This window comes from Allorhizobium sp. GW101-3B10 (assembly GCF_059424725.1).
Genome location: NZ_JBWKZR010000001.1, coordinates 2,962,126 through 3,192,811, shown reverse-complemented (window position 1 = coordinate 3,192,811; position 230,686 = coordinate 2,962,126). Strand labels below are relative to the sequence as shown.

Below are 230,686 nucleotides of genomic sequence, written 5' to 3'. Positions count from 1 at the left end.
GAGTCGGAGCTCAACGACGAGATCGGCATGCAGGAGTCCGGCAATTCGGTCTCGATCGCCGAGGAGCTCACCAAGACCGGCGAGATCAAGCGGCAGCACGAGCTCAATACGAACCTCGTCGCTTCCTTCCATCGCATGATGCTGATGACGGTGAAGAGATAAAATGACAGACCCTTTGAGTGCAGCCCTCAAGATCGCCGGCAGCGGACTGGAAGTCCAGTCCACCCGTCTGCGCATCGTTTCCGAAAACATCGCCAACGCCCGCTCGACCGGTGACACGCCCGGTGCCGATCCCTATCGCCGCAAGACGGTGACCTTCGGTACCGAACTCGACCGTGCAAGCGGCACCGACGTGGTGAAGGTCAAGACGATCGGCGTCGATGATTCCGACTACATCGAGGAATACGAGCCGGGCCATCCGGCCGCCGACGAGAACGGCGTCGTCAAGATGCCGAACGTCAACATCCTGATCGAGATGGGCGACATGCGGGAAGCCAACCGCACCTACGAAGCCAATCTCCAGACCATCAAGCAGACCCGTGAGCTGCTGTCCCAGACCATTTCCCTTCTGAAGGCCTCGCAATGATCGATCAAATCCAGAACGTCGGCTCGCTCTCCAAGGTCACAGGGCTCGACAGCATCGCCACCGACGCCGTCTCCTCGACGACCACCACCGTCGGTGCGACGCCCGGCAGCATGACCGGCGTCAGCTTCGCCAGCGTGCTTGGCGACATGGCGACCTCGGCCATGCACAACATCAAGCAGGCGGAAGTCACCTCCTTCGAGGGGCTCACCGGCAAGGCCGACACCCGCGAGGTCGTCGATGCCGTGCTGGCCGCGGAACAGTCCCTGCAGACGGCGATTGCGCTCCGCGACAAGATCGTCTCGGCCTATCTCGACATAACGAAAATGCAGATCTAGCGAATTTGAGGACGAAGACATGAGAGCTCTCGCCATCGCAGCCACGGGCATGGATGCCCAGCAGACCAATCTCGAGGTCATTGCGAACAACATCGCCAACATCAACACGACCGGTTACAAGCGTGCGCGCGCCGAGTTCGCCGATCTGCTGTACCAGACCGAGCGGGCCCAGGGCGTGCCGAACCGCGCCAACCAGGCGATCGTGCCGGAAGGCGCCAACATCGGTCTCGGCGTGCAGACTGCCGCGGTGCGCAACATCCACACGCAGGGCGAACTCGCCCAGACCTCGAACGAGCTCGACATGGCGCTTGTCGGCCGAGGCTGGTTCCAGATCGAATCTCCCGATGGCACGACGCTCTACAGCCGCTCCGGCGCCTTCAACACCAATGCCGACGGCCAGCTGGTGACGATCGACGGTTACGCCGTCGTTCCCGGCATCACCGTGCCGCAGGACGCCAGCGAGGTCGTCGTCTCGCGCACCGGCCAGGTTTCGGCCCGTATCGGCAACAGCGCCGACTTCACCGATCTCGGCCAGCTGACGATCGCCAATTTCGCCAACGAGGCAGGACTGAAGCCGCTCGGCGACAACCTGTTCGCGCAGACCGCAGCCTCCGGCGAAGCCATCGTCGCGGCGCCGGAAGATCCGGGCTTTGCCTACATCAAGCAGGGCTACCTGGAATCGTCGAACGTCGATTCCGTCAAGGAGATCACCGACATGATCTCCGCCCAGCGCGCCTACGAAATGAACTCCAAGGTCATCCAGACCGCCGACGAGATGGCTCAGATCGTCAGCAAAAATCTGAAGTAAGGACGGAGGCAGGCAAACATGACGTTTCGCCGGATCACGAGATACCTGGTGAGTGGGGCGGTCGCGACGACCGTCGCCGCTTCCCTGTGGGCAACACCGCAAGCCGCGCACGCTCAGGCCTTCGCGGTGGTGCCGACCCAGACGGTCTATCCCGGCGAAACCTTGACTGCGTCGCAGCTCGAGGAAGTCGCTGTCACCAATCCGAACATTGCCGGCGGCTATGCGCAGTCGATCTCCGAGGTCGAAGGCATGATCTCCAAGCGCACGCTGCTGCCGGGACGGACCATTCCCGTCGCCAGCCTGAGACCGCCCTATGCGATCAACCGCGGCGCCAACATCCGGCTGACCTTCACGCTCGGCAGCATGACGATCTCCGCCTCCGGCACGCCGCTCTCCGACGCGTCGGTGGGCGACGTCATCAAGGTCCGCAATCTCGATTCCGGCGTCATCGTCACCGGCACGGTGCTGGCGGACGGAACAGTACAGGTGATGGCGAAATGAAGACTTTCCGCTTGTCCAGGATCGCACTTGTCGTGCTTGCGACGGTGCTCTGGCCCGCCATCGGGGTCGAAGCCGCAGGTTCGCGCATCAAGGACATCGCCTCCCTGCAGTCGGGTCGCGACAACCAGCTGATCGGCTATGGTCTGATCGTCGGCCTGCAGGGCTCGGGCGACAGCCTGCGCTCCTCGCCGTTCACCGAGCAGTCGATGCGCGCCATGCTGCAGAACCTCGGCATCTCGACGCAGGGCGGCCAGTCCAACGCCAAGAACGTCGCCGCCGTCATGGTGACCGCGACGCTGCCGCCATTCTCGAGCCCCGGCAGCCGCATCGACGCGACCGTCAGCTCGCTGGGTGACGCCACGTCGCTGCGCGGCGGTACGCTGGTCATGACCTCGCTCACCGGCGCCGACGGCCAGATCTATGCGGTGGCGCAAGGCTCGGTCATCGTCTCGGGCTTCAATGCCCAGGGGCAGGCTGCCAATCTCCAGGAAGGCATCACGACCTCCGGCCGCGTGCCGAACGGCGCGATCATCGAGCGTGAGCTGCCGTCGAAGTTCAAGGATTCGGTCAATCTCGTCCTGCAACTGCGCAACCCCGACTTCACCACCTCCATCCGCATCGCCGATACGGTCAACGCGTTCGCGCGCGCCGCTTTCGGCGCGCCGATCGCCGAGGCACGCGACAGCCAGGAAGTGATCGTGCAGAAGCCCCGCGCCGCCGATCTCGCCCGCCTGATGGCGGACATCGAGAACCTGATGGTCGAAACCGATTCACCGGCGAAGGTCGTGATCAACGAGCGCACCGGCACGATCGTCATCGGCGCCGAGGTTCGCGTCTCGAAGGTCGCCGTCAGCTATGGAACGCTGACCGTCCAGGTCACCGAGACGCCGCAGATCATCCAGCCTGAGCCCTTCTCCCGCGGCCAGACCGCGGTGCAGGACCAGACCGACATCCTGGCCCAGAAGGAGGGCGGCAACGTCGCCATCGTCGACGGGCCCGATCTACGCACGCTCGTCAGCGGCCTCAACAATATCGGCGTGAAGCCAGACGGCATCATCGCCATCCTGCAGGGCATCAAGTCCGCCGGCGCCCTGCAAGCGGAGCTTGTCCTGCAATGACGTCCATGACCTCGACCATTTTCTCACTCCGCCCGCGCAACCTCTTGCTGGTCGCCGGCATGGCGCTTCTGCCGCTGGCCTCCGGCAGCGCCCAGGAGCAGAAGCCTGCCCCGGATACGGCGTCGCAGGCCGAGATCCAGCAGTTCTGCACCAGCATCGCCGACCCGGCGCGCGACCAGCGCTACCTGCTGCAGAAGCAGGAACTGGAAAAGCTCCAGGCCGACGTCGACAAGCGCATCGCCGTGCTCGAGCAGCGCCGCGCCGAATACGAAGACTGGCTGACCCGTCGCAACGCGTTCATGAAGCAGGCGGAAGGCAATCTCGTCGAGATCTACAAGAAGATGAAGCCTGATGCGGCGGCACCGCAGCTCGAGGAGATCGATCCGATCCTCGCCGCCGCCGTCATCATGAAACTTCCGGCCCGCCAGTCGAGCCTCATCCTCAGCGAAATGGAAGCCCAAAAGGCGGCCATGGTCGCGGCCATCATGTCGAGTGCCGCCGATCCGAATACTTCGAAGGACCCGTCATGATCAAGCGTTCCCCGGCAGTCCTGGCCGTCCTCTTCCTCGCCGGATGCCAGAGCCAGACCCTGAAGGAAATCGGCAACGCACCGTCGATGAGCCCGATCGGCAGCGGCCTGCGTTACAGCCAGACGCCGCAGATGGCGCTTTATCCGAAGCAGCCGCGCGCCATGGCGAGCGGCTATTCGCTGTGGAGCGACAGCCAGTCGGCGCTGTTCAAGGACGCTCGTGCGCTGAACGTGGGCGACATCCTGACGGTCAACATCCAGATCAACGACAAGGCGTCCTTCGAGAATGAGACCGACCGCAGCCGCACCAACAAGAGCGGCATGAACTGGTCGACGAGTGCGGATTTCTTCGGCTACAAGCCGCCGGAAACGACCGGCGAGCTCGGTTCAGGCTCCGACACCAGCACGCAGGGCAAGGGGTCGACCGAACGATCGGAGAAGCTGACGCTTCTGGTCGCGGCCGTCGTCACCGGCATCCTCGAGAACGGCAATCTCCTGATCAGCGGCTCGCAGGAAGTCCGCGTCAACCACGAGATTCGTATCCTGAACGTCGCCGGTATCGTCCGCCCGCAGGATGTCGATGCCGACAACACGATCTCCTACGAGCGGATCGCCGAAGCACGCATCTCCTATGGCGGCCGCGGTCGCCTGACGGAAGTCCAGCAGCCGCCGGTCGGCCAGCAGGTCGTCGACCTGTTCTCGCCGATCTGACGCGCGCAAACCGGCAAGCTGGAAGGAACGGCAGGGCAGATGGAACAGGCCGAAGGCACAGAGACCAAGAAGAGGTCGGCAACCGTGATGCTGATCGCGGCGATCGCCGTCCTGACCCTGGTCGGCGGGGGAGGGGGCTGGGTCATCGGCTCCATGCTCGCGCCGAAGATCAAGGCCGTCGAGGACGCCAACAAGGCGGCCGAGGCGGAGAAGGCTGCCAAGGCCGGCGGCCACGGCGAGGGCAAGGCGGAGGAGGGGCTTCCCCACGTCGCGACCGAAGCGAACGGCATCGTCCAGCTCGAGCCGATCACCACCAATCTTGCCTATCCTTCCGAGAACTGGATACGCCTCGAAGTGGCGCTGATGTTCAACGGCGCGACGGACGTGAAGATCGCCGAGGACATCCACCAGGATATCCTGGCCTATCTGCGCACCGTCTCGCTGCAGCAGATCGAGGGGCCGCGCGGCTTCCAGTATCTGAAGGATGACATCCAGGAGCGTGTTGACCTTCGCTCAGAAGGGCGCGTATCGAAGGTGATGTTCAGGACTTTTGTAATCGAATGATTCGGTTCCTCCTTCTTGCTGCCATCATGATGATGGTGCCGGAACTGGCCGTGGCGCAGCAATTGCCCACGGACCTCTTCAACACGCCGATCGACGGCTCGGTCGCCGCCTGGATCATCCGCACCTTCGGCCTGCTGACGGTCCTGTCCGTCGCGCCGGGCATCCTCATCATGGTCACGAGCTTCCCGCGCTTCGTGATCGCCTTTTCCATCCTGCGCTCCGGCATGGGCCTCGCCTCGACGCCATCCAACATGATCCTGACGAGCCTGGCGCTGTTCATGACCTTCTATGTCATGTCGCCGACCATGGACCGCGCCTGGACGGAGGGCGTCCAGCCGTTGCTGGAGAACCGCATGACCGAGGCCCAGGCGGTCCCGGCCATTGCCGAACCCTTCCGCACTTTCATGACGGCAAACACCCGCGACAAGGACCTGAAGCTGTTCGTAGACATCGCCAACGAGCGCGGCCAGACCCCGGTGGTCGGCGACAAGGTCGACTACCGCGTGCTCGTCCCGGCCTTCATGCTGTCGGAAATCCGCCGTGGTTTCGAGATCGGCTTTCTCATCGTGCTGCCCTTCCTGGTCATCGACATGATCGTCGCGACGATCACCATGGCCATGGGTATGATGATGCTGCCGCCGACCTCGATCTCCCTGCCGTTCAAGATCCTGTTCTTCGTCCTCATCGACGGCTGGAACCTGCTGGTCGGCAGCCTGGTGCGCTCCTTTTCCTGATCTGCGAGGCATGCCGCGGGAAGCCATGGAGCCCATGGCCCGTCCCGTTTCGGGATGGCGGAATTAACCATTCCGCTCGGCAAATCCTTCGATAATTCAGATAAAACCCATATATTTCAATAGATTGAAAATAGTTCGCATTTTTTTCACGGAAATGCGGCTGAAAACGATTTTTTAACCAGTTGGCTTCAGGCGACGTTAAAGTCCGTGCTGTCTTCTAGGGGTCAGAGGCGGATTAATTCACAGACCAATTAATTGACATGACGTCGACCCCCTCTGCCGGATCTAGAACCCGGCATGTCCCTCTCTCGTATTTTGTTTCCAAGGGGACACACCAATGACTAGCATCATGACCAACAACGCTGCTACCGCAGCGCTCGACACGCTCCGCTCGATCAACAAGGGCCTGAACGAGACCCAGAACCGTATTTCTTCCGGTTACCGCGTCGAATCGGCTTCCGACAACGCTGCCTACTGGTCGATCGCCACCACCATGCGTTCGGACAACAAGGCTCTCTCGGCTGTCTCCGACGCCCTCGGCCTCGGCGCTGCCAAGACCGACACGGCCTACACCGGTATGGAAGCCGCCATCGAAGTCGTCACCGAAATCAAGGCCAAGCTGGTTGCCGCTCGCGAACCGGGCGTTGACAAGGACAAGATCAACAAGGAACTGACCGAGCTCAAGTCGCAGCTGTCCTCGATCTCCGAATCGGCATCGTTCTCGGGCGAAAACTGGCTCTACAACGAATCGACGACCGCAGTCGGCACCAAGGAAATGGTCGGCTCGTTCGTCCGTGGCGCTGACGGTTCCGTCTCGCTGCAGACCCTCTCCTTCAACGCCGCTGATTCCGTCCTGATCGACACCAACACCGCAACCCGCGGCCTGCTGACCAAGGACTACTCGGTCGCCGTCGACGACGGCACCGCTTCCGGCACGACGATGACCTACTTCCTCGTCGACGCTGGCGGCACCGGCACGTCCGGTTCGGTCGTCTCACTGTCCTCGGCTACCACCGACGACCAGATCGAAGGCATGATCTCGGCTGTCGACGCCATGCTGTCGGACATGACCGACGTTGCTGCAACGCTCGGCGCCACCAACAGCCGCCTGGAAATGCAGGACGAATTCGTCGCCGACCTGATGGACGTGATCGACACCGGTGTCGGCCGTCTGGTCGATGCCGACATGAACGAGGAATCGACCCGCCTCAAGGCTCTGCAGACGCAGCAGCAGCTCGGCATCCAGGCGCTGTCGATCGCCAACTCCAACTCGGAAAACATCCTCTCGCTGTTCCGTTAATCGGAGCATCGACACCGGCCCTCTTGGGCCGGCTGGGATCAAGAGGGGCCGCGCCAGCCATGGCGCGGCCCCTTCTTTTCGTTAACGGCGGGATACCTTTGTTAACGGATTGATAAAAATCATGCGCCGCATTTAGGTTTTGTTAACTCTGGTGCGGTCAATTGCAGTCACTAACGGTGGATTAATTTCCAACTCAGACACGAATTAATTGGCATGAAGTCGCCCCACCGTGGCCGGAAGCACTAACCGGCATGTCCCTCCATCCTGGAACCCAAGGGGCATTCAATGACCAGCCTGATGACCAACACCGCAGCAATTGCGGCACTCGACACCCTGCGCTCGATCAGCGCCGGCCTGGCGGAAACCCAGAAACGCGTTTCCTCCGGCTACAAGGTCGAAACCGCTTCCGACAACGCCGCCTATTGGTCGATCGCCACCACGATGCGCTCCGACAACATGGCGTTGGCCGCCGTGGAAGACGCTCTGGGTTTTGGCGCGGCAAAGACCGACACCGCCTATACCGGTCTCGAGGCGACCGTCGACGTCGTCACGGAAATCAAGGCCAAGCTCGTGGCAGCCCGCGAACCCGGTGTCGACAAGGACAAGATCAACAAGGAGCTCTCCGAACTCAAGGCGCAACTGTCCTCGATCTCCGAATCGGCATCGTTCTCCGGCGAGAACTGGCTCTACAACGCGACCGCCGGCGCCGTCGGCACCAAGGAAATGTCCGGCTCCTTCGTCCGCTCCTCCGATGGTACCGTTTCGGTTTCGACGCTCACCTTCGACACGGCCGACTCGGTTCTCATCGACACCGTCGATGCGACCCGCGGCCTGCTGACCAAGGACTACTCGGTCGCGGTCGACGACGGCACGGCCTCCGGCACGACCATGACCTACTATCTGGTCAATGCCGGGGGTACCGGCACGTCCGGTTCTGTCGTCGAGCTCTCGAGCGCAACCACGGATGACGAGGTGGAAGGTATGATCAGTGCAGTCGAAGCCATGCTGATGGATATTACCGATGCGGCCGCCACCCTTGGTGCGATCAACATGCGCGTCGAGATGCAGGCCGACTTCGTCGCCGACCTGATGGACGTGATCGACACCGGCGTCGGCCGCCTGGTCGATGCCGACATGAACGAGGAATCGACCCGCCTCAAGGCTCTGCAGACGCAACAGCAGCTCGGTATCCAGGCGCTGTCGATCGCCAACACCAACTCCGAAAACGTGCTCTCGCTGTTCAAGTAAGGCGCGGCAAACCAAGGCTTTTCTCCACCCGCAGACAGATCGGGCCGTGCACCGCGAGGTGCGCGGCCCGATGCCTTTTGGGGCAGTTGAACAGATATTTTCAAATTCCGTCGGGCACTTCAGAACCTATTAACCTTAATCGGGTTCAATAGGATCATTAAAACGACGGATTAACCAACTGTAAACAAAGGTTAATTGCATGACGCAGACTGTCGTTGCCGGTAGTTAGACCCGGAATGTCCCTTTCCCATATCCTGTTCACAAGGGGCAGTATCTATGACGAGTATCATGACGAACACCGCTGCAATTGCAGCGCTCGACACCCTGCGTTCGATCAACGCAGGCCTGAACGAAACCCAGAACCGCGTCTCCTCCGGTTACCGCGTCGAATCGGCTTCCGACAACGCTGCCTACTGGTCGATCGCCACCACCATGCGTTCGGACAACAAGGCTCTCTCGGCTGTTGAAGATGCTCTCGGCCTCGGCGCTGCCAAGACCGACACGGCTTACACCGGCATGGAAGCCGCCATCGAAGTCGTCACCGAAATCAAGGCCAAGCTGGTTGCCGCTCGCGAACCGGGCGTTGACAAGGAAAAGATCAACAAGGAACTGACCGAACTCAAGTCGCAGCTGACTTCGATCTCCGAATCGGCATCGTTCTCGGGCGAAAACTGGCTCTACAACGAATCGACGACCGCAGTCGGCACCAAGGAAATGGTCGGCTCGTTCGTTCGCGCCGCCGACGGCACCGTCTCGGTCGAGCTTCTGTCCTTCGACGCCGCCAGCTCGGTCCTGATCGACACCAACACCGCAACCCGCGGCCTGCTGACCAAGGACTACTCGGTCGCCGTCGACGACGGCACCGCTTCCGGCACGACGATGACCTACTTCCTCGTCGACGCCGGCGGCACCGGCACGTCCGGTTCGGTCGTCTCGCTGTCCTCGGCTACCACCGACGACCAGATCGAAGGCATGATCTCGGCTGTCGACGCCATGCTGACCGACATGACTGACGCTGCTGCAACGCTCGGCGCCACCAACAGCCGCCTGGAAATGCAGACCGACTTCGTCGCCGACCTTCGCGACGTGATCGACACCGGTGTCGGCCGTCTGGTCGATGCCGACATGAACGAGGAATCGACCCGCCTCAAGGCTCTGCAGACGCAGCAGCAGCTCGGCATCCAGTCTCTGTCGATCGCCAACTCCAACTCGGAAAACATCCTCTCGCTGTTCCGTTAAGCGTGAGATCGGGAGCGGGTTCAGGCCTTCTCCTCCAGTTGCAAATCCGGCGCCGCGGTCTTCCAGACCGCGGCGTTTTCCGTTTCCCGCACCTAATTAACGTGTTTTCTCCGCCGTTTAGCATTCATTAACCTTAATAGTGTTTTCTGTGACCATTGAAACGGTTGCCCGACCGACGACTTGATGGACACGGGCTTGCATGACGCTGAATTCCGTTGCCGGTCGCAAACCCGGTATGCCTCCTAGTGATTTTCCTGCCGAAAAGGGGCTATATTAAATGACAAGCTTGATGACGAACACCGCTGCAATTGCAGCACTCGACACCCTGCGTTCGATCAACGCTGGCCTGAACGAAACCCAGAACCGCGTCTCCTCCGGCTACCGCGTCGAATCGGCTTCGGACAACGCTGCCTACTGGTCGATCGCCACCACCATGCGTTCGGACAACAAGGCTCTCTCGGCTGTTGAAGATGCTCTCGGCCTCGGCGCTGCCAAGACCGACACGGCTTACACCGGCATGGAAGCCGCCATCGAAGTCGTCACCGAAATCAAGGCCAAGCTGGTTGCGGCTCGCGAACCGGGCGTCGACAAGGACAAGATCAACAAGGAACTGACCGAGCTCAAGTCGCAGCTGTCCTCGATCTCCGAATCGGCATCGTTCTCGGGCGAAAACTGGCTCTACAACGAATCGACGACCGCAGTCGGCACCAAGGAAATGGTCGGCTCGTTCGTTCGCGCCGCCGACGGCACCGTCTCGGTCGAGCTTCTGTCCTTCGACGCCGCCACCTCGGTCCTGATCGACACCAACACCGCAACCCGCGGCCTGCTGACCAAGGACTACTCGGTCGCCGTCGACAACGGCTCGGGCACGGCCACCACCGCGACCTACTTCCTGATCGACGCCGGCGGCACCGGTACGTCCGGTTCGGTCGTCTCACTGTCCTCGGCCACCACCGACGACGAAGTCGAGGGCATGATCTCGGCCGTCGACGCCATGCTCGCTGACATGACTGACGCTGCGGCAACGCTCGGCGCCACCAACAGCCGCCTGGAAATGCAGACCGACTTCGTCGCCGACCTTCGCGACGTGATCGACACCGGTGTCGGCCGTCTGGTCGATGCCGACATGAACGAGGAATCGACCCGCCTCAAGGCTCTGCAGACGCAGCAGCAGCTCGGCATCCAGGCGCTGTCGATCGCCAACTCCAACTCGGAAAACATCCTCTCGCTGTTCAAGTAAGATCCGGCAGGGCCGGGAACCCGGCCCTCCATCTTCGACGCAGGCAAAAAGCCGCGGTCTCACGACCGCGGCTTTTCCGTTTTTGTCCCTGCCGGGCGGGCAGTGCGAAATCTAGCCCTTCTGTCTTGACGAATTGTTCATACAGCTTAACAAATCCATATTGCGTTAACCTTTTGTTAACTCTAATATCATTAAGAACTCGTTAATGAGCGTCGGGTCGGTCACCAGGGCAAACAGTTGACCGATGTGCATGAAGCAGTCCGTCGTCGCCGGTAGATTTTGACCAATCCGGCATGTCCCGTACTCAATTTGGGGCACCAGATGACCAGCATCATGACCAACACCGCCGCAATGGCGGCTCTGCAAACCCTCCGCAGCATCGATTCCAACATGCAGGAAACGCAGGCGCGGGTTTCTTCGGGCTACCGTGTCGCCACGGCTGCCGACAACGCCGCCTATTGGTCGATCGCGACCACCATGCGTTCCGACAATTCCGCTCTCTCCACCGTACAGGACGCCCTCGGCCTCGGCGCCGCGAAGACCGACACCGCCTACACGGGTCTCGAGTCCGCCGTCGAAGTGGTGACCGAGATCAAGTCCAAGCTCGTGGCCGCCCGCGAACCGGGTGTCGACAAGAGCAAGATCAACAAGGAGCTCTCCGAGCTCAAGAACCAGCTCGCCGCCATCGCCGAATCGGCATCCTTCTCCGGCGAGAACTGGCTGTACAACGAATCCACCGCCGCTCCGGGCACGAAGGAAATCGTCGCCTCGTTCAACCGCGCTTCCGATGGTGCGGTCTCGGTCACGACGCTCGCCTTCGACACCTCCGAGTCGGTGCTGATCGACACCAAGGACGCCAATAACGGCGTTCTGACCAAGGGGTTCCAGATCACCCAGCCCGCCGGCTCCACGACCACGATCGCCACCTACTTCCTGATCGATGCCGCTGCGACGACGGGTGCCACCGGCACGGAAATCATCCTGACCACGTCGATGAGTGATGACGATCTCGACGGCATGATCAGCGCGGTCGATGTCATGCTGCAGCGTCTGACGGACTCGGCATCCACCCTCGGCGCGATCACCAGCCGTATCGAGATGCAGGACGAATTCGTCTCCACGCTGATGGACGTGATCGACAAGGGCGTCGGTCGTCTGGTCGATGCCGACATGAACGAGGAATCGACCAGGCTCAAGGCGCTCCAGACCCAGCAGCAGCTCGGTATCCAGGCGCTGTCGATCGCCAATACCAACGCGGAAAACATCCTCACACTGTTCAAGTAATCTTCTGCAACGGACCGGAGTTGACCTTTTCCGTTTCTACCGTGCCGCCGGTCATCGGCATAAGGTGGAACCGTTGGACCGCGCAACTGCCCTGGCGCGGTCCAACACCTTCATCCTCGCACAAGTTTGGGCTCCTAGTCTCGGATGAGGCAAATGGCGCTTTCGCCAGGCGCAACGTGGTTCAACCTCGAAGACTGACGCCGGCACTGGATGGCATGATGACTATGCGCGTTCCGAATGTATTTATGAATTTCAGGATATTCTCATATCGCCGCGACCGGATGTCGGCAGTTCTCGTCACGGGAGATCGTCGTCGATGAGCATGCCGCTTGCCCATTACCTCAAGGATTTTTCCGCTCCCGCGAGCGCGCCCTCGAGCGCGATCGGCGGGGATTTCTCGGCCGTGGATGACGTCTCCTTCGACAGCGATTTCGGCAACCTGCCGGACGCGGAGCCGATCGATGTCGAGGCCGAGCGCCGCGCGGCCTATGCCGAGGGTTATGAAACCGCATCGGCCGAGCTTGGCGACAAGCATGCCGCCGAACTTGCCGCGCTCAAGGCGGCCCATGACGAGGCGATGGCGGCGCTCGAGGCGCGGCTGATGGGCGAAACCGCCAGGCGCCTTGCCGATGGTCTCGACCGGGTGGCCGCGGATATCGCCCTTGCCGTCAGCGAGCGCGCAGCCGATGCGCTGGCCCCGTTCCTCTCGCAGGAGGTCGCGGCGAAGGCGGTGACCGACCTTGCCGACCTGTTGAAGACCGCGATCGCCGAAGGTGAAGCGGGAACGATCACGCTGAAGGGGCCGCGCGCGCTCTTCGACCTGCTGCTCGCCCGCATGCCCGAGGCGACCGGCGTCCTGCGCCATGTCGAGGCTGACGATCTGGATCTTTCGGCCGAGCTCGACGGCACCGTGCTCGTGACCCGGATTTCGGCCTTCGCGGCTAGCCTGAAGAAAGTGCTGGGATGAGCGACAGCGAAAATCATCATCACGGAAAGAACGAGATCGTCATCATCAAGCGCCACAGCGGCAGCGATCATGATGGCGCCCATGGGGGTGCCTGGAAGATCGCCTATGCCGACTTCATGACGGCGATGATGGCGTTCTTCCTGGTGATGTGGCTCGTCAATGCGGCCAACGAGGAGACCAAGGCCTCGGTCGCCAGCTATTTCAACCCGATCAAGCTCTCCGACGAGAAGCCGACCGAAAAGGGCCTGAAGAAGCCCGTCGACCAGGCCGAAGGCGAGCAGAAGCAGGAACGTTCCCAGATCGAGGAACAGCAGCAGACCGTCGGTGCGTCGGCCGCGACCGGGGAAGACCAGACCGCGACCTCGGGCGACCAGACCAACTATTCCGAAGCCGACTTCTTCGAGAATCCCTATTCCGTCCTGGCCGAGATCGCCCAGGAAGTGGGCCAGCAGGCCAATGTCAGCGCCAAGGGCGAGGGCGGCGCCGCCGATTCCGGCCCCTCGACCGGCGCCGAGGGCGGCGAGGCCTATCGCGACCCGTTCGATCCGGATTTCTGGACGCAGCAGGTGCAGACCGCCCAGGGCAAGCCCGGCAAGCAGGACACGCCGCCGGCGACGGTCGAGAATCTGAAGCCGGACGATGCCGAGCAGCAGGTTGCCTTGGTCGTGCCGGGCGAAAAGCCGGAACAGCCGGCCGATCCCCTGGCCGAACCGGCGCAGGCAGGCAAGACTGGGCAGCCGGAAGACGGCAAGACCGACAAGACGATGAACGAAACCGGGGACGCCGCTTCGGCGAACACGGCGGAGGAGGCGTTCAAGGCCAAGGAGAAAGCCGCAGACACCCTCAAGGCCGAGATCGAGAAGGAGATCGGCGGCGTGGCGGGCAAGCTGGCCGAAGGCCTGATCGTCGCTCCTGCCGAGGGCGGTATCCTTGTCACGATTTCCGACCAGTCCGATGCCCCGATGTTCAATGTCGGTTCGGCCGTGCCGCGCAAGGATCTGGTCGTGGCAATGGAACGCATCGGCAAGCTGCTGCAAAAGCGCGATGGCCCGATCGTCATTCGCGGCCATACCGACGGCCGGCAGTTCAAGGGGACGGAAAACGACAACTGGCGCCTGTCGATGGCGCGTGCGCACAGCGCCTACTACATGCTTGTGCGTGGCGGGCTGCCGGAAGGCCGCGTGGAGCAGGTTTCCGGCTTTGCCGACCGCCGGCTCCAGGTGCCGGATGATCCGTTCGCCGACGCCAATCGCCGCATCGAGATCCTGATACAAGCAGATCAGGGGTAGGGGCATGGGGCGCATGAGACTGCACCTGCTCGTTCCTGCCCTGTCGCTGCTCGGCCTGGCCTGGACAGGTGCGGCGCGGGCCGAGGACATGAACGGAGTCGAGCCGTACAAGCTGCTGCGCTCGCTGCAATTCGTGCAGGATTCGGTTGTGCTGGGCGACCATTCGGCGGCGGAAATGCAGCGCTTCATGCTGGAGACGATCGACCAGCGGCTGCGAGAAGCCGACAGCGCCATCTTCGAAGAACCGCGCAACGTCGATGCGACCCTGATCTACGCGATGAGCGGCGGCAATCCGGCGACCCTGGAATTCCTCGTTGCACGCGACATCGACGGCAATTTCGACAGCCGCGTGACGGATTCGCTCCGCAAATACCTGTCCGGCAAGGGCACGCTGATCGCCAAGTCCCTCGGCGACATGGTCACCGAATACCGGGATACCAAGATCGCGCCCTATCTGGCGCTCATCGCCGGAAATGTCATGATCCCGCGCGATCCGGTGCAGGCGCTGAAGTTCTATGACTGGGCGCGGCTGACCGCACCGGGCACGATCGTCGAGGAGGCGGCGCTGCGGCGCTCCTTGGCCATCGCGGTCGAGGAAGGCATGGTCGACAAGGCCGGCGCCTATGCCAACCGCTATGCGCGCCGCTTTCTGCATTCGCCCTATGCCAGCCAGTTTGCCGATCTGTTCGTCCAGCTGGTGGTCGAGCACAGCGAAGCCTTCGATCAGGCGGCGATCGAGGGAACGCTTGTCTACATGGATGCCGACCGCCAGCATGAGGTCTATCTGCGCATCGCCCGGCAGGCGGCGATAAAGGGGCGCAACGAACTGGCGCGCCAGGCGGCAGAAAAGGCCAAGCTGCTGTCGGGTACGGGCGAGGGGGCCGATGCTCTCGCGAAACTCTACGGCGGGCTCGCCGGTATTCCGACCAACGAGGTCAGCGCCGCGATCGCGGCCATTGCGGCCATTCCTGACGAGATTCTCTCGCCCTCGGACCGCGCCCTGCGCGATGCCGCCGCGGCGATCGCCGAGGAGGTCGTGCGCAAGCCCGAGGCGAACAGCCAGGCACAAGCTCCCGAGCCGACTGTAGCCATTCAGAACGACGCATCCGTCGCCGACGTATCCAGCCCCGAAGCGCCCGCTTCGGACGAACAGCAGGATCCGACGGCGCCCGCTCCGGATATGCAAAGCGCTTCGCCGAAGACGGTCGCGGCGGATGCAGCGGGTAGCAGGGATCAGGACCCGGAGTTCCGCACCTTCGTCGATACCGGCCGCTCCAAGCTGGATGCAATCGACGACCTCTTGAAACAAGAAGGCACAGACTGATGATCGATCCGGCTATCGCCCCGAAAATCCCGAGCATGGACGCTTCGCTCGCGGGGAGCGCTGCGTCGCAGCGCAGCGACGCGAAGGCGGGTAACGGATTCCACGACGCGCTGTCGAACGCCGGCCACAGCCGCCGCAGCCGCCAGGATCGCGATGAAGCAACGACCGGCCAGGTCCCCGATGCGGACGCAGCCAACGGCGCGGAAACCCAGGTCTCGGAGCCGAAAGCCACAAAGCCGGCCCGGCCGCTGATCGATGTATCCCGGGCCGCCCTTTCCCGTCCCACCGCGACGAACACTGCCGGCGAAGCGCCGGCAGCCGATGCTGCCGCCGAGGTTGCAGCCGACGACGTACCGGAAAACGGAACGCTTCCCGGTCGCAAGGTGGCAAAGCCCGTTGCCGGGCAATCGGCAGTCACCGGCAAAGCGACGTCAGGCGAGACGTTGGACGCGGGCCAGGTGGCCGCGGTCGTCAAGCATGTGCAGGTGGCGAAAGGCGACAAGGCCGAGCAGACGGACAAGCCGGCCGCCGACGCCGACGCCGTGACCGAGGGCGAGGCCGAAGCCGAAGCTGCACCTGACGGTACTGCACCGGATCTCGGCGATGTTCTGACACTGCTCAGCAATGCCACGGCCTCTAGCGGGCCAGCTCCGCAGGCCGGGCAGGCGCCGTCGCGCGCCGATCACACGACGACCGGCCGAACGGCGGGCGACGATCTGGCCGCGGTCACCGCATCCTCCGGCGACGTGCGTGCCTCGGGCACTGCCGATGCCGGCGATCTTCCTGCGGTCGAGACCGCCGAGACGGACACCGCCGAGGCGGACCGTTCCTTCCGCTTCCTGCGCACCGACGGCAAGGGCCAGGCGCTCTCCATGCGGGTCGGTCCGTCGGACGGCGAGACGGTCAAGTATGACATCGGCTCACCGAAGGACAGCGGCCAGACGGTCGCGGTCCTCGATGCGCGCCGCTATATCGCTCCGGCATCCACCAATGCGGCGGGACTGACCGCGGCGATGATGGGCGACGGCGAATGGGCGACCGCCATGTTGCCGGGTTCCGAGCTGGCCAACGCCGCCAGCCAGTCGAGCTCCGGCAAGGTCGTCAATACCCTGAAGCTGCAGATGAGCCCGATCGAGCTCGGCAATGTCACCGCGACGCTTCGGCTGAGCGGCGAAGAGCTCTCGGTGCAGATTACGGTCGAAACGCATGCGGCCTACAAGCAGCTGAGCGGCGACCAGAACGACATGCTGAAGGCCCTGAGGGCGCACGGCTTCGCAGTCGACCAGATTCAGATCAGCGTGAATGTCGCGGCGGCGGATCGCGCCGACGCCGGCCAGAGCGGTGCGCAGGGGCAGCCGACGGGCCAGCAGGCGCAGGGTGGAGCCCAGGGCGGCAACGGCAGCAGCGGAGAGCGCCGTACGGCGCCGATGCCTGCCGAGAGCGGCATCGGCATGGGGAAGACGGCAGATGACACGAGCACGATACAGACGGCCTCTGGCGGGGCTGGTGCTTCTCGTCCTGGTCACGTCTACATCTGACGCGGCCGCATCCACCGGAGCCTGCGAGCGCGAGATCCAGGCGGCGGCGGCGAAATATTCGATCCCGGAAGGCATCCTCTACTCCGTCGGGCTGACGGAAACGGGGCGGAAGGGATCGCTTCAACCCTTTGCGATGAACGTCGAGGGAAAGCCGATGTTCTTCGACACTGAGGCCGATGCCTTGCATGCCTTCGTCACTGCGCGCAGGCAGGGGGCCAAACTGATCGACATCGGTTGCATGCAGATCAACCAGCACTTCCACGGGGAGCACTTTTCCTCCGTGCAGGCCATGTTCAATCCGCGGGCCAATGTCGAATACGCGGCTCGCTTTCTCAGCAACCTACGCGATCGTCATGAGACCTGGACGATGGCTGTGGCCCGCTACCATGCAGGGCCGAATAACGACCCTGCACAGAAGCGATATGTGTGTCGGGTGATCGCCAATCTGGTCGCGACGGGCTACGGAAAGTGGACATCGAACGCCCGGAAATTTTGCGGTGAATAGCCATATTTGGGGGTAGACAAGCCTCAATGTGCTGATTTGTCATTGTGTCGACAATGTGGACGGAATTGGGCCATGCAAACCGTCCGTTAACCATGCGTTAACTTTTCCGCTGAAAAATAGTGCCAGTCTGTCGATTGACATACTAGATATAGTTCAAATCGGCAGCCAAATCTTAATCAATTGTTAATACCTACCACTAACATCATCTAGTTGTCCGTGATTCGCCCGATTCGTACCGATAGTGCATCGAGGCACCACACTGATTCGGAGGCGGACGAATGATCGTAGTGGTAGACGAGCGAGAGCTCGTGAAAGACGGGTACACATCCTTATTTGGGCGTGAGGGCATTCCATCGACTGGATTTGATCCGGTCGAGTTCGGCGAATGGGTCAATACGGCGGCAGATTCTGACATCGCTGCCGTCGAGGCCTTTCTGCTCGGGCAGGGGGATTGCACGCATGAGTTGCCGCGTGCAATTCGTGACAGGACACAGGCACCGGTGATCGCGGTCAGCGACCAGCCGTCGCTCGAGGCGACGCTGGCATTGTTCGACTGTGGCGTCGACGATGTCGTCAGGAAACCGGTTCATCCGAGGGAGATCCTGGCGCGGGCGGCGGCAATTCGCCGCCGGTTGAAGGCGGTCGCGAACTTCACCGAGATCGGTCCGATCCGGGTCTTCTCCGACGGACGCGATCCGGAAATCGCGGGCGAGGTTTTCCCTCTTCCGCGGCGCGAGCGGCGCATTCTCGAGTATTTGGTCGTCAACCGCGGTCGTCGCGTTTCCAAGACCCAGATATTCAATGCGATCTACGGCATCTTCGACGAAGAGGTCGAGGAGAACGTGGTCGAAAGCCATATCTCCAAGCTGCGCAAGAAGCTGCGCAAGAAGCTCGGTTTCGACCCGGTCGATTCCAAGCGCTTCCTCGGCTACTGCATCGATTGGAGCTGATTTTTCAGCACCCGGCCGCGTGGTGCGGGCCTTGCGAGTGAATTCGAAAAGGCCCGCCATCTCCAGACAGCTTCACGCAAGGCCCACCTCCTATTCTCTGCAATGACTACGGAAACGAGGATTTTCAATGAGCCTTTACGGAACGATGCGGACCGGTGTGTCCGGTATGAATGCCCAGGCAAATCGTCTCGGCACAGTTGCTGAAAACATCGCCAACTCCAGCACGGTCGGCTACAAGAAGGCCTCTGTGCAGTTCTCCTCGATGATCCTGCCGACGACGTCCGGCGCCTACAATTCGGGTGGCGTCGAGACGGATGTGCGTTACTCGATTTCGAGCCAGAGCACGTTCAGCTACACGACGTCCTCGACGGACCTTGCGGTCAAAGGTGACGGCTTCTTCGTCGTCGAAGGCTCGGACGGCGTCGAATATCTGACGCGCGCCGGTTCCTTCGTCATCCAGGACGACGGCAGCCTGAAGAATTCGGCCGGCTTCACCCTGATGGGTTACGAATATTCCTCGACCGTCGACCCGACCATCGTCGTCAACGGCTTCGACGGCCTCGAACCGATCAATCTCTCTTCGGCTTCGATCTCGGCCACGGCTTCGACGGCAGGTGCGCTCAACGTCAACCTGCCGTCCGGCGCTGCCGTCGGCGACACCAAGTCGACCTCGCTCGTCGCCTATGACAGCCAGGGCAACAGCCGTCTGATCGAATTCACCTACACGAAAACCGGCGTCAACGCCTGGTCGGTCGCTGCCAATTATGCCGGCCCCCCGGTGACTGCAGTGGTCGCGCCGACGGCGCTCACCTTCGACGCCGATGGCCAGATCGTTTCGCCCACGTCGCTGACGACGACCGCCTTCACGGTCAACGGCGCCGACATGGAAGTCATGACCCTCGACATCAGCACGTCGAGCCAGCTGGCCGCCGAATTCTCGGTCGAAGAAGGCGAGATCAACGGCAACGCGGCCTCCGAAGTGGTCGGCTACGAAATCGACGACGCCGGCGTGGTCTCGGTCGTCTACGACAACGGCGACCTGACCCCGCGCTTCCGCGTGGCGCTGGCCAGCGTACAGAGCCCGGACAACCTGAACCCGGTTGCCGGCAACCTCTACACCCAGAGCAACTCGTCCGGCGTCGTCGTCATGGGCTATGCCGGCACCAGCGGCTTCGGCTCGATCATTTCGGGCGCCCTTGAAGACTCCAATGTCGACGTGGCGGAAGAACTGACCGCGATGATCGAATCCCAGCGGAATTACACCGCGAACTCCAAGGTATTCCAGACCGGCTCCGAATTGATGGAAGTCCTGGTCAACCTGAAGAGATAACCGGAAGGTTAAGGCAGCCACATGTCGCTTACTTCTGCACTTAATACGGCTCAAGCCATTTTCAGGAATACGGGGGAACAGACCTCCGTCATCTCCACGAATATTGCCAATGACGGAAATGCAAACTATGTGCGGCGTGCGCCTGTCGTAACCAACACCATCTATGGTGCCTCTACGGTCAATACCGAGCGGGCCCAACAGATGGCCCTGCTTCGTCAGCTGACCGGAGCAACCTCGGCCTCCAGCGCCCAGGATACCCTTCTGAACGGTTTGACGACGCTCTCCAACGCTCTGGGGGGGAATGACTACGAGCTTTCCCCCTCGACCTATCTCGCGGAACTCCAGAACAGCCTGGAAGCTTTCGCCGCCTCTCCGGGCGAGTATACGCTGGCCGCCACCGTGGTCACCGATGCCCAGGACGTGGCCAATTCGCTGAACGCGGCGGCCACCACCGTCCAGAAGCTCCGCACCGATGCGGATGCGGAAATCTTCAACCAGGTCAAGGAACTGAACCGGCTTCTCGGCGAATTCCAGGTCGTCAACGACGCCGTGGTCAAAGCAAACGCGGTCGGCGCGGATCCGAGCGATGCGCTCGATAGCCGGGACACGCTGCTCAAGGACATTTCGGAAATCGTCGGCATCGATGCCAGCACCCGTGCCAACGGCGACATGGTGATCTACACCTCCGATGGCACCACCCTGTTCGAAACCGTGCCGCGGTCTGTCACCTTCACCCGCACGCTCGCCTATGACGCGACCGTCACCGGCAATCAGATCTATGTCGACGGCGTGGCCATCGGCGCCGGCGACGGCGGCAATACGGACGCCGAGGGCTCGCTGAGCGCGCTGCTGCAGCTGCGCGACGAGATCGCTCCCACCTTCCAGACGCAGCTCGACGAGGTTGCGCGCGGCCTGATCGAAGCCTTCGCGGAAACGGATCCGCTTGGCGTCGCCGCCGACATGCCGGGCCTCTTCACCTGGTCCGGCGGCACGATGCTCACCTCCGGCACGGTCGAGCCGGGCCTGGCCGGCAGCATCACGGTCTCGTCGGCAGTCATCGCCTCTTCGGGCGGCGATCCCATGCTTCTGCGGGACGGTGGCATCAACGGCGCGACCTACAAGTGGAACACCGGCAACAATTCTGGCTACACCACGCTGCTGATGGGCTATACCGACGCGCTTGACGCCGACCGGGCATTCGACGCCACGGCCGACCTGAAGACGTCGATGAGCATCATGACCTTCGCCAGCGGCTCGATCGGCTGGCTGGAGGATCTGCGCTCCAACGCCACGACGGCCTCGGACAACAAGGTCGCGCTCTATGAGCGCTCCTTCCAGACCTATTCGTCGGAAACCGGGGTGAACCTCGACGAGGAGCTCTCGCTGCTGCTCGATGTCGAGCAGTCCTACAAGGCATCGGCCAAGCTCGTATCGACGATCGATGCGATGCTCCAGGCGGTCCTGGACATGGCGGGCTAAGATATGTCGACAGCAAACATCTCCAATCTCTCGATCCAGACTTCGATGCGCCTGACCATCCGTGAGGCCCAGAACGAACTGATCAAGGCGCAGCAGGAAGTCACGACCGGCATCTATGCCGACATCGGGGCCGAGATCGGCGGCGCCACCTCGGCGGTGGTCGACCTGACCCGCGACAGCCTGCGCCTGCAGTCGATCAAGAATACCAATGCGATCGCCACGCAGCGCCTTGAGGCCTCCCAGGAGGCACTCGACCAGATGGCCCAGGCCGGCGACGACATGAACGAGGCGCTGATCGCGCTCTCCGGAACCGCCAACACCAGCAATCTGGAAACGGCGATCCAGGCGATCGACAGCGCGCTGGATACCTTCACCAGCATGGCCAACACCTCGCTGGGTGGTGAGTATCTGTTCTCGGGCATCAATACCGACGTGGAGCCGCTTGAGGAGTATTCGGATACCTCGGCCGCCAAGCTGGCATTCGATGCCGAGTTCCTGTCCTATTTCGGCTTCCCGCAGTCGGATCCGCAGACGGCGACCATCGCCGCCTCCGGCGCCGCACCGAGCATGGAAGACTTCATCACCAACGTCGTCGAGCCGATGTATTCCGGCGCCGACTGGACCACCGACTGGTCGAGCGCGACCGACGAGGTGATGACCAGCCGGATCAGCCAGACGGAGACGGTCGAAACATCCGCCTCGGTCAACAGCAAGGGCATGCGCTACTTCGCGCTGGCCGCGGTGGTGGCCAAGGAACTGCTGGCCCTCGACCTTTCCGACGACAGCCGCGCCGTGGTGACCAAGAAGGCGATCGAATATACCGGCATCGCGACCACCGGCATCAACAGCGCGCGCACCATGCTCGGCCTGTCGGAAAACCGGATCGAGAAGGCCAACGAATCGCTCCAGGTGCAGATCGACATCATCGAAACGACGCTCTCCAGCAAGATCGAGGTCGATGCCTATGAGGCCTCGACCCGGGTGAACAATCTCCTGTCTCTGGTCGAGGCATCCTACACGCTGACGTCGAAGATTCAGGCTCTGAGCCTCGTCAACTACCTTTGATGACCAAAGGGAATGAATGGAAATGAAGGACAGATGAATGTACCAATTTTCATATGCCGAAATCATGGAAGATGGCGTCGCGGACGCCAAGGATCGTGAACGGCAGGCTCTGACGCGCTCCATCGAGCTTCTCACGCTGGCCCGTGACGAGCAGGGCTATACCCGTGAAGCGATCGAAGCGCTCTTTTACACCCGCCGGGTCTGGATTCGCCTCATCGAGGATCTGAAACAGCCGGAAAATCAGCTGGACGCCGAACTGCGCGCCAACCTGATCTCAATCGCCATCTGGATCTTGAAGGAATGCGACCGGATTCGGAAGCGCCAGTCCACCAACTTCCAGGGCATCATCGACGTGACAACCATCATCAGGGATGGACTGAAATGAAGAGCACTTTGCGCATCTCGCTCAAGTCGGGCGAACGGATTTTCATCAACGGAGCGGTTCTGCGCGTCGACCGCAAGGTTGCGCTGGAATTCCTCAACGACGTCACGTTCCTGCTGGAAAACCACGTCCTGCAGCCTGAACAGGCGACCACGCCGCTCCGCCAGCTCTACTTCATCGCCCAGATGATGCTGATCAACCCCGAAGGGCGCGAACAGTCGATGGCGATGTTCCGCAAGTCGATCATCATGCTGCTCACCTGCTTCGAGAACGAGGAAATCCTCGCCGAACTGAAACGGGTCGATGGCATGGTTTCGTCCGGCCGCGCCTTCGACGCGCTGAAGGCGATCCGCGGGCTGTACCCGATCGAGGACCAGATCCTCAACAGCCAGGAAATGACGCCGGCCACCGTTGAACAGATTCGCAAGGAGATTGCACCATGGCGGTAGACGGCGTTACCTCGGCCACCAACACGACGACGACGACGACCAACAACTCGTCCGCATCGAGCGCGTCGGCCGCCGCTTCGCTGGATTATGATTCTTTCCTGAAGCTGCTGATCGCCCAGATGCAGAACCAGGATCCGACGGATCCGATGGATGCCAGCGAGCAGATCGCCCAGCTGGCCACCTTCTCCCAGGTCGAGCAGACGATCCAGACCAATGCCAATCTCGAGACGCTGATTACCGGCAACGCGCTGACCAATGCGTCGAACTATATCGGCCAGACGATCACCAGCGCCGACGAAAAGCTCTCGGGCGTGATCGAGTCGGTGCGCGTCTACAACGACACCATGGTCGCCACGACCACGGAAGGCGACGAGATCCCGATCGTCGTTGGCGTTCGCGTCGGCGTGCCATCGACCCCGGATACCGATACTGATACGGATGCCTGATGCGCATGGGGGAGTGATTCCCCCGGCATAGCGCAGGGATTGAAATCCATGAATGAAGCAGACGCTCTAGATATCATGCAGGCAGCCGTCTGGACCGTGCTCGTCGCGTCCGGTCCGGCCGTGCTCGCCGCGATGATCGTCGGCGTCACCATCGCGCTCATCCAGGCGCTCACCCAGGTTCAGGAAATGACCCTGACCTTCGTGCCGAAGATCGTCGCCATCCTGGTGACCATCGGCATCAGCGCCCCCTTCGTCGGCGGGCAGATATCGCTCTTCGCCAATCTGGTGTTTTCCCGCGTGCAGACCGGGTTCTGACCGTCTGTCGCCGGCCGCGGCACGGGTGACACTGCCACCCTCGCGCAAGCTTCGCCCGCTATCGCTTCGTTGAACATGGCCGAATGCCCTTTGGCGTCGGCCGACCTCTCATGAAGAGACGGAACGATAAATGGCGCAACCAACAGCAATCATCATACCGAAGGTCAGCCCGAACGGCCGCGACATCGGCTTTGCCATGGGCATCGTCGGCATCCTGTGCATCCTGTTCCTGCCCATTCCGCCGTTCCTCATCGACATGGGTCTGGCATTCTCGATTGCCTTCTCCGTGCTGATCCTGATGGTCTCCCTGTGGATCCAGCGCCCGCTCGATTTCTCGTCCTTCCCGACCATCCTGCTGATCTCGACGATGATCCGCCTGGCGCTCAACATCGCCACGACGCGCGTCATCCTTTCGCACGGCCACGAGGGACACAATGCGGCGGGCGGCGTGATCGCCGGCTTCTCCAGCCTCGTCATGTCCGGCGACTTCGTCATCGGTCTGATCGTCTTCCTGATCCTGGTCACGGTGAACTTCATCGTCATCACCAAGGGCGCGACCCGCATCGCGGAAGTCGGCGCCCGCTTCACCCTCGATGCCATCCCCGGCAAACAGATGTCGATCGACGCCGACCTGTCGGCGGGCATGATCGACGACAAGGAAGCGCAGTTCCGCCGCCGCGAACTCGAGCAGGAAAGCTCCTTCTTCGGCGCCATGGACGGTGCCTCGAAGTTCGTGCGCGGCGATGCGATCGCCGGCCTGATCATCACAGCGATCAACATCTTCGGCGGCATCATCATCGGCTATTTCCGCCACGGCATGGAAATCGGCGAAGCGGCCGACGTCTTCGTCAAGCTGTCGGTCGGCGACGGCATCGTCTCGCAGATCCCGGCCCTCATCGTTTCGCTCGCCGCCGGCCTTCTGGTCTCGCGCGGCGGCAATCCGGGCTCCACCGACCAGGCCGTCGTCAACCAGCTGAGCGGCTATCCGCGCGCGCTGTCCGTCGCGGCATCGCTGATGGTCCTGCTGTCCATCGTTCCCGGCCTGCCGATGGTGCCCTTCCTGGCGCTCGGCGGCATCATGGCCTTCGGCAGCTGGTTCATCCCGCGCCAGATCGAGGCGGAGAACAAGGTCAAGCGCGAGCAGGAGGAAAAGAAGGTCATCCAGACCAAGGAAGCCGAGAAGGATTCGGTCAAGTCCGTTCTGAAGACGGCCGAGATCGAACTGGCGCTCGGCAAGCTGGTCTCGACCCGGCTGCTCGGCGCCCACCAGGAACTCGCTTTCCGCGTCGGCAAGATGCGCAAGAAGTTCGCCAGCCAGTACGGCTTCGTGGTGCCCGAGATCAAGGTCACCGACGACATCGCCATCCAGGAGAAATCCTACCAGATCCGCATCCACGGCACGACGGTCGCCTCCAACCAGTTGCGCGTCGGCGAAGTCCTGGTGGTCACCGGCTCCGGCCGCAAGCCCAAGGTTCCGGGCGACGAGATCCGCGAACCCGCCTTCGGCATGCCGGCGGTCTCGGTCCTCGAGACCTTCGCCGAGGACCTGAAGCGCGAGGGCTTCCACCCGATCGACAACGTCTCGGTCGTGCTCACCCATGTGAGCGAGGTCATCCGCAACAACCTGCCGCAGCTCCTTTCCTACAAGGACGTGAAGATCCTGATCGATCGGCTCGATCCGGAATACAAGAAGCTCGCCGACGAGATCTGCTCGTCGCACATGTCCTATTCCGGCCTGCAGGCGGTTCTCAAGCTTCTGCTCGCCGAACGCGTCTCGATCCGCAACCTGCATCTGATCCTCGAAGCGGTGGCGGAGCTGGCGCCGCACGTGCGCAAGACCGAGCAGATCGTCGAGCATGTGCGAGTACGCATGTCGCAGCAGCTGTGCGGCGACTTGACCGACAACGGCGTGCTGCGCGTCCTGCGCCTCGGCTCGAAGTGGGATCTCGTCTTCCACCAGGCGCTGAAACGCGATGCCAAGGGTGAAATCGTCGAGTTCGACATCGATCCCCGCAGCCTCGAGGAGTTTTCCGAGCAGGCCAGCAAGGTTATCCGTGAATTCATGGACCGTGGCCTGCCTTTCGTGCTTGTCACCTCGCCGGAAACGCGCTCCTATGTCCGCATGATCATCGAGCGGCTGTTCGCTACCCTGCCGGTCCTGTCGCATGTCGAACTGGCCAAGGGCATCGAGATAAAGATCCTGGGTTCCATTTCATGATCACCGACCCCGAGGGGACAGTTCTGGCCATGTTCGTGGCCTTCTGCCGGATCGGCGCCTGCTTCATGGTGCTTCCGGGTTTCTCCTCGGCGCGTATTCCCGTCATGGTGCGGCTGCTGATGGCGGCCGCCATTTCCATGGCCATCCTGCCGGTGCTGTGGGATACGATCTACCCCAAGGTGTCGGGCAGCGACTACGCCTATATCCACCTGGTCGTCGGCGAGACGCTGATCGGCACCATGTACGGCATGATCCCGCGGCTCTATGTCATCGGCCTGCAGTTCGCCGGCTCGGCGATTTCCATGTCGATCGGCTTCAACTCTCCGGGCGCGCCCGACGTCGTCGAGGACACCCCGGAAAACCAGCTGACCAACATGATCAGCTTCGGCGGCCTGCTGCTGCTGTTCATGCTGGACTTTCACCACGTCGTGCTGCGGGCGTTGATCGATTCCTACGGGCTGATGCCGCTCGGCGGCTTTCCCGACATGCAGAAGATGCTGATCACGCTGACCGACACGCTCGGCGCCACCTTCCTGCTGATGCTGCGTCTGGCCAGCCCGTTCATCATTTTCGGCCTGATGTTCAACTTCTCGATCGGTCTGATCAACAAGCTCGCGCCGCAGATCCCGATCTACTTCATCTCGACGCCCTACCTTCTGATGGGCGGCCTGTTTCTCGTGTATTTTTCCATCGCCGCGATCGTCCGGCAGTTCGCCGACAACTTCCCCAGGATCTTCCTCGGCTGAGGCGTGAGCGAACCCGTTGCCTAAGGAGCGCCCATGGGGCCGACGAAGAAGTCCGAAAAGCTGAAGCGGCTCGTTAACGTGCAGCGCCATATGGAGCGCATGGCCGAGAGCGAGCTTGCCGTCACGGCCAAGCGCCGCGAGGAGAATGCCGCCTCGATGGTTTCCGTGATGGAGGCGATCGGCTCGCTGGAGCCGGTCCATCGCCTGTTCGCCCAGAATTATGCCGACCGGTTCGACCGGCTGTCCAACGCCGACAAGCAGCTCGCCAGCCTCCAGCACGGCCAGGAGATCAAGATGCTGCGCGAACGTGCCAAGGGTGACCGGCTCGAAGAGAACATGAAGGATGCCCGCGTGCACGAGGATCGCGAGGCGGACGACAACGCCATCTACGATCTGGTCGACATGACTGTCGCCACGACAGCCTCCAGCAAGCTTCGCGAGTGATACTCGTCGCCTATTCGAAGCACCGGGGACCAGAAACGTGGCAATATCACCTCCGAGCGATCTCGTGCTGGACGTCGTCCGCGCTGCAGATCCGATGGTACTGGCGGCAGCCCAGGAAAAACTCAAAGCCAATCGTGCGGCGCAGGCCGCCACCAGCCTTGCCGAAAAGGGCACAGGATTCGGCGCCGCGGTCGAAGTGCTGAACAGCGCCGCCTACGACGCCGGTCTCGGCAACGTCAAGAAGACGGCTGCGGGCGAGACTCCGAAGGTCTATCGCGAATTCGAAGCGGTCATCCTGCAGAACTTCGTCAAGTCGATGATGCCGGACGACAGTGAATCGGTCTATGGCAAGGGCAATGCCGGCGAGATCTGGAAGAGCATGATGGCCGAGCAGATCGGCGGCGTCATCTCCGAAAGCGGCGGCGTCGGCATCGCCGACCAGATGTATTCGGAAGAGCTGGCACGTCACCGCGGCGGCAACGTCGCCAATGCCGCGACCGATGAAACGGATAAACGCGTCGCGTTCAACATGGTGACCGACCTGGAGCGTCGCACGCTCGGCGTCTCCGCCAATGACGCTACGACCGCATAACAACACTCATCCGGGGCAAGAACCATGGAAATCATCAATAGCGATTATCGGATCAAGACGGTGCTCGGCCGCCTCGAAATGATCATCGACAACGAAAACCAGCGCATCGGCAAGGACCCGGAATTCGACCTCAAGGTCTCCAATGCCCACAAGAGCCGTTGCCTCTACGAACTGACCATGCTGTTCCGCGACACCGATCCGCGCGAGCTGGCGGTCGGCTATGTCGAGCAGATGCACGCCCTGAAGAAGAAGCTCGCGATCAATGCCCGCCGCGTCGAGGCGCACATGAACGCGGTGCGCGCCGTCGCCGATCTCCTGAAGAATGCGGTGCGGGAAGCCGATGGTGACGGCACCTACTCCCAGGAACAGTTCCTGTACAGCGAGGTCTGATGGTCAAGATCCTGGCCGCCGGATTGTGGGTCTGCCTCGTCACGCTGGGCGCGGTCTATTTTTCTGTGCAGATGGCGACGGCGCCCGCCGAAGTCAGCGAAGAGGACGCCAGGAAGGCGAAGCTCGAACTGGTGCGCGGCGAAGCGATCACCATCCCGATGATCGCCGACGGCAGCGTGCGCGGCTATTTCCTCGGCCGCGTCTCCTTCATGATGGACAAGGAAAAGATCAAGGGCATCGAACTGCCGCTGACCGAATTGATGACCGACGAGCTGTTCACGCTTCTGATCGGCAACAAGATGGTCGACGTCTCGAACATGGCTTCGTTTGACATCGCCGCCTTCCGCGAGAAGATCAAGACCGACATCAATGCCCATCTCGGCGAGGGGTTTGTCGAGGAAGTGCTCGTCGAACAGCTCGACTACATGTCCAAGGATGACGTGCGGGCGACCAGCGACGGCGCCGCCAAACCGCCGGCCAAGCCGGTCAAGGTGATCGAGGGTGACAAGGTCGAGGACCCGGCGAAGTCGGGTCACTGATTCGCTCCGTCATCGAATACGTCGGACAAGATGGAAAAAGGCGGCGGCGTCGACCCGCCGCCTTTTCGCGTCTGGCACGCCCCGCGGCATCATGGTTGGCAAAACGTAAATCCGCCCGCGATAATCCGAGCATTTGACTTAATCCGGATTTGATCTCCTGCTGATACAAGGCGTCTGTCAAACCCTGTATTGCGTGGTGTCATGCGGTTCCTAGTCTCGTTCCTCTCCCTCCCGGCGTTTCGCGGGGCTCTGCTGGCAGGCATTGCCGGCCTCCAGGCGCATGGCCAGAGGCCCGATGAGCGCGACAGCCTGAAGTCCGTTCGTTTCGGGAGGGGCTCATGAACCCCGCGCCGAATCTCCCTATGCCGGAGCCGCGTCTGCCTCTCTTCGGCATGCCGGTCTACGACCTCACCTGGGAAGGTGCGCTGTCCTATGTGAACGAACTGGCCTCCTTGCCGCTCGGCCCGACCCATATGGCGTTTCTCAACGCCAACAATGCCAATCTGATGATGTCCGATCCGGACTACCGCAAGGCGCTCCGCCGCACGATCCTGCTGCCCGACGGTATCGGCGTCGACCTCGCGTCGCGCCTGCTCAACGGTGAACGCTTCATCGCCAACCTCAATGGCACCGACTTCATTCCGGCCATGCTGAGCTATATGGACGTGCCCCGGCGCATCGGCCTCATCGGCGGGCGGCCGGAGGTCCTGGCACGCGCCGCGGTGAATTTCCGCAGGCATGCGCCGTGGCACGAATTCGTCGAGATTTCCGACGGCTTCTTTGACAAGAACAACTGCGCCGGCTTGCTCGACGACCTCAAGGCCGCACGGATCGACATCCTGCTGGTCGCGCTTGGCACGCCGCTGCAGGAGATCTGGATCGACCGCAACATTCGTCCGGAGCACGCGCGTCTCGTGATCGGCGTCGGAGCGCTGTTCGACTTCGTCTCGGGCGAAGTCCCGCGTGCGCCGCTGTGGATGCGTCATATCCGCTGCGAGTGGGTCTATCGGCTTTGGCTGGAGCCGAAACGGCTCTGGTATCGCTATATCGTCGGCATTCCGGTGTTTCTCGGCCATGTCGCCCGTTTCAAGCTTTTTGGAGCGCCTCGCCATGCCGCGGGCGAAGACCCGCTTTCGCAGGGGCGCCGGCGAACCGACAATCGTTCCGCACCCAACAGCCGCCGCTCCGCGGCGCGCCAGGACCCGGCCTCCCGGCGCTATACCTGAGCCAAGGCCCTCGGACGCCCGCGCCCTGACGCCGGACCAGGGGAAGGTCGTCAAAGGCTGCGCTTTCCCCTTGCAAATCCCGCGCTTTTGACACCATACGGCGGAGAGAGGCAATTGCCGGCCCGGTGCGGCGGCTATGTTGCCGGAAAACGCGAGCGAGGGATGCGATCGTGACAACGGTGATTGATGGCAAGCAGACAGCCGCTTCGGTGATCGAAGCGGTAACAACGGCAGCAGCGGCGCTGGAGCGCGATGCGGGTCGCAGACCCGGCCTGGCGGTGGTGATCGTCGGCAATGATCCGGCCAGCCACGCCTATGTCAGTTCCAAGAGCCGGATGGCCAAGCAATGCGGCTTCAAGTCGGTGCAGCACACGCTGCCCGAGGAAACCAGCCAGGAAACGCTGATGGCGCTGGTCGCCGAACTCAACGCCGATCCCGAGATCGACGGCGTGCTCGTCCAGTTGCCCCTGCCGAAGCATCTTGATTCCGAAGCCGTGATCCAGTCGATCCGGCCGGACAAGGATGTCGACGGCCTGCATGTGGTCAATGCCGGCAAGCTCGCCACCGGCGATGCCGAGACCGGCCTCGTCTCCTGCACCCCGGCCGGCGCCATGATCCTGGTGCGCCAGATCCGCGGCCGCGATCTCTCCGGCCTCAACGCGCTGGTCATCGGTCGCTCCAACCTGTTCGGCAAGCCGATGGCGCAGCTGCTTCTCGCCGCCAACGCGACCGTGACGATCGGCCATTCGAGGAGCCGCGATCTCCCGGCGCTTGCCCGCAATGCCGATATTCTCGTGGCGGCCGTCGGCCGCGCCGAAATGGTGAAGGCCGATTGGGTGAAGCCCGGCGCAACCGTCATCGACGTCGGCATCAACCGCGTGCCGGCCCCGGAAAAGGGCGAGGGCAAGACCCGCCTCGTCGGCGACGTCGCCTTTGCCGAATGCGCACCGGTCGCCGGCGCGATCAGCCCGGTTCCGGGCGGCGTCGGTCCCATGACCATCGCCATGCTGATGGCCAATACGGTGATCGCCGCCTATCGCGCCGAGGGCAAGCCTGCGCCGAAATTCTGAAGCACCCTGATCAGCCCGCGTGAGGGAAGGGGCCTAGGCCTCTTTCGGCGCCGGCCCCGTCGAGGCGCGGATCACCAGATCCGTGGTCCACAACTCGTGCGCCGGCGGCTGCGGATCCGTCTGCTTGATGGCGGCGATCAGCCGCTGGGCGATGCGGATGCCGGCGGCGCGCAGCGACGATCGCGTGGTCGTCAGCGGGATGGTGAAATTCTCGGGCTTGAGCAGCGGCAGCACGTCGTCATGGGCGATCAGTGATATGTCTTCGCCGAGCTTCAGTCCCGCCTTGTTGATCGCCCGGACCGCGCCGAGCGCCAGGACCGTCGAGGCGCAAAGCACCGCCGTCGGCCGCTCCGGCCCCTCCAGCAGTTCCGACATGCCGCGAAACCCGGCCTCGTCGGTCATCGCCGTATGGCGCATCGCCGCGGGATCGAGCTCGATCCCGTTTTCCTTCAGGGCCGCCATCGTACCGATCCTGCGGCGGATGGCGAAGTCGAACTCGCCGGGACCGTTGAGCAGCGCAAACCGACGGTGGCCGAGTTGCAGCAACAGCCGCGCCGCATCGCGAAAGGCACCTTCATTGTCGACGTCGAGGAACGGATAATCGTCCGCCAGGCCGTGCGACCGGCCATGGACGATGAACGGCACCGGCAGGGTCTTCGCCATGGCGATGCGCGGGTCGTTCGCCCGCATGTAGGCGAGGTAGTAGCCGTCGACGCTGCCGCTCGCCACCAGCCAGCGGATGGCTTGCTCCTCGTCATGCGGCTGGGCCGGCATGATCACCAGATGAAAGTCGTGCCTGAGAGCTTCTTCCGCGAGCCCCCGCTGGAACTCGGCGAAATGAAGATCGGAATTGTCGTTCGGTTCGATCGGCATGACGAGGCCGATGGAACCGGCCTTTCCGGTCGCCAGGCGCTGTGCTGCGCGGTTTGGCCGGTAGCCGGTTTCCTTGGCAGCCTTGAGCACGCGCTGGCGCGTCTCTTCGCTCACCTCCGGATAGCCGTTGATCGCCCGGCTGATCGTCGTCTGGGACAAACCCAGCAATTGCGCCAGTTGCTTTAGGTTCACCGCGCATTCCTCCCCTGCCGCTCCGGTCACCCGGCACGAATGCCGCCTTCGATGGCGTTCAAAGCGCTTGGATTTGTCTATCAGCAGAGGGAGCGTGCACAAACAGGAAATTGGTCGAATGAATTGCATATGCCGATTTCTTCACCGCATTGTTGCAGGAATTTGCGGCAAATCCGGAATTATGCTTGACTCCATTTCCAACTCGATGTGAAGACTTGTTTGCCAAAGCGCTTTGAAAGACTGACTTTCAATGTACGAGACGGGGGTTTGCCCGTCAAAAATGTGATGGGAGGTAAATCACATGAAAAATATGTTCCTGATGACGGTCGCCGCAGTGGCGCTGATTGCCGGATCCGCCGGCGCCGCCGACCTGAAGTTCAAGCCGGGCGAGGACGCCAAATTCAACTGGGCGAGCTTCGAGGAGTTCAAGAAGGGCCATGGCGGCATGAGCGGCCAGTCGGTCACCATTTTCGGACCGTGGCGCGGCGAAGACCAGGCGCTGTTCGAAAGCATCCTGGCCTACTTCGAAGACGCGACCGGGATCGACGTCAAGTATTCTTCCTCCGAGAACTACGAACAGCAGATCGTCATCGACACGCAGGCCGGCAGCCCGCCGGACATCGCCATCCTGCCGCAGCCGGGCCTGATCGCCGACCTCGCCTCCAAGGGTCATCTCGTGCCGCTCGGTGACGACGTGAAGAACTGGCTGCTGGAGAACTATTCCGCCGGCCAGTCCTGGGTCGATCTCTCCACCTACAAGGGCAAGGACGGCACGGCGGCCGTCTACGGCTTCCCCTACAAGATCGACGTGAAGTCGCTCGTCTGGTACGTGCCCGAGAATTTCGAGGATGCCGGCTATGAAGTGCCGAAGACCATGGAAGAGCTCAAGGCGCTGACCGAGAAGATTGCTGCCGACGGCGGCACGCCGTGGTGCATCGGCCTCGGTTCTGGCGGTGCGACCGGCTGGCCGGCCACCGACTGGGTGGAAGACCTGATGCTGCGCACGCAAGCCCCCGACGTGTACGACAAGTGGGTCTCGAACGAGATCAAGTTCGACGATCCGGCCGTCCTCGGCGCGATCGACGAATTCGGCTGGTTCGCCAAGAACAACAAGTTCGTCGACGGCGGCGTCGCAGCCGTTTCCTCGACCGACTTCCGCGACAGCCCGAAGGGCCTCTTCGCCTCCCCGCCGAAGTGCTACCTGCATCACCAGGCTTCGTTCATCCCGTCCTTCTTCCCCGAAGGCACCGTGGTCGGCGAGGATGCGGACTTCTTCTACATGCCGCCCTACGAGTCCAAGAAGGATCTCGGCAATCCGGTGCTCGGCGCCGGCACGCTGGCCATCCTTACCAAGGACACCCCGGCGGCCCGTGTCTTCTTCGACTTCCTGAAGACCCCGATCGCCCATGAACTGTGGATGGCGCAGTCGAGCTTCCTCACGCCTTTCAAGGGTGCCAACAAGGAAGCCTATGCCAATGCGCCCATGGCCAAGCAGGGCGAGATCCTGCTCAACGCCACGACCTTCCGCTTCGACGGTTCCGACCTGATGCCCGGCAAGATCGGCGCCGGCGCTTTCTGGACCGGCATGGTGGACTACACCGGCGGCAAGTCGTCCGCCGACGTCGCGGCCGGCGTCCAGAAGGTCTGGGACTCGCTCAAGTAAGCTAGCGCAAGACGGTACCTTCGCCGGGCTCGAGCGCCCGGCGAAGGACAGACAGGCGCGGGAGCGTCCGCCGCTGAACGAGGCCGTGGCAAATCGGCCCGGGGGAGGGAACATTGGAACAGCTACTCTATGCCCTAGTGACCATCGTGATCGGCGTCGCGGGAGCGGTCGGCTATTTCTACGGCTCGAACCTGCTGCTCGACTGGATCTTTCCGTCGCGCATCGCCGATGCGGCCGAGGCCTCTCGCAACATCCACCGGGCCAACAGCATCCGCCCCTGGCTGTTTCTCGGACCGGCGCTGGTGTCGCTGACGATCTACCTCGTCTATCCCTTCTTCTCCTCGGTCGCCTATTCGCTCTACGACCGGTCCGGCACCACCTTCGTCGGCCTCGCGAACTATCGCTGGATGTTCTTCGATGGCGAGTTCCGCCAGTCGATCTACAACAACATGCTCTGGCTGATCGTCGTGCCCGCCGCCTCCACTCTGTTCGGGCTGATCATCGCGGCGCTCACCGACCGCATCTGGTGGGGCAATATCGCCAAGTCGCTGATCTTCATGCCGATGGCGATCTCCTTCGTCGGTGCCTCGGTCATCTGGAAGTTCGTCTATGACTATCGCGACATCGGCGCCGAACAGATCGGCATCCTGAACGCGATCGTCGTGGCGCTGGGCGGCGAGCCGCAGATCTGGATCACCCTGCCGTTCTGGAACAATTTCTTCCTCATGGTTATCCTCATCTGGATCCAGACCGGCTTTGCCATGGTGCTCCTGTCCGCGGCGCTGCGCGGCATTCCGGAAGAGACCATCGAGGCCGCCGTCATCGACGGCGCCAATCCCTGGCAGATATTCATGAAGATCAAGGTGCCGCAGATCTGGGGCACGATCGCGGTGGTGTGGACCACCATCACCATTCTCGTCCTCAAGGTGTTCGACATCGTGCTCGCCATGACCAACGGCCAGTGGCAGACGCAGGTGCTGGCCAACCTCATGTTCGACTGGATGTTCCGCGGTGGCGGCGATTTCGGCCGCGGCGCCTCGATCGCCGTGGTGATCATGGTCATGGTCGTGCCGATCATGATCTGGAACATCCGCAACGCCCGCCGGGAAATGGAAGGACGCTGACATGCACAAGGGCAGCATTCGCTCTCCGCTCACCTGGGCGGTTCATCTCTCCGTCCTCTTCCTCGTGGTCCTGTGGACGCTGCCGACCGCCGGCCTGTTCATCTCGGCGCTGCGCGACAAGAACCAGATCGTCGCCTCCGGCTGGTGGACGGGCCTGTCGACCTCGACGCAGAACGCCATGTACCGCGCCCCCGGCGCCGACAAGCAGGTCGAGGAAAACGGCACCTTCGTCATTTCCGGCAATGTCTTCGAAGGCGGCAAGGGCGTCGTCATGGCCTTCGGGTCGTCCAGCCAGGATCCCGCAGCCTATGAAGCCGGCACGACGGCCGAACTCAAGGACGGCGAGCAGCTCACCGTCGCCGAGAACGGCGATTTCCGCATCTCGTCGCCGAAGGCCTTCGAGGGTAGCCGCGGCCAGCGCATCTTCTACACCGCCGGCATCCCGCCGCGCTTCACGCTGGAAAACTACCGCACCGTGCTGACCGCCGAGGGCATCGGCAAGTCCTTCCTCAATTCGCTGACGGTCGCCGTTCCCTCGACCATCATCCCGATCCTGGTCGCCGCCTTTGCCGCCTACGCGCTCGCCTGGATGAAGTTCCCTGGCCGGGCGATCATTCTCGCGGTCATCGTCGGTCTGCTGGTCGTGCCGCTGCAGATGTCGCTCATCCCGCTTTTGCGCATGTACAACAGCGTCGGTGCCTTCTTCGGCGTGCCGTCGAAGACCTATCTCGGCATCTGGCTCGCCCATATGGGCTTCGGCCTGCCGCTCGCCATCTATCTCCTGCGCAACTACATCGCCGGACTGCCGCGCGAGATCATGGAATCGGCCCGCGTCGACGGCGCCTCCGACTTCACCATCTTCATGAAGATCGTGCTGCCGCTGTCCTATCCGGCGCTCGCCTCCTTCGCCATCTTCCAGTTCCTGTGGACCTGGAACGACCTGCTGGTGGCCATGGTCTTCCTCGGCACCGGCGACAACGAACTCGTGCTGACCGGACGCCTGGTCAACCTGCTCGGCTCGCGTGGCGGCAAGTGGGAAATCCTGACCGCCTCCGCCTTCATCACCATCATCGTTCCGCTTCTCGTCTTCTTCACACTGCAACGCTACCTCGTCCGCGGCCTGCTCGCGGGCTCGGTCAAGGGCGGTTGAGACGGCACGAATCTTACTGATTGCATCGACAAGGACTGACCATGACTGCAACGACCCAATCGATCCTCTCCGCCGACAAGGACTGGTGGCGTGGTGCGGTGATCTACCAGATCTACCCGCGCTCCTATCAGGACTCCAACGGCGACGGCATCGGTGACCTCAAGGGCATCACCGCCCGCCTGCCGCATATCGCGGCGCTTGGCGCCGACGCCATCTGGATCTCGCCGTTCTTCACCTCGCCGATGAAGGATTTCGGTTACGACGTGTCGAACTATGTCGACGTCGACCCGATGTTCGGTTCGCTGGCGGATTTCGACGGCATGATCGCCGAAGCGCATCGCCTCGGTATCCGGGTGATGATCGACCTGGTGATCTCCCACACGTCGGATCAGCATCCCTGGTTCGTCGAGAGCCGGTCGAGCCGCATCAATGAACGGTCCGACTGGTATGTCTGGTCCGATCCGAAGCCGGACGGCACGCCGCCGAACAACTGGCTGTCGATCTTCGGCGGGTCCGCATGGCATTGGGACCCGACCCGCATGCAGTATTACATGCACAACTTCCTGACCTCGCAGCCGGACCTCAACATGCACAATCCGCGGGTCCAGGATGCGGTGCTCGATGCCACGCGTTTCTGGCTGCAGCGCGGCGTCGACGGCTTCCGCCTCGACACCATCAACTTCTATTTCCACGACAAGGAACTGCGCGACAACCCGGCGCTGGCGCCGGAGCGCCGCAATGCCTCGACCGCGCCGGCGGTCAATCCCTACAATTTCCAGGAACACATCTACGACAAGAACCGTCCGGAAAATATCGCCTTCCTCAAGCGCTTCCGCGCTCTGCTCGACGAGTTCCCGGCGATCGCCGCGGTCGGCGAGGTGGGTGACAGCCAGCGCGGTCTCGAAATCGTCGGCGAATACACCTCCGGCAACGACAAGATGCAGATGTGCTACGCCTTCGAATTCCTGGCGCCCGATCCGCTGACGCCGGCCCGCGTCGCCGAGGTGCAGAAGGCCTTTGCCGAAGCCGCGCCCGAGGGCTGGGCCTGTTGGGCCTTTTCCAACCACGACGTGGTGCGCCATGTCAGCCGCTGGGGCGCCGATGTCGTCGACCGCGACGCCTTCGCCAAGATGCTGTGCGCCATCCTGATGACCCAGCGCGGCTCGGTCTGCATCTATCAGGGCGAGGAACTGGGGCTGACCGAAGCCGACATCGCCTTCGAGGATCTGCAGGACCCCTACGGCATCCAGTTCTGGCCGGAATTCAAGGGCCGCGACGGTTGCCGCACGCCGATGGTCTGGGACAGCAAGACGGCGCAGGCCGGCTTTTCCACGGCGCAGAAGACCTGGCTGCCGATCCCGGTGGAACACGTTCTGAAGGCGGTGGACACGCAGCAGGGCGACGAGGCGAGCGTGCTCGAGCACTATCGCCGTTTCCTTGCCTTCCGCCGGCAGCATCCGGCCTTCGCCAAGGGCGGCATCGTCTTCCATCCGGTGGAGGGCAATGTGCTGTCCTATACCCGCACGCTCGGCAACGAGACGCTGCTGTGCCTGTTCAACATGGGCGCCGAACCTGCGCATGCCGTCCTGCCGGATGGCCAGTGGAATACGCTCGAAGGCCATGGCTTTGCGAGTGAGACAAAGAACGACGGAGTGGAACTGCCGGCCTGGGGCGCTCATTTCGCGCGCCACGCCTGATTGGGAGGAATGAGATGACGGGCCTGGTTCTCAAGGATATCCGCAAGACCTACGGGCAGGTGAAGGTCCTGCACGGCATCGACCTGACGATCGAGGTGGGCGAGTTCGTCGTCTTCGTCGGCCCGTCCGGCTGCGGCAAGTCCACTTTGCTGCGCATGATCGCCGGGCTCGAGGACATCACCTCGGGCGAGATGATCATCGACGGCCAGGTGGTCAACAACGTGCCGCCGTCGAAGCGCGGCATCGCCATGGTGTTCCAGTCCTATGCGCTCTATCCGCATATGACGGTCTACGACAACATGGCGTTTGGCATGCGCATCGCCGGCGAGAGCAAGGAGGAGATCGACCGGCGCGTCAGGAACGCCGCCGACATCCTGCAGCTCACGCCCTATCTCGACCGCCTGCCCAAGGCGCTGTCCGGCGGCCAGCGGCAGCGCGTGGCGATCGGCCGGGCCATCTGCCGCGACCCCAAGGTCTTCCTGTTCGACGAGCCGCTTTCCAACCTCGACGCGGCGCTGCGTGTCGCAACCCGCATCGAGATCGCCAAGCTCAACGAGAGCATGCCCGACACGACGATGATCTACGTCACCCACGACCAGGTCGAGGCCATGACGCTCGCCGACCGCATCGTCGTGCTGTCTGCCGGCAAGATCGAGCAGGTCGGGCCGCCGCTCGAGCTCTACGAGCGCCCGGCCAATCTCTTCGTCGCGCAGTTCATCGGCTCGCCGGCGATGAACATCATGCCGACCACCATTGCCGCGGCCGGAAATCCGACCACGCTGACGCTCAAGGACGGAACCACCGTGCGCATCGACATCGAGACGCCGGCCGGCGATGTCGGCAAGGCGGCGAGCTTCGGCGTCCGTCCCGAGGACCTGTCGATCGCTACCGGCGACGACTTCCTGTTCGAGGGCACGGTCACCATCGTCGAGGCGCTCGGCGAAGTGACGCTGCTCTATGTCGAGGGACCCGTCGAGGAAGAGCCGATCGTCGTCAAGCTGCCCGGCATCGTCGATGTGAAGAAGGGCGAGAAACTGCGCTTCTCGGCCGACCGGACCAAATTGCACCTTTTCGATGCGACCGGCCACACCTACAGGAAATGACCGGTGGGAATTAAGGTCCTGTTTGCCTTGATGGCAAGCAGGACCCCATCATTGGCGGCTTGCTACCCCCGGTAAACACCATCTGTTAAATGCCCCGCTGCTAGTCTTTGCCCATAACAACTGGAAACCAGGGGCTGGGACGTCAATGAGACAGGCGGTGGGTGGCAACCATTATCTGAAACGGGAAGAATCCTTCATGTACGACCGCGAGGCGCGGTTTCCCATGGAGGATACGATGAATGCGGCGCGCATCGAATATACCGAGAAGGGCGTCATGCACATGGCGGCCCGCCGCTGCGATTTGATCAAGATCTCCATGAGCGGCGCGATCATCGGTCTGCTGACCCAGTACAACCTGCCGCAGCAGTTCTATCTCGATCTCCCCGATGCCCGCATCACCAAGGTCGGCTGCCTGCTGATGAAGACCTTTGCCAACAACACCGCCGAGGTCCGCTTCCTGCGTCTGCTGACCAAGAAGGAACTCGACCGGATCTTCGTCTTCTCGACCCATCCGGCCCATCGCGACCGCGTGCTGGACGTCCGTTCCTGGTAGGCCAGGCCCGGCAATCCTATCCCGTTCCGATGACATTCAAGGCCGGTGGCGCGCACGCTTCACCGGCCTTTCGATTTTCTGACTCGACTTTGGCCGCGAACAGCGAAAATCTCGCACACCGTGAAAGACCAAAGGAGAACGTCATGTCGGAACAGAGAGTTGCCATCATCGCCGCCGGTGGAAGCGGCATGGGAGCCGCTGCGGCAAAACGTCTCGCAGCCGACGGTTTCAAGGTCGCGATCCTGTCGTCCTCCGGCAAGGGCGAGGCGCTCGCCGCCGAACTCGGCGGCTATGGCGTGACCGGCTCCAACCAGTCGAACGACGATCTGAAGCGGCTGGTCGACGGCACGATGGAGCGCTTCGGCCGCATCGACGTGCTGGTCAACAGCGCCGGCCACGGACCGCGGGCGCAGATCCTCGAGATCACCGACGAGGACTGGCACAAGGGCTTCGACACCTATCTGCTGAACGTGATCCGCCCGACGCGCCTCGTCACGCCGATCATGCAGGCCCGCAAATCCGGGGTCATCATCAACATCTCGACCGCCTGGGCCTTCGAGCCGAGCGCGATGTTCCCGACCTCCACCGTGGCCCGGGCCGGGCTTGCCGCCTTCACCAAGATCTTCGCCGACACCTATGCGGCCGACAATGTCCGGATGAACAATGTTCTGCCCGGTTGGATCGATAGTCTGCCGGGAACGGAGGAACGCCGCGAAAGCGTGCCGATGCAGCGTTACGGCAAGAGCGAAGAGATTGCCGCGACGGTCGCATTCCTGGCCTCCGAAGGTGCCGGCTACATCACCGGTCAGAATATCCGCGTCGATGGCGGCCTTACGCGCTCTGTGTAACTGTCAGTTTCTGCCTTTTTCTTGCCATTTCTGCCAGGGATAAAAGAATCAACGCGGCGTAAACCTCTTGGTTACCAAGATTCTTCATTGTTTAGGACATCCGGAATAGCGGAGGTCCAGTGAAGCCTCCTTGCGGACCGGATGCGTAGGGCCGTGGCGATGAAACCCGCCCGGCCGCAAGGCCTCTGGTAGCGAGTGATAGTATGGCGTTCTCGACCGAGACAGTCACCAAGGACAAACCGTCCGCTGGTTCTCCATCCCGAACCGGGAAAGGCCGCAAGGCCTCCAAGACCCCCGTCGCCATCGGTGTCGGCCTGGCCGCCATCCTCTGGGTCACGGCGGGGATCGCCACCATCCATTCCCTGACATCCGCGCCGAAGCTCGACGCCCCGTCGCTGGCGCTGGTCGAGCGCCCGGCCGATCTCGGCAAGGCGCTGAAACGCACCGACCGGAGCAATCCGCTGCGGGAAGCGGAAGTGGCGCGACTTCGCATCGCCGCTGCCGTCGCCGCGACCGAGGAAGTGGGCCTGCTGATGCTGCCCGCCTCCATGGCGCTGGCAAGCGTCGAGAAGTCGGACCGTATGCTGGAGCGGCGCGAGCGCGCCTCGAGCGACCCGAAGGCGCGCGACATGCTGCGCCTGGCGCTGGCCGAGGCGGTCGCCGAGCGCAATGCCAAGGCGATTGCCGGGCTCGGGCCGGAAGACAAGAACCATATCGTCGGAACCGGTGCCGGCATCCAGACCGCTTCGATCGACCCCACGGCCCTGGCACCTGCCGCAAAACTGTCCGACGCCGGCGGCGAACTTCCCGCCGGTCCTGCCGCCCTTGCCTATGCCGCGCCCCTGCCGGCCAAGGACGTCGTGCAGATCGGCCCGGACCCGCGCGAGGAACCTTTCGTCGAGCTCCTGTCGGAGCCGACGGGAGAAGACCACAGCGCCGCGCCGGATGACGTGCCCCTGCCGTCGGCGCGCCCCAAGGCCCCGGCCAACACCGAACAGCCGGACAGCCGCGCCAACGACAAGGCGAAAGCCAAGGCAAAGGCGATGCCGTCCAACATGCTGGCCTATGCCAAGCCGGAAAACCCGCTGGCCAGCGACAGCGACGAGGAGCGGCCTTCCTTCTTCGGCCGCAAGCCCAAGCTGCCGGGCCGCGGCGTTGCCGTCTACGACATCTCCGCCGGCATCGTGCACATGCCGAATGGCGAGAAGCTCGAGGCCCATTCCGGCCGCGCCCACATGCGCGACAATCCCAAGTTCGTGCATATCAAGAACCGCGGCCCGACCCCGCCGAACGTCTACAATCTGCGCATGCGCGAAAGCCGCTTCCACGGTATCGAGGCGATCCGCATGACGCCGGTCGGCGACAGCAAGATGTACGGCCGCGACGGCTTCCTGACCCACACCTACCTGCTGCGCAAACGCGGCGACAGCTCCGGCTGCGTGGTGTTCGAGGACTACAACAGGTTCCTCAACGCCTTCAAACGCGGCCATGTGAAGACGCTGATCGTCGTGCCGCGCATGGCGGAACTGCCGAAATATGTCGCGATGATGTGACTGTCCAAACGGCCCCGAAAGGGGCCGTTTCTGCATTCGCCCCCTGACAGCGTTCAATCCCATGACGTTCAACCCCATGTCCGGCCCCTGTTGCGCCGGTCATGGCGCGGCAATCTCGGCTGGGGTCTTGCCTCGAGCGCGCGGGAGATCGCCTCCAGAACCTGCTGGCATCGCTGATGGGTATCGTCATCGGCATGGGCGACGCAGAGGGGAAGGCAGGCAACGGCCTTGCCCGAGAGCCCGATGGCCTTCTGGGCCTCCACGGCGCGGCGCTGGCGCTCGCTCGGCACCATGGGGCCGGAGCAGCCCAGATCCCGGCGGCATTTGCGGATCGGGCAGAAAATGAAGCCCATCGTTTTTTCGGCCGCAAGCCGCCATTTGCGCTCGTGCCAATCCATGCGCCGCTTCTCATAGGCATCGATGTCGATTCCGTCATTCTCCACCATCGTCTCCTTCCGGCGCGCAGGCGTCATCCCTCACGCGGGCGGTTCCGCCCCGTGGCATGGTTCATTCCGGTGTCCTCCCTTCTTGGGAGGGGCAGTCGGCCGGGACACGATCGCGTGCCGCGACTAAGGTAAATTACATGACACCCGATCGTGTCCCGTTCGGTGTCTTTTGCCGGGCAAACTCGGTCTCTCTGCGCGGATGACGGCACCTTTTCCAGGGTTGCGCTTGCGGGCGCTTGTTATCGTTCTTGCCCGCCGCGCCACGAAAGCCGGGGGAGACCCCCGCCAGTCGCCGGTCCAATCATGTGTGCCCCACAGGCACGCCCCGCCCTGTTTCAGGCGAGAGGGAGACCCTTCATGCCCGGCCCCGGGGAAGCGGTCCGCGTCTCGACCGCGCCCCCCGGGCACCGGTCCCGCCTCGCCGGCAACGCTAACCGGTGTAACCGATGGCGGAACGGGGGCAGTATCGGGCATGGCGCGGGGGCGGGGATGAATTCCGCTGCGGTCTGTTGTTCTTGCTGGGGAAACGGGCCGGAACTTCCCCGGTTTTTGCGGTGGTCGCACGCGGTCACCCCCCCTCTGTCGGCTACGCCGACATCTCCCCCTCAAGGGGGGAGATCGCCCGCCGGCCGCATTGCCGGCCTGACCGACGATGGGTGGGCTGACCGACGATTGGTGGGCGCCGGAGGATATGGTTGACGGGCCGGCGTCGGGTGGTCGGTGGCCGGGCTTTGGGTGGTTGACGGTGGGCAGGACGGCAACGCGGGGCTGATCTCCCCCCTCGAGGGGGAGATGCCCGGCAGGGCAGAGGGGGGAGGCCGGACGCTTCGAGGCCCTCGCCTTGCTCGGGCACCTCAGCATGAGGGTGGCGCGCAAATCCGCCGATCCTGATGGTGACGGCTCGGGCCGAAGGGCAGGGGTCGCCGGACTATTTTCGGCCCCCCGTCGACGGGCCGGGAGCGGCGTGCTCTAGATGGCCGACCATTGAGGAGCACCGCATGAAAGACCCCGTCATCGCCGCTATCGTTTCCCTATCCCTTCTGCTGTCGGTCTCGCCGGCGAGCGCCCAGACCGCCGGCGACCCGATCGAGAGCTATTGCGCCACGCTCGGCGAAAGCGATCATTTCGCCTCCGACGGTTACCCGCTCAAGGACGCCGCCGCCATCATCCGCCAGGACCGGGCCAACTTCCATGCCTTCGGCATCCGCGACGACAGCGACGAGAACGACTCGACCTTCAGCTCGAAGAAAAATCGGGCGCGGCTCGAGCAGATGCTGAAGAACGGCAGCATGGACCGCAGCACCCGCAACGCCATCGTCAACGGCACGCCGGACGTCTGCATCGACGTCTATGACGACTATATCGACGTGACGCTGCTGTAGGGTCGGGTAAGGCCTGACTCGGGGCGATGGCGCCGGGGGGATTGGCGGGTCGGTTTGCCCACCGCCACCTTCTTGCCGCTCACCCCGCTCTGTCGGCCGCCCGCTCTTGCCAGCCGCCCCCTCTTGCAGCCGTCCGGTTGTGTCGGGCGCCCCGTCTTGCCGGCCATCCACCTCCTGCCGGCCGTACCTTGCCGCCGACCCCCTCTGTCGGCTACGCCGACATCTCCCCTTCAAGGGGGGAGATGGGCCGCTGGCCGTACTGCCAGCCTGGCCGCGGTGGCCGGGTATGGGCAGACGACCGGGGCTGGGCATTGCAGCGATGAAGTCAGTTGGGACGGTGCCGCGGGCCGATCTCCCCCTTGAGGGGGAGATGCCCGGCAGGGCAGAGGGGGGTGGAGCGACCGGCTCGGCAGGCTGGTCTTGTCCCTATCGCGCAGCCAAGGGCGACCGCCTGACGCCGGGCGCCACAGGGCGCCTCGGGCCTGCCCGTGAGTCTGGAAGCTCGGCTTGAGGGCACGCGCCGGGGCCGATACAGGACCGTCGCTGCCTCAGGCCGCCCGCGGTGCCTGGCTCGGCGGATAGCCGGTGACGCGTTTGAAGGCGCGGCTGAAGGCGGCGTGGGAGCTGTAGCCCAGCCGGTGCGCGGCGGTCTCGATCGGCATGCCTTCCTTGGAAATCCATTGGGCCGCCAGCCGCATGCGCATCTCCGTCAGATAACGCAGCGGCGGCACGCCCGTGACCGCGAGAAAACGCTCGGCGAAGACGGAGCGCGAGGCGCCCATCAGCTTGGCCAGTTCGGCGAGCGTCCAGTCCCGGCCGGGATCGCGGTGGAGGGCGACGAGCACGCGCCCGAGGCGCGGGTCGCGCAGGGCGGCGATCCAGCCGGTCGCATCGCCGCAGCCGCATTCCACCCATGCCCGGACGATCGAGGCGGCAACGACATCGGCGAGGCGCGCCAGGATGCCGGCATAGCCGGCGCGACCCTGGTTGACCTCGCGGGCCATCGCCTCCAGCATCGGCAGGATTTCCGGATAGCGCGTCATGATCGTGCCGACCCGCATGACCTCGGGCATCAGCGCGACCAGCGGATGCATGCTGCCCAGGTCGAAATCCATGCAGGCGGAAAAGATCAGCACGCGCTCTTCCGCGCTGCAGGCCTTTTCGTCGCAATCCATGATGCCGCTCACCAGGGTGCAGAGAGGTTGCCTGGGCAGCGTGGCGAGATCGGCGCAGGGCTGAGGCGCCTCGGCCGACGAGCCGATCAGATGACGGCCGCCGCGCGGCAGGAGCGCGGCGTCGCCCGCCTTCATCCGATGCAGTTCGCCGCTCGGGGCGCGAAGCGTGATCGTTCCGCGCGCCAGGAACAGAAATTTCGCGCGGCTGTCGCCTTCGCCGAAGGCATAGGCGAAGGGCGGCGAAAGCTCCACACGGCGGTAGTCGACCCCCACGAGCCGCATGCCGAGCAGCAGTTCGCTGACGAGGTCGGGGCCGAGGGCGCCGGTTGAGAGTGAAGTGTCGGACGGTTGATCAAGCATAACGGATTTTCTGACATAGAAAGTCCGACGAGTCCAGCCTAGCCTTTCGCCGTGCCATTCCTCCCATCGAAAGGACATGACGATGACACCCTCCACCAAGAACCACGATCCCGCCACCGGCGGGGCACGGACCCCGGCCTGGTCGGCCGTCGCCTCCATGACGATCGGCGTCTTCAGCCTGGTGACCGCCGAATTCCTGCCAGCCAGTCTCTTGACCCCCATCGCCGCCGATCTGTCCATCAGCGAAGGCGCGGCTGGCCAGGCGGTGACGACCACCGCGCTGTTCGGCTTCGCCACCAGCCTGCTGATTACCGCGGCTGCGCGCGGCACCGACCGGCGCCACCTGCTGATGTTCTTCTCCGCGCTGCTGGTCGCCTCCAACCTGCTGGTCGCCTTTGCGCCGGGCCTTCCGCTCCTGCTCTTCGGCCGCGTGCTTCTCGGCGTGGCGCTTGGCGGGTTCTGGGCCATGTCAACCGCCGTCACCATGCGGCTGGTGCCGGCGGCGCTGGTGCCGAGGGCGCTCGCCATCCTGATGAGCGGCGTCTCGGTCGCCACCGTGCTCGCGGCGCCTGTCGGAAGCTATCTCGGCGATCTCTTCGGATGGCGCGACGTCTTCCTGCTCGCCGCGGCGCTCGGGCTGCTCGCCCTGGCGGCGCAATGGCTGAGCCTTCCGTCCATGAAGCCGACGGGGGCGACGCGGCTGCGGACCCTGCTCGACGTCCTGGTGCGCCCGGGCATCGGCGCCGGCATGCTGGCGGTGCTGCTGGTCTTCGGCGGGCACTTCGTCTTCTTCACCTATCTGCGCGCCTATCTCGAGAGCGGCAGCGGCTTTTCCATCGAGTCGATCTCCGTGATCCTGCTCGGCTTCGGGGCGGCGAACTTTCTCGGAACGCTGCTGGCCGGACGCCTCGTGCAGAAGAAGCTGCGGCTGACGCTGGTACTGGCGCCGCTCGCCATGGGCGCGATCGCCGCCGCCATGGTTCTGGAGGGCGCCGATCCTGTCGCCGATGTGGTGGCAGTCGTTCTCTGGGGCCTGTTCTTCGGCGGCGTGCCGGTCGCCTGGTCGAGCTGGATCGCCCGCACCGTGCCGGACGAGACCGAGAGCGCCGGGGGGCTCTTCGTCGCCTCCATCAATGTCGCCATCGCGCTCGGCGCGGGTCTCGGCGGCGTGGTCTTCGACTTCACCGGTGGAACCGCAACCATCGCCGCGAGCGGCACCGTGCTGACGCTTGCCGTGTTGAGCATCATGCTGGGCGTGAGGCTGCGTGCGCCGGCCGCCGTGGCGGTCTGAGCAACCTCTGCGAACCTAGATGGGCGGCGGCATCGTTTCCGCCGTCCACCATCGTCGATGTGGTCAATACAGCACGCTCGCACCCTGGTCGGCCGGGCCGGCAATGCGGCGGAGCGGCGCGAAGAGTTCGCGGCCCATGCCGAATTCGTTGGCGGAAAGATCGGCGACGACGGCCGGGCGGGCGGCGAATTCGGCGGCGTCGACCAGCACTTCCAGCGTTCCGGCGATCGCGTCGAGGCGGATCATGTCGCCGTCCTGGATGCGGGCGATGGCGCCGCCGTCGACGGCTTCGGGTGTGAGGTGGATTGCCGCCGGGATCTTGCCGGACGCGCCGGACATGCGGCCGTCGGTGACGAGCGCCACCTTGAAGCCGCGGTCCTGCAACACGCCGAGCGGCGGGGTCAGCCGGTGAAGCTCGGGCATGCCGTTCGACTTCGGGCCCTGGAAACGCACGACGGCGACGAAATCGCGGTCGAGCTTGCCGGCCTTGAAGGCGTCCTGCAGCGACTGCTGGTCGTGGAAGACGATGGCCGGGGCCTCGACCACATGGCGTTCCGGCTTGACGGCGGAGATCTTGATCACCGCCCTGCCGAGATTGCCGGTCAGCATCTTCAGCCCGCCATTGGACTGGAACGGCGCCTCGACGCGGGCGAGAACCTTGGGATCGGCGCTCTCCTCCGGCGAGGGCTGGCGGATCACGTTGCCGTCGGGACCGAGCCTCGGGTCGATCGTGTAGGCGGCAAGGCCCTGGCCGTAGACGGTGCGCACGTCGTCATGCAGGAAGCCGACCTTCAGCAGCTGCTTGATCAGGAAGCCCATGCCGCCGGCGGCGTGGAAATGGTTCACGTCGGCAAGCCCGTTCGGATAGACGCGGGCGATCAGCGGCACGATGTCGGAGAGGTCGGAAATGTCCTGCCAGCTGAGCTGGATGCCGGCGGCGCGCGCCATGGCGATCAGGTGCAGCGTGTGGTTGGTCGAGCCGCCGGTGGCATGCAGGCCGACCACGCCGTTGACGATCGAGCGTTCGTCGATCATCTCGCCGGCCGGCGTGAATTCATTGCCCTGGGCGGTGATGGCGAGCGCCCGCTTCGTCGCTTCCTTCGTCAGCGCGTCGCGCAGCGGCGTGTTCGGATTGATGAAGGAGGCGCCGGGCATGTGGAAGCCCATGATCTCCATCAGCATCTGGTTGGAATTGGCGGTGCCGTAGAAGGTGCAGGTGCCGGGGCCGTGATAGGACTTGGACTCGGCTTCCAGCAGTTCGGCGCGGCCGACCTTGCCCTCGGCATAGAGTTGGCGGATGCGCGACTTCTCGTCGTTCGGCAGCCCCGTGGTCATCGGACCGGCGGGAATGAAGACCGACGGCAGGTGGCCGAAGGTGAGCGAGGCGATGACGAGGCCGGGCACGATCTTGTCGCAAACGCCGAGGAAGACGGCCGCGTCGAACATGTTGTGGGAAAGGCCGATGGCGGCGGCCATGGCGATCACGTCGCGCGAGAACAGCGACAGTTCCATGCCCGGCTGGCCTTGGGTCACGCCGTCGCACATGGCCGGCACCCCGCCCGCCACCTGCGCCACGCCGCCGGCTTCCGCCGCCGCGGCGCGGATCAGCGCCGGATAGGTCTCGAACGGCTGATGGGCCGAGAGCATGTCGTTGTAGGAGGTGATGATGCCGAGATTGGGCACGACGTCGCCGGACAGCGTCGCCTTGTCCCCGACGGAACAGGCGGCAAAGCCATGGGCGAGGTTGCCGCAGGACAGCGTCGAGCGGTGCACGCCCTTGGTGATCTGGCCGCGCACGCGCTCCAGATAGACTTCACGGGTCGGCCTGGAACGCTCGACGATGCGGCGGGTGATGGCTTCGATACGGCTGTCTGCGGACATCGGATGTCACTCCTTGGAAAGGCGCGCGACGGTCAAGTCCGATCGGCGCACTCAGAAGCCCGCTCCCCGCGGGCGTGTCGGGAGCCGTCCCGCGGTCGGGGCGGCAGCGGCGGGGCGGCTCAGGGCGCCCAGTAGATGTCAGGTGCGGTCTTGGACCGTTCAAGCACGGCGCGGACCGGCATTTCGGCCTCGTCGGTGCCGGACAGGGCCTTGTCGAGAACCGCCTTCTTCTCGGCGCCCTCGATGTGCAGCACCAGCAGGCGCGAGTCGTAGAGGGCGGAGAAGGAGAGGGTGAGGCGCGTTTCGCCGGCCCCTTCGGCTTCCATCGTCATCACCCGGCGCGGGGCGCTGCGGTCGAGCGCCGCGGCCAGATGGTTGCCGCCGGGAAAGAACGAGGCGGTGTGGCCGTCATTGCCCATGCCGAGGATCGTCACGTCGAAGGGCTTGCCGAAGGTGACGATTTCCGCGGTTGCGAGTGCTGCCGCCTCTTCGGCGCTCTCCACCGGGTGGTAGAGCGGAACGAAACCCGCTTTGGCGGCGGCGTTCTGCAAGAGGTGGGTCTTGACCAGCAGATGGTTGGAGCGGGCATTGTCCGGCCCGACGAAGCGTTCGTCGACCAGGGTGACGACAACCCTGTCCCATGCGATTGGCCGGGTGGAGAGAACCTCGAAGAACTGCTTCGGGGTCGATCCGCCGGAGACCGCCAGCGAAGCGGAGCCGCGCGAGGCGATCGCCGCGTGAAGTTCGGCCGAGACGCGGTCGGCCAGCGCCGTGGCCAGGGCCGCCCGGTCTTCGAATGCGTGCATCGTGGGTGCCATGGCTGTCGTCCTAGTCGACTTCGTGCCAGGTGCGGCCGTCGCGCTCGATCAGCGCGATCGCCTGGCTCGGACCCCAGGTGCCGGCGGTATAGCCTTGAGTCTTCTGGCCGCTGTCTTCCCAGCTCTTGAGGATCGGGTCGACCCAGCGCCAGGCGGCCTCGACTTCGTCGCGGCGCATGAACAGCGTCTGGTTGGAGCGGATGACGTCCATCAGCAGGCGCTCGTAGGCGTCGGCATTGCGCACGTCGAAGGCCTGGGCAAAGCTCATGTCGAGCGAGACGTGGCGAAGCCGCATGCCGCCCGGACCCGGGTCCTTGATCATCAGCCACTGCTTGACGCCCTCGTCGGGCTGCAGCCGGATGACCAGCATATTGGCCTCGATCCGGCCGGCGGCCTCGTCGAAGATCGAGTGCGGGATCGGCTTGAAGGCGACGACGATTTCCGACATGCGGGAGGCGAGCCGCTTGCCGGTGCGCAGATAGAAGGGGACGCCGGCCCAGCGCCAGTTGGCGATCTCGGCCTTGATGGCGACGAAGGTCTCCGTGTCGGAGGCGTCTTCGAGTTCTTCGGTATAGCCCTTGACGGGGCCGCCCGCAGACGCGCCGGCCTTGTACTGGCCGCGCACGGTGAGCTTCTCGACATTGGCCGGGGTGATCGGCTTCAGCGAGCGCAGCACCTTGAGCTTCTCGTCGCGCACGCTTTCCGCGTCCATCGAATTGGGCGCTTCCATCGCCACCAGGCAGAGGAGCTGCAGGATGTGGTTCTGCACCATGTCCCGAAGCGCACCGGCCTTGTCGTAATAGCTGACGCGGCCCTCGAGCCCGACGGATTCGGCGACGGTGATCTGCACGTGGTCGATATGGGCGGAGTTCCACAAGGGCTCGTAGAGCGCGTTGGCAAAGCGCAGCGCCATCAGGTTCTGCACCGTCTCCTTGCCGAGATAGTGGTCGATGCGGAAGATCTGTTCTTCCTTGAAGACCTTGCCGATCGTGTCGTTGAGGATCTGCGCCGAGGCGAGGTCCCGGCCGATCGGCTTCTCGACGACGATGCGGGTCGACTTGGTGATGAGCTTGAAGTCGCGGATCTTGTCGGCGATGTCGCCGAACAGCGAAGGCGAGACGGCGAGGTAGAAGGCGCGCACCAGGTCCTTGCCTTCGTCGAGCAGGACCTTCAGCTTGTCCCAGCCATCCGGCGACTTGGCATCGACCGAAACATAGTGGATGCGGGCGCAGAACTTCGCCACGTCGTCCTCGGCCCATTCGCCGGGCTTCAGATGTTCCTTCAGCGCGTTCTTGGCAAACTGGCGATACTCGTCGTCGGTCATCGGCGTGCGCGACGCACCGATGATCCGGGTCGGCTCGGTCAACTGGCCGGCGAGCTGGCGATGGTAAAGGGCGGGAAGGAGCTTGCGCTCCGCAAGATCGCCGGTGCCGCCGAAGACGACATAGTCAAACGGCTCGACGGGGATGATCTGGCTGCTCATTCAGGCTTCTCTCAATCGAAAACACTGAAGCCACATGTAATCTAATCGATTTAAAAAAGCCAGTGGGCAGGCGCGAAAACCACACACGCACTGCAAAAAATCAGAGCTTGTCGCGCAGTGCATACCAGGTCAGCGCGAGGAACAGCAGGGGACTGCGGAATTTCGCGCCGCCGGGGAAGGGTGGGATTTTCAGGTCGAGCAGATGGTCGAGCTCGCGGCCCTTGCCCGTCACCATGTCGGCATAGAGCTTGCCGCAATAGTTGGACAGCATGACGCCGTGGCCGGAATAGCCGCCGATCGAGATCACGCCGGGCATGACTTCGCGGGCAAAGGGCTTGCGCGGCATGGTGATGCCGACCGAGCCGCCCCAGCCATGGGTGATCTCGATGTCCTTGAGCTCCGGATAGATTTCGGCGATCTGCCGGCGGATATGGGTGGAAATGTCGCGCGGCGTGTCCGAGGTATAGGCCTCGCGCCCGCCGAACAGCAGTCTTCCGTCGCGCGTGCGGCGCCAGTAGCGCACGACGAAGCGCGAGTCGGCGATCGATTCCTTGCCCGGGATGACGGAGGGGAACTTGTCGAGCGGTACGGTCGCGCCGATGAAGGAGCGGATCGGCATGACATGGGCGGCGGTCACCGGCTCGAGATTGCCGATATAGGCGTTGGTGGCGATCAGCACCTTGTCGGCGGTGATCGTGCCGGTCGGCGTCTCGATCAGGGTCTTGCCCCCGGACTGGCGGATCGACGAGGCCTTGGTCATCTCATGGATGGCCGCACCCGCGGCGCTCGCCGCCCTGGCGAGCCCGACGATCAGCTTCAGCGGATGGATATGGCCGGTGCCGCTGTCGCGCACGCCGCAATGGAAACGCTTCGAGCCGACACGTTCGGCGGTCTCCCTGCCGTCCATGTAGGCAAGATGCGGATAGCCATAGCGCGTTGCGGCGATTTCTACCGTCCGCTGGTATTCCTTGTCGTGCCCCGGCTTGTGGCTGACATTCATCTGACCGGGCATGAACTCCATGTCGATGCCGTGCGTCTCGGCAAAGGAGAGCACGTATTTCTTGGCATTCTCGGCCAGATCGAAGAGAGCCTTGGACCGCTCGTAGCCGAGTTCGGCCTCCAGTTCTTCCGGATACCAGCGCTGGCCCGTGCCCATCTGCCCGCCATTGCGGCCCGAGGCGCCGTCGCCGATGCGGCAGCCCTCGATCACGACGACCGACAGGCCGGCGGTCGCGAGGTTGTAGGCGGCCTGCAGGCCGGTGAAGCCGCCGCCGACAATGGCGACGTCGGCGGTCTTCGATCCGTCGAGGGCCGGATATTCCGGCCGCTCGGTCACGGTGGATTGATACCAGGAAATTCCCGGTGCGATGGGGCTTTGCCAAGCCATGGGAGACTCCTTCAGATCAAACGTTCAGCAGCAGGAATTCGCGTTCCCACGGACTGATGACCTGCATGAAGGTCTCGAACTCTCCCCTTTTGACCCCGGCATAGAGACCGATGAATTCCCTGCTCAGGACTTCGCCCAGCGCCGGATCGGATTCGAGCAGCGACACGGCCTCCAGCAGGCCGCGCGGCAGCTCGACCGAACCTTCATTGGCCGTTCCCTCGGACGCCGCCGTCGGCTCGATGCCCTTGATGATGCCGAGATAGCCGCAGGCGAGCGAGGCCGCGAGCGCGAGGTATGGATTGGCATCCGAGCTCGGCAGGCGGTTTTCCACGCGCCGCGCCCTGGCATCGGAGACGGGCACGCGGAAGGCCGTCGTGCGGTTGTCGTAACCCCAGGCATTGTTCACCGGGGCCGACATGTCGGGGGTGAGGCGGCGATAGGAGTTCACATAGGGCGCCATCATCACCAACGTCTTCGGCACGAAGGCCTGCATGCCGCCGATGAAGTGGAAGAACTCCTTGGACGGCGAGCCGTCGGCGTTGGAGAAGATGTTCTTGCCCGTTTCCGCATCGACCACCGACTGGTGGATATGCATGGCCGAGCCCGGTTGGCCCTGCATCGGCTTGGCCATGAAGGTGGCGTAGATGCCGTGCTTGAGGGCCGCCTCGCGGATCGTGCGCTTGAACAGGAAGACCTGGTCGGCAAGCTCGATCGGATTGCCGTGGCGCAGGTTGATCTCGAGCTGGGCCGGGCCTTCCTCGTGGATCAGCGTGTCGATCTCGAGGCCCTGCTTTTCCGAGAAATGATAGATGTCGTCGATCAGCTCGTCGAACTCGTTGATGCCGGCGATCGAATAGCCCTGGCCGCCGAGGATGGAGCGGCCGGAACGGCCCTTCGGCGGATGCAGCGGATAGTCCGGGTCGTCGTTCATGGCGACGAGATAGAATTCGATCTCGGGCGCCACGACCGGCCGCCAGCCCTTGGCGTCATAGAGCTTCAGCACGTTCTTCAACACGTTGCGCGGCGTGTAGGGCACGTCCTCGCCGTCCGTGGTGATGATGTCGCAGATGACCTGCGCGGTCGGGTCGGTTTCCCACGGCACGACGGAGAGCGTCGACAGGTCCGGCATCAGCTTGATGTCGCTGTCGCGGGAATCATAGCGGAACTGGCCGCTTTCCTCCGGATATTCGCCGGAAATCGTGTGGCGGTAGAGGGCCGAGGGAAGGGCGAGCGAGGTGTCGCCGGTGAACTTCGAGGTCGGCATCATCTTGCCGCGCGGAACGCCCGCGAGGTCGGGCGTGATGCACTCGATGTCCTCGATGCCGCGGGCTCTGAGCCAGGCTGCGGCTTCCTTCCAGGTCTTGACGCCACGGGTGGAGTTGATGTCCGGAGGAATGCTCGCCTTTTTCGACGCTGCGCCTTTGGGTCTGAGCATATTCTTCTTCGGAGGCATGTCTCACCGGTTTGGTTGTTGATGGCGGCATCATAACCCGAGTTCGGCGTTTGGCGAGGGGGCAAACGGCATTGACTTTGCCCGATCGATCGAAAAGACAGGTATTCTTTGTCGCAGGGACCCGGAATTGGCGCATATATTTGATGTTGCTATCATAGGAGCCGGTGCCGCAGGCATGATGGCGGCGCTCGTCGCCGGCCGCCGCGGACGCTCCGTCGTGCTCATCGACCATGCCCGGGCGCCGGGCGAGAAGATCCGCATTTCCGGCGGCGGGCGCTGCAATTTCACCAATATCCACGCCGGGCCGAAGAACTATATCTCGGTCAATCCGCATTTCATGAAGTCGGCGCTCGCCCGCTTCACGCCGGCCGATTTCATCGCCATGGTCGACAAGCACAGGATCGCCTGGCACGAGAAGACGCTCGGGCAATTGTTCTGCGACGACAGCGCCCGCGACATCATCCGCATGCTGCTCGACGAGATGCGCGCGGGCGGGGTGGACTTGAGGCTCGGCGTCGAGATTTCGGCCGTCGAGAAGGGCGAGGCCGGCTTTCGCCTGCAGACGACGGACGGCGAGATCCGCGCGGGCTCCGTGGTCATCGCCACTGGCGGCAAGTCGATCCCCAAGATGGGGGCGACGGGTTTTGCCTATAAGGTCGCGGAACAGTTCGGGCTTCGGCTGACGGAGACGCGGCCAGGCCTGGTGCCGCTGACGCTCGACCCCGCGCTGCTGGCCGAGCTTGCGCCGCTCGCCGGTGTCTCGGTCGATGCCGAGGTGCGCCACGGCAAGACGGCGTTTCGTGAAGCCCTGCTGTTTACCCATCGCGGCCTGTCCGGCCCGGCCATCCTGCAGATCTCCAGCTATTGGCGCGAGGGCGACGAAATCACGCTGTCGCTCGAACCGGATGTGGATTTTGCCGCCATGCTGAAGGCGGCGAAGAAGGAGAACGGCCGCCAGGCGGTGCAGACCGTGCTGGCGCAGCACCTGCCGAAGCGGCTCGCGCAATATGTCGCCGAACGGCACAAGATCGAGAAACCGCTCGCCGACCTGTCCGACAAGGCGCTGGAGGCGCTGGCCGCCTTCCTCCATGGCTGGACGGTGAAGCCGGCCGGCTCGGAAGGCTATCGCACGGCGGAAGTGACGCTTGGCGGCGTCGACGTCAGCGGGCTGGATTCCAGGACGATGATGGCGAAGGCCGTTCCGGGCCTCTACTTCATCGGCGAATGCGTCGACGTCACGGGCTGGCTCGGCGGCTATAACTTCCAGTGGGCCTGGGCATCCGGCCATGCGGCGGGCGAGAGCGTCTGAGCCCGTAACGTCGCCCGCTTTGGTGCAAAGCGACAAGATTGCGTGATCGTCCCCATTTTATGCAAGCTTTCCGCCGTAATTTAGCTATTGTTAACGTGCCGTGGTCATTCTGGTTCGATGCCGGCATCCGTCGCTGGATGTGACATGAAGTCGAACCGGATCGCCGCCATGAGACGGCATTGTTTTCCTCAACGGCAATCTGCAGGATAGCGCCGATGAACAGACAGAACAGCAACCCGCGGGCCATCGCCATCGCCAAGACCCGGGAAGTGGAAACCGCCCGCCTCTGGCATCTTGCCTGCCTCAGCCTCGGCGCTTGCAGCGCGCTTGCGCTCGTCGCAGTAGTAGCCCTGATCGGCTGAGCCGCCACCGCCTTACGCGGTCTTGCAGGCCATGGGCCTGGAGGGTACCGCTCGCGTCTCCGCCGCCGTCCCTTTGACGGCTGGCGACCGCGGTTCGGTGCAGGATGGCTCCGACTGACTTGCCCCTGAACGCTCCCTTGCCGACGGGTAGGTCCAGACGAGCCTCGCCAGCCGCCGGAGCGGCGTTTCGCTGAAGCGGGCATAATAGGCATCTTCGGCCTTTGCGCTCCGGTCCCGCGGTGCGCGCCCCTTGAGCGCCAAGAGAAACAACAATCCATATTGTCCGTCCATGATGGATCTCCTCTGTGTGAGCCATCAAAGGATCTATACCTCCAGATTCGACTGTTAAACCGGAAGAATTGCGCTATGTTTTTCAGCGATGAAAGACGTGGCCTGGGACAACTATCAGATCTTCCTGGCCGTCGCCCGCCATGGCGGACTGACGGGCGCCTCGAACGCGACGGCGCTGAGCCCGGCGACGCTCGGCCGGCGCATGGTCGAATTCGAACGGGAAATCGGCCGGGAACTCTTCGTCCGCAGCCAGACCGGCTATCGGCTGACCGGCGACGGCCGCCAGCTGCTCGAACATCTGGCCGAACTGGAGGCGGCGGCGCGCAAGGTCGAGACCTGGCGTCGCGGCGCGGCGGCGCGCGCTTTGGTGCGCATCGTCGCCGGCACCTGGAACGGCTGGCTGCTCACCGAAAATTTCGCCGCCATCTGCACGGAGCGCGACGATTTCCGCATCGACCTGCATATCGCCGAGCAGCGCGCCAGCCTGGCCCACCGCGAGACCGACATCGGCATCCGCGCCTTCGAGCCGGAGGAGGCGAACCTTGCGGCCGTGATGGCCGGCGAGGTGGCCTATGCCGCCTATCGCACGCGCAACAGCGAGGATGTCGGTCCGGGCCGGTGGCTGGCGGTCGACGGCGAAAACGCCATCTCGGCCTATCTGCGCTGGCCGCACGAGAACCAGGCGGAAAACCTGGTGGTCACCGTCAACCGGCCGCGCTCATTGCGCGACCTGGCGCTGGCCGGCGCGGGCATCGCCGTCCTGCCCTGCTTCGTCGGAGACCTGGAGCCAAGGCTGGAGCGAATGGGCGGCGAGATCGAGGCCCTGCGCCATCGCCAGTGGATCGTGATGAACAACGACGACCGGCACCGGCCGGAGATCCGCACCGTGGTCGAGCGGATGCGCAAGCTGATGAAGGCCCATGCCGACCTGTTTGCCGGCCGGCGGCCGAACCGCGGCGGGTGAGGGCGCACGGTCCGCAAAACAAAAGATCCCGCGCAGCGACCGCGTGAAGCTCCCCCCGAAGCCAGCGATCATTGCGCGGGAACCGACCCGGGGCTTTGACGCCCCGGATGGTACGTGAAATTCTTCTTACTTGCCCTGGGTCACGATGACCGGGATCAACAGGTCGCCCCAGTTGCCTTCGCCGCCGTGGTGGCGGGCCGAGCGGACGAGCTCGACGGATACGCCGGCATCAACCGCCTTCATGACGGACTGGTTGAGGCGGTGCAGGTCGTTGGCGACCATGCGGATCATGGCCTGCTGCTCTGCCGTCATGGCGGAAGCCTGCTCTTCGGCACGTTCCTTAACTCGGGTCTGCGGGGTCATGGCATTTCTCCTCTTATATGCGGGGTTCTTGAACTGTTGATCCAGGGTTGGCGGTGGTCTGCCCCTCATCCGGCTGCCGCCACCTTCTCCCCGCGAGCGGGGAGAAGGGACCTGCCGCGCCGGCGGCGGGGATAGTCCTGGACGAGCCCTGGGCCTTGCTCGGGGCACGTCCCCTCTCCCCGCGAGCGGGGAGAGGGCTAGGGTGAGGGGCAAGGCCCCAACCGGTGAGGGCAGAGCCCCGAAGGTTTACTCGGCAGCCGGCTTGAACTGGTCGGTTTCGGTCGATTCCTTCATCGCCGTGGTCGAGGACTGGCCGCCGGTGATCGCCATCGAGACGGCGTCGAAATAGCCGGTGCCGACTTCGCGCTGGTGCTTGGTGGCGGTGTAGCCGTTGACTTCCGCCGCGAATTCGGCCTGCTGCAGCTCGGAATAGGCTGCCATCTGGCGATCCTTGTAGCCGCGGGCCAGTTCGAACATGCCGTAGTTCAGCTGGTGGAAGCCGGCGAGCGTGATGAACTGGAACTTGTAGCCCATCGCGCCGAGTTCCTTCTGGTACTTGGCGATCGTCGCGTCATCGAGGTTCTTCTTCCAGTTGAACGACGGCGAGCAGTTATAGGCCAGCTTCTTGCCCGGATGGGCCTTGTGCACGGCTTCGGCGAACTTGCGGGCCTGTTCGAGGTCCGGCTTGGAGGTTTCCATCCAGATCATGTCGCAATGCGGCGCATAGGCGATCGCACGGGCGATGCAGGGCTCGATGCCGTTCTTGACCTGATAGAAGCCTTCCGCGGTGCGGCCGGCGTCATAGTCGACGAAGGGCTGGTCGCGCTCGTCGATGTCCGAGGTCAGAAGCTTGGCGGCCTCGGCGTCGGTGCGGGCGATGATGAGCGTCGGCGTGCCCATGACGTCGGCGGCGAGACGCGCGGCGTTGAGGTTGCGGATATGGGCCGCCGTCGGGATCAGAACCTTGCCGCCGAGATGGCCGCACTTCTTTTCCGAAGCCAGCTGGTCTTCGTAGTGAACGCCGGCAGCACCGGCCTCGATGAAGGCCTTCATGATCTCGAAGGCGTTCAGCGGACCACCGAAACCGGCTTCGGCGTCGGCGACGATCGGGGCGAACCAGGTGTCGACCGAAAGGCCCTTGCCTTCCGAGGTTTCGATCTGGTCGGCGCGCTGCAGCGTCTTGTTGATGCGCTTGGCAAGCTCAGGCGCGGCGTTGGCCGGGTAAAGCGACTGGTCCGGATACATGGCGGACGCGGTGTTGGCGTCGGCGGCGACCTGCCAGCCGGAGAGATAGATGGCCTTCAGGCCGGCGCGGACCATCTGCATGGCCTGGTTGCCGGAGAGCGCGCCGAGCGCGTTGACGAAGGGTTCCTCGTTGATCAGCTTCCACAGGCGGGTCGCACCCATTTCGGCGAGCGAATACTTGATTTCGACCGAGCCGCGCAGGCGCTTGACGTCAGCTGCCGTGTAGGGGCGTTCGATGCCGTCGAAGCGGCCCTTGGGTGCGGACGGAATGAGGTTGTAAAAATCAGTCATAGCAAACTCCCTATTGCTCGGTTTTGCGAAGCTGCTGTGCTTGGTTCAACAGAAGTTCCGCTTTCGATATGACTGAATTTACAGCGCACTGCACAAAACGTCCAGATAAATGGAGAAAATGGCGCCTTGAAAGAGGTTAGCATGTCTTGTCTTTGACGTAGGCTCGGTGTAAATTTGTAAAGATTGTAAATGTCCTTCGATGCCTTGCCGTCGACGAAAGTTGTAAAAGGTGTGTCACAATGGCAGAAAACAAGATCTTTGCCGGCCCCAGGGTCCGCCGTATCCGCAACGGCCTCGGCCTCACCCAGACGGCCATGGCGGAGGCGCTGGAGATCTCGCCGTCCTATCTCAACCTGATCGAGCGCAACCAGCGCCCGCTCACCGTCCAGCTGCTGCTCAAGCTCGCCACGGTCTACAAGGTCGATCTCGACGAGCTGCAGGGCGAGGCGGGCGGCACGGCCGGCCAGCTGCGCGAGGTGTTCGGCGATCCGCTGCTTTCCGGCGAGGTGCCGGGCGACCAGGAGCTGATCGAGGTGGCGGAAGCCGCCCCCAATGCCGCGGCGGGCGTCGTCAAGCTCTATCGCGCCTATCGCGAGCAGGCGGCACGGCTGAGCGACCTTGCCGAGCTTCTGGCGCGCGAGGGCCACGAGACCTCCATCTCCGGCACCCGCCTGCCGATCGACGAGGTGCGCGAGAAACTGGAGCGGCGGGCGAACTTCCATGCCCGCATCGAGGATGCGGCGGAGGCCTTCCATGCCTCGCTCGGCCTCTCGCCCGGCGAGGATCTGGCGCCGGCGCTGAAAGCCTGGCTTCGAACCAAGCACGGCATCGTCGTGCGCACGCTTCCGATCCACACCATGCCCAATCTTCGCCGCCGCTACGACCGCCATTCGATGCGGCTCTTCCTGTCGGAGCGGCTGTCGCCCTTCGACCAGTTGCGCGAGGTGGCGATGGAGGCCGCCCTTTTGGCGTTCGGCGAGGAGATCGCCGCCGAGCTGGAGGGGCTGGCCTTCTCGACCGGGGAGGCCAAGCGGCTCGGGCGCTTCGAGCTGGCGCGCTATGCGGCCCATGCGGTGATCATGCCTTACGGCGCCTTCCTTTCGGCGGCACAGCGGGCGCGCTATGACATCGACATCCTGCGCTCGCGCTTCAGCGTGTCCTACGAGCAGGCGGCCAACCGCCTGACCATGCTGCAGCGGCCGGGCGCCACGGGCGTGCCGTTCTTCATGCTCGAGGTCGACAATGCCGGCCACCGTTTCCGCAAGGCGGGCGCCCAGGGCTTCCCCCAGGCGAAGTTCGGCGGCAGCTGTCCGAAGCTCAACATCCACGCCGCCTTCGCCCAGCCGGGCCAGGTCCTGGTCGACGCGGTCGAGATGCCGGACGGCACCGGTTTCCTGACCGTGTCGCGCACGCTCGACGGTCCGCAGGCCGGGTTCAACGAGCGCGTCAGGCGCACCGCGCTGCTCGTCGCCTGCGACATCGCCCACCGCGACGAGGTGGTCTACGGCCAGGTGGTGGCGGGCGGCACGCTTGGTCCGGTGGCCGTCGGAACCGCCTGCCGGCTCTGTGAAAGACAGGGCTGTCTCGCCCGTGCCGAGCCGCCGGTGACCCGTCCGCTCGGCCTCGACGAGATGGTCACGGGGCTTTCCGCCTTCGATTTTCAATAGGGCGCAGTGCCGTTTGCGACTGCGAAGATTACCCCTTGTGGCTCGTCGATTTCCTTTCTAGTCTGTTAAAAAAATGAGGGAATAGCTGAACGGGCGACAGGCTCGAAGGCTGGAACAGGAGAGAAAATGAAGACCGATCTGATCCGTTTCTTGGCATCCGCCGCGATGGTCACGCTGGCAATGGCCTCGGCCGCCAAGGCAGAGGGCGTGGTGCACGTCTACAACTGGTCCGACTATATCGACGAATCCGTGCTCGAGGACTTCACCAAGGAAACCGGCATCAAGGTCGTCTACGACGTCTTCGATTCCAACGAGATCCTGGAGACCAAGCTGCTCGCCGGCGGCTCCGGCTATGATGTCGTCGTGCCGACCGGTCCCTTCCTTGCCCGCCAGATCCAGGCCGGCGTATTCCAGAAGCTCGACAAGTCCAAGCTGCCGAACCTCTCCAACATGTGGCCCGACATCATGGAGCGCCTGGCCAAGTACGACCCGGGCAACGAATACGCCGTCAACTACATGTGGGGCACGACCGGCATCGGCTACAATGTAGCCAAGGTGAAGGCGGCGCTCGGCGACGACTTCAAGGTCGACAGCTGGGATGCGATCTTCAAGCCCGAGAACGCCGAGAAGCTGAAATCCTGCGGCATCAACATCCTCGACGCGTCCGACGAGACCTTCGCCATTTCGATGAACTACATCGGCAAGGATCCGGACAGCAAGGAGACGGCCGATCTGGAAGCCGGCGGCGACGTCTACATGAAGATTCGCCCGTCGGTGAAGACCTTCAACTCCTCGTCCTACATCGACGATCTCGCCAATGGCGACATCTGCGTGACCATCGGCTGGTCGGGCGACATCCTGCAGGCCAAGGCCCGTGCCGAGGAAGCCAAGAACGGCGTCGAGATCAACTACGTGATCCCGAAGGAAGGCACGTATATGTGGTTCGACAACCTGGCGATCCCGGCCGATGCCAAGAATGTCGCGGAAGCCCATGCCTTCATCAACTACCTGATGAAGCCGGAGGTCATCGCCAAGGCCTCGAACTACGTGCAGTACGCCAACGGCAACCTGGCTTCGCAGCCCATGCTCGACGAGGCAGTGTTCAAGAACCCGTCCGTCTATCCCGATGCCGAAACGGTCAAGAAGCTCTTCACCATCTCGCCCTACGGACCGAAGGAACAGCGCGTATTGAACCGCGTCTGGACCCAGATCAAAACCGGCAACTGACCGGCTGAGTTGAAGCGGGCGCCATTGGCGCCCGTTTCTTTGAACTGCATTTCAATAGACATTTGGATCGGGCGATGGCGAAATCTCTGGGACCGGTAAAGCGCAAATTTTCTCCTTGGACTGATCCGGCATCGGTTCCCTTCATCCGGTTCGAGAACGTGACGAAGCGCTTCGGCGACTTCACCGCCGTCAAGGATCTCACCCTCGACATCTACGAGCGGGAGTTCTTCTCGCTGCTCGGGCCGTCGGGCTGCGGCAAGACCACGCTGATGCGCATGCTGGCCGGTTTCGAGGAGCCGACCGAAGGCCGAATCCTGCTGCAGGGCAAGGATATTTCCGGCGTGCCGCCCTATCGCCGGCCGACCAACATGATGTTCCAGTCCTATGCGCTCTTCCCGCATATGACGGTGGCCAAGAACATCGCCTTCGGCCTGGAACAGGACAACATGCCGAAGGCCGAGATCGAGGCGCGCGTCGCCGAGATGCTGAAGCTCGTCAAGCTCGAGGAATTCGCCAAGCGCAAGCCGAACCAGCTGTCCGGCGGCCAGCGCCAGCGCGTGGCGCTCGCCCGTTCGCTTGCCAAGCGGCCGAAGGTCCTCTTGCTCGACGAACCGCTCGGCGCACTCGACCGCAAGCTGCGCGAGGAAACCCAGTTCGAGCTGATGGACATCCAGCAGACGCTGGGCACCACCTTTCTCATCGTGACCCATGACCAGGAGGAGGCGATGACCGTCTCCGACCGCATCGCCGTCATGGACAAGGGCGTCATCATGCAGGTGGCGACGCCGGCGGAAATCTACGAGGCGCCGAACAGCCGCTACGTCGCCGACTTCATCGGCGACATCAACATCGTCGAGGGCAAGCTCGAGTCGGTCAGGAAGGTCGCCGAAGGCGATCTGGCAACCGTGATCTGCGACAGCGGCTTCAAGGTGGTCGTCGACCAGCCCTCGTGCAATGCCGAGCCCGGTTCGGCGGTCGCCTTCGCCATCCGCCCGGAGAAGGTGCGGATTTCGGCAGACGCCCCGGTTGACAGTTCGGTCAACGCGCTCACCGGCACGGTCTGGGACATCGGCTATCTCGGCGACTTCTCGGTCTTCATCGTCAAGCTCGCCGACGGCACGACCTTCCGCGCCGCCCAGGCCAATACCCATCGCCTGGTGGATCGTCCGATCACCGTGGACGACAAGGTATGGCTCACCTGGCCGGTCGATGCCGGCCTCGTTCTGACCCGCTGAGGAACGAGACGATGAGCGATACCACGCTAGCCGCAACACCGACATCGTCACCGGCCCGCTGGCTGGTGGTGCTCATACCCTATCTGTGGATGGTGCTGTTCTTCATGGCGCCGTTCTTCATCATCGTGAAGATCTCGCTGTCGGACACGGCCATCGCCATGCCGCCCTACGTGCCCGTGTTCGAGGGGCTGTCGGCGATCGGCGATTTCTTCTCGCAGCTCGACTTCGAGAACTATGTCTTCCTGACCGAAGACTCGCTCTACATGAACGCCTACCTGTCGTCGCTGAGGATCGCGGTATTCTCCACCTTCCTGCTGCTGCTGATCGGCTATCCGATCGCGCTGGCCATGGCGCGTGCCTCGGTCACCATCCGCCCGACGCTGCTGATGCTGGTGATCCTGCCGTTCTGGACCTCGTTCCTGATCCGCGTCTATGCCTGGATCGGCATCCTGAAGCCGGAAGGCCTCCTGACCCTGCTGCTGCAGACGGTCGGCCTCTACGGCCCCGACGAACAGGTGCAGGTCTTCCGCACCGACACCGCCGTCTTCATCGGCATCGTCTATTCCTACCTGCCGTTCATGGTGCTGCCGCTCTATTCGGCGCTGGAAAAGCTCGACGGCACATTGCTCGAGGCGGCCAGCGATCTCGGCTGCCCGCCGTGGAAGGCCTTCTGGCGGATCACTTTCCCGCTGTCGATCCCCGGCGTCATCGCCGGCTCGATGATCTGCTTCATCCCGATCACCGGCGAATTCGTCATTCCCGATCTGCTCGGCGGCGCCGAGACGCTGATGATCGGCAAGACGCTGTGGACCGAATTCTTCGGCAACCGCGACTGGCCGCTCGCCTCGGCGGTGGCCGTGCTGTTGCTGCTGCTGCTGGTCGTGCCGATCGCGATCTTCCAGAACCAGCAAGAAAAAGTCTGAGGGAGAGCGGCCGATGAAACCCGGAAAATTCGACGCGACCGTGCTCACCCTCGGCTTCGCCTTCCTCTACATCCCGATCATCATCCTGGTGATCTACTCCTTCAACGATTCCAAGCTGGTCACCGTCTGGGGCGGCTTCTCGCTGAAATGGTACGGCCAGATGTGGTCGAACGAGGGCCTGATGAGCGCCGCCTGGGTGACGGCCCGGGTCGGTCTGCTTAGCGCCTCCTTCGGCACCGTGCTCGGCACGCTCGCCGCCCTGGCGCTGGTGCGCTATGGCCGCTTCCCCGGACGCCTGCTGTTCTCCGGCATGGTCTACGCACCGCTCGTCATGCCTGAGGTCATCACCGGCCTGTCGCTGCTGCTGCTTTTCGTCGCGCTCGGCATCGATCGCAGCCTGATGACGGTCACCATCGCCCATACGACCTTCACCATGTGCTACGTGGCGATCGTCGTGCAGTCGCGGCTGCTCACCTTCGACACCAGCCTCGAGGAAGCGGCGCTCGATCTGGGATGCCCGCCGGTCAAGACCTTCTTCAAGATCACCCTGCCGCTGATCCTGCCCGCGGTCGTCTCCGGCTGGATGCTCGCCTTCACCCTGTCGCTCGACGACCTGGTGATCGCCTCCTTCACCACCGGTCCCGGCGCGACCACCCTGCCGATCAAGATCTACAGCCAGGTGCGGCTTGGCGTCACCCCCGAGATCAACGCGGTCTGCTCGATCCTGATCGGTCTCGTCACGCTCGGCGTCATCTTCGCCTCGATCACCACCAAGCGGCACGAGCTGCAGCGCCAGCGCGACGAGCACGTGGCGGCCCAGGCTCCGTAAGGGAGTTCCCTGTCCTCAGCCGTCGCGCGGCGGCGTCAGGATATAGGTGACGAGCCAGACGGGCAGCACGATGGTCGCGCCGAGCAGGATGCGCGGGCTTGCCCAGGCACCGGCAGCCTGGAGCCCTGTCCAGATCTGCTCCGGTGTCAGGCCGAGGAACAGGAGAATGCTGTCCACGGTGATGCCGAGCAAGCTGAGCAGGCTGCCGGCGAGCAGCGAGGCCAGCACGATCTTGATGAGACCCGTCAGAAATCGATGCACCGTACGCCCCCCAGCTTGGGCCTGAGGATCACGGATCCTCCGCCCCACGGTTGATTCGCGCTTATTTTAGGGGATTTGCAGACGGGAGATAGATGGGCGAAAGCACCGGATCGGGCCAGGCCCCGCCGATGAAGAAGCGCAGGCGCGGAAAGGCCGCTTCATTCGCCGGATCGGTGGCCGTCAGCTCGCCCGAAAGCGCCAGCGCATTGTCCGCATAGGGCACGATGCCGGTGACGGTCAGCGTCTCGTCCGGGCCGACGAGGCGGGCTTCGAGCACTTCGGCGGAGCCCTCGGCAAAGCGGGCGCTGTAGTCGAGGCGGTCATAGGCCATCGAGCCGTCGCCGCCGGCGCTCAGCTGGAAATAGGCGCTGGTCGTCGCCAGCTTGCGGATCGCCGGGGCGTTGATGCCGGTGAGCACGCCGCCCGGCGAGCTGAACTTGAAGGTGCCCGACATGTCGGAAAGCCCGGTTTCCCAGGCGGGCTGCGCGGTTCTCAAGATGAGGTCGACGGAGCCCTTGCCGCGCGCCACCGGCCCGGCGATCTGCAGGTGATCGGCGACAGCGGCAAAATCGGCATTGCGGATCGAAAGCGTCAGGTCCCCGCCGCGCGCAAAGCCGCTGCCGGCGCCGATGAAGCTCGCCGTCAGGTCGCCGCCTTCGAAGGCCGCGTCGGCGATGTCGAATTGCGCGGTCTTGCCGGTCGCCATGATGCTGGCGGCGACGTCGCCCAGTTCGAACGGCGGCAGGTCGGCGCGTGTCGCCGAGAGCGTCAGGTCGAAGTCCAGCCATTGCAGCAGGCGGGGCGGGCGCTCGGTCGCCTCGCTCTCCTCGTCCGCCGACGGAAGGTCGAGCGAAAAGGCGGATAGCAGCCGCGTGATGTTGAGGCGATCGAAGGCCAGCGTGCCGCTGACGCGCGGCTTGCCGTCCGCCGGGCGCGACAGCGACAGGATGCCGGTGCCGTGGGTGTCGTTGACGTCGAACTTCAGGCCGTCGAGGCGCAGTTCCTCCCCCACCCGTTCGAGGTCGGCGCTCAGCTGCGCCTGCCTGAGGTTGTCGAGGCCGGCGAGCCGGATGCCGCTCCAAGCCTTGAGTGCGGCAATGTCCTTGGCGCCGAGCGTAAGCGCGCCGGAGCGCAGAAGCCCGTCGGTGAGATTGGCGACACCGTCGAAACGCGCTACAAAGGCGGCCGCGTCCAGATTGGCGCTGACGCTCGCATCCTTGCCGCCGAACAGCAGCAGCGGCTGCGGCGAGGAGAAGTCCAGCTTGACGGCGAGCCCGCCGGCATCGAGCAGGGCGGTGGCCCTCAACGCCTGGGAGAGGCTGGGCCAGGCGATGTCGGCCGACAGGCCGTTGGCGACGAACGTGCGGCCGGAGGCCTGGTCGGCGAGTTCGAGCGAACCGTCCTCGATCGTGACGGCACCGACCGCCGCGTCGAACTCGGTCCCGAGCGTCTGTGTTCCGCCGGCACGCGGCTCGACCCTGCGCACCGCGGCGCTCAGCAGGCCCTCGCTTGCCCAGTCGAGCCGGCCGTTCAGGTCGCGGTCGACATGGAAACGCGGGCGCAGCAGGTGGAAGGTGTCGAATTGCGGCCGGCCGCGCATGGCCGAATAGAGACCGAAGGTGGCCGACAGCTTCTCGATCCGCCCGAGCACCTTCGGCCCGTCGGTGCCGGGTTTGCTGATGGTCACGCCGTTGAGCGTCACGCGGGGCTTTGGCCAGAAGGCGATCTCCGGCGCACCGGACATCGTCACGTTGTGGCCTGTCCATTCGGCGACGGCATGCTCCATGGCGGAGCGAACCAGGCCCGAGGAGACGAGATAGGGAGCAGCGGTGCGCGAGATGACGAAGACCGCCGAGAATACGGCAAGCGCGACGAGCGCACCGTGCAGGATACGCCGCGCGGCCGGTTGCCGCCGGCATTGCTCGCCTAGTCTGCGCTTGTCGGGCATGAACGACCCCGGGCTCCATCGGCCGGGCGCCTGCCCGGTTTCTTTGTTCCAGCCGGATATAGGAATTGGCGGCGCCATGCAAATCCGGCGCCCCTTCCGGCACTTTATATTGCGGCGCAAACTGCTATACAGACGTGACTTTCGAGGAGGAATGCATGCAACAGGAAATGCCGCTCTGGACTCCGTCCGACACTCAGGTCAAGCAGTCGCCGATGTACCGCTTCATGCAATGGTGCGGCACGCGCGCCGCTCGTGACTTCGCCGACTATGACGCCTTCCATCAATGGTCGATCGACGATCGCGCCGCCTTCTGGTCGGCCGTCTGGGACTATTGCGGCGTCAAGGGCGAGAAGGGCGAGCGGCTGCTGGAAAACGGCGACGTGATGCTGGAGGCACGGTTCTTCCCCGATGCCCGGCTGAACTTTGCCGAAAACCTGCTGAGCCTGAGCGGTGACGACCATGCGATGATCTTCCGCGGCGAGGACAAGGTCGAGGACCGTTGGTCATGGGACCGGTTGCGCCACGCCGTCTCCCGCCTGCAGCAGGCTCTCCGCGCCATGGGCATCGAGAAGGGAGACCGGATCGCCGCCATGGTGCCGAACATGCCCGAGACCGTGGCGCTGATGCTGGCCGCCGCCTCGATCGGCGCCATCTGGTCGTCCTGCTCGCCCGATTTCGGCGAACAGGGCGTGCTCGACCGCTTCGGCCAGATCGAGCCGAAACTCTTCCTCGCCGTCGACGGCTACTGGTACAACGGCAAGCGCCAGGACGTCGCCGACAAGGTGAAGGCGGTGTCCGAAAAGCTCGGCGTGCCGCTCGTCGTCATCGCCTATGCGGGCGACGCCCCGGCGATTGCGCAAGCCGTGCCGGGGGCAAGGACGCTCGCCGATTTCGTCGCCTCCTTTGAGGCTGGCGAGATCGCCTTCGAGCCACTGCCGTTCTCGCATCCGCTCTACATCCTGTTTTCGTCCGGCACGACGGGCGTGCCGAAGTGCATCGTCCATTCGGCCGGCGGCACGCTGCTCCAGCACCTCAAGGAACAGCGCTTCCATTGCGGGCTGGAGAAGGGCGAGCGGTTCTTCTATTTCACCACCTGCGGCTGGATGATGTGGAACTGGCTGGTCTCGGGGCTGGCCTCCGGCGCAACGCTCTGCCTCTATGACGGCTCGCCCTTCCATCCCGATGGCAATGTCCTGTTCGACTATGCGGCGGAGGAGCAGTTCGCCTTCTTCGGCACCTCGGCCAAGTATATCGACGCCGTGCGCAAGGGCGGCTTCACGCCGAAGACCACCCATGATCTCTCCTCGCTGCGGATGATGACGTCGACCGGTTCGCCGCTGTCGCCGGAGGGTTTCTCCTTCGTCTACGAGGGCATCAAGAGCGACATCCACCTCGCCTCGATCTCGGGCGGAACCGACATCGTGTCGTGCTTCGTGCTCGGCAATCCGCTGAAGCCCGTCTGGCGCGGCGAGATCCAGGGGCCGGGCCTGGGGCTCGCGATCGACGTGTGGGACGACGAGGGCCGGCCGGTGCGCGGAGAGAAGGGCGAACTGGTCTGCACCAAGGCCTTCCCCTCCATGCCGATCATGTTCTGGAACGATCCCGACGGCGCCAAGTATCGCGCCGCCTATTTCGAGCGATTCGACAATGTCTGGTGCCATGGCGACTTCGCCGAATGGACCGCCCATGACGGCATCGTCATCCACGGTCGCTCCGACGCCACGCTCAACCCGGGCGGCGTGCGCATCGGCACGGCCGAGATCTACAACCAGGTCGAACAGATGGAAGAGGTGCTCGAGGCGCTGTGCATCGGCCAGGACTGGGACGACGACGTGCGCGTCGTGCTGTTCGTCCGTCTCGTTGCCGAGCGCGCCCTCGACGACGATCTGGTCAAGGCGATCAAGACCCGCATCCGCACCGGCGCCTCGCCCCGCCATGTGCCGGCCAAGGTGATCCAGGTCGCCGACATACCGCGCACCAAGTCCGGCAAGATCGTCGAACTGGCGGTGCGCGATGTGGTGCACGGCCGGCAGGTCAAGAACAAGGAGGCGCTCGCCAATCCCGAAGCGCTCGATCTGTTCGCCGGGCTGGACGAACTGAAGTCCTGAGCAGCAAGGCAGCTTGCTGCCGAAGGGAAAGGCGTCGGCCGAAGAATGCGTCAGTCGGGGTGACATCCGTCGCCGACGGTAACCACTTGTTAAGTCGCCTTTGGCATACCTTAACCAACTTGGGGGCCCACCATGAACGTGCGGCTTAGAACCTTCGGTTCCGGACACATGATGTTGATCGACGCCTGACTCCAGTTGAACAGCGTGAATTCTCAGGGCGGCGCAAGCCGCCCTTTTTTTACGCGTATTTCCGGCTCAGCGAGGGCGGTCGAGCGACCGCGACACCAGGATCACCGGGATGAGGCCCGCGAGGATGATGATGATCGCCGCGACCGATGCGTCCTGCACCTTGGAGCGCGAGGCATCCTCGTAGACGAGTGTCGCCAGCGTGTTGAAGTTGAACGGCCTGAGCAGGATGGTCGCCGACAGTTCCTTCAGCGTCTCGATGAACACCAGCAGCGCCGCGGTCAAAACGGCGGGCCGCATGTTTGGCAAGAGCACCTGGGAAAGCGTCTGCAGGCCGTTGCGGCCGAGCGTGCGCGCTGCCATGTCGAGATGCGGCGAAAGCTTCTGGAACCCGGCGTCGATCGTGCCCTCGGCCATGGTCAGGAAGCGCACCGTGGCGGCATAGACGATGGCGAAACCGGTGCCGGAAAGAAGCAGGCCCGACGAAACCCCCAGGTTCTCACGCAGCATGCCGTCCAGGAAATTGTCGAAGCCGGCGAGCGGGATCAGGACGCCGATGCCGAGCACGGTGCCGGGAATGCCATAGCCGAGCGAGGCGAGCCGGCTGGCGCCCGCCGTCAGCCGCGACCGGTCCGTGCGGGCGGCATAGGCCAGCACGAAGGCGAGGATGACGGTCAGGAGCGCCGCGGCCGACGAGACGGCGACCGAATGGCCGAGCGCCTTGATCAGGCGCGGTTCGGCGAAATCGCCGAGGCGGCGCGCGGCAAAGCCCGCAAGCACCGCCACGGGCACGACAAAGCCGACGATGACGGGCAGGGCGCAGAGGAGCGTCGCACCCCAGCCGCGCCAGCCCGACAGCTTGAGCCGCACGGCGTCGATCGTGACGGCCGTCGTCTTCTGGCTGGCGAAACGCTGGCGACGCCGCGCCCGGCGCTCGACCCACAGGAGCAGCACGACGAAAACGAGCAGGACGGAGGCGATCTGGGCTGCGCCCGCGAGGCTGCCGCGATTGAGCCAGGTGTCGTAGATCGAGAAGGTGAGCGTGTTGACGCCGAGGTATTCGACGGCGCCGATGTCGTTCAGCGTTTCCATCATCACCAGCGTCAGCCCGACCATGATGGCGGGCCTCGCCATCGGGATCTGCACGCGGGCAAAGACCCGGAACGGTCCGGCGCCGAGCGTGCGGGCGACGTCGGCGGCGGCACGGCCCTGCATGAGGAACATCGAGCGGCAGGCGAGGTAGACGTAAGGGTAGAGGACCGCCGACATCACCAGGACCGCGCCGCCGAGCGACCGGATGTCCGGAAAGCTGTAGTCGCGTGCCGACTGGAAGCCGAACAGGCTACGGTAGAGGCCCTGCACCGGTCCGGTGAAATCGAGGAACTCGCCGAAGGCATAGGCGGCCAGATAGGACGGGATGGCGAGCGGCAGCACCAGCGCCACCGAGAGCAGGCGGCGAAAGGGGAAATCGCAGGACGCCACCAGCCAGGCGCTGACGATGCCGATGGAGGCGGTCAGCGCACCGGTGAGGCCGAGCAGCAGCAGCGTGCGGCTGGCGGCGCGCGGCACCACGTTGAACAGCATGTGCTGCCAGTTCTCGCCGTCGCCCGACAGGCCGATCAGGAAGATGGCGACGATCGGCATGGCGACGAAGGCGGACACGACAAGCGCGGCCAGCGTCGCGCCGGAAAGCCTGCGCCGCACCGGGCCGTAAACCGTTCTTTGCGCAACGCGCGCTTCCGCTGCCAAGGCTTCGTCTCCGTATTCTCTGCGTCGTCCGGGCGCCCGAGGCGCGGGGTCCGGTCCCGTCGGTCTAGCCGAAACCGGCGGGGAAGGGAACGGTCGGGCGCCGGGAGGCGGAAAATTGGGCCGCCGCGCGTGTCGGCCATCGGGGTCCAGAACTACCGATGATTGAATTCGCGGGTGCTTGAAGACTATTCTTGGCCGGTGTGACGTCCCGGCCGGGCCGGTTGACAGCGAAGCATTCCGACAAAATACATGACTGCACATCGTTTTTCGACAACCACTCGGGCAGAGAAGATCGCATGAATGAATTGGCGTGGGTCGCCGAAACGGCGGTGGAGAGCGAAGCGCAGGGCTTCGACCCAGAGGGCCGCATCACCTTCGACGATGGCCCGTTTGCGGGCTTCATCGAGCGCGTGCCCCTGCGGCCGGGTATGGCCCTCTACCGTGTCGAGGGGACGTCGAGCCATGCCTGGACGCTGAAGGCGCTGGGGGATGCGCCCGCCGGCAATCTGGTCTTCGGCACCATGCTCGGCGGCGCCGGCGCGATCGAGGCCGAAGGCAACGAGAGGCAGGTCTGGCATTCGCCAGGCCGCCCCTTCGTGGTCAGTCTGGCCGAGCGCGAAATCGCCTATTGCCTGGAACCGGGCGAGCCCTGGCGCGCCGTCACCCTGCTGCTGGAGGCAAAAGCGCTCGAGACGCTGGCCTTGCAGGACGGGCTTCCGCCTTTGGCCCGCGCGGTGCTGGAGGACGGCCGGCTGCCGGTTTCGCATGTGCTGGAGAGCGACCGGGCCGTCACGCGCGCGGCAAGCGACCTCATGCGTCCCGCCTACCGCGGCGCGATGGCGACGCTCTGGCGCGAGAGCAAGGCGCTGGAACTCCTGGCGCACCAGCTGGATCATCTCTCCGGCAGTCCGCCGCCGCCGGTCGCGCTGAGTCCGCGGGATCTCGCGCGGGTACGCGAAGCTCACCAGCTTCTGGTCGCGGACCTGCGCACACCGCCGAGCCTCGAGGCGCTGGCGGCCCAGGCGAAGCTTCCCTCGCGCCGGCTCAATCAGGGCTTCCGCCAGCTCTACGGCATGACGGTCTTCGAGGTGCTGCTCGAGGCGAGGATGAAGCTGGCCCACGCCCTGGTCCTGGAAAGGCCGGACATACCCCTCAAGCACCTGGCCTGGATGGTGGGCTACAGCCAGCTGTCCAATTTCATCAACGCCTACCGCCGCCGCTTCGGCGTACCGCCCGGCCGGCATCGCCGCGATGGTGGTTGGGACTAGAAGACGCTTTTCTTGAGGAGCCCGGCTGTAGCCTTGGCGGTCGCCACGCCATGGGCAGGTGCGCCATTGCGCCCATTTTCAAGCGAAGAATGAGTTATGCGCGACGGCGAATGCTTATGCGCGGCTGATCCCCGCGTTGATCGGTTCCACAACCTGCAGGCAATAGGAGCCTTGCGAATCCAGCCCGGTTCACCGCCTCCGCGAGGATCATCGAAATGAATGCATTCGTTCTCGTCTTCATCCTTCGCCTGTTGGCGCCGCGGATCGGCCGGCGCGATCGCAACCGATAAGCCGTCTGCGGTGGAGGCAGGCAAGGCGCGCGGCGGCGCCCTTGCGTGTTCTTGATGCCGCTTGGATGGCGAAGGTGGAGCGGCGGGGCCGAGGTATCCTCCCGACCCTGGCGGCAACCGGCCGCTCCACCACCCGATCGGTCGAGCCCCTGCCAGCGGAGAGGGGAGCCTGTGCCGCCCGCATTGCCGGCCAGCGCGTCACCACCCCTCTATCGCCTGCGCCTGCCTAGTCGGCCAGCACGCGCTGCGAGGGGAAGGTGATCTCGACCAGCGTGCCTTCGTTCGGCGCCGAGGAGATGGCGAAGGTGGCGCGGTTGGCATCGACCATGGCCTTGGTGAGCGGCAGGCCGAGCCCGGTGCCGTCGCCGCGGTTGCGCGTGCCCGTGTGCACCTGGCGGAACGGCTTCATCGCCTGCTCCAGCTCGGTGCGGGTCATGCCGACCCCGGTGTCGCGGATGCGCAGCGCCACGCTGCCGTTCGGCTCGTACGCGGTCGAGACGATGATCTGGCCACCGGATGGCGTGAAGCGGATGGCGTTCGCCAGGATGTTGAGCACGATCTGCTTGATCGAGCGCATATCGGCGACGACGCTCGGCACGGCCTGCGACAGCGCGGTGCGGATGATGACGCGCTGGCCGTTGGCCTGCGGCTGGACGATCGACACCGCCGCCTGCACCGTCTCGTTCAGCCCGACGGCGGTGAAGTCGAGATCCATCTCGCCGGCCTCGATCTTGGAAATGTCGAGCAGGTCGTTGACGATGTCGAGCACGTGCCGGCCGGAGCGGACGATGTCGTTGGCATATTCGGCATAGCGCGGATGGCCGACCGGGCCGAAGTGTTCGTTGGCCATCATGTCGGCAAAGCCGATGATGGCGTTGAGCGGCGTGCGGATCTCGTGGCTGACGCGGGCGAGGAAGTCGCTCTTGTGGGCATTGGCGGTCTCGGCGGCGCGCTTGGCGTTGCGCAGTTCCTCCTCGGTCCGCTTCCACTGGGTGATGTCGCGGATCACGGCGCAATAGCCGTTGGACGAGGTGAGCTTGCCGATGGTCATGAACAGCGGCAGGAAACCGCCCGAGGCCTCGCGGCCGATCACTTCGCGGCCGTCGTTGAGCACGCTCGCCACGCCATGGCCGGACAGGCCGCCGAGATAGTCGAGGATCGACTTCTGGCTTTCATGGGCGAACAGCATGACGAAGGGTTTTCCGCGCGTTTCGGCCTCGTCGAAGTTGAACAGCGCGCTCGCCGCCCGGTTCATCGAGCGGATGTCGCCGTCGGCGCCGAGGATGACGACGCCGTCGGTCGCGGTCTCGAGGATGGCGCGCAGTTCGTCGACCTCGACCTGCAGCCGGGCGAGCTGTTCGGCGCCCGCCTGACCTTGCGGTTCGGCAACCGGCTGTGCGGCGAGGGCATGGGGCGCTGCCGGCTTTTCCGGAGCTGCCTGGGCGGCAGCGCCGGCCGGGATCAGCGCCAGCATCAGCGCGGTGGCCCGCTCGAAGCGGATGGACTGCAGCCGCGCGGTGACGGGCACGAGCTGGTCGTCGGCCCGCACGATGACGACGCGGCCGGCCTCCTCGCTCGCCCCTTCGAGATCCTGGCGCTGGATCAGCACGTCGAGCCCGCCGGCGGTGTCGAGGTCTTCCACCGAGGCATAGCCGGTGAGCGCCAGGAATTCCGGATTGGCGTGGATCAGGCGGTCGCCGACATGGACCAGCAGCGCGACCGGCATCAGGTCGACGATCTCGGCGGTGAGCGTATTGTCGCGCTTCAGGCGCAGCGTGGCGAATTCCCCGACCGTTGAGTCTTCCGGCCCGGGGGCGTTGTCGGCGGCGACGTCCGGGGCAAGGGGCGCGGCGGCGGCGGTCTCGGGCACGGCCGGCGCTTCGGGGGCTTCCGCCGGCTCCCTGTCTGCTTCGGCCTGCTCGGTCGCAGCGGAACTGGCCGCTTCCTCAGCGGCGGCCTCGGCGGCCGCGGCCTCGTTACGGCGGATCTCGTTCAAAGCCTCGGCGGCCTTTTCGCGCAGGCCCTGCGGATCGAGCTTGCGGGCGATTTCCAGGAAGGCGGCCTGTTCGCCGGGGGTGAGACCGTCCCGGCCGCGGGCGCGGCGCTCCTCGAGCTGCACCACCTTGTCGGAATGGCGCCGGCCGGGGGTCTCGACGATCTGCAGCGCCGGCGGCTCGGCGACGGGGCTGCGGGGCGGCTCGGCCGGCGCTTCGAAGAATTCCGGCTCGCCGATGCGCGGCAGGCCGTCCTCGACTTCGGCTGCCGCGGTTTCGTCCTCGGCAGCCGTATCGGCAGCCGGCATGTCCCGATCGGAGACGGCTTCGCCTTCGGACGTGCCGGACGGAAGTTCGGCGGCGCTGTCGTCGCCCGGCGCGGCTTCGGCGCCCGGGAATTCGGCATGGTTTGTCTCGTCCGCCTCGTCGTCGAGCAGCGAGAAGCTGGGCACGGTCTCGGCGGCGGCTTCGCTGATCTCCGGCTCTGCCGGCTGGCGCGGCGCGGCCCCGCCCACGAAGGTCATGCCGGTGCGGTGCGGATCCTCGATGGCGTCGGCCAGGCGCACGATGCCGAAACCGCGGAAGCCGTCGAAATCGCGGCTGCGGGTATAGGTCGGAAGGGCGGCGAGATCGACCGGCACCATCAGGCTGGTGCCCTCGACCGGCCAGTGGATGGTCTTGCCCGACCAGGTGTCGCGCTTCATCAGCAGCTCGCCGATCTTGCCCTCGGGATCGAGGTTGAACAGCGCGGCGAGATCGGTGAAGGCGACGCCGTTGATATCGGCGGCATGCGGGCCGACGGCCTCGGCGAATTCGTGCGAGACGTCGCAGAACCGGCCGTCGGCGTCGATCTTCCAGACGAAGCGCGTGGCGCGGCGTTCCGGCGAAAAGACGAAGGCGCCGGCCGGGGGCTCGCCCGAGGGCGCGGATGCGGCGACGGCGACCTCGGCAGGTGCGGCTTCGGTAACGGGGGCGTCGTCGGGAGCGGTGGCCGATTCGGCGGCGACAACGGACGCAGGCGTCGGTAGCTCGGCATCAGCCAAGGGGCCTTCAGTCTGCGCAGGTTCGACGGGCGTGTCTGTCTGCGCATCGTCGGCGGGCGTGAGGTCCGCGGCAGTCTCCGGCACGGCTTCGGCTGCCAGCGGCAACTCGGCCTGAGGGGAAACGGCCTGCGGGGAGGCGGCCTCGACCGTTTCGTCGGCATCGGGAAACAGGTCGGCGGCCTCGGTGTCGGCAAGGGGGCCGACCTCGTTTTCCAGGGTCTCCACCACCTCGGCCGCGGCTTCGGCCAGCACGGCGTCGCCCGGCGCAGCGGGTTCGCTCGAAACGGCCTCGGCCGAAATGGCGTCTTCGCCCGTCTCGTCGGTGTAGGTCTCGTCCAGCGCCTCGACCTCGTCGGCCTCGAATTCCTCGATCTCGCCGATCGCATTCACGACCTCGGCAAAGCCGGCCTCGGCCTCGACCACGCCGGCGGTGACGATCGCCGCGGCTTCCGGGGAAACGGCCGGTTCGGCTACAGGCGCCACGGCGGCGGGCAGGGGGGCGGTGGGGCCCGTCGGTTCTTCGGTGTCGAAGCTGTCGGTCGGGTCCATGTGGCCGAGGATCGTCTCGACGGTGAACAAGAGGTGCAGCGCCGGATCGTCCGACAGCTTGCCGATGGCGGCGGGCAGATGGCCGCGTCCGGTCGGGATCGGCCGCTTGACCAGATGGTCGGCATCCGCGCCGGCCAGGGTGACCAGGCTGCGGGCGGTCTGCGGGGTGATGCCGAGGCCGGCGAATTTCGCCGAGGCGACGACCACCTGGCCCTCGCCGTCGAGCACAGCCATGTGGGTGTCGGGATCGTCGAAGCCGGTCAGCATGTCGGCCGCGCGCTCGGTCAGACTGCCGGCCTTGCCGATCGGCGGCACGGCGAGCAGCACGACGGGCTCGCCGGGGCGGATCTCGACCATTTCCGCCGAGGCGGTCACGGGAACGCGCTGGAAGCCCGAGGCGATGCGCAAAAGCAGCGAACGGCTGTCGCCGACCGCGCCGAGCTGGCGGGCCACGCCCTCGATCTGGCGGAAGGTGACGTCGCCACGGTTCGGGCCTTCCTCGAGGAAGTCGTAGATCGAGGCATTGCCGAAGAAGCGCGCGCCGGCGCCATTGGCCCACAACACCCGGTCGAGCGCGGGCGAAAACACGACGAGCGCCTCGCCCCGGGCAAAGCGCGGGCGGATGCTGTCGTGGACTGCGACATCGATGAACGGATAGGGAGCGGGCATCGTGGGACCTGTCTTAGCAAATGCCGTCAACCGCGGCAAATTAACAGATTTTTAATACCTAGCCACGGCTTTCGGGTCCAGCAAGGCGTGCCGGTTTCGCCCAACAGGGTTAATCCGCGGCAACGCGGATAAATTGCATATTGCACTGCACAAATATATTGCAATGCACAATGACCAGTGCTATATACAATTCATCGAACACAACCGGGCCCGCCGATCGCTGACCCGCTCAAACGAGGAGCACTCACATGGCTGCCAATACCACCAAGGACGCATTCTCCTTCTCCGCCACCGCATTCGACCCGGCAAAGGTCACCGAAACCTTCCGCGACTTCGCCGAAAAGGGCGCAGCCCAGTCGAAGGACGCCTATGCCAAGATGAAGACCGCGACCGAAGAAGCCACCAAGACCGTCGAAACGACGCTCCAGACCGCCCAGGCCGGCACCGTCGAACTCGGCCTCAAGGCCATCGACGCGCTGCGCACCAATGCCGAAATGTCGCTGTCGCACATGGAAGCCCTGCTCGGCGTCAAGTCGATCGCCGAACTGGTCGAACTGCAGACCTCCTTCATCCGCAAGCAGGCCGAAGTCACCATCGAGCAGGCCAAGGCCATGCAGGAAGCCGCCAAGAAGGTTGCCGAGACCGTGGTGAAGCCGGGCAAGGAAGCCGCTGAAAAGGTCATGTCGACCTTCAAGGCCGCCTGATCAAAAGACATCTGTCCTCCCAAGGACTTGAAGGCCGGGGCACTTGTCCCGGCCTTTTTTCGTTTGGTGCAAAAAAGGCTTGAAAAAGACGCCAACTGTCCGTATGTGACCCCTCAAGGCGTCTTGGACGCCCGATGTGCGGTTGTAGCTCAGTTGGTTAGAGCGCAGGTTTGTGGCACCTGAGGTCGGAGGTTCGAGACCCCCCAACCGTACCATTTTTTTCTCCCATTTAGTTGCGTCCCGGAAGTGACCGAGACCTTTGTATGGTCGCTGCACGTAGGCTGCGTGGACTTGCGGTAATTTGACCCCGCACGCAGAAATTTTCTCGTCCCGTTCCAAACTACAAAAGAGCTGTTATCCGGTCAGTGCCAGGCGTTGGCTGTTTGTGATTGCAGCGCGAAGTACATTTCGCTGCGGGAGTGGACCGCCACAAACCCCGATGACGCTTCGAAAGTGACCAGTGCCCTTCAGCCGAGCTTCGCGTGATCGATTGTGCGGTAGACTCGATGCTCGGTACGGTGGATTATTCCAGGCAACTAAGATTGCGGTGGAGAGGGAAATGTCAAACGTAAACAAACACGGGTTAAGCCGAGTGATTGGAAGTGAGATCCAGCGGACGATTCGGAGGAATTCGGGTTTCGGTTGTGTGATTTGCGGCAAGGCAATTGGCGAATACGAACACGTGGATCCACCGTTCTGGGACGCGGTCGAGCACGATCCGCGAAAGATGACGTTTCTATGCCTTGAGCATCACGGACGCGTTACCAAAGGGTGGACATCCAAACAGGAAGTTCTGGAGGCCATGAAGGCGCCGAAGGCTCTGCAGAAAGGATACTCCCGTGAGGCGTTCGGGGTTGGCGATGGCCCTTTGCAGATTAAGCTGGGCCCCACCACAGCAACAGACTGCCAGTGCCTGATCCGCGTCGACGAGCGGCCAGTTCTTTGGATCAACCCTCCGGAGGAATCTGGGGGACCGTACCGACTCAACGCAGAATTAAGAGACGAGGTAGGTCACCTGATTCTTCAGATAGTCGACAACGAATGGCGGAGCCCATCGGACAACTGGGACGTTACAGTTGTTGGGCAACGGATAACAATTAGAAACGCTCCCCGAGACATCGCTCTTCAAATTCGTACCGAGCCGCCGCATACGCTCGTGATCGAGCGACTGAACATGAGAGTGAATGGCGTTCACTTCTTGTGTGACGATCAGGAGTTCTATGTACGTACCCCTGCTGGCCAAAAGTTTTACGCTCAGGACCTAGAGGTGGACGGTCCATCGGTATTGTTCGACGTAATGAATGACGGTATGTCGGTGGGCGTTAATGCCAAGGGGGCGCGTTTCTCCGGAAGAATGGGTTTCGGTCCGGGTTTGCCAATCCGGAGGCGAGCCAATCAGAGCCGAAATTCCCGGTGCGAATGCGGCAGCGGTAAACGCTTTAAGCGATGCTGCGGTTCCTTCGGGCTATAAGCCTCGTGTTTGCTGCCGCTCTGCCGTGGTTCTCCAGAACCTGATCCCCCCGCCTTGACCCCGCCCACCTGCATCGATAGTCAGCCAGCATCCACTCCCGTTTCCCTCCACCGCCGCTAAGCGGAATTGTTTGGCCAGTCGATGAAGCCCAAGGATTTTGCCGCCTATCTGTTCCTGGCTCTGGCCTGGGGCCTGTCCTTTCTGCTGCTGTTGAAGGTGGTTTCCGCCTTCGGCTGGGTGGGCGCCGTCACCTTTCGCTGCTTCGTCGCCGGCCTGACGCTGTTTTTCATCGCCCGGGCCACGGGCCGCGGCCTGCATTTTAGCGCCGGCTGGCGGCCCTTTGCGGTGGTCGGGGCCACCACGGTTGCCGGCCAGCTGGTCGGGCTCTCCTATGCCACCCCGCTGATCGGCACGGCCATGGCGGCGATCCTGGTGGCGACAATCCCGATGTTTTCCATGCTGATCGGCCAGGTCTGGGGCTTGGAGCGCATCACGCCGCAACGGCTGCTCGGCCTCTTGATCGGTTTCGTCGGCGTGGTTCTGCTGGTCGGCTTCCCGGCCGCGCCGGTCAATGTCGCCTTCGTGCTCGGCTGCGCCGGAACGCTGTTTGCCTGCCTCTGCGCCGCCTTCGGCAGCAATTATGCGAGCCGCCGCCTCCAGGGCGTCGGCGCCTGGGAGGTGACGATCGGCGCCTTCCTGTTCGGCGGGCTGATGACCCTGCCGCTGCTTCTCGCCGTGCCGGTGCCGGGCGTGCCGCGGCTGATCGACTATGGCTATCTGCTGGTGCTCGCCGGGGTGATGAGCGCCATGACCTATGTTCTCTATTTCGGCCTGGTCGCCTCGATCGGCGCGACGCGGGCGATCAGCGTCGAATTCGCCGTGACGGCCGTTGCCGTGCTGGTCGGCGCGCTGTTCCTCGGCGAACCGCTGTCGCTCGTGCAGATGATCGGCGGCCTGATCATCATCGGCGGCTGCGCGATCGTGCTCGGCCTGGTGCCGGGCCGCAGGGCGGTCCGCGCCGAGGCGTGAGGCGGCGAAGGCCGCGCCGCGCCGGTCCGTTCAGGTGACGAGGAAATAGACGCCGCAGGCGCCGATGAACAGGCCGAGCGCCCGGACCACATAGCCCTCATAGAACCGTCCGAGACCGAAGCCGACGCCGATGCCGAGGATGTGGATGAGGCCGGTCGAGACGACGAAACCGACGGTGTAGGCCGCCGGATCGACGGCCCGCGGCGCCTCCTGCCCGTGCGGATAGCCGTGGAAGAAGGCGAAGACCGCGACGATTGCGAGCGCCGCCCATTCCGGGGCGATCCAGCGCGCCGCGATCGAACCGCCGAGCACGATCAGCGAGAGCGCGATGCCGGTTTCGATATAGGCGCCGGGACCGATGCCGAGCATGCCGAAAATGCCGCCGATGCACATGATCAGCGGGAAGGTCGCCGGCAGCGTCCAGACCGACCGCCCGCCCATCTGCGCGCCCCACAGGCCGACCGCCAGCATGGCGAGGAAATGGTCGAAGCCGGCGAGCGGATGGCCGAAACCGCTGCCGAAACCACCCATCACGCCGCCCAGCGCATGGGCGGAGGCCGGGCCGGCGGAGAGGATGATGCCGAGCGAGGAAGCGAATAGGAACGCGGCTCGCGTCCCGCTGCGTTTCGTTGCGTCTCTCATGTGTGCCATATCCGTCCTCTTCATCGCCGCGCCCGCTTTGGGGCTCGGGCTGTATAATCCGAACCGCGCGGAGCGGCAATTGCGCAGGCCAGGGCCGGCGTCTGCCGGCCCTGGCCGTGCCGCGGGCGGTGGTCCTCTCTCCGCGCCAAGGTCGAAGCCCGGTCCCGTTCAAAGGACAGCGGATGCAACTTATACGAAAGAGTGTTTGACGAGGGTTGCATCTCGGGACGATATTCCTCCTGCGGCAGTGGGGAGGGCGTCTTCACCCTCCACAGAGAAGGGGGAGAGCATGTCAGGAATTCCGGGGTGGCCATCGTTGACGCCCGTCGAGAGCCTTGGGAAGCCCAGTCCGTTTCCCGGCTCCGTCAGCGACTTCGACGACAGGATCAGCAAGTACGACAACGAACTGGCGGACGCCCGCTCGCAGATCCAGCGCAACCGCGATGCGGAGGCGATGGAGAAGCGGCATATCCGCGAGCACCAGCAATATATCGCCCGCCAGAACAGGATGATCGCCGAGTGCAGGCGCAAGGGCCACAAGGTGCCGCCGGAGACGGCCGGCAACATCGCCAATGCGCAGGAGCTGATTGCGGCTTGCCAGGAGGTCCTGTCCCTGCTGCCCGCCCACAAGGCGGAATGGATGGCGGAGCGGGAGAAGCGGCAGAAATGGGTCACATACCTGCGCCAGGAGCGGGCCAAAGGGATCGGCAAGACCGGTGAGGCGCGCAAATGCGGGTCGCGCAAGACCAGCGACGGTTCGCCCTGCCAGAACGAGAAGCACTACCGGGAAGGCTCCGGCTGGGGTCCGTGCACGATCCCCGGCCACTAGACCGGCGGCGGTTCCGGCTCACACGAAGATCCGCCGGTTCTCGTCGATCAGTTCCTGCAGGAACTGCACCACGGTGCGCACGCGGACCAGTTCGCGCGCGCTCTCGTGATAGGTCGTCCAGTAGGCCCGGCGGATGGTGACCTCGGGCAGGATGCGGACCAGTTCGGCATGCTGGCGGGCGATGTAGTCGTGCAGGATGCCGATGCCGGCGCCGGAGCGCACGGCCTCCGTCTGGCCGATGGCCGAGGAAATCTCGAAGGCGGCATCCCAGTTGCGCATGATCTCGCCGGTATAGTTGAGCGAGGGCGAGAAGATCAGGTCCTCGACATAGCCGATCCTGTGATGGGCCATGAGCACCTCCACGCTATCGGGCATACCGTGCCGTTCGAGATAGGTCCGCGAGCCGTAAAGCCCAAGCGTATAGTCGGTGAGCTTCGAGGAGATCAGCCGGCCCTGTTCCGGCCGCTCGATGGTGATGGCAATATCGGCCTCGCGCTGCGACAGCGAAAAGGCGCGCGGCACCGGCACCAGCTGGATCTTGAGGTCGGGAAAACGCTCCGTCAGCCGCCCCAGCCGCGAGGCGAGGAAGGCGACGCCGAAGCCGTCCGGCGCGCCGATCCTGACCGTGCCGGCCACCGCCCTGTCGATCCGGCCGATCCGCGACTGAGCCGAAAGCATCTCGGTCTCCATGCGCTCGGCCGCCGCCAGGAACACCTCGCCCTCTGGCGTCAGCGCGCAGCCGCTGGTGTGACGTCGAAGCAGTGCGCTGCCGAGCGATGCTTCAAGCGCCGCCACCCGCCGCGACAGGGTCGCGTGGTTCACGCCAAGCCTGCGGGCCGCCCCAAGAAACTGGCCCGCGCGGGCGACCGCGAGGAACATGCGCACATCATCCCAATTCATGGCTGGGTTCTTTTGTCATGAGATCGGTTGTTCCGGTCGGGGCTCATCGATCATCATGGCATGTTTCGTTTTTTACACAACCGGACAACAAAAACTTGGCGCCGCACTACATGGATTGATGTGGCTTATGCGCAAGTACGGACATGCGCTGCTCGAATTCGGTCGCGATATCGGAGAGCTTGATGGTGGAGAAACGCTTCAGCATCAGTGCTTCGGCTTCGCGGCGGGTGTCGTCCAGCGCCGTGTTGACGGCTTTTTCCACCAGGCATTCGGCGTGTTCGGCAGATGGAACGAGGCAGAACATCGGCGGGCGTTCCAGCGCCTCGTAGACATCGAGCAAGGTGATCGCATCCAGCGGCACCTTGAGGCTCCAGCCGCCACCATGGCCCTTTTCCGATTGCACATAGCCACGGTCGCGCAGGCCCGCCATGGTGCGGCGAACCACGACCGGATTGGTGCCCAGCATGTCCGCGATCGCTTCCGAGGTCATGACAGGACGGTGGTGGCCGAGATGGATCAGTACATGCAGCATCCGCGATAGCCTGGTATCTCCGCGCATCGGCAACTCCTTGGGTTCAGTGTCCTGATAGCCCGAAACGCATTTCGCAACAAGTGAAGTTGCGAGATGTTGACTCGGCTGTTTTATGTAACTTATAAAGATACGAGAATAGCAGGGAGCGAGATCATGGAATTCGACGTCATCATCATCGGCGGCAGCTTTGCCGGCCTTTCGGCAGCCATGCAGCTGGTGCGCGCCCGCCGCCGCGTCGCGGTGATCGATGCCGGCAAGCCACGCAACCGTTTTGCTCATGCGTCGCACGGTTTTCTGGGACAGGACGGCAAAGCGCCGACGCTGATCCGGCAGACCGCCGTGGAGCAACTCATGCCTTATCCGGATTTCCTGTTGCGACAGGACGAAGCGACGGCGATCAAGGCCGAGGGCAAGGGCTTTGCTGTCGCGCTAGCGTCCGGCGCGGCGATAACGGGTTCGCGCGTGATCCTGGCCGGCGGCGTTAGCGATACCTTGCCTGACGTGCCTGGCCTGGCGGAACGCTGGGGCCAGTCGGTGGCCCATTGCCCCTATTGCCACGGTTACGAATTCAGCGGCGGGCCGATCGGCATCCTCTTGACTAACAAGATCGGGCTGCATCAGGCACTAATGTTGCCCGATTGGGGGCCTACCACGCTGTTCCCGGCAGAGGGCATGGAGCTGGACGATGCCGAGCGTGGCCGTCTGGCGGTCCGCAACGTCGCTGTAGAGACAGCACACGTGGTGGAATTGCTGGGCGAGGGCGGGACGTTAAGCGCCGCGCGGCTGGCCGATGGCCGGCTAATGGGCATTGTCGGCCTGTTCGTTCAGCCGAAGACAAGCCTCGTCGGCTCGCTGGCCGACGATCTCGGTCTTGAACTGGAGGATGGCCCGACCGGCCAGTTCATCCGCATCGACCAGATGGGAGCCACCAGCTGGCCCGGCATATTCGCGGCGGGCGATGCGACCAGCGCCATGCACAACGCCACGCTGGCAAGCGCATCCGGCGTCCGCGCGGCCAGCGGCGCGCATTTTTCGCTGGTGCAGGCCGAGATCGAGGGTGAACCCAGGCTGTGCGCACGCGCATAGCCGGAAATCGCCAACTGCCATATCGTTAGTCGAAATATGCACAGCGGTTGCCTATTCCAGGACATTGCTTTGTCCTCGGGGCAGTGGGATGCTGCCTCATCAAACAAAATCTGAGGAGGCACATCCATGCGTGAAATCGGCCATTACATCGGCGGCAAGCACGTCGCCGGCACGAGCGGTCGCTCGAGCAACGTCTTCAACCCGGCAACCGGCGAGGTCCAGGCGACCGTGGCGCTCGCGAGCGTCGCCGAACTCGACGCTGCCGTGCAGAACGCCAAGGAAGCGCAGCCGGGCTGGGCCAACACCAATCCGCAGCGCCGCGCGCGCGTCTTCATGAAGTTCGTCCAGCTGCTGAACGACAACATGAACGAACTGGCCGAAATGCTCTCCAAGGAGCACGGCAAGACGATCGAGGACGCCAAGGGCGACATCATCCGCGGCCTCGAAGTCTGCGAGTTCGTCATCGGCATTCCGCATCTCTCCAAGAGCGAGTTCACCGAAGGTGCCGGCCCCGGCATCGACATGTACTCGATCCGCCAGCCGGTCGGCATCGGCGCCGGCATCACCCCGTTCAACTTCCCCGGCATGATCCCGATGTGGATGTTCGCCCCGGCGATCGCCTGCGGCAACGCCTTCATCCTCAAGCCCTCCGAGCGTGACCCGTCGCTGCCGATCCGCCTTGCCGAACTGATGATCGAAGCCGGTCTTCCGGCCGGCGTCTTGAACGTCGTCAATGGTGACAAGGGTGCGGTCGACGCGATCCTCAACCATCCCGACATCGGCGCCGTCTCCTTCGTCGGCTCGACCCCGATCGCCCGCTACGTCTATGCGACGGCAACCGCGAGCGGCAAGCGCGCCCAGTGCTTCGGCGGCGCCAAGAACCACATGATCATCATGCCGGACGCCGACCTCGACCAGGCCGCCAACGCCCTGATCGGCGCGGGCTATGGCTCGGCCGGCGAACGCTGCATGGCGATCTCGGTCGCCGTACCGGTCGGCCAGGAAACCGCCGATCGCCTGATCGCCAAGCTCGCCCCGATGGTCGAGAAGCTGCGCATCGGCCCCTACAATGACGAAAAGGCCGATTTCGGCCCGGTCGTCACCAAGGAAGCCCAGACCCGCATCCTCGGCCTGATCGATCGCGGCATCGAGGAAGGCGCCAAGCTCGTCGTCGACGGCCGCGGCTTCAAGCTGCAGGGCTATGAGAACGGCTATTTCGTCGGCGGCTGCCTGTTCGACGACGTCACCCCGGACATGGACATCTACAAGACCGAGATCTTCGGACCGGTTCTCTCGGTCGTCCGCGCCAAGAACTACGAGGAAGCCCTCTCGCTGCCGATGAAGCACGAATACGGCAACGGCGTCTCAATCTACACCCGTGACGGCGATGCCGCCCGCGACTTCACCAGCCGCATCAATATCGGCATGGTCGGCGTCAACGTTCCGATCCCGGTTCCGCTCGCCTATCACACCTTCGGCGGCTGGAAGGCCTCGTCCTTCGGCGACCTGAACCAGCACGGCACCGACTCGATCAAGTTCTGGACCCGCACCAAGACGGTCACCTCGCGCTGGCCGTCGGGCATCAAGGACGGCGCCGAGTTCTCCATCCCGACGATGAAGTGACGCCTGTCACAGGCCGGGCCTGGTCTCCCTGACCCTGGTTCGGAAATATCTGGATAGCCTTGAAGACGGGTCCCGAAAGGGGCCCGTTTTCCGTTGGGTCAACTTGCGATAGACGAAAAGCCGTGGCAGGTCTGTCGCGGTTGCGTGCGTCGGGGGATGCATGGGCAGATTCGCCGACGAAAGGGCTGGGGCATGACAGAGACAAGACCTGTGTCGCAGGTGACGCGGGGCGAATTCCGCGGGCAGGCCGGAGAGTATTTCGGCATCTGGATCGTCAATATCCTTTTGACGATCATAACCCTCGGCATCTATTCCGCCTGGGCCAAGGTGCGCCGCAACCGCTACTTCTACGGCAACAGCTTCGTCGACAACCATTCCTTCGACTATCATGCGCGCGGTTTGCAGATCCTGATCGGCCGCGCCATCGTCTTCGTCTTCTTCGTCGTGGTGCAGGTCGTCAGCGTGTTCTATCCGCTGGCGGGCCTCGTCCTGCCCTTCGTCGTGCTGCTCGCCCTGCCGTGGCTGCTGTCGCGGGGCCTGCGCTTTTCCGCCCGGGTGACGAGCTACCGCAACGTCCGCTTCGATTTCAAGGGAACGCCCTGGGGCGCCTTCGTCTCGGTGATCCTCGGCGGGCTGGTCGCGTTCTTCAGCCTCGGTTTCCTGGCGCCGCTTGCCAGCCGCTGGCTTTACCGCTACGTCTTCAACAACCTGCGCTACGGCGACCGTTCCTTCGCCACCGACCCACGGATCGGCAAGCTCTACCGTGCCTGGGTACCGGCGATCATCGTCACGCTGATCGGCGCGGCGATCGCGGTTGGTCTGGGCATCATGATCTATGCGGCAAGCGGCGCCATGGCCGGCGCAGCCGATGAGGAAGAGCCTGCCATTCAGATCATTGCGACCATCTACGGCACAATGATCCCGTTCCTGATCGTCTATGCGATCGCCGCCCTGCTCTACCGCGTGGGCGTGCGCAATGTGGTGATGAACGCAACGCTTCTCGATGGCCGTCACCGGCTGTTCAGCGACATGGGGCGCCTGCGCTATCTGTGGATCGTCGTCTCCAACCTGCTCGTCACCGTGCTGACGCTCGGCCTGATGCGCCCCTGGGCGGCCGTGCGCGAGCAACGTTATATGGTCGGGCATTCGGGCATGATCATCGACGGCGACATCGGCGACGTGATGGCCTCGATCGAGGCCAGCGGCTCGGCGGTCACCGCCGAATATCTCGACATGGAAGGTTTCGATTTTGGCTTCTGAGGGAGAAATCATCGCCGTCGGCCATTGGCATCCGCCGCGTTCCAGCCGCGCGCTTGCGGCGCGGCTCCTGTCGCACGGCAGGACGCTTTCGGTACGGCTCGACGGCGTGGCCGGCGATCCCGTCTCGGTCAACGACGTGGATGCCGTCACTATTTCCGCGCGGGTCGGCCGGATCCCGCGGCGCATCGGTTTCGTCGACGGTTCGCTGTTCGAGACCGAGGACAATGATGCGGTCGATGCCTGGCTCAGCGCGCGCCGGCTGCATCGGGGCGGGCTGGTCCATGAACTGGAGCGGTTCCATCCCCGGCTGCTCGGCCTGGTGGTTGTGGTCTTCCTGCTGGCCGGCGCCATCTATCGCTATGCGCTGCCGGTGCTGGTCGAGGTGGCGGTGCTGGTGACGCCACCGGCGGTGGCCGACATGATGGCGTCGGGCACGCTCGCCTCGCTCGATCAGGCGGTCTTCTCCGAGAGTGATTTGCCGCAACCGCGCCAGGGCGAGATCGAGGCGAAGTTCGAGGAGATCGCCGCGCTGTCGGATCGGGGTGCCGACGGCTACGCGCTGCATTTCCGAAAAGGCGGGCTGATCGGGCCGAACGCCTTTGCCCTGCCGGACGGAACCTTGGTGATCACCGACGAACTGGTCGAGCTTGCCGCGGGCGACACCGAAATGATCCTCGGCGTGCTGGCCCACGAGATCGGCCATGTGGAGCGGGACCATTCGCTGCGGCAGTTCTATCGGGCGGCGGGAACCGCAGCCCTGATCATGCTGATCGCCGGCGACATCGGCAGCGCCGGGGAGGAAATCCTGACCGACGGCGCAGCACTCCTGACGCTGTCCTATTCCCGTTCCGCCGAGAGCGAGGCGGACCGGATCTCGGTCGACCTGATGGCGAAGGCCGGCCATGACCCGGCGGCCATCGGCCGCTTCTTCGAGATCATCGAGACAAAGCTCGGCGACCGCAGCGACACGACGATCTTCTCCACCCATCCCGGCACGCCGGACCGCCGCCGGCAGATCGATCAATGGGCCGCGGAGGCCGCAACGAAAAAGGGCGGCCCATAGCCGCCCTTCGAATGGATGCCGTTGCGATCCGTTATTGCGTCGGGCCATCGTTGAGGCCGACCTTGTCGACCAGTTCCGAGGCCGTCTTGCGGTTGGCGGCGATGTCGGAAAGCGGCAGGGTGTCCGGCTTGATCTCGCCGAACGAGGCGACCACGTCCGACACCTTCGCGCCCGGCAGTACCGGATACTCGAACACCTGCTCGGCATAGATCTCCTGCGCCTTGCGCGAGGCGAGGAATTCCATCAGCTTGACGGCATTGTCCTTGTTCGGCGCATATTTGGCGAGCGCCATGCCGGAAATGTTCACATGCGTGCCGCGGTCGGCGGCATTGGGGAAGAGGATCTTGGTGGCGGCGGCCCATTCCTTCTCTTCCGGGTCCTTCTCGTTGGTCACCATCAGGCCGACGTAATAGGTGTTGCCGAGGGCGATGTCGCATTCTCCGGACATGATCGCCTTGGCCTGGCTGCGGTCGTTGCCGTCGGGCTTGCGCGCCAGGTTCTGCTTCAGCCCCGTCAGCCACTTCTCGGTGTATTCGGCGCCGTGATGGGCGACCATCGAGGCGAACAGGCCGATATTGTAGGAATGCTGGCCGTCGCGCATGCAGATCCGGCCCTTCCACTTCGGGTCGGCCAGTTCCTCATAGGTGATGGCCGTTTCCGATACGCGCTCCTTGGAGGCGTAGACGACGCGTCCGCGGGTCGTCAGACCGAACCATTCGCCGGCCGCATCGCGATACTGCGCCGGAATGTCCTTGTTGATGACCTCGTTCGACAGCGGCTGGGTGACGCCGCCGTCCTTGGCCTCGACGAGGCGGCCGATGTCGACGGTGAGGATGACGTCCGCCGGGGAGTTCGCGCCTTCGGCGGCGATGCGTTCGACCAGGCCCTTGTCGAGGAACAGCACGTTGGCCTCGATTCCGGTCTCCTTGGTGAATGCGTCGACCAGCGGCTGGATCAGCTCCGGCTGGCGGTAGGAATAGATGTTGACCTCGCCGTCAGCCATCGCCATGCCGGCCGTTGCGGCGAATGCGACAGAGCCGAGAAGCGCACTGCGGATAAATTTGACTGAAGGCATGGTATCTCCTTGCGCGAGTGACTACATTTGTTGAGCCTGATATTCAGGATTTTCCGAGCTGTCAATGCGACATTCGGGACTCACGGACACGTGAAGCGTGAACTTGAGTATTTTGGAATTGTTCAAAACTACGGAATCCGCTATAGGAACCGAAAGACGAGTCTAGGGAGCCACGCATGCGGTTGACAAAACAGACGAATTACGCGGTTCGCATGCTGATGTACTGTGCGGCCAACAAGGATCACCTGAGTCGTATCCCGGAAATCGCCAAGGCTTACGGTGTCTCCGAACTCTTCCTGTTCAAGATTCTCCAGCCTCTCAACAAGGCCGGACTGGTGGAAACCGTGCGGGGCCGCAATGGCGGCGTGCGCCTCGGGCGCCCGGCCGACAAGATCACCCTGTTCGATGTGGTCAAGGTCACCGAGGACAGCTTCGCCATGGCCGAATGCTTCGAGGACGACGGCGACGTCGACTGCCCGCTGATCGACAGCTGCGGCTTGAACTCGGCCTTGCGCAAGGCGCTCAACGCCTTCTTCAACGTGCTGAGCGAATACACGATCGACGATCTGGTCAAGGCGCGCCCGCAGATCAACTTCCTGCTCGGGATCAATGAATTCGGACGGCAGAACGTCATTCCGGTGCCGCCGGTCTCCGTCCCGGCCGCCTGACGATTGCCCGCTTCCCATCGAACCCCGTCGCTTTGCCAAGCGGCGGGGTTTTTCGTTGTGCCCTTCGTGGCGTCTCGCAGAAAAAGGTCGGCCGATCACGATCCACCTCTTGAGATGCGGCAAGGACCGAAATACGTTTACGTAAACGGAAGACGAAAGCTGTCTGTCCGAAGGCGGAAGGGCGTTGAGGAACGCCCCGCTGGTGGCTTTGGGAGGGGTGCCTGACATGTTCGACTATGTGATCGCCGGCGGTGGTTCGGCAGGTTCCGTGCTGGCGGCGCGGCTGAGCGAGGATCCGGCCCTCAAGGTCTGCCTGATCGAGGCGGGCGGTAACGGCCGCGACCTGCTGCTGCGGGTGCCGTCGGGCGCGGCGGCCATCGTACCCGGGCGGCTGCGCTCGGCCAACTGGTGCTTCGAAACCGAGCCGCAGGCCGAACTCAACGGCCGGCGTGCCTATCAGCCGCGCGGCCGCGGACTCGGTGGCTCGAGCCTGATCAACGCCATGCTCTACGTGCGCGGCCATGCCTCGGATTACGACGACTGGGCGGCTCGGGGCTGCACGGGCTGGTCCTTCGCCGACATGCTACCCCATTTCCTGAAATCCGAGGACAATGAGCGCGGCGCGTCCGTACTGCATGGCGCGGGCGGTCCCCTGCAGGTCTCCAACGCCGACTGGGTCCGGCCGATCAACAAGGCCTTCCTCGAAGCGGGCGTATCGCGCGGCTTTCGCGCCAATGACGACTTCAACAGCGAGGACCAGGAGGGGCTCGGCCTCTACCAGGCGACGCAGTTCTGGAAGGGGCCGAAAAAGGGCGAGCGTTGCTCGGCCGCGGCCGCCTATCTGCACGATCACCTCGACCGGCCGAACCTCACCGTCATCACCGGCGCCCGGGCGAGCCGCATCCTCACGACCAAGGGCCGCGCCACCGGCGTCGCCTATCGCATCGGGCGGCGCGAGGAGACCGCGCTGGCCGCCCGCGAAGTGCTGGTCTCGAGCGGCGCGCTGCAATCGCCGCAGCTGCTCATGCTGTCGGGCATCGGCCCGGCCGACGAACTGCGGCGCCACGGCATTTCCGTCGTCGCCGACCGTCCGGAGGTCGGCGCCAATCTGCAGGATCATCTCGACTACACCAGCGTCTACCGTTCCGCCGACACCGACCTGCTGGGCATCGGCTTCACCGGCCTCAAGGCCATGGGCAAGGCGGCGGGCGAATGGAAGCGCGAAGGGACCGGCCTGCTGCGCTCGACCTTTGCCGAATCCGGCGCCTTCCTCAAGACCGATCCGGCGCTCGATCGTCCCGACATCCAGCTGCATTTCGTCGTCGCCATGGTCGACGACCACGCGCGGCGCATGCACATGGGCTACGGCTATTCCTGCCATGTCTGCCTGCTCAGGCCCCATTCGCGCGGCCGCGTCGGGTTGAAGAGCGCCGATCCGACGGCGGCGCCGCTGATCGATCCCGCCTATCTTTCCGACCGGCGCGACCTCGACGGCATGGTCGCCGGCACGCGGCTGATGCGCGACATCATGGAGGCCGGTCCGCTGGCGCGTTATCGCGGCCGCGAACTCTACCCGACCGGAAGCTCCGATGCCGAGCTGGAGGCCGCCATCCGGGAGCGGGCCGAAACCATCTATCATCCGGCCGGCACCTGCCGCATGGGCGGCGACGAGGCCTCCGTGGTCGATCCCCATCTCAAGGTGCGCGGGGTCGAGGGCCTGCGCGTCGTCGACGCCTCGGTCATGCCCACCCTGATCGGCGGCAACACCAATGCGCCGGTGATCGCCATGGCGGAAAAGATCGCGGCGGAGATCCGGGCCGGCTGAGGCATGGTTCCCACGGCCAAACCCGAGCCCGAGCCCAAGCCTGTGGGCTGCATTCGAACCTTCCCCGTACGCGTCGTGGATGGCCGGCTGTCGCGGGTTGAAATCACGGCACCGCCCGGTAAGGTCGCGACCAGACGGCATGGCGCCGTATCGGGGAGCACGCGCACTTGCAGGGAATTTCGACCAGCCGCCCGGCGGCGATCATCGTCATGGGGGTGAGCGGCTGCGGCAAGTCCTCGGTCGGCGCGCTGCTCGCCGAACGGCTGGGCCTCGCCTTCATCGAGGGCGACGCGCTGCATCCGGCGGCCAATGTCGAGAAGATGGCCAAGGGCACGCCGCTTTCCGATGACGACCGCTGGCCATGGCTCGACATCATCGGCGCGGAAATGGCCGGCTCGCTCACGCGCGGCGAGGGCATCGTCGTCTCCTGTTCGGCGCTGAAGAGGATCTACCGTGACCGCCTGCGTGCCGCGACCGGCGGCGCACTGGCCTTCGTCTATCTGCACGGCTCCCGCGACCTGCTCACCGAACGCATGGGCGCCCGCACCGGCCATTTCATGCCGCTCTCCCTGCTCGACAGCCAGCTCGCAACGCTCGAGGTTCCGACCGGCGAGCCGGGTGTGGTGACGGTCGATATCGATCAGAGCGTCGAGGGGATTGTCGCGGATGCGATGAAGGGGCTGGGGTAGGGAGGGGCTGCCCCTCACCCTGACCCTCTCCCCGCAAGCGGGGAGAGGGGATGGCCGCCGCGGTGCCCCTTGTTCCTTCTCCCCGTTTACGGGGAGAAGGTGCCGGCAGGCGGATGAGGGGCAATGCGCAAAAGCGCGAAAAGCCTCGTCGACAATGTGCTGGCGGGCTGCAGGACACGGAAGCCTGGGCTTCCGCTGCTTTCCCCCTCACCAACAAAATCTACGACTTAGCTGCGCTAAGATCGTGATTTTGTAACCTCTCCCACAAGGGGAGAGGCAGAGTGTCGTGCAAGGCGGCAGGTCTCCTCTCCCCTTGTGGGAGAGGATAGAAAATCGCGATCTTGGCCCGAAGGGCTCAAGTCGCAGATTTTCTTGGTGAGGGGGCTATCCCAAGGTGGGGCTCAGCTTGAAGCTCGCCCTAGACCCGCCCGTCCATCGTCAAGAGCGGCGTATAGAGCTCCGGCCGGCGGTCGCGGAAGAGGCCCCAGTTGCTGCGCTGGCGGGCAATGCCGTCGAGGTCGAAGGTGGCGGTGAGGACGGCTTCGCTCGCCCGGTCCGCCTCGGCGACTTTTTCGCCGGTCTGGTCGGCGATGAAGGAGGAGCCGTAGAAGGTGAGTTCCGTGCCCTTGCGGCCCGGCTCCGTGCCGATGCGGTTCGACGCGATCACCGGCATGATGTTCGCCGCCGCATGGCCCTGCATGACGCGCTGCCAGTGGGCGGCGCTGTCGATGGTCGGGTCCTGCGGTTCCGAGCCGATCGCGGTCGGATAGAACAGCAGCTCGGCGCCCTGGAGCGCCATGGCGCGGGCGGCTTCCGGGAACCACTGGTCCCAGCAGATGCCGACGCCGATGCGGGCGTGCTTCGTCTGCCAGACCCGAAAACCGGTATCGCCGGGCGAGAAATAGTATTTCTCGGTATAGCCGGGGCCGTCGGGGATGTGGCTCTTGCGGTAGAGGCCCAGCACCGTGCCGTCCGCATCGACGATCGCCACGCTGTTGAAGTAGGTCTGGCCGGCCTTCTCGAAGAAGCTCACCGGCAGAACGACGTTCAGCTCGGCGGCGAGCCCGGAAAAATGCGCGATCAGCGGATTGTTCGCGAAGGGCTTGGCCATGTCGAAGAATTCGCCGATCTGGTCCTGGCAGAAATAGGGGGCCTCGAACAGCTCCTGGATCAGCACGATCTGGGCGCCCTTAGCGGCCGCCTTGCGGATCAGGTTTTCGGCGCGGGCGATATTGCCGGGGATATCCCAGGTGCAGGCCATCTGGGTTGCAGCGACTGTGACTGTACGCATGGGGTTCTCCTTAGACGCCGAGCTTGTCGCGCATGCCGTACCACCAGGCGCCGAGCACGGTGAGCGGCACGCGGAAGGTCTTGCCGCCGGGGAAGGGCAGGGCGGTCAGCGACGACCAGACGTCGTAGCGGCCGGAATGGCCTGCGACCGCCTCACCGAGGATCTTGCCGAGCAGGTGCGTCGTGGTCACGCCATGGCCGCTGTCGCCATGCGAGAAATAGACGTTGTCGGCGAGCTTGCCCATGTGCGGAATGCGGGTGAGGGTGAGCGCAAAATTGCCGCTCCAGGCGAACTCGATCTTCGTATTCGCAAGCTGCGGGAAGGTTTTGAGCATGTTGGGCCGGATGACGCCGGTGAGGTTGGCCGGGTCCTGGCCGCCATAGCCGATGCCGCCGCCGTAGAGCAGCCGGTTGTCGGCTGTGCGGCGGTAGTAGTCGAGCACGTAATTGGCATCCTCGACGCAGTAATTGGCCGGCAGCAGCTCCTCGATCAGCTTGGCATCGAGCGGTTCGGTCGCCATGACCTGCGAGGAGACCGGCATCATCTTGTCGGTGATCTTCGGCAAGAGGTTGCCGAGATAGGCATTGCCGCAGACCAGCACGTATTTCGCCGTGACCCTGCCCCTGGCGGTGCGCACCACCGGATTGGCGCCCATGTCGACGCCGGTGACGCGCGACTGTTCGAAGATCTTGCCGCCGAGGCTCTCGACCGCCGCCGCCTCGCCGAGCACCAGGTTGAGCGGATGGATATGGCCGCCGAGCTTGTCGATCATGCCGCCGACATAACGGTCGGACTTCACATATTTGCCGACCTCGGCTTTGGAGACCATTTCGAGGCCGGTATGGCCGTGCGTCTCCCAATGGGCTTTCACATGCGCCATCTCGCGCACCTGCTTGTCGGTGAAGGCGGCGAAGAAGCCGCCGTCGACCAGGTCGCAGGCGATGTTGTACCTGGCGGCGCGTTCGCGGATGATCCGGCCGCCCTCGAGCGACATTTCGCCGAGGCGCTTTGCCCTCTCCGGTCCGTAGCGCCGGGCGATGGTTTCGAGGTCGCGGCTGTAGCCGTTGACGATCTGCCCGCCATTGCGGCCCGAGGCGCCGAAGCCGACGCGCTCGCCTTCGACGACGATCACCTTGTAGCCGTTTTCCGCCAGCTGCAGTGCGGCGGAAATGCCGGTGAAGCCCGCACCGACGATGCAGACATCGGCCGTGTGCTCGCCTTCGAGGCTCGGGCGCACCGTCTTGTCATTGGCCGAATGGGCATACCAGGAAGGGGCATGGCCGGGATTGGTCTCGGAAGTCCTGTTCTTGTCGCTCATGTCACACCGTCCTGATGTAGGCGTCGTATTCGACATCGGTCACGCGCAGCGCGAATTCCGCCAGTTCCTGATGTTTGCAGGCCGCATAGAGCCCGCGATATTGCGGCCCGAGCGCCGCATAGGCGAAGCTCGACTTGGCGAAACGCTGGATCGCGTAGTCCCAGTTGGTCGGCAGCGGCTCGTGGCTGATGGCGTGCTCGTCGCCGGAGATCGCCCCGCCGGGCGGGGTCTTTTCCTTCATGCCGGCGAGCGCCGCCGACAGGATCATGGCGATGACCAGATAGGGATTGGTGTCGGCGCCGGCGACGCGGTGCTCGATGCGCGTCGCGGGCTTGGAGGCGGTGATGACGCGCACGGCCGCCGAGCGGTTGTCGAAACCCCAGGATGCATAGGTCGGCGCATGTTCCGAAGGGGTCAGCCGGCGATAGGAGTTCTGGTGCGGGGCGAAGATCGCCATGCTCTCGCCCATGGCTTCGAGCAGCCCGCCGACCGAGTGCATGAGGCGGTCCGAAGGCGCGTCTTCGCCCACGTAAATATTCTTGCCGTCCTCGTCGAGCACGGAGAAATGCACATGCATGCCGCTGCCGGCCTGCATGCCGTAGGGCTTGGCCATGAAGGTGGCGTCGAGATCGTTGCAGCGGGCCACGCCCTTGACGATGCGCTTCAGCAGAACGGCATAGTCGGCGGCGGCGAGCGCATCCGGCACATGGTTCAGGTTGATCTCGTACTGTCCGGGGCCGTTCTCGCGCAGCGTCGTGTCGGCCGGCACGTTCTGGGCGCCGGCGGCGGTCGAGATGCCGTAGAACACCTCCTCGAAATCCTGCAGTTCGGAGATCGACAGGACCTGGGTCTGGCCGGTGTGCCAGCGTCCGTCGCGGGTGTTCGGCGGGCGGACCGGGTCGAGCGCCGAGCGGACCGGGTCGATCAGGTAGAATTCCAGTTCGGTCGCGACCACCGGGGTGAGCTTGAGCTTCTTGTAGCGCTCCAGCACGGCGGCGAGCACCTGGCGCGGATCGGCGTAGAAGCCTGACCCGTCCGGATTGCGCATCTCGAGCAGCACCTGCGCGGTCGGCCGCGACAGCCAGGTGACGCGCGACAGCGTGCCGGACACGGGAAAGCAGAGGCCGTCCGGATCGCCGGTGCCTTCGGCCAGACCGGCGGCGTTGACGTCGCGACCCCAGACGTCGAGCGCATAGACCGAGCGCGGGATCGCCATGCCCTTGGTCAGAACGTCCAGCGCCCGTTCGCGCGGGATCCACTTGCCGCGGGGAACGCCGTTGACGTCGATGACGAAGGCTTCCAGCACTTCGATGTCGGGATTTTCGGCAAAAAAGTTTCGTGCGTAACTATCAATGTCCATGAGGCACCGTAAGAAAGGAACAGGTCGATTTGATCTTGGGGGCGTGCAAACACGCGCGCGCAAAGGTGCACCGCTAACGGTGGGCCGACTTCGCGTTGTAGATCAGAAAGCGTACCATAACCTTGCCAGTGCCTGCGAACCCCTCGACCGGTGACGCATCGGGTGCATCGTTTTTTGTCCGGTCTGCCGCCTGCAGAGGCGGCGAAATTGGTCGATCGACCGAAAAAGACCTTAGCACCGAATTTCCGGCATTTCCAGCCTGTCGCAGCAGACAAAGTCGCATGGGCGCTTTCGACGCGGGCGGGAGGTGGTTTCGCGCGGTCCGGACGAGCGGCTCGGAGCAGGGATAAGCGGCCTCAAAAAGCAGCTGCCCCCGGTCTTTTCCAGACCGGGGGCATGGGTTTCGTCTTCGTGTCGGCCCCAGGCTAGCCTCAGGGGTTGAAGCGCTCTGGGCGGTAGGCCGAGATGTCGAGGAAGGGTTTTTCACCCGTCATCGCCTCGGCGAGCAGGCGCCCGGTGACCGGACCCAGGGTGAGGCCGTGATGCGCATGGCCGAAGGCGAGCCAGACGCCCTGGTGGCGCGGCGCCTTGCCGAGGATCGGCATCATGTCGGGCGTGCAGGGGCGCGCCCCCATCCACGGCTCGGCGTCGAGCCGCTCGGCGAGCGGGAAGATGGTGCGGGCGACGCGTTCGGCACGATCGAGCTGGACCGGCGATTTCGGCGCGTCGCGATAGGCGAATTCGGCGCCGGTGGTGAGCCGGATGCCCTTGTTCATCGGCGCGAGGAAATAGCCGCGCTCCTTGTCCATCAGCCAGTTGTTGAGCTTGGCTTTGCCGGCGGGGGCGTAGTGCATGTGATAGCCGCGCTTGACGCCGAGCAGGAACTTGTAGCCGAGCTTGCGGGTCACTTCCTCCGACCACGGGCCGAGCGCGACGACCACGTCCTTGCCCTCGACCAGTCCTTCGTCGGTCTTCACCTGCCAGCCCGCACCGCTGGCGCGCGGGGTCAGCGTCGTCGCATCGCCGGTGACGAAGCGGCCGCCGAGGCTTTCGAAATATTTGAGGTAGGCCGCGGTCAGCCCGTGCGGGTCGAGCACCGACCAGGGGTCGTTCCACTTCAGGCCGCCGACGAAATCGCGGCTGAGATGCGGCTCGGCCTTGGCGAGGTCCGCCTTGTCGAGACGGGTATAGCTGATGCCGTATTCGCGCACGAGACGGTCGGCCTCGGCGAATTCGGTGTCGCGCGCCGCATTGCTGCGGAAGGCCTCGACCCAGCCGTCCTTGCGGATGAGGTGTCCCGCGCCGGCCGCTTCGATCAGGTCCCGGTGTTCGTTGATCGAGTTCTCGATCAGCGGCGCATAGGCACGCGCGATCGCCTCGTGACGCGACTTGTTCGAATTCCACCAGTAGCGCGACAGGAACGGCACCAGCTTCAGCATCGCCTGGATATGGTAGTGGGCGTCGATGCGGTTGTTGAGGCCGTAGCGCAGGATCAGACCAAGATCCTGCGGGAAACCGTAGGGCACGACGCCCTCGCGCTGGATCAGGCCGGCATTGCCGAAGGAGGTTTCCTCGCCGGCGGTGCGGCGATCGACCAGCACCACCGACCTTCCACGCCGCGCCAGGTGAATGGCAGTGGAAACGCCGATGATGCCGGCGCCGAGCACGATGGTATCTGCAGTCATGGTCCTTGAATTCCGTCTGGATGAAGAAACCCGGACCATGCAATCGTGCCCCTTGTTGTGCAAACGAAAAATTGCCGCAATCGGCGATTTTCGACCCGCGTTGCAGAAATGTGAGAAGGCGGATCACCATATTTGCAGGGCGATTGGCCGCCGCTGCGGCTTGCGGCTGCGGCGAATCGGACGCATGCTACCTAGGCGCGTCATGCGTGTCGCAGTCGGTGGAGATGTGCCGTCGCCATGGCGAAGTCGGATCGCCGCATCTTGCCGCGGTTCTGCCGCGCTGCGGTGCATTATGATCCGAATGCCTGTATCAGGCGTAGGACAAACAAGCGGCACCCGGGCCGCATTCCGGGGATGATGGAGAGAAGCAATGCGCGTCCTGTTGCTGGCGGGCGGTTGGCTGATGGTCGGGATCGGACTGGTCGGCGTCTTTCTGCCGGTGCTGCCGACGACGCCCTTCATGATCCTCGCCGCCGCGCTGTTCGCCCGATCCTCGCCGCGCTTCGAGCAATGGCTGCTCGACCATCCGCGCTATGGCCAGCCGCTCATCGACTGGCGCCGGCAGGGCGCGATCTCGCGCAATGCCAAGATCGCCTCGGTTTCGCTGATGTCGGCCAGCTATGTCATCGTCTGGTTCGCCGGGCCGCCGCAATTGTGGTTGAAGCTCTTGGTCGGGGCAATCCTCGTTGCCTGCGCCGTTTTCGTCCTGACCCGGCCGATACCGAGCAACTGAGGCGTCGGACGGAGCTATCTCCTACTCGCCGAGCGCACGCCGCAACCGCCGGATGATGACGGCTCGCGCCTTGTCGTCGCCCGCCTTCGCCAGTTCCTCCTGCAGGTCGAGCACCAGCGATTGCAGGTCGTTGTGCCAGTCCTTGTGGCCGGGGCGGGCCGGATCGATGCGCGGCGGCCTGGTTTCGGAGATGTCGATGGCTCCGCCGGCGGTGAGTTCGAAGGCGCCGTCGATGCGCGGCACGACGATGCGCTCGGGCGGCAGGAAGCCGGCCAGACGCTGGCTGAAGGCGGCAAGCGCGCCTTCTTCGCCATGGACGAGGAAGGTCCCCGCGCGGATCGGCTGGCGGTTCTTCACCCATTCGGTCAGCTCGCGGCCGTCGGCATGGCCGCTGTAGATGTCGAGTTCGCGGATGCGCGCCCGCACGGTGATCTCGTCGCCCTGGATGCGCACGGTGGAGGCGCCGTCCTGGAGAATCCGCCCGAGCGTGCCGGTCGCCTGGTAACCGACCAGAAGGACGGTTCCCTCCTCGCGCCACAGCCAGTTCTTCAGCCGGTGGCGAATGCGACCGGCCTCGCACATGCCCGACGCCGCGATGACGATGTGGAAGCCGCGCATGTTGTCGATCGCCTTCGACTGCTCGACCGTCTCGGTGAAGCGGACATTGTGCGCTTCCATCGCCTCGGCCAGCAGCTTGCCGTTTTCCAGTTCACGGGCGTGGCGGCGGAAGATCTCGCTGGCGCGGGTGGCCAGCGGCGAATCGATCAGGATCGGGCAGGTCTCGATCGCGCCGCTGCGCATCAGCTGGACGAGGTCGGCCAGCAGTTCCTGGGTGCGCTCGACGGCAAAGGACGGGATGAGCAGCGCGCCGTTCGGATTGGCTGCCATGCGCACTTCCGCTTCCAGCGCATGGCGCCTGGCCCGCTCGTCGACGATCTCGCGATCGGTGTCGCCATAGGTGCTCTCGCAGATCACATAGTCGAAGTCCTGCGGTGCCTCCGGATCATATTGGAGGAGTTTGTGGCTCGGGCCGATATCGCCGGAGAACATCAGCCGCAGCACCTTCTCGCGCGTTTCGATCTCCATTTCGACCGAGGCCGAGCCGAGCAGGTGGCCGGCATTCCAGAAGCGGAAGCGCAGGCCCGGCACCGCCTGCTGCCAGCTCTTGAACGGCACCGTGCGCATCATCGTCACCGCACGGGCGGCATCCGCCGCATCGTAGATCGGTTCGACGGTGTCGCGGCCGCGGCGCTGGTTGCGGCGGTTGAGCTGGTCGACTTCGCTTTCCTGGATATGCGCCGAATCCGGCAGCATCACCGAACACAGGTCGACGGTTCCCCGCGTGGCGAAGATCGGCCCGTCGAAACCGGCCTTGGCGAGCTTGGGCAACAGCCCGGAATGGTCGATATGCGCATGGGTCAGAATGACCGCATCAATGTCCGAAGCGATGAAGGGAAACTCCCGGTAGTTCAGTTCCTTCTCGCTTTTCGAGCCCTGGAACATGCCGCAATCGACCAGCACCTTCGCAGAGCCGAGATCGACGAGAAAACACGACCCCGTCACCGTACCGGCGGCGCCATGGAAACGGAGGACGGGATGGCTGGTCATGGGGCTGGTCCTGAACTGTCTGAGGCGGTCGGTATGCGAGGCGTTTTGAACCGCGCCGCGTTTGCCGGAGGCTGGTTGGACTAAGCTACGCGGCCATGGCTGGTTCGTCCAGCATGGCGTAGTACTGCTCCTCGGCTTCGGCTGGCGGGATGTTGCTGTTGGGCTTGAGGAGTCGTCGATGGTTGAACCAGTCGACCCATTTCGGTGTGGCAAATTCAACTACTGCGACGCTGCGCCGGGTCCGCGCCGATGAATGACCTCGGCCTTGTACAGACCGTTGATCGTTTCGGCGAGAGCGCTGTCGTAAGAGTCGCCGACGCTAACGAAACATTCTGATAACAGTTCAATGCGAGTTTTGAATCTTCCGTATATCCGGTAGTTCGTGAATTGACCCGGTCAAGTCCGAGGCGAACGCCTAGCGCGAGATCCACGGCGCTGTGACCAGGCGAAACTTGCGGAGTTTCCGTACAAGGAATTCACCAACCTTGCCGCGTTGCGTGTCCAAAATGGGGCGGGACTCCATTATCCTGTGAAGCGTTGCTTCGCAGGACGCGTAGGTCTTCAGGTCCCAGTCCCAATAGAGGGGATATTTCATCAGGGTTCCCGCAACAAGTTCGTCGAGCGTCAGTTGGCGTCCACGCCGTGCGAAGGCATCTGCTTCGGCGATGTCGTCGGTCAGGCCCCAACCGGCATAGAACGGCACGCCATAGACGACGACGCGCTTGTCGCGCAAGAGCGCGTCATATCCGGTCAGCGACGTCATCGTATGCACGACGTCGCAGGCCTCGATGCAGCCGATCACCGAGCGCACGGTTTCCACATGGTCCGCATAGGCTTCCAGCCGGCTCGGCGGGATATGCCCGGCGCGATTTCCGGACACAACGTCCGGATGTGGTTTGTAGACGATATAGGCATCGGGATGGGCGGCGCGCGCGGCGGCCAGAAGATCGGCATTGGTCCTGATGCCCGGACAGCCGTAACGGATCGAGGCGTCGTCCTCGACCTGTCCCGGAACGAGTACCACCTGGCGCGTGCCGCGTCCCCAATCCGGCCTGTCGGGAGCCCCGACATTGTCCTTGGTGATGCCTTTGTCGACGATCAGCCGTCTCAGCTTTGCAGCAAGCGCCAATTCGTCCGGCGTGAAGGCCGTGGTGTCCAGGATGTGTTCCAGATCGGAGGGGCGACCCGGATCGAAATAGATGCCGCGCGAATCAAGCACGATCGAATACGGCTTGATGAAATCGGAGCCGAGGCCGACCGAACGGATGAAGCCGTCCTCCATGTGCAGGATCTGTGCGCCGGTCTCGGCCGCGAGCGCTTCGAGGCCGGCGGGAAGGTCGCGGCCCCACACGACGAGGCAGTCCCCGGTGCGCGGACCGCATGCCCTTGCCGCCGCGACGTCGCCGACGAAGTGAACGCGCTCCGGGTGAACGGACAAGAGGGGCCGTAGCGTCGCCGCCTTCCAGCGCCGCAGGCCGAGGCAGATCATCCGCCCGGAAAAGCGCGCCGCCATGCGTTTCTGCAGGACGAGCCAGTCGATCACGTCGAAGATGGAGCCGCGCGTTCGGCGGACGGGATCGAGGTATGTGGTGTAGTGGAAATAGGCGGCGGCAAACAGCTCGTCGACGGTGCGCCGGCGCGTGCGGCGCGGACAGGGCTGCCGGTCGTCGGTCGCTCCCCATCCGGAATACCACGGCAGTCCGAACACCGACACCGGCTTTCCCGCCAGGAGTGCCTCGAAGCCCATCGTCGAGGTCACCGCATAGACGCGGTCCATCTTCTCGATGAGGCTGAGCGGATTGATCGCGTCGCGCAGCAGCACGGTGCGCTCGTCGTCCTGAATGTGGCTGAGATAGCCGCGCTTCTGGCCGGCGGTCACCTCCGGATGGGTCTTGACGTAGACCGTCGCATCGGGATTTTCGCAGCGTGCGGCGGCGAGCATCTCTTCGAACGTCAAGGCTGTGGCTCCGCCCATGGCCACGCTGTTGTCCCCCGCCGTCTGGTCGATGACCAGGACACGACGGACATCGCCCGGGCGCAAGACTCTCTCGTCGAGGTCCGGGGCATGGTTGTACTTGCTCAGCCGATGCTCGAGGATCAGGCGCCGCGCTCTTTCAACGTCCGTTTCCAGACCGGCGAGCAGGTCGGTCTCCGAATTCAGCAGGCTTTCCAGCGCCGACGGCCGGCGGCTGTCATAGTAGATGCCTTCGCTGTCGCGCACGATCGCGAGCGGCGGGTGGTTCTTGCCGGCAAAATAGGAGCGCAGAAAGCCGTCTTCGAGGAAGATCGCCGGGATAGCCAGGCGGGCGGCGAGCTCGGCCGCGCGCTGGCCGCTCGGCTTCGTCCCCCAGCCGGCGACCGCAACCAGATCGTCCTTTGACGACCGCGGCGAGATACGGCAGGTCCTGGCGCCGACAAACACGTCGATGAAGGGAATGTTCGCTATGCCGCCGGAGGTGACGCCGATCTTGCCTGTCGCGGACGAATTCATGATCTGCGTTCCACATCCCAATTGCGGCAAGCGCCGCTGCAGGCATCCCGAACATTGCCAGAACCGGAGCCATTTCTCGGACGACCACATAATACCTCGGAACCTGTGCGGCAAGCGGAAGGGTAGGCGAACCGGGAGAATGTGATGGCTGCCGCCGGCGGCAAGCGACGGGCGAGGAGATACGCGCGCTCCGCGCGCCGCCTGCAGGAGCCCTGCACCATCTGCCCCATGGTTGTTCCGCTAAAGGCCATCCTCCGTTAACGGCAGATTAGCAAGTCCAAATGAAAGTGGGAGTCTAGCTGTCGACAGAACGCAGCGGGGGGCGACTATGACGCGAAAAAGGGCATCCAATCTTGCGGACGACGATGTTCGGCGCGAAAGTCTGCCCGTCGAGCCCTTCCGGCGCGCGCTCGAACGGCTTCAGCTGATGCAGTCCGATGGCTCGAGCCCGTACTGGCTCGAGGCCATGATCAACCAGATCCCCGATTACATCTACGCAAAGGACCTCGCCGGACGGTTCCTCTTCGCCAACCGCGCCGTGGTCGTGGACAACGGGCTGGAGACCGTCGCCGACCTGATCGGCCGGACGGACTTCGACCTCCACCCCTTGGAAGCAGCCACTGCGATCGACGCGGTCGAGCGGATGGTCATGGAGACCGGCCAGTCCGACCTCGGTATCGAAGAAAAGGCCCTGAACGGCGACGGGGACCGTTGGCTGATGATGTCCCGCCTGCCTTTGCGCGACAAGCACGGCAAGACGATCGGTGTCGTCGGAATGTCCCGTGACATTACGGCGCGCAAGAAGGCCGAGAGGCTCATCCAGGCCCAGTTGCGCCTGCTGGAACTCGTGGCGACCGGCATGCCGCTGCGCGACTTCCTGGCGCAACTCGTGCTGATGATCGAGGCGCAGCACCCCGGTTCGCGCGGTTCGGTCATGCTGCGCTCGCCAGGCAGCGATCATCTGGAACTTGCGGCGGCGCCCTCGCTGCCCCCTGCGTTCCGCGATCTCATGCGCAGATTGAAGATCGGCCCGCGGAGCGGCATTTCCGGAACGGCCGCCTGGCGGAAGGAGCGGGTGATCATCGAGGACGTCCACACCGATCCGCTCGCCGACGGCCTTCGTTTCCTGGTCGACGGGATGGGACTGAGATCCTGTTCTTCGACGCCGATTCTCTCCTATCATGGTGAGCTGCTCGGAACCTTCGCTCTCTTCGTCGACCGGCCAGGCTCTCCGGACGCGCAGCACAACGAACTGACCGCAATCGCCGTGCACCTCGCAGGCATCGCCATCGAGCGGCACCAGGCCGAGGAGCGCATCCGCTACATGGCCCGCCATGATGCGTTGACCGGCTTGCCGAACCGGCTGCTGCTGGATGCGGAATTCCCCGCCATGCTGGCCGAAGCGAAGGCGGCGGGGCGCGATGTCGGTGTGGCGTTTCTCGATATCGACAACTTCAAGGTCATCAATGACAGCCTCGGTCACGCCGTGGGCGATGAACTGCTGAAGCTCGTCGCCTCCCGCGTCACCGACATCATCGACGGGCAGGGCATGGCCGTGCGCGTCGGCGGCGACGAATTCATCGTCCTTCTGATAGGTCACGGCGCCGACAATCTCGTCTCGCGCTTCGAAGCCGTCCGCCGCGCGGTCGCGATGCCGATCACCCTTGGCGGGCTGACCTTTCAGGTGACCTGCAGCATGGGCATCGCCTGCTTTCCGCAGCATGGCGAAAATCCCTCGGATCTCGTGGCCAATGCCGACGCCGCGATGTATCGCGCCAAGGAAACCGGCCGGGACAGCCTTGAAATCTTCTCCGTTGAGATGGCGGAGAAGGCGCGAAAGAAGCTCGTCTTGATCGAGGAAATGCGCCGTGCGCTGGAGGAGGGGCAGTTCGTCCTCCACTTCCAGCCGCAGAAGAACCTGTTGACCGGCAAGGTTTTCGGCGCCGAGGCGCTCGTTCGCTGGAACCACCCGGTACGGGGTCTGGTGCCGCCCGGCGACTTCATCCCCCTGGCCGAGGAAACCGGACTGATCGTGCCGCTCGGCGACTGGATCCTCCGGGAGGCCTGCCGCCAGTGCAAGGTCTGGCAGGATGGCGGCCTGGAACCGGTCGTGGTCAGCGTCAACGTCTCGGCGCGGCAGTTCAAGGAGAAGGCCTGGGCCGTCCACGTCGCCGCCGCGCTCGAACAATGTGGCCTCGACCCGAGCTATCTCGAACTCGAGGTCACGGAGAGCCTGATCATGCAGGACCTCGCCGGCGCGCTCCAGCGCATGCGCGAGCTCAAGGCACTGGGCGTGAAACTGTCGATCGACGATTTCGGCACCGGCTATTCGAGCCTCAGCGCCCTCAAGAGCTTTCCCGTCTCGCAGCTCAAGATCGACCGTTCGTTCCTCGCCGACATCCCGGGAGATGTCGACAACATGGCAATTACCTCGGCCATCGTCTCCCTGGCGCAGAAGCTCGGCCTCGAGGTGATCGCCGAGGGCGTGGAGACCGAGGAACAGGCGCGGTTCCTGCTGGAAAGCGGTTGCGTGAACATCCAGGGCTATCTCGTCGGAAGACCGGTTCCCCCCGCCGATTTCCTCGGCTTTCTTCAGGGCGCCTACCCGCCGCGGCTCAGCGACGAGCCTGCCGGTATGCGAACCGCTGCGAAGCAGGATCAGCTGACGATCAGCAACAGAACGTAGATCAGCACCGTGGTGATCAGGCCGCGAAAGGCGAAGCCGACGAATCGGTACTTCTGACGGGCGATCAGGGACAGCACGTCCGCATTGCGCATGTATTCGTTGAACAGGTAGTTGATGTCTGCCTTCTCAGCGGCCTGCTCCAGAAGCGGCCGATGAATGGGCCAGGTACCCCAGAACAGGGACGAGGAGGTCTTGATGTGACGGGGAAGCACGACCAGCAGGGCCGATAGAATCGAGAATGTCGAGGCGAGCGCGAGCAGCGCCGAGAGCCCGTTGATGACCATGTCGCGTTCGAAATAGCGCGCCACCGTGAAGACGTTGCGGACTTCGCTCGATGTCACAAGGAACGCCAGCATGAAGGTGAAGATGTAGGCCGCCTTCTGGTCCGATATCTTCACCTGATCGTAGAAGACGTCGTTTATCTTCTTGACGTGATTGAAGTATTCCAGATTGACGTCGCCGATCGTGATCGGCGTCTCGATCAGTTCCGTCGTTGATGTGTCAAAGTCGCTCACGATTGCCGGGCTCCAGTTGTGGCGTGTATTCCTGTTAATACACCCCCCCTGAAAAGCAAGCTGCCGAGATGAAGATGCTTGACTCAACTTTTCGAAGTGGCCACTTGTGTGGGTATGTCGGGGGATTTCATCAAGATCAATGTGGCAGCGGTGACGCTGCTCTTGGGCGCGGGCGGGGCATTTGCACCCGCATCGGCGGAACCTGTCGCGCGCGAAGCGGATGCCGTCGCATCCGTCATTGCGCGCAAGACCGGCGAGGAAGTACGCTTCATCGACGTGTCGAACTGGCGCTTCGTCGACCTGCAGCAGGACCTTTTGACCGGCGACGTCTTGCGCACTAATGCGACCGGCCAGCTGGCAATTCTGTTTGCCGACCGCACGCAGATCCGCCTCGGGCGCAATTCCTCCCTGCGGGTCCGCCAGATGAAGCCCGGCAGCGACGCCGTGCTCGAACTGGAAGCCGGCACGATCTGGGCGCGCGCCGAACGCGGCGGTCCGGGCGTGGAGGTGGTGACCCCGGCGGCGACCGCGGCCATCCGCGGCACCGACTGGACGATGACGGTCAAGGGTGCCGAGACGTCGCTGACCGTGCTCGAAGGCCTGGTCGAACTCAGCAATCCGCAAGGCAGCGTGCAGGTGGCGCAAGGCGAGGCGGCGGCCGCGACGATCGGCCAGGCGCCGCGCAAGATCGTCATCGTCGATTCCGACGACCGCGAGCAGATGCTGTTCTATCTGGCGCCCCGCAACGCCTTCAACTTCATGCCGGCCTCGCCGCTGCCGGTCGCCGACATGCGGCGCGAAGCCGATCGCATTGCCGACCTTCCCGCCGAAGAGAGGAGCACCGCGGACCTGCTGGTTCTGGCCGAAGTGCAGCTTTCGCTGGAGGGCCGCGAGGATGCCAAGCAGACGCTGGCAATGCTTCGTGCCCGGAAATTGTCGCCGGGCGAGCGGGCGCGTGCCGACCTGATCGAGGCGATCATCGCCGCCGCCGAGCTGCGTTATGAGGAGGCCGACAGGCTTTTCAGCGCTGCCGGTACCCATCTCGATGGGCGCCGCCGCGAAATCGCGACTTACGGCCGCTACTACGCCCGGTCGCTGGCCAATCCGAACCGGCTGGAGCCTTTGCCGCGCCGGACGTCGAGCCCCTATGGGGCGCTGCTGGAGGCTTATGCCGCCGGCTTCCTCAAGGATATCCGTGCGGCGATCGACGTCATAAAGGCGACCGAGCGGCGCTATCCGAACGATTCGGCACTTCCCGCCTATCGTGCCCAGCTGGCACTGCTGCTCAACGACCGGGAACAGGTCCGCGAGGCGATCGACAAGTCGCTCGCGCTCGATCCGTCGGAGCCGACCGCCCTGGAGGCGCGGGCGCACTATCGCGCCGGCGTCGAAAGTGATCTCGACGGCGCGCTTTCCGATCTGGAGGCCGCCCTGAAGGTCGCACCCGGTTCGACCAGCATCTGGAACTCGATCGGCAATGTCCATTCGGCGCGCGGCGACATGCGGGCCGCCGAGGCGGCGCTGAAGAAGGCGATCGCGCTCGATCCCATCGATCCGGTTTCGCATGGCAATCTCGCCATTCTCTATCTCGACCAGTCGCGCGTCGAAGAGGCGAAGCGCGAAATCGACCTGGCGCTCGCCGCCGACCCGACCTTCGACGTCGCGCTCGTGGCGCGCGGCCGCTATCACATGCAGACCGGCGAACTGGACAAGGCGGTCGACGACCTGCTGGCCGGCACCGTGTCCAACCCCTCCTATGCCCAGGGGCAGGTTCTGCTCGCCGCCGCGCATTACGAAAAGGGCGACCGCGTTCCGTCCGATCAGGCGCTCGACAATGCCGACCGGCTGGACGACAACGACCCGGTCATTTCGTCGTTCCGCACGGCGGTCGCCATCGACGACTATGATTCCGAAGGCGCAATCCGCAACGCGCAGGAGTTCCTGCGGCGCGCCAAGGCTCGCGGCGGCCATTTCGGCTCGCTGAGCGCCAACCAGGATGCCGGCTCGACCCTCAACAATGCCTTCCGGCTGCAGGGCCTGAACGCCTGGGGCGAGTATTACGGCGATGCGGTCTTCGACCCCTTCGCCGGCAGCGGTTATGTCGACCAGACGGTGCGCGGCAGCGTCAATCCCTTTGCCAACAGCTATGCCCATGGCGGCAATGTCGTCACGAACGGGCAGAACAGCCTGAGCTACTCGTCCTTCATCCAGGGCCTGCTGCTCGATCCGCACATGCTGTCCGGCCGGTCCCGCTCGGCAAACCTGATCCGTCGCCCCTTCTTCGAGGGATCGCTCGGCGGCGGTTTCACGCAGGCCAATGGCGACACCGGCTATGTGGCGGAAGGCGAGGTTCAGAGCTTCAGCAATCTGCCTTTCCCGATCAGCTTTTACGGCAATGTCGAGTGGGAGACGGATTTCGACCAGCGCCCGAGCACCTTGTTTGGCTTCCCCGCGGACCTCGATACCGAGGGGCGCCTGTTGCGGGGCAACGGCTATCTGACCGCCAGCCCCAGCCCCAATGACAGGTTCGTTGCCTACGCCAATCATTCTGGCTCGGATTCCGACCTCTATGCCTCCATCTTTGGTTTTCCGGTTGCGAGCGTGAAGGAAACCTCGGAGCAGACGAATGTCGGCGTGGGGTGGAGTCACACGATCGGCTTCGAGAACGTGATCAACGCTGCCGTGTTTTACAGCGCCCAGGACGCGGACAGTTTCAACACCTTCACCGGGATCACCGCGAAATCGTCCCAGGAGACTTATGTCGCCGCTGTCAGCCACTCGATCGGGATGGACGATCTCACATGGCGCTACGGCGTCGAGGGCGGCTGGATCGATACCCGCGCACAGGCTTGGAGCGGTGGAGCGCCGGCGGTACCCGATCCCGACGAGGAAGCCACCTACGGCCGCGTCTATGTCGATCTGCTGCACGAGATCACGCCGGACCTGAAGGCCGAGTATGCGCTGTTCGGCACCTTCCTCGACGGTGACGACGACGATGTGGCGCGGCTCGAGCCGCGCGTCGGCATCGCCTGGGCGCCGTCTGACCAGCACTGGCTGCGCGCCGCCTATTCCCGCCAGAGCCTTTCCGTCAACACCCCGACGCTCTCGCCGGTCGGCGTGCTCGGCCTGCAGCCGAACGAGATTTCCACCGGGCTCGACGGCTATGTCGACACGGTCGCCCTGCGCTGGGATGCGGAGTGGACACAGGACTTCTTCACCTCGGCCGAGTTCCAGCATCAGGACATCGAGGAGCCGCGGATCGCCATTCCGTTTTCGGCCGCACCGTTCTCGGCCTCCGAAGGTCGGATCGATCGCGGCAGCGTGACCGCGAACCTGCTCCTCGGCCACGGTTTCGGCCTGTCCTCGACGATCGCCTATGCCACGTCGGAGAACGAGGACCCGTCGTCGGCGACCTATGGCGGTCCGCTGCCCTTCGTGCCCGACTGGGCGGGGCAGGTGGCGCTGACCTGGGTCAACGAGGCCAATGTCTCGGCGACGCTCGCCGCCAACTATGTCGGCGAACGCGACAGCGACACGGGCGATGCACTCGACGACTATTGGACGCTCGACGCCAACCTCACCTGGGAGCCGTTCGACAAGCGTTTCGCGCTCGAACTCGCGGCCTTTAACCTTCTCGACCAGGACTTCGAGGTGAACACGAATACGCCGGGCTGGGGTCCGACCTTCACCGGCTCGGTGAAAGTCCGCTTCTGATGGCCACACCGCTGCCGTCGAGCCTGAGCTCAGCGCCGAAGCTGGCAAGCCGGCGGATGCGGCTGCTCCTGCTCGCCGTCGTGGTGTTCCTGGCGGCAACGGCTCTCGCCCGGCTGCCCGCCTGGTCGCTGATCGACTACCGCGCCTTCGACTACCTGTCGACGCTGTGGCACACGCCGCTGCCGGACGACGGGCCGGTGATCGTGGCGATCGACGAGCCGTCCTTTGCCGACATCAATCTGCAATGGCCCTGGCCGCGCAGCCTGCATGCCCGACTGGTGAATGCCCTGCGGGATGCCGGCGCCAGGGTGATCGCCCTCGACGTGATTTTTTCCGAGCCGACGACGGCCGAGGAGGACCAGGCCCTGGCGGCAGCGCTCGGACCCGACGTGGTGCTGGCCGGAGACGAGACCCTGATTTCCTCCGCCCAAGCCGACCAGTTCGTCCGCACGCTGCCGCTTGCCCAGTTCACCGACACCGGCGCACGCGCCGGCATCGCCTCGATCAGCCTCGGCGGCGACGGCACGATCCGCACCCTGCCGGAACTCGACGACAGCTTTGCCGCCCGGATCGCCGAGGCCGCAGGCTTGCCGGCGACCCTGCCGGCCGGCGGCACGCTGATGCAGACCTTTGGCGGGCCGAGAACCTATCCCACCGTGTCCTATTATCAGGCGCTCGATCCGACGAACCTTTTGCCTCCGGACACCTTTCGCAACCGCGTCGTGATCGTCGGTCTCAGCCTGCAGAATGCGCCGTCCGTCGCCGCCGGCGGGGCCGACGCCTTTGCCACGTCCTACACCGTGCGCACCGGCCGCCTCGTGGCGGGGGCGGAAATCCATGCGACGATCTTCGACAATCTGCGGACGGCAAACGGAGTTGCCGAAGCGACGCCGCTGCTCAAAGGCGCATTCGTCCTGCTCGCCGTTCTGCTGGGCGTCCTGCTCGTCTGGCGCGGCACCGGATGGCCGGCGGCCTTCGGCGGTGCGGTCTATATCCTCGCCATGGTTGCGGCCAGCTATGTGGCCTTGCGTTTCGGCCGGACATTCGCCTCCCCGATCGCGCCATCCGTGGCCTTCGCGGCGATCGGCATTGCGCAGGCGACGCTCGACTATGCCGCGGAGAGACGCGGTCGCCGCGAGATCATGCGGGCTTTCGGGCAGTACTTGTCGCCCGACCTGGTGACGCGGCTGGCGGAAGACCCCGGGCAGCTGAAGCTCGGCGGGGAGAAGCGCACCTTGTCCGTCCTGTTCTGCGACGTGCGCGGCTTCACCACGATCGCCGAGGGGCTGAAGGACGATCCCGAACACCTGACCCAGCTGATCAACCGGCTGCTGACGCCGCTGTCGGAGGTCGTCCTGTCGCACGGAGGCACGATCGACAAGTATATCGGCGACTGCATCATGGCCTTCTGGAACGCCCCTTTGGAAGACGCCGAACATGCGCCGCATGCCGTCTCCGCCGGTCTCGCCATGCTCGCCGCCATCGATGCGCTGAACCTCGAACTGGAAGCCGAAGCAAAGGCCGCGGGCGCGCCCTTCATGCCGCTGCGCATCGGCATCGGCATCAATACGGGCGACTGCGTCGTCGGCAATATGGGCTCGACGCGGCGCTTCGATTATTCGGCCCTCGGCGATGCGGTCAACCTCGCCTCGCGGCTGGAGGGGGCCTCGAAACAGTTCGGCGTCCCGTTGCTGCTCGGGGAGGCGACGGCCGGGCTGGTGGCTGACCGTTTCCCGGTCCTCGAACTCGACCGCATCACCGTCAAGGGCCGCAGCGCGGGAACCGCCGTCGCCACCGTCGTGCCGGGGGTCAGCGAGTCGGCACTCGCCCTGCACCGCCAGTTCGTCGCGGCCTTCTATGCCGGGAACAGGGAAGAATGCCGGCAGCTTGCCGAGGCTCTGACCGCCGAAATCCCGGCGCTCAAGGACTACTACCGGCAGAACGCCGGTCACTGAGCGAAGCCGAGCCGCGCCCCGCGACCGTTCAAACGACACCTCCTCACGAACAATCAGTGCTGGACTTAAACAGTCTGCGAGCGACTGCGGCCGCGCTTTCGCGCCGCCGTCGGACGCAGGACCCGCGCCGTGCCGCCCTTCCTGACGGATTGATGACGAAATTGGAAGAACGCTGAAAGACCGCTCAAGCGGCTGACACGCTCACCCCCTAAACACATCGCCGAGAGCGCCGGGCCTGCCCGCCATCCCGCGCCGATCCTGTGCTTAGAAGGTGCCAGCCCATGAAAATCGTCCAGATCAGCGACACGCATTTCAGTCCGTCCAAGCCGCACTTCAACGGCAACTGGGAGCCCATCCGCCGCTGGATCGAGGAGGTCAAGCCGGATCTCGTCGTGCATACCGGCGACCTCACCATCGACGGCGCCGACCAGGAGGACGACATCGTCTTCTCCATGGCGCTGCTCGGCGAACTTGACGTGCCGGTGCTCGTCGTTCCCGGCAACCACGATGTCGGCCACATGCCCGGCTCGCACCAGCCGATCGACGATGCCCGGCTCGAGCGCTGGCGCCGCCTTGCCGGTCCCGACCGTTTCGCCAAGGACATCGGCAACTGGCGGATGATCGGCCTCAACAGCCTGCTCGTCGGCTCGGGCCACGCGGAAGAACAGGCGCAGTTCGACTGGCTCGTCGAGACGCTGGAAGGCCGCGAGGGCCGCCGCGTGGCGATCTTCGCCCACAAGCCGCTGTTCGTCGACGATCCGGCCGAGGGCGATACCGGCTATTGGGGTGCCCGTCCCGCCGAACGCCAGCGCCTGTTCGACCTCATCGCCGCCCATGACGTGGCGCTCTATGCCAGCGGCCATCTGCACTGGAGCTGGCAGGGCGAGATGGGTGCCACCCAGCTGCTCTGGGCGCCGCCGACCTCCTTCATCATCGACAAGCTGGAGCGCGAAATGCCGGGCGAGCGCCTCGTCGGCGGCGTGATCCATCACTTGGAAGACGACGTGACGAGCGAGATCGTCGCGGTCTCCGGCATGATCGCCCATGTGCTCGACGAGGTGATCGACGAGGTCTATCCGCGCGCCAGCACTACCGCTGCTGCTCCGGTGGAGGCGGCCGAATGAGCGCGTTCAGCCTTCGCGACATCAACAAGTCCTATGGCGGCAACAGCATCCTGAAGGGTGTGAGCCTCGAGGCCGAGGCCGGCGAGTTCATCGCGCTGGTCGGGCCGTCCGGTTGCGGCAAGAGCACGCTTCTGCGCATCGTCGCCGGCCTCGACCACGCCGATCGCGGCGAGATCGTCATCGGCGGCGAGGACGTGTCGGCAAGGGCGGCGGGCGATCGCAACATTGCGATGGTGTTCCAGTCCTACGCGCTCTACCCGCATCTGACCGCCGGCCAGAACATCGCCGTTCCGCTCGCCATGCGGCGCCTGTCGACCGCCGGACGCCTGCCGCTGATCGGCACCATGCTGTCCGGCCAGCGGCAGATCCGCGCCGACATCCAGCGCCAGGTGCAGGACATGGCGGTTTCCCTGAAGATCGACCATCTGCTCGACCGCAAACCGGGGCAGATGTCGGGTGGCCAGCGCCAGCGCGTGGCGCTCGCCCGCGCCATGGTGCGCCATCCGAGCGTCTTCCTGATGGACGAGCCGCTGTCGAACCTCGATGCCAACCTGCGCGTCCACGCGCGCGGCGAGATCGTCGAACTGCACCGCAAGGCCGGCGTGCCGACGCTCTACGTGACCCATGACCAGTCGGAGGCGCTTTCCATGGCTGACCGCGTCGCGGTGATGATCGGCGGGCGCCTGCTGCAGCTCGACAGCCCGCGTATGATCTATGACGACCCGGCGCATATCGAGGTCGCCCGCTTCCTCGGCCAGCCGCGCATCAACATTCTTCCGACCGTTATCGACGGAAACGGCTTCGTCCAGGTCGGCGGCATCCGCCTGGCGACCCGCAGCGACCTCAAGCCTGGCTCGCCCGTGACGGTCGCCTTCCGTCCGGAATTCGTGCGCCTCGGACCCGCCGGCGAGGGCAACCTGCCGGCCCGTGTCGAGCGGTTGGAGTTCCTCGGTTCCGAAGTGGTGGTCTTCACCAAGCTCGCGGCGATGGACGGCATCGTGGTGGCCAAGATCCCACCCGCCGAGGCCATCGGTCTTGCCGCCGGCCAGCGCATCGATCTGAGGCTCGATCCCGACGCCATCCTGCTGTTCGACGACCACGGCGACCGGCTTCCCGCCAGCATCGCCATGGTCTCGGCCGAGCGTTCGGAGGTGCTGCATGGCTAGTCTTGCCCTCGATGCAGGCCGGCCGTCGCTCGTTCGCTCCGCCGCGGACGCCGCGAAGCGGCGCGAGGCCCGTATCGCCATCCTGCTCTCCGCTCCGGCCCTGCTGCTGCTTTTCCTCTTCATCATCCTGCCGACGATCGCCGTGATCTTTCTCGGCTTCACCGATTTCGAGCTTGGCTATGCCAGCTTCAATTTCGTCGGTTTCGAGAACTATGCCGAACTGCTGAACGACCGTACCTTCAAAAGATCGCTGTGGAACACCACGGTCTATGCGGCCATCGTCGCGCCGACCTCGATGGCGCTCGGGCTCGGCATCGCGCTGCTGATCGAATCCGAAGGCTGGGGCAAGAGCCTGTTCCGCACCGCCTATTTCCTGCCCGTCGCCTCGCTGCTCGTGGCCATGGCGACGGTGTGGCAATATCTCTTCCACCCGACCATCGGACCGATCAACGCCGCGCTCGGCCTGATCGGCATCGACGGCCCGAACTGGCTCGGCGCATCGAGCACGGTGATGACCAGCCTGTCGATCATCGGCATCTGGCAGGCGACCGGCTTCAACATGGTGCTCTTCCTCGCCGGCCTCTCGGCCATCCCCCGCGAGCTTTACCAGGCGGCGGAAGTCGACGGTGCGCGCTCGGCGCTCTCCCGCTTCCGCCTCGTCACCTGGCCCATGCTCGGACCCACCACGCTGTTCGTCACCACGATCAGCATCATCAATTCGGTCAAGGTGTTCGAGACCGTCAAGACGCTGACCGAAGGCGGTCCGAACAAGGCGTCGGAAGTGCTGCTCTTCACCATCTACCAGGAAGGCTTCGTCTTCCTGCGCGTCGGCTACGCCTCGGCGATGACCGTCATCTTCCTGGCGATCCTGGTGTCGCTGATGTTTCTCCAATACCGCGTCATGGACCGGAAGGTGCACTACGCATGATGATGACCGATCGTTTCACGCCCGGCCGCGCCCTGCGCCTTGCCCTCCTTACGCTCGGGGCCATCGTCTTCCTCGCGCCTTACATCTTCATGATCTCGACCGCCGGCAAGGCGCAGAGCGAGATCTTCTCCTCCTCGCTGAACCTCATCCCGCAGACCTGGTCCTATGCGGAGAACTTCGCCAAGGCCTTTGGCCGGGTGTCCATGGGCGGTCTGCTCTTGAACGGGGTGATCGTCTGCGGCCTGATCCTCGCCGTCCAGGTTCTGGTGGCGATCCCTTGCGCCTATGCCATGGCCAAGCTGTCCTTCGGTGCGGCCCGCCTGATGATGGCGCTGGTCATGCTCGGCCTGCTCGTGCCGATCCATGCGACGGCCCTGCCGCTCTACGTCGCCTTCGACCGGCTGTCGGTGCTCAACAGCTATTTCGCCCTGGTTGCGCCCTTCTCGATCTCGGTCTTTGCGATCTTCCTCTTCCTGCAGTTCTTCCGCGGCATTCCCGACGATCTCATCCATGCGGCCCGCCTCGACGGCATGTCCGAGGCCGGCATCGTCGCGCGGGTCGTGGTGCCGAATGCCTGGCCGGCGATCACCGCCTTTGCGATCTTCTCGGTCGTCGCCCACTGGAACGACCTGTTCTGGCCGCTGATCGTCGTCACCAACCAGGCCTATGCCACGCCGCCGCTCGGGCTCCTCTACTTCCGCGCAGCGGAAGCCGGCGACGACTACGGCGCGCTGATGGCGGCCACCCTCATCATCACCCTTCCCCTCGTGCTTGCCTTCCTGCTCGCGCAGAAGCGCTTCGTCGAGGGTATCACCATGACCGGTCTGAAAGGCTGATCGGTCGCAACCAAGGAGACCTGCGATGACCTATCTCAAGAAGGCGCTCGCCGCGGCAGCGGTGACGCTGTCCGTGAGCATGCCTGCCCATGCCGAGACCACGCTCAACGTGCATTATCCGATGCCGGGCTTCTTCAAGGACGTGATGGACACGATCTCGAAGAAGTTCATGGAAGAAAACCCGGACATCAAGATCACCTTCGCCAACCCCTCGGCGACCTATGAGGAAGGCATCCAGACCATCATGCGCCAGGCCGGCACGGCCGAAATGCCGGATGTCACCTTCATCGGCCTCAACCGCCTGCGCATGGTCAACGAGCGCGACATCCCCGTCGACCTCGCTCCCTTCATGGCCAAGGACGGCAACATGGCCGAGCAGGGCTTCTCGGAGAACATCCTGAAGCTCGCCCAGGTCAAGGGCAAGCAGGTCGGCCTCGCCTTCGCCACCTCCAACCCGATCATGTATTACAACGCCGATCTGGTGCGCAAAGCCGGCGGCGATCCGGACCAGCCGCCGAAGACCTGGGACGAGGTGATCGCGCTGTCGTCCAAGATCAAGGCGCTCGGCGACGGCAATGAAGGCATCGACTTCCGCTGGCAGGGCGACGACTGGATGTTCTCTGCGCTGCTGTTCGGCGCCGGCGGCCAGATGCTGAACGACGACGAGACTGGCGTGGCATTCAACGGTCCGGAAGGTCAGAAGGCCTTCGAACTGGTCGACCGCATGGTCAAGGAAGGCGGCCTTCCAGTGTTCACCAAGCAGGCCGGCGAACAGGCCTTCGTCGCCGGCAAGGTCGGCTTTGCCTTCATGACCACCGGGGCTCTGCGCAACACCATCAAGAATGTCGGCGACAAGTTCGACCTGCGCACCGGCCATATCCCGCTGATCGATCCGGCCAACGGCAAGCTGCCGACCGGCGGTAACGCCGCCGTCATGCTGACCCGTGACGCCGACAAGCAGGAAGCCGCCTGGAAGTTCATCAAGTTCGCCGCCGGCCCGTTCGGCGCTTCGGTCGTGGTTCCCGGCACCGGCTACGTGCCGAACAACGAACTCGCCGCCCAGTCGCCGGACTATCTCGGCAACTTCTACAAGGAGAACCCGCTGTTCCGCGCCGGCCTCGAGCAGATGCCGCTGATGCAGCCCTGGTACGCCTTCCCCGGCTCGAATGGCGTGAAGGTCACCCAGACGATCGTCGAGAACCTGTCGCGCGTGGTCGAACAGTCGGCCGAGCCGAAGGAAGCCCTCGACGACGCAGCCGCCGAAGTCGAAGCCCTGCTGCCGCGCAGCTGAGCCCGGCGCTTCGTCACGGACGACCCGAACAAGGACGCGCCGCCCGCCTGAGCGGCGCGTCACACCGCTCACAAGCGCATGCCGGCGTTTCACAATGCCACGGCGGAATTAACGGCGCAGGCCCCGGGATTCCCTCTTCTCCCCAGCGGGGCGATGAGGGGGGCGAAGCCACCACATTCGCCGCGCGAGCCCCCCTCATCCGGCGCTATGCGCCACCTTCTCCCCGCCGGGGAGAAGAGGAACGGCCATCGATCCGCCGCACGGTGCCTCCGGCGTTCAGCTTGTAGCCAAGCGTGAGATGGCGGGGCGTTGCCGAGTTTTCGGCGATGTCGAGCAGAAGCGAGGCTGCGGTTGCGCCCATGCTGGCATCGGCCATCTCGATCGTCGTCAGGGGCGGATGCACCAGCCGGCCGATGGCGATGCCGTCGAAGCCGGCGACCGACACGTCGCCGGGAACCGAAAGCCCCTCGCGGCGAAGGGCGCTGATGACGCCCAGGGCCAGTAGGTCGTTCGAGGCGATGATTGCGGTCGGGCGGTGAAGCGACATCGCCTGGGCCAGGTCGAGGTCGTCATAGCCGGTGGTAAAGGAGATCTGCAGGGCTTCGTTGATCGGCAGCCCGCCCGCCTCCATCGCCTCGCGATAACCCTCATAGCGCAGCCGGGCGCGGTCGGAACTCTCGAAGCGGCCCGAGACGAACAGGATCTGCCGATGGCCGTGTTCGACCAGATGCGTGGTGATCTCGCGCCCGGCAAGCCGGTTGTCGGTGGTCACTGCGGCGGGAAAGCGCGAGGTCGGCAGGTTGTTGAGCAGCACGGTCGGCGGCAGGAAGGCCGGCAGGGTCGACTGGCTCTTCAGCGGGTCGCAGACGGTGAGGATGAGGCCCGTCGGCTTCTCCGCCAGCAGGTAATCGACGGCATCGGCCTCGCGCGACGGGTCGTAGTCGGACTGGGCGATCAGAACGCCGTGCCCCGACACCCGCATGCGGTTCTGGATGCCGGACAGCGAAGCGGCGAAGACGGGATTGGTGATGCTGGGAATGAGCACGCCGATCACCGGCCGGCGGCGTCCCGGCGGGAGGCTTCGTTCGATCCGGTGATAGCCGAGATCGGAGGCCGCCTTGCGCACGCGCCGCACCATGCCCTCGCTGACCGGTCCGCTGCGGTTGAGCACGCGGCTGACCGTGGCCATCGAGCATCCCGCTCGCGATGCGATTTCCTCGAGTGTCGACATTCTTGCGCTCGCTAAGTCATTGCGAAAGTCAGGCGGGAAGGCGGTTCGTTCGTCACGGCAGGCGACAAAGGCTCAGTCGCATATCCCGAAACGCCACTGGCCGCCGCGGAGAACACGGCGGCCATGCATGTCTGGTCCGACCGGGCGATCACTCGGCGGCGATGGACTTCTGGCGATCGTTGAGCGCCAGGAGCTTGCGGGCACGCTCCAGGCTTTCCGGCTGTTCGGCGCGGTAGCGGGCGCCGATTTCCATCATTGCGACCGTGTCGGGCAGGAAGTCGAGTTCGCTGAAGATGTCTTCCCAGTCGATGTCGCCCCAGCCGAGCGGCATGTGCAGGTCGCCGATGCCCATCGCGGTGTTTTCCTGCGGATGGTAGCCCTTGTAGAAACCCTGCGGGCGGCCGAAGCTGTCATGCAGGTGCAGGTGGCCGGCAACCGGGGCCATGGCGGCGATCTGTTCGCGGAAGTTCAGTCCGCGATAGGTCGATTCGATGTAGGCATGGCTGAAGTCGATGAGCGCGACGACATTGGCGTGGTTGACGGCCTTGACGGTCTCGGCGACCTCGGCCGGCGTCTGGCGATACTGGCCGGGCTCGGTGGTGAAGATGTTTTCCAGCGCGATGCGCACGCCGTACGGCTTGGCGAATTCGGCGAGTTCCAGCAGCGCTTCGCGTTCGCGCAGGTCGGCGGCGGCCCGGTCGAAGATCTGCTCGGCGCGCAGGCAGCCGCCGTGCTGGACGAGGATGCGGGCATCGATGCGGTCGCAGATTTCAACCAGCGCCTTGGCCGCGTCGATCTGGTAGCGGCAGGTGGCCGGGTCCATGAAGTTGGACGAAACCAGGCCGTGGACGGTGTAGCGCAGGTCGAACTGCTTGGTGAGGGCGACGAGGCGCTCGGCGCGATCCTTGATGATGCGGCCGCCGGCGATCAGGTCGAGGGTGGTGACGCCCAGTTCGACCGTGTCGACGCCCATGTCGGCGAGCGCCCGAAGGTCCTCGCCGAGGCTCTGCATCTCGCCATTGTCCGAGGCGGCATTGAAGCCGGTTGCGATGATATTGCTCATGTATTCACTCCAGGCGTGTGGGTTGGGCAAGGGGTTCAGGCGGCAGCCGCGATCTTGTCGCGCAGTGTCAATGCCAGGTCCGGGCTGTCGGAGGTCAGGTGGCCGATGCCGCGCTCCAGCCATCTGGCGATCAGCGCCTCGTCGTTCAGCGTCCAGACGCAGAGGCGTTCAAGCGGCAGCAGGCTCGTGATCAGGTCCCATTCGGCCTCCATCAGCTCGTGATGGATGGCGACGATCTCGACGAGACCTTCGACCTGCTCGATGAAGCGCTTCAGGCCGCCCTGCCTTTCGGCCCAGGCAGCATTCACCGAGACGAGCCGGGCGATGTCCGGGGCGACGCGGCGGCATTCTTCGAGCACGGAGACGTCGAACGAGGTCAGGTAGCTGCGACTGGCAAGGCCCTTTGCGGCGAGTTCCGCAGCGACCTTTTCGACGATCCCCGGATAGGGCTTGCCGGTCTCGTCGCTCTTGATCTCGACGTGAAGGGACAGGCCGTCGGTCGCCGCCAGAACCGAAAGCACTTCGGACAGCGTCGGGATCGTCTCTTCGCTGTCCTTGAGCTGGACGTTCAGACGCGCCTCGGGCGTCAGCGCCCGGACCGGGCCTTGGCCCTCCGTCGCGCGCTCCAGCGTCGCGTCATGGATGACGAGGAGTTCGCCGGCATCGGTGAGGTGGACGTCGAATTCGACGGCGTCGACGCCAAGCTCCAGCACGTTGCGGAAGCCTTGAAGCGAGTTTTCGGGCCAGAGATTGCGGGCGCCGCGATGGCCGGTGATCAGTGTCATGGGTTTGGTCCTGGATTTTGGGGTGAGAAAGGTCAGCGCACGGTCGGGTCGAGCTTGTCGCGCAGCCAGTCGCCGACCACCGAGATCGACAGCGTCGTCAGCATGATGACGACGGCCGGTGCGAGCATGATCCACGGCGCACGCGTCAGGTATTCGCGGCCGAAGCCGACCATGTTGCCGAGGCTGGTCTCGGGCGGCTGCACGCCGAGCCCGAGGAAGGAGAGGCCGCTTTCCATCAGGATGATCTCGGGGAAGGTCAGCGTCATCGAGACGATCAGCGTCGAGGCGACATTGGGCAGGATGTGGCGGAAATAGACCCTGAAGGGCCTGGCGCCGAGCTGCACCACCGCCGAGGCATAGCCCTGGGCGCTCGCCGAAATCGCCAGACCCCGGGCGATGCGGGCATAGCGTTCCCAGCCGTAGAAGCCCATCAGGCAGACGATCAGAAGCATGGACGAACCGAAGAAGGCGAGAACGGCCAGCGACATGACGAGGAAGGGCAGGGCCGCCTGGAAGTCGGCGAGCACCAGCACCAGGTGTTCGACCCAGCCGCGGAACTTCGCTGCGGCAAAGCCGAGCACCGTGCCGAACACCGCCGAGAGGATCGTCGCGCTGAACGCGATCACCAGCGACACGCGGATCGACTGGATCAGGCGGGCGAGCACGTCGCGGCCGAGCTCGTCGGTGCCGAGCCAGTGCTTGGCATTGCCGGGCGCGGCCAGGCGGTTGGCAAGGTCCATCGCCGTGATGCCGTAGGGGCGCAGCAGATCGGCGAAGATCGCCACCAGCACCATGGCGACGAGCCACAAAATGCCGAGCCCGATCGAAAGGGGAACGTTGCGGCGAAGGGTGGAAAAGACGCCTGTGCCGTGGCCGCTTCGCGGTTGCGCCTGTGCCATGTCTGTCGAGCTCATGACGTCCTCCTCAATGGGCGGTTTGGGCGCGAAGGCGCGGGTCGAGCCAGCCGTAAAGCAGGTCGACGATGAGATTGGAGATCACCATGGTCGCGGCGATCATCAACAGGATGCACTGGACGACCGCGAGATCGCGGTTGGCGACGGAAACGACCAGGAGGCGGCCGATGCCGGGCCAGGAGAAGATCGATTCCACCACGACCGCGCCGGCGATCAGCGAGCCGACCATGAAGCCGACGATGGTGACGATCGGCACGGCGGCGTTCGGCAGCGCGTGTTGCCAGACGACGTCAGGCCATTTCAGCCCCTTGGCGGAGGCGGTGCGGATATAGGGCTGGCCCATCACCTCGATCATGGCGCTGCGCGAGAAGCGCGCGAGGATGCCGATCCCGCCAATGCTCATGGTGAGCGTCGGCAGCAGGCCGTGCATCCAGGTGTCCTGTCCGCCGGAGGGAAGGAGGCCGAGGCTCACGGAAAAGATCAGCACCAAAAGCAGGCCCATGACGAAGGACGGGATGGTGAAGCCGAGGATGGAGAGCATGATCACGCCGCGGTCGATGATGCTCTGGCGGTGAAGTGCGGCATAGACCCCGGCCGGGATGCCGATCAGCAGTTTCAGCACGAGCGCGGGAAGGGTGAGCTGCAGCGTCGCCGGAATGCGTTCCAGCACCAGCTGCAGCGCGGACGCCTTGTCGCGCATCGAAACGCCGAAATCGCCGCTGAAGATCGACCTGATGTAGGCGAGGTATTGGATCCACAAGGGCTGATCGAGGCCCCAGGCCTTGCGGAAGGCGTCGACCGCATCCTGCGGCACGTCGGGGCCGAGCATGACCTGGGCGGGATCGCCGGACATGCGCAGCACGACGAAGGCGAAGGTGACGACGGCCAGAATGGTGATGAAGGCGCGCAGCAGGCGAGTGAAGACGAAGCGGATCATGGTCGTCTCCTTATGCGGCGAGCGGCGCATCGGCGCCTTCGACGAGATGGCAGGCGGCGGTTCGCTGGACGCCGATGGTGCGCAGTGCCGGCACGGTGGTGCGGCAGATGTCGGCCGCCAGCGGACAGCGCGGATGGAAGGCGCAGCCGGACGGCCGGTTGGCCGGGTTCGGCGGCTCGCCCTGCAGGATCGTCCGGCCGATGAGCGGCTTGCCGGGAACCGGCACGCTGGAGACGAGCGCCTGGGTATAGGGATGCTTCGGCGCGGCGAAGATCACGTCGGAAGAGGCCTCCTCGACGATCCGGCCGAGATACATGACGGCGACGCGGTCGGCGATGTTGCGCACCACTTTGAGGTCATGGCTGATGAACACCATGGCAATGCCGTTGTCTTCCTGCAGGTCGCGCAGCATGTTGACCACCTGCGCCTGGATCGAGACGTCGAGCGCCGAGACCGGCTCGTCGCACACCAGCAGCTTGGGGCGGGTGGCGAGTGCCCGGGCGATGACGGCCCGCTGCCGCTGCCCGCCGGACAGTTCGTGCGGATAGCGGTCGGCCTGGTCGTGGCGCAGCCCGACGGCCGCCATCAGCGCCTCGACGCGGGCCGGGCGTTCGTCCTTCGGCAGAAGGTCGTGGATGTCCAGCGGTTCGCCGATCTGGGCGGCGATGGTGAGGCGGCGGTCGAGCGCCGCCAGCGGGTCCTGGTAGACGAGCTGCATCTTCGCCCTGAGCGCGCGCCATTCGGCGGTGCCGAATTCCGGCATGGACCTGCTCTCGAAGGTCACCCTTCCGGCCTGTGCCGGGTCGATGCCGAGCAGCATGCGCCCCAGCGTCGACTTGCCGGAGCCGGATTCGCCGACGATGCCGAGCGCCTCGCCCGGCATGACGTTCAGGGAAACGCCGTCGACGGCGCGGACAGGGGTCGGCTTGCCGAACAGGCCGCGCCGCAGCTGGTAGACGCGGGTCAGGCCCTCGGCCTTGATGAGGGGAGCAGTCACTTATGCGCCTTCCAGGATCTTCGTCTTGACGGGGTGTGGGCGGGCGGCCGGGACGGGGCTGAAGCAGGCCAGCCGGCGGCCGTCCTCCATCGGTTCCAGCATCGGCCGCTGGTCGGTGCAGCCGTCGGTGGCGCGCGCGCAGCGCGGCGCAAAGGCGCAGCCGGCCGACAGGTGCTTCGGGTTGGGCACCGTGCCGGGGATGGGGATCAGCCGGTTGCGCGGGCCGTCGATGCGCGGGATCGCGTCGAACAGGCCGCGGGTGTAGGGATGGCGCGGTTCGGAGAACAATTGCTCGATCGAACCCTGCTCGACGATCCGCCCGGCATACATGACGCAGACGCGCTCGCAGACCTGGGAAACGGCGCCGAGGTCATGGCTGATGAACACGGTCGCCATGCCGGTCTCGGCGCGAAGCGCGATCAGCAGGTCGAGGATCTGCGCCTGGATCGTTGCGTCGAGCGCCGTGGTCGGCTCGTCGGCGATCAGGAGATCCGGCTGTCCGGCAAGCGCCATGGCGATCATCAGTCGCTGGCACTGGCCGCCGGAGAATTCATGGGAATAGAGATCGAAGCGCCGCCGGGCATCGGGAATGCCGACGAGGTCCATCAGCTGCAGCGCCTCGGCCTTGGCGGCGGCCCCATGGAGCCCGCGATGGAGCACGAGCGCCTCGGTGATCTGCCGGCCGATGCGCAGCACGGGATTGAGCGAACTCGACGGATCCTGGAAGATCATTGCGACGCGTCCGCCGCGCACGCCTTCCAGCGCCTGGCGCGGTGCCCCGCAGACCTCGCGCCCCTCGACGCGGACCGAACCGGTGACACGGGCCTTGCCCGGCAGCAGGCCGAGCGCCGCAAGCCAGGTCACCGACTTGCCGCAACCGGACTCGCCGACAAGGCCCAGCGCCTCGCCGGGCTTCACGTCGAGATCGATGCCGTGCAGGACCTGAACGCCGTCGAAGGCGACTTTCAGATTGCGAAGTTCCACGAGATTGGGGCTCATTGCGGTCACCTTCTTCAAAGCCTGATGCGGCAAGGCCCTTGGCCCGCCGCTGCGGTTGCTGGAAGGACAAATCCGGCGGCGCAGGCGCCGCCGGATCGAGCTGGAGCGATCACATCGTCCAGTTGTTGGAACGGAAGTCCATGGCGAAGGCGGGGGCCGACTTCCACTTGAGCGAGGACTTCATGCCGGTGAAGACGGCGTTCTGGTGCAGGACCTGGTAGGCCGGGTCTTCGCGCTCGCAGATTTCCAGCATGCGGGCATACGCCTTCTTGCGCAGCGCGCGGTCGGTCGAGGTTTCCAGCACGACCGACAGCTCGTTCATCTCGGCGTTCGACCAGTCCTTCTTCTGCTGCATCTCGCCGTTCGGCCCGAACTGCGTGACCATCGGGGTCACCGGGTCGTTGATGTTGGCCGAGGCCGACCAGTCGCGCACGCCCTTGACGCCTTCCGGATCGTGGATCTGCGCCCAGTTTTCCTTCATCTGGATCTCGACATTGAGGCCGACCTGCTTCCACATCTCGACCATGACCTGACCGTTGGCGGTCTGGTTGGTGTAGTAGTTGTTGAGCAGGCGGAAGGGGATGGCATCGCCCTTGTAACCGGCCTGCTTCAGCAGGTCCTGGGCGAGCTGCGGATTGTATTCCGGAACATTCCAGCCGTCGATATACATGTCCGAGGTCTTGAACGAGGCGAACTGCAGGCCTTCCGGTACAACGGTCTGGCCGCCCCACAGGGCATCGACGATCGCCTGGCGGTCGATCGCATGGGTCATGGCGCGGCGCACCAGCGGGTTGGCGAGGATCTCGTTCTGGGTGTTGAACACCGAGAGGCGATGGTTGAGGATGGTCGAGCCCTGGACTTCGAAACCCGGAGCCGAGCGGACGGTCTGGATCTGGTCCGGCGGCAGGTCGCAGGCGAAATCGTATTCGCCCGACAGCAGGCCGTTGACGCGCGAAGCGACTTCCGGAACCTCGACGAAGCGGATTTCTTCCAGCGGCGGGCGGCCACCCCAGTATTCGTCGAAGGCGACCAGCGTCAGCGACACGTCCGGCTTGTATTCGCCGACCATGTAGGGGCCGGTGGTGATCGGCTTGCGCGCCCAGTCGCTGTAGGACGGCGCTTCATCCCAGGCGCGGCGGTTGGCGATCTGCGAACCGAAGGCGTAGAGACGGCCTTCGAGCGTCACGTCCGGCGTCGCGTTGTGGAAACGCACGGTATGTTTGTCGACGGCTTCGACACCGGCGAGCGCCGGCCAGAGCCGACGGCCGATGCCCGGAACGGCAGCCGGGAGTTCCTTGACGGTGGTCGGCTTGTTGTCGGATTCGAAGATCGTCTTGCCGCCCTTCGGCTCGGTATTGCCGAACAGGCGCTCCTTGGAGAAGGAGAAGACGACGTCTTCGGCCGTCAGCTCGTCGCCATTGTGGAACTTGACGCCTTGGCGCAGCTTCAGCTCGAGCGTCTTGTCGTCGATGCGCTTCCATTCGGTGGCAAGCCCTGCGACCGGCCCCTGGTTGCCCATCCAGTCGCGCAGGATCAGGCCTTCCCAGAAGTTCGGGAAGAAGACGCGTTCGCCGACGTTCGACTGTTCGTTCCAGATGTCGAGCGTGTTGTTGTTGGTGATCTTCTGCACGGCGATCGTCACCGAGGGGCGCTTGCCCTGGGCGAAGCTCATGCGCGGCAGGATCAGGCTGCCGGTGGTTGCGCCGATCAGTGCCAGCGCGCCACGTCGATTGATGGAAAGCATCGAAATCCTCCTTTTGGGATGGGTTCACTCGAAAACAGAGGTCTTCCTCTTGCGCGTTCCGAGTGTCGCTTTGTTAATGGCCTCATGAATTTTGCATGAAGGAACGCGCCGCGGAGACCGCGGCGGGCATGGCTCAGACGAGCACGGTCAAATCCTGCCGATCCCGCGCCGGATGCGGATGCGGGCCTGCGGAAAGGACGGCATCGAAAGCGCGCGAAAGCTCGTCCGCGCCGGTCGCGACAAGCATCGCGCCGGCATCGGCGAGCACGGCGCGGCGCCCCTCGCGCGGATCGGCCGGATCGACGAAGCCGATGGCCCGCATTCCGGCGGCAACCGCGCCGATGATGCCGTGCGGACTGTCGTCGACGACCAGGCAACGGGCCGGGTCGATGCCGAGTGTTTCGGCGCAGAGCAGGAAGAGATCGGGCGCCGGCTTCGGCGCCGCGACCATCTCGGCGCTGAAGATGTTCGGATCGAACGCGTCCCACAGGTCGAACAGGCCGAGGCTGTTTCTCAACCGCTCCAGCGTGCTGTTGGACGCCACGCATTTGCGCTGCGGCAGGGAGCGGATGAGCGCGTCAATGCCCGGCATCGGCTGAAGCGAGCGGGAAAACGCGGCATAGAGATGCTCGCGGGATCGGGCGAAGACCCGATCCACATCGTCGACGCCCAGTTCATCGAGACAGATGCGCCGGGCGTCGCTCTCCGAATAGCCGGTGAAGCGCCGGTGGACCTCGGCATGGGAGATCGACACGCCGGCCGCCTGCAGGGACTGCCAGAACACGCGGCTCGCGACCGGCTCGCTGTCGACCAGCACGCCGTCGCAATCGAAGATGAGGAGGTCCGCCGTCATGAAATTCCGCTGCCTGTCTATGAGCGACGGCCGGTCCTTGTGGAAAATGCCGCGCCGCCGCCAAAACGATTGCCGACCGCAGGGCTTTCCGGGACATTGCCTTTGGCCCCGCGGTCATCTATGCGGAGTCTCTAGGTTACATATGTTACGTCAGTGTGACATTTGATCGAGGGTGCATATTGGATAATCAGGAACTCATGGTGCGGGCGTCGTGGCTCTACCACGTCGAGGGTTTGACCCAGGCGCAGATCGGCGAACGCATGAGCCTCACACGGCGCCGGGTGAACGAACTTTTGGGCGAGGCCCTGGAGAAGGGTGTCGTGCGCATCAGCTTCAGTTCGCCGCTGGCCGAAAACGTCGAGCTGGAGGCGCGCCTGTGCCGCCGCTTCGGTCTTGACGATGCGGTCGTTGCGCCGACCCCGTCGGATCCGGCCCATATGCACGCGGTCATCGGCCGGGCCGCTGCCTCCTTCCTTGACCGGCTGGTGCAGAACCGCAGGCCCCGCTCGATCGGCGTCGGCTGGGGCGCGACCCTGCACGAGACGGTGCAGCGCATGACCGGCGCGAACGAGCCGGACATGCGGATAAGGTCGCTGATGGGCGGGCTGACGCGCGGCTCGGAGATCAACACCTTCGAGATCGTCCGCAGCTTCGCCAAGGTGCTGAACGCCAAATGCCACTATTTCGCGGCACCCATCTATGCCGGCAGCGAGGAAGCCCATGACGTGATCATGGCCCAGCCGGTGTTTCAGGATTTCCTGCGCGACGGCTCGAACGTCGATCTGTCTTTCCTCAGCGTCGGCGACGTGACGGGCAAATCCTTGCAGGTCCGCTACGGCCTGCCGTCGCAGACGGACATCGGCGAACTGGTGGCGGTCGGTGCCGTCGGCGATCTGCTCGGGCGCTACCTCGATGCCGAAGGGCAACCGGTCGACCATCCGCTGAACCGCCAGGTGATCTCGCCCGCTCTCGACGCCTACCGCGGCATCCCGAGCCGCATCATCGCCTCGGGCGGACCGCACAAACACGCCATCCTGCGCGCCACGGCCAAGGCCGGCCTCGCCACCGCAATCGTCACCGACGCCGACTGCGCGCGCTGGCTGCTGGACGAGGGGGAATAGGACGGCGAAGAAGAAAGAAGTTTGGCTGGGGAGCCTGGATTCCTACATGATTTCAAAGGCGTGGCAAAATAACCTTTGAAGTTCCCGCTGGTTTCCAACCGCGAGCGACCGTGGATGCCACCTTTGTGCCCTGGCTTGGGCCTCGGTCAACCGGGGGGAGGGGCGGAAACAATTTCCGTTTCCGGGACCAGGATCGCCGTCGAACGACCACCAAGCTTACGGCGGATTTGCGCCGATACCGGTCCTGAGAAGGAGAGGAAAACACATACCGGGTCTGTCGCAAGGGTGCCTTCATTCGAGCATCGTCGATTTGCGATTTGACGCACTGACCAGCAAGGGGCAATCTGCATCGACGGGCTAAAACCGAGGAGAACCTGTCCTCTTGGGTTCGAGGGGGGATGACATGCTCACGCGGCGGAGCGCGATCATGATGGGGGCTGCTGTCTGTGCGGCACCCTTGGTGCGGGCGCAGACGGCCGAGCCGTTCCGCTTTGCGCTGACCCCGGTCTTTCTGGACAATGATGCCGCCGTGATTTCCGCCCTGCGTGGGGCGCTTGCTTCTGCGATGGGACAGGAGATCGAGCTTGTGCAAAGGCGCACCTATCAGGAGATCACGGGCGCGCTTCTGGATGGCTCGGTCGATGCGGCCTGGACTTGCGGTTATCCCTTCCTGCAACACCGGGAGGAACTGTCGCTTCTTGGGGTGCCAGTCTGGCGGGGCGAGCCGCTCTATCAGTCCTATCTGATTGTGGCTGAAGATGACCCCGCAACGAGCTTGGCCGATTTGCGGGGCGGCACGCATGCCTTTTCGGACCCCGACAGCAATTCGGGCTTTCTGGTCACGGCATCAGATATTGCCCGTATGGGTGAGGTGCCGGACAAGTTCTTTTCCCGGGCGATTTTCACCTATGGCCACCGCAATGTTGTCCGCGCGGTCGCGGGAGGTTTGACGCGGTCAGGCAGCGTCGATGGCTATGTCTGGGAGGTCTTGAACAATGTCGAGCCTGATCTCACGGCCCGTATCAAGATCATCGACCGGTCGGAGAAGCTTGGTTTTCCTCCCTTTGTCGCCCGCAGTGACCGCATGGCCGAGGCCGGGACCATAGCCTGCGCGGCGGCGCTCAAGAGCCTTGATCAGACGGATCGGGGCCAGACGGCCTTGAGGCTCCTGTATCTCGATGGTGTCACGGCGGCCGAGCAGTCGCTCTTCGACGGCATCGCCGCGCGCATGACGGTCATGGAGGGCGGATGAAGCCTCTGTCCCGCTTTGGGAACCTTCCCGTCACATTGCGTGTGCCCTTGATCGCATCCGCGCTGATGGTCCTGTTGGGTCTGGTGGCCAGCCAAAGCGTGCTTTCCGCCCTTGGCCGCGTGCAGGATGACCGGTTGTCCGAGACGGCGCGGCTGCATATCGAGGGCCTTTCTGTCGCCCTTGGCCCATCCGTCCTGCGGCAGGATGTCTGGGAGGTCTACGACATCCTCGACCGCGCGCGAGCGGGAAGCGAAGGGCAGCGTCTTCTGCTGACCGTGGTGGCGGATGAGCGTGCCCGCGTGCTGGCCGCGACCGATCCGCGCCGCGCACCGGTCGGCGGGGATGCAAGGGATTTCGAGAGCGGGGCGGTCGCTCCTGAAGTTGTACGGATGACCGGTGATCCGGTCCTGCGGGTGGCTGCGCCCCTGCAATTTCAGGGCCGCACCGTTGGCGGGATCGTCACGGAACTGGATGTGACCGACCTGTTGGCCGAACGCCGTGACGTGACCCTGTGGCTTCTGTTCGGCAACGCCTTGGCAACGGCGGTTTTGGCCTTTGGTGGCTGGTTTGCCGTGGCGCGCATCCTGCGCCCGGTTGGAGCATTGGTGCAGGCGATGGATGCGTCGGGCGGCGCACCACGCCCCATTCCCAAGGCCGAGATCCCCCATGGCGATCCGGGGTTGGCGAGGTTGATCGAGACCTATAACCGCATGACGACGGCCGTGGAGGAACGGGCTGAAGCCGAACGTCGGCTGGCCGACCGGGAACGCTTCGTCAGCCTGGGGCGACTCTCGTCGTCGTTGGCGCATGAGATCAACAATCCGCTGGGCGGCCTGCTGAATGCCGCCGACACCATCCGCAGCTATGCCGACCGGCCCGATGTGGTGCGCCAATCGGCAGAACTGATGCAGCGTGGCCTTGGTCATCTGCGCGACGTGACGCGGGCTATCCTGGACCAGAACCGACTTGACCGTGCCGGGCTACCCCTGCGCCCCGAAGACTTCGAGGACCTGCGTCTGCTGTTTGAACCCGAGGCCTACGGTCGCGGCCAGAAGCTGGACTGGCGGGTTGCGGCGGGGGCGGCGCTGCTGGCCGGCCAACCCGCAGCCCCGGTGCGGCAGGTGGCGCTGAACCTGCTTCTGAATGCCGGAGCGGCGGCGGGGGAGAATGGCCAGGTTGGCCTGAACGTGGAGAATGACGGAGATGGGCTGTCCATTTCGGTCAGCAACACCGGCGCCGCGATGAGCGAGGCCGATCTTGCGCGCCTTTTGGCCTCTGGGCCCTTGCCACCGGGGGGCGGGGTCGGTCTTCGGCTGGTGCATGACATCGTGGCGGGGCTTGGCGGCAGGCTGCACCACGACCGGATAGGGGATCAGACGGTTATTCGGGTCAATCTGCCAGTGCACGGGGGCGACCATGCTTGAGGGACGCCGGATCGTGCTGGTAGAGGATGACAAGATCATGGGCGCATCCCTGGTCCAGCGCCTGACGCTGGAGGGGGCCGAGGTGGACTGGCATCGAGGGGTCGCCCGTGCGCTGCCCGCCATCCGCACGCCGCGCAAGGTGCTGGACGCGGTGGTCTGCGACATTCGCCTGCCTGACGGCACGGGCGAGGAGCTTTACCATACCCTGACCAGCACCGGCCATCCGCCGCCGTTTCTGTTCATCACCGGGCAGGGCGGGGTTGATCAAGCCGTGCGGCTGATCCGCTCAGGCGCTGCGGATTACATCACCAAACCCTTCGAGATCAGCGCCTTCCTGAAACGCCTGGCCATGGTCATGCGGCCACGGGCGGATCAGGATATGCCCCCGGAGACGGGCATCAGCGCCGCGGCGCGCGCCGTCGACCGCCAGGTGGCCGAGGCGGCGTTGCGCGAAACAGCGCTTCTGATCCGGGGGGCCTCGGGTCTTGGCAAGATGCGGCTGGCAAGGCGCGTACATGATCTGTCGGACCGCAAGGTCGCACCGTTCGTGGTCTGCAATGCCCTGCGCGACACGGTCGGGGCCGAGGAGCTGCAAAGAGCGATAGAGCAAGTTCGCGATGGCTCGCTGGTCATCGTCGGGATCGCGCGACTGGCGCCTGCTGCGCAAGATGTTCTGATGACAGCCTTGGCGGCCCCGCCCTTTCGGCTGATCGCCACGGCTGGGCCGCAGGCCGCCGAGGATGCGCAAGCCCTCCGGCCCGACCTTGCCGCGCTGCTTCGATCGCATGAAGTCGTGGTGCCCCCTCTGGCGGACCGACCCGACGATGCGGTCTGGCTGGCGGCACGACTGTTCCCCGGCCTCAACGCCCGCCGGGCCGTCCCGTTGATGGGTATCACGGCGGCGGCCGAAGATGCCCTCCGGTCGCATGACTGGCCGGACAACGGACGCGAAGTGCGCGCCGGGCTGATGCGGGCGATCGAGGCGGCCGAAGGCGAGATGATCTTGACCTCGGACATTTTCCCCGAGCGCGCGGCGGACGCGACGCTGCGGTCTCTCGCCGAGGTGCGCGATGCCGCGGAACGGGCACAGATCATGGCGGCGCTGGATCGGACCAGCGGGCAGGTCGGTGAGGCGGCAAAGCTGCTCCGGGTGTCGCGCACGACGCTGTGGGAAAAGATGCAAAAGCTGGGCTTATAGGCGGCATTTCATGTTCGGAAATCCGAACGCCTGAAATTTGTGCGCAATTATAACGGCTTCCCGCAGCGCAGCGGGGCTCGTTGGGCCGTTGCCCCGCCTCCTGCCCCTCCTCTATCCTTGGGCCCATTGGGGTCTAGGGAGGAGAGATACCATGAAATGCAATCGGTTGGTCGATGCAGGCCGCCGTCAGTTCCTGCGCGGAGGTGTTCTCGGCGTGGCAGGGGCTGCGGCGGCAACTGTGATGCCTTCAGGGCAGGCACAGGCGCAGCAGGCGCGCGCGATGGTGGACTATCCCTCCACCAAGCTCGCCAATCTTGCGGACCTGAAGGTCAACGAGCCGATGGACATCGGCTATCCTGATGCCGACAGCCCCGGCATCCTGCTGAAACTTGGCAGTCCCGTCGTGGGCGGCGCGGGCCCCGACGGCGACATCGTCGCCTATTCGGTGCTTTGCCCGCACAAGGGTTTCTACTTGAGCTACCACGCCGGCGACAAAACCCTGAACTGTCCCGGCCACTACAGCCGGTTCGACTGCGAGAAGGGTGGCCAGCAGGTCTGGGGCCACGCCACGCAGAACCTGCCCCAGTTCGCCCTGCGGGTGGACGACCAGGGCGATATCTATGCCGAAGGCGCGGACGAGCTGATCTATGGCCGTCTGTCCAACGTGCTGCAAGGGTGAGGGGGCGATCATGGCTTACAAACGCAATATCGACCGTCTGCCGATCATTCCCGCAGGCGCCAAAGAACACAACGTCACGTGCCACTACTGCATCGTCGGCTGCGGCTACAAGGCCTACACCTGGCCGCTGAAGACCCAGGGCTCGACAGACAGCAACTGGATCGGCGAAGACCTGTCCAAGCAGCAGGCTGCCGAGACCGCAGCCTGGTATGCGCCGTCCATGTACAATGTCGTCAAGCAGAACGGCAAGGACGTGCATGTGGTCATCAAACCCGACGTGAACTGTCAGGTGAATTCAGGCCTCGGCTCGATCCGCGGCGCGCGGATGGCGGAGAACCGGCGGTCCGACGTCACCGGCACGCAGAAGCAGCGCCTGACGGAACCGATGGTCTGGCGCTACGGCACCTGGCAGCCGACCTCTTGGGACGATGCGCTGGATCTGGTCGCCCGCGTCACCGCCCGGGTGATCGACAAGGACAACGAGAACGATCTCTACGTCTCGATGTTCGACCACGGCGGATCGGCGGGTGGCTATGAAAACACCTGGGGCACCGGCAAGCTTTACTTCGAGTCGATGAAGGTCAAGCATTGCCGCATCCACAACCGCCCGGCCTATATGTCCGAGGTCCACTCCAGCCGCGACATGGGCGTGGACGAGTTGAACTACAACTACGCCGACTACGAGGCGACCGACACGATCTTCCTTGTCGGCACCAACCCGATGGAATGCCAGACCAATCTGTTCCTGAACCATATGGTCAAGGGCATGCAGAACGGGGCGAAGGTGGTCATCTCGGATCCGCGCCGGACGGTCACGGTGGACAGCTGTGAGCAAGTCGCCGGCGCCGAAAACGTGCTGCACCTGCCGATCACCACCGGGTCCGACGTGGCGCTGCACAACACGCTCTTCACCTATATTGCGGATCAGGGCTGGGTCGATGCCGACTTCATCGCCAAATCGACCTTTCAGGGCGATGTGGCTGTGGCGGCCGACAGCGCCTATCCGGCCTCGCTGGGGTCGTTCGAAGCCGCTCGCGTCGCCTGCAAGATGAGCCTTGCCGACGGGGCCGCCGCCACCGGCCTGACCGAGGCACAGATCATCCAGGCCGCCGAATGGATCGCCAAGCCCAAGGATGACGGCAGCCGCCGTAAATGCGTGACCGGCTATGAAAAGGGCATCATCTGGGGCAACGACAACTACCGGGCCATCGGCAGTCTGCTGAACATCGCGCTCGCCACGGGCAATGTGGGCCGCGAAGGCGGCGGTTGCTGTCGCCTCGGCGGGCACCAGGAGGGCTACTATCGCCCGTCGGATGCCCATGTCGGCCGCCCGGCCCCCTATATCGACCAGATGATCATCGCCGGCGGCGGAAAGGTGCATCACATCTGGGCCAACGACCACTACAAGACCACCCTGAACGCGGCCGAATTCAAACGCGTTTACAACCGTCGTTCCAACATGGTGAAGGAAGCCATGGACGCCCGGGCCGGGGCGACTCGCGAAGAGATGGTCGATGCCATCGTCGCCGCGATCAATGCGGGCGGGCTGTTCGTGGTCGATGTGGACATCATCCACAGCCAGATCGGGCAGGCCGCACATGTGATCCTGCCCGCGGTGGAATCGGGCGAGATGAACCTGACCTCGATGAACGGCGAACGCCGTTTGCGCCTGACGGAAAAGTATATGGACGCGCCGGGATCGGCCAAACCCGACTGCCTGATCGCGGCCGGACTGGCCCAAGCGCTGGAGCGCGTTCTGCGCGAAGAGGGGCGAACGGAATACGCCGATCAGTTCAAGGGCTATGACTGGGCCACCGAAGAAGACGCCTTCATGGACGGTTACAACAAGGGCAACCCGGAAGTCACCTATGATCGCCTGCGCGCCATGGGCAATGACGGGGTGCTGGAGCCAGTGACCGGTTTTGCCGATGGCAAACTTGTCGGGACCAACCGCCTTTACGAGGACGGTGCCTTTACCCGGCACGGACGCGAGGACAAGAAGGCCCTGTTCTGCATGGGCGAATGGCGCGGCTGGCAGGCGGCGGGCAAGGCCCAGCAACAGGCCAACCATCGCTTCCTGATCAACAACGGCCGTGCCAACATGAACTGGCAAAACTGGTTCCTCGATCAGGCCAACGAGTTCGTGATGGACCGCTTCCCTGTGCCCTTCATCCAGATCAATCCCGCGGACATGGCCGAACTGGGCATCAAGGCGGGCGATATGGTCGAGGTGCACAACGATGTGGGGGCCACGCAGGCGCTGGCCTACCCCGAGCCGACCGCGAAACGCAACGAGACCTTCATGATCTTCGGCGCGCCGAACGGGGCGCAGGGCAATATCGTGAATGCGGGCGTGAACGAACTGATCCTGCCGAACTACAAGCACACCTGGGCCAACATCCGCAAAATCTCGGATGCGACCCCGGCCTCGGCGACGGTGTCCTACAAGTCGTGGGAAGTCGAGCTCTGACCAGACCTTACGCCGCCCGGAACGGGTCCGGGCGGCGCCTTTGTCTCGGGGAAGCTTCATGAAACTCGCCTATGTCACCCTGCAGGGCCGCGGTCGCACCGATGCCCTGATCGCTGAAGTGGCGCACGTGCTGGCGACTGACGGGGTCCGGCTGGCCGGGACCGTGCAGTCAAACCACGAACGCCCAGACCGGCGCAAATGCGACATGGATCTGGCAGTCCTGCCCGATGGACCGATCGTCCGGATCAGCGAGGACCGTGGCGATCTGGCCAGAGGGTGCACGCTCGACTCCGGCGCGCTGGAGCAGACGGTGGTCGCAGTTCAACAGCGACTGCCGGGGGCAGAAGTGCTGATCGTCAACAAGTTCGGTAAGCGCGAGGCCGAGGGAAAGGGCTTGGTCCCCGTGATCGCCGAAGCACTTGAGATGGGTCTGCCGGTCCTGATCGGCGTGAATGGCCTCAACCTCGCGGCCTTCCTCGCCTTCGCCGGAGAAGACGTCTTAGCCCTGCCGTCCGATCCTGCCCTGATCGCCCAGTGGTGCAAAACCTTGGCTCAGGTGGACGTTGCCCGAGCGTGTTCGCCCGGTGCGGACGAGCCCCGAACCCGCGAACTTAGCCTCCTCTGTTGATCCTTGCCGACGACGATGGCCCAGAGCTGATCGAGATCAACACGAACGCGGGCGGCGCCTTCCTCAACGCGCTCCTTGCCCGCGCCCAACTCGCCTGCTGCGCCGAGATCGAAGGCGCGATCGAGGCTGCAAGGGTTGGTGATTTCGAGGTTGAGGTTGTGCGCATGTTCCGGGACGAGTGGCATCGCCAGCGCGGTGATACGCCCATTCCCCGCATCGCCATCGTCGACGACCACCCAGAGGAGCAGTATCTCTATCCCGAATTCGTGCTGGCCCGTCAGCTCTTCCTGAAGGCGGGCCTCGATGTGGTGATCGCCGACGCGAGCCAGCTCCGCTATCACCAGGGTATGCTTCTGGCCGGTGACCTGGAGATCGGCATGGTCTACAATCGCTTGGTCGATTTTGCGCTCGAGCGGGCCGAGCACGCGGCTTTGAACGCTGCCTATCGGGAGGGCGCCGTGGTGCTGACGCCGAACCCGCATAACCATGCGCTCTTTGCCGACAAGCGCAATCTGACACTTTTGTCCGATCCCGCTGCACTCGAGGCCCTCGGGGTGCCTGCGGAACTGCGTTCGAAACTGGCCGGCATACCGCAAACCGTTTTGGTCACGCCCGAGAATGCCGATCTGCTCTGGCAGTCGCGCAAGGATCTGTTTTTCAAGCCGGCCGGCGGCCATGGCAGCAAGGCGGTCTATCGCGGTGACAAGGTGACGCGGGGCGTCTGGACCGAGATCGCGCGCGGCGGATATGTCGCCCAGCGTTTTGCCTCGCCGGGCGAGCGTGCTGTGAGGCTCGACGGCGCGGCCGTGGCGCGCAAGATGGATGTCCGGCTCTACACCTATGGTGGACGCATTCTGCTGGCCGCCGCGCGACTCTATCAGGGGCAGACGACGAATTTCAGAACGCCGGGCGGTGGTTTCGCCTCGGTATTGGCCGTCTGACGACGTTGAGACCTATTGTGCCGGAACCTCCCGGCGCTTGTGATGCTCAGAGGACAAGCCTGACTGCTGCAAGTGCGAGACGGAAGATGCTGTTTCAGGGAACCGGGTCCCCAGCCAATTTTGCGCGATCGTAGATTGAGCCTCCGGTTGACCAGCAACGGTGAAACCATCGCTAGAAAAAGCGAAAACCATTGGAAAAATAAGGGAATCCGGGCTTTGTCGGAGATCCGGAAAGTCGGGCGCTAAAAGTCCAAGTTGCATTCGCCTGGGGACCTTTATGGAAGTGCTGCGGCGTATGACGAGATGGGACAAGTTCATTTCCTGCTGACAGCGCTCTTCCAAGTCGAGTGCGTGTAAAAGCGTTATTTGTCGACCCCGTTGCGATAGTGAAGCTTCCCGATCAGGATGGTTTCCTCAGCGTCGGCGACGTGACGGGCAAGTCGCTGCAGGTTCGCCACGGCCTGCCGTCGCACACCGACATCGGTGAACTGGTGGCGGCGGGTGCTGTCGGTGATCCACTCGGGCGCTACTTGGATGCCGAAGGGCGACCGGTCGACCATCCGCTGAACCGCCAGATGATTTCGCCCGATCTTCTGGCCTATCGCGGCATCTTCAGCCGCATCATCGCCTCCGGCGGACCGCACAAGCGCGCCATCCTGCGCGCCACGGCCAAGGCCGGCGCATGGCGCGAATGTACCTGTGCAAGAAGCTGCCCCGCATCAACTCGCCGAAAACAGCCTCTGCCAGAATGGGCCAACATGCACGATTGGCATCGCCCTCACGGCAACCTGGGCTCAAGAAGGCCCAATCAGTCACCTCGGTGAACCTGGGGGCACCTAGCCGGTCTCTCCAAGTGGCTGAATGCAGAGCACCGGTTCCCGCCTCAGGCCAAGGCGTCGCGAATGGCGTGCAGCGCCGCCAATGTGGTGCGCGAGCGTGTGACGTTCAGAAATTCCGGCCAACTGGAGAGAACCACGGCTGCGAATTCGGCTCCAGGATCCAGGTAGATCATCTGGCCGAAAACGCCGCGCGCCATATAGGTTTGCCGGCGAGGATCCTCGATCCAGAACTGGTTGCGATAGGCGCCGTGCGGCAGGACTTCACGGTAGACGCCGGCGAATGGACCGCCTCCGCCGCGGCGCGTCTTGTCGATCCAGTCGGCCGGCACGATGCGTCGTCCGTTGATTTCTCCACCACCAAGATGCAGCAAGGCGAAGCGGCCATAGTCCCGCAAGGTTGCGTTGAAGCCACCGCTGGCGAGCGCGTAGCCTGAGGGATCGACGGTGAAGCAGGCGTCCTCCTGCGCCCCCATCGGCGCCCACAATTCATGCGCGACCAGATCCGCAAGCGCCATGCCGGTGACACGCTGCAGAATGAAGGCCAGCACGTCCGTTTCAATCGAGCGGTAGCGGAAAGAAGTCCCATGAGCGCATTCGGCCTCTTTCAGCGTCAGGATCAGTTCCCAGACGGTCTTCGGCCACGACGGGTCACTGCCCGCTTTCCATCCGCAGGCGACATCCAGTTTGGCCATGTGGGAATCGAGTGCGCTATAGGTTTCGTCGAACGCCACGCCGCTCGTCATGTCCAGCACGTGCTGGACCGTCGCGCCGCGATAGGCCGTGTCTTCCAGTTCCGGAAGGTATCGGGTGACGAGCGCCTCGACATCGAGTTCGCCGCGACCGGCAAGTATGCCGGCGACCGTGCCCACAATCGACTTCGAGACCGATTGCGACAGATGCAGAGTGCGCTCGGTCATTCCGTTCAGATATCGCTCTGCGACGAGCTTGCCGTGGTGCAGCACGAGAAAGCCATCGGCATAGCTTGTCTCAATATGGCGACCGATCGTGTCGCGATGCCCGTCGATTTCGAAGGCGACGGCATCGATATTTCGCAGCGATGCCGGCAACGGGCTTGCCGGACCTTCGCCACGCCAAACCCGCGCGGTCGGGACGATCTCCCTCAGGTTCTGGAACGACCAGCGGTTCCAAGGTGCGCGGTCCCAATCTTCCCTGGGAATGAGGGCGTGCCCTGGCTCGGCCGGATCGCGGAACACAATATCACTGTCGGCTCTCATATTCGCTTGCTCTCGCTGCAATTTGTGCTTCTGGCGGCTCAATCCTTGCGCCGCAGATAGCTTCCACCCACGAACTCGCCAAACAACGTGCCGAGTTCGCTCATTTCCGCGAAGTTGCGTTTGGCTTTTGGTCCGAGCTTCACTGCAACCGAGTCGATCATGAGGTTGAGGATGACCCCGAGGCTCGCCGTCGAATCCCAGAATGTCTTCACATGCGTATGCGCTTCGAAGACGAGCCGGGTGAAGGTGAAACCCCAGTGGCTGTATTTGTCGGTGACGATGATCAGCGGCATCTCCAGAGTCTTCAGCTTTTCTGCCAGCTTCACCCCGCGCGTCGCATAGGCGGCCGTGTCGACCAAGACGACCAGGGTCTGCTTCGGATCGGCGAATATGATCTCGCCGAACGTGCCCGTGGCGTTGTCCGCGAAGATGACGTTCGGGCGTGCCCAGAGCAGGCGCGTCGCGAAATCCATGGCGAGCCCCTTGGATGCCTCGAAGCCCACGACGTAGATTGTTCTGGTCTTCGCCAGCAAGGTGGTTGCTTCATGCCAAAGGTCGGTTGACGCGAGCGCATACGCCTTCACGATCGCGTCCAGTTCGAGCCGAAGGCTCTCCTGCAGTTCCCGCTGTCGGTCGCTGCGGACCTGGAAGCGGCCCATGTAGTCGTCGACTTCGCCATCCTTGTCGGTGACCGATTCGCGCATGTGGTTCTTCATGTCCCGCAGGCTCTCGAACCCGAGACTCCGGACAAAGCGCGTGACGGTCATGTCGCTGACGCCGACCGCGCGTGCGATGCTGACGCCGGTTTCGAACGGCAGAAGCTGGATATTGTCGAGCATGTAAGCGCCAAGGCTCTGTTCCGACGGAGAAAACTGATCCATACGGGCGCGCAGCATGGTCTCGATATCCAGCTTTTCCCCGCCCTGTTCCTGCCCGTTGGCCGGCCTTCCGTCATTTGTCGTTGTCACGTTGAATGCTCCTGAAACTTGTCTGCATGCGCGATGGCCTTTGGCTGTCTGCGCATGGTTTCGCTCCACGGCTCAAGTTGGTTTGAGCCTGCCGCGTCATCACGGCAGTATTCATCGCACCGCATGGCCTGCTCCTTCTGATCGAGGAATCGGCGGCCAATGATGCGTCACCGAACCGACGAGTTCCTGCGTGTAGGGATGCTGCGGGTCGTTTAGAACCTGTTGTGTCGGCCCGCTCTCCACGATCCGCCCCCCTTTGAAGACATATACCCGCTCGCAGATGTTGTTCACCACCGCAAGGTCATGGGAGATATAGAGCAGCGTCAGCTTTTGCTCGCGCTGCAGGCGGGCGAGGAGTTCGAGGATCTGAGCCTGTGTCGTCACGTCCAGGGCGGACGTGATTTCGTCGGCGACCAGTAGTTGCGGTCTCAGGGCAAGGGCTCTGGCCAGACCGACGCGTTGGCACTGGCCGCCCGAGAGCTGGCGCGGCCTGCGATCGCGCAGTGCACGTGGCAGATCGACCATTTCAAGCAGTTCATCGACGCGAAGATACGCGCTGCGACGATCTGTAATTCCATGCCTCCAGAGCGGTTCGGCGACGGCTTCGCGCACGCTCATCCGCGGATTGAGCGAATCGTAGGGGTTCTGGAAAGCCATCTGGACGCGTTGCCTGAAGCGGGTCAGGTCCTTGCCGCGCAGGGCATGCACGTCCTGGCCATCGAGGCGAACGACCCCTGCGTTGGGTCTGTTCTGGCGCACGATCGCCCGGGCGAGCGTGCTCTTGCCGGACCCGCTTTCGCCCACGATACCGATCGTTTCTCCGGCGGCAATCTGCATGTCGATGCCGTCCAAGGCCAGGAAGGATCGCGCATCCTTCCTGCCGCGTCCTCCAATCAGGCCGTGTCTGACGGGAAAGGACACGGAGAGCCCCTCAATGCTGAGCAAGGGCGCAACTGATTGCGAGGGGCTGCCGACCGTACAACTCGCGCGTCCGGGCTGGGAGGCAACCAGAAGCTTGGTATAGGCATGTTTCGGTCGGCTGATGATCTCGTCCGCGGGTCCTTGCTCGACGATTTCGCCATTGCGCATCACGACAATACGCGAACAGATCGCCGCAATTGCTGCAAGATCGTGAGAAATCAGGATCACCGCAAGTCCGCGCTTCCGGTTCAATTCCTGCAAGAGCTTGAGGATGCGTGCCTGGACTGTGACGTCGAGCGCCGTCGTCGGTTCGTCGGCGATCAGCAGTTTCGGACCGCAACCGATTGCCGCGGCGATCATCGCGCGTTGTTTCATCCCGCCGGAGAACTCGTGGGGATAGGATCGGGCCCGCTTTTCAGGATCGCGTATACCGACATCATCAAGAAGGCTCACCGCCCGGCGCATGCCTTCCCGTCTGGAAAGCCCCAGATGCCGGATCATGGGCGCGGCGATCTGCTGGCCTATCCGGCGCAGCGGGTCGAGATGGGAAGCGGGATTCTGGAAGATCATCCCAATTTCGCTGCCACGCAAGGAGCACCACTCGTCCTCCCCCAGGCGGAGCAAGTCTCGGCCCCGGAATTGCACGCTTCCCGCCGCTGTGGCGAGCGCGGGCAGGAGGCCCATCAGGGCGCGGCACGTAATCGATTTCCCCGAACCGCTTTCCCCGACGATGCCGAGAATTTCCCCTTCCATGACCTGAAACGAAACCCCTTTCACGGCGGTGAGAGATCCGAAGGTGACCGTGAGGTTTTCCACTTGCATGAGGGGAGGCGTGTTGCTCGTCATGTTCAAAAGGCCACCTTGCCGCGTTGCATTTGTCCTATGCCGTCTCCGAGGAAGGCAAAGCCGAGCCCGAGCGAAATGGCGGCAAGGCCGGGAAACAGGCAGATCCACCAGGCCTGTTGCACGAAGGCTTGACCATCGGCGATGATCACGCCCCATTCCGCAAGTGGCGGCTGGGCGCCCATGCCGAGAAATCCGAAGCTCGCGCCAGCCAGCATCACGAGCACTGCATCGCTGACGGCATAGGCGATGACCGGTCCGAAGGCGTTCGGAAGGACATGACGAAAGAGAATGGCTCTCCGCGGATAGCCGAGGCATTCCGCTGCCCGGATGTATTCGCTTTCGCGGACCGTCAGCACTTCTGCCCTGACCAGCCGCGCATAGCTGACCCATCCGACGAGCGTCAGGGCGATGACGAAGTTGACGAGGCCCGGTCCCAGAACGCCAACGATTGCCAGGACGAGGACGAAGAACGGAAAGGCCACCGTCAGATCGTACAGCCGCATGAACAGGCTGTCGATCACCCCGCCGAAGTAGCCGCTCAGCAGGCCGACCACGGTGCCGATCAGGAGCGGTGGCAATACGCCGACGACGCAGAGAAACAGATCGACGCGCGCAGCGTGGATGACCCGCGAAAAGACGTCGCGACCGACCTGGTCGGTGCCGAACCAGTGCGTGCTGCTCGGCCCGGTCAGCATGTTGCTGATATCGATCGCGTCAGGATCGTAGGGCGCGATCAGCGGAGCCGTCAGCGCGACGAGCAACCATCCGCCCAGTATGGTGATCGCGATCATCATCAGCGGGCTGAGGTTGACCGCACGCGGCGCTGCCTCGGTGGAGGCCGGAACATTCGACATGATGGTTCTCCTCACAACCGGATACGCGGATCGATGAACGCCGAGATCAGATCGACTGCCAACGTCACGAGAACCGTCGAGCAGGCGAAGACGAGGGTTAGTCCCTGCACGACGTAGTAGTCCCGCCCGAGAAGCGAACTCACCATGAGGGAGCCGAGGCCGGGGACCGCATAGACGGTTTCGACGATGATGGCGCCGCCGATCATGAAGGCCACCAGGACGCCGAGCAGGTTCAGCGTTGGCAGAACCGCATTCGGCAGGATCGTGCCCCAGAATATCTCTCGCTCGCTCGCCCCTTGCGCACGTGCGGCCGTGACAAAATCGGCGGTGGTCTTCTCGATCAGGGCGGCGCGCAGGCTTTGTGTCAGCACCGGCACAAGCCAGATGGCCGTCGAAAGTGCGGGCAGGAACAGGTGGCGCAGATGGCCGGTGAAGCCGTCTCCGTAGCCCGAGACGGGAAACCAGCCGAGAGCCACTCCGAAAAAGCGCGACATCATGATGCCGAGCCAGAAGACGGGAATGGTAAGGCCGACGATGCCGATGATGCGGATAGCCTGGTCTGCGGCGCTACCCGGTTTGCGAGCGCTGGCGATCGCCAGCGCGACCGTCGTCGGCACCGCGAGCACCATCACATACCCCGTCAGAAACAGGGTCGGCCACATGAACTGCGAAATCAACTCGCTGACCGACCGCTGGAACCGCAGGGATTGACCGATACTGCCCCCGAGCAGGTTCACGAAGTAGGTCGCGTATTGCCGCCAGAGCGGCTGGTCCAGTCCATACTCCGAGCGGATGGCCGCGATCGTTTCGGGGGTTGCGCGGGCGCCCGCAAGCAGGCGGGCAGGATCGCCGGGCGCAAGATGCAGCAGCAGGAAGGTCACGACGCTGATCCCGATCAATACGCCGGAAAGCTGGAACAACCGCCTCATCATCAGAAACAAAAGGCTCAATCACATTCTCCACGGAACGAGGAACGGCGGTGCGTCTGCCGGATGGGGACACCGCCGCTTCGCTTTTGCCTACTTGGCGACGGTCGTCTCTTCGAGCGTCCACTGCAAAGACGGTGTCAGCTTGATCCCCTGGAGGCGCTTCGAATAGGCGACTGCATTCGGGGCGTAATAGAGGGGAATCTGCGCGACCTCCTCGGTGGTGATCCTCTGGATCTCCTTGTAGATTTCCGCGCGCTTGGCGCGATCGCCCTCCTTCGTCCCCTGTTCCACCAGTTCGTCGACCTTGGGATTGGAATAGAAGGTGTTGTAAGAATTCGAACCGCACGAGCCGCACACGGCCCAGCGAACGGCGAGATCCGGGTCCGGGGTTTCGTTGTACCACCAGTTGGCGGCCGCATCGTAGTCGCCCTTGCCGGTGGCGTCCCACCAGGCGCCGGAATCGACGTTCACGATCACCGGCTTCAGGCCGATCGCCTGCCACTGCGCCTGGAGGAGGAGTGCCATCTGCTGCTCGGTGGCACCGGAGGTCGCCAGGATCTTCACCTCGCGGCCCACCATGCCGGATTCGGCCAGCAACTGCTTCGCCTTCGCGACGTCGTAGGGAATGCCCGGATAGTCCTTGTCGTGGAAGTCGATGCTGCCCGGCAGGGTCGTATTGGCGGGCTGAGCATAGCCACGGGTTATCGCCGCCGCCATCGCCTTGTTGTCGATCGCGTAAGCGGCCGCTTGCCGAGCCATCATATTGGAGAAGGGTTCGCGCTTGCTGTTGAGCAAGGTGATATAGATCGTGGTCGATGGCTCGAGCCGCATGTCGATCTTTTCGGCTGTCTTCAGATCATCGATCTGCGCCCACTGGACCGCGCGCATGACGTCGGCTTCTCCGGCCTTCAGCATTGCGATCCGTGTCTCTGGCGAAGCGACTTCGCGAAGCTCTACGTTCGCGTCGGACTTCGGATAGCCCTGGCGCCAATAATGGGCGTTCGGCTGCAGCACCAGCACCTCGTTGGGTTTCCATTCCTTAACGGCGTAGGGACCAGACGTCACGGGCTCGGTGGAAAACGCCTTCTCAGGGCCCCGCTTTTCAATGTCGGCCTTGGACACGATGCCCATGTTCCAGATTTCGAGATTGCCGAGGAACGGCGCGAACGGGGACTTCAGCTTGACCACAACCGTCTTGGGATCGGTCGCCGACATGGATTCGACGGCGCCCAGGGGAGCGGGATATGCGGACTGCTTGTCGCCGCGGATGCGCTCGAGGCTGAACACCACGTCGGAAGCCGTAATCGGCGAACCGTCCGAAAAAAGGGCTTCGCGCAGATGGAAAGTATAGGTGAGCCCATCGGCTGAAATGTCCCAGCTTTGCGCCAGTCCGGGTTCGATCGCGCCGGTCGACGGATTGCGCAGCAAGAGGCGCGAATAGAGCTGGCCATAGGTCTCGATGTTGCCGGCCGCGGCGGAGCGCATCGGATCGAGCGTCGTCGTCTGGTAGGGCGAGACAATCCGGATGGCATCGGCCGAATAGGCCGGCAAGGTGCCAAGCCCGGTGATCGCGGCGACGACCCCTGCGGCAATCAAACTGATCTTTCTGAAGTTCCCCATTTTCCGTTCTCCTCGCTTTGTTCGGCATCAGTGCTCTGAGCCCTTGCCGGCGACTATGTTATTTTTTCCACATTTGTCAACATGCATGTTGATTTTACATCGCGCGCTGTCCCGTCGCGCGAGAGGCCAACATGCCCGACCTATCGGGACCCGGAGTGGTTGAGCTGATAGTGTGGATGCCCGCTTTGAACGGCATCGGCGGATGACGCCTGTCCGGCGCCATGGTGGCGCTCACGGGGTGAGTTGGTTGCTCTGGTCCGCAACGACCGGACCGTTCACAATGGGAGTCTTCCGTGATGGTTTTCGGGCTGGGAGATGGGGCGGATGCATGAAGGCATCGGAGTCCCGGACGCGCAAACGGCGTCTATTTTCGAGCCGGGCGATGAAGCGCATGGCCTGCCGCCGGTTTCGTGGACACCATCATATCGTGTAACGCGTCAAACCGGAGAGTACGTATGCAGCGAAGCAAGTTCGGCCGCGAGTACAAGCTTGCGGCGGTATGGTTCGTGCGAGAGCGCTGTGTCGCTGTAGCGCGGGTGGCATGCGCAGGGCGAAATGAATGCGCCCGGGGCTCCGGAAAATCCGTAATCCTCCCCGTTTTGACTGGGCTCAGCGGTAGAATTCACGCGGCCATTTTCAGTTTCTGAGCGGGTGTGATGCCGCCAATGCCCATGTTGGGCCGTTCGTGGTTATATGTCCAAAGCCATTCTGTGGCGATCTCCTGCACCTCCGTTATGCTGTCAAAGATATGCAGATCGAGCCATTCGTGCCGAACCGTTCGGTTGTAGCGCTCGACATAGGCGTTCTGCTGTGGCTTGCCTGGCTGGATGTAGTTCAATGCGATTCCTTGCTTCTCTGCCCATTCGACCAGTTTTGAACTGACGTATTCGGGGCCATTATCGACCCTGATCGCGCGCGGCTTGCCTCGCCATTCGATGATCTGGTTGAGGCTGCGCACGACCCGCTCGGCAGGCAGTGAGAAGTCGACCTCGATGCCCAGTCCCTCGCGGTTGAAGTCGTCCAACACGTTCAAGAGCCTGAACTGGCGACCGTCCGCCAAGCGATCCGCCATGAAGTCCATCGACCAGACCATGTTCGGCGCATCCGGCACCGCCAGTTCCTCTGGCTTCTCGCGCCTCAGCCGCCGCCTGGGCTTGATCCTGAGGTTCAGTTCAAGCTCCCGGTAGATGCGGTAGACGCGTTTGTGGTTCCAGCGATGTCCCTGGACATTGCGCAGATGCAGGAAGCAGAGGCCGAAACCCCAGGTCTTCTTCACCTTCACAAGCCCGAGCAACAGATCGGCAATCTCATCGTTATCGGCATTGCGTTGGGGGCTATACCGATAACAAGTCTCGCTGACACCAAATGTCCTGCATACCAGCGCGATACTCACACCGCGTTGCGCCACTGCTTTCTCGGCCAGCTCCCGGCGCTGAGATGGCCGCGTCATTTTTTTCCGAGAGCCTCCTTCAGCAGATCGGCTTGCATGCTCAAGTCGGCGTACATCCGCTTCAGGCGGCGTTCGGCGGGCAAATGATTCACTGGATCATTTGCTTTTCCGCCTCACCTTCCTCCAGAGCCTTCATCTGGCTCATCATCGAGGCGTCCATACCGCCATACTTCGACCGCCATTTGTAAAAACTGGCACTGCTGATGCCATGCTCCCGGCAAAGCTCAGGCACGGGCACGCCGCCTTCCGCCTGGCGCAACACGGCCATGATCTGGGCTTCGGTAAATCGGCTCTTCTTCATCAAAATCTCCTCGAGCATCTTGCCGAGAAAATTCTACTTTTGAAGCCCCTTATTCGCGGGGAGGATTACCGGACCTCTGCGGTCCCGTTCGCTGCCGGATGATTGTGGGTAGCGTCAGCCAACACGGCATTGTGATTGCCGACAAGAGAGCAAGTGCAAGGGCCGTGAGCAATAGAGTATGGTTCGTCATCAGGTGATCCTGAGGAAGAGTGCTTGATCAGACGCCATTGGAGGCCACCCCCGCTGTCTCATCCTTGTGTTATCGCAAATAGGAGCCCTGCTCGCGTCTTCGTGATCGCTTTGAGGAGCCCGTCGACGACTAAGGCTTCCGTGACACCGGGCCGAAATGCAAACAAGCGTCATCGGCCATCTTCCTTACACACCAATTGGCGTAGAACCCGCCGAGAAGGTGGCCCAGCAGCCTATCCGGCAGGCGATCAGGCAGGTCATAATCGATCCTGACGTTCAGGACGCATCCTGCCGGGGTGGGATCGATGCTGAATCCCATTCTGTACCGACCGATCACGAGAAGACGCACCTTTCCGCGCGTCTCCCACGTCTTTGACGTTGGAGGACGCCGTTCTATCACGACTTGCTCCAGGAAAAGCGAAAGGCCCAGGATCGCCCCCGTCATCCTGATGACAGAACCGATGGCGCGTCCTTTCGCTTCGTCCAGACCGTATTTCATGGACGTGCCCAGCATCATGAACGAGGGCCTTTGCATGTGGGCACCGAGGACCTCCGGATTATCCAGCAATTCGAAGACCTGTTCAGGTGATGCCAACACAACCGCCGCGCTTGATGCCGATCGCTGGTAGGTCACGGCCGGTGATCCTTGTGGTGGTGCCCCCCATGCCGATGAAAAAGGTGCATGAGCGGGCAGACCAGCAGGATCACATAAGGAGCAAGCCCCAGGGCATGGCCCCAATGTTCACGGAGGAAGTAGAAGACCGCGATAAGGAGGAGAGAAATGCCCATCAGCAGTAGAGTTCGGTTCGTGGTCATATCTTCAGACTCCTCAATCTGAGAGAATTCGCGATCACGCTGACCGAGGACAGCGCCATTGCCGCTGCCGCGATGATCGGCGACAGCAACAGTCCAAAGACGGGGTACAGTACACCCGCAGCCACGGGTACACCCGCCGCGTTGTCGATGAATGCGAAGAAGAGGTTCTGTCGGGTGTTGCTCATCGTCGCGCGGCTCATCTGGCGGGCGCGGACGATACCCTGCAGATCGCCCTTCAGGAGCGTGACGCCTGCGCTTTCAATGGCAACGTCGGTTCCCGTGCCCATGGCAACACCGACATCGGCTGCTGCAAGTGCCGGGACATCGTTCACACCATCATCGGCCATGGCGACGATTCTGCCTTCGCTGCGGAGGCGCGAAACGATCTTGCTCTTGTCCTCGGGCAGGACTTCCTCCTCCACCTCCGTAATCCCGAGGCGGCGTGCGACGGCATATGCAGTCGTCTTGTTGTCTCCCGTCGGCATGACGACCCTTACGCCGTCTTCCACAAGCGCTTTCATGGCATCCGGCGTCGTAGGCTTGATGGGATCGGCGATGGCGAATAGACCCGCCTGCTTCCCGTCTATGGCCGTGAAGATGACGGTAGCCCCTTCGTCGCGAAGCGACTCGGCTTTCCCGGTCATGGCAGTGACGTCCACGCCTTCTTCTTCCATGATTCGATGGCTGCCGAGGATCAATCGTTTGCCTTCGACTGTGCCAGTCACGCCCTTGCCGACAGGACTGTCGAAATCAGTGGCATCACCCAATGCGATGCCGCGCTCCGCGGCGGCGTTCATAATCGCAAGCGCCGGAGGATGCTCACTTGATCGTTCGACTGTGGCGGCCAGCCGAACCAACTCGGCTTCGGACATGTCCTCGGTTGGTGCGATGGCGGTAACCTTGGGCCGCCCCTCAGTCAGAGTTCCTGTCTTGTCGACAACGAGAGTATCAACCTTCTCGAACCGCTCCAGCGCTTCAGCGTTGTTGATCAGCACGCCGAGACTTGCCCCGCGTCCGACGCCGACCATGATCGACATTGGCGTCGCCAGTCCCAAGGCGCAGGGGCAGGCGATAATGAGAACGGCCACTGCCGCGGCCAACCCGTGGGCGAACCGAGGCTCGAGCCCGTAGATCATCCAAGTCGCGAACGCGACGAGTGCGACGAAGATAACCACAGGAACGAACCAGCCAGAGACCTCGTCCGCCAGTCGCTGGATCGGTGCGCGGGAGCGCTGGGCGTCGGCAACCATCCGCACGATCTGCGAAAGCATCGTGTCGCGGCCGACCTTGCCAGTCTCCATCACGAAAGCCCCGGTCTGGTTCATGGTGCCCCGGATCAGCCTTGAGCCGATCTCCTTCGTTACGGGCAGGGATTCGCCCGTGATCATGGACCCGTCTACCGAGCTACGGCCTTCGAGCAGGGTGCCGTCGACGGGAACCTTCTCGCCCGGTCGGACGCGGAACTGTCACCCACCGGTGCCATCGGGCCGGACGCGGCGGGCAGTCTTCGGTACCAGATCGAGAAGCGCCCGGATAGCGCCGCCCGTCTGTTCGCGCGCCCTCAACTCAAGAACCTGTCCGAGCAGAACCGGGACGGTAATGACGGCGTCGGAGTCGAAATAGACTGCCACCGACCCCTCGGCCTGTCAATCGGCGCATAAAACTGGCTCTGACTCACTTTTGATGAATTGCGGGCGTCGGCTGGCGTTGGTTTTGCAAAAGGAATCAGCGCCATGGTTCATTCGCTTCGCCCCTCCGCACTTGTGCCTCGTGGCTTTGTCATCGATGAGACAGCTTCTGCTGGCGACACGATAATACTCGCTGTCCGCTCGACGGATATGTCTAGCCGTTGTTCAAGCTGCGGAACAAGATCGGAGCGTATACACAGTCGTTATCATCGACGCCTGTCGGATCTTCCCATCGCGGGAAAGTCTGTGCGATTGGCTATTGCCGCACGCCGGTTTCACTGCGACGCAGTGCTGTGTGGCCGAAGGATCTTTGCCGAGCGGTTCGAGGCAGATGTCCTGGTGCCGTGGGCGCGGCTTGACCATATCGTCCATCATCTCGGGCTTGCTTTGGGTGGGCGATCGGCGGCGAGTATCGCCCGCAGACTGATGTTGCCGGTCAGCAACGACACCTTGCTGCGTGTCGTCCGACGGCGCGGCACACCGCGTTTCGTTCCGCCGACGGTGATCGGCATCGACGACTGGGCGTGGCGACGCAACCAGCGTTACGGAACGATCATCTGCGATCTCGAACGGCGCAAAACTATCGCACTTCTGCCGGACCGAGAGCCCGCAACCGCTCAGGCCTGGCTTTCGGATCAGCAACAGATCAATATTGTCGCCAGCTACCGCGGTGGCGCCTACGCCCTTGCTGCGGCCAAGGCGCTGCCGGAAGCAACCCAAGTGGCCGATCGATGGCACTTGATTGAAAATGCCAGTCGGGCATTCCTCGACGCCGTCCGCAAATCCATGCGCCTGATCGGAACAGCGATCGGGTCCGCAACAATCAATCCGGACCTGCTGACGGCCGCTGAGCGGATCCAATATCAGGGATATCTTCATCGAGAAGACACGAACGCCGCGATTCTGGACTTGGCCAAGTCCGGTGCTGCAATCAAAGAAATCCTTCGTCGCACCGGGCACAGTCGTGGCCTCGTCAGGCGGGTGCTACGCGGTCAGCGATCCGACGTGTTCCGCGTGCGGGAGAGTTCGCTTGAAGTTTATCTGCCATGGCTCGACGCCCAGTGGAGTACCGGTCACCGCAATGGCACACAGTTGTGGCAAGAGCTGACGCGCCAGGGATTCCATGGCTGCCTTCGCGTCGTAATCGAATGGGCGACGCGAAGGCGAAAGGCGGAACAGATGGATTGCGATGCTTCAAGCCGCGTACCATCGGCACGCACTGTTGCACGCCTCCTGACCATCGGTCGCGAAAATCTCTCCAAGTCTCAGACCGTGACGGTTGCAGCGATTGAGGACGGTGTTCCGCAACTCGTCGAAGCGCAGGAGATCATCGTCGCTTTCCAAGCCATGATCCGCAAGAAATCTGTCGCCGCTTTGGGGCCATGGCTGGAACGCGCCCAATCAAGCTTGGTCGCGGCCTTCTCCAATGGTGTCGCCAAAGACCGGGCAGCCGTAAGTGCCGCGATAAAATCGCCGTGGTCAAATGGACAGACAGAGGGGCAGACTACCAAGCTCAAGCTTGTAAAACGCCAGATGTACGGCCGAGGGAAAATCGACCTGCTTCAGGCATGAATCATCGGCGCTGAATGAGCCTCTGACCACCAAAATTGCCTCAGAGCCGATTTTGCACACCGAAACACACTGGCGGATCGCTCTCGTGGGCTCAGCGTAGGCTCTTATTCGCGCGCGCGGAATCGATTTGCTGCGTCGCGCAATATTTTCACACTTTACTAACATGAATAAATTTGTGAAGTAAGAAAGAAATAACCTTTGGGAATGTTGATGTTGACCGAGCCCCGTTTTGCCACCCGTCTGAACTCCTTCGCTTCCGCGGCACACATCGCGTGGTCGGGCATCAGGGGCAAGCCCACCGTATTGCAGATGGCCGAACGCGCGGCGCGCGTTCAGGGCCTAACCGACCTAGATCTCAACTATCCCGACCATCTCGGCGAAGATCCGCGTGAACTCGCAAAGAAACTGGGCGATCTCGGGCTGGCGATCAACGGTTTTGCCATGCGGTACTACACCAACCCGGCTTTCAAGCTCGGGGCATTTACACACCCGGACGCTGCTGTCCGGCGTGAGGCGATCGATCTCACCAAGAAGGGTATCGACGCCGCCCGCGAGGTGGGCTCCAGCCTGATGACGCTGTGGCTGGGCCAGGATGGCTTCGACTACGCGTTTCAGGCGGACTATGCTCGCATGTGGCAACACGAAATTGACGGAATTCGTGAAGTCTGTGAGCATGACCGCGACTGTATGATCAGCATCGAGTACAAGCCCAACGAGCCGCGTTCCTACAGCCTGATGCCTGACGCGGCAACGACGCTTCTGGCGATCCGGGATGTCGGGGCGGACAATCTTGGCGTCACGCTCGACTTTGCGCATGTTCTCTATGCGGACGAACAGCCCGCCTTTGCCGCGGCTCTGATCGCCCGCCACAGCAGGCTTCTCGGCGTCCACCTGAATGATGGTTACGCAAAGCGCGACGACGGCCTGATGGTCGGCGCCGTGCACACGGTCCAGACGATCGAGCTGCTCCGGCAGATCCGTCGCGACGGTTACGATGGTGCCATCTATTTTGACACATTCCCCGACATGACCGGATTGGATCCGGTCCACGAATGCGAGGTGAACATCGCGACAGTCAAGCGGATGCTGAATGTCGTTGATCGCCTCGAGCAGGACAATCGCCTCTCTGGCGCGATTGACCGTCAGGATGCCGTTGCCGCCCAGGCCATTCTGCAGGAGCTGATGCTTGGGGCCGCGACTTAACGCAATGATCATGAAACTCGGGAGGAACCGATGAATAAACTTTTGACCCTCGCCCTAGCAGCGAGCTTCTGGGCCGGCGCAGCCTTTGCCCAGGACCTGGCACCGCTCAATTCTGACTCCGAGCCGGACCGCATGGATTGGTCCGAGCTGGAGGCCAAGTTCGGCGCATTCCCGGCGATCCCGGCCGGCACGAAGGCTGGTGGCGTGTCCAAGACGCTGACGAACGAATACTGGCGTTCGCTCGGCGAGGGCTACAAGGCCTTTGCCGACAAGGTTGGTGTCGAGAGCGCCTATCAGGCCGCCCAGAGTGAAGGTGATCAGCTCGGTCAGCTGACGATTGCCGAGGGCATGGTCACGCAGGGCTACAAGGTTCTTCTTCTGTCGCCGCAGACCGACGCCAACCTGCAGCCAATCATGGAGCAGGCCAAGGCGGCGGGCGTTCCAGTCGTCAACGTCAATGACGCCGTCATTCCGCAGGCTGAGCATTATGTCGGCAACGTCCAGCGCGACAACGGCGTTCGCGTTGCGAAGTGGTTCATCGACAATCGTCCGGAAGGCGGCAAGGTTGCCATCGTCGAAGGACAGGCCGGTGTATATGCGGCTGTCCAGCGTACCGACGGCTTCAAGAAGACCATCGAGGAATCCGGCAAGTTCCAGGTCGTTGCCAGCGTGCCCGGCAATTGGGATCGCCAGATGTCCTATGATGCAGCGACCAACATCCTGCAGCAGCATCCTGATCTTGTCGGATTCTATGCCAACAATGACGGTATGGCGCTCGGCATCGTCGAAGCGGTCAAGGCTGCCGGCCTGCTCGGAAAGGTCGCGGTCTTCGGCACGGACGGTATTTCCGATGCGTATGCCTCGATCAAGGCGGGCGAGCTTACCGGCACAGTCGACAGCTTCCCGGTTTTGACCGGTGAAGTCGGCATGGAAGTCGCCCTGCGTCTTGTCGCCGGCCAGGACCTGCCGCGCGTCGTTGCTACACCGCAGGCGCTGATCACGAAGGACAACGTTGCCGAATTCCAGGGTGACGGTGTGGATCTGCGGGCAGTCCTGATGAAGGCTGCCGGCAAGTAAAGCCTCCCAAGGCTGGTGGTCGGTCCTTCGTGGACCGATCACCCATCCTCATGAAGGGCCAGCAAACGAATGACCACTGCCAGACTGACGTTCGAAGGCATGACGAAGGTGTTTCCGGGCGTGCGTGCCCTGTCCGACGTTTCCTTCCAGATAGCGCCCGGCGAGATCCACGCCCTACTCGGCGAAAACGGTGCGGGCAAGTCGACCCTTCTGCGGATACTGTCCGGCGTCTTCAAGCCGACGAGCGGACAGCTTTTGATCGACGGTGTCGCCCAGGCCTTCAAAACACCCGACAGCGCTCGCGCGGCCGGTGTTGCGATGATCCATCAGGAGCTGCAGCAGGTGCCGCATCTGACCGTTGCTCAGAACATGTTCCTCGGTCATCCCATCACCTGGGCAGGCGGTCTCCTGGTCAATCGGCGTGAGCAGGAAACGCGGGCCGCTGAAGCGCTGGCGATGATCGACCCCTCGATTGATCCTGCAGCGCCGATTTCGTCGCTTAAGGTGGCGCAGCGGCAGGTGGTCGAAATCGCACGGGCTTTGCTCGACAAGGCGAAGATCATCGCCATGGACGAGCCGACCTCAAGCCTGACGCCGAGCGAATTCGAGAGCCTTGCCGAGGTCATCAAGCGGTTGGCCGCGAGCGGCGTTGCAATTATCTATGTTTCTCACAAGATGGACGAGGTCTTCGGGATCTGCGAGCGCGCCAGCGTGATGCGGGACGGCCGGCTGGTCGGTGTCGTCGACCTAAAGCAGACTGAGCCCGCCGATGTCATCTCTATGATGGTTGGACGGGAGCTGCAGGCTGAAGAGCATGTCTCGCATGCGACCCGGGATGTCCGTATCGAAGCGCGCAACCTGTCTTCCGCCAAGGTTCAGGAGATTTCCTTCGACCTGCATAAGGGGGAAGTGCTAGGCATTGCCGGGCTTGTCGGCTCTGGTCGCACGGAGCTTCTCCGCTTGATCGCGGGTGCCGACAAGGCAACTAGCGGCAGCATCCGCATTGATGGCTCCGCGATGACGCTTTCCAATCCGCGTGCCGCCATTGCGGCCGGCATCGGACTTCTGCCTGAAGAACGCAAGCGCGAGGGCATCATTCCGGGGCGCTCGGTCACCAACAACGTCGCGCTGCCTTCGATGAAGCGTTTCGCGCCCGCCGGCATCATCCGGCATCGGGCCTTAAATCGCACTGCGGCCGACTTGCTGACGCGCGTCAACCTGCGCCCGTTTCTGCTCGACCGGCCGATCCGCCTGTTCAGTGGCGGCAACCAGCAGAAGGCGATCATTGCCCGCTGGCTGGCGGCTGGCTCCAAGGTCCTACTGTTCGACGAGCCGACGCGCGGCATCGACGTCGGGGCCAAATCCGAAATCTACAATCTCATCGAGGAACTCGCCTCCGAAGGTCATTCCGTCGTGGTCGTGTCGTCCGAACTCCCCGAAGTCATGCGTGTATCCGACAGGGTCCTCGTTATGCGCGAGGGGACGGTCGTGGCCGAACTGGCGCGCGAAGAGCTTTCAGAGGAAGCGATTGTTTCTCATGCAGTCGGCAAGGGGCATCGTACCCAGGCCGTGCAAAGCCAACAGGAATAATTGTCATGTCCGATTCAACGCTCACTGCCGCTGCATCAGGGTCGAAACTGCTGGGATCGCTGTCCTTGCGTGATGCAGGCACCTTGATCGGCCTGATCATCATCATCGCCATCTTCGGCCTGCTGGTGCCCGATTTCCTTTCGCAGAGGAATCTCGTCAACATCCTGCAGCAGTCGAGCATCAATGCCTGTCTGGCGCTAGGCATGACGCTGGTCATCATCTCCGGGGGCATTGATCTTTCCGTCGGGCCGACGGCCGCCATTGCCGCCGTCATTACGGCAGCCCTTCTGGTCGCCGGCACGCCGATCCCGTTCGCCATTCTGGCTGGTCTCGGTATTGGCGTGGTGTGTGGCCTGGTCAACGGAGTTCTCGTTGCCTATGTCGGACTTCAGCCCTTCATCGTGACGCTTGGAACGCTCAGCACCTATCGCGCCATCGCCCTGATCTATACCGGCGGCAACCCGGTCTTTGGTTTGCCGCCCGCATTCCGCTCGCTGTTCAACGGGTCTGTCGGGGGCATTCCCAATTCGGTCATCATGGTAGCCGTCGTTGCCATTCTTGCCTGGGTACTACTCAAGAAAACGCCGCTCGGCGAATATCTGCTGGCTGTCGGCGGCAATGAAGAGGCCGCTTATGTGGCCGGCGTGCCGATCGCGATTACCAAGCTCACGGCCTATGTAATTTCCGGTACGCTTGCAGCCCTTGCCTCCATGATCCTGATCGGTCGCCTGGGCGCTGCCGAGCCCATCCTCGGCAACCTCTGGGAACTCGATGCCATCGCGGCCGCTGCGATCGGCGGCGCCTCCCTCATGGGTGGCAAGGGCAGTGTCGTAGGCACGATCCTCGGGGCGATCATCCTTGGCAGCATGCGCAACGGTCTCACGTTGATGAACGTTCAGGCCTTCTATCAACTGCTGGCGACCGGCCTTATAATTCTCGTTGCGATGATGATCGATCGCGTAACGAGAGGTCGTGGATGAATTCCCTGAATGACTTGAAGGCGGTTGGTCCGCGCATTCGAATGATGATGCCTCTGCTCACACCACTGGAGGTGCGGGTCGTTGAAACGGTGTTCGCCTTGCGCAACTTCACCGACGAGACGGCGTTGAAGGAGATCGCGGCGGAAGCCGGGGTTTCTGAGGCGATGGTGGTGAAGATCGCCAAGAAGCTCGGCTTCTCCGGCTATCGCGACTTCAGGTCTGCCGTCTCGCAGTACAGCCAGCTGCCGACCGCTGAAATGCATCAGGAACTGTCGCTGGAGGATACATCGCGGGAGATCATCCAGAAGGTGTTTCGCACCTCGATCAATGCGCTCGAAGAGACGCTGGCGATCATCGACATGGACGCATTCGATCGCGCGGCTGATCTGGTTAATCGGTCCGGGCAGCGCGATTTCTATGGCGTCGGAGGATCGGCCCAAATCGCCCGCGACGTCGCCCACAAATTCCTGCGAATCGGCATTCGCGCGAGTGTTCAGGACGATTCGCACATGATGCTAATGTCGGCAGCGCTGCTAGGTCCTGATGACATCGCCATTGGCTTTTCCCATTCCGGCAACACGACGGCGGTGATCGAGGCAATCCAGCTGGCGCGCAAGAACGGCGCCCGCACGATCGCGATCACCAACTACAATTCATCCGCGCTGGCACAGATGGCCGATATCGTTCTGTGTTCAACGGCGCAGGGCTCGCCGCTGATGGGGGAAAACGCGGCCGCCCGCATTGCTCAGCTCAATATTCTCGACGCCTTATTCGTTGTCGTCGCGCAACGGAATTACGGGGTTGCGGAAAAGAACCTGCAAAAGACCATGGCTGCGGTCATGTCGAAGCGTAAAGACAAGATTGTGTAGGGAACCATGTCCCAAGTCATCGTTTTCGGAAGCCTTCACTACGACATTATTGTCCACGGTCCTGGACGCCCGCGCAAGGGCGAGACCGTGACAGGTGAGCGCTGGTTGCCGAAATGCGGTGGGAAGGGCGGCAACCAGGCGATCTCGGCGGCCAAGGCCGGCGTCAGCACCGCGATGATCGGCGCTGTGGCGGATGACGATTTCGGACACGTTCTGGTGGCGAACCAGGCAAGCGGGCACGTTGACATCCGGTTCATTCGTATTGTCGAGGGTCTCGGCAGCGGCATGAGCGTGGCAATTTTCGACCAAGACGGTGACTACGGCGCGGTTATCGTGTCCGGTAGCAATCTTGCCCTGGGGCAAGTCGATGTCGATGCGGCGGTCGAGCTTTTTTCGAGGGGAGGTGTTCTCGTCTTGCAGAACGAGATTCCGGATGCCGCGAATGTGGCGGCCGCGCGGGCGACGCGATCGGCTGGTGGCCGTGTCGTTCTCAATGCGGCCCCGGCGCGCGACCTTTCGGCCGAACTGATGGCGCTTGTCGATGTACTTGTCGTCAACCAGATCGAAGCCGAGCAACTCACCCGGGGTCCGGTCGTCGACACGCTCGACGGCGCGTTGGATGCTGCGCGCCGCCTGGCGCAAACCTATCCTGTTGCCGTGGTGACGGCCGGGGGTGAGGGGGTGGCCTGTGTCACCGGCGATGGCCGGGAACTGGCTGTGCCCGCGATCAAGGTGAAGCTTGTCAGCACGCATGGTGCAGGCGACGAATTTACCGGCGTGCTCGCTGCCGAACTTGCCAAAGGCAGTGAAATCGCCGTCGCCATCGATGCTGCCAACCGGGCTGCTGCGGCATTCGTCAGCGCGCCGCAAGCCCAGTAGGCGGTTGGTGAGGGCGAGCCCAACGTTGAGAAATCATGATTCCAGAATTCTGCTCACGCCGCACAGGTGCGTAGCAGCTTGCCAATCAGAGGCTTAGCCAAGGCACTTGGGAGCCGACGGTTCGATTCCGTTCAAGGCGTTCATTGTTGGCGAACAATTTTGACCCATCGCTTTGCGACTGGACTTCCGTTGGCAAGGAAGCAGTAGTGCATTGAGGCAAGCCACTGGTCGGCGGATGCCCGAGCCCGAGCGTCGGGCTTCACGCGGTGCAAGGCCCGATATCCGGGTCCAACCGCGTGGAGACCATGATGACATCATCGATAGACCAGACCACTTCTGAGGCCACCGTGGCAAAGTCACCGAAGTCGTTCGTAAAGCCAGAGACGACGAAGGCCGGTAGTCAGGCGCGCGCCGGCAAGAAATCCAAGAAAGATCAGCTCGCCGCGATGATATCAAAGCCTGATGGCGTGCGCATTACGATCCTGGTTGAGCGGCTTGGCTGGCAGCCGCATACGGTGCGGGCAGCATTGTCGGGATTGCGCAAGCAGGGCCATCAGATCCTGGCATCCAAATCGCCGAAAACGGGTGAAGCGGTCTATCGGCTGATGACGCCGATGCAAACCAGTGTGACTGCGCCGGAGGAGGTGGCGTCGTGAACATAGTCGCGACGGTGCCAGTCACGGCTGCTCCTCTTTCCAAGTTTGAGACTCTCGACCGTGAGGCCTGCCTCAAGCGCTGGCGCAAACAATTTGGTCACGAGCCTCCACGATACGTGTCGGTGGAATTCATGCGCCGCGTGTTGACCTTCGAGGCGCAGGTCAAGATCTATGGCGGCCATTCGAGAGCGGTTCGACATGTCCTCAGGTCGATTTTGAAGGAGGACGAAACGGGAAAGCCGCGGGAAGGTGCAACGGCGGTGCCGTCGCCCGTGACGCTGAGGCCCGGCACCTATCTTGTGCGCGAGTGGAACGGCCGACCCTACAGGGTCGAGGTGACGGAGAATGGTTTTGTGATGGACGGCAAGGCCGATGCGTCGCTCTCGGCGATCGCGCAAAAGATCACCGGCACCATCTGGTCTGGACCTCGGTTCTTTGGGTTGGCGAGGGCATGAAGACAGTCCGCTGCGCCATCTATACCCGAAAGTCCTCGGAGGAGGGATTAGGCCAGGAGTTCAACTCACTCGATGCGCAGCGGGAGGCCTGCGCATCCTATATCGCCAGCCAGAAGCATGAGGGTTGGGTGTACGAACCGGATGGCCGGTCGTTAACGATCGTCGAGGACGAGGCTGAGACGGTGAGGCGCATCTTCGCCCTCTACCTGCAACTCGGGTCGATCTATGAGGTGCGGCAGGCAGCCCGTGACCTTGGCTTGCGCACCAAAGGCCGTCCGAGATTGGGGGCGAAGAAGTATAGCAATGGCAGAAAAGGCAACGCCAAGGGAGGTCGAGGTCGGCCTGATGGCTCGGGTGTATCCCAAGACGGTGAAGACGGCGCCGCGCCGTCAGTCATCGGCCCGGCGCCATTCGGGGTCACCAATATCTATTACATCCTGACCAACCCGGTATATGCCGGGCGCATTCGTCACCGCGCTCTAACCCACGAAGGAAACCACCCGGCGATCATCGATTCTGCGACGTGGGATCTGGTGCAGGAACAGCTTGCAGCGTCGGCGGCCCGTCAACGCGGTGTCAGCAACTATACCAAAATCTCGCCCTTGGCCGGAAAGCTGATCGACGACACCGGCGACCGCTTCACACCGAGTCATTCCAACAAGAATGGCGCGCGTCTGCGCTATTACATCTCCAACCGTCTGATTAGCGGAAAGAAACAGGATGAAGCGACAATGGATCGGGGATGGCGGCTTCCGGCGCCGATGCTGGAAAGCCAGCTTGGCAATGCCATTGTGCGGCACCTCATCGATCGCCTTCCGATTGACCTGTCTGTTTCCCCGTCGGTGGGTGAGATGGAACAGGTGCAGCGTCGGCTTGAGACAATGGCATCCCACACCGAACACCATCTGCCAGCGCTGCTGAAATCTATCGATCGAGCGGCGATTACTCAGGGAAAGATCGATGTGGTGCTGATCGACCAGTGGATCGCTGAGATGCTTGAAGTGCATCTTGACTGGATCAACCCGGATGCTCTGACCTTCACCACAGGTTTCCAATACCGGAAGCGGGGTGTGGAAACAAAACTGATCATTGGTGCCGGCCCCGTCAAATCCCGCGACGAAGTTCTGATCCGCAACGTCGCCAAGGCGCAGCAATATTACGATGCGATCAAGCAGGGTCAAAGCTTCGAAGAGATCGCCAAAACCGAGAACCTTTCCACGCGCCGGGTGATGCAGATCATCGACCTGGCCTTCCTGGCGCCAACCATCGTGCAATCGATCGTGACTGGTGACCAGCCGATGGGCTTGACCACCAAGTGGTTGTCGAACAATCCGATGCCACCGGATTGGCTCGCCCAGCGGCAAATCATTACGACGCTGTGAGCCGCGCTGCTCCTCAGATTCGACGCTCTACAATCCGCGTCCGATGCGGCATTCTCAAACTGTAAATCTGGAAATGGCGAGGGCAGACTCAAGGCTCAAGATGGCAGCGTTCCGCGGCCTTTTGCGGTCTGCTCAAACTTGGCCGCAGCACAAGCGTTTGAATTATTGAGAGTTTTTCCGGTGTTCCGCTAGCTTGCAAGAAATTCTCCGGAGAATTGGCTGGGGAACCTGGATTCTCACATAGTTTCAAAGGCTTAGAGAAAAAAACCTTGAAGTTCCCTCTGTTTTCCTGCCGCGAGCGACCGTGGATGCCACCTTTGTGCCCTGGCTTTGGGCATCAGTCAACAGGAGGGATAAAGCGGCAATTATTTCCGCTGTCTGACTTCGAACTAGCCGTCTGGCGGCGATAAAGTGTCCTGCTGCTTCGCGCTCACTTGTAGGTCATGCAGGACGCCGTCGCGCTTGCTGCAACCAGACATCGCCTTGGGCACGGCCTCCTACACAGCGCGTCATAAAGCTGACGTCGCTGCGCGGGCGTCAGATGACCGACAAGAGGCCGCGTGCTGTCCGTCCGCTTTTTTAGCACAAGAAGGTGTCTGCCGCCGAACAGGGAACGGCCTCCTCCGAAGCTTTAGGCAGGCTGCGGAGGTCGATCGCATGACCCCTCGCACTTCCTAAAAACGCATCGGACAAAAAAGACAGCAGATGCACAAACATTGCGCAGAAAGAGCGTGGCGAGAAGCAATTATGCAATTTCCCTGCTCTGTCCCGTAATTAAGCTTCCAATCTGCAATTTTCGAGTTTAGATTGAAATAAATAGCCGGCACCTGAGCCCCGTTTCGATCGCGTTCCCAACGCGCATCGACGGGGTTTTTTGTATTGGAGTTTCGATGAAGCGGGTCGTAGACATAGGCGTACTTCTTTCACGCAGCGGCATGTATGCCGCGTTGTCCCGCGCAAGCCGCGGTGGCGTGCTTCGTGGTGTGGAGGAAGTGAATGCCGACCCGAACATTGACGTTTCCTTCCGGGTCACCGAGCGCGACCCGGATGGACGGCTCGACCGATATGCGCCGCTGTGCCGTGAAATCCTGCGTGGTTCCCAGGCACGCCATATCTTCGGCTGCATCACATCTGCAAGTCGCAAGGAGGTCATTCCGGAGCTTGAACGGTTTGACGGGGTTCTGTGGTACCCCGTGCCCTACGAGGGCTTCGAGGCATCCGAGCGGGTGGCCTACATGCACTCTTGTCCGAACCAGCACCTGCTGCCGCTTCTGGACTGGGCGCTGCCCGCGCTCGGCGGCTGCGCCTACCTCGTCGGCTCCAACTACATCTGGGGTTGGGAAATGGCGCAGATCGCGCGGGAGAAGATCTCGGCGGCAGGGGGCCAGATCCTCGGCGATCGGTATCTGCCGATCGGTGACACCGAACTCGACCACATCATCCATGACATCCGGACGCTGAAGCCGAGCTTCATACTGAACTCGCTGGTGGGCGACAGCTCCTATGCCTTCCTGGCGCGTCTGGCCGAACTGAAGCAGGAAGCGGAGTTTGCCGAGGGGCTGACGGTGCTGTCGTGCAATTTCACCGAATGCGAGATCGAAGCGGCGGGAAAGGCTGCCGAGGGTCTGGTCTCGGCAGGGCCCTGGTTCGAGCCCGACGGCGGTGCCGGCGGGTCGTTCCATGAAATGGCGCGTCAATCGGTGCACGAACTGGCAGGGCTCTTGCAAGGACGTCCCGGAGCGGAGGAACTGCCTTTGGCTGAGCTCCTGCATCTGGCCGTGCGCAGCGGCCGCACCACGAGGCTCGACCCCGTGCATCTCCACGCACGCCAACCGGCCATCATCGCAAGACTGACGAACGGCCACTTCGACGAGATCAAGCGTCTGCCGGCCATGCGTGCCGATCCCTACCTGACACAACGCTCGCAACCCGGAAAGACGGGCGTCCGGCTGAAGGTCGTGTCATGACGCGCATCAGGACGGAAAACCTGGGCGGCGCCACGGCCTGGATCCTGCACAGGCCACACCCGTCAGTACAGGGTCTCGTTCGCCAGCTTGGCGTCATCGGACTGGACGTGCGCGAGGCATGGCCGGAACTCCCCTCCGAGGCGATTGCAGCCGACTTCATCTTTTACGATGCCGACATGGGGCACGACGAGCAGTTTCCCTGGGCACCCGGCCAATCACCGATGCCGATGATCGCGTTGATCGGCTCGGAAGCGCCGGGCCGCTTGAGGTGGGCCATGGAAATGGGCGCTCACGCGCAGCTCCTCAAACCGATGAGCGACAAGGGCGTCTACGCGGCTCTCCTCGTCGCCCGCAGCAATTTCGACCGCGCCAATGCATCCGAGGCCCTGATTTCCGACCTGCAGAGCCGCCTCTCGGCGCGCCAAACGATCGTGCGCGCCGTGATGATCTTCGTGATGAAGGGCAAGACCGAGGCCGAGGCCTATGACCTTCTGCGTCAGACTGCGATGGCTTGGCGCGTGACGATCGAAATTGCCGCGGAGCGGCTCGTGGCAAATTACTCGAACGAGAAGGGCCTTGACGATGGCAGACGCATCGATCCCGCCTGAACCCCTGGTCGTGCCGGAGAGCGGGCCTTCCGTGCTGCGTCAACTGGCTCGGCGCAAGCTGGCGCTCCTGGGACTGCTGATCATTATCATCTGCGTCGGCGGCGCGATTTTTGCCAAATGGCTCGCGCCGTTCGATCCCTACGAACAATTCTTCGACGGCCTCACGATCGAGGGCGCGCCGCTGCCGCCCAATGCAGCATTCTGGTTCGGCACCGATCTTCTCGGTCGCGACTTGTTCTCGCGCATCCTGTACGGCGCGCAGACCTCGCTGGTGATCGGCCTCGTTGCCAATGGAGCCGCTTTGCTGATCGGCACGCTTGTGGGCGTCACCGCGGGTTATTTCCGTGGTGTGATCGGTGCGGTGCTCATGCGTTTCACCGATCTGATGATGGCGTTTCCGGCACTCCTGCTTGCGATCTGCCTTGCAGCGATATTCTCCCCATCGCTCTGGATCGTCGCGATGGTCATCGCATTCGTAAACTGGGTGCAGACGGCTCGGGTAATTTTCACGCAAACCTCGTCGCTGGCCGAGCGTGACTATATCGCTGCAGAAAAGACGCTGGGCGCTGGTCACAGCCGCATTCTCTTCAAGCACATCCTGCCCCATCTCATTCCGACACTGATCGTCTGGGGCACGCTCGGCATTTCGACCACTGTGCTGCTGGAGGCGACTTTGTCCTTCCTGGGCATCGGCGTTCAGCCGCCGATGCCATCCTGGGGCAACATCATTTTCGAGAACCAGACCTACTTCCAGTCGGCCCCATGGCTCGTCTTCATTCCCGGCGTAGCGATCCTGCTGCTTGCGCTCGCCTTCAACCTGGTGGGCGACGCGCTACGCGACATCCTCGATCCGACACAACAGGGGCGTGACTGATGGCTGCCTATATCGTGAGACGCCTCGTCCAGTCCGCGCTTATCCTGCTCGGCGTCTCGTTCATCACCTTCGTCCTGCTCTACGTCCTGCCGGCAGACCCGGTCCGTCAGATCGCCGGCCGTTCCGCAACGGCTGCGACGGTTGAAAGCATCCGCCAGCAGCTTGGTCTCGACCAGCCGTTCCTCGTCCAATACGGCAACTATCTGTGGAACCTTGTTCAGGGCGATTTCGGACGCTCGTATCTGCAGAAGACCGAAGTCGCCGAACTCCTGTTCTCGCGTCTGCCGGCAACCTTGCTGCTGCTGGTGGCGGCGATTGGCTGCGAACTTCTGATCGGCCTACCGCTCGGCATCATTGCGGCGCTCAACCGCGGCAAGGCGATCGACAACGGCCTGATGCTGACCAGCTTCCTCACGGTCTCCGCGCCGCAATTCGTTGTCGCCCTGCTGCTGCTCTTCGTCTTTGCGGTGAAGCTTGGCTGGTTTCCGATTGGCGGCTACGGCACGTTCGCCCACCTTGTGCTGCCGGCCGTGACACTCGGCATTCTCGGTTCGGGCTGGTACTCGCGCATCATGCGATCCTCGATGGTCGATGTGCTGCGTGCCGATTTCATCCGCACCGCGCGCGCCAAGGGCCTCGGTCGCAGCAAGGTCATCCTCGGCCACGCACTGCCCAACGCGATCCTGCCGATCATCGCCATGATCGGGATCGATATCGGCCTGTTCATGTCCGGCATTGTCGTTGTCGAGAGCGTCTTTGGCTGGCCAGGCATCGGCCAATTGGCCTGGCAAGCGATCCAACGCGTCGACATCCCGATCATCATGGGGGTCACGCTCGTCTCAGCCTGCGGCATCGTCATCGGCAACCTGATCGCCGACCTGATTTCGCCGCTCATCGATCCGCGCATCAAGCTGCGCTGAAACCGTCAACCAACAGGAGTAAGGCCTATGAAGAAGCTTATCCTTTCAACTGCGCTCGCAACCCTCATGGCCCTGCCGGCCTTTGCCCCGGCCCAGGCACAGGAGCCGAAGCAAGGCGGCAACATGGTCGTTACCTACAAGGACGACGTCGCAACGCTCGATCCTGCCATCGGCTATGACTGGCAGAACTGGTCGATGATCAAGTCGGTCTTCGACGGCCTGATGGACTACGAACCCGGCACGACCAATCTGCGTCCGGGCCTCGCCCAGAGCTATGAAATTTCCGAGGATGGCCTGACCTACACCTTCAAGTTGCGCCCGGGCGTCAAGTTCCACAACGGCCGCGAGCTTGTCGCCGACGACGTCATCTATTCGATCAACCGCGTCATCAATCCCGCCACCCAGTCGCCGGGCCAGGGCTTCTTCTCCATGATCGACGGCTATGACGCAGCCGCGGCAGGCAAGGCCGCGACCGTTGCGGGTGTCTCTGCCCCCGACGCGAGCACCGTCGTCTTCAAGCTTTCGCGTCCCGATGCAACGTTCCTCCACGTCATGGCGCTGAACTTCTCGTCTGTCGTGCCAAAGGAAGCGGTCGAGGAAGCTGGCGCAGACTTTGGCAAGAAGCCAGTCGGCACCGGTGCATTCAAGCTCACCGAATGGACGCTCGGTCAGCGCCTCGTGTTCGAGAAGAACGCCGATTACTGGATCCCGGGTGTTCCCTATCTCGACAGCTTCACGGTTGAAGTCGGCCAGGAACCGGTCGTCGCGCTACTGCGGGCCCAGAACGGCGAAGTCGACATTCCGGGCGACGGCATTCCGCCGGCCAAGTTTGTCGAAGTGATGAAGGACGAGGCGCAGAAGAGCCTCGTGGTCGAAGGTGGCCAGTTGCACACCGGCTATATCACCATGAACGTGACAAAGGCACCGTTCGACAAGGTCGAGGTGCGCCGTGCCGTCAACATGGCGATCAACAAGGATCGCATCGTTCAGGTCATCAACGGCCGCGCGGTTCCTGCCACCCAGCCGCTTCCGCCTTCCATGCCGGGCTATACCAAGGGTTATGACGGCTACAAGTTTGATCAGGAAGGCGCAAAGAAGCTGCTTGCCGACGCTGGTTACGCAGACGGCTTCGAGACCGAGCTGTTCGTCATGAATACCGACCCGAATCCGCGCATCGCCCAGGCGATCCAGCAGGACCTGAAGGCCGTCGGCATCAACGCATCGATCAAGTCGCTGGCCCAGGCCAACGTGATCGAGGCTGGCGGTGCCGGCAACGCTCCGATGATCTGGTCGGGTGGCATGGCATGGATCGCCGACTTCCCGGATCCGGCAAACTTTTATGGCCCGATCCTCGGCTGCGCCGGCACGGTCGAAGGCGGGTGGAACTGGTCGAAATACTGCAATGAAGATCTCGACAAGCTGGCGGCCGAGGCCGATTCCATCGTCGATCCGGCCAAGGTCGACGAGCGTCTCGCCAAGTGGTCCGAAATCAACATGAAGGTGATGGAAGACGCGCCATGGGCGCCGGTCTTCAACGAACAGCGCTACACGCTGAAGTCTGCCCGCATGGGCGGCGACAACGCCCTTTATGTCGATCCGGTATCCATCCCGGTCAACTACGACTACGTCTTCATCAAGGAGTGATGCAGCCATGTGCAAGCACTGCAACCACACGATCCACTCCCATCAGCACCATTTCGGCTGGGACAATTCCTTTGCCCCTGCGCTGACGGCTGCACCGGGCGAGACGATCCTGTTCCAGTGCCTTGACAGTTCTGGGGGCCAGCTTGGCCCCCAGTCCACCGTCGAGGACGTGATGGCGCTGGAATTTGCCAGGATCAACCCGGTTTCCGGTCCGATCTATGTCGATGGCGCAAAGCCGGGCGATGTGCTGAAGGTGACGATCGAGAGCTTCATGCCCCAGCTTCGCGACGGCGCCGGCTTTGGCTGGACGGCAAATATTCCCGGCTTCGGCCTGCTTGCCGATCAGTTCACCGAGCCGGCCCTCAATGTCTGGAAGTTCGACGGGACGAGCATGGAGCCGGCCCTGTTCGGCAAGAACGGCCGCGTGCCGCTCAAGCCCTTTGCCGGCACCATCGGCAATGCGCTGGCCGAAAAGGGTCACCATACGGTTGTCCCGCCGCGGCGCGTCGGTGGCAATCTCGACATCCGCGACCTGTCCGCCGGAACGACGCTCTATCTGCCGGTCGAGGTCGAAGGTGCGCTGTTCTCGGTTGGTGATACCCACGCCGCACAAGGCGATGGCGAGGTTTGCGGTACCGCGATCGAAAGCCCGTTCGATGTCGTGCTGACGCTCGACCTCATCAAGGACCAGCCGCTGAAGACCCCGCGCTTCACGACGCCAGGCCCGGTCACGCGTCATCTCGACGCCAAGGGCTATGAGGTCACGACAGGCATCGGCCCGGACCTTTGGGCCGCGGCCAGGGACGCCGTCGCCAACATGGTCGATCTTCTCGCAGCGACGCAGAAGATGGATCCGGTCGACGCCTACATGCTCGTCTCGACCTGCGGCGATCTTCGCATTTCCGAGATCGTCGACATGCCGAACGTCGTGGTCAGCTTCTACTTCCCGAGGGCCGTCTTCGAATGACCGCAGCCATGCTTTCTCCCGTGATCGATGCAACAGCCGACGTGGTCTTGTCGGTTCGCGACCTGCAAGTCTCTGCCCGCTCGCACCAGGGGCTCATTCCGCTGGTCGACGGACTGAGCTTCGATCTTCATCGTGGCGAGACGCTTGCGATTGCGGGAGAAAGCGGCTCGGGCAAGTCGATCACGTCGCTCGCCTGCATGGGCCTCCTGCCTGCACCCGCAGTTCGGGTGACGGGCGGCTCCATCCGCTTCGGCGAAACGGAACTGACCACCCTGCCCGAGAAGAAGATGCAGCAGATGCGCGGCGCGCGCATCGCCATGATCTTCCAGGAGCCGATGACTGCGCTCAATCCCGTCATGAGCATCGGCCGCCAATTGGTCGAGGCGATCCGCGCGCACGAGCCACTATCGGTTTCGCAGGCCAGAGCGCGAGCGCTCGAAGCGGTCAAGGCGGTGCGCCTGTCACAGCCCGAAAAGCGGCTCGAGCAATACCCGCACGAACTTTCAGGCGGCATGCGTCAGCGCGTGATGATCGCGATGGCGATTGCGCTGCGCCCCGCTGTTCTCATTGCCGACGAGCCGACGACGGCGCTGGACGTGACCGTCCAGCGCGAAGTGCTCGATCTGCTCAGAGACCTGCAGAAGGAACTCGGAACGGCCGTCATCCTGATTACCCATGACATGGGTGTGGTCGCCGAGATGGCCGATCGCGTCATCGTCATGCGCAAGGGCAAGATGGTGGAAACTGCATCGACGGTCGACCTGTTCGATGCCCCGAAAGAACAGTACACGCGCGACCTGCTCGCCGCCGTCCCCCGCATCGGCGCCGGGACCTTTCGGCCGGCGCCGGAAACCCGCGACGTGCTGGTCCGTTATGATGATGTGTCGGTGCGGTTCCCGATCCGCAAGGGCCTTCTCAGCCGCGTTGCTGCGCATGTCCATGCAGTCGAGCATGTCTCGCTCGAGATCTTCCGAGGCGAGACGTTGTCGCTTGTCGGCGAGTCCGGCTGCGGCAAATCGACCATGGCGAAGGCGCTGGTCGGGCTCGTGCCACATGCTGGCCGCATCGAGATCAACGGCCAGGCTATGCATGATCTCAACGCTGCGGGGCGCAAGGCGATCCGTCGCGATCTTCAGATCGTCTTCCAGGACCCCATGGCGGCGCTCGATGCACGCATGACCGTTGGCGAGCTGATCCGCGAGCCGCTGGTGATCCACGGGATCGGAACGCCGGCCGAACAAAAGGCCCGCGTGCGCGAGCTGCTGGAGCGCGTCGAGATGTCGCCCAGCGTCTACAATCGCTACCCACACCAGTTTTCCGGGGGCCAGCGCCAGCGCATCTGCATTGCCCGCGCACTGGCGCTGAAGCCGAAGCTGATCGTCTGCGACGAAAGCGTTGCTGCACTGGACGTTTCGATTCAGGCGAAGGTGCTGGATCTTTTGCGCGACCTGCAGAAGGAAAGCGGCGTCACCTACCTCTTCATCAGTCATGACATGGCGGTAGTTGAGAACATTTCCGACCGCGTCGCCGTGATGTATCTCGGCCAGATCGTTGAGATGGGAACGCGCGCGCAGCTATTCGGCAATCCTCAACATCCCTATACAAGGCGCCTGCTGGAAGCGGTCCCGGTCCCAGACCCTCGCCGCGAACGGGCGCCCAGTCTGCGCCTGGCGGGCGAGATCCCGAGCCCGGTGTGGAAAGTCGGCGAAGCCCCGGAACAGGCGCGTCTCATCGACATCGGCGACGGTCACCTCGTCGCGCAGTCAATTCTCAATGAGACGTGATTCATAGGAGGGCGTGTCCAGAGCATCTCCTATCTCAAGCGCAACGACGCCAAAATTGGAGGCCGGTGGGGCCTGCTTTCGGAATCTTGACCTTCTCCCCTGGACGGCAAGGATGAGGGCGCAAAGCTGTCGCGCGCATCATTCCACCTCAGCGTAAAGCTGGTGTAGTAGCGCGGAAATCATTGCCGCTCTCCCGCCATATTGACGTCAGCCCAAAGCCAGGGCACAAAGGTGGTATCCACGGTCGCTCGCGGCGGAAAAGCATAGGGAAATCAAAGGCAATCATTCTAAGTCTTTGAAATCATGTGAAAATCCATGTCTCCCAGGCAGGCCATTTTAGGTCAGTTTTCCGCTGAAAATCAGCGTCCGTTTCTCACAGAAAAAAGGGACGCCTTCTCAACAACTTGAGCAATTCTGGCTACTTATCTCCAGCCCGCCAGCATTGGCCTGGACTCCGTCCGACAGGCTTCGGCGGATACCGACGGATCCGCGAAGGTCGGCCTCGTGGTGCTGTGCGCCCATCTGACGGTGGGTTTTCGGGGAGCGGGCGCGGTCATCGACCTTTTGCAGGTTCCGATCGTCGAACCCCTGTCGGAAGACAGGCTTGCCATGCGCGGGCTCGACCTGATCATGGCAGAATTGCAGGAGCCGCGCCTGGGAAGCAGGGTGATGATAAAGACCCTGCTCCTCGAGATAGTCCTGAACCTGTTGCGTCTGCGGGTTGGGGCCAATGATCCGAGCACATCCTGGCTCGCGGCACTCGGCGACCAGAAGCTTTGGCCCGCTCTCAAGGCCATGCTGGAAAAACCCGGCGCGATGCACACGGTGGAAAGCCTTGCAGAGCTTGCGGGCATGAGTCGCTCTCGGTTCGCACACCGTTTTTCGACGAGCTTCAAAACCGGTCCGATGGAAATGCTACGCGGTCTTCGCCTGCAGTCTGCTGCGAGACAATTGATCGAAACCGATGCGGGCATGGCGCGTGTTGCCGAAAAGTGCGGCTTTCTAAGCCGGAGCTATTTCAGCATGCAGTTCGCTGCGGCCTTCGGCATGACACCAAGCGAGTTCAGGAGGAGCGCTCGGAGAAAGGAGAATTGAGCACGGCATAGCACGGCACGGAGACGTGGCTGGGGTGACCCGAACAGCCGCGACAAGCGGAATTTCCGCCTGACTTTGGCCCATATGCCGGAAACAGGAAAGACCACCGCGAAACGACCATGCCGCCTTCGTCCCGTCGTTCGTGGTCCGCTGGAGTAATCGCTCTCTGTCAAGGCGACTTGTCCCAACCACTCGCCATCTTTCGCCCGCTTGGCCACATAGGCCGTAAGCGACGCGGCCGCGCCAGCGGCGTGAACGTCACGGCTTCCTCCAGCGGAACGAAGCAGAGGTCACGTCCGTCTCAGGTGACGGAAATGACCTGTCTTGCCCGTTTGCGGCTCGGTCTCTCTCGGCATAGTCAAGAAAGTTGAGCAAGATTCTCCGTGCGACCGGAGTGTCCTTTAGTGCCTGCCTTACGGTGCGACCGACCGCCTCGTTCACCGCCACGCTTTCGGCGAGCGCATCGATATAGCTGTGCATGACCGCTTCCGACATCTCCGGGTGAAACTGCACACCCCAGGCGCAGTCACCGACACGAATGGCTTGGTAGGGTTCAAGCGGGGAATGTGCGAGGACGATGGCACGTTCCGGCAGTTCGACGACAGACTGCCAATGCACGACCTGGGCCGGAAAAGTCGGCGTCAAATTGCCAAACAGAGGATCGTCGATAGCGGCGCTGGTCAGGCTGACCTCTACGGTGCCCAGCTCGGCACCGCAGACTCGATCTTCGACCGATCCCGCCATCGCTTGCGCCAATATCTGATGCCCGAAACAAATCCCCAAGAGCGGGATACGCCGGCTCACCGCTTGCCGAAGCCAGGCCGCCAATGACCGCATCCAGCCTGTGTCATCGCTCAACATTGCGTGCGATCCACTGACGACAATTCCGGCCAAGACAGCGGGGTCCGGCATCGCGGCCTCATTTCGTGGATCCACAACGATAACGTCCACGTCCTTGGTCCCGAGGCCATCACGGATCCAGCGCTCGAAATCGCCGAAGCGGCGATTGATTTCGGGAAACGTTTCCCCGGTTTTGACGATCGCGATTGGGCAAGTCATCGAATGACCATTATCCATTTCCGCCCGCGACACCCTACGCTTCTCCACAACCGGCACCCTTCCGTGATGTTGAAACAGGCGAACCGGTTCCCGGTTCGCCTGTCTTCTCCCTTATCTACGGCGTTCCAACCGCGCTCAGGGTGCGGTCACCACAGGCTGCCATGGAAGTAGGCATTTGCTCCGAAGACGAGGGCAAGGCCGAGAGCGAGTGCGCCGAACGGAAGCCAGCCGGCCTTCGGAGCGGACAACAATCCGTCAGCGGTGTGCAAATCCTTCAGCATCTCGGCCGGGAACACGCCCTTGTCGACGATGTAATGCCGATACCAGAACACCGGAAGAATGAGCGCCAGTGCGATGCTCCCGGTCACCAGCGTTCCCGCGCCCCAGACATTTGCACCTGCTCCCAGCAGGAAGGCGTTGACGAAGCCGAGCGTGACGCCGATCGCCATGATCCAGCTCGGGCAGCGATACGGGCGCTTGATATGGGCGTTGTCGATCCGGTGAATCCAGCCGGACTGCAGGTTGAGGAAGATGAAGACGAGATAGCAGATATTCGAGACCGCGAGCACGAACAACGAATCCGACAGGGTCAACAGCACGACATTGAACCCCAGGTCTGTCCACATCGCCCGGGTGGGAGCACCGTGCTCGTTGACCTTGCTGAGGTATCGCGGCAGCCAACCGTCGATGCTGCCCTGATAGAGGGTGCGCGATGATCCGGCCATCGAGGTACTGACGCCGAGGAGCAGCGCGAGAACCAGCATGACGATGATGATGTTGCCGATCACGCCGCTTCCGCCGGCCATGGTGGCCATGACTGCCGCCACGCCGGAGCCATCGACGATTCCGGGCGCCGTCATCCCCTCCTGCCCGAGATAGCCCTGGAAGGCCAACGGAACAAACGTAAAGGCGACAAGGCAGAGCACGCCGGACCAGAAGATGGCCTTGAACGTGTCCGTCTCCGGATTGCGGAATTCACGCGTGTAGCATACCGCGGTCTCGAAAGCGTAGGACGACCAGGCCGCCAGATAGATGCCACCGAGAAAGAGGGTCCACCCTGCCTTATCCCATGCGCCGCTCAGCGGCACGAACGGCGTGAAATGCGACGACACCACGTCGCCGGTGATGAAGGGCACGACGCCGATCAGAAGAAGGGGCGTCAGAGCGACCAGCCCGATGACTGTCTGGACTTTTGCCGTTCCGAGGATACCGCGATGCTGGATCGCAAAGGTTCCGAGGAGAAGGATCGTGGCGACGACCGAAACGGCGTTGATGCGGACCTCGAGCCCTTCCTTGAGCATTCCCAGATCGAGAATGGTCAGCTTCGCCGTCATGATCGATGCGGTCGACGGGAACATATTGGCGAGAATGTAGCTCGCAGCAACGCTGGATCCCACGGTCAGCACCGGCGTCCAGGCGAGCCAGTTGGACCACAGGGACAGCGGAGCGATGATCTTCGAATAGCGCACCCAGGCGGCGGCACCATAAACCGAAGCACCGCCGGATTTTCCGGGAAACAATCCGGCGATCTCTGCATAGACGAACGCCTGGAAGAAACCAAAGATCACCGAAAGCGTCCAGCAGACCCATGACGGGCTGCCCACGAGCGCGGCGATGCCGCCGATCGAAAACAGCACCAGCGCCGGCACTCCACTGGCGACCCAGAAGGCATCTTTCCACGTTATCGAGCGTTTCAGCTCATAGTTTTGAAGGGCCAAGCCTTCGGACACATCGTTGATGACACTCATCGTCATTCCCCTTTTTTGTTGGTTTTGACTAGTTCTTCAATGTTCCCGTCGGCGCCCCAATCCGCCGACGGGTTTCCGCGTTGCCCCTCCCAAGGCCATCAGGTCGGAGCGGCCAAAGCCTCCGGCGCCGTCCTCAGGCGCCCCATCAGGTCTCCGAAGAAGAAGATGCCGGAGGCTACGATCAAGAGCCCGCCTCCGAGGCGTTGATCCGGCACGGCATCCAGCAATGGCAGCCAGTTCACAGGCGGCGTGATACAGCCCGGCATGGGGTAGAGCGGCGGGCTTACCATGAGATAGATGCCCGCCGCCGTCTGCGGCGCGGCGATGGCGATGTTGAAAGCCACACCGCGCAGGATATCCCTGCTCACGGCGTTGTTTTGGCCGGCGACGACGTTGCAAAGCAGGATTCCGCTGAGCGCCATGCCCCACTTCATGAGGCTGTAAAGACCCGCACTTTCCATCAGCGTCACATGCAGGTCGGGTGAAAGCCACAGCAACGTCATGCCCGTAAAGGAGAAGAGCACCAGGATCGTGGCTGGCGTGGAGCCGAAGACCCTGCTGGAGCCGGGCATGATACGACAGGGATTGATACCCGCAAAGAGCATGAGAAGAGGGCCGAGATGGTGGATCATCAGGCTTTGAAGGCTATGGAGCCACACCGAATGCCTGGCGACGGCGTCGAGGCCCGGATACATGCCCGCGAAGAAGAGTAGTCCGGCCGATGCAGTCAGAACCGGATGCTTCTGCCAGGCTTGGCGATCCGCCATGATCGAGGCGACCAGAGCGACGATCAAAAGCAGCTCCCAAGGCACGTCGACTGCCAGCCCCATCGCATCTGTTCCCTCTTGATGTTCGCTATGATTAGGCACGCTTCCCCCCCATATCCGTGCATGGGTGCCCCATGCACGGATCGCTTGACTAGGTTGGCCAGGAACGAAGGGAGCGAGCTTACTCGGCTGCGTGACAGCAGGCCGAACCGCTTCCAAGCACGCTCGCGTGGTCGCGCACGGCCGGGAGATCCATGGCCGGGTTGGCTTCGAAAAAGTTGTTCGGCTGAAGTCGGAAGCCGACATACATCACCGGCATGACCGGAAAATCCTCCGGCTTGCAGACATGCGTGTGGCCGAACGTATGCCAGACGACGAGATCGGTATTCTCGACCGGACGGTCCTGCTGCACCCAGACCGGCAGGCCATCGCCCTTGTTCTGGTTCGGATAGTCGCCGGAGCCGTAGCGTTCCTTTTCGTCGTAGGGCGTTACCCACAGATGATGCCGGGCAAATCCCGCCCGCTTGCCGATATGGCTTTCCGGATCGGCGAGGATGACCGGATTGTGCTCGGCGATCAGCTTGTAGCCCGGATTGTTGCCGACCGAGTTCCTGACGTTCGGATTGACGATCTTCCAGAAACGTCCGGTCGCGCCGTTGGCGTCGCGGCAAGCCTCCAGTTCCGTCTTCAACATGGTGGTCTCGATGTTGAAGACATTGCCCCATTTGTTGCCTTCGCCGATCGGACGCGGCGTTGCGTTGGTCTCGACCACCGAATTCTTCTCACCGTCGACCATCATGTGCAGGCGGGCGCTGAAGAAGTGCTGGTGCGACGGGCCGTAAATCTCCGGCGTCACCATGCCGCCGACCGGCTTCTGGCCCGGCGTTACCGCCGCCGTCTGGATGATGCCCGTGAGTTTTGCCTCGAGCTGGATGGTCCCGTCCTGGTAGAGATACCAGTAGAAGCCGTAGTCGTAATTCGCGACGGTGCAGAAGAAGCTGATGACGAGCCGGCGGGAACGGCGGATTTCGAAGACGCCGGTACGGAACTCGTAATGCTTCCAGAGCGTGCCGTAATCCTCCTCGTGCATGCAGACCGCGTTTTTCATCACGATCGGCTCGCCGAAGTCGTTGACCGATGGAATGTCAAAGTAGTGAATGGCGCCGAGGCAGTCGCAACCGAGTTCGAGCTGGTTGGCCAGACGACCGAGACCGTATTCCCCGCCATCGAACGCGCATTTCCAGTAGTGGTTGAGAGCTTCATCGGAATAGGGAACGCCCATGTCGGTGACGCTGGCGCGGTAGATGATGGGTCGCAGCTTGCCGTTGTCGCGATAACCGAGCTCATGCAGGACGAGGCCCTCGCGCGGCGTGAAGCCCACGCGGAACTCCCAATTCTGCCAGTTCACCCTCCAGCCGTCGACGGAGAAGCTGACACCCTCAGGCTGGACGATGTGGAGGGGCTTCAGGCCTTCGCGCGGCTCGCCGAGGGAGGGGGTGTCGTAGTTGCGGATATCCTGTGGGATCGGCGCGGCCGGGCCATCGTCAAGAAGCTCGATCACCTTGCCTTCGTTGAGGTCGATGATGGCCACCAGCCCCTCGATCGGATGGGCGTACCCGTTGTCCGTCCTCTTGTTGCGATGGAAAGCGACGCCGCGCATCAGCCGCTTGCCACGGTATTTCTCGTCATCGCCGAAATAGCCGAAGGACCACGGATCGATCTGGATGTTTTCGATGTCGGCTTCGGTGAGGCCTCTCTTCTTCACGGCTTCGCGCCAGGCCGCATCGTTCTGGACAATCTCGACGCAGGTATCGAATTCCTCGATCATGATCGGCGCCTGGCCCCGCGTCTCGATGTCGAGCTTCTCCCAGCTCGTCACCTTTCCGGCGTGAAGATCAACGATCGCCTCGAAAGTGTCGCCTGTGGCGCGGTCGAGCGCCAGCGCAAAGGCCTTTCGGCTGAACGGCTTGCCGGGTTCGAATGCAACGACCTCGGCCTTATCCGGTTCCTGCAATTGCAGATAGGGGAAACGCCAGGTGCCTCCCAGTCCCTTCTCCTGTCGCAGGATGCCGGTCGCCTTTGCCAGTTCCGTCGTGCTCAAAGGATCGAGAGGGTGGACGGCAGCTTCCGATTGCCCGGATTTTGCGCAGCGGTGATCGCTGCCGCTCTTGACGGCGTTTTCGATGTTCATGGCACTATTTCTCCTCTCCTAGCACGCATCGGCGCGCAGGATTACTTTGTTCCCAGGTCTTGTTTGTTTTGAGTGGCGATGACGAGCTTTCGCAAAGCCACATTTACTTCAAATTTCGCCCAGATCAGCTTTCTTCAACTTAAAGGCGCACGGCTTGGATCCGTTTAGTCTAAGTATTCTGAAGAGTTATGTCCGCATGAGCTAATTTGACACTTGACAAATGATACACTTGCATTTCGTCAAGAAAATTGCAAAATGCGACAAAACGGATGCAATACGTGCCAATTGCATTTCCTTTTATCGTGCGCAAATTTTGTGCGAATGCGTTCGAGTTTGACCTGTTTTTGGCCGTCTGTGATTGGCGATGACATGCTCGAAACGGCTGTATTCCTTGAACAAATCCTCCGCGAACCGATGTGCGCGGCAGATACCGCGTCGCAGCAGATAGTCCCGGGAATACGTCGATGCCTCCACGCCTGACGAAATCCTACGAGGCAGGTCTGCAACCGCTGGCGAGCATCCGCTCCTCGGTCCTCGGTGTCGTGGTCGATGCATTGGAAGCGAGGCAGTTTCCGACTGACGACGTCTTGATGCGACACAATCTGTCGAGAGCTACCCTCGAAGACCCCTACGATCCGGTGTCGCTCAAGAGCTATGTTGCTTTCTTCGAGGATGCGGCACGCCTGAGCCGGCAGCCTCTGCTTGGGATGCGCCTTGGAGAGACCATCAAACCGGAGGACTTGGGCCCTGTCGGCGTTCTCTACACCATGATGCAGTCGCTGCGCGTCGCCATCGTCCGCTTCAGCCGGTTTTTCCCTGCGCTGCAAAGCAGCACCAGACTGGGACTTCGCATCGAAGGTGACGAAACATGGCTGGAATACCAGATCGAGGATCCGGCAATCTGGCCGCGGCGTCACGACTCTGAATTCACGCTTGCGCTGATTTGTGCGCTGACCCGTAGCCGCCTCGGGAAAGGCTGGGCGCCCGAGGAAGTGCACTTCGAGCATGCTGGTCCGCGCGACCATAGCGAGATGTCACAATTCTTTGGGGCGGTGGTTCGCTTCGAGCAGCCGATCAACCGAATGTTGATCCGTTCGGAAGATCTCGATCTTTCGTTCGCCTCGGCGAATGCAGCCGCAATCGCCATCATCGAACAGCATCTCACCGACCTTATTGGCGACTCGGTTCTACAAACCTTTGACGATGCCGTTTCCAATGCCATCATGCGGTGCATGAAACAGGGGAAAGTCACATTGGAGGCCGTCGCCTCCCGGCTCGGAATGGGACCTCGCACGCTCCAGCGCCGTCTTCATGATCAAGGGAAGACATTTCGCGACGTCGTGCAGGAGCAACGCCGCCGGACCGCTGAGACTCTGCTCAGGAACGAAAAGATATCGTTGGGAGCGGTCGCCGGGGGCCTTGGGTATGCGGATGCGGCATCGATGTCTCGTGCGTTTCGAGCCTGGACCGGGCAGTCTCCTCGCGCTTTCTCCAGAAGCCGTTGACCAATAGTCAGTCGATTTCATCGATCATTATCAATGCTAGGTTTATTTGCGAAACGTCGGAATAGCGCTGTGGCAAATGTGTTGATTTCCACTGAGAGCTGACCCGGCGCAGCCTGATATTTCCATTGAGAATTGGCTCTGACGCACTTTTGCTGGCGTCGGAGCTTACGCTGCACCGATCAATCGGGCCTGCAGCAGATCAAGTTTGGCTCGCCCATACATTTGGCGTTTGATAAGCTTCAATCGTGTGACCTGACCTTCCGTCTGTCCGTTCGACCAAGGTGAGAGAATTGCGTTTCGCACGGCGTCGAGATCTTTCGCAACGCCACCGGCAAACGATCCGACCAGGCTGTTCTTGGCAGCTTCAACCCATTCATCCAGCTTTCGCGCTGTTTTCGAACGGATCATGGATTGGAACTCGCCGATGGCCGCACGGGCGACTATCAGTTCCGGAACGTTCACTTCGATAGCCGCAACCAGGATCGCTTCAGGTTTCGCCAAGTCATCGCGCGCGGTTGTCATCAACCGGGCAATGACCCGGGCCGATGGCGTTCGCGCAAGCCCGCTCTGGTTGGCTTTCTCCGCAAGACGGCGCCGCTGAGCCCATTGGGAGACGACACCGCTCTGTCCCGGAAAGCCTTTCGCTTTCATCTCCCGCCAGAGCGCCAAGGCGTTCCGCACGCCTTCGTCCCAGCGGCCGTTGAGCCACGGCAGCCAGCTATCCAATGAGCTGGGCCGTGTCCGGAAGACATCGAGGCGCTGGCCCCTCAGAACGTCGCGGACAATCTTCCGACTATGGCCGGTTTGCCGGACTATTTGTCGAATTGAAGTTCCCTTCTTCGACATCTCCCGGATCGCCTCGTTTGTTTCCTGGCGGCGCAGATATCCCTCGTACTGCAGTTTTTCAGCGTAGGTTAAAAGCTTCGGGTCAACGACATTGCTGCCGACCGCCTGCCTGATCTGGCGCATCGACTTGCCGACTGCATCGAGGAAGGCCCGGCTGGAATTCTCCATCAGGTGCCAGCGATCGGCGACCTGCTCGGCATTGGGCAAGGCCTTCGCTATGGCCTCACCATAGCCACCGCCTCGATCGCGAGCGACGATCGATATCGACGGATGCTCGGCAAGCCATCTCCGAGACGTATCCAGCGCACGATCCGGCAACAGGGTGACAGGCCTCCGCCGCTCTAGATCACAAACGATCGTTCCATAGGTCTGGCCGCGCCTGAAGGCAAAGTCATCAATGCCTATGACGGTGAGTTCATCGTTCTGGTCAGCAATGCGGCGGCGAACCACCCGCAGCAGCGTGTCGTTGCTCACCGGAACCATCAAACGATTGGCAAAGCCGGCAGCAGGTCTTCCGCCCAGCGCCAAGCCGAGGTGGTGAACAATTGTCTCTAGCCGCTGGGTGCGCCGGCCATACCGAGCCAAGACGCCGCTATCAAACTGCTCGCAGAAGATGCGCCGTCCGCAAAGAACTGCATCGCACCAGAACCGACGCGCCACGATCGTCAATTCTACTCGCCGGCCGCAGAGGGGAAGATCAGCTGGCCGTCGCAGATATCTGCTTTGCACCCTCCGGCTTGGTCGTCCGCAGTCCGGACAAGACCCTGAGGGATAGCGTGATCGGAGCCGAACTTGAACGCATTCCCCAACAACCATCACTTCGTCTACTGCAAAGCCAGGCGGCGCGAGGCTCGTGCGCTGGAACCGATGTCGCATTGCTGATCCTCCGGTGAATCAGCGAAAGCGTCGCCCCAAACAGCAGCAAATGTGAGTCAGAGCCACTTCTCGGTGGAAACGCCGGGTCAGCTCTCAGTGGAAATCAACAGTCGTGGGCATCACCTTTGGGCATCAGTTCTGGGCATCAGGTCGCCAATGATGCCAAAACGATATCCGGCACGACTGGAAAATCAAGGAATTAAGGGGTTTTAGGGAGAATTGGCTGGGGAACCTGGATTCGAACCAAGATTAACGGAGTCAGAGTCCGTCGTTCTACCGTTGAACTATTCCCCAGCAGTGGGCCGCGCAAGCGTGCGACCCGTCGGTGAGGCGGGCTTATAAACAAAAGCCGGCGACTTGCAAATAGCTGTTTTGAAAAAAAATCGCGCCCGCGCGAGTGCATTCCGCCCGTGCGGGCAAAGGCGCGTTGCGAAGCGCGCCGGGGCGGGCGGCGGCAGGGGCCGGCAGCGCTTGAAACCACGGTTTTATGGCTGTGGAAAAACAGTTTGGCTAAAACGCCCGGCGCTGATATTATTTTCCCAACGAAAATCGAACATGGCGCCAGCGGCATGCCTCTATCGGGCCTTGCGCGGTGCAACGGAAAAGTTCAGTGACAGACCCCGATCGCGGCTCCAGGCCGCCAAGCGAGGGGACGTCGACGGGTAAACGCAAAGGCGGAGGTTCCCGCCGGCGCGGCAAGGCCAGAAAGGGCGCTCCGAAGACTTCGGGCGCCGCCGAACCGGCTTTGGAAGTGGTGGCGGCACAGCCACACGCGTCGCGACGTCCCGATATCGAGGAGGCCGAAGGTCCGGTCCGCAAGCGCAAGCGGCGGCGGCGCGGCCGGTCGGCCCAGGCTTCCGCAATATCCCCGGAACAGGTTTCGCCGGCCGTGCGGCCGCAGCCGGACGCGCTCGCCCCTGCCGCATCGCCGGCGGGCGAGGCCAAGCCCGGCAAGAAGCGTCGCCGCAGCCGCGGCGGACGTGGTCCGCAGGGCCGGCCGCTCGCCCCGGCCGCTCCGGCACAGACGGCGCGCTCCGCACCGGCACCCGTCCCAGCCCCCTCCGGCCACAACACCCATCATGCCCAGGGTCAGCGGCGCGGTCCGGCTTCGAACGAGCGTTTCCGCGCGTCGCCGGGCGCCGAGCCTTGGCCGGACGATCTCTATGCCGCGCTCGACCTTGGCACCAACAATTGCCGCCTGCTGATCGCCCAGCCGACCCGTCCCGGCCAGTTCCGCGTCGTCGATGCCTTCTCGCGCATCGTCAGGCTGGGCGAGGGGCTCGGCGCCCATGGCCGCCTTTCGGCCGAGGCGATGGACCGCGCCGTCGAGGCGCTCAAGGTCTGCGCCGCCAAGCTCGCGGGCCGCGACATCCGCCGCATGCGGCTGATCGCCACCGAGGCCTGCCGCGCCGCCGACAATGGCGAGGAGTTTCTCTCGCGCGTGCTGGTCGAGACCGGGCTGGAGCTGGAAATCATCAATCGCGAGACCGAGGCGCGGCTTGCCGTGTCCGGCTGCTCGTCGCTGGTCGGGCGCGAAGCGCGTTCCGTCGTGCTGTTCGACATCGGCGGCGGCTCGTCCGAGATCGCCGTGATCTCGATCGGCGAGAACCGCTCCAGCCGGCTCGCCAACCACATCACCCACTGGACCTCGCTGCCGGTCGGCGTCGTGACGCTGTCGGAGCGCCATGGCGGCCAGCATGTGACGCCGGAGATCTTCGAGGCGATGACGCAGGAGGTCGAGGGCATGCTCGCCCGTTTCGACTGCCCGCCGCTCACCGACCGGAGCGGCCGCCCGCCGGAGGATTTTCACCTGATTGGCACCTCGGGCACGGTGACGACGCTCGCCGGCGTGCATCTCGACCTGCCGCGCTATGACCGCCGCAAGGTGGACGGCCTGTGGCTGAGCGATTCGGAAGTCACTGCCATGCAGGCCAAGCTCCTGTCCTGGGATTATGCCGGCCGGGCCGCCAATCCCTGCATCGGGCCCGATCGCGCCGACCTCGTTCTCGCCGGCTGCGCCATCCTCGAGGCGATCCGCCGCCGCTGGCCGTCGAACCGCATGCGCGTCGCCGACCGGGGGCTGCGCGAGGGACTATTGACCGACATGATGGCCGACGACGGGGTCTGGCGGCGCGGCCGCCGCCGCCCGTCGCACGACAGGGAGCGCTGACCATGACCAAGCCACCGATCGGAGGCAACCGCACCGGGCGCAAGCTCGGCCAGAAGGTCAAGAAGGGCAAGCTCAAGGCCTCGTCGCGGCGCTGGCTCGAGCGCCATATCAACGACCCCTATGTCCAGCGGGCAAGGCTCGAGGGCTATCGTGCGCGCGCCGCCTTCAAGCTGCTGGAGATCGACGAGAAGCACCACATCCTGAAGGGCGCGAAACGCATCATCGACCTCGGCGCTGCCCCGGGCAGCTGGTCGCAGATCGCCGCCAATGTCACCGGCTCGACCGATGACGACATCCGCGTCGCGGCCATCGACTTCCTCGAGATGACGCAGCTGCCAGGGGTGAAGATCCTGCAGCTCGACTTCCTCGATCCGGAAGCCCCGCGTCTGCTGATCGAGGCGGTCGGCGGCACGCCGGACGTGGTGATCTCCGACATGGCGGCCCCCACCACCGGCCATCAGAAGACCGACCATATCCGCACCATGCATCTCTGCGAGGTGGCGGCCCATTTCGCCATCGAGGTTCTGGCCGAGGGCGGCCATTTCCTCGCCAAGACCTTCCAGGGCGGCACGGAGCGCGACCTGCTCAACCTGCTGAAGCAGAACTTCCGCCAGGTGGTGCACATCAAGCCCGGCTCGTCGCGCGCCGAATCGGTCGAAATGTTCCTGCTCGCCAAGGGCTTCAAGGGCCGCAAGCCGGGCGCCGCGGCGCCCGCCGACGAGACCGCCGATGCCGAGGTGGAGATGGACGAGATCGAGGCCGGCGACGAATAGGCCGGACTGAAGGGCTCAACCCAAATGCTGCTCTACGTGACGCTTGGCACCAATGACCTGTCGCGGTCCATCGCCTTCTACGACGCGGCGCTCTTGCCGCTGGGGCTGAAGCGCCAGCGCACGGAAGCCGTGGAAGCCGGCTATGGCGCGGACGGCGATGTCCGCTGCCGGCTCTGGGTGACGAAACCCTTCGATGGCAATGAAGCGACCTTCGGCAACGGATCGATGACGGCGATCGAGGCACCGAGCCGTGCCGCGGTCGACGCCTTCCACCAGGCCGCCCTTGCCCATGGCGGCTCGGACGAGGGTGCGCCGGGCCTCAGACCCTTTCATGCCCATTTCTACGCGGCCTATGCTCGCGATCCGGATGGCAACAAGCTGTCGGCGGTCTGCGAAAGGCCGGAATAGGCTATTTGACCGGGATGTCCTCGGGGATCTCGGCGCGCCGGCCATGTCCGGACACGGCCGAGCCTGCATCGCGCGCCAGGCCGAGGAAGGGAAGGACGGCAATCAGCGAGAGCCCTGCCACCACCGCGAAGGCGAGGTGGAAGTCTGCAAGCGACAGCGCGCGGCCGTGAAAGGCCGTGCTGCCCTCGAGAATGGCGGCCGCCACCGCGACCCCGAGCGCCAGGCTGATCTGCTGCAGGACCGAGCTCATCGAGGTCGCCTGACTCGCCTGGTTGTCGTCGATTTCCGAATAGCCGAGCGAGTTGATGCCGGTGAAGAAGAACGAGCGGCAGAAGCCGGCGGCGAGCAGGAAGCCCATGATGAGGATGACGGGTGTCGCGGGCGTGAAGAAGGCGTTGGCCGCCGTCGTCGCCGCGCCGCTGATCGCCGCGATGATGAGGACGCTGCGGAAGCCGGCAGCGGCGAACACCCGGCGGGCCAGCATTTTGGTGGTGATCGCGCCGATCGCCCCGATGAAGGTGATGAGGCCGGATTCGAACGGCGTCATGCCGAAACCGAGCTGCAGCATCAGCGGCATGAGGAAGGGAATGGCGCCGGCGGCGATACGGAAGATCGAGCCGCTGAGGGCCGAGGTGCGGAAGGCGACGTCGCGAAAGAGGGCGAGATCGAGCAGCGGTGCCGGATGGCGCCGCGCATGGAGCAGGTAGAGGATCGTCGCCAGCAGCCCGATGACGGTCGCGCCGATGCCGATCTCGATCGGCAGTGCCGGCAGGCTCATCACCGACAGGCCGAACACCACGCCGGAGGCGGCGATGGCGGTGTAGAAGAAACCCTTGAGATCGATGGGCGCGGTGGAAATCGGCGGCACGTCGGGCAGGTAGACGGTGGAGAGCCAGACGCCGATGAAACCGATCGGCACGTTGATCAGGAAGATCCAGTGCCAGGAGAAATAGGTGGTGATGAAGCCGCCGACCGGCGGTCCGGTGAGCGGCCCGACCAGCGCCGGTATGGTCAGGAGCGCCATCGCCGAGACGAGTTCGCTGCGCTTGGTGGTGCGCAGCAGCACCAGACGCCCGACCGGCGTCATCATCGCGCCGCCCATGCCCTGCAGGAAACGGGCCGTGACGAAGGCGACGAGCGAGCCGGAGATGGCGCACAGGATCGAGCCGGCGACGAACACCAGGATGGCGATGCGGAAGATCTTCTTGGCACCATACCGGTCCGCCATCCAGCCGCTCACCGGAATGAAGATGGCGAGCGCCACCATGTAGGAGGTAAGGGCCAGCTTCAGCGTGATCGGACCGACGCCGAGATCCGCGGCAATGGCCGGCAGCGCGGTGGCGATCACGGTCGAATCCATCTGCTCCATGAAGAGCGCGACGGCGAGGATGAGCGGAACGATGCGGTTCATCGGAAGGTTTGTTTCCGTGCGAAAAGGGACGGAGAGAATGCGCTCCTTCTAGCGGCGTGTTTTCGCGCTGCCAATGCGGATTTCGCTGATCGCGAAAATGTCATGCGGACGAGATGAAGCCGTCATCGGCAGCGCTGCAGGCGAACCGCAGGGAGCGCTGCCGATGATCACGGCTGCGTGAAGCGGCTTTCCATTCGCCTCCGGCCTTCTATCTGCAACGCATGTGGACTGGAAAAGTGCCGCTGGTTTTTTGCAGGAGGAAGAGATGATCACATTGAACAGAAGATTGCTGCTCGGCGGCGGTGTGGCGGCGCTGGCGGCGCCATCGCTGATGACCAGAGCCGCCTTCGCGCAGAGTGCCGACAAGGCGGCGGATATCGACCATGCCATGCCGCCGGAGACCCATCGTTTCAAGCTGGGGGGCTTCCAGGTCGTGGTGGTCAAGGACGGCGCGCGCGCCTCGGACAAGCCGCAGGAGACCTTCGGCACGAACCAGACGCCGGAAACCGTGGCCGAGCTGCTGCAGGCGAACTTCCTGCCGGCCGACCAGTTCGTCAACAGTTTCGCTCCCGTGCTGGTCGACACCGGCTCCGAGGTGATCCTGTTCGACACCGGTCTCGGCGAAGCGGGCCGCGTCAACGGCATGGGGCGCCTGGTCGAGGGTCTGACGGCCGCCGGCTACAAGCGCGAAGACGTGTCGATCGTCGTCATCACCCACATGCACGGTGACCACATCGGCGGCCTCATGGAAGGCGGCAAGCCGGCCTTCCCGAATGCGCGCTATGTGGCGGGACAGGCGGAATATGATTTCTGGGTCGACCCGGCGCGCGCCGGCACGCCGGCGGAAGGCGGCCAGAAGGGCGTTCTGGCCAATGTGAAGCCGCTGGCGGACAAGACGACCTTCATCGCCGACGGCGCCGACGTGGTGAGCGGTGTCACGGCCATGGCCGCCTTCGGTCACTCGCCGGGTCACATGATCTACCGGCTGGAATCGGAGGGACGCCAGCTGGTGCTCGCCGCCGACACGGCGAACCATTTCGTCCTGTCGCTCCAGCGCCCGGAATGGGAGGTGAAGTTCGACATGGACAAGGCGGCCGCCGCCGCGACTCGCAAGCGGGTGTTCGACATGATCGCCGCCGACAAGCTCGCCTTCCTCGGCTACCACATGCCGTTCCCGGCCGTCGGCTATGTCGAGAAGGTCGAGACCGGTTATCGCTACGTGCCGAAGAGCTATCAGTTCGACATCTGACCGGCCGGGGCTCCTCTCCAGAAAGGGCAGGAGCCCCGCCACCGGCGCCCGCATCCGACCATGGAATGGTGGACAGATGGTCTCAGGTCGTTTTTCTATTCCCTTCCCGTCATGAACGTGTTACCTGCCCTCGCCAACTTCCAAGCATTTCATGCAGGAGCGTCCGGGGAAAATTTTCCTTTTGCCGGCGGATTCTGCCTATTCAACCGAAGGAAATTGGCAATGGCACGGATCGTAATCTCGGCAACCGGCGCGGAAGCGCTCACCTTCGACGATGTTCTGCTTCAGCCGGGGCACTCGGAAATCATGCCGGGTCAGACCAATATCTCCACCCGCATCGCCAGGGACATCGACCTTTCGCTGCCGATCCTGTCGTCTGCCATGGACACGGTCACCGAAAGCCGCCTGGCCATCGCCATGGCACAGTCGGGCGGCATGGGCGTCATCCATCGCAACCTCACCCCGATCGAGCAGGCCGAGGAAGTCCGCCAGGTCAAGAAGTTCGAAAGCGGCATGGTCGTCAATCCGGTGACCATCGGGCCGGAAGCGACGCTCGCCGAGGCCAAGGCCCTGATGAGTGCCCATGGCATTTCCGGCATCCCGGTGGTCGAGGGCACCAGCCGCCCAGGCCGCCTCGTCGGCATTCTGACCAACCGCGACGTGCGCTTTGCCTCCGATCCGGCCCAGAAGATCTACGAACTGATGACCCGCGAAAACCTGATCACGGTCAGGGACGGCGTCGACCAGCAGGAGGCCAAGCGCCTGCTGCACTCGCACCGCATCGAGAAGCTTGTCGTCGTCGACAATGAAGGCCGCTGCGTCGGCCTGATCACCGTCAAGGACATCGAGAAGTCGCAGCTCAATCCGAATGCCGCCAAGGATGCCCAGGGCCGCCTGCGGGTCGCCGCCGCCATCTCGACCGGCGACGACGGTCGCGAGCGCGCCGAACGCCTGATCGAGGCCGGCGTCGACGTCATCGTCGTCGACACCGCCCACGGCCATAGCCAGAAGGTGCTCGACGCGGTGGCCGAGGTGAAGAAGATGTCGAACGCGGTTCGCATCATCGCCGGCAATGTCGCGACCGGCGAAGGCACCCGCGCCCTGATCGATGCCGGTGCGGATTGCGTCAAGGTCGGCATCGGCCCCGGCTCCATCTGCACCACCCGCATCGTCGCCGGCGTCGGCGTTCCGCAGCTCGCAGCCGTCATGGCGGCAGTCGAGGAAGCCAACAAGCACGGCATCCCGGTCATCGCCGACGGCGGGCTGAAGTTCTCCGGCGACGTGGCCAAGGCGATTGCCGCCGGCGCATCGGCGGTCATGGTTGGCTCGCTGCTGGCCGGCACCGACGAAAGCCCGGGCGAGGTCTATCTCTACCAGGGCCGCTCCTTCAAGGCCTATCGCGGCATGGGATCGGTCGGCGCCATGGCGCGCGGCTCCGCGGACCGCTACTTCCAGGCGGAAGTGCGCGACACGCTGAAGCTGGTGCCGGAAGGCATCGAGGGCCAGGTTCCCTACAAGGGTCCCGTCTCGGCCGTGCTGCACCAGCTCGCCGGCGGTCTCAAGGCCGCCATGGGTTATGTCGGCGGCAAGGACATCAAGGACTTCCAGGAAAAGGCGACCTTCGTGCGCATCTCCGGCGCGGGTCTGCGCGAAAGCCATCCGCATGGCGTGACGATCACCCGCGAGAGCCCGAACTATCCGGGCGGTGCATGAGATAGGCTGATGCAGGGGAGCGGCACATGGGAACGAACAAGGTGATCTTGCTGCTGCTCGCCCTCTCGGGCGCCCTTCTCGCCTGGATGTTCTTCGGGCTCGATCCGGAGTTCCAGCGCTTAAGCGGGGCAGGGAGCTTCCTCGACGCCCGGCTGTCCGGCTATGAGACCGATGCGGTGCTCGCCCTTCAGGCGGCGCTTGCCGATCCGGCGCGGGCCGATGCCCGCGACCTTTTGCAACTGATGTATCTCGGCCCGGACCTCGTCCTGCCCTTGGTCCTCACGCTTTCGCTCTGCCTGCTCTTTCGCGGCTATGCCCCCGGCGCCCTGCTCTATGGCCGGCGCATTGAGGTCCGCCATGTTCGGCTGCTCTGCCTCTTGCCGATCGCCTACGGCATCGTCGACTATGCCGAAAATGCGAGCTTTCTTCTCTATTTCCCCCCGGCGACGCCCGGACCGACGCTTTCGGCGCTCCTTCCCGATCTTCTTCCCTGGATGACGCGCGTGAAGCTCCTGTTCCTCGCCGTTTCCGTCATTCTCGTGCTCCGGCTTGCCCTGTTCAAACCGCTGGTCACGCGCGGATAACGGACTTTTGTTGTCGCGCGGACGGCAAGCTGCCCTATCCTTCCCGATGATTGCCCCCGCGTCCGCACGCGACGGGCGTCGTGTTGCGGAACGGAGGTCATCATGGAAACGCCGAAGATCACCCAGGCGATGATCAACGCCTATGACGAGTACACCCATCTGACGCTCGATCGGCGTCGCTTCATGGAAAAGCTCACTTTGCTGGCCGGCTCCGGCGCGGCTGCCGCAGCGATCGCGCCGATGCTGGCGGCCAGCGGTGCAAAGGCTGCCATGGTCGAGGAAATGGACGCGCGCCTGACGGCCGGGGACATCACCTATCCGGGCGCCGGCGGCGAGATGAAGGGCTATCTCGTCGTGCCGAAGGATGCGGCGGGAAAGCTGCCCGGCGTGATCGTCATCCACGAGAACCGCGGCCTCAATCCGCATATCCGCGACGTGGCACGGCGCTTGGCGCTGGAAGGCTTCGTGGCGCTCGCGCCCGACTTCCTGTCGCCGCAGGGCGGAACGCCCGAAAACGAGGACAAGGCGCGAGACATGTTCTCGACCCTCGACATGGGCGCGACGGTTGCCAACGGCGAGGCGACGCGGGCCTTCCTGGCAACGCATGAGAAGGTCAACGGCAAGGTCGGCGCGATCGGCTTCTGCTGGGGCGGCGGCATGGTGAACCGCATGGCGGTCGCCTCGCCGGAACTCGGCGCCGGCGTCGCCTACTACGGCTCCCAGGTGCCGGCCGAGGAGGTGCCGATGATCAAGGCGCCGCTGCTGCTGCACTATGCCGGCCTCGACGAGCGCATCAATGCCGGTATCGACGCCTACAGGGCGGCGCTGGAGAAGAACGGCAAGACCTTCGAGATCTTCGTCTATGACGGCGTCAACCACGCCTTCAACAACGATACCTCCGCCGCCCGCTACGACAAGGCGGCGGCCGATCTCGCCTGGTCGCGCACTGTCGAGTTCCTCAGGAAAAACCTCGGCTGAGTGCTGCGGCGCAGCATCTTCCTGTCCCGCGAGGTGTCGCATTATTGCGACGCCCGTCAATGCATAGCGTTTGTGTAATTGATGCGCGTCAAATTCGTATCGCCCTGCGCGTGTATTCTGCGCGCGAACCGGCGATCCAGGGTGTGCACCCATCGCCTCGCGTCTATGAGAACAGAGGAGGAGATCAGAATGGCTCAAATGATGAAAGCTGCCGTCGTCCGGGAATTCGGCAAGCCGCTCACCATCGAGGAATGGGCTATCCCGGAACCGGGCCCGGGCCAGATCCTCGTCAAGTATGAAGCCACGGGCGTTTGCCACACCGACCTGCATGCCGCCAATGGCGACTGGCCGGTCAAGCCCAGCCCGCCCCTCATTCCCGGCCATGAGGGCGTCGGCTACGTCGCCAAGCTCGGTGCCGGCGTTTCCCGCATCAAGGAGGGCGACCGTGTTGGCGTTCCGTGGCTGCACACCGCCTGCGGCTGCTGCTCGCCCTGCCGCACCGGCTGGGAAACGCTTTGCGGCAGCCAGCAGAACACCGGCTATTCGGTCAACGGCACCTTTGCCCAGTATGGCCTCGCCGATCCCGATTTCGTCGGCCGCCTGCCGGACAATCTCGAATTCGGTGCAGCAGCACCCGTGCTCTGCGCCGGCGTCACGGTCTACAAGGGCCTGAAGGAAACCGAAGTGCGCCCCGGCGAATGGGTGGTCATCTCCGGCATCGGCGGTCTCGGCCACATGGCCGTGCAATATGCCAAGGCCATGGGCATGCATGTGGTCGCCGCCGACATCTTCGATGACAAGCTGAAGCTCGCCACGGATCTCGGCGCCGACATGGTCGTCAACGGCACCGCCAAGGACGCCATCGAACAGGTGCAGAAGGCGACCGGCGGCGTGCATGGCGCGCTCGTCACCGCCGTCTCGCCGAAGGCGATGGAGCAGGCCTACGGCTTCCTGCGCTCCAAGGGCACGATGGCCTTGGTCGGCCTGCCGCCGGGCTTCATCTCGCTGCCGGTGTTCGAAACCGTGCTGAAGCGCATCACGGTGCGCGGCTCGATCGTCGGCACCCGCCAGGATCTCGAGGAATCGCTGGTCTTCGCCGGCGAAGGCAAGGTTGCAGCGCACTTCTCCTGGGACAAGATCGAGAACATCAACGCCATCTTCCATCGCATGGAAGAGGGCAAGATCGACGGCCGCATTGTGCTCGATCTCGCCTGATCGACAGGATCGTCACGCCAAGACGAAGGGCGGCGCGGGTTTCCGCACCGCCCTTTGATGTTTCAAAGGCTCAAGGCTGGTCCTCGGTTCGAGTGAGCGGATGAACGCTCGCTGTGGTTACAAGAAAACTACAAATTCCTTATAGCGAGTTTTGCCAGGTTTCTCGCTCTGAACGAGCTTTTGAAGGCGGCCCGGCGCGCCGAGGGCCTTCTTCCGGGGCTTTAGAGGCTGGATGCGGCTGTTCTTGCCAGCTGGTTTGCGGGCTGGCGCGCGCTCGCACTCTCGCGGCTTGCCATGATCGCCTCCGCCAGCGCCTCCATATCGGCCCGCCGCGGGCTCGAACGGCGCCAGACGAGGCCGATCTCGCGCGACGGCGCGGGGTCTGCGAAGGGCACGATGCGGATCGGCGTGCGCGCCGTTTCCGTCTCGATCGCCAGTTCGGGGATCAGCGTCATGCCCATGTCGTTCGACACCATCTGCAAAAGCGTGGTCATGGACGTGGCGCCGAAGTTGACCAGGCTTCGCTTGCTCGCCGCCTTGCAGACGGAAAGCGCCTGTTCGCGCAGGCAATGGCCCTCCTCCAGCAGCAGCAACCGGTCGGGGTCGACCTCGGTCTCCGTCATCGGTGAGAGGAGTACGTCGCTGTCATTGGCCGACATCGCCATATAGAAGTGGTCGACGAAAAGGCTCTTTGCCACGACGCTGTCCATTTCGATCGGGATGGCGGCGACGATGGCGTCAAGCCGCCCCTCGGCGAGGTCGCCGAGCAGCCGGTCGGTCACCGCCTCCTTCAGTTCGATCTCGATCAGCGGGTGCTCGCGTCTCAGATAGGGCACCATTCGCGGCACGAGATAGGGCGCAACGGTCGGAATGATGCCGAGCCTGAGCAGACCCTCCAGCGTGCCGGACGACCGCCGGGCCGCCTCTTCCAGGCGATCCACCGCGGCCAGAACCGTGCGTGCATGGTTCAGAACCTCCTGGCCCTTGTCGGTCAGCAGCGTGCTGGAGCGGGTTCGCTCGACCAGTTTCACGCCGAGATGCTTCTCCATTTCCATGATCTGGGCGGAGAGGGCGGGTTGGCTGATGTGAACCATTTCGGCCGCCTTGCCGAAGTGAAGCGTGGTGGCGAGCGCCTCGAAGTAGCGCAGTTGACGGATGCTAATCATGATAGGAATACCTTATCGCCAATCCAATTAAATACAATTGGAAATTATGGAACTTATGCCCGATGGTGGCCCCAGTTCACTCGTTTTTGCGAAAAACAGGAGGCCAAGATGAACGAGCACGTGAAATCCACCGGCAAATGTCCGGTCATGCACGGCGGCAATACCGCCATGGGCAAATCCGTCATGGATTGGTGGCCGAATGCACTGAACCTCGACATCCTGCACCAGCACGACACCAAGACGAACCCGCTGGGTCCGGACTTCAATTATCGCGAAGAGCTGAAGAAGCTCGACGTCGAGGCGCTGAAGGCCGATCTTCGCGCGCTGATGCTCGACAGCCAGGAATGGTGGCCGGCCGACTGGGGCTCCTATGTCGGCATGATGGCCCGCGTCACCTGGCATGCCGCCGGTTCCTACCGCGTGACCGACGGCCGTGGCGGCGCCAACGTCGGCAACCAGCGTTTCGCGCCGCTCAATTCCTGGCCGGACAATGTCAACACCGACAAGGGCCGCCGCCTGCTGTGGCCGATCAAGAAGAAGTACGGCAACAAGATCTCCTGGGCCGACCTGATCGCGCTCGCCGGCACGATCGCCTACGACGTCGCCGGCCTGAAGACCTTCGGCTTTGCCTTCGGCCGCGAGGACATCTGGCATCCGCAAAAGGACACCTACTGGGGTGACGAGAAGGAATGGCTGGCACCGAGCGACGGCCGCTATGGCGACGTCACCAAGCCGGGCACGCTGGAAAACCCGCTCGCCGCCGTCCAGATGGGTCTCATCTACGTCAATCCGGAAGGCGTCAACGGCAAGTCCGATCCGCTGGCGACCGCCGCGCAGATGCGCGAGACCTTCGCCCGCATGGGCATGAACGACGAGGAAACCGTGGCGCTCACCGCCGGCGGTCACACGATCGGCAAGTCCCACGGCAATGGTAGTGCCGCCAATCTCAGCCCCGATCCGGAAACCGCAGGACCGGAATTCCAGGGGCTCGGCTGGATGAACACCAAGGGTCGGGGCATCGGCCGCGATACCGTCGTCTCCGGCATCGAGGGCGCCTGGACCACGCAACCGACGAAGTGGGACAACGGCTACTTCGAGATGCTGTTCAAGCATGAATGGACGCTGACGCACAGCCCGGCGGGGGCGTCCCAGTGGGCGCCGATCACCATTGCCGAGGAGGACAAGCCGGCCGACGTCGAGGATCCCTCGATCCACGTCATGCCGATGATGACCGATGCGGACATGGCGTTGAAGGTCGACCCGATCTATCGCGAGATTTCACTGAGGTTCAAGGACGACTTCGCGGCTTTCTCGGACGCCTTCGCCCGCGCCTGGTTCAAGCTCACCCACCGCGACGTCGGCCCTAAGTCGCGCTATTTCGGCCCGGACGTTCCGGCCGAGGACCTGATCTGGCAGGATCCGATCCCGGCCGGCCGCACCGACTACGACGTCGTCGCGGTCAAGGCGAAGATCATCAACAGCGGCCTCACCATCGCCGAGATGGTCGCCACCGCCTGGGACAGTGCCCGCACCTTCCGTGGGTCCGACAAGCGCGGCGGCGCAAACGGCGCCCGCATTCGCCTGGCCCCGCAGAAGGACTGGGAAGGCAATGAGCCCGCCCGCCTCGCCAAGGTTCTGACGGTCCTCGAAGGCATTGCCGCAGAAACCGGCGCAAGTCTTGCCGACGTCATCGTTCTCGCCGGCAATGTCGGCGTCGAACTGGCGGCGAAGGCCGCGGGTTTCGATATCGCCGTGCCCTTCGCCCCGGGCCGTGGCGACGCCACCGCCGAGCAGACCGACGCGGACAGCTTTGCAGTGCTCGAGCCGCTCGCCGACGGCTTCCGCAACTGGCAGAAGAAGGACTATGTCGTCAGCCCCGAGGAAATGCTGCTCGACCGCGCTCAGTTGATGGGGCTCACCGCTCCGGAACTGACCGTCCTCATCGGCGGCATGCGCGTGCTGGGCACCAACTACGGCGGTACGGCGCACGGCGTGTTCACCGACCGTGTCGGGGCGCTGACCAACGACTTCTTCGCCACACTCACGGACATGGCCTATTCCTGGGTCCCGACCGGCAGCAACAGCTACGACATCCGCGACCGCAAGAGCGGTGCGACCAAGTATACGGCGACCCGCGTCGATCTTGTACTCGGTTCGAACTCGATCCTGCGCGCCTATGCGGAAGTCTACGCCCAGGACGACAGCAAGGAAAAGTTCGTGAAGGATTTCGTTGCCGCCTGGACAAAGGTGATGAACGCCGATCGCTTCGACATCGCCTGAGCAGGATCCGGCGATCCAAGTTGCCGGATTGCGAATGAACCATGGGACGGGAGGGGCCGGAACGATGCGAACGTTCCGGCCCCTCCCGGCTTTTTCAGGTGTCGTTAAAAGGCAATCTTTCCTTTTAAAACAAAGGGACTAAAACCACGTCTAGATGGACCGAGTCGGTGCACTGAAGGCTCTCTCCAGAGCCTGGGACGGGTGTTATGAGTACCAAGAAATCGGGCGGGCGCCTGCAATTGCGCAAGAAACCGCAGCAGGAACGGAGCATTCAGCGTCTGGACGCGATCATGGAAGCCGCTGTCCACCTCATTGCCGAGAACGGCGTCGGTAATCTCAAGATGACGGATCTTGCCGCGCGAGCGGGTGTGCCGATCGGCTCTCTCTATCAGTTCTTTCCCGAGCGCGCCGCCGTTGTCAGGGCGCTGCACGACCGACACACGGAACGCGTCGAAAGCGGCGCGCAGCGGGTGTTTTCGAAAGTCACCTCGCTTTCGGAGGTGGAGGCCCTGCTGGGCATGGCGGTCGACTCCTTCTATGCCACCTTCCGCAACGACCCAGTCTATCTGCCCGTGTGGCTGGCCGCGATCTCCGACCCGGACCTGCAGCGTCTCAACACCGATCATCAGACCAGACTGACATCGGTCCTGTGTGCGATCTTTCGCCCGCTGCTCCCCAAGGACACCACGATCGATCTCGAAGTCCGTGTGATGCTTTTTGTCTATCTCACCGGGGCTACGGTCCGCCGCGCCATGATCGAGGACGAAGCGACCGCGCGCCGCATTCTCGACGAATGGAAGAAGAACGTCCAGAAGACCATGTTCACGGACTGAACCGCGTCCGCGAAATCGCCGAAGCCTACCAGCCCGGCATCATGTTGCCGGCCCGCATGCGCGGATAATAGCGCGGCAGGGTCTTCACGTCGTTCTCCAGGTCGTCCTCGACGGTGTTCGGCGTGATGTTGTCGAGGCAGGCGGAGATGTGGTCGGTGATTGCGTTCATCAGCGAGGTCGAAAGGCCCGGACGCTTCATCAGACCGATCTGCACCGGCGGCAGTGGCGGGAAGCCGTCGTTCTGCGTCAGTACCTTCATGCCGGTCCTCAGCGCCGATTCCGGCAGGACCGAGACGGCCATGCCGGCAAGCACGGCGGCGGTGACGACCGTCGAGGACCAGCTTGTGAACAGGATCTGATAGTCGCGCCCGTCGGCGTCGAGTGCCGAGCAGGCCATCTGCCGCCATTGGCAGTCTCTGCGACCGACCGCGAGCGGCACCGGCGCGTCGTCCTTCAGCGGATGGTTGGCGGAGCCGACCCAGCAGAGCGGCTCGGTGCGCACCACGTCGGAGGTTCTGAGCTGCGGATTGTGCGTGACCAGCGCGATGTCGAGTTCGCCCTTCGCCATCTTCTCCGCCAGGTCCACCGAGGGTTCGCAGACGATGTAAAGCTCGACGTTCGGATGGGTCTTGGCGAAGCGGCCGATGATCTCCGGCATGTAGCGGTCGGCATAGTCGTCCGGCGTGCCGATCCGGAGCGTGCCTTCGAGGCGGTTGTCGTCGAAGGCGGCGATCGCCTCCGAATTCAAGCGAATGATGCGGCGCGCATAGTTGAGGAGCTTGTCGCCCTCGGCCGACAGGCGGTTGCCGCGGCCGTCCTTGATGAACAGCTGCTTGCCGATGCGTTCTTCCAGCCTTCGCATCTGCATCGATACGGCCGACTGGGTCTTGAACACCCGTCCGGCGGCTTTGGTGAAACTGCCTGTGTCGACAATGGCGACGAAGGTCTGGAGCTGATCGATATCGAGGGGCGCCGACATGAGATACATCCATAAGAACGATTGATACTAACTATTAGAAACATTCGTTGGACTGATCAATACCGTTTCCGCATTGTGAGGCTGCAAATCAGCAGACACCGACCGTGCCCTTGGGCACTGCCGGCCAGACCCGGTTGATCCCTTGCCGCCGTGCGGCAAGGGCAGCTCAGACTCGTGCCAATCGAAAGGACAAAGCCATGCGCACGACCGAACGGATGATCGAACTCGATATCGCCGAGCCGCGGCTGGGGCTTGTCACCCGCCTCGTTGCCGCGACCACGCGCGTGAAGTCCGTCTGGCGTGCCATCCGCAATCGACGTGCCGCGAACCGCCTTGCCGATCTCGACGACTTCCAGCTGAGGGACATCGGCCTTAGCCGTTCCGATGTCGAGCAGGCCCTGAAGTTGTCCGGCTTTGCGGACGATCCTTCGCTGCATCTGTCGCGCTCGGCCCGCAACCGTTCGCGGCGCGCATTGCGCGGACTGACGCTCGATTAGGCCGAACATTTTCCATCCCCGCAGGGTGATAGCCAATAAACCCTGCCGCTTGCCCGGTCATGGTCCTCCATGCCGGGCATTTTTTTGACTGAATCGGCCGGAAAGCGACAGCTATCCACAGGCTAGCTACGGCTCGGTAACGGCTTGCTAACGCTGTTCTGGAACCATGGCGAGCAAAGCAGCCATTCGGATTTTCCGCGGAGCCATTGACATGCGCATTTCCAGGAAGCTGCCGCTTGCGGCGGCCCTCTTCGCTTTCGTCTCCTTGAGCGCCTCCATGGCGATCAATTTCTACCTTGAGAGCCGGATCCTGACCGATCAGGTCTACCAGAAGCTGGAGGCGACGGCCGATGGCCGGCGCAACGAGGCGCGAGGCTATCTCGACAGCATCAGGCTCGACATGTCATCGCTCGCATCCAGCTTCACCACCCAGCAGGCGCTCTACGGCTTCACGGGTGCGATGAACTTCCTCGGCGACGACCCCGTCAAGGAACTGCACGCCCGCTACATCGACGGCAACCCGAATGCCGAAGGCGAGAAATACAAGCTCGATACGGCCAAGAAGGACGCCTACGACCGCGCCCACAAGCAATATCATGCCGCCTTCCTCAAGCATCTCCAGTCGCTCGGCTATTATGATCTTTTCCTGATCAATCCGGCCGGCACCATCGTCTATACGGTGATGAAGGAGCGGGACTACGGCACGAACCTGCTGACCGGCCCCCACAAGGACAGCGGCCTTGGCCAGGTCTTCCAGAAGGCGCTGAAGGCCGAAGGCGGCGTGGTGTCCATGTCGGACTTCGAGGCCTATGCGCCGTCCAAGGGGGCTGCGGCCTCCTTCGTCGCAACGCCGATCCTGCAGAATGGCCGAACCATCGGCGTGCTCGCCTACCAGCTGCCCAATGACCGTTTCAATGCGCTCTATGCCAATAAGACGGGCCTGGGCAAGACCGGAGAGACGATTCTCGTCAGCACGGCCGGCCAGGTCATCAACGACAGCGCCCATACCGCCGAGAACGACGCCCTTGCCGTCAAGATCGACTCTCCGCTGGTCGGCGAAGCCATCGCCGGCCGCGAGGCGCTGGGCGACATTTCAGGCTATCGTGACATGAAGAGCTTTGCCGCCTCCTCGCCACTGAGCTTCGGCGGCGCCCAGTTCGCCGTCATCGCGCTGATTGCCGAGGATGAGGTCAACGCGGACCTGATCGGAAATGCGTTGACGTCGGTCGGCTTCGGTCTGTTGCTGATCGTCATCGGCTCGGCGGTTGCCGTCGTCTATTCACGCACGCTGACCAGGCCGATCTCCAGGCTCGTCAACTCGATGGAAGAGCTCGCCGGCGGCAATACCGAGATTGTGCTGGAGGGCGAGACCCGCCAGGACGAGATCGGCGACATGGCGCGTTCGGTCGCGGTTTTCCGCCGCGCCGAGATCGACAAGCGCGAACTGGAAGCCGAGACCGAGCATCGCCGTTCGGCAAGCGAGGACGAGCGCCGCGAGCGCGACGCCGAGAAGGCCGCCGAACAGGCGCGTCTCACCGAAACGGTCGAGACGCTGGGCGCAGCCCTTCAGCGGCTGGCCAGCGGCGACCTCACGGCGACGATCGACAAGCCTTTCGCCAGCGGCCTCGACCGGCTGCGCATCGACTTCAACGCCTCGCTCGAGCGCCTGTCGCATACGATCGCGGCCGTGCACGGCAGTGTTTCCGACATCAACCACAAGAGCGGCAAGGTCAGTTCCTCGACGTCCGATCTTTCCAAGCGCACCGAACAGCAGGCTGCCGTGCTGGTCCAGACGTCGACGGCCGTTCGCCAGATCATGGACGCCATCCGTCACTCGACCGAGCGAGCGGAGACCGCATCGCAGCTGGCGCGCGAGGCGCGCATCAACTCCGACCGTTCCGGCGAGATCGTCGGCGGCGCCGTCAATGCGATGGAGCGGATCGAGAATGCCTCGAGCGAAATCTCGAAGATCATCAACGTGATCGACGAGATCGCCTTCCAGACGAACCTGCTGGCGCTCAATGCCGGTGTCGAGGCGGCGCGTGCCGGCGAGGCCGGCAAGGGCTTTGCCGTCGTTGCCCAGGAAGTGCGGGAACTTGCCCAGCGCTCGGCCAACGCCGCAAAGGACATCAAGTCGCTGATCACCAAGTCGGGCGAGGAAGTGGCGAACGGCGTCGGTCTCGTCAAGCAGACCGGCGATGTTCTCTCCTCGATCGCCGGCCAGGTGGTACAGATCGGCGACCACATCCACTCGATCGCCGGCGCCGCCCGCGAACAGTCGACCGGCCTCAAGGAGGTGACGGCCGCCGTCGCCCGCATGGAGGACGTCACCCAGCAGAACGCCCGTGCGGCCGAGCAGACCAATGCCGAAATGACGGCGCTCACCCATGATGCGGAGACCCTGGCCGGCCTCGTCGGACAGTTCACCGTCGAGAAGGGCATGGGTTCCGTCACGGAGCGTTTCGCCGACATGCGCGACAAGAGCTTCTCCATGGCCGATCGTACCTTCGCACCGGTCGCTCCGGCAAAGCCGGTCAAGCCGCTTGCGACCCGGGTTGCTCCGGCCGGACCGGGCAACCGGGCATTCTCCTCTCCGGCCAAGGCCCTGCTCGACAAGCTGTCGACCGGCTTTTCAAAGTCCGCGCCGCTGGCCAAGGCCAAGGGCGACGAAAACTGGGAAGAGTTCTGAGAAGCCACCGATAGAAATGAAAAAGGGCGGCCGTGGGCCGCCCTTTCTGTATTTGTTGAGCCTTGGCTCAGGCCTTAGGCTCTTCCGGCGCGGCATCCGGTGCCGGCTGTGTCTTTTTCTGCCCATTGGCGGACAGGTAGCTGTCGAAGATCTGTTCCATGCTCTTCTGGTAGTTCTTCTGAACCTCCAGCCCGCTGTCGAACATGACGTTCATCAGTTCGCTCATCTGGGCTGCCGGCGCAGCATCCCCCTCGGGTTTAGGGGCTTCCTTGGCCGCGGCAGGCGCACCGGCACCCTGGGTGCCATAGGTGCTGGTCATCATGTCCTGGAAGGCCTTGGCGAACGGATTGTCGAAGAACGGATTGCCCCCCTGAGGCGCCTGCGGCTTCTGGGCGGCGCCCATCATGTCCTGCAAGGCCTTGGTGAAGGGATTGTCGAAGATGTTCGGCTGCTTCGGTGCCGGTTTGGGCTGGATGCCGGTGCTTTCCAGCCATTGCTGCATCATCGCGCCCATCGGCGTTCCGGCAAAGGGATTGGCATCGGCCATCTGACCGGTGGTCTGCTTGAACAGGCCGCCCATGATCGCGTCGGCCATGACCGGCAGCATCTGCTTCAGCACTTCCTGGCCCACGCCGGTGAACTGTGCCGCCTGGGCGGCGATGGCGCGCGACACCTCCTTGGACCCGAACAGTTTCTCCAGGACCTGGTTGCCGTCGGCAATGCCCTGCGGGGTGAAGGCCTTGTTCATGTCCTCGAAATATTTGGCGTAACTGCCCGAGGCCATGGTGCCGATCAGGGAGGAAAAGTCGTAAGGGTTGGCGGAGTTGCGCTTGAACCCGGAGGAAAAGGCCGGCATCAGCGCGGCCATGGCCTTCGTCGCCTGTTCCTGCGCCAGGTTGAACTGGCTGGCCATCGCCTCCATGGCCGTTCCGTTCTGTGCCCGCAGCATCATGTCAAAAAGTGGCAACATCGGCGTCCTTTCCCCGAGCTCGCAACGCAGTTCGAGGCACTATAGCCGGAAAAGAGCAGGCGCAAACCGGTTTTTCCCGTGCAGCGACGCCAAGTTGCCACGGACGAGCAGGGGACGCGGCGCGACCGAAGCGGCGCCGCCGCCCGTCAGTACTGGTATTCGTCGAAGACCGGCTCGACCTTGCCGTTCCAACGGCCATGGTAGAGCGAGAGCAAATCGTCCGCCAGCGTCGTTCGCTTCGCTACCACCTCGTCGAGTGGGCCGAGGAATACGCTCTCGTCCTGGCCTTCGCCGTTGAGGCGGGCGCGGCTGACAAGCCCCTGGCGGGACAGGGAAACGACGTCCCGGGCCACGTCGAGCAGGCTTCGTCCGGCGATCTCGGCCTTCAGACCCTTGGCCGGCACGGCATCGCGAAGCGCATTGACCTCGGGGAAGCTCCAGCTTCGGGTCAGCTGATCGACGGCTTCAAGCGCTGCGTCGTCATAGAGCAGGCCGACCCAGAAGGCAGGCAGTGCGCAAATGCGCCGCCACGGTCCGCCGTCGGCGCCGCGCATTTCGAGGAAGCGCTTCAACCGGACGTCGGGGAACAGCGTCGAAAGATGATTGGTCCAGTCGCCGAGCGTGGGTTCCCAGGCGGCCACCTCACCCTTCAGTACACCCGCCATGAACTGGCGGAAGGTGACATGGGTACAGTCGTGATAGCGGCCGTCCCGCACGATGAAATACATCGGCACGTCGAGCGCCCATTCGACATAGTCGGCAAAGCCGAAATCGTCATCGAGCGTGAAGGGGAGAATGCCCGCGCGGGCATTGTCGGTGTCGCGCCAGATCTCGCCGCGCCAGGACAGGAGACCGTTCGGCTTGCCCTCGGTAAACGGCGAGGCGGCGAAGAGGGCGGTGGCGAGTGGCTGCAGCTTCATGCCCACCCGCATCTTGCGCCGCATGTCGGCCTCGGAGGAGAAGTCGAGATTCACCTGGATGGTGCAGGTGCGGTACATCATGTCGAGGCCGTGGCTGCCGACCTTCGGCATGTAACGCGTCATGATCTCGTAGCGCGACTTCGGCATGCGCGGCGTTTCGTCCAGCGTCCATTTCGGGCTGCCGCCGATGCCGAGGAAGCGTATGCCCATCGGCTCCGCGACTTCTCGCACCGCCGCCAGATGCTGGTTCGATTCCCGGCAGGTGTCGTGCAGCGTTTCGACCGGTGCGCCCGACAGCTCGAACTGCCCGCCCGGTTCGATCGAGATGGCGCCCATGCCGTGCGCTTCGGCAAGCCCGATGATGTTGTCGCCATCCATGATCGGATCCCAGCCGGTCTTGACCTGCATGCCGAGCAGCAGCGCCCGGATGCCGGCCTCGCCGAAATAGGGAACGGGGCTGTTGTCGGTGCGGAAGAAGGCGAATTTTTCGTGCTCGGTACCGATGCGGAACGCCTCTTTCGGCTTGCAACCACCTGCAAGGTAGTCCGCCATCTGAGCAACGGAAGCAAGGGGCGTATCGTCGGTGGTATCACGAGCCATGGATCAAACCTTGTTTGGCGTCGCCGGCACGCGCACCGGCCCATAAGGCAAGGTGATTGGACCGGATTTTGGGGCGGCGCAAGTGAAAATCTCTTAAAAGCCGGTCAAAAAAAATCCCGCCTGCACGAGTTTCCGACCAATGTCTCAATGGACGCGAAGGGGCGTCTAGTGCCAGTCGCCGATCGCCGCCTGGACCACGGCGAGCGCCGCCACGGCGGCCGTGTCGGCCCTGAGGATGCGGGGGCCGAGCGGGATGGCGGTGACGAAGGGAAGGGAGCGCAACAGAAGTCGCTCGTCGTCGGAAAAGCCGCCTTCGGGTCCGACCAGCAGGGCCAGCCGCCGCTCCTCGATGCGCGACAGGGCCGCAAGCGGGTTCTGCGTCTGGCTGTCCTCGTCGCAGAAGATGATGCGCCGGTCGGAGCGCCAGCCTTCGAGCAGGTCCTTGAGTTTCTGCGGGGCTGCGACCTTCGGGATCGCCAGCACGCCGCACTGCTCCGCCGCCTCGACCGCATTGGCCTGCAGCCGCTCCAGGCTGGTGATCTTGCCCTGCACGTGCTGGGTCATCACCGGCTGCAAGAGGCCCGCCCCCATCTCGACCGCCTTCTGCACCAGATAGTCCATCCGGCCGACCTTGAGCGGGGCGAACAGGAACTGCAGGTCGCAATCCTTCGGCTGCGGGCAGGTTTGTTCGATCGGCGTCAGCTGGATCTTCTTGCGGCTCGGAAAGGTAAGCGTCGCCTTCCACTCGCCGTCGCGGCCGTTGAAGAGCAGGATCTCCGCGCCATCCTGCAGACGCAGCACGTTGGCCAGGTAGTTGAACTGTTCGGGGCTGGCCTCGATACCCTTTTCCAGGCCGAGATCGGCCTCGACATAGAGCCTTTGCATCCGGTAGTTCGCGCGCATGTCCGTGTCCGCTTCAGAGGAAGAGCAGATACATAACCCAGTAGAGCAGGGCTGCAAGCCCTGCCGATGCCGGTACGGTGATGATCCAGGCCGCGACGATCGTCATGAAATGCGAACGGCGCACGAGATAGCGGCGGCGCAGCTCGTCGGGATTGCGCTCGCGCGGGTCTTCGATCTCCCAGTGATCGGCCTTCATGCGCATATACGCGATGCGTCGCTTCGAATTGCGCGTGTACCACTCTCGGAAGAAGCCGACGCCGAACACGGCGCCGACTGCGATGTGGGTCGAACTGACCGGGAGCCCGAACCAGGAGGCGATGATCACGGTCACGGCGGCGGAGAGCGCGACGCTGAAACCGCGCATCGGATTGAGCTTGGTGATCTGCGAGCCGACGAGGCGGATCAGCTTGGGGCCGAACAGCAGGAGGCCGGCAGAAATGCCGAGCGCGCCGATGATAGTCACCCAGTTCGGTGCTTCGACCATCGCACCGACGGTTTCTGCTCGAGCCGCCTGGACGATCGCGGCGAGCGGTCCGATCGCATTGGCGACGTCATTGGCGCCATGGGCAAAGGAGAGCAGGGCGGCCGAAAAGACCAGCGGAAGACGAAACAGCTTGCGCAGGGACTGGTTGCGGTTTTCCAGCCCTTCGGACTGCCGCCGGATCAGCGGGATGCACGCGAGCCAGGCGAAGAGCCCGATCGCAAGGCCGCTCAGCATGGCCGTCGGCATGCCGACATCGAACACCTGGCCGATGCCCTTCATGGTGAGGTAGCTGGCGAAGGAGCCGGCCATGACGGCGATCAGCACGGGAACCCAGCGCCGCGCGGCGGCGATCTTGTCGGCGCGATAGACGATGAAGTCCTTGATGAAATAAAGGATCAGGGCCGCGATGGCGCCGCCAAGGAGCGGCGACACCATCCAGCTGACCGTGATGCCCGCCATGATGCTCCAGTTCACTGACGAGAAGCCGGCGGCCGCAACGCCGGCCCCCATGACGGCGCCGACGATCGAGTGGGTCGTGGATACGGGCGCGTTGGTCCAGGTGGCGAAATTCACCCACAGGGCGGAGGCGAGCAGCGCCGCCATCATCGCCAGGGAGAACGCCTGCGGGTGGGTACCCATGCCGGGATCGAGGATGCCATCCGAAATGGTTTCGATCACGTCGCCGCCGGCGATCAGCGCCCCGGCGATCTCGAACACCGCGGCGATCACCAGCGCGCCGGACATCGAAATCGCCCGCGCGCCGACGGCCGCGCCGACATTGTTGGTCACGTCGTTGGCGCCGATGTTCATCGCCATGTAGGCGCCGACCGCCGCAGCCGTGATGATGACGATGGCGCCCGGCTGGTCGATCACATAGAAGCCGGCAAACAGGGTCGCCAGGATGAGAAAGGTCAGTCCGATTCCGACCGGAAGCGCTCCGCGCCAGACCTGCTGCGCCGCGGCCTCGGCATAGGCGATCTTGTCCAGGTCCTTGTCGAGCGTCGGCTTGACGAGGGTCGGTGGCGGTTTTGCCATGACGGCGGCGTCTCCTGCTGCGACAGGCGCGGCCGTCGAGCCAAGGGTTTCGTAAGCGGTGGGCGTTGAAGCCTCATCCGTTTAGGACCAATGGCCCCGGCATTCAAGAAGGAAGGATGTGAAGTTCCGCCGAACTAAGGCGATTTGGGCGATTGGCCGGCCGGGACCGCGTCATTCAGCATTTGCTGTTCGAAGGTGTGGAACAGCACCTTCAATTCCGGTTCCTGCACCCGGGCAGCAGCCTCCTCGCAATTGACCCATTCCAGCCGGCGGGTTCCCTTTTCCGGGAAATCCTTCAGCAGTTCCTTCACCTCGAGGGCGTGCACCTGGACCCGGCAGGTGAGCTTCAGGCCGTCGCTCATGCCTTTGTGGTAGGTGTAGTAACCGATCGGCTCGCGGGAGACATTGCCCTTGACGCCAGCCTCCTCGTAGGCCTCGCGCTCCGCGACGGCATGCGACTTCTTTCCCCGCATCGGCCAGCCCTTGGGAATGACCCAGCGACCGGTGTCGCGGCTGGTGACGAGCAGAACCTCGGGTGCGAGCTGCTTCTTGCGTTTCCGAAAGCACAGGGCCGCATATTGCTGGCGGGGCGGGCGCCGCAGCATCAATTGTACGTCGGACGCTATCCGGCTCATCATGCTCAAGGTTGGAAACACCCCATTCTTTAGAATACAAGCTTACGCTGATTCGCTGACAATCAATCGGTCTATGCACGACAGCGCTGCATTCCCGGCAATTTTGTGAGCCCATGCCATTCCGTCAAGCATTTCCGAAGAAATGCCTGATTTTGGTCAGGCGGGCGGCGGGGCGCCGCCGAGCCAGTGGCGCAGGCCTTCGATCACGCCGTCGGCCTCTTTTCCTCGGGCCTGGTAGATTCGGCCCTTGTCTGAAAAACGCTGCCTGAGTTCGTCTCGGGCGTTGGCGGGAATGATGCCGCGCACCCCGTCGAGCCGGAACATGTCCGCGTCGTTGCCCGTGTCACCCGCAACGACGACTTCGTCCAGCGCGACGCCGAGCTTGCCGCAGAGCCAGACGAGCGCATTGCCCTTGTCGGCATTGGCCGGGAGAATATCGAGATCGCGATCGCTCGAATAGACGATCTTGACCTGCATTTCCCCCTCGGCGATCCGTTGCTCCAGCGCAGAAAGCCGCTCCGCGGTGGCGCGGTACAGATACCAGCTCGACTTGTGATCGTGCTGGTAGCGGTCCGGTTGCGGTTGGAGGCCGGGAAAATCGCCGACGAGGTTTGCGATGCTCGCCGCGTCGTAGCCGCCGCCGATGAAGTCGGCATATTCCGCCTGCAATCCGTCCAGCGCATTGCCGGCCATCATCGTGCCGACCCCGCCGATCACCAGATCGGCGGGCGGCAGGCCTTCCTCGACGATGAAGGACAGAATATCGTCGACCAGTCGACCGCTGTTGTAGACGAGCAGCGGCCGTCTCTCCGGGGCGAGCCCTTGCCAGAACGCGGAGAACCGCCGCGAGGCGTCGCGATTGCCCGCGAGCGTCCCGTCGAGGTCGGAGGAGAACAGCCGTACCGGATTCAATCGCCGTCGTTCCATGGTTCCGCCCAATCGGCCTCCTCGAGCGCCTGTGCCAGCGGCCGGCCCTCGACCAGCGCCACCAGCTGCTGGGCGATGCCTGTCCAGGTGAAGAGGCTGCGTGCCTTGTGGGCGCCCATGCGCGACAGCCGGTCCCTCAGGCGCGGATGGCGGAAGGGCTTCATCATGGTGATGCCCAGATCCTCCTTGTCGAAGGGATCGGCATAGAGCGCGTGCCGGCCGTAGCTGACGGCGCGGAACAGCCCGCCATGGATGGTGACGATCGCCGGCGTGCCGCTCGCCATCGCCTCGATCGCCGTCATGCCGAAGGGTTCGTAGCGGCTCGACAGCACGAAGAGATCGGCGGCGCGATAATAGTCGGGCAGTTCCTCGTCCGGGATGAAGCCGGTGAAGTCGACGCGATCGGCAAGGCCGAGATCGGCAACCTGCTTCTTCAGCCCGTCGAGAATGCCCTGCTCCTGCGCGTCGAGGTTCTCCCCGCCGAGCGCGAGGCGCAGGCGGGCGTCGGGCACGCGGCTGGCCAGCACGGAAAAGCCGTCGATCAGGAGATCATAGCCCTTGTTGGTGGCAAGCCGGCCGAGCGCCAGGACCACCTTGCCCTCGAAGCCCAGCCGCTGGCGCACCATCTGGCGCGAGGCTTCCGAGACCGGATAGAAGCGGTTGTCGTCATAGCCGGGCGGGATCATGTGCACGCGATTGCGGCTGAGCCCATAGTCCTCGATCAGCATGTCGAGCTGGATCGGGGTCGTCGCGACCACCAGCTGGCAGCTGCGGTAGACGATCAGCTCGTGCTGGATGCGTTCCTTGAAGTTGAATTCCGCCTCGAACCTGTCGGCGCGCTCCGGATAGTCGGTCTCCATCTGCCGCTTCTTCCACAGGCCGAGCGAATGCGGCGCGTGGATATGCGGAATGTTGAGCGCCTCGGAGAGCCGCTGTCCGGCGACGCCGGCGTCCCAGTAATGGCTGTTGATGAAGAGATAGGACAGACCTTCGCGCTTGATGTAGCGGAGCGCCTTCTCGTTCCATTCGTTGAGATGGCGGTGAAGATATTCCTTCGGGATGAAGTCCGGGCCGCCGCAGGGAATACGGATGACCCGAACGTCTGCGTCGACCTCGTCGATCTCCGGCTGGTCCTCGAAGCGGCGCGTATAGATGTCGACCTTGTGACCGAGCTGGGCCAGCTTCTTCGCCAGTTCAATGACATAGACGACCTGGCCGCCGGTATCGGCAGCCCCCAGGGGCGGCTGGGCGGCGACATAGCCATGGGTGGAGACGAGCGCGATCCGTGGCGCCGCATTCACATCGATGTAGCTTGTCATAATCTCTCACAATACAAATTTCATTCCGGAAGTGTTCTGTCCAAACGAGCCGGAATTGGGATTGTTCCCCAAAAAGAGAACCCCATTGCTGATGTGAGAGCCGATCGGCGCCCGTGGGGGCGACGCCGGAAAGCCAGGATCAATGCGTCTGAGCCGCCCCGACGATGACGATGTGCAGCGCCCGCGGGCCATGCGCACCGAGCAGAAGGGTCTGCTCGATGTCGGCCGAGCGGGACGGTCCGGTGATGAAATTCACCGTGCGCGGCATGGCCGGACCCTGCATCGCGCGAAGCCGCGCCCAGATGGTCTCCATGTCGCCGGCGATCTCGTCGGCGCGGACGACGACGATGTGGTGCTCGGGCAGGAAATTGAGCGTCACCGGATTGTCGGGGCCGGAGAGCACCGCGAGCGTACCTGTCTCGGCCACGGCTCCGAAGGCATGGCTGACCGCGGCGAGATCGTCGCCATCGGATGCGCCATGGCGAATCTCCAGCGTCGCCTCCGCCGACCACGGCGCAATGGCCAGGCGGAGATCGGCGCCGAGACGGATCGCGGCCGGCAGGTTGCGGCCCATCAGATAGGCCGACACCGCGGCCGGTAGCGCATCCATCGTCTCGACCCGTTCGGTCGTCGCGTTGTACTTCTCCGCCATGAAGCGGAACAGCTGGAGGCGCTCTTCCGCCGGCAATTGGCCGCGTGCCGGGATGATGCCCTTGGGCGTCTGGGCAAGCCGCGCGGCAACGGCCGCGCGCCGTTCGTCGTCGGCGGTCGGAGCCTTCAGCGAGGCACGGATCTTCGAAAGAATGGCGGTTCTGCCGTCCATGGTCATGCTCCCTGCCGCTTCGCCTGGCGCGCCGCCCAGGCCTGGGTGAAGGTCTGGCCTTCGGGCGCCGGCAGGTCGCGATACTTCGTCCAGCCGCCGGCGAGCGGCAGCGCCGAGATCCGCTTGTTGGCCCCGCCGATCAGCGACAGCATCGAGGCGGCGAGCGAGGTAGCCATGCGGTAGAGCTTCGGCCGCTTGGCGAAGAAGGCCCAGACGGAGAGGCCGTATCGGGTGGAAGCCGGCGTCAGATGCCGCTCGAATTCCCGCTCGCGCCAGTGCCGCATCATCTTCGGCAGCGGAATGCGCATCGGGCAGACGCTTTCGCAGCGTCCGCAGAAGGTCGAGGCATTCGGCAGGTGTGCCGACTGCTCCACGCCGAACAGCGACGGCGTCAGCACCGCGCCCATCGGCCCGGGATAGACCGAGCCATAGGCGTGGCCGCCGACCGCATGATAGACCGGGCAGTGGTTCATGCAGGCGCCGCAGCGGATGCAGCGGAGCATTTCCTGAAACTCGGTGCCGAGCATCGAGGTGCGGCCGTTGTCGAGCAGGACCACATGATATTCGACCGGGCCGTCCGGATCCTCCGCCCGCTTCGGGCCGGTCGAAAACGTGGTGTAGACTGACATGTCCTGGCCGGTTGCCGAGCGGGCGAGCAGGCGCAGGATCTGCGAACAGTCCTCCAGCGTCGGCACGATCTTCTCGATCGAGGCGACCACGACATGCACCTTGCCGAGCGTCTGGGTAAGATCGCCATTGCCCTCGTTGGTGACGATCACCGAGGAACCGGTTTCGGCAATCAGGAAGTTGGCGCCGGTGATCCCGACATCGGCCTGGAAGTAACGCTTGCGCAGCACCTCGCGCGCCTCCGAAAGCAGCGATTCCGGTGCCGTCAGGTCGCGATCGACGTCGAGATGGGTGTGGACGCGGCGGAAATCCTCTTCCACCTGTTCCTTGTTGAGATGCACGGCGGGCGCGATGATATGGCTCGGATGCTCGCCGCGCAGCTGGATGATGTACTCGCCAAGGTCCGTCTCGACCGGCTCGACGCCCTGGGCTTCGAGGAATTCGTTGAGGTTGATCTCCTCGGTGATCATCGACTTGCCCTTGGTGACGGTCTTCGCCTTCACCCTGCGGCAGATGTCCATGACGATGCGGCGCGCGTCCTCGGCGCTTTCCGCCCAGTGCACATGCCCGCCGGAGGCCGTGACCTTCTGCTCATAGGCTTCCAGATAAAGGTCGAGATGCGCGAGCGTATGGTTCTTGATGTCGCGGGCATTGTCGCGCAGGGCATCGAATTCCGGTAGCGCCGCAGCCGCGGCGGCGCGCTTGGCGATGAAGCCCTTCTCGACATTCTGCAAGGCCTTCTGCAGCTGCGGGTTGTGCAGCGCGCGGGCGGCGTTGTCCTTGAACTGGGGGGAGGTGAACTGCATGGCTCTCAATCCCTCACTTGGCCGAGCCGGCGATCGGCTTGCCGTCGGTCATGCCGGCCAGCACCTCCGCCACATGGCGGACCTCGATGGTCGACCCCTCGCGCTTCAGCTTGCCCGCCATGTTCATCAGGCAGCCCATGTCGCCGGCGAGCAGCATGTCGGCGCCGGTCGCGGTGATGTTCGCCGTCTTCTTGGAAACGATCGTGCCTGAAATGTCGGAATACTTGACGCAGAAGGTGCCGCCGAAGCCGCAGCAGACGTCGCTGCCGGCCATTTCCTTGAGTTCCAGCCCCTCGACGGTCGCCAGCAGCTTGCGCGGCTGCTTCTCCACACCGAGTTCGCGAAGCCCCGAACAGCTGTCGTGATAGGTGACGCTGCCGTCGAAGACCGCATCGACCTTGGGCACGAACATCACGTCGGTGAGGAAGGAAACGAGCTCGAACACCTTGTCCGAGAAGCGCCGACAGCGTTCCTCCCATTTGACGTCGCCCTTGAAGACTTCCGGATAGTGGTGCTTCAGCATGGCGGCGCACGAGCCGGACGGCGCGACGACATAGTCATAGCCCTCGAACAGCTCGATCACCTGGATCGCCAGAGCGCGCGTATCCTTGCGGTCGCCGGAATTGTAGGCCGGCTGGCCGCAGCAGGTCTGTGCCATCGGCACATGCACCTCGCAGCCCGCATCCTCGATCAGCTTGGCTGCGGAAAATCCGACGCTCGGGCGGAAGAGATCGACCAGACAAGTGGCGAACAGGCCGACGCGCGGACGCGTTTGGGGTGCAGTCATCGGGATGTCTCCGTCTTGTCCGGGCCGCTGCCGCGGGAGGTTCGTGTGCCTTGGGGATTGTTGTCGCGGCGGATCAGCCGAAGCTTTGCCACCCGGCCCCATTCGTCGGCGCGGGCAGATTCCTCGACCGCCTGCATGACGAAATCGATATGCGCCTGGGCGGCGCGCTTGGCCGCCTCGCCGTCGCCGGAAAGGATCGCCGCATGGATGGCCAGATGCTGCTCCAGCAGGCGTTCGCGCGCATTGGCAAGCGCGAAGACGGCCTTGCGATTGAAGAAGATGCCCTCCGACAGAAGACGGTAGCAGGCGCGCATGGTGTGCAACAGGATGATGTTGTGGGCCGCTTCGCCGATCGCATTGTGGAACTCGACGTCGGCGGCGAGCTCCTCTTCCGGATTGCCGCTCTCGTGTGCCCGCTTCATGTCGTCGACGATGCGGGTCAGCAGCGCCCGGTCGGTGTCGGTGGCGCGCTTCGCGGCGAGTTCGGCGGTCAGCCCCTCGAGTTCGCGGCGATATTCGAGATAGTCGCGCGTGGCGCGGGCGTGGCGGGAAATCAGTTCGGTGATCGGCTTGGAAAACACCTGGCCGATGATGTCGGCGACATAGGTGCCGCCGCCGTGATGGGAAACCAGCAGGCCGCGGGCTTCCAGCTCCTTCAGGGCTTCGCGAAGGATCGGGCGCGACACGTCGAGATCCTGGGCGAGATCGCGTTCGCCGGGCAGCCGGTCTCCGTCGCGCAAGACGCCGTCGAGGATCAGCATTTCGATCTGCTGAACCACTTCGCTCGCGGTGCGGCTATGGCTGATCTGGGCGAAAAGCCCTTCGTCCTTGTCCGTCACGACATTCTCCCTCGGCGGCTTTTTAGCAAGCCGTCGAGGGATTGGTCAATTAATTTGTCCAGTTGCGTTTCGTCAGTCGCGAACCGGGCACTGTGCGCGGGACGAGCCGCCCCGGTTGCCGCGATCAGCCGAACTTGAGGAACAGCTTGGAATAGGGAGCCTTCAGCCCGCCGATGGCAGCCTTGATCGCTGCGGCATCGCCGCTCTTGGAGGCGTCTTCCAGCTTCGCAACACTTGCTTCGACGGCGCTGAGCAATTCCTTGTAGCTCGCATCGGCCTCCTTCGGCGGATGGGCGACGACGTCGCCGAGCAGGTATTTCAGCACGGCCGCCTCGGCATGCACGCCGGCGGCGTCCGCCGGGTCGAGCGCGATCACCTCCTCCATCCGGGCGTGATAGGCGTTCATCCGGTCGGAAAAGCGGTAGATGTCGTTGCGGATGTGCAGATCGCCGATCTGGTCGCGAATGCCTTCCAGCGTGTCGTGTGCCTTGGGAAGCTCCCCGGCCGCAACTTCGGCGGTCGCGGCTTCGGTGATCTTGCTCACGGCGGCCAGCGTTTCGGCGTATTTGGCATCGTCCGCATATTGCGGCGGCGCGGGCTCGGCGGCGATCGCGGACCAGGCCTTGGCGAATTTGCCGAGCGAGGCCGTCGATTCCGTGGCCTTGCCCATGTTGGTGGTGAACAGGGCCGTGCGGTAGTCGCCATAGGCGGCGCGCAGTTTCGTTTCGAAATCGCCGACCTCGCCGGCAAAGGCGGGCAGGCCGATCGCAAGGGCAAGCAGGGTTGCCGGAACAAGTCGCTTCATGGGGTCTCTCCATTGTTCGGCAGGCGGAAAGGTGCTGCCGCTATCGTGATGGGCATAGACGCGCCGTTCAGCCCAGGATGGGGATGCCGGTTGCGTGCTCCACATTCATTCTTGTCGAGTTCGTGTTCGCCAACAACAGATAAATATGTGAATCTCTATGTTTTAATGCATGACTTTCGCGCACTGGTTTTCCCGCGGTGGCGCGATCGCTTGCCCTCTTTGCGTCCTGCATCAACTGGCCCCCTGCCGCTGGCGCCGCGCATTTGCTAGAAGGCAGGAATGATCCAAGGGAGACGGGCTTGATGGGGAAGGGTAGTTTCGCATTTCCGGTGTCGCCGGAGCGGGCATTGGCGCTGGGCGAGATCCATGCGCGGCCCTATGCGTTGGTGAAATCGGAGCGCGTGATCGTGCAGTTGGCCTTCATGATGGACGGCGGATCGGCCGTGCATCACAGTGCACTTGCCGAGCTGTCGCGATCCCGCGGCGTGGCCGTGCCCGATCGCAATGCCCGCCACCACGCCATGCCCTGGGGCCAGGGAACGCTGCGCTGGGAGCGCCACACAGAGTTTTCCACCTGGTTCTGGGACGGTCCGCTGCCCGACGCCTTCGGCGGTGAAATTCTCGTCCACCCCTTCGGCGACGGCTTTTCCGCGCCGGGTCCGCTGATGTCGGGCATCCGGCTGGAGATCCGCCGTGACGGGCCCGAGATCGAGGCGGCGATGCAGCTCTTCGATCTGACAAGCCTCTGCTACAGTGACGTCAAGAACGGCCAGGCGACCGTGCTCACCGATTTTCGCCAGGACGGCGACGGGCTGACCCGCATTCTCGTCGTCGACCGCAGCCTCTCCGAGGCCGGACGCGGCGCGCTGGTGCAGCGCCTGCTCGACATCGAGACCTATCGCACGCTCGCCATGCTCGGCCTGCCGCTGGCGCAGACGCTCTCGCCGGACATTCGTCGCATCGAGGACGGGCTGACGGCCGTTACCCAGCGCATGAAGGCCCATGCGCGCGAAGAAGCGGATTCCATGCTGGCCGAACTGACCCGCCTTGCCGCCGAACTCGAGGCCAATGCGGCGCTCAGCCTCTACCGCTTCGGCGCGAGCCGTGCCTATGAGGGCATCGTGCGCGAGCGCGTGCGTGCGCTCGATGAGGCGCCCAAGCCCGGCTACGAAATGCTCGGATCCTTCCTCGAACGGCGCCTCGCGCCGGCCATGCGTACCTGTCAGTCGGTCGAGGAGCGGCTGGCCAACCTGTCGCGCAAGCTGTCGCGCGCCACCAGCCTCGTTCGAAGCTGGATCGACGTCGAACTGGAACGGCAGAATTCGGCCCTGCTCGCCACCATGAACCGCCGCGCCGAGATGCAACTGCGCCTGCAGCAGACGGTCGAAGGCCTCTCGGTCGCGGCGATCTCCTATTACATCGTCGGGCTGGTCGGCTATGGCGCAAAGGCCATCAGCCACGACCTCCTGCCGGTCGACCCGGCGGTGATCACGGGGCTATCCGTGCCGCTGGCCGTGCTGGGCGTCTGGTGGGTGGTGAGGCGGATCAGGAAGAGCCACGGCGAGGGGCATTGAAGTCCTGGCGGCTTGTCGCCGGATCGCGTGCGCCATCGACAACCCTGACGACTTGGACATTCCCATCGTCTGCGATGAGATAGAGAACGAGCCAGCGGTCGCAGACGAGCATCCGGGCGTTGTCCGCAATGTCCTTGCGGACCGGGCCGAGCATCGGATGGGTGGCCAGCACAGAGACCCGCTCCGCGATCCGGTCCAGTTTGTCATCGGCGATTGCTGGACTTGCGGTTTCGGCAAGCCATAGCCAGATGTCCGACACATCGCTCCGGGCTTTTGACGACCAGAGGATGCGCGTCATCGCCTAACTCTTGGACTGATGCTGTCTACGCGCTTCGGCTTTCAGCGCGGCCAGATCAAGCGGCCGGAAATCTCCGCTGGCAACGCCTTCCGTCCACGCACGCTTGAGCGTTTCCGCCGAAAGAGCGTCCAGACTGTCGCGCTCCTGAAGCAGTCCGAGAGCCGCTGCCAGGACGTCGCCCGGCGAGGCGAACTCACCAGAGGCCACCTTCTTTGCGACGAAGTCCTCCAGTTCAGCGCTCAGCGATACGGTGACGGTCATGGGCTTTCTCCTGCCGCGCAGATTAGGGCCAGATCATGCGGAGCGCAAATAGCATGACTGTCTTCTAGTGGCCGGCCGCTTCCTCGATGACGTCGGAGATCCATTCATTGAGGCTCTTCTGTTCGGCCCGCGCTGCCAGCACGGCGGCCTCGTGAAGCTTCGGATCGAGGCGGACGTTGAACTTGCCGGAGAACTGGCGATAGGGGGAAATGCCTTTCTCCGCGCACATCTCCAGGAAGACCTGAAGCGAGGTCGCGCCTTCCTGCCGAAGCTGGTCTATGCTGTCGGCATAGAAATCGGCCCCGCCGTTGAGGCCGAGAAATTCGCCCCGAAGCAGTCCGAGTTCCGGATCGAGCGATACGACCGCCTTCTGGCCTTCGATCTCGATGATGTTGTTCATGGCGCAATTCCGTTTTCTTCAAGCCACTTGCGGATACTGGCCACCGCGCCCTTGTCGGTATCGGGCGAGGGATGGGGCCGGTGGAACACCCGGATCTGGTCGAACAGGAAGACACCGACGCGGGAGCCTTCTCTTTCGGTGACTTCGCCGCCGAGCGCAACGAACAGTGCCTCGATGTCCGCCCAACGGATGGAACCGCTGACCGGACGGGAGAAGATCTGTTCGAGTGTGGCGCGGTGCTTCCGCTTCATGATTGAATTGATACCATAATATGGTACTGTTTTCAAGGTCGTGAAAAGCCGACGCGCCTCCACATGGGGGATCTGGTCACGGGTTGCGCGAAATCCCCTTGCCCGCCGTTGCCGTCCGCCTGATATAAGCGACCGAAGACAATGAACGGCACAAGCGGAATGGAATGACCCGGCAGAAGCGTGCGAAACTCGACAAGAAAGGCTTGAGCGGCCTTGGCCTCGACAAGCTGGTCGAGATCCTGCTGGAGGAAGCCTCGGCCAACAAGGCCCTGAAGGCCAGGCTCGAGGCGGCCCTGGCCGGCGAGGCAGGCCCGGCGGAGATGGCGCGGCTGATCGACCGCCGGCTGGACACGCACGAGGAGGCGAAGACGCGGATCAACAATGCTCGCGCCAAGGATCTCGCCATCGAGTTCGCCGGCCTGGTGCGCACCATTCTCTCAGAACTGGGCGGGGTCGATGCGGCGGGCGGTGCGGAGCGCATCCTGCGTTTCCTCGCGCTGCGCTTCCCCATCTCGGCGCGGCTGGTGTCGGACAATGCCCGCCTGTGGAAGGTGTTCGACGACGCGGAAGCGGCGGCGGCCGAACTCATCCGCTCTTTGAATGCGCAGGACCAGGTGCCGCTGGTGCCGCACTTCGAGACGCTGCGCCGGCGCGACCGTTACGGCGAACACACGGGCTTCCTGCATGAGCTGACCGGGGTGATCGCCGCGCCCGCCGCAACCGCGTGGAAGGCTTTGCTCGCCGAGGCCATGCCGAAGGAGCCGGGCAAGCTCGGTGCGCTCGATCTCCTCCAGGCGATCGCGCTTCGCCAGGGCGATGTGGACGCCTATATGACGCTCGAAGAGGGCAAGGCGGAGAACCGCCGCGATACGCTGACGGTCGCGGCCCTGCTCCAGGGCGCGGGTCGCCATGACGAGGCGCTGGAATGGGTGCGGCGCCGCCCGACCGGCATGCGGCTTTTGCCGGTCGGCGGCGAGTTGACCTCCGTCGGTCCGGAATATGGCGCCCGGGAGCGCCGCATGCTGGAAGCCGAAATCCTCGACAAGCTGAAGCGGCGCGGCGATGCCCAGGAGCTGCGCTGGCGGGAATTTGCCGAGACGCTCGATCCGGCGATCCTGAAGCTCTATCTGTCGAAGCTCGACGATTTCGCCGAATTCGACGAAATGGACCGGGCCTTCGCCCTGGTCGAGGAGGCCGAGGACATCTACGGCGCGCTCGATTTCTTCGTCACCTGGCCGAGGCTCGATCGCGCCGCGGGCCTCGTGCTGCGCCACGAAGACCGCTGGGAAGGGCGCTACTATGAGGATCTCGCGCCGGCGGCCGAGGCCCTGGCCGACCAGCAACCGCTGGCCGCGACCGTGCTCTATCGCGTGCTGATCAGCGACATCCTGCGCCGCGGCATCGGCGTCGCCTATCCGCATGCGGCACGCTACCTCGAGGAGCTGGTCCGCCTCGTTCCGCATCTGCCGCCCGACGCGCGCCTCCAGCACCATGACGACTTCGTCGCCGACCTGCGCCGCAATCATCCGAAAAAATTCGGCTTCTGGAGCAATGTGCCCGAAGCCCTGCGGTGATACGCGGGCTCAGCGCTCCCAGTAGGGAACGGGACCGTAGAGATCGGCCAGGTAATCGATGAACAGCCGCACCTTGGCGGGCAGGAACTGGCGGCTCGGATAGACCGCCGAGAGCGAGACATTGCGCGAGCCCTCATAGGCCGGTAGCACCTGCACCAGCTTGCCTGTCTTCAGTTCGGGGCCAATGTCCCAGGTCGAGCGCAGCGCGATGCCGAGGCCGGCGATCACCGCCTCGCGGATGACCTCGCTCGAATTGGTGATCAGCATGCCGTCCGGGCGAAGGCTGAGCGCGCCCTGCGGACCTTCGAGCTTCCAGGCATCGTAATTGTGCGCCGGAAGGCAGTGATGCCGTTTCAGGTCCTCGATCGTTTCCGGCGCGCCGTGGCTGGCGATATAGTCCGGCGAGGCGCAGAGGATGCGGCGCACCGGTGCGAGGCGCCGAGCCACCAGCGTCGAATCCATGAGTTCGGCAATGCGGATGGCAAGGTCGAAGCCACCGCCGACGATGTCGGTGAATTCGTCCGACAGGACCAGGTGGATGGTGAGATCCGGATGGGTCTCCATGAAGGTCTTCAGATGCGGCGCGATGTGCAGCCGGCCGAACGAGGTGGGCGCCGAGACCTTCAGCGTGCCCGCCACTTCCGACGAGCGCCCCGACGCATACGCTTCCGCCTCCTCCAGTCCGGCAAGCACGGCAATCACCCGCTCGTGAAACCCCTGTCCGGCCTCGGTCAGCGAGATCTGCCGCGTGGTGCGTTGCAGCAGACGGGTGCCGAGCCGGTCCTCCAACCGCTTGATGCGCTTCGACACGACGGCGGGAGACAGCCCGAGATCCCGCGCCGCCGTCGACATGCTGCCGACCGCGATCACCCGCACAAAGACTTCGAGGTCGCCGAGACTGGTCATGGCGCGAATCCATTCTCTCCGATTTCGTCATAAGTCCATAGCATTTGCGCGACTTTGGTTGAAGTGGTAAAGAAAAAATACCAATTGATGGCGAGGGCCGCGCGGTGTATGCCGAAGGGCCTGAGCCAGGGGAGGGATCCATGTCCGAAGCCATCCAGTTTCTGGAGCCGAATGCCGCCATCCTGTCGCGCCGCAAGGAGATCGTCGCCGACCTTGCGGAACTCGTGCCGCCCGAGCGGCTGGTGCACGAACCGATCGAACTCGTGCCCTTCGAAACCGACGGCTTCATCGCCTATCGCCGCCGTCCGCTCGCGGTCGTCCTGCCGGAAACCACGGCCCAGGTCGCCTCGGTGCTGAAATACTGCCACAAATACAATATCCCGGTCGTGCCGCGCGGCGCCGGCACCTCGCTGTCGGGCGGCGCCATCCCGCAGGAAGATGCGGTCGTGCTCGGCCTCTCGGCGATGACCAGGATCATCGACATCGACTATGCCAATCGTTGCGCCACGGTCCAGGCGGGTGTCACCAACCTTTCCATCTCCGATGCCGTGGGCGGCGACGGCTTCTTCTACGCGCCCGATCCGAGCTCGCAGCTCGCCTGCACCATCGGCGGCAATATCGGCATGAATTCCGGCGGCGCCCACTGTCTGAAATACGGCGTCACCACCAACAACCTGCTCGGCGTCAAGCTGGTGCTGGTCGACGGCACGGTGATCGAACTCGGCGGCAAGGCGCTGGACAGCGCCGGCTACGACCTGCTGGGCCTCGTCTGCGGCTCCGAAGGCCAGCTCGGCGTCATCACCGAAGCCACCGTGCGCCTGATCGCCAAGCCCGAGGGCGCACGCCCGGTGCTGTTCGGCTTCGACAGCGCGGAATCGGCCGGCTCCTGCGTCGCCGACGTCATCGGCGCCGGCATCGTGCCAGTCGCCATCGAATTCATGGACAAGCCGGCGATCGAGATCTGCGAGGCCTTTGCCCATGCGGGCTACCCGCTCGATGTCGAAGCCTTGCTGATCATCGAGGTCGAGGGCTCCGAGGCCGAAATGGACGCCATGCTCGCCTCGATCGTCGAGATCGCCAAGCGCCATGGGGTCAAGACCGTGCGCGAGAGCCAGTCGGCGATGGAATCGGCGCTGATCTGGAAGGGCCGCAAATCGGCCTTCGGCGCGACCGGCCGTATCGCCGACTATATCTGCATGGATGGCACGGTGCCGCTGAGCCAGCTCGCCTATGTGCTGAAGAAGACGTCGGAGATCACCGACCGCTACGGCCTGCGCGTCGCCAATGTCTTCCACGCCGGCGACGGCAACATGCACCCGCTGATCCTCTACAACATCAACGACCCGGAAGACGCCGCAAGGGCGGAAGCCGCGGGCATGGAGATCCTCAAGCTCTGCGTCGACGCCGGCGGCTGCCTGACTGGCGAGCACGGTGTCGGCATCGAGAAGCGCGACCTGATGCGCCATCAATATGCCGAGGCCGACCTCGCCCAGCAGATGGCGGTCCGCGCCGCCTTCGATCCGAAATGGACGCTCAATCCTTCCAAGGTGTTTCCGCTCGACGGGAGGACGGCCGCGTGACGGATTCTGCAAGCCTGCCAATGTTCTTCGTGACGACGGTTACCTACCCCCCTCTGCCCTGCCGGGCATCTCCCCCTCAAGGGGGGAGATCGAAAAGCGGTTATCGCCCGATCTCCGGCAAGCGCACGAGTGCCCCACAATCAGGGTCCGTCAGAAACGTGAAAATCAAGGCGAGAGGCCAAACGCACCCGATCTCCCCCCTTGAGGGGGAGATGCCCGGCAGGGCAGAGGGGGGTATCCAGGCACGCGACGCCGGACGTATCCGGACAGCAGCAGGTGGGTGCGCCAAACTCGCCCTTCGGATCGGGGGCGCCACATGCTGACCCCGGTAACCGAAACCGAAGCCGCAGATCTCATCCGCGATCATGCGGAACGTTCCGCGCCGCTGGCCATCTCCGGTGGCGGGACGCGCACCGGTTTCGGCAATGCCCTGACCGCCAATGCGACCGCGCTCAGCGCCTCCGGCCTTTTCGGCATCGTCGCCTATAATCCGGCCGAAATGGTGCTGACCGCCCGCGCCGGCACGCCGGTCGCCGAGATTGCCGCGGCCGTCGCCGTCAACGGCCAGTCGCTCGCCTTCGAGCCGCCGGATCATCGCGGCATGATGGGAACCGCGGGCGAGCCGACCATCGGCGGCCTGTTCGCCGTCAATGCCTCCGGTCCGCGCCGCTTCACCGCCGGTGCCGCGCGCGATCATTTGCTCGGCGTGCGCTTCGTCAACGGCCATGGCGAGATCGTCAAGGCCGGGGGGCGGGTGATGAAGAACGTCACCGGCCTCGATCTGGTCAAGGTATTGGCCGGCTCCTACGGCACGCTCGGCTTCCTGACCGAGGTGACCTTCAAGGTCCTGCCGGCGCCGAAGACGGCGGTCACCATCGTGCTCTCCGGGCTCGAGGACGAGCAGGCGGTCCGCGCCATGGCGGCGGCGATGGCGATGTCCGTCGAGGTCTCGGGCGCCGCCCACCTGCCGGAAAGCGTGCGCGGCCGCTTCCTCGGCGGCAGTCTGCCGGAGGGCGCGGCCACCGTGCTCCGCCTCGAGGGTCTGGAAGCTTCCGTTGCCGTGCGCGCCGAAACGCTGGCAACCACCATGGCAGTGTTCGGCCCGGTCTCCCGGCTGGAAAACGCCGAAACGCTGGCGCTCTGGCGCGAGATCCGTGATGTCCATCCTTACGCCGACGGCACGATGCGGCCGCTTTGGCGCGTCTCGGTCGCCCCGTCCGAGGGCTGGAAGCTGGTTGCCGCCCTTCGCCTGGAAGCCGGCATCGACGCCTTCTACGACTGGCAGGGCGGTCTGGTGTGGATGCGCCTCGAAGGCGATCCGGAAGCCGAACTGCTGCGACGCTACATCAAGGCTGCCGGCGGCGGACATGCCGCGCTGGTGCGGGCGACGGATGCGGTGCGAGCCCAGGTTCCGGCCTTCGAACCGCAATCGCCGGCCGTCGCCTTGCTTTCGCAGCGGGTGAAGGAGAAATTCGATCCGCGCGGCATCTTCAACCCGGGCCGCATGGCAAAAGGAGAGGCAGCATGAGTGATCCGATGATTTCGCCCGATCCGCGCCAGCCGGAGAGCTGGCTGGAGCCCGGCAAGCTGAACGTGCAACTGGTCTATGCGCTCTATCTCCTGAGCTTCCTGATCGGCATTTCCGGCATCATCGGCCTGGTCTTTGCCTATCTGAACCGGGGCAAGGCGGGCGGCTGGATCGACACGCACTACACCTACGCCATCCGAACCTTCTGGATCGGCCTGCTCTACGGCCTGGTCTCGGCCATCCTTTCACTGGCCGTGATCGGCGTTCTGCTCGCCATCGGCACGGCGGTCTGGATCGTCGTCCGCTGCATCATCGGCCTGCAGAAGGCGACCGCCGGCGAGCCGATCGCCAAGCCCGAGACGTGGTGGGTGTGAATTCCCTCGCCCCGCTTGCGGGGGAGGTCAGGGTGAGGGGCTGCGGGCCTCGCAAGGAGCTTATCGATGCAGACCAATTTCACCGCCGAACAGCTCGCCGATCCGCATGTCGCGGAGGCCGAGGGCATTCTGCGCAAATGCGTGCACTGCGGCTTCTGCACGGCCACCTGTCCGACCTATGTGACGCTCGGCAACGAGCTCGACAGCCCGCGCGGCCGTATCTATCTCATCAAGGACATGCTGGAGAACGGCCGTCCGGCGGACAAGCAGGTGGTGACCCATATCGACCGCTGCCTCTCCTGTCTCGCCTGCATGACGACCTGTCCGTCAGGCGTCGACTACATGCATCTGGTCGACCATGCGCGTATCCATATCGAGAAGACCTATAGGCGGCCGCTGATGAACCGGCTGACGCGCGGCATCCTGGCGATGACGCTGCCCTATCCGGCCCGCTTCCGCGCGGCGCTCGCTCTCGCCCGCCTGGGTCGTCCCTTCGCCGGCCTGTTCAAGCGCATTCCGGCCTTGCGGCCGATGGGTGCCATGCTCGATCTCGCGCCGCGCAGCATTCCGGCCGCCGGCGACAGCGCCCGTCCCGCCACCCACGCCCCGAGGGCCGAGAAGCGCGGCCGCGTGGCGATCCTCACCGGCTGTGCCCAGCCGGTGCTCGACCCGGGCATCAACGCTGCGACCATCCGGCTCTTGACCCGCCTCGGCGTCGAGGTCGTCGTGCCGGAGGGCGAGGGCTGCTGCGGCGCGCTGGTCCATCACATGGGCCGCGAGGGCCAAGCGCTCGACAGCGCGCGTCGCAATGTCGACGTCTGGATCCGCGAGATCGACAGGGCCGGGCTCGACGCGATCGTCATCACCGCCTCCGGCTGCGGCACGACCATCAAGGACTACGGCCACATGCTGCGGCTCGATCCGGCCTATGCCGAGAAGGCCAGGCGCGTCTCGACGCTTGCCAAGGACGTGACGGAATATCTGTCGACCCTCGACCTGCCGGTGCAGGAGAAGAAGAACCTGACCGTCACCTATCATTCCGCCTGTTCGATGCAGCATGGCCAGAAGATCACCATGGCGCCGAAGACGCTGCTCAAGAATGCCGGCTTTACTGTGCGTGATCCGGCGGAGGGCCATCTGTGCTGCGGTTCGGCCGGCACCTACAACATCATGCAGTCGGAGATTTCCGCCACGTTGAAGGCGCGCAAGGTCAAGAACCTCGAGGCGACCAAGCCCGATGTGATCGCCGCCGGCAATATCGGCTGCATGACGCAGATCGGATCGGGGACCGCCGTGCCGATCGTCCACACCATCGAGCTGCTCGACTGGGCCTATGGCGGTGAAAGGCCGGCAAAGCTTGGTGCCTGACGGTCAAGAAAATGTGAGGATGGCTCAATATGGAGCAAGGAACCTGTGCCGGCTCCGGTCAGCGGGTCGGAATCCATTAAGGCGATGCTGATAGAGTGTTTTCTGAAATGGGGCCGAAAGGTCCCCGGAGGAAAAGTTGATGTCCATGAAGGCAATCACAGCAGGCATGCTGCTGTTGGCAAGCGCCCTGCCGGCGGTCGGTGCGACGCGGATCTACTGCGCCGCGGCCGATGATGTGGTGAAGATGTCGATCGAAAGCGCATTCGCCGCCCGCGACGGCAAGAGGCTGGTGCATTTCCGCGGCATCACCGACATCAAGAGCCCCGAGGCGCCTGCCGCCTTTCGCAATCTCAAGCTCAATTCGGCCATGCTGAAGCAGGCGTGGATGGACGGCAACGACCTGCGCCTGCAGATCTACACCGACACTCGCGACGCCGATCCTTTCGAGACCTTCGAACTCTCGGTCGTGACGAAATCGACAGTCAAGGATCCCGATCGCTTCAGCGGTCGTTACATGCTGACCGTCAGCAGTGCCGACCAGAAGAAAGCGGCCCCGCGCAACGTTCCGGTGTCGCACGAGGCCGCAATATTCTGCGAGATCAAATAGGCGGGCCGCCGAAGCCCGCCGGTCTTACCAATGGAAGCTGATGCCGGCGTTGATGGCGTTGGTCATGATGTCGGTCTTGAGCGTCGCACCGCTGTCGATGTCGACGTCGACCCAGGAATAGTTGCCCTTGTATTCCAGGAAGGTCGACCAGTTGTCGTTGAACTGGTAGGCGATGCCCGCCTGTGCCTGCACGGTGGCGCCGCCGACCTGGTACTCGAAGGTGGTGCCCGAGGCGCGCGTCACTTCGACATGCGGCACGTTGATACCGGCGCCGATGCCGGCATAGGGCACGAACTTGGTGCCTTCGATCGGCATGCGGTAGAGCGCGTTCAACGTCAGAAGGTTGATGCCGTCGGAGAATTCGAAGTGGTCCCAGCCGGTCTCGGCGAGCGTGTCGTCGTCGGCATAGACCTTGGCATGGGTGAAATCGAGCGAAACGCCGAGGTTCGGCTGGCCGATCTCTTCCATCCACCAGGTGCCGCGCACGCCGTAATAGGGCGGCATTTCGAACGAGCGGCCTTCCCAGCCGGCGGTGAAGTCCGGTTCGTCGGAAACCTCGACGTCGCTGTGCGGCGCCGACTGGAAGCCCCCATAGACGGAGATCGCCATTTCGGCATTGGCCAGGGAGGCTGACAGGGCGAGGATGCTTGCCGCGACAGTGGCGCCGAGCAGGGTGCGAAGCTTCGTGTTCATGAGTGCGATCCGCGAATCTGATGATGTTCGATATGTTTGATAATCGATTTTCTGCGCGAAGTCTGTTCCCAATTTGCATCACCGTTTTCGGAACGACCGAAACTGGGCGCAATTTCCTGACCTTCGTCAATTCGGCCATTGCTTGGCGGCCCGGCATGTGCAGGCGCGCGGAAGAAACGGGACGGTTGGCAACAAAAAAGGTGCGGGAAGCTGCCGCCGCCCCGCACCTTGTGAAATACGGCAATCGGCTGTCAGCCGCCGAACATCGTCCGCAGGATGTCGATGCCCTTGTCCTCGAAGCTCACGTCGCCCTGACGGTTGCCGGGGCCGATGACGATGACCTTGCTGCCGACGCCGGCGCGCTCGTAGAGATGCTCGACGTCCTTGTTCATCATGCGGATGCAGCCGGACGACATGTTGAGGCCGATCGTCCAGGGCTGGTTGGTGCCGTGGATGCGGAAGATCGTGTCGCGGCCGCCCTTGTAGAGATACATGGCACGTGCGCCGAGCGGATTGTCGATGCCGCCTTCCTGCACCACCGGAAGCTTGTGACCCTTGGCGGCTTCGCGGCGGCGCATCTCAGCCGGCGGACGCCAGCTCGGCCATTCTTCCTTGCGGCCGATCTTGACCACGCCGGACCAGCCGAAGCCTTCGCGACCGACACCGACGCCGTAGCGGGTCGCGCGGTTGTTGCCCTCGATGTAGTAGAGGAACTTGTTGTTCGTATCGATGATGATCGTGCCGGGCTTTTCGTCGGTCAGCAGGCGCACCACGCGGCGCTTGAACTTTTCGGCCGGCTTCTTCTGCTGGACGACGAGCGTGACGTCGCCGGGGGCGGCCGGATGGTTGGCGCTCAAGGTGCCGGCGGAAGCCGGAACGGCGAAGCTGCCGATGGCGATCGATGCGGCCGCCAAGGCGACCAAGTACTTCTTCATGGTGGAATCCCCCAAATCATAAGGGCTGGGAGCCTAGCCGACTCTGATGCGGATGCAAGTCCCCGAGCATTGTCTCATCAAAAAATGATAGATGCCCGGGCAACACTTGCTGCGGCAAGAACAGGGAGATTCTCTACATGACGATCACGGTCGTGCCGACGCCGACGCGCTCGTAGAGATCGACGACGTCCTCGTTGCGCATGCGGATGCAGCCCGAGGATACGCCGCTGCCGATCGTCCACGGCGCATTGGTCCCGTGGATACGGTAGAGGGTGGAGCCGAGATACATGGCGCGGGCGCCGAGCGGATTTTCCGGGCCGCCGTCCATGCGGGCGGGCAGATAGTGTCCCTTGGCAGCTTCGCGGGAAATCATCTCGCTCGGCGGCGTCCAGTCCGGCCATTCCTTCTTGGCGGTGATCTTGTGCTTGCCGGCCCATTCGAAGCCCGGCTTTCCGACGCCGACGCCATAGCGACGGGCCTGGCCGTTGCCGGTCACCAGGTAGAGGAAGCGGTTGTTGGTGTCGATGACGATGGTGCCCGGCTTGTGCGGGCTGTCATAGGCCACCATTTGCGGCAGGAAGACCGGATCGATCTGCGTGCGGATCGGCTTGTTCGCCCGGGCGGCGACGGGCTGCATCAGGCTCGCCTGCGGCGCGCGCCGCTGAACCTGGCGCTGGTAGGTGCGCACCTGCGGCTGAACGGCACGCGGCGCATAGACCACGGGACGCGCCGCACCACCGAGCTGCATGACCCAGGGGGCCGAAAGGTCGGGGCTGACGATCACCGGCGGGCGCGACTGATAGCGTTCGCCGGCAAAGGCCGGTTGGGCGGCGGGAAGGGCGACGGAAAGGCCGACGAGGGCGGCCAGGAAGACGGATTTCACGAACATCGGACGACTCGCTACATGGGACCGAGGAGGCAAGCCTGGAATGGCTGTGGGTTCGATCGTGCCAGTGTCGTCGCGACAATTGGTAAATGCCCGTTCATGAAAATGCCGCAGGGCGCGTAAACCTTTCATCAGGGTTAGCGCTCCGTTTGGAAAAACAGTGAACAAATGGTAAACGAATCGCCGGGCAGAAAAGGGAATCGATGCGCATGGAACAGACCGGCCTGATCACCGGCGAAGATGGACTGGACCGCTGCTTCTGGCACGGGGGGCTCAAGGACTACCGCCGCTACCACGACGAGGAATGGGGCCGGCCGGTCACCGATGACGTCCGGCTCTTCGAGAAGATCTGTCTCGAAGGCTTCCAGTCCGGCCTGTCCTGGCTGACGATCCTGCGCAAGCGGGAGAATTTCCGCGCGGCCTTTGCCGGCTTCGATTTCCATCGGGTCGCCCGGTTCGACGATACCGATATCGCCCGCTGCCTCGCCGATACCGGCATCGTGCGCCACCGCGGCAAGATCGTCTCGACCATCAACAATGCCCGCCATGCGGTCGATCTGGAAGCCGAGTTCGGCTCGCTTTCGCGCTATTTCTGGAGCTTCGAGCCCAAGCCGGAGGAGCGGCCGGCGCGCATGGACTATGCGACGTTGCGGGCCAATCCGACCTCGCCGACCTCGGTGCGTCTGTCGAAGGACCTGAAGAAGCGCGGCTGGTCCTTCGTCGGGCCGACCACCATCTACGCCTTCATGCAGGCCATGGGGCTGGTCAATGATCACATCGAAGGCTGTTGCTGCCAGGGGCTGGTGGAGACGATGCGGGCGCAGTTCGTGCGGCCGGCCTGAGCGGGCGTCCTTCGGGGCTGGTCTGCAAGATCCGGGACGCATCGTCATTGCTCCTCACCCTGGCCCGACCGGGGTCGAGCCACGTGTCTCGACCCGTCCTTCGGACCCCCCGCAAGCGGGGAGAGGGAAGCGCTCGCCGTCCCGCCGCGTAAGAATGACAACTTTGGTGAAGAGCACGGTGCTTCCGCTTGCCCCTTCTCCCCGCTCGCGGGGAGAAGGTCCCGGCAGGGGGGTGAGGGGCAGGTTTGTATTCCCGCATTCGAAAGCGTGTGAAACGACGGCAATCAGTCGATGCTGATGCCCAGCACGCGACTGATTGCCGTCAGCGACCGGCCGGATTGCGCCCGCCAGGTGTTGAAGGCGGCTTGGACGGCAGCTTTCTCCTTGGCCGAGGAGGGCGCCTTGTCGACCACGCCCTCGGTGATCAGGCGGTTCACCACGCTTTGCGACAGGATGAAGCTGTCGATCCCGGCAAAGCGCAGGAAATACTGGCCGGTATTGCCGCCGAGCCGCGAACCGCGCTTTTTCAACAGGTCGAGGAGTGCCATGTAATTGTTGGCGGGCCAGTCGGCGAAGAAGCGCGCGGCGCTGCCGTGTTCGCGCGCAAGCTCTGAGAGAAAGACGGCGTTCTCCTGCACCGAGCGGATCTTCTGGCCGTGCCGAACGATGCGGGTATCGGAAACCAGCCGTTCGAAATCCTCGTCGTGCAGCATGGCGCAGCGGCCAATGTCGAAACCGTCGAAGGCCGCCTCGAACCCGGGCCACATGGCCTCGACGACCTTCCAGTTGAAGCCCGACTGGAAGATGCACCTGGTCATGGTGGCCAGGAAGCGATCGTCCGGCGTGGCGGCGATCTCGTCCCGGGTCTTCGGAAATTGCAGGGCCGCTTCCACCGCCGCATCCCCGCCCTTGCGATCGGCGGCGATTTTCCAGATCTCGTCAAATGAACGCATCGTCGATACTGCCCTTATCTGCCGATTTCGTGGATCAGCGGAAGCAGTTCGCCGAGATGGGCGATTTCGCGGAAGCGCGGCGCCTCGGTCGGCTTTTCCACCCGCTCCAGGATCCAGGTCAGTTCATGCGGCACGAACACGCCCCAGGCGCCGGTGGCGATCGCCGGGACGATGTCCGATTTCAGCGAATTGCCGATCATCATCGCCCGTTCCGGTCCGTCGGCGGTCTTGCCGAAGATGCGGCGATAGGTGGTCGCCGACTTGTCCGAGACGATCTCCACCGCATCGAAATAGTCGCCAAGCCCCGACTGGGCGAGCTTGCGTTCCTGGTCGAACAGGTCGCCCTTGGTGATGAGCACCAGATAATAATCGCCGGCCAGTGCTTCCAGCGTCTCGCGGGCATGCGGCATGGTTTCGGCCGGATGGCTGAGCAGGTCGCGGCCGATCGACAGGATCTCGCCGATGATCTGCGGCGGAACGCGGCCCTCGGTCACCTCCAGGGCCGTCTCGATCATCGACAGGGTGAAGCCCTTGATGCCGAAACCGTAATGCGAAAGGTTGCGCTTCTCCGCCTCGAGCAGGCGCTGAGAAATGTGCTCGCCTTCGGCGAAGTCAGCCAGCAGGCCGCGGAAATGCTCTTCCGTCAGCCGGTAGAACTGTTCGTTCTGCCAGAGCGTGTCGTCGGCGTCGAAGCCGATCACGGTGAGGGGGCGGGTGTTCATGCACGTCTCTCTGTTGTGACCAGACGCTGGCAAAATAGCGCCTTCGTTCGGCAATGGCGAGGCCTTGGGCGCAAGCCCGAAAGCCGCTGCTGCAGACTTGGCCTTGCCGGCGAAATCTCCATTTCGCGTCACACGAACGCCGCCCGAGGGGCGGCGTCCATGCTGGGTAATCGAACCGGGACGGGAGCCCGACAATGCGTCAGGCTCGGCCGTTCCCGCAGATCACTTGCCGTGCTTGGCCAGCCATTCCCGCATCATGGCGATCTCGCCTTCCTGGGCCTTGATCACCTCTTCGGCGAGTTTGCGGATTTCCGGATCCTTGCCGTATTGCAGCTGGATCCTGGCCATGTCGATCGCCCCCTGGTGGTGGGGGATCATGCCGCGGACGAAATCGACATCGGCATCGCCGGAATATTCGATCGCCATGTCGTTGTGCATCTTGCCGTTGGCCTGGGCGAAGGCGACGCTGGACGGACCCTGGTCGCCGACCGGCTGGCTCATGTCCATGGTTGCCGTGTGGCCTTCGTGGCTGGTGCTGTCCTGGGCGGACGCGGCAGTGGCGAGAAGAACGGCGGATGCGGTGAAGAGTGCTTTGATAAGCATGGTTGTTCCTTTGTCTTTGAGGCGGAATTCAGGTTTCGGCGACAGGCGCCGTTTGTTCGAAACCGGAGCCGTCAGACGCGGGGAGGGGGATCGAGCGGGGCGGCCGGCCGGGAGGAAAAGGCGACGGTGACCGACGGTGCTTCGGCCGCGCGGGGCGGACTGCCGGACGCCGCAATCCTGAGATCGGCCGGCAAGGTCAGGCAGGCGGCGCAATGCGGGATGCGATCCGTCTTGCCCGGATGCGGACAATCGGCTTCCGCCTGAGCGGCATCCGGGATCATCGTTGCCTCGGACTGCATCGCATGGCCATGCATGGCATGAGGGCTGGCGGCCGGTTCGACAACCGCGCTTGCGATGACCGCATCCGCTCCGGCCGGCATAGCCCCCGCCATGCCGGTGAGCGGCATGGCACCATAGGCCAGGGCGGCGAGGACAAGCAGCGTGCGGATCAGCAATCTCATGTCGCCGAAGGTAAGCGCGATTTCGTCGAAAGCAAGGCCGGTCCCGGTTTCGTGATGGGCCGGAGCATGAAGAGCGCTGCCTTGCTGGCGGGGGTCGTCGAGTGGGCTAATCCGCTGTCCGAGATAAGCAATAATGCGCGCAGCGGACGCCTTGCCGATCTTGGCAAGTTGCTTTCTCGCCTTGTCGTCGAGGTCAATCCTCCAAGCAAAGTTCGCGCTTCACTTCATCCAGAGAATAGGTGCAGCTCTCGCCGCGCGCCCGTGCTTCCAGAACCTCCTGAGCCTGACGCAGGAAATAGGCGTCCTCTAGCTGCTCCTCGATCATTTCCAGCAGATAGGCATCCGGTTCCGTTCCGGCTTCGGCTGCATATTTCAGCAACAGCCGGTGCATTTCTTCCGGCATCTCGAGTGTGACGCGCTTGTTCATAGGCCCAACCTCTGACGGGCCGCTGCAATATACCACTCCGGCCGACCACTTTCCAGCGTGCCGCCGCCGCTGCCGGCCTCTCGGCCCTTGCCGCCAAAACCCCGATCCTCTAAGACACCGACACATTTCAAAACGAAGAAATCCGGTGCCCGCATCATGAGCGAAAAGACCAAGAAGCCGCAGAAACTGAGAGCCCGCCTGCCGCGCGGCTTCGTCGATCGCGAGGCGGCCGACATTCGCGCGGTCAACGAGATGACGGCGAAGATCCGCGAAGTCTACGAGCGCTACGGCTTCGACCCGGTCGAGACGCCGCTGTTCGAATATACCGATGCGCTCGGAAAGTTCCTGCCCGATGCCGACCGGCCGAACGAGGGCGTCTTCTCGCTGATGGACGATGACGAGCAGTGGATGTCGTTGCGCTACGACTTGACCGCGCCGCTCGCCCGCCATGTGGCGGAGAAATTCAACGAGATCCAACTGCCCTACCGCACCTATCGCGCCGGCTATGTCTTCCGCAACGAAAAGCCCGGCCCCGGCCGCTTCCGCCAGTTCATGCAGTTCGACGCGGATTCCGTCGGCGCGCCGGGCGTCCAGTCGGATGCCGAAATGTGCATGATGATGGCCGACACCATGGAAGCGCTCGGCATCAAGCGCGGCGACTACGTGATCCGGGTGAACAACCGCAAGGTTCTCGACGGCGTGATGGAAGCGATCGGTGTCGGCGGCGAAGAGAACTTCAACCGTCGCCTCACCGTGCTGCGTGCCATCGACAAGCTCGACAAGTTCGGCACCGAAGGCGTGAGCCTCCTGCTCGGCGAAGGCCGGAAGGACGAGTCCGGCGACTTCACCAAGGGCGCAGGCCTCAATGCCGACCAGATCGAGAAGGTTCTGTTCTTCGTCGGCATCACCGACTATGCGGAAAGCGCCGTGCATCTTGCCGAGCTGGTTGCCGGCACAGAAAAGGGTGCGGAAGGCGTCGACGAGCTCAACACGATCGGTAGCCTCGTGCTTGGCGCTGGCTATGGCCCCGACCGCATCAAGATTGACCCCTCCGTTGTGCGCGGCCTCGAATACTACACCGGCCCGGTCTACGAAGCCGAGCTGACCTTCGACGTTACCAACGAGAAGGGCGAAAAGGTCGTCTTCGGCTCGGTCGGCGGCGGTGGTCGCTATGACGGTCTCGTCTCGCGCTTCATGGGCCAGCCGGTTCCGGCCACCGGCTTCTCCATCGGCGTCTCGCGCCTGATGACGGCGCTGAAGAACCTCGGCAAGCTCGGCGCCGACGAGGTGGTCGCGCCGGTCCTCGTCACCGTCATGGACGGCGATGTCGAGAGTATGGGCCGTTACCAGCGCTTCACCCAGGCGCTGCGCAACGAAGGAATCCGCGCCGAAATGTACCAGGGCAACTGGAAGAAGTTCGGCAACCAGCTGAAATATGCCGACCGCCGCGGCTCCCCCATCGCCATCATCCAGGGCGGCGACGAGCGCGCGCAAGGGGTGGTGCAGATCAAGGACCTGATCGAGGGCAAGCGGCTTTCCGGCGAGATTACCGACAATGCCGAATGGCGCGAGGCCCGCGTCGCGCAGGACGTCGTGCCGGAAGCGGACCTTGTCGCCAAGGTCAGGGAGATCCTCGCGGCCCAGGCGGAAGACCGACGCCGGGCGAAGCAGTAAGATGGTCGCCGTGTCAAAGTTGCCCCTCACCCTAACCCTCTCCCCGCAGGCGGGGAGAGGGGACGTGCCCCGAGCGATCTTGTCGCTTGGCCGAGGCTTCGCCGGATCGGCCTTCTCCCCGCTCGCGGGGAGAAGGTGCCGGCAGGCGGATGAGGGGCACATGACAACGCGTGCCGGAGCCGTCCCATGCCGCTGATCAACATGCCGGATTTCGCCGGCACCCTGCTCGACGAATTCGCCGCCCGCGGGACGGAGAGGGTCGACACGCCGGTGATCCAGCCGGCCGAGCCGTTTCTCGACATGGCCGGCGAGGATCTGCGCCGCCGCATCTTCATGACCGAGAACGAGCGGGGGACAAGCCTCTGCCTGCGTCCGGAGTTCACCATTCCCGTGTGCCTGCGCCACATCGAGACCGCGACCGGCACGCCGAAGCGCTATGCCTATCTCGGCGAGGTGTTCCGCCAGCGCCGCGACGGCGCCAATGAATTCTACCAGGCTGGCATCGAGGATCTCGGCGATACCGGCATTGCCGGTGCCGATGCCCGCGCCATCGGTGACGCCCACGCCATTCTCGGGCGGCTCTTGCCCGGCCGCAAGCTCGTCGTGACGCTCGGCGACCAGGCGGTGTTCGAGGCGGTGGTCAAGGCGCTCGGCCTGCCGGCTGGCTGGCAGAAGCGGCTGATCCAGGCCTTCGGCAATCCCGAACAGATCGACCAGCTGTTAAGGAAGCTCGGCAGTCCCAATCCGGTTCCGGGCCTCGATCCGGAGATCGTCGAGATGGTGTCGAGCGGCCGCGACTGGGCGCTGATCGCCCGGATCGACGAGACCATGCAGGCGACCGGCTATTCCACCAATGCCAGCCGCTCGCCCGCCGAGATTGCCAGGCGCCTGAAGGAAAAGCTGGAACTGGCCGAGACCCGGCTCGACGGCGCGGCCCTGCTGCTGTTGCGCGAGTTTCTCTCGCTCGAACTGCCGCTGTCGGAAGCCTCCGCCGCCCTTGCCGGCTTTGCCGATGCCGCCGGCCTGAAGCTCGGGCCGGCCCTGTCGCGCTTCGACGAGCGTGTCGCCGCCCTTGCCAATATCGGGCTCGATTTGGACCGCATCAACTACCGCGCCGCCTTCGGCCGTCCGCTCGATTATTACACCGGCCTCGTCTACGAGATCGGGATTGCCGGTGAGCCCGCAGTGCTGGCCGGCGGCGGTCGTTTCGACCGGTTGCTGACCCTGCTCGGTGCCGAAAACCATATTCCGGCCGTCGGCTTCTCGCTCTGGCTCGACCGCATCGAAAGCGCGAGGGCCGCACGATGACCATCACGATCGGACTGCCCTCCAAGGGCCGGATGAAGGACGATTGCCAGGCCATCTTCGAGCGCGCCGGCATGAAGATCGTCGCCGTCGGCAATGACCGTTCCTATCGCGGTCGCGTCGAAGGCGTGGACGACATCGAGATCGCCTTTCTCTCGGCGTCCGAAATCGCCCGCGAGATCGGCGCCGGCACGGTCGATTTCGGCGTGACCGGCGAAGACCTGATCCGCGAGGGTCTGGCGGAAGCGGACAAGCGCGTCGAGATCTGCGCCCGCCTGGGCTTTGGCCATGCCGACGTGGTCGTCGCCGTTCCGGAAATCTGGCTCGACGTCGACACCATGGCCGACCTTGGTGACGTCGCCGCCGATTTCCGCACCCGTCACGGGCGGCGGCTCACGATCGCGACGAAATACTGGCGTCTCACCCAGCAGTTCTTCTCCAGCCAGCATGGCATCCAGCTCTACCGCATCGTCGAAAGCCTCGGCGCGACGGAAGGGGCGCCTGCCGCCGGCCAGGCCGACATTATCGTCGACATCACCTCGACCGGCTCGACGCTCAAGGCCAATCACCTGAAGATCCTGTCCGATGGTGTCATCCTCAGGTCCGAGGCCTGCCTCGTGCGGGCCCGCAAGCCCGAGCATGACGGCAACCCCCGGGTGGCCGGGATCGTCGGGGCGGTTCGCGCGGCACTGTGAGGCGGCTATGAGCGACGCGGAGCGGGTGATCGGTCTCTACGAGCGCCACGCCCGCGCCTTCGACGGCATCCGCTCGAAGCACCTGTTTGAAAAACCCTGGCTCGACCGCTTTGCGGTAAACCTACCCAGAGGTGCTTCCGTGCTCGACATCGGCTGCGGATCCGGCGAGCCGATGGC

The 230,686-nt window shown here is 63.7% G+C and carries 202 protein-coding genes, 2 tRNA genes and 4 pseudogenes (2 of these 208 running past the window's edge); 129 read left to right on the top strand and 79 right to left on the bottom strand.

Annotation, left to right across the window (positions count from 1 at the left end; all coding sequences use genetic code 11):
* The 36 genes from flgB to folD form a co-directional block, all read left to right on the top strand.
* Positions 1-162, top strand: partial view of a flagellar basal body rod protein FlgB gene (flgB, locus tag AC07Y0_RS15895; protein WP_498678706.1) — the final stretch only. It extends 231 nt beyond the left edge of the window; 162 of the gene's 393 nt are visible here — the last part of the coding sequence; its start codon lies beyond the left edge, outside the window; it ends in the stop codon at positions 160-162.
* A gap of 1 nt (position 163) precedes the next feature.
* Positions 164-586, top strand: coding sequence for a flagellar basal body rod protein FlgC (flgC, locus tag AC07Y0_RS15890; protein WP_028739009.1), 423 nt, complete (start codon positions 164-166; stop codon positions 584-586).
* Positions 583-921: a flagellar hook-basal body complex protein FliE gene (gene fliE / locus AC07Y0_RS15885; protein ID WP_498678705.1), complete on the top strand. Its 339-nt coding sequence runs from the start codon at positions 583-585 to the stop codon at positions 919-921. The genes flgC and fliE overlap by 4 nt, the downstream gene beginning before the upstream one ends.
* A 19-nt stretch (positions 922-940) precedes the next feature.
* Complete coding sequence (flgG, locus tag AC07Y0_RS15880; RefSeq protein WP_498678704.1) at positions 941-1,729, top strand: flagellar basal-body rod protein FlgG; 789 nt, start codon at positions 941-943, stop codon at positions 1,727-1,729.
* Positions 1,730-1,747: 18 nt separating this feature from the next.
* Positions 1,748-2,230, top strand: coding sequence for a flagellar basal body P-ring formation chaperone FlgA (flgA, locus tag AC07Y0_RS15875; RefSeq protein ID WP_498678703.1), 483 nt, complete (start codon positions 1,748-1,750; stop codon positions 2,228-2,230).
* Positions 2,227-3,348, top strand: coding sequence for a flagellar basal body P-ring protein FlgI (locus tag AC07Y0_RS15870; RefSeq protein ID WP_498678702.1), 1,122 nt, complete (start codon positions 2,227-2,229; stop codon positions 3,346-3,348). Before flgA ends, AC07Y0_RS15870 begins: the two co-directional genes overlap by 4 nt.
* On the top strand, positions 3,345-3,878 hold the full coding sequence (locus AC07Y0_RS15865; RefSeq protein WP_028739014.1) for a MotE family protein: 534 nt from the start codon (positions 3,345-3,347) through the stop codon (positions 3,876-3,878). The genes AC07Y0_RS15870 and AC07Y0_RS15865 overlap by 4 nt, the downstream gene beginning before the upstream one ends.
* Positions 3,875-4,588 carry a flagellar basal body L-ring protein FlgH gene (gene flgH / locus AC07Y0_RS15860; protein ID WP_028739015.1) on the top strand — a complete coding sequence of 238 codons (714 nt, stop codon included), beginning with the start codon at positions 3,875-3,877 and terminating at the stop codon, positions 4,586-4,588. The genes AC07Y0_RS15865 and flgH overlap by 4 nt, the downstream gene beginning before the upstream one ends.
* Before the next feature lie 39 nt (positions 4,589-4,627).
* Complete coding sequence (locus tag AC07Y0_RS15855) at positions 4,628-5,152, top strand: flagellar basal body-associated FliL family protein (protein ID WP_498678701.1); 525 nt, start codon at positions 4,628-4,630, stop codon at positions 5,150-5,152.
* Positions 5,149-5,886, top strand: coding sequence for a flagellar type III secretion system pore protein FliP (fliP, locus tag AC07Y0_RS15850; protein WP_498678700.1), 738 nt, complete (start codon positions 5,149-5,151; stop codon positions 5,884-5,886). Before AC07Y0_RS15855 ends, fliP begins: the two co-directional genes overlap by 4 nt.
* Positions 5,887-6,223: 337 nt before the next feature.
* A complete protein-coding gene (locus AC07Y0_RS15845) occupies positions 6,224-7,186 on the top strand; it encodes a flagellin N-terminal helical domain-containing protein (protein ID WP_498678699.1) in 963 nt (320 codons plus the stop codon).
* 285 nt (positions 7,187-7,471) lie between these two features.
* Positions 7,472-8,434 carry a flagellin N-terminal helical domain-containing protein gene (locus tag AC07Y0_RS15840; RefSeq protein WP_498678698.1) on the top strand — a complete coding sequence of 321 codons (963 nt, stop codon included), beginning with the start codon at positions 7,472-7,474 and terminating at the stop codon, positions 8,432-8,434.
* 276 nt (positions 8,435-8,710) lie between these two features.
* Positions 8,711-9,673: a flagellin N-terminal helical domain-containing protein gene (locus tag AC07Y0_RS15835; protein ID WP_498678697.1), complete on the top strand. Its 963-nt coding sequence runs from the start codon at positions 8,711-8,713 to the stop codon at positions 9,671-9,673.
* Between the two features lie 277 nt (positions 9,674-9,950).
* On the top strand, positions 9,951-10,913 hold the full coding sequence (locus AC07Y0_RS15830) for a flagellin N-terminal helical domain-containing protein (RefSeq protein ID WP_498678696.1): 963 nt from the start codon (positions 9,951-9,953) through the stop codon (positions 10,911-10,913).
* Between the two features lie 321 nt (positions 10,914-11,234).
* Entirely contained in the window at positions 11,235-12,197 is a 963-nt protein-coding gene (locus AC07Y0_RS15825; protein ID WP_498678695.1) for a flagellin N-terminal helical domain-containing protein, read from the top strand.
* A 316-nt stretch (positions 12,198-12,513) separates the two neighbouring features.
* On the top strand, positions 12,514-13,164 hold the full coding sequence (locus tag AC07Y0_RS15820) for a GTPase (RefSeq protein WP_498678694.1): 651 nt from the start codon (positions 12,514-12,516) through the stop codon (positions 13,162-13,164).
* Positions 13,161-14,453 carry a MotB family protein gene (locus AC07Y0_RS15815; protein ID WP_498678693.1) on the top strand — a complete coding sequence of 431 codons (1,293 nt, stop codon included), beginning with the start codon at positions 13,161-13,163 and terminating at the stop codon, positions 14,451-14,453. Before AC07Y0_RS15820 ends, AC07Y0_RS15815 begins: the two co-directional genes overlap by 4 nt.
* A gap of 4 nt (positions 14,454-14,457) precedes the next feature.
* On the top strand, positions 14,458-15,777 hold the full coding sequence (motC, locus tag AC07Y0_RS15810) for a chemotaxis protein MotC (protein WP_498678692.1): 1,320 nt from the start codon (positions 14,458-14,460) through the stop codon (positions 15,775-15,777).
* Positions 15,777-17,315, top strand: coding sequence for a flagellar hook-length control protein FliK (gene fliK / locus AC07Y0_RS15805; RefSeq protein ID WP_498678691.1), 1,539 nt, complete (start codon positions 15,777-15,779; stop codon positions 17,313-17,315). Before motC ends, fliK begins: the two co-directional genes overlap by 1 nt.
* Positions 17,245-17,820, top strand: a complete 576-nt coding sequence (locus AC07Y0_RS15800; RefSeq protein ID WP_498678690.1) for a transglycosylase SLT domain-containing protein — start codon at positions 17,245-17,247, stop codon at positions 17,818-17,820. Before fliK ends, AC07Y0_RS15800 begins: the two co-directional genes overlap by 71 nt.
* 278 nt (positions 17,821-18,098) lie before the next feature.
* Positions 18,099-18,770 (top strand): transcriptional activator Rem, encoded by a 672-nt coding sequence (gene rem / locus AC07Y0_RS15795; protein WP_498678689.1) that lies wholly within the window; start codon positions 18,099-18,101, stop codon positions 18,768-18,770.
* A gap of 127 nt (positions 18,771-18,897) precedes the next feature.
* A complete protein-coding gene (locus tag AC07Y0_RS15790) occupies positions 18,898-20,100 on the top strand; it encodes a flagellar hook protein FlgE (protein ID WP_498678688.1) in 1,203 nt (400 codons plus the stop codon).
* Positions 20,101-20,121: 21 nt separating this feature from the next.
* On the top strand, positions 20,122-21,579 hold the full coding sequence (flgK, locus tag AC07Y0_RS15785) for a flagellar hook-associated protein FlgK (RefSeq protein ID WP_498678687.1): 1,458 nt from the start codon (positions 20,122-20,124) through the stop codon (positions 21,577-21,579).
* A 3-nt stretch (positions 21,580-21,582) separates the two neighbouring features.
* Positions 21,583-22,644, top strand: coding sequence for a flagellar hook-associated family protein (locus AC07Y0_RS15780; RefSeq protein WP_498678686.1), 1,062 nt, complete (start codon positions 21,583-21,585; stop codon positions 22,642-22,644).
* A 37-nt stretch (positions 22,645-22,681) separates the two neighbouring features.
* A complete protein-coding gene (gene flaF / locus AC07Y0_RS15775; RefSeq protein ID WP_028739030.1) occupies positions 22,682-23,029 on the top strand; it encodes a flagellar biosynthesis regulator FlaF in 348 nt (115 codons plus the stop codon).
* Positions 23,026-23,475: a flagellar biosynthesis repressor FlbT gene (gene flbT, locus AC07Y0_RS15770; RefSeq protein ID WP_498678685.1), complete on the top strand. Its 450-nt coding sequence runs from the start codon at positions 23,026-23,028 to the stop codon at positions 23,473-23,475. Before flaF ends, flbT begins: the two co-directional genes overlap by 4 nt.
* Positions 23,466-23,921 (top strand): flagellar hook assembly protein FlgD, encoded by a 456-nt coding sequence (flgD, locus tag AC07Y0_RS15765; RefSeq protein ID WP_498678684.1) that lies wholly within the window; start codon positions 23,466-23,468, stop codon positions 23,919-23,921. Before flbT ends, flgD begins: the two co-directional genes overlap by 10 nt.
* A 48-nt stretch (positions 23,922-23,969) precedes the next feature.
* Positions 23,970-24,236, top strand: a complete 267-nt coding sequence (fliQ, locus tag AC07Y0_RS15760) for a flagellar biosynthesis protein FliQ (RefSeq protein ID WP_028739033.1) — start codon at positions 23,970-23,972, stop codon at positions 24,234-24,236.
* Positions 24,237-24,366: 130 nt separating this feature from the next.
* Positions 24,367-26,454, top strand: coding sequence for a flagellar biosynthesis protein FlhA (gene flhA, locus AC07Y0_RS15755; protein ID WP_498678683.1), 2,088 nt, complete (start codon positions 24,367-24,369; stop codon positions 26,452-26,454).
* Positions 26,451-27,200 (top strand): flagellar biosynthetic protein FliR, encoded by a 750-nt coding sequence (gene fliR, locus AC07Y0_RS15750; RefSeq protein WP_498678682.1) that lies wholly within the window; start codon positions 26,451-26,453, stop codon positions 27,198-27,200. Before flhA ends, fliR begins: the two co-directional genes overlap by 4 nt.
* A gap of 33 nt (positions 27,201-27,233) precedes the next feature.
* A complete protein-coding gene (locus tag AC07Y0_RS15745; RefSeq protein ID WP_498678681.1) occupies positions 27,234-27,644 on the top strand; it encodes a hypothetical protein in 411 nt (136 codons plus the stop codon).
* A gap of 37 nt (positions 27,645-27,681) precedes the next feature.
* Positions 27,682-28,236, top strand: coding sequence for a rod-binding protein (locus tag AC07Y0_RS15740; protein ID WP_498678680.1), 555 nt, complete (start codon positions 27,682-27,684; stop codon positions 28,234-28,236).
* A 24-nt stretch (positions 28,237-28,260) separates the two neighbouring features.
* Positions 28,261-28,626: a hypothetical protein gene (locus AC07Y0_RS15735; RefSeq protein WP_181903910.1), complete on the top strand. Its 366-nt coding sequence runs from the start codon at positions 28,261-28,263 to the stop codon at positions 28,624-28,626.
* Complete coding sequence (locus tag AC07Y0_RS15730) at positions 28,626-29,165, top strand: hypothetical protein (RefSeq protein WP_498678679.1); 540 nt, start codon at positions 28,626-28,628, stop codon at positions 29,163-29,165. The genes AC07Y0_RS15735 and AC07Y0_RS15730 overlap by 1 nt, the downstream gene beginning before the upstream one ends.
* A 338-nt stretch (positions 29,166-29,503) precedes the next feature.
* A complete protein-coding gene (locus AC07Y0_RS15725) occupies positions 29,504-30,391 on the top strand; it encodes a WecB/TagA/CpsF family glycosyltransferase (protein ID WP_498678678.1) in 888 nt (295 codons plus the stop codon).
* A 170-nt stretch (positions 30,392-30,561) separates the two neighbouring features.
* Positions 30,562-31,461 carry a bifunctional methylenetetrahydrofolate dehydrogenase/methenyltetrahydrofolate cyclohydrolase FolD gene (folD, locus tag AC07Y0_RS15720; RefSeq protein ID WP_498678677.1) on the top strand — a complete coding sequence of 300 codons (900 nt, stop codon included), beginning with the start codon at positions 30,562-30,564 and terminating at the stop codon, positions 31,459-31,461.
* Positions 31,462-31,494: 33 nt separating this feature from the next.
* On the opposite strand, the gene AC07Y0_RS15715 is transcribed toward folD, so the two are convergent.
* Positions 31,495-32,526 carry a LacI family DNA-binding transcriptional regulator gene (locus AC07Y0_RS15715; RefSeq protein ID WP_498678676.1) on the bottom strand — a complete coding sequence of 344 codons (1,032 nt, stop codon included), beginning with the start codon at positions 32,524-32,526 and terminating at the stop codon, positions 31,495-31,497.
* A gap of 301 nt (positions 32,527-32,827) precedes the next feature.
* On the opposite strand from AC07Y0_RS15715, the gene AC07Y0_RS15710 reads away from it, so the two are divergent.
* From AC07Y0_RS15710 to AC07Y0_RS15675, 8 genes are all read left to right on the top strand, one after another.
* Positions 32,828-34,189: an ABC transporter substrate-binding protein gene (locus AC07Y0_RS15710; RefSeq protein ID WP_498678675.1), complete on the top strand. Its 1,362-nt coding sequence runs from the start codon at positions 32,828-32,830 to the stop codon at positions 34,187-34,189.
* 113 nt (positions 34,190-34,302) lie between these two features.
* The gene (locus tag AC07Y0_RS15705) at positions 34,303-35,313 is read left to right on the top strand and encodes a carbohydrate ABC transporter permease (RefSeq protein WP_498678674.1); all 1,011 of its coding nucleotides are present in this window, start codon (positions 34,303-34,305) and stop codon (positions 35,311-35,313) included.
* A gap of 1 nt (position 35,314) precedes the next feature.
* Positions 35,315-36,463 (top strand): carbohydrate ABC transporter permease, encoded by a 1,149-nt coding sequence (locus AC07Y0_RS15700; RefSeq protein WP_454744590.1) that lies wholly within the window; start codon positions 35,315-35,317, stop codon positions 36,461-36,463.
* 41 nt (positions 36,464-36,504) lie between these two features.
* Positions 36,505-38,160 carry a beta-galactosidase BglA gene (gene bglA / locus AC07Y0_RS15695; RefSeq protein ID WP_498678673.1) on the top strand — a complete coding sequence of 552 codons (1,656 nt, stop codon included), beginning with the start codon at positions 36,505-36,507 and terminating at the stop codon, positions 38,158-38,160.
* Positions 38,161-38,174: 14 nt separating this feature from the next.
* The gene (locus tag AC07Y0_RS15690) at positions 38,175-39,263 is read left to right on the top strand and encodes an ABC transporter ATP-binding protein (RefSeq protein ID WP_498678672.1); all 1,089 of its coding nucleotides are present in this window, start codon (positions 38,175-38,177) and stop codon (positions 39,261-39,263) included.
* 196 nt (positions 39,264-39,459) lie between these two features.
* Positions 39,460-39,816, top strand: a complete 357-nt coding sequence (locus AC07Y0_RS15685) for a hypothetical protein (protein WP_498680256.1) — start codon at positions 39,460-39,462, stop codon at positions 39,814-39,816.
* Positions 39,817-39,959: 143 nt separating this feature from the next.
* A complete protein-coding gene (locus AC07Y0_RS15680) occupies positions 39,960-40,664 on the top strand; it encodes an SDR family oxidoreductase (RefSeq protein ID WP_498678671.1) in 705 nt (234 codons plus the stop codon).
* A 203-nt stretch (positions 40,665-40,867) separates the two neighbouring features.
* Positions 40,868-42,217, top strand: a complete 1,350-nt coding sequence (locus AC07Y0_RS15675) for a DUF2778 domain-containing protein (protein ID WP_498678670.1) — start codon at positions 40,868-40,870, stop codon at positions 42,215-42,217.
* A 68-nt stretch (positions 42,218-42,285) separates the two neighbouring features.
* Here AC07Y0_RS15675 and AC07Y0_RS15670 read toward each other — a convergent pair whose 3' ends face one another.
* Positions 42,286-42,660, bottom strand: a complete 375-nt coding sequence (locus tag AC07Y0_RS15670) for a hypothetical protein (protein WP_498678669.1) — start codon at positions 42,658-42,660, stop codon at positions 42,286-42,288.
* 1,001 nt (positions 42,661-43,661) lie between these two features.
* Between AC07Y0_RS15670 and AC07Y0_RS15665 the strand changes: the two genes are divergently transcribed.
* Positions 43,662-44,045 carry a hypothetical protein gene (locus AC07Y0_RS15665; protein WP_498678668.1) on the top strand — a complete coding sequence of 128 codons (384 nt, stop codon included), beginning with the start codon at positions 43,662-43,664 and terminating at the stop codon, positions 44,043-44,045.
* 548 nt (positions 44,046-44,593) lie between these two features.
* Here AC07Y0_RS15665 and AC07Y0_RS15660 read toward each other — a convergent pair.
* Positions 44,594-45,580 carry an AraC family transcriptional regulator gene (locus AC07Y0_RS15660; RefSeq protein ID WP_498678667.1) on the bottom strand — a complete coding sequence of 329 codons (987 nt, stop codon included), beginning with the start codon at positions 45,578-45,580 and terminating at the stop codon, positions 44,594-44,596.
* 82 nt (positions 45,581-45,662) lie between these two features.
* Here AC07Y0_RS15660 and AC07Y0_RS15655 point away from each other — a divergent pair, with 82 nt between their 5' ends.
* Positions 45,663-46,871, top strand: a complete 1,209-nt coding sequence (locus AC07Y0_RS15655; protein WP_498678666.1) for an MFS transporter — start codon at positions 45,663-45,665, stop codon at positions 46,869-46,871.
* A gap of 63 nt (positions 46,872-46,934) precedes the next feature.
* Here AC07Y0_RS15655 and edd read toward each other — a convergent pair whose 3' ends face one another.
* The 5 genes from edd to AC07Y0_RS15630 all read right to left on the bottom strand — a co-directional run bounded on the left by edd (position 46,935) and on the right by AC07Y0_RS15630 (position 53,893).
* Positions 46,935-48,752, bottom strand: a complete 1,818-nt coding sequence (edd, locus tag AC07Y0_RS15650) for a phosphogluconate dehydratase (RefSeq protein WP_498678665.1) — start codon at positions 48,750-48,752, stop codon at positions 46,935-46,937.
* A 119-nt stretch (positions 48,753-48,871) separates the two neighbouring features.
* The gene (pgl, locus tag AC07Y0_RS15645; protein WP_498678664.1) at positions 48,872-49,570 is read right to left on the bottom strand and encodes a 6-phosphogluconolactonase; all 699 of its coding nucleotides are present in this window, start codon (positions 49,568-49,570) and stop codon (positions 48,872-48,874) included.
* Between the two features lie 10 nt (positions 49,571-49,580).
* On the bottom strand, positions 49,581-51,053 hold the full coding sequence (gene zwf / locus AC07Y0_RS15640; RefSeq protein WP_498678663.1) for a glucose-6-phosphate dehydrogenase: 1,473 nt from the start codon (positions 51,051-51,053) through the stop codon (positions 49,581-49,583).
* A gap of 100 nt (positions 51,054-51,153) precedes the next feature.
* Positions 51,154-52,440: an NAD(P)/FAD-dependent oxidoreductase gene (locus AC07Y0_RS15635; RefSeq protein WP_498678662.1), complete on the bottom strand. Its 1,287-nt coding sequence runs from the start codon at positions 52,438-52,440 to the stop codon at positions 51,154-51,156.
* A gap of 16 nt (positions 52,441-52,456) precedes the next feature.
* A complete protein-coding gene (locus tag AC07Y0_RS15630) occupies positions 52,457-53,893 on the bottom strand; it encodes a glutamine synthetase family protein (protein WP_498678661.1) in 1,437 nt (478 codons plus the stop codon).
* 127 nt (positions 53,894-54,020) lie between these two features.
* Here AC07Y0_RS15630 and AC07Y0_RS15625 point away from each other — a divergent pair, with 127 nt between their 5' ends.
* The 3 genes from AC07Y0_RS15625 to AC07Y0_RS15615 all read left to right on the top strand — a co-directional run bounded on the left by AC07Y0_RS15625 (position 54,021) and on the right by AC07Y0_RS15615 (position 56,819).
* Complete coding sequence (locus tag AC07Y0_RS15625) at positions 54,021-55,202, top strand: BaiN/RdsA family NAD(P)/FAD-dependent oxidoreductase (protein WP_498678660.1); 1,182 nt, start codon at positions 54,021-54,023, stop codon at positions 55,200-55,202.
* Positions 55,203-55,417: 215 nt separating this feature from the next.
* Positions 55,418-55,564 carry a hypothetical protein gene (locus AC07Y0_RS15620; protein WP_498678659.1) on the top strand — a complete coding sequence of 49 codons (147 nt, stop codon included), beginning with the start codon at positions 55,418-55,420 and terminating at the stop codon, positions 55,562-55,564.
* 379 nt (positions 55,565-55,943) lie between these two features.
* On the top strand, positions 55,944-56,819 hold the full coding sequence (locus AC07Y0_RS15615; RefSeq protein ID WP_498678658.1) for a LysR family transcriptional regulator: 876 nt from the start codon (positions 55,944-55,946) through the stop codon (positions 56,817-56,819).
* 126 nt (positions 56,820-56,945) lie between these two features.
* On the opposite strand, the gene AC07Y0_RS15610 is transcribed toward AC07Y0_RS15615, so the two are convergent.
* Together AC07Y0_RS15610 and aceA are read right to left on the bottom strand one after the other, a co-directional pair.
* On the bottom strand, positions 56,946-57,182 hold the full coding sequence (locus tag AC07Y0_RS15610) for an SMc00767 family acetate metabolism repressor (RefSeq protein ID WP_498678657.1): 237 nt from the start codon (positions 57,180-57,182) through the stop codon (positions 56,946-56,948).
* Between the two features lie 246 nt (positions 57,183-57,428).
* Entirely contained in the window at positions 57,429-58,718 is a 1,290-nt protein-coding gene (gene aceA, locus AC07Y0_RS15605) for an isocitrate lyase (protein WP_498678656.1), read from the bottom strand.
* 239 nt (positions 58,719-58,957) lie between these two features.
* Here aceA and AC07Y0_RS15600 point away from each other — a divergent pair, with 239 nt between their 5' ends.
* From AC07Y0_RS15600 to AC07Y0_RS15580, 5 genes are all read left to right on the top strand, one after another.
* Positions 58,958-60,385 (top strand): helix-turn-helix domain-containing protein, encoded by a 1,428-nt coding sequence (locus AC07Y0_RS15600; protein WP_498678655.1) that lies wholly within the window; start codon positions 58,958-58,960, stop codon positions 60,383-60,385.
* Positions 60,386-60,511: 126 nt separating this feature from the next.
* The gene (locus AC07Y0_RS15595; RefSeq protein WP_498678654.1) at positions 60,512-61,612 is read left to right on the top strand and encodes a polyamine ABC transporter substrate-binding protein; all 1,101 of its coding nucleotides are present in this window, start codon (positions 60,512-60,514) and stop codon (positions 61,610-61,612) included.
* A 74-nt stretch (positions 61,613-61,686) separates the two neighbouring features.
* A complete protein-coding gene (locus AC07Y0_RS15590) occupies positions 61,687-62,847 on the top strand; it encodes an ABC transporter ATP-binding protein (protein ID WP_498678653.1) in 1,161 nt (386 codons plus the stop codon).
* Positions 62,848-62,858: 11 nt separating this feature from the next.
* Positions 62,859-63,770 carry an ABC transporter permease subunit gene (locus tag AC07Y0_RS15585; RefSeq protein WP_498678652.1) on the top strand — a complete coding sequence of 304 codons (912 nt, stop codon included), beginning with the start codon at positions 62,859-62,861 and terminating at the stop codon, positions 63,768-63,770.
* 13 nt (positions 63,771-63,783) lie between these two features.
* The gene (locus AC07Y0_RS15580; protein ID WP_498678651.1) at positions 63,784-64,599 is read left to right on the top strand and encodes an ABC transporter permease; all 816 of its coding nucleotides are present in this window, start codon (positions 63,784-63,786) and stop codon (positions 64,597-64,599) included.
* A 15-nt stretch (positions 64,600-64,614) separates the two neighbouring features.
* Here the strand turns inward: AC07Y0_RS15580 and AC07Y0_RS15575 are convergent, their stop codons facing one another.
* Entirely contained in the window at positions 64,615-64,860 is a 246-nt protein-coding gene (locus AC07Y0_RS15575; protein ID WP_498678650.1) for a DUF6460 domain-containing protein, read from the bottom strand.
* A 61-nt stretch (positions 64,861-64,921) separates the two neighbouring features.
* Entirely contained in the window at positions 64,922-66,808 is a 1,887-nt protein-coding gene (locus tag AC07Y0_RS15570; RefSeq protein ID WP_498678649.1) for an AsmA family protein, read from the bottom strand.
* A gap of 155 nt (positions 66,809-66,963) precedes the next feature.
* On the opposite strand from AC07Y0_RS15570, the gene AC07Y0_RS15565 reads away from it, so the two are divergent.
* Positions 66,964-68,916, top strand: coding sequence for an acetoacetate--CoA ligase (locus AC07Y0_RS15565; RefSeq protein ID WP_498678648.1), 1,953 nt, complete (start codon positions 66,964-66,966; stop codon positions 68,914-68,916).
* A gap of 255 nt (positions 68,917-69,171) precedes the next feature.
* Here AC07Y0_RS15565 and AC07Y0_RS15560 read toward each other — a convergent pair whose 3' ends face one another.
* Positions 69,172-70,746 carry an ABC transporter permease gene (locus tag AC07Y0_RS15560; RefSeq protein WP_498680255.1) on the bottom strand — a complete coding sequence of 525 codons (1,575 nt, stop codon included), beginning with the start codon at positions 70,744-70,746 and terminating at the stop codon, positions 69,172-69,174.
* Positions 70,747-71,147: 401 nt separating this feature from the next.
* Here AC07Y0_RS15560 and AC07Y0_RS15555 point away from each other — a divergent pair, with 401 nt between their 5' ends.
* Complete coding sequence (locus AC07Y0_RS15555) at positions 71,148-72,119, top strand: helix-turn-helix transcriptional regulator (RefSeq protein ID WP_498678647.1); 972 nt, start codon at positions 71,148-71,150, stop codon at positions 72,117-72,119.
* Positions 72,120-72,635: 516 nt separating this feature from the next.
* Here AC07Y0_RS15555 and AC07Y0_RS15550 read toward each other — a convergent pair.
* Complete coding sequence (locus AC07Y0_RS15550; RefSeq protein ID WP_498678646.1) at positions 72,636-76,664, bottom strand: ATP-binding protein; 4,029 nt, start codon at positions 76,662-76,664, stop codon at positions 72,636-72,638.
* Positions 76,665-76,912: 248 nt separating this feature from the next.
* On the opposite strand from AC07Y0_RS15550, the gene AC07Y0_RS15545 reads away from it, so the two are divergent.
* From AC07Y0_RS15545 to AC07Y0_RS15530, 4 genes are all read left to right on the top strand, one after another.
* Positions 76,913-77,368: a phasin gene (locus AC07Y0_RS15545; RefSeq protein ID WP_498678645.1), complete on the top strand. Its 456-nt coding sequence runs from the start codon at positions 76,913-76,915 to the stop codon at positions 77,366-77,368.
* A 138-nt stretch (positions 77,369-77,506) separates the two neighbouring features.
* Positions 77,507-77,583: transfer RNA gene (locus AC07Y0_RS15540), tRNA-His, on the top strand.
* Positions 77,584-77,927: 344 nt separating this feature from the next.
* Positions 77,928-78,839, top strand: coding sequence for a YecA family protein (locus tag AC07Y0_RS15535; RefSeq protein WP_498678644.1), 912 nt, complete (start codon positions 77,928-77,930; stop codon positions 78,837-78,839).
* Positions 78,840-78,980: 141 nt separating this feature from the next.
* Positions 78,981-79,868 carry a DMT family transporter gene (locus AC07Y0_RS15530; RefSeq protein ID WP_498678643.1) on the top strand — a complete coding sequence of 296 codons (888 nt, stop codon included), beginning with the start codon at positions 78,981-78,983 and terminating at the stop codon, positions 79,866-79,868.
* A 30-nt stretch (positions 79,869-79,898) separates the two neighbouring features.
* Here AC07Y0_RS15530 and AC07Y0_RS15525 read toward each other — a convergent pair whose 3' ends face one another.
* Complete coding sequence (locus AC07Y0_RS15525) at positions 79,899-80,510, bottom strand: HupE/UreJ family protein (RefSeq protein ID WP_498678642.1); 612 nt, start codon at positions 80,508-80,510, stop codon at positions 79,899-79,901.
* A 289-nt stretch (positions 80,511-80,799) separates the two neighbouring features.
* Between AC07Y0_RS15525 and AC07Y0_RS15520 the strand changes: the two genes are divergently transcribed.
* Entirely contained in the window at positions 80,800-81,339 is a 540-nt protein-coding gene (locus AC07Y0_RS15520) for a hypothetical protein (protein WP_498678641.1), read from the top strand.
* Positions 81,340-81,357: 18 nt separating this feature from the next.
* Here AC07Y0_RS15520 and AC07Y0_RS15515 read toward each other — a convergent pair whose 3' ends face one another.
* On the bottom strand, positions 81,358-82,239 hold the full coding sequence (locus AC07Y0_RS15515; RefSeq protein ID WP_498678640.1) for a LysR family transcriptional regulator: 882 nt from the start codon (positions 82,237-82,239) through the stop codon (positions 81,358-81,360).
* A gap of 106 nt (positions 82,240-82,345) precedes the next feature.
* Complete coding sequence (locus AC07Y0_RS15510) at positions 82,346-82,798, bottom strand: Rrf2 family transcriptional regulator (RefSeq protein WP_498678639.1); 453 nt, start codon at positions 82,796-82,798, stop codon at positions 82,346-82,348.
* A gap of 126 nt (positions 82,799-82,924) precedes the next feature.
* Between AC07Y0_RS15510 and AC07Y0_RS15505 the strand changes: the two genes are divergently transcribed.
* The 4 genes from AC07Y0_RS15505 to AC07Y0_RS15490 all read left to right on the top strand — a co-directional run bounded on the left by AC07Y0_RS15505 (position 82,925) and on the right by AC07Y0_RS15490 (position 87,803).
* Positions 82,925-83,857, top strand: coding sequence for an NAD(P)/FAD-dependent oxidoreductase (locus AC07Y0_RS15505; protein ID WP_498678638.1), 933 nt, complete (start codon positions 82,925-82,927; stop codon positions 83,855-83,857).
* A 126-nt stretch (positions 83,858-83,983) separates the two neighbouring features.
* Entirely contained in the window at positions 83,984-85,480 is a 1,497-nt protein-coding gene (locus AC07Y0_RS15500) for a CoA-acylating methylmalonate-semialdehyde dehydrogenase (protein ID WP_498678637.1), read from the top strand.
* Positions 85,481-85,672: 192 nt separating this feature from the next.
* On the top strand, positions 85,673-86,740 hold the full coding sequence (locus AC07Y0_RS15495) for a YjgN family protein (protein ID WP_498678636.1): 1,068 nt from the start codon (positions 85,673-85,675) through the stop codon (positions 86,738-86,740).
* Positions 86,730-87,803: a M48 family metallopeptidase gene (locus AC07Y0_RS15490; RefSeq protein WP_498678635.1), complete on the top strand. Its 1,074-nt coding sequence runs from the start codon at positions 86,730-86,732 to the stop codon at positions 87,801-87,803. The genes AC07Y0_RS15495 and AC07Y0_RS15490 overlap by 11 nt, the downstream gene beginning before the upstream one ends.
* 31 nt (positions 87,804-87,834) lie before the next feature.
* On the opposite strand, the gene AC07Y0_RS15485 is transcribed toward AC07Y0_RS15490, so the two are convergent.
* On the bottom strand, positions 87,835-88,812 hold the full coding sequence (locus AC07Y0_RS15485; protein ID WP_498680254.1) for a Fe(3+) ABC transporter substrate-binding protein: 978 nt from the start codon (positions 88,810-88,812) through the stop codon (positions 87,835-87,837).
* Between the two features lie 242 nt (positions 88,813-89,054).
* On the opposite strand from AC07Y0_RS15485, the gene rirA reads away from it, so the two are divergent.
* From rirA to AC07Y0_RS15470, 3 genes are all read left to right on the top strand, one after another.
* Positions 89,055-89,546: an iron-responsive transcriptional regulator RirA gene (gene rirA / locus AC07Y0_RS15480; RefSeq protein WP_498678634.1), complete on the top strand. Its 492-nt coding sequence runs from the start codon at positions 89,055-89,057 to the stop codon at positions 89,544-89,546.
* A gap of 226 nt (positions 89,547-89,772) precedes the next feature.
* A complete protein-coding gene (locus AC07Y0_RS15475; protein WP_498678633.1) occupies positions 89,773-91,371 on the top strand; it encodes a GMC family oxidoreductase in 1,599 nt (532 codons plus the stop codon).
* A gap of 209 nt (positions 91,372-91,580) precedes the next feature.
* Positions 91,581-92,060 (top strand): gluconokinase, encoded by a 480-nt coding sequence (locus AC07Y0_RS15470; protein ID WP_498680253.1) that lies wholly within the window; start codon positions 91,581-91,583, stop codon positions 92,058-92,060.
* A 418-nt stretch (positions 92,061-92,478) separates the two neighbouring features.
* Here the strand turns inward: AC07Y0_RS15470 and aguB are convergent, their stop codons facing one another.
* The 4 genes from aguB to AC07Y0_RS15450 form a co-directional block, all read right to left on the bottom strand.
* Positions 92,479-93,351: an N-carbamoylputrescine amidase gene (gene aguB / locus AC07Y0_RS15465; protein ID WP_498678632.1), complete on the bottom strand. Its 873-nt coding sequence runs from the start codon at positions 93,349-93,351 to the stop codon at positions 92,479-92,481.
* A gap of 10 nt (positions 93,352-93,361) precedes the next feature.
* Positions 93,362-94,669: an NAD(P)/FAD-dependent oxidoreductase gene (locus AC07Y0_RS15460; protein WP_498678631.1), complete on the bottom strand. Its 1,308-nt coding sequence runs from the start codon at positions 94,667-94,669 to the stop codon at positions 93,362-93,364.
* 1 nt (position 94,670) lies between these two features.
* Complete coding sequence (locus tag AC07Y0_RS15455; protein ID WP_498678630.1) at positions 94,671-96,029, bottom strand: glutamine synthetase family protein; 1,359 nt, start codon at positions 96,027-96,029, stop codon at positions 94,671-94,673.
* Positions 96,030-96,460: 431 nt separating this feature from the next.
* Complete coding sequence (locus AC07Y0_RS15450) at positions 96,461-97,714, bottom strand: NAD(P)/FAD-dependent oxidoreductase (protein ID WP_498678629.1); 1,254 nt, start codon at positions 97,712-97,714, stop codon at positions 96,461-96,463.
* 370 nt (positions 97,715-98,084) lie between these two features.
* On the opposite strand from AC07Y0_RS15450, the gene AC07Y0_RS15445 reads away from it, so the two are divergent.
* A complete protein-coding gene (locus AC07Y0_RS15445; RefSeq protein ID WP_498678628.1) occupies positions 98,085-98,447 on the top strand; it encodes a YbaN family protein in 363 nt (120 codons plus the stop codon).
* A gap of 21 nt (positions 98,448-98,468) precedes the next feature.
* Here AC07Y0_RS15445 and AC07Y0_RS15440 read toward each other — a convergent pair whose 3' ends face one another.
* The 3 genes and pseudogenes from AC07Y0_RS15440 to AC07Y0_RS15430 all read right to left on the bottom strand — a co-directional run bounded on the left by AC07Y0_RS15440 (position 98,469) and on the right by AC07Y0_RS15430 (position 102,546).
* Positions 98,469-100,055 carry an MBL fold metallo-hydrolase RNA specificity domain-containing protein gene (locus AC07Y0_RS15440; RefSeq protein WP_498678627.1) on the bottom strand — a complete coding sequence of 529 codons (1,587 nt, stop codon included), beginning with the start codon at positions 100,053-100,055 and terminating at the stop codon, positions 98,469-98,471.
* Between the two features lie 85 nt (positions 100,056-100,140).
* A pseudogene (locus AC07Y0_RS15435) lies at positions 100,141-100,376 on the bottom strand (IS3 family transposase); the annotation flags it as partial.
* A gap of 94 nt (positions 100,377-100,470) precedes the next feature.
* The gene (locus AC07Y0_RS15430; protein ID WP_498678626.1) at positions 100,471-102,546 is read right to left on the bottom strand and encodes a capsule polysaccharide biogenesis protein; all 2,076 of its coding nucleotides are present in this window, start codon (positions 102,544-102,546) and stop codon (positions 100,471-100,473) included.
* A gap of 328 nt (positions 102,547-102,874) precedes the next feature.
* Between AC07Y0_RS15430 and AC07Y0_RS15425 the strand changes: the two genes are divergently transcribed.
* Positions 102,875-105,232, top strand: a complete 2,358-nt coding sequence (locus tag AC07Y0_RS15425) for a putative bifunctional diguanylate cyclase/phosphodiesterase (protein WP_498678625.1) — start codon at positions 102,875-102,877, stop codon at positions 105,230-105,232.
* On the opposite strand, the gene AC07Y0_RS15420 is transcribed toward AC07Y0_RS15425, so the two are convergent.
* Positions 105,205-105,747, bottom strand: coding sequence for a Pycsar system effector family protein (locus AC07Y0_RS15420; RefSeq protein ID WP_498678624.1), 543 nt, complete (start codon positions 105,745-105,747; stop codon positions 105,205-105,207). The genes AC07Y0_RS15425 and AC07Y0_RS15420 overlap by 28 nt on opposite strands.
* A gap of 114 nt (positions 105,748-105,861) precedes the next feature.
* Here AC07Y0_RS15420 and AC07Y0_RS15415 point away from each other — a divergent pair, with 114 nt between their 5' ends.
* From AC07Y0_RS15415 to AC07Y0_RS15385, 7 genes are all read left to right on the top strand, one after another.
* A complete protein-coding gene (locus AC07Y0_RS15415; RefSeq protein WP_498680252.1) occupies positions 105,862-109,461 on the top strand; it encodes a FecR domain-containing protein in 3,600 nt (1,199 codons plus the stop codon).
* Positions 109,461-111,416, top strand: coding sequence for a CHASE2 domain-containing protein (locus AC07Y0_RS15410; protein WP_498678623.1), 1,956 nt, complete (start codon positions 109,461-109,463; stop codon positions 111,414-111,416). Before AC07Y0_RS15415 ends, AC07Y0_RS15410 begins: the two co-directional genes overlap by 1 nt.
* Positions 111,417-111,697: 281 nt before the next feature.
* Complete coding sequence (locus AC07Y0_RS15405; protein ID WP_498678622.1) at positions 111,698-112,540, top strand: metallophosphoesterase family protein; 843 nt, start codon at positions 111,698-111,700, stop codon at positions 112,538-112,540.
* Positions 112,537-113,706 (top strand): ABC transporter ATP-binding protein, encoded by a 1,170-nt coding sequence (locus tag AC07Y0_RS15400; RefSeq protein ID WP_498678621.1) that lies wholly within the window; start codon positions 112,537-112,539, stop codon positions 113,704-113,706. The genes AC07Y0_RS15405 and AC07Y0_RS15400 overlap by 4 nt, the downstream gene beginning before the upstream one ends.
* Entirely contained in the window at positions 113,699-114,634 is a 936-nt protein-coding gene (locus AC07Y0_RS15395; protein WP_498678620.1) for a carbohydrate ABC transporter permease, read from the top strand. The genes AC07Y0_RS15400 and AC07Y0_RS15395 overlap by 8 nt, the downstream gene beginning before the upstream one ends.
* Positions 114,634-115,470: a carbohydrate ABC transporter permease gene (locus tag AC07Y0_RS15390; protein WP_498680251.1), complete on the top strand. Its 837-nt coding sequence runs from the start codon at positions 114,634-114,636 to the stop codon at positions 115,468-115,470. Before AC07Y0_RS15395 ends, AC07Y0_RS15390 begins: the two co-directional genes overlap by 1 nt.
* Before the next feature lie 25 nt (positions 115,471-115,495).
* The gene (locus AC07Y0_RS15385; protein WP_498678619.1) at positions 115,496-116,761 is read left to right on the top strand and encodes an ABC transporter substrate-binding protein; all 1,266 of its coding nucleotides are present in this window, start codon (positions 115,496-115,498) and stop codon (positions 116,759-116,761) included.
* A 205-nt stretch (positions 116,762-116,966) separates the two neighbouring features.
* Here the strand turns inward: AC07Y0_RS15385 and AC07Y0_RS15380 are convergent, their stop codons facing one another.
* The 9 genes from AC07Y0_RS15380 to AC07Y0_RS15340 form a co-directional block, all read right to left on the bottom strand.
* Positions 116,967-117,992 (bottom strand): LacI family DNA-binding transcriptional regulator, encoded by a 1,026-nt coding sequence (locus AC07Y0_RS15380; RefSeq protein WP_498678618.1) that lies wholly within the window; start codon positions 117,990-117,992, stop codon positions 116,967-116,969.
* Between the two features lie 148 nt (positions 117,993-118,140).
* Positions 118,141-119,055: a TIM barrel protein gene (locus AC07Y0_RS15375; protein WP_498678617.1), complete on the bottom strand. Its 915-nt coding sequence runs from the start codon at positions 119,053-119,055 to the stop codon at positions 118,141-118,143.
* Between the two features lie 35 nt (positions 119,056-119,090).
* Positions 119,091-119,840, bottom strand: coding sequence for a glycerophosphodiester phosphodiesterase family protein (locus AC07Y0_RS15370; protein WP_498678616.1), 750 nt, complete (start codon positions 119,838-119,840; stop codon positions 119,091-119,093).
* 32 nt (positions 119,841-119,872) lie between these two features.
* A complete protein-coding gene (locus tag AC07Y0_RS15365) occupies positions 119,873-120,739 on the bottom strand; it encodes an ABC transporter permease (protein ID WP_498680250.1) in 867 nt (288 codons plus the stop codon).
* Positions 120,740-120,764: 25 nt separating this feature from the next.
* On the bottom strand, positions 120,765-121,691 hold the full coding sequence (locus AC07Y0_RS15360; protein WP_498678615.1) for an ABC transporter permease: 927 nt from the start codon (positions 121,689-121,691) through the stop codon (positions 120,765-120,767).
* 10 nt (positions 121,692-121,701) lie between these two features.
* Entirely contained in the window at positions 121,702-122,688 is a 987-nt protein-coding gene (locus AC07Y0_RS15355) for an ABC transporter ATP-binding protein (RefSeq protein ID WP_498678614.1), read from the bottom strand.
* Entirely contained in the window at positions 122,689-123,687 is a 999-nt protein-coding gene (locus AC07Y0_RS15350; RefSeq protein WP_498678613.1) for an ABC transporter ATP-binding protein, read from the bottom strand.
* A gap of 109 nt (positions 123,688-123,796) precedes the next feature.
* Positions 123,797-125,431, bottom strand: coding sequence for an ABC transporter substrate-binding protein (locus tag AC07Y0_RS15345; protein ID WP_498678612.1), 1,635 nt, complete (start codon positions 125,429-125,431; stop codon positions 123,797-123,799).
* A 133-nt stretch (positions 125,432-125,564) separates the two neighbouring features.
* Positions 125,565-126,284: an HAD family hydrolase gene (locus tag AC07Y0_RS15340; RefSeq protein ID WP_498678611.1), complete on the bottom strand. Its 720-nt coding sequence runs from the start codon at positions 126,282-126,284 to the stop codon at positions 125,565-125,567.
* 179 nt (positions 126,285-126,463) lie between these two features.
* Between AC07Y0_RS15340 and AC07Y0_RS15335 the strand changes: the two genes are divergently transcribed.
* The 9 genes and pseudogenes from AC07Y0_RS15335 to AC07Y0_RS15295 form a co-directional block, all read left to right on the top strand.
* A complete protein-coding gene (locus tag AC07Y0_RS15335) occupies positions 126,464-127,405 on the top strand; it encodes a sugar-binding transcriptional regulator (protein ID WP_498678610.1) in 942 nt (313 codons plus the stop codon).
* 403 nt (positions 127,406-127,808) lie between these two features.
* Positions 127,809-128,657, top strand: coding sequence for a substrate-binding domain-containing protein (locus AC07Y0_RS15330; RefSeq protein ID WP_498678609.1), 849 nt, complete (start codon positions 127,809-127,811; stop codon positions 128,655-128,657).
* Positions 128,654-130,081 (top strand): ATP-binding protein, encoded by a 1,428-nt coding sequence (locus tag AC07Y0_RS15325; RefSeq protein WP_498678608.1) that lies wholly within the window; start codon positions 128,654-128,656, stop codon positions 130,079-130,081. The genes AC07Y0_RS15330 and AC07Y0_RS15325 overlap by 4 nt, the downstream gene beginning before the upstream one ends.
* Positions 130,074-131,279 (top strand): sigma-54-dependent transcriptional regulator, encoded by a 1,206-nt coding sequence (locus AC07Y0_RS15320; protein ID WP_498678607.1) that lies wholly within the window; start codon positions 130,074-130,076, stop codon positions 131,277-131,279. The genes AC07Y0_RS15325 and AC07Y0_RS15320 overlap by 8 nt, the downstream gene beginning before the upstream one ends.
* A gap of 151 nt (positions 131,280-131,430) precedes the next feature.
* Positions 131,431-131,958 (top strand): arsenate reductase (azurin) small subunit, encoded by a 528-nt coding sequence (locus AC07Y0_RS15315; RefSeq protein ID WP_498678606.1) that lies wholly within the window; start codon positions 131,431-131,433, stop codon positions 131,956-131,958.
* A 10-nt stretch (positions 131,959-131,968) separates the two neighbouring features.
* Positions 131,969-134,428, top strand: a complete 2,460-nt coding sequence (locus tag AC07Y0_RS15310; protein WP_498678605.1) for an arsenate reductase (azurin) large subunit — start codon at positions 131,969-131,971, stop codon at positions 134,426-134,428.
* Positions 134,429-134,486: 58 nt separating this feature from the next.
* On the top strand, positions 134,487-135,056 hold the full coding sequence (locus AC07Y0_RS15305; RefSeq protein ID WP_498678604.1) for a DUF2478 domain-containing protein: 570 nt from the start codon (positions 134,487-134,489) through the stop codon (positions 135,054-135,056).
* Positions 135,053-135,997, top strand: a complete 945-nt coding sequence (locus AC07Y0_RS15300; protein ID WP_498678603.1) for an ATP-grasp domain-containing protein — start codon at positions 135,053-135,055, stop codon at positions 135,995-135,997. The genes AC07Y0_RS15305 and AC07Y0_RS15300 overlap by 4 nt, the downstream gene beginning before the upstream one ends.
* Before the next feature lie 410 nt (positions 135,998-136,407).
* A pseudogene (locus tag AC07Y0_RS15295) lies at positions 136,408-136,674 on the top strand (sugar-binding domain-containing protein); the annotation flags it as partial.
* A gap of 206 nt (positions 136,675-136,880) precedes the next feature.
* Here the strand turns inward: AC07Y0_RS15295 and AC07Y0_RS15290 are convergent.
* The 10 genes and pseudogenes from AC07Y0_RS15290 to AC07Y0_RS15245 form a co-directional block, all read right to left on the bottom strand.
* Entirely contained in the window at positions 136,881-138,071 is a 1,191-nt protein-coding gene (locus AC07Y0_RS15290; protein ID WP_498680249.1) for a serine hydrolase domain-containing protein, read from the bottom strand.
* 38 nt (positions 138,072-138,109) lie between these two features.
* Positions 138,110-139,039: a MurR/RpiR family transcriptional regulator gene (locus AC07Y0_RS15285; RefSeq protein ID WP_498678602.1), complete on the bottom strand. Its 930-nt coding sequence runs from the start codon at positions 139,037-139,039 to the stop codon at positions 138,110-138,112.
* A 111-nt stretch (positions 139,040-139,150) separates the two neighbouring features.
* On the bottom strand, positions 139,151-140,806 hold the full coding sequence (locus tag AC07Y0_RS15280) for a dipeptide ABC transporter ATP-binding protein (RefSeq protein WP_498678601.1): 1,656 nt from the start codon (positions 140,804-140,806) through the stop codon (positions 139,151-139,153).
* 2 nt (positions 140,807-140,808) lie between these two features.
* On the bottom strand, positions 140,809-141,600 hold the full coding sequence (locus AC07Y0_RS15275; RefSeq protein WP_498680248.1) for an ABC transporter permease: 792 nt from the start codon (positions 141,598-141,600) through the stop codon (positions 140,809-140,811).
* A gap of 71 nt (positions 141,601-141,671) precedes the next feature.
* On the bottom strand, positions 141,672-142,610 hold the full coding sequence (locus AC07Y0_RS15270; RefSeq protein WP_498678600.1) for an ABC transporter permease: 939 nt from the start codon (positions 142,608-142,610) through the stop codon (positions 141,672-141,674).
* A 69-nt stretch (positions 142,611-142,679) separates the two neighbouring features.
* On the bottom strand, positions 142,680-144,209 hold the full coding sequence (locus AC07Y0_RS15265) for an ABC transporter substrate-binding protein (protein ID WP_498678599.1): 1,530 nt from the start codon (positions 144,207-144,209) through the stop codon (positions 142,680-142,682).
* Positions 144,210-144,831: 622 nt separating this feature from the next.
* Positions 144,832-145,960 (bottom strand): annotated as a pseudogene (locus tag AC07Y0_RS15260) (IS3 family transposase).
* Between the two features lie 319 nt (positions 145,961-146,279).
* Complete coding sequence (locus AC07Y0_RS15255; protein ID WP_498678598.1) at positions 146,280-146,783, bottom strand: SRPBCC family protein; 504 nt, start codon at positions 146,781-146,783, stop codon at positions 146,280-146,282.
* Positions 146,780-146,938 (bottom strand): DUF2933 domain-containing protein, encoded by a 159-nt coding sequence (locus AC07Y0_RS15250; RefSeq protein WP_498680247.1) that lies wholly within the window; start codon positions 146,936-146,938, stop codon positions 146,780-146,782. Before AC07Y0_RS15250 ends, AC07Y0_RS15255 begins: the two co-directional genes overlap by 4 nt.
* Positions 146,939-146,961: 23 nt before the next feature.
* A pseudogene (locus AC07Y0_RS15245) lies at positions 146,962-148,608 on the bottom strand (copper-translocating P-type ATPase); the annotation flags it as partial.
* A 90-nt stretch (positions 148,609-148,698) separates the two neighbouring features.
* Between AC07Y0_RS15245 and AC07Y0_RS15240 the strand changes: the two are divergent.
* The 18 genes from AC07Y0_RS15240 (at position 148,699) to AC07Y0_RS15155 (ending at position 169,175) form a co-directional block, all read left to right on the top strand.
* The gene (locus AC07Y0_RS15240) at positions 148,699-150,225 is read left to right on the top strand and encodes an ISL3 family transposase (protein WP_498678597.1); all 1,527 of its coding nucleotides are present in this window, start codon (positions 148,699-148,701) and stop codon (positions 150,223-150,225) included.
* 210 nt (positions 150,226-150,435) lie between these two features.
* Positions 150,436-151,428 (top strand): sugar phosphate isomerase/epimerase family protein, encoded by a 993-nt coding sequence (locus tag AC07Y0_RS15235; protein WP_498678596.1) that lies wholly within the window; start codon positions 150,436-150,438, stop codon positions 151,426-151,428.
* Positions 151,429-151,458: 30 nt separating this feature from the next.
* On the top strand, positions 151,459-152,505 hold the full coding sequence (locus AC07Y0_RS15230) for a sugar ABC transporter substrate-binding protein (protein WP_498678595.1): 1,047 nt from the start codon (positions 151,459-151,461) through the stop codon (positions 152,503-152,505).
* 69 nt (positions 152,506-152,574) lie between these two features.
* Positions 152,575-154,095, top strand: a complete 1,521-nt coding sequence (locus tag AC07Y0_RS15225; protein ID WP_498678594.1) for a sugar ABC transporter ATP-binding protein — start codon at positions 152,575-152,577, stop codon at positions 154,093-154,095.
* A gap of 5 nt (positions 154,096-154,100) precedes the next feature.
* Positions 154,101-155,075: an ABC transporter permease gene (locus AC07Y0_RS15220; RefSeq protein WP_498678593.1), complete on the top strand. Its 975-nt coding sequence runs from the start codon at positions 154,101-154,103 to the stop codon at positions 155,073-155,075.
* On the top strand, positions 155,072-155,944 hold the full coding sequence (locus AC07Y0_RS15215; RefSeq protein ID WP_498678592.1) for a MurR/RpiR family transcriptional regulator: 873 nt from the start codon (positions 155,072-155,074) through the stop codon (positions 155,942-155,944). Before AC07Y0_RS15220 ends, AC07Y0_RS15215 begins: the two co-directional genes overlap by 4 nt.
* A 6-nt stretch (positions 155,945-155,950) precedes the next feature.
* Entirely contained in the window at positions 155,951-156,823 is an 873-nt protein-coding gene (locus AC07Y0_RS15210; RefSeq protein WP_498678591.1) for a ribokinase, read from the top strand.
* A 308-nt stretch (positions 156,824-157,131) separates the two neighbouring features.
* On the top strand, positions 157,132-157,479 hold the full coding sequence (locus AC07Y0_RS15205) for a DUF3489 domain-containing protein (protein WP_498678590.1): 348 nt from the start codon (positions 157,132-157,134) through the stop codon (positions 157,477-157,479).
* Positions 157,476-157,934, top strand: coding sequence for a DUF2924 domain-containing protein (locus AC07Y0_RS15200; RefSeq protein ID WP_498678589.1), 459 nt, complete (start codon positions 157,476-157,478; stop codon positions 157,932-157,934). Before AC07Y0_RS15205 ends, AC07Y0_RS15200 begins: the two co-directional genes overlap by 4 nt.
* On the top strand, positions 157,931-159,316 hold the full coding sequence (locus AC07Y0_RS15195; protein ID WP_498678588.1) for a recombinase family protein: 1,386 nt from the start codon (positions 157,931-157,933) through the stop codon (positions 159,314-159,316). The genes AC07Y0_RS15200 and AC07Y0_RS15195 overlap by 4 nt, the downstream gene beginning before the upstream one ends.
* A gap of 890 nt (positions 159,317-160,206) precedes the next feature.
* Positions 160,207-161,283, top strand: coding sequence for a transporter substrate-binding protein (locus tag AC07Y0_RS15190; RefSeq protein ID WP_498678587.1), 1,077 nt, complete (start codon positions 160,207-160,209; stop codon positions 161,281-161,283).
* A complete protein-coding gene (locus AC07Y0_RS15185; protein WP_115671826.1) occupies positions 161,280-161,891 on the top strand; it encodes an ANTAR domain-containing response regulator in 612 nt (203 codons plus the stop codon). Before AC07Y0_RS15190 ends, AC07Y0_RS15185 begins: the two co-directional genes overlap by 4 nt.
* A complete protein-coding gene (locus tag AC07Y0_RS15180) occupies positions 161,866-162,765 on the top strand; it encodes an ABC transporter permease (protein ID WP_498680246.1) in 900 nt (299 codons plus the stop codon). Before AC07Y0_RS15185 ends, AC07Y0_RS15180 begins: the two co-directional genes overlap by 26 nt.
* On the top strand, positions 162,765-163,685 hold the full coding sequence (locus AC07Y0_RS15175; protein WP_115671824.1) for an ABC transporter permease: 921 nt from the start codon (positions 162,765-162,767) through the stop codon (positions 163,683-163,685). Before AC07Y0_RS15180 ends, AC07Y0_RS15175 begins: the two co-directional genes overlap by 1 nt.
* Positions 163,686-163,712: 27 nt before the next feature.
* Positions 163,713-165,329: an ABC transporter substrate-binding protein gene (locus AC07Y0_RS15170; RefSeq protein WP_498678586.1), complete on the top strand. Its 1,617-nt coding sequence runs from the start codon at positions 163,713-163,715 to the stop codon at positions 165,327-165,329.
* Positions 165,330-165,336: 7 nt separating this feature from the next.
* On the top strand, positions 165,337-166,296 hold the full coding sequence (locus AC07Y0_RS15165) for an acetamidase/formamidase family protein (RefSeq protein WP_498678585.1): 960 nt from the start codon (positions 165,337-165,339) through the stop codon (positions 166,294-166,296).
* The gene (locus AC07Y0_RS15160) at positions 166,293-168,080 is read left to right on the top strand and encodes an ABC transporter ATP-binding protein (RefSeq protein ID WP_498678584.1); all 1,788 of its coding nucleotides are present in this window, start codon (positions 166,293-166,295) and stop codon (positions 168,078-168,080) included. Before AC07Y0_RS15165 ends, AC07Y0_RS15160 begins: the two co-directional genes overlap by 4 nt.
* Positions 168,081-168,584: 504 nt before the next feature.
* On the top strand, positions 168,585-169,175 hold the full coding sequence (locus AC07Y0_RS15155; protein ID WP_498678583.1) for a helix-turn-helix transcriptional regulator: 591 nt from the start codon (positions 168,585-168,587) through the stop codon (positions 169,173-169,175).
* 258 nt (positions 169,176-169,433) lie between these two features.
* Here AC07Y0_RS15155 and AC07Y0_RS15150 read toward each other — a convergent pair whose 3' ends face one another.
* The 4 genes from AC07Y0_RS15150 to AC07Y0_RS15135 form a co-directional block, all read right to left on the bottom strand.
* Positions 169,434-170,267, bottom strand: coding sequence for a glutamine amidotransferase (locus tag AC07Y0_RS15150; RefSeq protein ID WP_498678582.1), 834 nt, complete (start codon positions 170,265-170,267; stop codon positions 169,434-169,436).
* 113 nt (positions 170,268-170,380) lie between these two features.
* Positions 170,381-171,982 (bottom strand): trimethylamine N-oxide permease, encoded by a 1,602-nt coding sequence (locus AC07Y0_RS15145; RefSeq protein ID WP_498678581.1) that lies wholly within the window; start codon positions 171,980-171,982, stop codon positions 170,381-170,383.
* A gap of 98 nt (positions 171,983-172,080) precedes the next feature.
* Positions 172,081-172,812, bottom strand: a complete 732-nt coding sequence (locus AC07Y0_RS15140; protein ID WP_498678580.1) for a cytochrome c oxidase assembly protein — start codon at positions 172,810-172,812, stop codon at positions 172,081-172,083.
* A gap of 118 nt (positions 172,813-172,930) precedes the next feature.
* Positions 172,931-174,940 carry a primary-amine oxidase gene (locus AC07Y0_RS15135; RefSeq protein WP_498678579.1) on the bottom strand — a complete coding sequence of 670 codons (2,010 nt, stop codon included), beginning with the start codon at positions 174,938-174,940 and terminating at the stop codon, positions 172,931-172,933.
* A 464-nt stretch (positions 174,941-175,404) separates the two neighbouring features.
* Here AC07Y0_RS15135 and qhpR point away from each other — a divergent pair, with 464 nt between their 5' ends.
* Positions 175,405-176,445, top strand: coding sequence for an AraC-like transcriptional regulator QhpR (qhpR, locus tag AC07Y0_RS15130; protein WP_498678578.1), 1,041 nt, complete (start codon positions 175,405-175,407; stop codon positions 176,443-176,445).
* Between the two features lie 165 nt (positions 176,446-176,610).
* Here the strand turns inward: qhpR and AC07Y0_RS15125 are convergent, their stop codons facing one another.
* Both AC07Y0_RS15125 and AC07Y0_RS15120 read right to left on the bottom strand, forming a co-directional pair.
* On the bottom strand, positions 176,611-178,167 hold the full coding sequence (locus tag AC07Y0_RS15125; RefSeq protein ID WP_498678269.1) for an ISL3 family transposase: 1,557 nt from the start codon (positions 178,165-178,167) through the stop codon (positions 176,611-176,613).
* Positions 178,168-178,387: 220 nt separating this feature from the next.
* Positions 178,388-178,461: transfer RNA gene (locus AC07Y0_RS15120), tRNA-Gln, on the bottom strand.
* 316 nt (positions 178,462-178,777) lie between these two features.
* Between AC07Y0_RS15120 and AC07Y0_RS15115 the strand changes: the two genes are divergently transcribed.
* Genes AC07Y0_RS15115 through AC07Y0_RS15105 form a run of 3 tightly spaced genes read left to right on the top strand, consistent with a single transcriptional unit; the run spans position 178,778 to position 181,518 of the window.
* Positions 178,778-180,337 carry a Ppx/GppA phosphatase family protein gene (locus tag AC07Y0_RS15115; RefSeq protein WP_498678577.1) on the top strand — a complete coding sequence of 520 codons (1,560 nt, stop codon included), beginning with the start codon at positions 178,778-178,780 and terminating at the stop codon, positions 180,335-180,337.
* Positions 180,338-180,339: 2 nt separating this feature from the next.
* Positions 180,340-181,110: an RlmE family RNA methyltransferase gene (locus AC07Y0_RS15110; RefSeq protein ID WP_498678576.1), complete on the top strand. Its 771-nt coding sequence runs from the start codon at positions 180,340-180,342 to the stop codon at positions 181,108-181,110.
* Positions 181,111-181,134: 24 nt separating this feature from the next.
* A complete protein-coding gene (locus AC07Y0_RS15105) occupies positions 181,135-181,518 on the top strand; it encodes a VOC family protein (protein ID WP_498678575.1) in 384 nt (127 codons plus the stop codon).
* A 1-nt stretch (position 181,519) separates the two neighbouring features.
* On the opposite strand, the gene AC07Y0_RS15100 is transcribed toward AC07Y0_RS15105, so the two are convergent.
* On the bottom strand, positions 181,520-182,929 hold the full coding sequence (locus tag AC07Y0_RS15100) for a DHA2 family efflux MFS transporter permease subunit (RefSeq protein WP_498678574.1): 1,410 nt from the start codon (positions 182,927-182,929) through the stop codon (positions 181,520-181,522).
* A gap of 265 nt (positions 182,930-183,194) precedes the next feature.
* Between AC07Y0_RS15100 and AC07Y0_RS15095 the strand changes: the two genes are divergently transcribed.
* The 5 genes from AC07Y0_RS15095 (at position 183,195) to adhP (ending at position 188,668) form a co-directional block, all read left to right on the top strand.
* The gene (locus AC07Y0_RS15095; RefSeq protein WP_498678573.1) at positions 183,195-184,178 is read left to right on the top strand and encodes an MBL fold metallo-hydrolase; all 984 of its coding nucleotides are present in this window, start codon (positions 183,195-183,197) and stop codon (positions 184,176-184,178) included.
* A 222-nt stretch (positions 184,179-184,400) separates the two neighbouring features.
* Positions 184,401-185,891 carry an IMP dehydrogenase gene (guaB, locus tag AC07Y0_RS15090; protein WP_498678572.1) on the top strand — a complete coding sequence of 497 codons (1,491 nt, stop codon included), beginning with the start codon at positions 184,401-184,403 and terminating at the stop codon, positions 185,889-185,891.
* A 26-nt stretch (positions 185,892-185,917) separates the two neighbouring features.
* Positions 185,918-186,475 (top strand): hypothetical protein, encoded by a 558-nt coding sequence (locus AC07Y0_RS15085; RefSeq protein ID WP_498678571.1) that lies wholly within the window; start codon positions 185,918-185,920, stop codon positions 186,473-186,475.
* A 102-nt stretch (positions 186,476-186,577) separates the two neighbouring features.
* Positions 186,578-187,453: a dienelactone hydrolase family protein gene (locus tag AC07Y0_RS15080; RefSeq protein WP_498678570.1), complete on the top strand. Its 876-nt coding sequence runs from the start codon at positions 186,578-186,580 to the stop codon at positions 187,451-187,453.
* Positions 187,454-187,642: 189 nt separating this feature from the next.
* Entirely contained in the window at positions 187,643-188,668 is a 1,026-nt protein-coding gene (adhP, locus tag AC07Y0_RS15075) for an alcohol dehydrogenase AdhP (protein ID WP_498678569.1), read from the top strand.
* A gap of 221 nt (positions 188,669-188,889) precedes the next feature.
* Here the strand turns inward: adhP and AC07Y0_RS15070 are convergent, their stop codons facing one another.
* Positions 188,890-189,834, bottom strand: coding sequence for a hydrogen peroxide-inducible genes activator (locus AC07Y0_RS15070; protein ID WP_498678568.1), 945 nt, complete (start codon positions 189,832-189,834; stop codon positions 188,890-188,892).
* Between the two features lie 108 nt (positions 189,835-189,942).
* Here AC07Y0_RS15070 and katG point away from each other — a divergent pair, with 108 nt between their 5' ends.
* Together katG and AC07Y0_RS15060 are read left to right on the top strand one after the other, a co-directional pair.
* Positions 189,943-192,114: a catalase/peroxidase HPI gene (gene katG / locus AC07Y0_RS15065; RefSeq protein ID WP_498678567.1), complete on the top strand. Its 2,172-nt coding sequence runs from the start codon at positions 189,943-189,945 to the stop codon at positions 192,112-192,114.
* A gap of 206 nt (positions 192,115-192,320) precedes the next feature.
* Complete coding sequence (locus tag AC07Y0_RS15060; RefSeq protein WP_498678566.1) at positions 192,321-192,947, top strand: TetR/AcrR family transcriptional regulator; 627 nt, start codon at positions 192,321-192,323, stop codon at positions 192,945-192,947.
* Between the two features lie 25 nt (positions 192,948-192,972).
* Here the strand turns inward: AC07Y0_RS15060 and AC07Y0_RS15055 are convergent, their stop codons facing one another.
* The gene (locus AC07Y0_RS15055) at positions 192,973-193,926 is read right to left on the bottom strand and encodes a LysR substrate-binding domain-containing protein (RefSeq protein WP_498678565.1); all 954 of its coding nucleotides are present in this window, start codon (positions 193,924-193,926) and stop codon (positions 192,973-192,975) included.
* 197 nt (positions 193,927-194,123) lie between these two features.
* Here AC07Y0_RS15055 and AC07Y0_RS15050 point away from each other — a divergent pair, with 197 nt between their 5' ends.
* Both AC07Y0_RS15050 and AC07Y0_RS15045 read left to right on the top strand, forming a co-directional pair.
* Positions 194,124-194,423 carry a DUF1127 domain-containing protein gene (locus AC07Y0_RS15050; RefSeq protein WP_498678564.1) on the top strand — a complete coding sequence of 100 codons (300 nt, stop codon included), beginning with the start codon at positions 194,124-194,126 and terminating at the stop codon, positions 194,421-194,423.
* Positions 194,424-194,634: 211 nt separating this feature from the next.
* The gene (locus AC07Y0_RS15045) at positions 194,635-197,112 is read left to right on the top strand and encodes a methyl-accepting chemotaxis protein (protein ID WP_498678563.1); all 2,478 of its coding nucleotides are present in this window, start codon (positions 194,635-194,637) and stop codon (positions 197,110-197,112) included.
* 67 nt (positions 197,113-197,179) lie between these two features.
* Here the strand turns inward: AC07Y0_RS15045 and AC07Y0_RS15040 are convergent, their stop codons facing one another.
* The 12 genes from AC07Y0_RS15040 to AC07Y0_RS14985 form a co-directional block, all read right to left on the bottom strand.
* A complete protein-coding gene (locus AC07Y0_RS15040) occupies positions 197,180-198,082 on the bottom strand; it encodes a DUF937 domain-containing protein (protein ID WP_498678562.1) in 903 nt (300 codons plus the stop codon).
* A gap of 146 nt (positions 198,083-198,228) precedes the next feature.
* A complete protein-coding gene (locus AC07Y0_RS15035; protein WP_498678561.1) occupies positions 198,229-199,602 on the bottom strand; it encodes a glutamate--cysteine ligase in 1,374 nt (457 codons plus the stop codon).
* A 165-nt stretch (positions 199,603-199,767) separates the two neighbouring features.
* A complete protein-coding gene (locus AC07Y0_RS15030) occupies positions 199,768-200,505 on the bottom strand; it encodes a 16S rRNA (uracil(1498)-N(3))-methyltransferase (RefSeq protein WP_498678560.1) in 738 nt (245 codons plus the stop codon).
* A gap of 13 nt (positions 200,506-200,518) precedes the next feature.
* Entirely contained in the window at positions 200,519-202,024 is a 1,506-nt protein-coding gene (locus AC07Y0_RS15025) for an inorganic phosphate transporter (protein WP_498678559.1), read from the bottom strand.
* Between the two features lie 134 nt (positions 202,025-202,158).
* Positions 202,159-202,662 (bottom strand): NUDIX hydrolase, encoded by a 504-nt coding sequence (locus AC07Y0_RS15020; protein ID WP_498680245.1) that lies wholly within the window; start codon positions 202,660-202,662, stop codon positions 202,159-202,161.
* Positions 202,663-202,815: 153 nt separating this feature from the next.
* Positions 202,816-203,571 (bottom strand): HAD-IIB family hydrolase, encoded by a 756-nt coding sequence (locus AC07Y0_RS15015; RefSeq protein WP_498678558.1) that lies wholly within the window; start codon positions 203,569-203,571, stop codon positions 202,816-202,818.
* A complete protein-coding gene (locus AC07Y0_RS15010) occupies positions 203,568-204,905 on the bottom strand; it encodes a glycosyltransferase family 4 protein (protein ID WP_498678557.1) in 1,338 nt (445 codons plus the stop codon). Before AC07Y0_RS15010 ends, AC07Y0_RS15015 begins: the two co-directional genes overlap by 4 nt.
* A 139-nt stretch (positions 204,906-205,044) precedes the next feature.
* Positions 205,045-205,728, bottom strand: coding sequence for a LutC/YkgG family protein (locus AC07Y0_RS15005; protein WP_498678556.1), 684 nt, complete (start codon positions 205,726-205,728; stop codon positions 205,045-205,047).
* A 2-nt stretch (positions 205,729-205,730) separates the two neighbouring features.
* Positions 205,731-207,161: a LutB/LldF family L-lactate oxidation iron-sulfur protein gene (locus AC07Y0_RS15000; protein ID WP_498678555.1), complete on the bottom strand. Its 1,431-nt coding sequence runs from the start codon at positions 207,159-207,161 to the stop codon at positions 205,731-205,733.
* Between the two features lie 13 nt (positions 207,162-207,174).
* Positions 207,175-207,948: a (Fe-S)-binding protein gene (locus AC07Y0_RS14995; protein ID WP_498678554.1), complete on the bottom strand. Its 774-nt coding sequence runs from the start codon at positions 207,946-207,948 to the stop codon at positions 207,175-207,177.
* Positions 207,945-208,787, bottom strand: coding sequence for a FadR/GntR family transcriptional regulator (locus tag AC07Y0_RS14990; protein ID WP_498678553.1), 843 nt, complete (start codon positions 208,785-208,787; stop codon positions 207,945-207,947). The genes AC07Y0_RS14995 and AC07Y0_RS14990 overlap by 4 nt, the downstream gene beginning before the upstream one ends.
* A 124-nt stretch (positions 208,788-208,911) precedes the next feature.
* A complete protein-coding gene (locus AC07Y0_RS14985; protein WP_498678552.1) occupies positions 208,912-209,592 on the bottom strand; it encodes a hypothetical protein in 681 nt (226 codons plus the stop codon).
* 302 nt (positions 209,593-209,894) lie between these two features.
* Between AC07Y0_RS14985 and AC07Y0_RS14980 the strand changes: the two genes are divergently transcribed.
* A complete protein-coding gene (locus AC07Y0_RS14980; protein WP_498678551.1) occupies positions 209,895-211,166 on the top strand; it encodes a DUF3422 family protein in 1,272 nt (423 codons plus the stop codon).
* Here the strand turns inward: AC07Y0_RS14980 and AC07Y0_RS14975 are convergent.
* From AC07Y0_RS14975 to AC07Y0_RS14960, 4 genes are all read right to left on the bottom strand, one after another.
* Positions 211,138-211,464 (bottom strand): type II toxin-antitoxin system RelE/ParE family toxin, encoded by a 327-nt coding sequence (locus AC07Y0_RS14975; RefSeq protein ID WP_498678550.1) that lies wholly within the window; start codon positions 211,462-211,464, stop codon positions 211,138-211,140. The genes AC07Y0_RS14980 and AC07Y0_RS14975 overlap by 29 nt on opposite strands.
* A gap of 3 nt (positions 211,465-211,467) precedes the next feature.
* Complete coding sequence (locus AC07Y0_RS14970) at positions 211,468-211,725, bottom strand: ribbon-helix-helix domain-containing protein (RefSeq protein ID WP_498678549.1); 258 nt, start codon at positions 211,723-211,725, stop codon at positions 211,468-211,470.
* Between the two features lie 64 nt (positions 211,726-211,789).
* Entirely contained in the window at positions 211,790-212,125 is a 336-nt protein-coding gene (locus tag AC07Y0_RS14965) for a type II toxin-antitoxin system HicB family antitoxin (RefSeq protein WP_498678548.1), read from the bottom strand.
* The gene (locus tag AC07Y0_RS14960) at positions 212,122-212,376 is read right to left on the bottom strand and encodes a type II toxin-antitoxin system HicA family toxin (protein WP_498678547.1); all 255 of its coding nucleotides are present in this window, start codon (positions 212,374-212,376) and stop codon (positions 212,122-212,124) included. The genes AC07Y0_RS14965 and AC07Y0_RS14960 overlap by 4 nt, the downstream gene beginning before the upstream one ends.
* A 164-nt stretch (positions 212,377-212,540) precedes the next feature.
* Here AC07Y0_RS14960 and AC07Y0_RS14955 point away from each other — a divergent pair, with 164 nt between their 5' ends.
* Positions 212,541-213,950, top strand: a complete 1,410-nt coding sequence (locus AC07Y0_RS14955; RefSeq protein WP_498678546.1) for a DUF6880 family protein — start codon at positions 212,541-212,543, stop codon at positions 213,948-213,950.
* A gap of 9 nt (positions 213,951-213,959) precedes the next feature.
* On the opposite strand, the gene AC07Y0_RS14950 is transcribed toward AC07Y0_RS14955, so the two are convergent.
* A complete protein-coding gene (locus tag AC07Y0_RS14950) occupies positions 213,960-214,856 on the bottom strand; it encodes a LysR family transcriptional regulator (RefSeq protein WP_498678545.1) in 897 nt (298 codons plus the stop codon).
* A gap of 140 nt (positions 214,857-214,996) precedes the next feature.
* Here AC07Y0_RS14950 and AC07Y0_RS14945 point away from each other — a divergent pair, with 140 nt between their 5' ends.
* From AC07Y0_RS14945 to AC07Y0_RS14925, 5 genes are all read left to right on the top strand, one after another.
* Positions 214,997-216,436, top strand: coding sequence for an FAD-linked oxidase C-terminal domain-containing protein (locus AC07Y0_RS14945; RefSeq protein WP_498678544.1), 1,440 nt, complete (start codon positions 214,997-214,999; stop codon positions 216,434-216,436).
* A gap of 316 nt (positions 216,437-216,752) precedes the next feature.
* The gene (gene glcE / locus AC07Y0_RS14940; RefSeq protein WP_498678543.1) at positions 216,753-217,964 is read left to right on the top strand and encodes a glycolate oxidase subunit GlcE; all 1,212 of its coding nucleotides are present in this window, start codon (positions 216,753-216,755) and stop codon (positions 217,962-217,964) included.
* A complete protein-coding gene (locus tag AC07Y0_RS14935; protein ID WP_498678542.1) occupies positions 217,961-218,338 on the top strand; it encodes a DUF4870 family protein in 378 nt (125 codons plus the stop codon). The genes glcE and AC07Y0_RS14935 overlap by 4 nt, the downstream gene beginning before the upstream one ends.
* A gap of 66 nt (positions 218,339-218,404) precedes the next feature.
* A complete protein-coding gene (gene glcF, locus AC07Y0_RS14930; protein WP_498678541.1) occupies positions 218,405-219,706 on the top strand; it encodes a glycolate oxidase subunit GlcF in 1,302 nt (433 codons plus the stop codon).
* Between the two features lie 139 nt (positions 219,707-219,845).
* Positions 219,846-220,313: a hypothetical protein gene (locus AC07Y0_RS14925; RefSeq protein ID WP_498678540.1), complete on the top strand. Its 468-nt coding sequence runs from the start codon at positions 219,846-219,848 to the stop codon at positions 220,311-220,313.
* A gap of 24 nt (positions 220,314-220,337) precedes the next feature.
* Here the strand turns inward: AC07Y0_RS14925 and AC07Y0_RS14920 are convergent, their stop codons facing one another.
* From AC07Y0_RS14920 to AC07Y0_RS14910, 3 genes are all read right to left on the bottom strand, one after another.
* Positions 220,338-221,006 (bottom strand): outer membrane protein, encoded by a 669-nt coding sequence (locus tag AC07Y0_RS14920; RefSeq protein ID WP_498678539.1) that lies wholly within the window; start codon positions 221,004-221,006, stop codon positions 220,338-220,340.
* A gap of 251 nt (positions 221,007-221,257) precedes the next feature.
* Positions 221,258-221,941 carry a L,D-transpeptidase gene (locus AC07Y0_RS14915; protein WP_498678538.1) on the bottom strand — a complete coding sequence of 228 codons (684 nt, stop codon included), beginning with the start codon at positions 221,939-221,941 and terminating at the stop codon, positions 221,258-221,260.
* A 133-nt stretch (positions 221,942-222,074) separates the two neighbouring features.
* Positions 222,075-222,830 carry a L,D-transpeptidase gene (locus AC07Y0_RS14910; protein WP_498678537.1) on the bottom strand — a complete coding sequence of 252 codons (756 nt, stop codon included), beginning with the start codon at positions 222,828-222,830 and terminating at the stop codon, positions 222,075-222,077.
* Between the two features lie 206 nt (positions 222,831-223,036).
* Here AC07Y0_RS14910 and AC07Y0_RS14905 point away from each other — a divergent pair, with 206 nt between their 5' ends.
* Positions 223,037-223,669, top strand: coding sequence for a DNA-3-methyladenine glycosylase I (locus AC07Y0_RS14905; RefSeq protein ID WP_498678536.1), 633 nt, complete (start codon positions 223,037-223,039; stop codon positions 223,667-223,669).
* Between the two features lie 284 nt (positions 223,670-223,953).
* Here AC07Y0_RS14905 and AC07Y0_RS14900 read toward each other — a convergent pair whose 3' ends face one another.
* The 5 genes from AC07Y0_RS14900 to AC07Y0_RS14880 all read right to left on the bottom strand — a co-directional run bounded on the left by AC07Y0_RS14900 (position 223,954) and on the right by AC07Y0_RS14880 (position 226,835).
* Positions 223,954-224,622, bottom strand: a complete 669-nt coding sequence (locus tag AC07Y0_RS14900; RefSeq protein WP_498678535.1) for a DNA-3-methyladenine glycosylase I — start codon at positions 224,620-224,622, stop codon at positions 223,954-223,956.
* Between the two features lie 14 nt (positions 224,623-224,636).
* Positions 224,637-225,344: an HAD family hydrolase gene (locus AC07Y0_RS14895; RefSeq protein WP_498678534.1), complete on the bottom strand. Its 708-nt coding sequence runs from the start codon at positions 225,342-225,344 to the stop codon at positions 224,637-224,639.
* A gap of 222 nt (positions 225,345-225,566) precedes the next feature.
* Positions 225,567-225,947, bottom strand: a complete 381-nt coding sequence (copM, locus tag AC07Y0_RS14890; protein WP_498678533.1) for a CopM family metallochaperone — start codon at positions 225,945-225,947, stop codon at positions 225,567-225,569.
* 71 nt (positions 225,948-226,018) lie between these two features.
* A complete protein-coding gene (locus tag AC07Y0_RS14885) occupies positions 226,019-226,408 on the bottom strand; it encodes a hypothetical protein (RefSeq protein ID WP_498678532.1) in 390 nt (129 codons plus the stop codon).
* 193 nt (positions 226,409-226,601) lie between these two features.
* Entirely contained in the window at positions 226,602-226,835 is a 234-nt protein-coding gene (locus tag AC07Y0_RS14880; RefSeq protein WP_498678531.1) for a DUF6290 family protein, read from the bottom strand.
* 156 nt (positions 226,836-226,991) lie between these two features.
* Here AC07Y0_RS14880 and hisS point away from each other — a divergent pair, with 156 nt between their 5' ends.
* The 4 genes from hisS to AC07Y0_RS14860 form a co-directional block, all read left to right on the top strand.
* Entirely contained in the window at positions 226,992-228,509 is a 1,518-nt protein-coding gene (gene hisS, locus AC07Y0_RS14875) for a histidine--tRNA ligase (RefSeq protein ID WP_498678530.1), read from the top strand.
* 186 nt (positions 228,510-228,695) lie between these two features.
* A complete protein-coding gene (locus AC07Y0_RS14870) occupies positions 228,696-229,817 on the top strand; it encodes an ATP phosphoribosyltransferase regulatory subunit (protein WP_498678529.1) in 1,122 nt (373 codons plus the stop codon).
* Positions 229,814-230,509 carry an ATP phosphoribosyltransferase gene (gene hisG, locus AC07Y0_RS14865; RefSeq protein WP_498678528.1) on the top strand — a complete coding sequence of 232 codons (696 nt, stop codon included), beginning with the start codon at positions 229,814-229,816 and terminating at the stop codon, positions 230,507-230,509. Before AC07Y0_RS14870 ends, hisG begins: the two co-directional genes overlap by 4 nt.
* A 7-nt stretch (positions 230,510-230,516) precedes the next feature.
* Positions 230,517-230,686, top strand: partial view of a class I SAM-dependent methyltransferase gene (locus AC07Y0_RS14860; protein WP_498678527.1) — the start only. The gene runs 430 nt beyond the window's last position; 170 of the gene's 600 nt are visible here — the first part of the coding sequence; the start codon lies at positions 230,517-230,519; its stop codon lies off the right edge, out of view.

Coding starts and splice junctions, on each gene's coding strand:
- AC07Y0_RS14965 (WP_498678548.1), bottom strand. CDS start 212,125: ATGAACAACATCATCGAGATCGAAGGCCAGAAGGCGGTCGTATCGCTC.
- AC07Y0_RS15820 (WP_498678694.1), top strand. CDS start 12,514: ATGAGCATGCCGCTTGCCCATTACCTCAAGGATTTTTCCGCTCCCGCG.
- AC07Y0_RS15455 (WP_498678630.1), bottom strand. CDS start 96,029: ATGGACATTGATAGTTACGCACGAAACTTTTTTGCCGAAAATCCCGAC.
- fliK (WP_498678691.1), top strand. CDS start 15,777: ATGATCGATCCGGCTATCGCCCCGAAAATCCCGAGCATGGACGCTTCG.
- AC07Y0_RS15360 (WP_498678615.1), bottom strand. CDS start 121,691: ATGATCCGCTTCGTCTTCACTCGCCTGCTGCGCGCCTTCATCACCATT.
- AC07Y0_RS15400 (WP_498678621.1), top strand. CDS start 112,537: ATGAGCGCGTTCAGCCTTCGCGACATCAACAAGTCCTATGGCGGCAAC.
- AC07Y0_RS14960 (WP_498678547.1), bottom strand. CDS start 212,376: ATGAAGCGGAAGCACCGCGCCACACTCGAACAGATCTTCTCCCGTCCG.
- AC07Y0_RS15095 (WP_498678573.1), top strand. CDS start 183,195: ATGATCACATTGAACAGAAGATTGCTGCTCGGCGGCGGTGTGGCGGCG.
- AC07Y0_RS15220 (WP_498678593.1), top strand. CDS start 154,101: ATGTCCGATTCAACGCTCACTGCCGCTGCATCAGGGTCGAAACTGCTG.
- AC07Y0_RS15485 (WP_498680254.1), bottom strand. CDS start 88,812: ATGGCGATGGCTGACGGCGAGGTCAACATCTATTCCTACCGCCAGCCG.
- AC07Y0_RS15505 (WP_498678638.1), top strand. CDS start 82,925: ATGGAATTCGACGTCATCATCATCGGCGGCAGCTTTGCCGGCCTTTCG.
- AC07Y0_RS15250 (WP_498680247.1), bottom strand. CDS start 146,938: ATGGGCATTTCTCTCCTCCTTATCGCGGTCTTCTACTTCCTCCGTGAA.
- AC07Y0_RS15680 (WP_498678671.1), top strand. CDS start 39,960: ATGTCGGAACAGAGAGTTGCCATCATCGCCGCCGGTGGAAGCGGCATG.
- hisG (WP_498678528.1), top strand. CDS start 229,814: ATGACCATCACGATCGGACTGCCCTCCAAGGGCCGGATGAAGGACGAT.
- AC07Y0_RS14895 (WP_498678534.1), bottom strand. CDS start 225,344: ATGAACACCCGCCCCCTCACCGTGATCGGCTTCGACGCCGACGACACG.
- glcF (WP_498678541.1), top strand. CDS start 218,405: ATGCAGACCAATTTCACCGCCGAACAGCTCGCCGATCCGCATGTCGCG.
- AC07Y0_RS15635 (WP_498678662.1), bottom strand. CDS start 52,440: ATGGCTTGGCAAAGCCCCATCGCACCGGGAATTTCCTGGTATCAATCC.
- AC07Y0_RS15265 (WP_498678599.1), bottom strand. CDS start 144,209: ATGGGGAACTTCAGAAAGATCAGTTTGATTGCCGCAGGGGTCGTCGCC.
- AC07Y0_RS15710 (WP_498678675.1), top strand. CDS start 32,828: ATGAAAAATATGTTCCTGATGACGGTCGCCGCAGTGGCGCTGATTGCC.
- AC07Y0_RS15730 (WP_498678679.1), top strand. CDS start 28,626: ATGGTCAAGATCCTGGCCGCCGGATTGTGGGTCTGCCTCGTCACGCTG.
- AC07Y0_RS15025 (WP_498678559.1), bottom strand. CDS start 202,024: ATGGCAAAACCGCCACCGACCCTCGTCAAGCCGACGCTCGACAAGGAC.
- AC07Y0_RS15380 (WP_498678618.1), bottom strand. CDS start 117,992: ATGTCGACACTCGAGGAAATCGCATCGCGAGCGGGATGCTCGATGGCC.
- katG (WP_498678567.1), top strand. CDS start 189,943: ATGAACGAGCACGTGAAATCCACCGGCAAATGTCCGGTCATGCACGGC.
- AC07Y0_RS15830 (WP_498678696.1), top strand. CDS start 9,951: ATGACAAGCTTGATGACGAACACCGCTGCAATTGCAGCACTCGACACC.
- AC07Y0_RS15365 (WP_498680250.1), bottom strand. CDS start 120,739: ATGGCACAGGCGCAACCGCGAAGCGGCCACGGCACAGGCGTCTTTTCC.
- AC07Y0_RS15560 (WP_498680255.1), bottom strand. CDS start 70,746: ATGCCGATCGTCGCCATCTTCCTGATCGGCCTGTCGGGCGACGGCGAG.
- zwf (WP_498678663.1), bottom strand. CDS start 51,053: ATGAGCAGCCAGATCATCCCCGTCGAGCCGTTTGACTATGTCGTCTTC.
- AC07Y0_RS15780 (WP_498678686.1), top strand. CDS start 21,583: ATGTCGACAGCAAACATCTCCAATCTCTCGATCCAGACTTCGATGCGC.
- AC07Y0_RS15595 (WP_498678654.1), top strand. CDS start 60,512: ATGAAGACCGATCTGATCCGTTTCTTGGCATCCGCCGCGATGGTCACG.
- AC07Y0_RS15430 (WP_498678626.1), bottom strand. CDS start 102,546: ATGAATTCGTCCGCGACAGGCAAGATCGGCGTCACCTCCGGCGGCATA.
- AC07Y0_RS15330 (WP_498678609.1), top strand. CDS start 127,809: ATGCTCACGCGGCGGAGCGCGATCATGATGGGGGCTGCTGTCTGTGCG.
- flaF (WP_028739030.1), top strand. CDS start 22,682: ATGTACCAATTTTCATATGCCGAAATCATGGAAGATGGCGTCGCGGAC.
- AC07Y0_RS15140 (WP_498678580.1), bottom strand. CDS start 172,812: ATGGGGCTGGCAGTCGACGTGCCTTGGGAGCTGCTTTTGATCGTCGCT.
- AC07Y0_RS15180 (WP_498680246.1), top strand. CDS start 161,866: ATGGCAGACGCATCGATCCCGCCTGAACCCCTGGTCGTGCCGGAGAGC.
- AC07Y0_RS15195 (WP_498678588.1), top strand. CDS start 157,931: ATGAAGACAGTCCGCTGCGCCATCTATACCCGAAAGTCCTCGGAGGAG.
- AC07Y0_RS15345 (WP_498678612.1), bottom strand. CDS start 125,431: ATGCTTTCCATCAATCGACGTGGCGCGCTGGCACTGATCGGCGCAACC.
- AC07Y0_RS14935 (WP_498678542.1), top strand. CDS start 217,961: ATGAGTGATCCGATGATTTCGCCCGATCCGCGCCAGCCGGAGAGCTGG.
- AC07Y0_RS15580 (WP_498678651.1), top strand. CDS start 63,784: ATGAAACCCGGAAAATTCGACGCGACCGTGCTCACCCTCGGCTTCGCC.
- AC07Y0_RS15445 (WP_498678628.1), top strand. CDS start 98,085: ATGCGCGTCCTGTTGCTGGCGGGCGGTTGGCTGATGGTCGGGATCGGA.
- AC07Y0_RS15665 (WP_498678668.1), top strand. CDS start 43,662: ATGAAAGACCCCGTCATCGCCGCTATCGTTTCCCTATCCCTTCTGCTG.
- AC07Y0_RS15555 (WP_498678647.1), top strand. CDS start 71,148: ATGAATGAATTGGCGTGGGTCGCCGAAACGGCGGTGGAGAGCGAAGCG.
- AC07Y0_RS15230 (WP_498678595.1), top strand. CDS start 151,459: ATGAATAAACTTTTGACCCTCGCCCTAGCAGCGAGCTTCTGGGCCGGC.
- AC07Y0_RS15500 (WP_498678637.1), top strand. CDS start 83,984: ATGCGTGAAATCGGCCATTACATCGGCGGCAAGCACGTCGCCGGCACG.
- AC07Y0_RS14915 (WP_498678538.1), bottom strand. CDS start 221,941: ATGAAGAAGTACTTGGTCGCCTTGGCGGCCGCATCGATCGCCATCGGC.
- AC07Y0_RS15055 (WP_498678565.1), bottom strand. CDS start 193,926: ATGTCGGCGCCCCTCGATATCGATCAGCTCCAGACCTTCGTCGCCATT.
- AC07Y0_RS15035 (WP_498678561.1), bottom strand. CDS start 199,602: ATGGCTCGTGATACCACCGACGATACGCCCCTTGCTTCCGTTGCTCAG.
- AC07Y0_RS14910 (WP_498678537.1), bottom strand. CDS start 222,830: ATGTTCGTGAAATCCGTCTTCCTGGCCGCCCTCGTCGGCCTTTCCGTC.
- qhpR (WP_498678578.1), top strand. CDS start 175,405: ATGCCTCCACGCCTGACGAAATCCTACGAGGCAGGTCTGCAACCGCTG.
- AC07Y0_RS15515 (WP_498678640.1), bottom strand. CDS start 82,239: ATGAATTGGGATGATGTGCGCATGTTCCTCGCGGTCGCCCGCGCGGGC.
- AC07Y0_RS15240 (WP_498678597.1), top strand. CDS start 148,699: ATGGTTCATTCGCTTCGCCCCTCCGCACTTGTGCCTCGTGGCTTTGTC.
- AC07Y0_RS14950 (WP_498678545.1), bottom strand. CDS start 214,856: ATGACCAGTCTCGGCGACCTCGAAGTCTTTGTGCGGGTGATCGCGGTC.
- AC07Y0_RS14905 (WP_498678536.1), top strand. CDS start 223,037: ATGGAACAGACCGGCCTGATCACCGGCGAAGATGGACTGGACCGCTGC.
- AC07Y0_RS15620 (WP_498678659.1), top strand. CDS start 55,418: ATGAACAGACAGAACAGCAACCCGCGGGCCATCGCCATCGCCAAGACC.
- AC07Y0_RS15110 (WP_498678576.1), top strand. CDS start 180,340: ATGACCAAGCCACCGATCGGAGGCAACCGCACCGGGCGCAAGCTCGGC.
- AC07Y0_RS15690 (WP_498678672.1), top strand. CDS start 38,175: ATGACGGGCCTGGTTCTCAAGGATATCCGCAAGACCTACGGGCAGGTG.
- AC07Y0_RS15205 (WP_498678590.1), top strand. CDS start 157,132: ATGACATCATCGATAGACCAGACCACTTCTGAGGCCACCGTGGCAAAG.
- AC07Y0_RS15310 (WP_498678605.1), top strand. CDS start 131,969: ATGGCTTACAAACGCAATATCGACCGTCTGCCGATCATTCCCGCAGGC.
- copM (WP_498678533.1), bottom strand. CDS start 225,947: ATGCTTATCAAAGCACTCTTCACCGCATCCGCCGTTCTTCTCGCCACT.
- AC07Y0_RS15390 (WP_498680251.1), top strand. CDS start 114,634: ATGATGACCGATCGTTTCACGCCCGGCCGCGCCCTGCGCCTTGCCCTC.
- pgl (WP_498678664.1), bottom strand. CDS start 49,570: ATGGCACCCACGATGCACGCATTCGAAGACCGGGCGGCCCTGGCCACG.
- AC07Y0_RS15585 (WP_498678652.1), top strand. CDS start 62,859: ATGAGCGATACCACGCTAGCCGCAACACCGACATCGTCACCGGCCCGC.
- AC07Y0_RS15610 (WP_498678657.1), bottom strand. CDS start 57,182: ATGACCCCGCAGACCCGAGTTAAGGAACGTGCCGAAGAGCAGGCTTCC.
- AC07Y0_RS15190 (WP_498678587.1), top strand. CDS start 160,207: ATGAAGCGGGTCGTAGACATAGGCGTACTTCTTTCACGCAGCGGCATG.
- rirA (WP_498678634.1), top strand. CDS start 89,055: ATGCGGTTGACAAAACAGACGAATTACGCGGTTCGCATGCTGATGTAC.
- AC07Y0_RS15565 (WP_498678648.1), top strand. CDS start 66,964: ATGCAACAGGAAATGCCGCTCTGGACTCCGTCCGACACTCAGGTCAAG.
- AC07Y0_RS15340 (WP_498678611.1), bottom strand. CDS start 126,284: ATGACGGCGGACCTCCTCATCTTCGATTGCGACGGCGTGCTGGTCGAC.
- AC07Y0_RS14975 (WP_498678550.1), bottom strand. CDS start 211,464: ATGACGCGCATCCTCTGGTCGTCAAAAGCCCGGAGCGATGTGTCGGAC.
- AC07Y0_RS14880 (WP_498678531.1), bottom strand. CDS start 226,835: ATGAACAAGCGCGTCACACTCGAGATGCCGGAAGAAATGCACCGGCTG.
- AC07Y0_RS15460 (WP_498678631.1), bottom strand. CDS start 94,669: ATGAGCGACAAGAACAGGACTTCCGAGACCAATCCCGGCCATGCCCCT.
- fliQ (WP_028739033.1), top strand. CDS start 23,970: ATGAATGAAGCAGACGCTCTAGATATCATGCAGGCAGCCGTCTGGACC.
- flgA (WP_498678703.1), top strand. CDS start 1,748: ATGACGTTTCGCCGGATCACGAGATACCTGGTGAGTGGGGCGGTCGCG.
- flhA (WP_498678683.1), top strand. CDS start 24,367: ATGGCGCAACCAACAGCAATCATCATACCGAAGGTCAGCCCGAACGGC.
- flgG (WP_498678704.1), top strand. CDS start 941: ATGAGAGCTCTCGCCATCGCAGCCACGGGCATGGATGCCCAGCAGACC.
- AC07Y0_RS15590 (WP_498678653.1), top strand. CDS start 61,687: ATGGCGAAATCTCTGGGACCGGTAAAGCGCAAATTTTCTCCTTGGACT.
- AC07Y0_RS15450 (WP_498678629.1), bottom strand. CDS start 97,714: ATGACTGCAGATACCATCGTGCTCGGCGCCGGCATCATCGGCGTTTCC.
- fliE (WP_498678705.1), top strand. CDS start 583: ATGATCGATCAAATCCAGAACGTCGGCTCGCTCTCCAAGGTCACAGGG.
- AC07Y0_RS15470 (WP_498680253.1), top strand. CDS start 91,581: ATGGGGGTGAGCGGCTGCGGCAAGTCCTCGGTCGGCGCGCTGCTCGCC.
- AC07Y0_RS15085 (WP_498678571.1), top strand. CDS start 185,918: ATGGGAACGAACAAGGTGATCTTGCTGCTGCTCGCCCTCTCGGGCGCC.
- AC07Y0_RS15040 (WP_498678562.1), bottom strand. CDS start 198,082: ATGTTGCCACTTTTTGACATGATGCTGCGGGCACAGAACGGAACGGCC.
- AC07Y0_RS15370 (WP_498678616.1), bottom strand. CDS start 119,840: ATGACACTGATCACCGGCCATCGCGGCGCCCGCAATCTCTGGCCCGAA.
- AC07Y0_RS15175 (WP_115671824.1), top strand. CDS start 162,765: ATGGCTGCCTATATCGTGAGACGCCTCGTCCAGTCCGCGCTTATCCTG.
- AC07Y0_RS15615 (WP_498678658.1), top strand. CDS start 55,944: ATGAAAGACGTGGCCTGGGACAACTATCAGATCTTCCTGGCCGTCGCC.
- AC07Y0_RS15535 (WP_498678644.1), top strand. CDS start 77,928: ATGTCAAACGTAAACAAACACGGGTTAAGCCGAGTGATTGGAAGTGAG.
- AC07Y0_RS15225 (WP_498678594.1), top strand. CDS start 152,575: ATGACCACTGCCAGACTGACGTTCGAAGGCATGACGAAGGTGTTTCCG.
- AC07Y0_RS15495 (WP_498678636.1), top strand. CDS start 85,673: ATGACAGAGACAAGACCTGTGTCGCAGGTGACGCGGGGCGAATTCCGC.
- AC07Y0_RS15305 (WP_498678604.1), top strand. CDS start 134,487: ATGAAACTCGCCTATGTCACCCTGCAGGGCCGCGGTCGCACCGATGCC.
- edd (WP_498678665.1), bottom strand. CDS start 48,752: ATGTCCGCAGACAGCCGTATCGAAGCCATCACCCGCCGCATCGTCGAG.
- AC07Y0_RS14985 (WP_498678552.1), bottom strand. CDS start 209,592: ATGAAGCGACTTGTTCCGGCAACCCTGCTTGCCCTTGCGATCGGCCTG.
- AC07Y0_RS15160 (WP_498678584.1), top strand. CDS start 166,293: ATGACCGCAGCCATGCTTTCTCCCGTGATCGATGCAACAGCCGACGTG.
- rem (WP_498678689.1), top strand. CDS start 18,099: ATGATCGTAGTGGTAGACGAGCGAGAGCTCGTGAAAGACGGGTACACA.
- AC07Y0_RS15545 (WP_498678645.1), top strand. CDS start 76,913: ATGGCTGCCAATACCACCAAGGACGCATTCTCCTTCTCCGCCACCGCA.
- AC07Y0_RS15440 (WP_498678627.1), bottom strand. CDS start 100,055: ATGACCAGCCATCCCGTCCTCCGTTTCCATGGCGCCGCCGGTACGGTG.
- AC07Y0_RS15700 (WP_454744590.1), top strand. CDS start 35,315: ATGCACAAGGGCAGCATTCGCTCTCCGCTCACCTGGGCGGTTCATCTC.
- AC07Y0_RS15210 (WP_498678591.1), top strand. CDS start 155,951: ATGTCCCAAGTCATCGTTTTCGGAAGCCTTCACTACGACATTATTGTC.
- AC07Y0_RS15825 (WP_498678695.1), top strand. CDS start 11,235: ATGACCAGCATCATGACCAACACCGCCGCAATGGCGGCTCTGCAAACC.
- AC07Y0_RS15290 (WP_498680249.1), bottom strand. CDS start 138,071: ATGAGAGCCGACAGTGATATTGTGTTCCGCGATCCGGCCGAGCCAGGG.
- AC07Y0_RS15520 (WP_498678641.1), top strand. CDS start 80,800: ATGTCAGGAATTCCGGGGTGGCCATCGTTGACGCCCGTCGAGAGCCTT.
- AC07Y0_RS15655 (WP_498678666.1), top strand. CDS start 45,663: ATGACACCCTCCACCAAGAACCACGATCCCGCCACCGGCGGGGCACGG.
- AC07Y0_RS15145 (WP_498678581.1), bottom strand. CDS start 171,982: ATGAGTGTCATCAACGATGTGTCCGAAGGCTTGGCCCTTCAAAACTAT.
- AC07Y0_RS15045 (WP_498678563.1), top strand. CDS start 194,635: ATGCGCATTTCCAGGAAGCTGCCGCTTGCGGCGGCCCTCTTCGCTTTC.
- AC07Y0_RS15325 (WP_498678608.1), top strand. CDS start 128,654: ATGAAGCCTCTGTCCCGCTTTGGGAACCTTCCCGTCACATTGCGTGTG.
- fliP (WP_498678700.1), top strand. CDS start 5,149: ATGATTCGGTTCCTCCTTCTTGCTGCCATCATGATGATGGTGCCGGAA.
- motC (WP_498678692.1), top strand. CDS start 14,458: ATGGGGCGCATGAGACTGCACCTGCTCGTTCCTGCCCTGTCGCTGCTC.
- AC07Y0_RS15510 (WP_498678639.1), bottom strand. CDS start 82,798: ATGCGCGGAGATACCAGGCTATCGCGGATGCTGCATGTACTGATCCAT.
- AC07Y0_RS14980 (WP_498678551.1), top strand. CDS start 209,895: ATGGGGAAGGGTAGTTTCGCATTTCCGGTGTCGCCGGAGCGGGCATTG.
- AC07Y0_RS15010 (WP_498678557.1), bottom strand. CDS start 204,905: ATGACAAGCTACATCGATGTGAATGCGGCGCCACGGATCGCGCTCGTC.
- AC07Y0_RS15870 (WP_498678702.1), top strand. CDS start 2,227: ATGAAGACTTTCCGCTTGTCCAGGATCGCACTTGTCGTGCTTGCGACG.
- AC07Y0_RS15050 (WP_498678564.1), top strand. CDS start 194,124: ATGCGCACGACCGAACGGATGATCGAACTCGATATCGCCGAGCCGCGG.
- guaB (WP_498678572.1), top strand. CDS start 184,401: ATGGCACGGATCGTAATCTCGGCAACCGGCGCGGAAGCGCTCACCTTC.
- AC07Y0_RS15320 (WP_498678607.1), top strand. CDS start 130,074: ATGCTTGAGGGACGCCGGATCGTGCTGGTAGAGGATGACAAGATCATG.
- AC07Y0_RS15105 (WP_498678575.1), top strand. CDS start 181,135: ATGCTGCTCTACGTGACGCTTGGCACCAATGACCTGTCGCGGTCCATC.
- AC07Y0_RS15790 (WP_498678688.1), top strand. CDS start 18,898: ATGAGCCTTTACGGAACGATGCGGACCGGTGTGTCCGGTATGAATGCC.
- AC07Y0_RS15275 (WP_498680248.1), bottom strand. CDS start 141,600: ATGATGATCGCGATCACCATACTGGGCGGATGGTTGCTCGTCGCGCTG.
- AC07Y0_RS15725 (WP_498678678.1), top strand. CDS start 29,504: ATGAACCCCGCGCCGAATCTCCCTATGCCGGAGCCGCGTCTGCCTCTC.
- AC07Y0_RS15280 (WP_498678601.1), bottom strand. CDS start 140,806: ATGACGAGCAACACGCCTCCCCTCATGCAAGTGGAAAACCTCACGGTC.
- flgC (WP_028739009.1), top strand. CDS start 164: ATGACAGACCCTTTGAGTGCAGCCCTCAAGATCGCCGGCAGCGGACTG.
- AC07Y0_RS14885 (WP_498678532.1), bottom strand. CDS start 226,408: ATGAGATTGCTGATCCGCACGCTGCTTGTCCTCGCCGCCCTGGCCTAT.
- AC07Y0_RS14995 (WP_498678554.1), bottom strand. CDS start 207,948: ATGACTGCACCCCAAACGCGTCCGCGCGTCGGCCTGTTCGCCACTTGT.
- AC07Y0_RS15100 (WP_498678574.1), bottom strand. CDS start 182,929: ATGAACCGCATCGTTCCGCTCATCCTCGCCGTCGCGCTCTTCATGGAG.
- hisS (WP_498678530.1), top strand. CDS start 226,992: ATGAGCGAAAAGACCAAGAAGCCGCAGAAACTGAGAGCCCGCCTGCCG.
- AC07Y0_RS14870 (WP_498678529.1), top strand. CDS start 228,696: ATGCCGCTGATCAACATGCCGGATTTCGCCGGCACCCTGCTCGACGAA.
- AC07Y0_RS15630 (WP_498678661.1), bottom strand. CDS start 53,893: ATGCCTCCGAAGAAGAATATGCTCAGACCCAAAGGCGCAGCGTCGAAA.
- AC07Y0_RS15550 (WP_498678646.1), bottom strand. CDS start 76,664: ATGCCCGCTCCCTATCCGTTCATCGATGTCGCAGTCCACGACAGCATC.
- AC07Y0_RS15425 (WP_498678625.1), top strand. CDS start 102,875: ATGACGCGAAAAAGGGCATCCAATCTTGCGGACGACGATGTTCGGCGC.
- AC07Y0_RS15840 (WP_498678698.1), top strand. CDS start 7,472: ATGACCAGCCTGATGACCAACACCGCAGCAATTGCGGCACTCGACACC.
- AC07Y0_RS14945 (WP_498678544.1), top strand. CDS start 214,997: ATGTCCGAAGCCATCCAGTTTCTGGAGCCGAATGCCGCCATCCTGTCG.
- flbT (WP_498678685.1), top strand. CDS start 23,026: ATGAAGAGCACTTTGCGCATCTCGCTCAAGTCGGGCGAACGGATTTTC.
- AC07Y0_RS15030 (WP_498678560.1), bottom strand. CDS start 200,505: ATGCGCGCGAACTACCGGATGCAAAGGCTCTATGTCGAGGCCGATCTC.
- AC07Y0_RS15375 (WP_498678617.1), bottom strand. CDS start 119,055: ATGAGCAATATCATCGCAACCGGCTTCAATGCCGCCTCGGACAATGGC.
- AC07Y0_RS15410 (WP_498678623.1), top strand. CDS start 109,461: ATGGCCACACCGCTGCCGTCGAGCCTGAGCTCAGCGCCGAAGCTGGCA.
- AC07Y0_RS15855 (WP_498678701.1), top strand. CDS start 4,628: ATGGAACAGGCCGAAGGCACAGAGACCAAGAAGAGGTCGGCAACCGTG.
- AC07Y0_RS15735 (WP_181903910.1), top strand. CDS start 28,261: ATGGAAATCATCAATAGCGATTATCGGATCAAGACGGTGCTCGGCCGC.
- AC07Y0_RS15600 (WP_498678655.1), top strand. CDS start 58,958: ATGGCAGAAAACAAGATCTTTGCCGGCCCCAGGGTCCGCCGTATCCGC.
- AC07Y0_RS15685 (WP_498680256.1), top strand. CDS start 39,460: ATGTACGACCGCGAGGCGCGGTTTCCCATGGAGGATACGATGAATGCG.
- AC07Y0_RS15000 (WP_498678555.1), bottom strand. CDS start 207,161: ATGCAGTTCACCTCCCCCCAGTTCAAGGACAACGCCGCCCGCGCGCTG.
- AC07Y0_RS14970 (WP_498678549.1), bottom strand. CDS start 211,725: ATGACCGTCACCGTATCGCTGAGCGCTGAACTGGAGGACTTCGTCGCA.
- fliR (WP_498678682.1), top strand. CDS start 26,451: ATGATCACCGACCCCGAGGGGACAGTTCTGGCCATGTTCGTGGCCTTC.
- AC07Y0_RS15865 (WP_028739014.1), top strand. CDS start 3,345: ATGACGTCCATGACCTCGACCATTTTCTCACTCCGCCCGCGCAACCTC.
- AC07Y0_RS15385 (WP_498678619.1), top strand. CDS start 115,496: ATGACCTATCTCAAGAAGGCGCTCGCCGCGGCAGCGGTGACGCTGTCC.
- AC07Y0_RS15835 (WP_498678697.1), top strand. CDS start 8,711: ATGACGAGTATCATGACGAACACCGCTGCAATTGCAGCGCTCGACACC.
- flgK (WP_498678687.1), top strand. CDS start 20,122: ATGTCGCTTACTTCTGCACTTAATACGGCTCAAGCCATTTTCAGGAAT.
- AC07Y0_RS15165 (WP_498678585.1), top strand. CDS start 165,337: ATGTGCAAGCACTGCAACCACACGATCCACTCCCATCAGCACCATTTC.
- AC07Y0_RS15350 (WP_498678613.1), bottom strand. CDS start 123,687: ATGAGCCCCAATCTCGTGGAACTTCGCAATCTGAAAGTCGCCTTCGAC.
- AC07Y0_RS14900 (WP_498678535.1), bottom strand. CDS start 224,622: ATGCGTTCATTTGACGAGATCTGGAAAATCGCCGCCGATCGCAAGGGC.
- AC07Y0_RS15660 (WP_498678667.1), bottom strand. CDS start 45,580: ATGCTTGATCAACCGTCCGACACTTCACTCTCAACCGGCGCCCTCGGC.
- AC07Y0_RS15235 (WP_498678596.1), top strand. CDS start 150,436: ATGTTGACCGAGCCCCGTTTTGCCACCCGTCTGAACTCCTTCGCTTCC.
- AC07Y0_RS15845 (WP_498678699.1), top strand. CDS start 6,224: ATGACTAGCATCATGACCAACAACGCTGCTACCGCAGCGCTCGACACG.
- AC07Y0_RS15215 (WP_498678592.1), top strand. CDS start 155,072: ATGAATTCCCTGAATGACTTGAAGGCGGTTGGTCCGCGCATTCGAATG.
- AC07Y0_RS15800 (WP_498678690.1), top strand. CDS start 17,245: ATGACACGAGCACGATACAGACGGCCTCTGGCGGGGCTGGTGCTTCTC.
- bglA (WP_498678673.1), top strand. CDS start 36,505: ATGACTGCAACGACCCAATCGATCCTCTCCGCCGACAAGGACTGGTGG.
- AC07Y0_RS15125 (WP_498678269.1), bottom strand. CDS start 178,167: ATGCGACATCGGTTCCAGCGCACGAGCCTCGCGCCGCCTGGCTTTGCA.
- AC07Y0_RS15135 (WP_498678579.1), bottom strand. CDS start 174,940: ATGAACATCGAAAACGCCGTCAAGAGCGGCAGCGATCACCGCTGCGCA.
- AC07Y0_RS15415 (WP_498680252.1), top strand. CDS start 105,862: ATGTCGGGGGATTTCATCAAGATCAATGTGGCAGCGGTGACGCTGCTC.
- AC07Y0_RS15525 (WP_498678642.1), bottom strand. CDS start 80,510: ATGAGAGACGCAACGAAACGCAGCGGGACGCGAGCCGCGTTCCTATTC.
- adhP (WP_498678569.1), top strand. CDS start 187,643: ATGGCTCAAATGATGAAAGCTGCCGTCGTCCGGGAATTCGGCAAGCCG.
- AC07Y0_RS15315 (WP_498678606.1), top strand. CDS start 131,431: ATGAAATGCAATCGGTTGGTCGATGCAGGCCGCCGTCAGTTCCTGCGC.
- glcE (WP_498678543.1), top strand. CDS start 216,753: ATGCTGACCCCGGTAACCGAAACCGAAGCCGCAGATCTCATCCGCGAT.
- AC07Y0_RS14955 (WP_498678546.1), top strand. CDS start 212,541: ATGACCCGGCAGAAGCGTGCGAAACTCGACAAGAAAGGCTTGAGCGGC.
- AC07Y0_RS15170 (WP_498678586.1), top strand. CDS start 163,713: ATGAAGAAGCTTATCCTTTCAACTGCGCTCGCAACCCTCATGGCCCTG.
- AC07Y0_RS14925 (WP_498678540.1), top strand. CDS start 219,846: ATGTCCATGAAGGCAATCACAGCAGGCATGCTGCTGTTGGCAAGCGCC.
- AC07Y0_RS15185 (WP_115671826.1), top strand. CDS start 161,280: ATGACGCGCATCAGGACGGAAAACCTGGGCGGCGCCACGGCCTGGATC.
- aceA (WP_498678656.1), bottom strand. CDS start 58,718: ATGACTGATTTTTACAACCTCATTCCGTCCGCACCCAAGGGCCGCTTC.
- AC07Y0_RS15080 (WP_498678570.1), top strand. CDS start 186,578: ATGGAAACGCCGAAGATCACCCAGGCGATGATCAACGCCTATGACGAG.
- AC07Y0_RS15815 (WP_498678693.1), top strand. CDS start 13,161: ATGAGCGACAGCGAAAATCATCATCACGGAAAGAACGAGATCGTCATC.
- AC07Y0_RS15060 (WP_498678566.1), top strand. CDS start 192,321: ATGAGTACCAAGAAATCGGGCGGGCGCCTGCAATTGCGCAAGAAACCG.
- AC07Y0_RS15405 (WP_498678622.1), top strand. CDS start 111,698: ATGAAAATCGTCCAGATCAGCGACACGCATTTCAGTCCGTCCAAGCCG.
- AC07Y0_RS15005 (WP_498678556.1), bottom strand. CDS start 205,728: ATGGACGGCAGAACCGCCATTCTTTCGAAGATCCGTGCCTCGCTGAAG.
- AC07Y0_RS15070 (WP_498678568.1), bottom strand. CDS start 189,834: ATGATTAGCATCCGTCAACTGCGCTACTTCGAGGCGCTCGCCACCACG.
- flgH (WP_028739015.1), top strand. CDS start 3,875: ATGATCAAGCGTTCCCCGGCAGTCCTGGCCGTCCTCTTCCTCGCCGGA.
- AC07Y0_RS15395 (WP_498678620.1), top strand. CDS start 113,699: ATGGCTAGTCTTGCCCTCGATGCAGGCCGGCCGTCGCTCGTTCGCTCC.
- AC07Y0_RS14920 (WP_498678539.1), bottom strand. CDS start 221,006: ATGAACACGAAGCTTCGCACCCTGCTCGGCGCCACTGTCGCGGCAAGC.
- AC07Y0_RS15675 (WP_498678670.1), top strand. CDS start 40,868: ATGGCGTTCTCGACCGAGACAGTCACCAAGGACAAACCGTCCGCTGGT.
- AC07Y0_RS15020 (WP_498680245.1), bottom strand. CDS start 202,662: ATGATGAGCCGGATAGCGTCCGACGTACAATTGATGCTGCGGCGCCCG.
- AC07Y0_RS15475 (WP_498678633.1), top strand. CDS start 89,773: ATGTTCGACTATGTGATCGCCGGCGGTGGTTCGGCAGGTTCCGTGCTG.
- flgD (WP_498678684.1), top strand. CDS start 23,466: ATGGCGGTAGACGGCGTTACCTCGGCCACCAACACGACGACGACGACG.
- AC07Y0_RS15570 (WP_498678649.1), bottom strand. CDS start 66,808: ATGCCCGACAAGCGCAGACTAGGCGAGCAATGCCGGCGGCAACCGGCC.
- AC07Y0_RS15745 (WP_498678681.1), top strand. CDS start 27,234: ATGGGGCCGACGAAGAAGTCCGAAAAGCTGAAGCGGCTCGTTAACGTG.
- AC07Y0_RS15530 (WP_498678643.1), top strand. CDS start 78,981: ATGAAGCCCAAGGATTTTGCCGCCTATCTGTTCCTGGCTCTGGCCTGG.
- aguB (WP_498678632.1), bottom strand. CDS start 93,351: ATGCGTACAGTCACAGTCGCTGCAACCCAGATGGCCTGCACCTGGGAT.